The sequence below is a fragment of the Rhodococcus sp. NPDC077669 genome (genome assembly GCF_040686915.1).
GTDB lineage: Bacteria > Actinomycetota > Actinomycetes > Mycobacteriales > Mycobacteriaceae > Rhodococcoides > Rhodococcoides fascians.
The window spans coordinates 1-230686 of sequence record NZ_JBFBMD010000002.1; the positions used below are offsets into that span (position 1 = coordinate 1).

221 protein-coding genes, 4 tRNA genes and 2 pseudogenes (1 of these 227 cut by a window edge) are annotated in these 230686 nt (G+C 65.0%); 91 read left to right on the plus strand and 136 right to left on the minus strand.

Features of this window, described 5'->3' with window-relative positions; translation table 11 throughout:
- Window positions 1–96 precede the first annotated feature (96 nt).
- A complete protein-coding gene (gene aspS / locus AB0P23_RS02485; protein WP_032388431.1) occupies window positions 97–1884 on the minus strand; it encodes an aspartate--tRNA ligase in 1788 nt (595 codons plus the stop codon).
- Between the two features lie 169 nt (window positions 1885–2053).
- On the opposite strand from aspS, the gene AB0P23_RS02490 reads away from it, so the two are divergent.
- A complete protein-coding gene (locus tag AB0P23_RS02490) occupies window positions 2054–2971 on the plus strand; it encodes a neutral zinc metallopeptidase (protein ID WP_032370624.1) in 918 nt (305 codons plus the stop codon).
- Between the two features lie 11 nt (window positions 2972–2982).
- Here AB0P23_RS02490 and AB0P23_RS02495 read toward each other — a convergent pair whose 3' ends face one another.
- Window positions 2983–4011, minus strand: a complete 1029-nt coding sequence (locus AB0P23_RS02495; protein ID WP_032370477.1) for an Rv2578c family radical SAM protein — start codon at window positions 4009–4011, stop codon at window positions 2983–2985.
- 128 nt (window positions 4012–4139) lie between these two features.
- Here AB0P23_RS02495 and AB0P23_RS02500 point away from each other — a divergent pair, with 128 nt between their 5' ends.
- Complete coding sequence (locus AB0P23_RS02500; RefSeq protein ID WP_032370476.1) at window positions 4140–4610, plus strand: DUF3237 domain-containing protein; 471 nt, start codon at window positions 4140–4142, stop codon at window positions 4608–4610.
- 13 nt (window positions 4611–4623) lie between these two features.
- Here the strand turns inward: AB0P23_RS02500 and AB0P23_RS02505 are convergent, their stop codons facing one another.
- The 3 genes from AB0P23_RS02505 to AB0P23_RS02515 are packed head-to-tail and all read right to left on the minus strand — an operon-like array spanning window position 4624 to window position 7218.
- On the minus strand, window positions 4624–5262 hold the full coding sequence (locus AB0P23_RS02505; RefSeq protein WP_032365086.1) for a hypothetical protein: 639 nt from the start codon (window positions 5260–5262) through the stop codon (window positions 4624–4626).
- Window positions 5252–6523 (minus strand): histidine--tRNA ligase, encoded by a 1272-nt coding sequence (gene hisS, locus AB0P23_RS02510; protein WP_032388471.1) that lies wholly within the window; start codon window positions 6521–6523, stop codon window positions 5252–5254. Before hisS ends, AB0P23_RS02505 begins: the two co-directional genes overlap by 11 nt.
- A gap of 2 nt (window positions 6524–6525) precedes the next feature.
- On the minus strand, window positions 6526–7218 hold the full coding sequence (locus AB0P23_RS02515; protein ID WP_032400849.1) for an MBL fold metallo-hydrolase: 693 nt from the start codon (window positions 7216–7218) through the stop codon (window positions 6526–6528).
- 191 nt (window positions 7219–7409) lie between these two features.
- Here AB0P23_RS02515 and AB0P23_RS02520 point away from each other — a divergent pair, with 191 nt between their 5' ends.
- Both AB0P23_RS02520 and AB0P23_RS02525 read left to right on the plus strand, forming a co-directional pair.
- On the plus strand, window positions 7410–8273 hold the full coding sequence (locus tag AB0P23_RS02520) for a peptidylprolyl isomerase (RefSeq protein WP_027496954.1): 864 nt from the start codon (window positions 7410–7412) through the stop codon (window positions 8271–8273).
- The gene (locus tag AB0P23_RS02525) at window positions 8270–9067 is read left to right on the plus strand and encodes a peptidylprolyl isomerase (protein ID WP_052061592.1); all 798 of its coding nucleotides are present in this window, start codon (window positions 8270–8272) and stop codon (window positions 9065–9067) included. The genes AB0P23_RS02520 and AB0P23_RS02525 overlap by 4 nt, the downstream gene beginning before the upstream one ends.
- A 72-nt stretch (window positions 9068–9139) precedes the next feature.
- Here the strand turns inward: AB0P23_RS02525 and AB0P23_RS02530 are convergent, their stop codons facing one another.
- The 12 genes from AB0P23_RS02530 to AB0P23_RS02585 all read right to left on the minus strand — a co-directional run bounded on the left by AB0P23_RS02530 (window position 9140) and on the right by AB0P23_RS02585 (window position 22356).
- A complete protein-coding gene (locus tag AB0P23_RS02530; RefSeq protein WP_051365379.1) occupies window positions 9140–11470 on the minus strand; it encodes a RelA/SpoT family protein in 2331 nt (776 codons plus the stop codon).
- A 224-nt stretch (window positions 11471–11694) separates the two neighbouring features.
- Window positions 11695–12252, minus strand: coding sequence for an adenine phosphoribosyltransferase (locus AB0P23_RS02535; RefSeq protein WP_045841766.1), 558 nt, complete (start codon window positions 12250–12252; stop codon window positions 11695–11697).
- Window positions 12249–13946, minus strand: coding sequence for an ABC transporter substrate-binding protein (locus tag AB0P23_RS02540; RefSeq protein WP_308051203.1), 1698 nt, complete (start codon window positions 13944–13946; stop codon window positions 12249–12251). The genes AB0P23_RS02535 and AB0P23_RS02540 overlap by 4 nt, the downstream gene beginning before the upstream one ends.
- Window positions 13947–13972: 26 nt before the next feature.
- Window positions 13973–15154, minus strand: a complete 1182-nt coding sequence (gene secF / locus AB0P23_RS02545; RefSeq protein ID WP_032372500.1) for a protein translocase subunit SecF — start codon at window positions 15152–15154, stop codon at window positions 13973–13975.
- Window position 15155: 1 nt separating this feature from the next.
- Window positions 15156–16925, minus strand: coding sequence for a protein translocase subunit SecD (secD, locus tag AB0P23_RS02550; RefSeq protein ID WP_032365084.1), 1770 nt, complete (start codon window positions 16923–16925; stop codon window positions 15156–15158).
- A gap of 160 nt (window positions 16926–17085) precedes the next feature.
- Entirely contained in the window at window positions 17086–17511 is a 426-nt protein-coding gene (gene yajC, locus AB0P23_RS02555; RefSeq protein WP_027496947.1) for a preprotein translocase subunit YajC, read from the minus strand.
- A gap of 138 nt (window positions 17512–17649) precedes the next feature.
- Window positions 17650–18678, minus strand: a complete 1029-nt coding sequence (ruvB, locus tag AB0P23_RS02560; RefSeq protein ID WP_045841916.1) for a Holliday junction branch migration DNA helicase RuvB — start codon at window positions 18676–18678, stop codon at window positions 17650–17652.
- A 54-nt stretch (window positions 18679–18732) separates the two neighbouring features.
- A complete protein-coding gene (ruvA, locus tag AB0P23_RS02565; RefSeq protein WP_032372502.1) occupies window positions 18733–19338 on the minus strand; it encodes a Holliday junction branch migration protein RuvA in 606 nt (201 codons plus the stop codon).
- Complete coding sequence (gene ruvC / locus AB0P23_RS02570) at window positions 19335–19952, minus strand: crossover junction endodeoxyribonuclease RuvC (protein WP_363796749.1); 618 nt, start codon at window positions 19950–19952, stop codon at window positions 19335–19337. Before ruvC ends, ruvA begins: the two co-directional genes overlap by 4 nt.
- Window positions 19953–20058: 106 nt before the next feature.
- The gene (locus tag AB0P23_RS02575) at window positions 20059–20817 is read right to left on the minus strand and encodes a YebC/PmpR family DNA-binding transcriptional regulator (RefSeq protein ID WP_027496944.1); all 759 of its coding nucleotides are present in this window, start codon (window positions 20815–20817) and stop codon (window positions 20059–20061) included.
- Window positions 20818–20905: 88 nt separating this feature from the next.
- Window positions 20906–21508, minus strand: a complete 603-nt coding sequence (pdxT, locus tag AB0P23_RS02580) for a pyridoxal 5'-phosphate synthase glutaminase subunit PdxT (RefSeq protein WP_032400791.1) — start codon at window positions 21506–21508, stop codon at window positions 20906–20908.
- Window positions 21505–22356: an acyl-CoA thioesterase II gene (locus tag AB0P23_RS02585; RefSeq protein WP_027496942.1), complete on the minus strand. Its 852-nt coding sequence runs from the start codon at window positions 22354–22356 to the stop codon at window positions 21505–21507. The genes pdxT and AB0P23_RS02585 overlap by 4 nt, the downstream gene beginning before the upstream one ends.
- A 40-nt stretch (window positions 22357–22396) precedes the next feature.
- On the opposite strand from AB0P23_RS02585, the gene AB0P23_RS02590 reads away from it, so the two are divergent.
- Window positions 22397–23050 carry a hypothetical protein gene (locus AB0P23_RS02590; protein WP_230593497.1) on the plus strand — a complete coding sequence of 218 codons (654 nt, stop codon included), beginning with the start codon at window positions 22397–22399 and terminating at the stop codon, window positions 23048–23050.
- 22 nt (window positions 23051–23072) lie between these two features.
- Here the strand turns inward: AB0P23_RS02590 and pdxS are convergent, their stop codons facing one another.
- The 9 genes from pdxS to AB0P23_RS02635 form a co-directional block, all read right to left on the minus strand.
- Entirely contained in the window at window positions 23073–23948 is an 876-nt protein-coding gene (gene pdxS / locus AB0P23_RS02595) for a pyridoxal 5'-phosphate synthase lyase subunit PdxS (RefSeq protein WP_094652899.1), read from the minus strand.
- Window positions 23949–24187: 239 nt separating this feature from the next.
- The gene (locus tag AB0P23_RS02600) at window positions 24188–25213 is read right to left on the minus strand and encodes an NUDIX domain-containing protein (protein WP_032365079.1); all 1026 of its coding nucleotides are present in this window, start codon (window positions 25211–25213) and stop codon (window positions 24188–24190) included.
- The gene (locus tag AB0P23_RS02605) at window positions 25213–26337 is read right to left on the minus strand and encodes a glycosyltransferase family 4 protein (RefSeq protein ID WP_027496938.1); all 1125 of its coding nucleotides are present in this window, start codon (window positions 26335–26337) and stop codon (window positions 25213–25215) included. Before AB0P23_RS02605 ends, AB0P23_RS02600 begins: the two co-directional genes overlap by 1 nt.
- Entirely contained in the window at window positions 26334–27239 is a 906-nt protein-coding gene (locus AB0P23_RS02610) for a phosphatidylinositol mannoside acyltransferase (RefSeq protein WP_032372505.1), read from the minus strand. The genes AB0P23_RS02605 and AB0P23_RS02610 overlap by 4 nt, the downstream gene beginning before the upstream one ends.
- Entirely contained in the window at window positions 27236–27919 is a 684-nt protein-coding gene (gene pgsA / locus AB0P23_RS02615; RefSeq protein WP_032400792.1) for a phosphatidylinositol phosphate synthase, read from the minus strand. Before pgsA (AB0P23_RS02615) ends, AB0P23_RS02610 begins: the two co-directional genes overlap by 4 nt.
- 25 nt (window positions 27920–27944) lie before the next feature.
- Complete coding sequence (locus AB0P23_RS02620) at window positions 27945–28499, minus strand: HIT domain-containing protein (protein WP_032400793.1); 555 nt, start codon at window positions 28497–28499, stop codon at window positions 27945–27947.
- A 1-nt stretch (window position 28500) separates the two neighbouring features.
- Window positions 28501–30561 (minus strand): threonine--tRNA ligase, encoded by a 2061-nt coding sequence (thrS, locus tag AB0P23_RS02625; RefSeq protein WP_032388436.1) that lies wholly within the window; start codon window positions 30559–30561, stop codon window positions 28501–28503.
- 101 nt (window positions 30562–30662) lie between these two features.
- Window positions 30663–31055, minus strand: coding sequence for a TIGR02611 family protein (locus tag AB0P23_RS02630; RefSeq protein WP_094621941.1), 393 nt, complete (start codon window positions 31053–31055; stop codon window positions 30663–30665).
- 147 nt (window positions 31056–31202) lie between these two features.
- A tRNA-Val gene (locus AB0P23_RS02635) sits at window positions 31203–31274 on the minus strand.
- A gap of 265 nt (window positions 31275–31539) precedes the next feature.
- Here AB0P23_RS02635 and AB0P23_RS02640 point away from each other — a divergent pair.
- The 7 genes from AB0P23_RS02640 to AB0P23_RS02670 all read left to right on the plus strand — a co-directional run bounded on the left by AB0P23_RS02640 (window position 31540) and on the right by AB0P23_RS02670 (window position 33983).
- Window positions 31540–31611: transfer RNA gene (locus AB0P23_RS02640), tRNA-Gly, on the plus strand.
- A gap of 17 nt (window positions 31612–31628) precedes the next feature.
- A tRNA-Cys gene (locus tag AB0P23_RS02645) sits at window positions 31629–31699 on the plus strand.
- A 38-nt stretch (window positions 31700–31737) separates the two neighbouring features.
- A tRNA-Val gene (locus AB0P23_RS02650) sits at window positions 31738–31812 on the plus strand.
- A 126-nt stretch (window positions 31813–31938) separates the two neighbouring features.
- Window positions 31939–32289: a hypothetical protein gene (locus tag AB0P23_RS02655; protein WP_032370466.1), complete on the plus strand. Its 351-nt coding sequence runs from the start codon at window positions 31939–31941 to the stop codon at window positions 32287–32289.
- Window positions 32282–32989 carry an alpha/beta family hydrolase gene (locus tag AB0P23_RS02660; RefSeq protein WP_032372509.1) on the plus strand — a complete coding sequence of 236 codons (708 nt, stop codon included), beginning with the start codon at window positions 32282–32284 and terminating at the stop codon, window positions 32987–32989. The genes AB0P23_RS02655 and AB0P23_RS02660 overlap by 8 nt, the downstream gene beginning before the upstream one ends.
- A gap of 17 nt (window positions 32990–33006) precedes the next feature.
- Window positions 33007–33459, plus strand: a complete 453-nt coding sequence (locus tag AB0P23_RS02665; protein WP_241257585.1) for a hypothetical protein — start codon at window positions 33007–33009, stop codon at window positions 33457–33459.
- A complete protein-coding gene (locus AB0P23_RS02670) occupies window positions 33456–33983 on the plus strand; it encodes a GNAT family N-acetyltransferase (protein WP_283348084.1) in 528 nt (175 codons plus the stop codon). The genes AB0P23_RS02665 and AB0P23_RS02670 overlap by 4 nt, the downstream gene beginning before the upstream one ends.
- Before the next feature lie 21 nt (window positions 33984–34004).
- Here AB0P23_RS02670 and zapE read toward each other — a convergent pair whose 3' ends face one another.
- Window positions 34005–35018 (minus strand): cell division protein ZapE, encoded by a 1014-nt coding sequence (gene zapE, locus AB0P23_RS02675; protein ID WP_027496929.1) that lies wholly within the window; start codon window positions 35016–35018, stop codon window positions 34005–34007.
- Window positions 35019–35052: 34 nt separating this feature from the next.
- On the opposite strand from zapE, the gene AB0P23_RS02680 reads away from it, so the two are divergent.
- The 6 genes from AB0P23_RS02680 to AB0P23_RS02705 all read left to right on the plus strand — a co-directional run bounded on the left by AB0P23_RS02680 (window position 35053) and on the right by AB0P23_RS02705 (window position 40727).
- Entirely contained in the window at window positions 35053–35838 is a 786-nt protein-coding gene (locus tag AB0P23_RS02680; RefSeq protein ID WP_206497510.1) for a pyrimidine reductase family protein, read from the plus strand.
- A gap of 48 nt (window positions 35839–35886) precedes the next feature.
- Window positions 35887–37461 carry an alpha/beta fold hydrolase gene (locus AB0P23_RS02685; protein WP_206497509.1) on the plus strand — a complete coding sequence of 525 codons (1575 nt, stop codon included), beginning with the start codon at window positions 35887–35889 and terminating at the stop codon, window positions 37459–37461.
- Window positions 37462–37547: 86 nt separating this feature from the next.
- Window positions 37548–38786, plus strand: a complete 1239-nt coding sequence (locus AB0P23_RS02690) for a glycosyltransferase family 87 protein (protein ID WP_206497508.1) — start codon at window positions 37548–37550, stop codon at window positions 38784–38786.
- Between the two features lie 27 nt (window positions 38787–38813).
- The gene (msrB, locus tag AB0P23_RS02695) at window positions 38814–39242 is read left to right on the plus strand and encodes a peptide-methionine (R)-S-oxide reductase MsrB (protein ID WP_027496925.1); all 429 of its coding nucleotides are present in this window, start codon (window positions 38814–38816) and stop codon (window positions 39240–39242) included.
- A gap of 125 nt (window positions 39243–39367) precedes the next feature.
- Window positions 39368–40180, plus strand: coding sequence for a polysaccharide pyruvyl transferase family protein (locus tag AB0P23_RS02700; RefSeq protein ID WP_048318397.1), 813 nt, complete (start codon window positions 39368–39370; stop codon window positions 40178–40180).
- A gap of 88 nt (window positions 40181–40268) precedes the next feature.
- The gene (locus AB0P23_RS02705; protein ID WP_027496923.1) at window positions 40269–40727 is read left to right on the plus strand and encodes a MaoC family dehydratase; all 459 of its coding nucleotides are present in this window, start codon (window positions 40269–40271) and stop codon (window positions 40725–40727) included.
- Here AB0P23_RS02705 and AB0P23_RS02710 read toward each other — a convergent pair.
- From AB0P23_RS02710 to hemE, 5 genes are read right to left on the minus strand one after another with little or no spacing between them, the layout of a single operon-like run.
- On the minus strand, window positions 40705–43026 hold the full coding sequence (locus AB0P23_RS02710) for a molybdopterin-dependent oxidoreductase (protein ID WP_283541464.1): 2322 nt from the start codon (window positions 43024–43026) through the stop codon (window positions 40705–40707). The two genes, AB0P23_RS02705 and AB0P23_RS02710, sit on opposite strands and share 23 nt — an antisense overlap.
- On the minus strand, window positions 43023–43727 hold the full coding sequence (locus AB0P23_RS02715; protein WP_283348083.1) for an HAD family hydrolase: 705 nt from the start codon (window positions 43725–43727) through the stop codon (window positions 43023–43025). The genes AB0P23_RS02710 and AB0P23_RS02715 overlap by 4 nt, the downstream gene beginning before the upstream one ends.
- Window positions 43724–44419, minus strand: a complete 696-nt coding sequence (gene hemQ / locus AB0P23_RS02720; protein ID WP_027496920.1) for a hydrogen peroxide-dependent heme synthase — start codon at window positions 44417–44419, stop codon at window positions 43724–43726. Before hemQ ends, AB0P23_RS02715 begins: the two co-directional genes overlap by 4 nt.
- Window positions 44420–44424: 5 nt before the next feature.
- Window positions 44425–45780 carry a protoporphyrinogen oxidase gene (locus AB0P23_RS02725; RefSeq protein WP_032372517.1) on the minus strand — a complete coding sequence of 452 codons (1356 nt, stop codon included), beginning with the start codon at window positions 45778–45780 and terminating at the stop codon, window positions 44425–44427.
- Window positions 45777–46850 (minus strand): uroporphyrinogen decarboxylase, encoded by a 1074-nt coding sequence (hemE, locus tag AB0P23_RS02730; RefSeq protein ID WP_032372794.1) that lies wholly within the window; start codon window positions 46848–46850, stop codon window positions 45777–45779. Before hemE ends, AB0P23_RS02725 begins: the two co-directional genes overlap by 4 nt.
- A gap of 164 nt (window positions 46851–47014) precedes the next feature.
- Between hemE and AB0P23_RS02735 the strand changes: the two genes are divergently transcribed.
- The 9 genes from AB0P23_RS02735 to AB0P23_RS02775 all read left to right on the plus strand — a co-directional run bounded on the left by AB0P23_RS02735 (window position 47015) and on the right by AB0P23_RS02775 (window position 57229).
- Window positions 47015–47614, plus strand: coding sequence for a DUF3000 domain-containing protein (locus AB0P23_RS02735; RefSeq protein ID WP_027496917.1), 600 nt, complete (start codon window positions 47015–47017; stop codon window positions 47612–47614).
- Window positions 47615–47673: 59 nt separating this feature from the next.
- A complete protein-coding gene (locus AB0P23_RS02740) occupies window positions 47674–48954 on the plus strand; it encodes a ribonuclease D (RefSeq protein ID WP_206497507.1) in 1281 nt (426 codons plus the stop codon).
- A gap of 72 nt (window positions 48955–49026) precedes the next feature.
- Window positions 49027–50253, plus strand: coding sequence for a thiolase family protein (locus AB0P23_RS02745; RefSeq protein ID WP_032365064.1), 1227 nt, complete (start codon window positions 49027–49029; stop codon window positions 50251–50253).
- Entirely contained in the window at window positions 50250–52355 is a 2106-nt protein-coding gene (locus tag AB0P23_RS02750; protein ID WP_032400801.1) for a 3-hydroxyacyl-CoA dehydrogenase NAD-binding domain-containing protein, read from the plus strand. Before AB0P23_RS02745 ends, AB0P23_RS02750 begins: the two co-directional genes overlap by 4 nt.
- A 97-nt stretch (window positions 52356–52452) precedes the next feature.
- Entirely contained in the window at window positions 52453–53313 is an 861-nt protein-coding gene (gene sigJ, locus AB0P23_RS02755; protein WP_032400802.1) for an RNA polymerase sigma factor SigJ, read from the plus strand.
- Window positions 53314–53405: 92 nt separating this feature from the next.
- On the plus strand, window positions 53406–54152 hold the full coding sequence (locus AB0P23_RS02760) for an SDR family oxidoreductase (protein WP_032400803.1): 747 nt from the start codon (window positions 53406–53408) through the stop codon (window positions 54150–54152).
- A gap of 24 nt (window positions 54153–54176) precedes the next feature.
- Window positions 54177–54374, plus strand: coding sequence for a hypothetical protein (locus AB0P23_RS02765; RefSeq protein WP_032400804.1), 198 nt, complete (start codon window positions 54177–54179; stop codon window positions 54372–54374).
- On the plus strand, window positions 54371–55768 hold the full coding sequence (locus AB0P23_RS02770) for a sugar porter family MFS transporter (RefSeq protein ID WP_032400805.1): 1398 nt from the start codon (window positions 54371–54373) through the stop codon (window positions 55766–55768). Before AB0P23_RS02765 ends, AB0P23_RS02770 begins: the two co-directional genes overlap by 4 nt.
- Window positions 55769–55867: 99 nt before the next feature.
- Entirely contained in the window at window positions 55868–57229 is a 1362-nt protein-coding gene (locus AB0P23_RS02775) for an MFS transporter (RefSeq protein WP_206497506.1), read from the plus strand.
- On the opposite strand, the gene dxs is transcribed toward AB0P23_RS02775, so the two are convergent.
- Window positions 57216–59096: a 1-deoxy-D-xylulose-5-phosphate synthase gene (gene dxs, locus AB0P23_RS02780; RefSeq protein WP_027496908.1), complete on the minus strand. Its 1881-nt coding sequence runs from the start codon at window positions 59094–59096 to the stop codon at window positions 57216–57218. The genes AB0P23_RS02775 and dxs overlap by 14 nt on opposite strands.
- A gap of 180 nt (window positions 59097–59276) precedes the next feature.
- Here dxs and glsA point away from each other — a divergent pair, with 180 nt between their 5' ends.
- The gene (gene glsA / locus AB0P23_RS02785; protein ID WP_206497505.1) at window positions 59277–61103 is read left to right on the plus strand and encodes a glutaminase A; all 1827 of its coding nucleotides are present in this window, start codon (window positions 59277–59279) and stop codon (window positions 61101–61103) included.
- Between the two features lie 59 nt (window positions 61104–61162).
- Here the strand turns inward: glsA and AB0P23_RS02790 are convergent, their stop codons facing one another.
- Together AB0P23_RS02790 and AB0P23_RS02795 are read right to left on the minus strand one after the other, a co-directional pair.
- The gene (locus AB0P23_RS02790) at window positions 61163–61921 is read right to left on the minus strand and encodes an anti-sigma factor (protein WP_032365057.1); all 759 of its coding nucleotides are present in this window, start codon (window positions 61919–61921) and stop codon (window positions 61163–61165) included.
- Complete coding sequence (locus AB0P23_RS02795) at window positions 61918–62673, minus strand: sigma-70 family RNA polymerase sigma factor (protein ID WP_027496905.1); 756 nt, start codon at window positions 62671–62673, stop codon at window positions 61918–61920. The genes AB0P23_RS02790 and AB0P23_RS02795 overlap by 4 nt, the downstream gene beginning before the upstream one ends.
- Window positions 62674–62837: 164 nt before the next feature.
- On the opposite strand from AB0P23_RS02795, the gene AB0P23_RS02800 reads away from it, so the two are divergent.
- Window positions 62838–63851 carry a daunorubicin resistance protein DrrA family ABC transporter ATP-binding protein gene (locus AB0P23_RS02800; RefSeq protein WP_045841783.1) on the plus strand — a complete coding sequence of 338 codons (1014 nt, stop codon included), beginning with the start codon at window positions 62838–62840 and terminating at the stop codon, window positions 63849–63851.
- Window positions 63848–64687 (plus strand): ABC transporter permease, encoded by an 840-nt coding sequence (locus AB0P23_RS02805; protein WP_027496904.1) that lies wholly within the window; start codon window positions 63848–63850, stop codon window positions 64685–64687. Before AB0P23_RS02800 ends, AB0P23_RS02805 begins: the two co-directional genes overlap by 4 nt.
- A 22-nt stretch (window positions 64688–64709) precedes the next feature.
- Here the strand turns inward: AB0P23_RS02805 and AB0P23_RS02810 are convergent, their stop codons facing one another.
- Window positions 64710–65231: a CGNR zinc finger domain-containing protein gene (locus AB0P23_RS02810; RefSeq protein ID WP_032382120.1), complete on the minus strand. Its 522-nt coding sequence runs from the start codon at window positions 65229–65231 to the stop codon at window positions 64710–64712.
- 25 nt (window positions 65232–65256) lie between these two features.
- On the opposite strand from AB0P23_RS02810, the gene AB0P23_RS02815 reads away from it, so the two are divergent.
- Complete coding sequence (locus AB0P23_RS02815) at window positions 65257–65454, plus strand: hypothetical protein (protein WP_037219315.1); 198 nt, start codon at window positions 65257–65259, stop codon at window positions 65452–65454.
- Here AB0P23_RS02815 and AB0P23_RS02820 read toward each other — a convergent pair.
- The 3 genes from AB0P23_RS02820 to AB0P23_RS02830 are packed head-to-tail and all read right to left on the minus strand — an operon-like array spanning window position 65406 to window position 69711.
- Window positions 65406–66401 (minus strand): iron-siderophore ABC transporter substrate-binding protein, encoded by a 996-nt coding sequence (locus tag AB0P23_RS02820; RefSeq protein ID WP_063216647.1) that lies wholly within the window; start codon window positions 66399–66401, stop codon window positions 65406–65408. The two genes, AB0P23_RS02815 and AB0P23_RS02820, sit on opposite strands and share 49 nt — an antisense overlap.
- Window positions 66402–66445: 44 nt before the next feature.
- Entirely contained in the window at window positions 66446–67717 is a 1272-nt protein-coding gene (locus AB0P23_RS02825) for a TRAM domain-containing protein (protein ID WP_206497504.1), read from the minus strand.
- Window positions 67714–69711, minus strand: coding sequence for an APC family permease (locus AB0P23_RS02830; protein ID WP_032365101.1), 1998 nt, complete (start codon window positions 69709–69711; stop codon window positions 67714–67716). Before AB0P23_RS02830 ends, AB0P23_RS02825 begins: the two co-directional genes overlap by 4 nt.
- 180 nt (window positions 69712–69891) lie before the next feature.
- Between AB0P23_RS02830 and AB0P23_RS02835 the strand changes: the two genes are divergently transcribed.
- Together AB0P23_RS02835 and AB0P23_RS02840 are read left to right on the plus strand one after the other, a co-directional pair.
- Complete coding sequence (locus AB0P23_RS02835) at window positions 69892–70557, plus strand: TrkA family potassium uptake protein (RefSeq protein WP_027496899.1); 666 nt, start codon at window positions 69892–69894, stop codon at window positions 70555–70557.
- Between the two features lie 49 nt (window positions 70558–70606).
- Window positions 70607–71266, plus strand: coding sequence for a TrkA family potassium uptake protein (locus AB0P23_RS02840; protein ID WP_032365054.1), 660 nt, complete (start codon window positions 70607–70609; stop codon window positions 71264–71266).
- Here the strand turns inward: AB0P23_RS02840 and AB0P23_RS02845 are convergent.
- Both AB0P23_RS02845 and AB0P23_RS02850 read right to left on the minus strand, forming a co-directional pair.
- Window positions 71240–71938, minus strand: coding sequence for a DUF3159 domain-containing protein (locus AB0P23_RS02845; protein ID WP_206497591.1), 699 nt, complete (start codon window positions 71936–71938; stop codon window positions 71240–71242). The two genes, AB0P23_RS02840 and AB0P23_RS02845, sit on opposite strands and share 27 nt — an antisense overlap.
- Before the next feature lie 73 nt (window positions 71939–72011).
- Complete coding sequence (locus AB0P23_RS02850) at window positions 72012–72389, minus strand: OB-fold nucleic acid binding domain-containing protein (RefSeq protein ID WP_027496896.1); 378 nt, start codon at window positions 72387–72389, stop codon at window positions 72012–72014.
- 167 nt (window positions 72390–72556) lie between these two features.
- Between AB0P23_RS02850 and AB0P23_RS02855 the strand changes: the two genes are divergently transcribed.
- On the plus strand, window positions 72557–73267 hold the full coding sequence (locus tag AB0P23_RS02855) for an alpha/beta fold hydrolase (protein ID WP_283348082.1): 711 nt from the start codon (window positions 72557–72559) through the stop codon (window positions 73265–73267).
- A gap of 6 nt (window positions 73268–73273) precedes the next feature.
- Here AB0P23_RS02855 and AB0P23_RS02860 read toward each other — a convergent pair whose 3' ends face one another.
- Window positions 73274–74101, minus strand: coding sequence for a DUF3710 domain-containing protein (locus tag AB0P23_RS02860; protein ID WP_063216644.1), 828 nt, complete (start codon window positions 74099–74101; stop codon window positions 73274–73276).
- Window positions 74102–74179: 78 nt separating this feature from the next.
- The gene (dut, locus tag AB0P23_RS02865) at window positions 74180–74647 is read right to left on the minus strand and encodes a dUTP diphosphatase (RefSeq protein WP_027496893.1); all 468 of its coding nucleotides are present in this window, start codon (window positions 74645–74647) and stop codon (window positions 74180–74182) included.
- A 196-nt stretch (window positions 74648–74843) separates the two neighbouring features.
- Here dut and AB0P23_RS02870 point away from each other — a divergent pair, with 196 nt between their 5' ends.
- The gene (locus AB0P23_RS02870; RefSeq protein WP_063216906.1) at window positions 74844–75338 is read left to right on the plus strand and encodes a DUF3093 domain-containing protein; all 495 of its coding nucleotides are present in this window, start codon (window positions 74844–74846) and stop codon (window positions 75336–75338) included.
- 103 nt (window positions 75339–75441) lie between these two features.
- Here the strand turns inward: AB0P23_RS02870 and AB0P23_RS02875 are convergent, their stop codons facing one another.
- Window positions 75442–75744: a DUF4193 domain-containing protein gene (locus AB0P23_RS02875; RefSeq protein ID WP_027496891.1), complete on the minus strand. Its 303-nt coding sequence runs from the start codon at window positions 75742–75744 to the stop codon at window positions 75442–75444.
- Between the two features lie 545 nt (window positions 75745–76289).
- On the opposite strand from AB0P23_RS02875, the gene cei reads away from it, so the two are divergent.
- Entirely contained in the window at window positions 76290–76970 is a 681-nt protein-coding gene (cei, locus tag AB0P23_RS02880; protein ID WP_206497502.1) for an envelope integrity protein Cei, read from the plus strand.
- 65 nt (window positions 76971–77035) lie between these two features.
- Here the strand turns inward: cei and AB0P23_RS02885 are convergent, their stop codons facing one another.
- The gene (locus tag AB0P23_RS02885; RefSeq protein ID WP_206497590.1) at window positions 77036–77869 is read right to left on the minus strand and encodes an inositol monophosphatase family protein; all 834 of its coding nucleotides are present in this window, start codon (window positions 77867–77869) and stop codon (window positions 77036–77038) included.
- A gap of 264 nt (window positions 77870–78133) precedes the next feature.
- On the opposite strand from AB0P23_RS02885, the gene ppgK reads away from it, so the two are divergent.
- Entirely contained in the window at window positions 78134–78958 is an 825-nt protein-coding gene (gene ppgK, locus AB0P23_RS02890) for a polyphosphate--glucose phosphotransferase (protein ID WP_063216904.1), read from the plus strand.
- Window positions 78959–79118: 160 nt separating this feature from the next.
- Window positions 79119–80447 (plus strand): RNA polymerase sigma factor, encoded by a 1329-nt coding sequence (locus AB0P23_RS02895; protein ID WP_032365052.1) that lies wholly within the window; start codon window positions 79119–79121, stop codon window positions 80445–80447.
- A gap of 78 nt (window positions 80448–80525) precedes the next feature.
- On the opposite strand, the gene AB0P23_RS02900 is transcribed toward AB0P23_RS02895, so the two are convergent.
- Together AB0P23_RS02900 and AB0P23_RS02905 are read right to left on the minus strand one after the other, a co-directional pair.
- Complete coding sequence (locus AB0P23_RS02900; protein WP_032370442.1) at window positions 80526–80885, minus strand: DUF952 domain-containing protein; 360 nt, start codon at window positions 80883–80885, stop codon at window positions 80526–80528.
- 71 nt (window positions 80886–80956) lie between these two features.
- Window positions 80957–81886 carry an EamA family transporter gene (locus tag AB0P23_RS02905; protein WP_045841787.1) on the minus strand — a complete coding sequence of 310 codons (930 nt, stop codon included), beginning with the start codon at window positions 81884–81886 and terminating at the stop codon, window positions 80957–80959.
- A 233-nt stretch (window positions 81887–82119) separates the two neighbouring features.
- On the opposite strand from AB0P23_RS02905, the gene AB0P23_RS02910 reads away from it, so the two are divergent.
- Window positions 82120–82314, plus strand: coding sequence for a hypothetical protein (locus tag AB0P23_RS02910; RefSeq protein WP_027496884.1), 195 nt, complete (start codon window positions 82120–82122; stop codon window positions 82312–82314).
- 148 nt (window positions 82315–82462) lie between these two features.
- On the opposite strand, the gene AB0P23_RS02915 is transcribed toward AB0P23_RS02910, so the two are convergent.
- Window positions 82463–84202, minus strand: a complete 1740-nt coding sequence (locus AB0P23_RS02915; RefSeq protein ID WP_027496883.1) for a DEAD/DEAH box helicase — start codon at window positions 84200–84202, stop codon at window positions 82463–82465.
- 191 nt (window positions 84203–84393) lie between these two features.
- Here AB0P23_RS02915 and AB0P23_RS02920 point away from each other — a divergent pair, with 191 nt between their 5' ends.
- The gene (locus AB0P23_RS02920) at window positions 84394–85476 is read left to right on the plus strand and encodes a YihY/virulence factor BrkB family protein (RefSeq protein ID WP_052057281.1); all 1083 of its coding nucleotides are present in this window, start codon (window positions 84394–84396) and stop codon (window positions 85474–85476) included.
- A gap of 38 nt (window positions 85477–85514) precedes the next feature.
- Here AB0P23_RS02920 and AB0P23_RS02925 read toward each other — a convergent pair whose 3' ends face one another.
- On the minus strand, window positions 85515–85751 hold the full coding sequence (locus AB0P23_RS02925; protein ID WP_027496881.1) for a DUF3039 domain-containing protein: 237 nt from the start codon (window positions 85749–85751) through the stop codon (window positions 85515–85517).
- 91 nt (window positions 85752–85842) lie between these two features.
- Here AB0P23_RS02925 and AB0P23_RS02930 point away from each other — a divergent pair, with 91 nt between their 5' ends.
- From AB0P23_RS02930 to AB0P23_RS02940, 3 genes are all read left to right on the plus strand, one after another.
- Window positions 85843–86211: a DUF3099 domain-containing protein gene (locus AB0P23_RS02930; protein ID WP_027496880.1), complete on the plus strand. Its 369-nt coding sequence runs from the start codon at window positions 85843–85845 to the stop codon at window positions 86209–86211.
- A gap of 45 nt (window positions 86212–86256) precedes the next feature.
- Window positions 86257–87738, plus strand: coding sequence for a class I SAM-dependent methyltransferase (locus AB0P23_RS02935; RefSeq protein ID WP_206497589.1), 1482 nt, complete (start codon window positions 86257–86259; stop codon window positions 87736–87738).
- 169 nt (window positions 87739–87907) lie between these two features.
- Entirely contained in the window at window positions 87908–88879 is a 972-nt protein-coding gene (locus AB0P23_RS02940; RefSeq protein ID WP_027496878.1) for a sigma-70 family RNA polymerase sigma factor, read from the plus strand.
- A gap of 138 nt (window positions 88880–89017) precedes the next feature.
- On the opposite strand, the gene AB0P23_RS02945 is transcribed toward AB0P23_RS02940, so the two are convergent.
- Complete coding sequence (locus tag AB0P23_RS02945; protein ID WP_027496877.1) at window positions 89018–91675, minus strand: bifunctional GNAT family N-acetyltransferase/acetate--CoA ligase family protein; 2658 nt, start codon at window positions 91673–91675, stop codon at window positions 89018–89020.
- Window positions 91676–91739: 64 nt separating this feature from the next.
- The gene (locus AB0P23_RS02950; RefSeq protein ID WP_206497501.1) at window positions 91740–93008 is read right to left on the minus strand and encodes an acetoin utilization protein AcuC; all 1269 of its coding nucleotides are present in this window, start codon (window positions 93006–93008) and stop codon (window positions 91740–91742) included.
- Between the two features lie 185 nt (window positions 93009–93193).
- On the opposite strand from AB0P23_RS02950, the gene AB0P23_RS02955 reads away from it, so the two are divergent.
- Together AB0P23_RS02955 and galE are read left to right on the plus strand one after the other, a co-directional pair.
- Window positions 93194–93880 carry a metal-dependent transcriptional regulator gene (locus AB0P23_RS02955; RefSeq protein ID WP_027496875.1) on the plus strand — a complete coding sequence of 229 codons (687 nt, stop codon included), beginning with the start codon at window positions 93194–93196 and terminating at the stop codon, window positions 93878–93880.
- Window positions 93881–93926: 46 nt separating this feature from the next.
- On the plus strand, window positions 93927–94907 hold the full coding sequence (gene galE, locus AB0P23_RS02960) for a UDP-glucose 4-epimerase GalE (protein ID WP_032387297.1): 981 nt from the start codon (window positions 93927–93929) through the stop codon (window positions 94905–94907).
- Between the two features lie 12 nt (window positions 94908–94919).
- Here the strand turns inward: galE and AB0P23_RS02965 are convergent, their stop codons facing one another.
- The 4 genes from AB0P23_RS02965 to AB0P23_RS02980 all read right to left on the minus strand — a co-directional run bounded on the left by AB0P23_RS02965 (window position 94920) and on the right by AB0P23_RS02980 (window position 98739).
- Window positions 94920–96035, minus strand: a complete 1116-nt coding sequence (locus tag AB0P23_RS02965) for a DUF4192 domain-containing protein (protein ID WP_363796763.1) — start codon at window positions 96033–96035, stop codon at window positions 94920–94922.
- A 169-nt stretch (window positions 96036–96204) separates the two neighbouring features.
- A complete protein-coding gene (locus tag AB0P23_RS02970) occupies window positions 96205–96858 on the minus strand; it encodes a DUF5642 family protein (protein ID WP_094715516.1) in 654 nt (217 codons plus the stop codon).
- A gap of 166 nt (window positions 96859–97024) precedes the next feature.
- The gene (locus tag AB0P23_RS02975) at window positions 97025–97657 is read right to left on the minus strand and encodes an MBL fold metallo-hydrolase (protein ID WP_094652932.1); all 633 of its coding nucleotides are present in this window, start codon (window positions 97655–97657) and stop codon (window positions 97025–97027) included.
- Window positions 97654–98739: an S-(hydroxymethyl)mycothiol dehydrogenase gene (locus AB0P23_RS02980; RefSeq protein WP_363796765.1), complete on the minus strand. Its 1086-nt coding sequence runs from the start codon at window positions 98737–98739 to the stop codon at window positions 97654–97656. Before AB0P23_RS02980 ends, AB0P23_RS02975 begins: the two co-directional genes overlap by 4 nt.
- 164 nt (window positions 98740–98903) lie before the next feature.
- On the opposite strand from AB0P23_RS02980, the gene sthA reads away from it, so the two are divergent.
- The 7 genes from sthA (at window position 98904) to AB0P23_RS03015 (ending at window position 107647) form a co-directional block, all read left to right on the plus strand.
- Entirely contained in the window at window positions 98904–100319 is a 1416-nt protein-coding gene (gene sthA, locus AB0P23_RS02985; RefSeq protein WP_363796767.1) for a Si-specific NAD(P)(+) transhydrogenase, read from the plus strand.
- A gap of 181 nt (window positions 100320–100500) precedes the next feature.
- Window positions 100501–101445, plus strand: coding sequence for a PAC2 family protein (locus tag AB0P23_RS02990; protein ID WP_027496868.1), 945 nt, complete (start codon window positions 100501–100503; stop codon window positions 101443–101445).
- A 225-nt stretch (window positions 101446–101670) separates the two neighbouring features.
- Entirely contained in the window at window positions 101671–102711 is a 1041-nt protein-coding gene (locus AB0P23_RS02995; RefSeq protein ID WP_027496867.1) for an alpha/beta hydrolase, read from the plus strand.
- A gap of 65 nt (window positions 102712–102776) precedes the next feature.
- A complete protein-coding gene (locus AB0P23_RS03000) occupies window positions 102777–105293 on the plus strand; it encodes a DEAD/DEAH box helicase (RefSeq protein WP_027496866.1) in 2517 nt (838 codons plus the stop codon).
- A gap of 454 nt (window positions 105294–105747) precedes the next feature.
- Complete coding sequence (locus AB0P23_RS03005) at window positions 105748–106335, plus strand: peroxiredoxin (RefSeq protein ID WP_363796770.1); 588 nt, start codon at window positions 105748–105750, stop codon at window positions 106333–106335.
- 1 nt (window position 106336) lies between these two features.
- Entirely contained in the window at window positions 106337–106876 is a 540-nt protein-coding gene (locus AB0P23_RS03010) for a carboxymuconolactone decarboxylase family protein (RefSeq protein ID WP_032372559.1), read from the plus strand.
- A gap of 96 nt (window positions 106877–106972) precedes the next feature.
- On the plus strand, window positions 106973–107647 hold the full coding sequence (locus AB0P23_RS03015; protein ID WP_032370134.1) for a PhzF family phenazine biosynthesis protein: 675 nt from the start codon (window positions 106973–106975) through the stop codon (window positions 107645–107647).
- On the opposite strand, the gene AB0P23_RS03020 is transcribed toward AB0P23_RS03015, so the two are convergent.
- Window positions 107637–108311, minus strand: coding sequence for a hypothetical protein (locus AB0P23_RS03020; RefSeq protein WP_027496861.1), 675 nt, complete (start codon window positions 108309–108311; stop codon window positions 107637–107639). The genes AB0P23_RS03015 and AB0P23_RS03020 overlap by 11 nt on opposite strands.
- A gap of 37 nt (window positions 108312–108348) precedes the next feature.
- On the opposite strand from AB0P23_RS03020, the gene AB0P23_RS03025 reads away from it, so the two are divergent.
- Window positions 108349–108579 carry a hypothetical protein gene (locus AB0P23_RS03025; protein ID WP_027496860.1) on the plus strand — a complete coding sequence of 77 codons (231 nt, stop codon included), beginning with the start codon at window positions 108349–108351 and terminating at the stop codon, window positions 108577–108579.
- Here AB0P23_RS03025 and AB0P23_RS03030 read toward each other — a convergent pair.
- Entirely contained in the window at window positions 108563–109822 is a 1260-nt protein-coding gene (locus AB0P23_RS03030) for an aminotransferase class III-fold pyridoxal phosphate-dependent enzyme (RefSeq protein ID WP_363796773.1), read from the minus strand. The genes AB0P23_RS03025 and AB0P23_RS03030 overlap by 17 nt on opposite strands.
- A gap of 97 nt (window positions 109823–109919) precedes the next feature.
- On the opposite strand from AB0P23_RS03030, the gene hrpA reads away from it, so the two are divergent.
- Complete coding sequence (gene hrpA / locus AB0P23_RS03035) at window positions 109920–113816, plus strand: ATP-dependent RNA helicase HrpA (RefSeq protein ID WP_032400222.1); 3897 nt, start codon at window positions 109920–109922, stop codon at window positions 113814–113816.
- A 12-nt stretch (window positions 113817–113828) separates the two neighbouring features.
- Here hrpA and nrdR read toward each other — a convergent pair whose 3' ends face one another.
- Together nrdR and AB0P23_RS03045 are read right to left on the minus strand one after the other, a co-directional pair.
- On the minus strand, window positions 113829–114293 hold the full coding sequence (gene nrdR / locus AB0P23_RS03040) for a transcriptional regulator NrdR (RefSeq protein WP_027496857.1): 465 nt from the start codon (window positions 114291–114293) through the stop codon (window positions 113829–113831).
- 99 nt (window positions 114294–114392) lie between these two features.
- Window positions 114393–114782, minus strand: a complete 390-nt coding sequence (locus tag AB0P23_RS03045) for a hypothetical protein (protein WP_032372564.1) — start codon at window positions 114780–114782, stop codon at window positions 114393–114395.
- A 399-nt stretch (window positions 114783–115181) separates the two neighbouring features.
- Here AB0P23_RS03045 and lexA point away from each other — a divergent pair, with 399 nt between their 5' ends.
- On the plus strand, window positions 115182–115865 hold the full coding sequence (gene lexA / locus AB0P23_RS03050; RefSeq protein ID WP_027496855.1) for a transcriptional repressor LexA: 684 nt from the start codon (window positions 115182–115184) through the stop codon (window positions 115863–115865).
- A 79-nt stretch (window positions 115866–115944) separates the two neighbouring features.
- Here lexA and AB0P23_RS03055 read toward each other — a convergent pair whose 3' ends face one another.
- From AB0P23_RS03055 to ptsP, 3 genes are all read right to left on the minus strand, one after another.
- Window positions 115945–117087 carry an acyl-CoA dehydrogenase family protein gene (locus tag AB0P23_RS03055; RefSeq protein WP_027496854.1) on the minus strand — a complete coding sequence of 381 codons (1143 nt, stop codon included), beginning with the start codon at window positions 117085–117087 and terminating at the stop codon, window positions 115945–115947.
- Window positions 117088–117240: 153 nt separating this feature from the next.
- The gene (locus tag AB0P23_RS03060) at window positions 117241–118512 is read right to left on the minus strand and encodes a solute carrier family 23 protein (protein ID WP_032400221.1); all 1272 of its coding nucleotides are present in this window, start codon (window positions 118510–118512) and stop codon (window positions 117241–117243) included.
- A 20-nt stretch (window positions 118513–118532) separates the two neighbouring features.
- Entirely contained in the window at window positions 118533–120272 is a 1740-nt protein-coding gene (gene ptsP, locus AB0P23_RS03065) for a phosphoenolpyruvate--protein phosphotransferase (protein ID WP_363796776.1), read from the minus strand.
- A gap of 170 nt (window positions 120273–120442) precedes the next feature.
- On the opposite strand from ptsP, the gene AB0P23_RS03070 reads away from it, so the two are divergent.
- From AB0P23_RS03070 to AB0P23_RS03085, 4 genes are read left to right on the plus strand one after another with little or no spacing between them, the layout of a single operon-like run.
- On the plus strand, window positions 120443–121210 hold the full coding sequence (locus tag AB0P23_RS03070) for a DeoR/GlpR family DNA-binding transcription regulator (protein ID WP_027496851.1): 768 nt from the start codon (window positions 120443–120445) through the stop codon (window positions 121208–121210).
- Window positions 121207–122217: a 1-phosphofructokinase family hexose kinase gene (locus tag AB0P23_RS03075; RefSeq protein WP_363796778.1), complete on the plus strand. Its 1011-nt coding sequence runs from the start codon at window positions 121207–121209 to the stop codon at window positions 122215–122217. The genes AB0P23_RS03070 and AB0P23_RS03075 overlap by 4 nt, the downstream gene beginning before the upstream one ends.
- Before the next feature lie 8 nt (window positions 122218–122225).
- Window positions 122226–124280, plus strand: coding sequence for a fructose-specific PTS transporter subunit EIIC (locus tag AB0P23_RS03080; protein WP_032366477.1), 2055 nt, complete (start codon window positions 122226–122228; stop codon window positions 124278–124280).
- Between the two features lie 43 nt (window positions 124281–124323).
- A complete protein-coding gene (locus AB0P23_RS03085) occupies window positions 124324–124581 on the plus strand; it encodes an HPr family phosphocarrier protein (RefSeq protein WP_027496848.1) in 258 nt (85 codons plus the stop codon).
- On the opposite strand, the gene AB0P23_RS03090 is transcribed toward AB0P23_RS03085, so the two are convergent.
- The 5 genes from AB0P23_RS03090 to AB0P23_RS03110 all read right to left on the minus strand — a co-directional run bounded on the left by AB0P23_RS03090 (window position 124578) and on the right by AB0P23_RS03110 (window position 129834).
- The gene (locus AB0P23_RS03090) at window positions 124578–125672 is read right to left on the minus strand and encodes a hypothetical protein (protein ID WP_363796779.1); all 1095 of its coding nucleotides are present in this window, start codon (window positions 125670–125672) and stop codon (window positions 124578–124580) included. The two genes, AB0P23_RS03085 and AB0P23_RS03090, sit on opposite strands and share 4 nt — an antisense overlap.
- 5 nt (window positions 125673–125677) lie before the next feature.
- Window positions 125678–127099: a GTPase HflX gene (gene hflX, locus AB0P23_RS03095; RefSeq protein ID WP_051365137.1), complete on the minus strand. Its 1422-nt coding sequence runs from the start codon at window positions 127097–127099 to the stop codon at window positions 125678–125680.
- 184 nt (window positions 127100–127283) lie between these two features.
- Window positions 127284–128153: a diaminopimelate epimerase gene (gene dapF, locus AB0P23_RS03100; protein ID WP_363796781.1), complete on the minus strand. Its 870-nt coding sequence runs from the start codon at window positions 128151–128153 to the stop codon at window positions 127284–127286.
- 24 nt (window positions 128154–128177) lie between these two features.
- Window positions 128178–129119 (minus strand): tRNA (adenosine(37)-N6)-dimethylallyltransferase MiaA, encoded by a 942-nt coding sequence (gene miaA / locus AB0P23_RS03105; RefSeq protein WP_363796783.1) that lies wholly within the window; start codon window positions 129117–129119, stop codon window positions 128178–128180.
- Window positions 129112–129834: a class III extradiol dioxygenase subunit B-like domain-containing protein gene (locus AB0P23_RS03110; RefSeq protein WP_363796785.1), complete on the minus strand. Its 723-nt coding sequence runs from the start codon at window positions 129832–129834 to the stop codon at window positions 129112–129114. Before AB0P23_RS03110 ends, miaA begins: the two co-directional genes overlap by 8 nt.
- A gap of 152 nt (window positions 129835–129986) precedes the next feature.
- Between AB0P23_RS03110 and AB0P23_RS03115 the strand changes: the two genes are divergently transcribed.
- On the plus strand, window positions 129987–131462 hold the full coding sequence (locus AB0P23_RS03115) for a DUF349 domain-containing protein (protein WP_230595122.1): 1476 nt from the start codon (window positions 129987–129989) through the stop codon (window positions 131460–131462).
- A gap of 26 nt (window positions 131463–131488) precedes the next feature.
- Here the strand turns inward: AB0P23_RS03115 and AB0P23_RS03120 are convergent, their stop codons facing one another.
- Window positions 131489–132076, minus strand: a complete 588-nt coding sequence (locus AB0P23_RS03120; protein WP_032366619.1) for a hypothetical protein — start codon at window positions 132074–132076, stop codon at window positions 131489–131491.
- The gene (gene miaB / locus AB0P23_RS03125; RefSeq protein ID WP_080736464.1) at window positions 132073–133623 is read right to left on the minus strand and encodes a tRNA (N6-isopentenyl adenosine(37)-C2)-methylthiotransferase MiaB; all 1551 of its coding nucleotides are present in this window, start codon (window positions 133621–133623) and stop codon (window positions 132073–132075) included. The genes AB0P23_RS03120 and miaB overlap by 4 nt, the downstream gene beginning before the upstream one ends.
- Before the next feature lie 249 nt (window positions 133624–133872).
- On the opposite strand from miaB, the gene AB0P23_RS03130 reads away from it, so the two are divergent.
- The 4 genes from AB0P23_RS03130 to AB0P23_RS03145 all read left to right on the plus strand — a co-directional run bounded on the left by AB0P23_RS03130 (window position 133873) and on the right by AB0P23_RS03145 (window position 137130).
- Complete coding sequence (locus AB0P23_RS03130) at window positions 133873–134601, plus strand: amino acid ABC transporter ATP-binding protein (RefSeq protein ID WP_174557262.1); 729 nt, start codon at window positions 133873–133875, stop codon at window positions 134599–134601.
- Between the two features lie 52 nt (window positions 134602–134653).
- Window positions 134654–135484 carry a glutamate ABC transporter substrate-binding protein gene (locus AB0P23_RS03135; RefSeq protein ID WP_283541476.1) on the plus strand — a complete coding sequence of 277 codons (831 nt, stop codon included), beginning with the start codon at window positions 134654–134656 and terminating at the stop codon, window positions 135482–135484.
- Between the two features lie 96 nt (window positions 135485–135580).
- On the plus strand, window positions 135581–136258 hold the full coding sequence (locus AB0P23_RS03140; RefSeq protein WP_027496837.1) for an amino acid ABC transporter permease: 678 nt from the start codon (window positions 135581–135583) through the stop codon (window positions 136256–136258).
- Window positions 136258–137130, plus strand: coding sequence for an amino acid ABC transporter permease (locus AB0P23_RS03145; protein ID WP_027496836.1), 873 nt, complete (start codon window positions 136258–136260; stop codon window positions 137128–137130). The genes AB0P23_RS03140 and AB0P23_RS03145 overlap by 1 nt, the downstream gene beginning before the upstream one ends.
- A 96-nt stretch (window positions 137131–137226) precedes the next feature.
- Here AB0P23_RS03145 and AB0P23_RS03150 read toward each other — a convergent pair whose 3' ends face one another.
- The 5 genes from AB0P23_RS03150 to AB0P23_RS03170 form a co-directional block, all read right to left on the minus strand.
- Window positions 137227–137778 carry a regulatory protein RecX gene (locus tag AB0P23_RS03150; RefSeq protein ID WP_032372568.1) on the minus strand — a complete coding sequence of 184 codons (552 nt, stop codon included), beginning with the start codon at window positions 137776–137778 and terminating at the stop codon, window positions 137227–137229.
- A 12-nt stretch (window positions 137779–137790) separates the two neighbouring features.
- Window positions 137791–138828, minus strand: coding sequence for a recombinase RecA (recA, locus tag AB0P23_RS03155; protein ID WP_027496834.1), 1038 nt, complete (start codon window positions 138826–138828; stop codon window positions 137791–137793).
- Window positions 138829–139021: 193 nt separating this feature from the next.
- Window positions 139022–139213 carry a DUF3046 domain-containing protein gene (locus AB0P23_RS03160; protein ID WP_027496833.1) on the minus strand — a complete coding sequence of 64 codons (192 nt, stop codon included), beginning with the start codon at window positions 139211–139213 and terminating at the stop codon, window positions 139022–139024.
- 10 nt (window positions 139214–139223) lie between these two features.
- Entirely contained in the window at window positions 139224–140396 is a 1173-nt protein-coding gene (locus AB0P23_RS03165; RefSeq protein ID WP_032366617.1) for a nucleotide disphospho-sugar-binding domain-containing protein, read from the minus strand.
- A 65-nt stretch (window positions 140397–140461) separates the two neighbouring features.
- Window positions 140462–141088: a TetR/AcrR family transcriptional regulator gene (locus AB0P23_RS03170; RefSeq protein WP_228139207.1), complete on the minus strand. Its 627-nt coding sequence runs from the start codon at window positions 141086–141088 to the stop codon at window positions 140462–140464.
- A gap of 223 nt (window positions 141089–141311) precedes the next feature.
- Here AB0P23_RS03170 and AB0P23_RS03175 point away from each other — a divergent pair, with 223 nt between their 5' ends.
- Window positions 141312–142208: a diacylglycerol kinase gene (locus AB0P23_RS03175; RefSeq protein ID WP_027496830.1), complete on the plus strand. Its 897-nt coding sequence runs from the start codon at window positions 141312–141314 to the stop codon at window positions 142206–142208.
- A 12-nt stretch (window positions 142209–142220) separates the two neighbouring features.
- Here the strand turns inward: AB0P23_RS03175 and AB0P23_RS03180 are convergent, their stop codons facing one another.
- From AB0P23_RS03180 to pgsA (AB0P23_RS03200), 5 genes are all read right to left on the minus strand, one after another.
- Window positions 142221–142394, minus strand: coding sequence for a hypothetical protein (locus AB0P23_RS03180; RefSeq protein WP_027496829.1), 174 nt, complete (start codon window positions 142392–142394; stop codon window positions 142221–142223).
- Between the two features lie 98 nt (window positions 142395–142492).
- A complete protein-coding gene (locus tag AB0P23_RS03185) occupies window positions 142493–143362 on the minus strand; it encodes a hypothetical protein (RefSeq protein WP_230591973.1) in 870 nt (289 codons plus the stop codon).
- 45 nt (window positions 143363–143407) lie between these two features.
- Entirely contained in the window at window positions 143408–144217 is an 810-nt protein-coding gene (locus tag AB0P23_RS03190; protein ID WP_027496827.1) for a PspA/IM30 family protein, read from the minus strand.
- 144 nt (window positions 144218–144361) lie between these two features.
- Window positions 144362–144703 carry a helix-turn-helix transcriptional regulator gene (locus AB0P23_RS03195; RefSeq protein WP_027496826.1) on the minus strand — a complete coding sequence of 114 codons (342 nt, stop codon included), beginning with the start codon at window positions 144701–144703 and terminating at the stop codon, window positions 144362–144364.
- Between the two features lie 219 nt (window positions 144704–144922).
- Window positions 144923–145516 carry a CDP-diacylglycerol--glycerol-3-phosphate 3-phosphatidyltransferase gene (gene pgsA, locus AB0P23_RS03200; RefSeq protein WP_027496825.1) on the minus strand — a complete coding sequence of 198 codons (594 nt, stop codon included), beginning with the start codon at window positions 145514–145516 and terminating at the stop codon, window positions 144923–144925.
- Window positions 145517–145719: 203 nt separating this feature from the next.
- On the opposite strand from pgsA (AB0P23_RS03200), the gene AB0P23_RS03205 reads away from it, so the two are divergent.
- The 3 genes from AB0P23_RS03205 to AB0P23_RS03215 all read left to right on the plus strand — a co-directional run bounded on the left by AB0P23_RS03205 (window position 145720) and on the right by AB0P23_RS03215 (window position 147916).
- Entirely contained in the window at window positions 145720–146307 is a 588-nt protein-coding gene (locus AB0P23_RS03205; RefSeq protein WP_228139205.1) for an amino-acid N-acetyltransferase, read from the plus strand.
- 41 nt (window positions 146308–146348) lie between these two features.
- The gene (locus AB0P23_RS03210; protein ID WP_032400212.1) at window positions 146349–146633 is read left to right on the plus strand and encodes a YciI family protein; all 285 of its coding nucleotides are present in this window, start codon (window positions 146349–146351) and stop codon (window positions 146631–146633) included.
- 224 nt (window positions 146634–146857) lie between these two features.
- Window positions 146858–147916 carry an IS30 family transposase gene (locus AB0P23_RS03215; protein ID WP_363796877.1) on the plus strand — a complete coding sequence of 353 codons (1059 nt, stop codon included), beginning with the start codon at window positions 146858–146860 and terminating at the stop codon, window positions 147914–147916.
- A gap of 48 nt (window positions 147917–147964) precedes the next feature.
- Here the strand turns inward: AB0P23_RS03215 and AB0P23_RS03220 are convergent, their stop codons facing one another.
- On the minus strand, window positions 147965–150655 hold the full coding sequence (locus tag AB0P23_RS03220; protein WP_176457860.1) for a DNA translocase FtsK: 2691 nt from the start codon (window positions 150653–150655) through the stop codon (window positions 147965–147967).
- A 68-nt stretch (window positions 150656–150723) separates the two neighbouring features.
- Complete coding sequence (locus AB0P23_RS03225; RefSeq protein WP_179274009.1) at window positions 150724–151347, minus strand: TIGR03085 family metal-binding protein; 624 nt, start codon at window positions 151345–151347, stop codon at window positions 150724–150726.
- Window positions 151348–151426: 79 nt separating this feature from the next.
- Between AB0P23_RS03225 and AB0P23_RS03230 the strand changes: the two genes are divergently transcribed.
- Window positions 151427–152206, plus strand: coding sequence for a sulfite exporter TauE/SafE family protein (locus AB0P23_RS03230; protein WP_032366467.1), 780 nt, complete (start codon window positions 151427–151429; stop codon window positions 152204–152206).
- Window positions 152207–152209: 3 nt separating this feature from the next.
- On the opposite strand, the gene AB0P23_RS03235 is transcribed toward AB0P23_RS03230, so the two are convergent.
- The 3 genes from AB0P23_RS03235 to thyX all read right to left on the minus strand — a co-directional run bounded on the left by AB0P23_RS03235 (window position 152210) and on the right by thyX (window position 155856).
- On the minus strand, window positions 152210–154072 hold the full coding sequence (locus AB0P23_RS03235) for a ribonuclease J (RefSeq protein ID WP_230591203.1): 1863 nt from the start codon (window positions 154070–154072) through the stop codon (window positions 152210–152212).
- Window positions 154069–154977: a 4-hydroxy-tetrahydrodipicolinate synthase gene (gene dapA, locus AB0P23_RS03240; RefSeq protein WP_027496818.1), complete on the minus strand. Its 909-nt coding sequence runs from the start codon at window positions 154975–154977 to the stop codon at window positions 154069–154071. Before dapA ends, AB0P23_RS03235 begins: the two co-directional genes overlap by 4 nt.
- 99 nt (window positions 154978–155076) lie before the next feature.
- Window positions 155077–155856, minus strand: a complete 780-nt coding sequence (gene thyX / locus AB0P23_RS03245) for an FAD-dependent thymidylate synthase (protein ID WP_228139203.1) — start codon at window positions 155854–155856, stop codon at window positions 155077–155079.
- Window positions 155857–155982: 126 nt separating this feature from the next.
- Here thyX and AB0P23_RS03250 point away from each other — a divergent pair, with 126 nt between their 5' ends.
- Window positions 155983–156459, plus strand: coding sequence for a hypothetical protein (locus AB0P23_RS03250; protein ID WP_032366465.1), 477 nt, complete (start codon window positions 155983–155985; stop codon window positions 156457–156459).
- 30 nt (window positions 156460–156489) lie between these two features.
- On the opposite strand, the pseudogene zwf reads toward AB0P23_RS03250, so the two are convergent.
- The 3 genes and pseudogenes from zwf to AB0P23_RS03265 all read right to left on the minus strand — a co-directional run bounded on the left by zwf (window position 156490) and on the right by AB0P23_RS03265 (window position 160720).
- Window positions 156490–157944, minus strand: a pseudogene (gene zwf, locus AB0P23_RS03255) (glucose-6-phosphate dehydrogenase).
- A gap of 48 nt (window positions 157945–157992) precedes the next feature.
- Entirely contained in the window at window positions 157993–159201 is a 1209-nt protein-coding gene (locus tag AB0P23_RS03260; RefSeq protein ID WP_032372575.1) for a crosslink repair DNA glycosylase YcaQ family protein, read from the minus strand.
- Between the two features lie 148 nt (window positions 159202–159349).
- Window positions 159350–160720 carry an OFA family MFS transporter gene (locus AB0P23_RS03265; protein WP_027496813.1) on the minus strand — a complete coding sequence of 457 codons (1371 nt, stop codon included), beginning with the start codon at window positions 160718–160720 and terminating at the stop codon, window positions 159350–159352.
- Between the two features lie 170 nt (window positions 160721–160890).
- Between AB0P23_RS03265 and AB0P23_RS03270 the strand changes: the two genes are divergently transcribed.
- The gene (locus AB0P23_RS03270) at window positions 160891–161310 is read left to right on the plus strand and encodes a hypothetical protein (RefSeq protein ID WP_174557254.1); all 420 of its coding nucleotides are present in this window, start codon (window positions 160891–160893) and stop codon (window positions 161308–161310) included.
- A 56-nt stretch (window positions 161311–161366) separates the two neighbouring features.
- Here the strand turns inward: AB0P23_RS03270 and AB0P23_RS03275 are convergent, their stop codons facing one another.
- Genes AB0P23_RS03275 through dapB form a run of 3 tightly spaced genes read right to left on the minus strand, consistent with a single transcriptional unit; the run spans window position 161367 to window position 163053 of the window.
- The gene (locus AB0P23_RS03275) at window positions 161367–161819 is read right to left on the minus strand and encodes an NAD(P)H-dependent oxidoreductase (protein WP_032387273.1); all 453 of its coding nucleotides are present in this window, start codon (window positions 161817–161819) and stop codon (window positions 161367–161369) included.
- A gap of 5 nt (window positions 161820–161824) precedes the next feature.
- On the minus strand, window positions 161825–162244 hold the full coding sequence (locus AB0P23_RS03280; RefSeq protein WP_206497586.1) for a hypothetical protein: 420 nt from the start codon (window positions 162242–162244) through the stop codon (window positions 161825–161827).
- 50 nt (window positions 162245–162294) lie between these two features.
- Window positions 162295–163053 (minus strand): 4-hydroxy-tetrahydrodipicolinate reductase, encoded by a 759-nt coding sequence (gene dapB, locus AB0P23_RS03285; RefSeq protein ID WP_027496797.1) that lies wholly within the window; start codon window positions 163051–163053, stop codon window positions 162295–162297.
- 93 nt (window positions 163054–163146) lie between these two features.
- On the opposite strand from dapB, the gene AB0P23_RS03290 reads away from it, so the two are divergent.
- Window positions 163147–163935 (plus strand): ATP-binding cassette domain-containing protein, encoded by a 789-nt coding sequence (locus AB0P23_RS03290; RefSeq protein ID WP_032400602.1) that lies wholly within the window; start codon window positions 163147–163149, stop codon window positions 163933–163935.
- 3 nt (window positions 163936–163938) lie between these two features.
- On the opposite strand, the gene AB0P23_RS03295 is transcribed toward AB0P23_RS03290, so the two are convergent.
- The 7 genes from AB0P23_RS03295 to AB0P23_RS03325 form a co-directional block, all read right to left on the minus strand.
- Entirely contained in the window at window positions 163939–165045 is a 1107-nt protein-coding gene (locus AB0P23_RS03295) for an alcohol dehydrogenase catalytic domain-containing protein (RefSeq protein ID WP_363796791.1), read from the minus strand.
- Window positions 165046–165128: 83 nt separating this feature from the next.
- Window positions 165129–167807 (minus strand): glucosidase, encoded by a 2679-nt coding sequence (locus AB0P23_RS03300; RefSeq protein WP_237606188.1) that lies wholly within the window; start codon window positions 167805–167807, stop codon window positions 165129–165131.
- 24 nt (window positions 167808–167831) lie between these two features.
- Window positions 167832–169781, minus strand: coding sequence for a putative nucleotidyltransferase substrate binding domain-containing protein (locus tag AB0P23_RS03305; RefSeq protein WP_363796793.1), 1950 nt, complete (start codon window positions 169779–169781; stop codon window positions 167832–167834).
- Window positions 169771–171318 (minus strand): GMC family oxidoreductase N-terminal domain-containing protein, encoded by a 1548-nt coding sequence (locus AB0P23_RS03310; protein WP_027496792.1) that lies wholly within the window; start codon window positions 171316–171318, stop codon window positions 169771–169773. Before AB0P23_RS03310 ends, AB0P23_RS03305 begins: the two co-directional genes overlap by 11 nt.
- Before the next feature lie 12 nt (window positions 171319–171330).
- On the minus strand, window positions 171331–172842 hold the full coding sequence (locus AB0P23_RS03315; RefSeq protein ID WP_363796795.1) for an amino acid permease: 1512 nt from the start codon (window positions 172840–172842) through the stop codon (window positions 171331–171333).
- A gap of 24 nt (window positions 172843–172866) precedes the next feature.
- Window positions 172867–174393: an aldehyde dehydrogenase family protein gene (locus AB0P23_RS03320; RefSeq protein ID WP_051365132.1), complete on the minus strand. Its 1527-nt coding sequence runs from the start codon at window positions 174391–174393 to the stop codon at window positions 172867–172869.
- Window positions 174394–174442: 49 nt separating this feature from the next.
- On the minus strand, window positions 174443–174958 hold the full coding sequence (locus tag AB0P23_RS03325; protein ID WP_032366611.1) for a DinB family protein: 516 nt from the start codon (window positions 174956–174958) through the stop codon (window positions 174443–174445).
- A gap of 107 nt (window positions 174959–175065) precedes the next feature.
- On the opposite strand from AB0P23_RS03325, the gene AB0P23_RS03330 reads away from it, so the two are divergent.
- Together AB0P23_RS03330 and AB0P23_RS03335 are read left to right on the plus strand one after the other, a co-directional pair.
- A complete protein-coding gene (locus tag AB0P23_RS03330; protein ID WP_032370974.1) occupies window positions 175066–175320 on the plus strand; it encodes a hypothetical protein in 255 nt (84 codons plus the stop codon).
- A 127-nt stretch (window positions 175321–175447) separates the two neighbouring features.
- On the plus strand, window positions 175448–176368 hold the full coding sequence (locus tag AB0P23_RS03335; protein ID WP_363796798.1) for a YdcF family protein: 921 nt from the start codon (window positions 175448–175450) through the stop codon (window positions 176366–176368).
- Here the strand turns inward: AB0P23_RS03335 and AB0P23_RS03340 are convergent.
- On the minus strand, window positions 176362–176955 hold the full coding sequence (locus tag AB0P23_RS03340; protein WP_032370832.1) for a TetR/AcrR family transcriptional regulator: 594 nt from the start codon (window positions 176953–176955) through the stop codon (window positions 176362–176364). The two genes, AB0P23_RS03335 and AB0P23_RS03340, sit on opposite strands and share 7 nt — an antisense overlap.
- Before the next feature lie 80 nt (window positions 176956–177035).
- Between AB0P23_RS03340 and AB0P23_RS03345 the strand changes: the two genes are divergently transcribed.
- Window positions 177036–177515, plus strand: coding sequence for a DUF4188 domain-containing protein (locus tag AB0P23_RS03345; RefSeq protein ID WP_032370831.1), 480 nt, complete (start codon window positions 177036–177038; stop codon window positions 177513–177515).
- A gap of 11 nt (window positions 177516–177526) precedes the next feature.
- On the opposite strand, the gene nuoN is transcribed toward AB0P23_RS03345, so the two are convergent.
- The 14 genes and pseudogenes from nuoN to AB0P23_RS03415 form a co-directional block, all read right to left on the minus strand.
- Window positions 177527–179089: an NADH-quinone oxidoreductase subunit NuoN gene (nuoN, locus tag AB0P23_RS03350; protein ID WP_363796800.1), complete on the minus strand. Its 1563-nt coding sequence runs from the start codon at window positions 179087–179089 to the stop codon at window positions 177527–177529.
- Complete coding sequence (locus AB0P23_RS03355) at window positions 179086–180624, minus strand: NADH-quinone oxidoreductase subunit M (RefSeq protein WP_363796802.1); 1539 nt, start codon at window positions 180622–180624, stop codon at window positions 179086–179088. The genes nuoN and AB0P23_RS03355 overlap by 4 nt, the downstream gene beginning before the upstream one ends.
- Window positions 180621–182492 carry an NADH-quinone oxidoreductase subunit L gene (gene nuoL, locus AB0P23_RS03360; RefSeq protein WP_363796804.1) on the minus strand — a complete coding sequence of 624 codons (1872 nt, stop codon included), beginning with the start codon at window positions 182490–182492 and terminating at the stop codon, window positions 180621–180623. Before nuoL ends, AB0P23_RS03355 begins: the two co-directional genes overlap by 4 nt.
- A 16-nt stretch (window positions 182493–182508) precedes the next feature.
- Entirely contained in the window at window positions 182509–182808 is a 300-nt protein-coding gene (nuoK, locus tag AB0P23_RS03365) for an NADH-quinone oxidoreductase subunit NuoK (RefSeq protein WP_032383367.1), read from the minus strand.
- Window positions 182805–183572, minus strand: coding sequence for an NADH-quinone oxidoreductase subunit J (locus tag AB0P23_RS03370; RefSeq protein ID WP_032400594.1), 768 nt, complete (start codon window positions 183570–183572; stop codon window positions 182805–182807). The genes nuoK and AB0P23_RS03370 overlap by 4 nt, the downstream gene beginning before the upstream one ends.
- Window positions 183569–184135, minus strand: a pseudogene (gene nuoI / locus AB0P23_RS03375) (NADH-quinone oxidoreductase subunit NuoI); the annotation flags it as partial. The gene AB0P23_RS03370 and the pseudogene nuoI, both read right to left, overlap by 4 nt.
- Window positions 184107–185387: an NADH-quinone oxidoreductase subunit NuoH gene (gene nuoH / locus AB0P23_RS03380; RefSeq protein ID WP_363796878.1), complete on the minus strand. Its 1281-nt coding sequence runs from the start codon at window positions 185385–185387 to the stop codon at window positions 184107–184109. The pseudogene nuoI and the gene nuoH, both read right to left, overlap by 29 nt.
- Window positions 185388–185413: 26 nt before the next feature.
- On the minus strand, window positions 185414–188020 hold the full coding sequence (locus tag AB0P23_RS03385) for an NADH-quinone oxidoreductase subunit G (protein WP_287451505.1): 2607 nt from the start codon (window positions 188018–188020) through the stop codon (window positions 185414–185416).
- The gene (gene nuoF / locus AB0P23_RS03390) at window positions 188017–189318 is read right to left on the minus strand and encodes an NADH-quinone oxidoreductase subunit NuoF (RefSeq protein WP_032366451.1); all 1302 of its coding nucleotides are present in this window, start codon (window positions 189316–189318) and stop codon (window positions 188017–188019) included. The genes AB0P23_RS03385 and nuoF overlap by 4 nt, the downstream gene beginning before the upstream one ends.
- Window position 189319: 1 nt before the next feature.
- Window positions 189320–190216 carry an NADH-quinone oxidoreductase subunit NuoE gene (gene nuoE / locus AB0P23_RS03395; protein WP_206497480.1) on the minus strand — a complete coding sequence of 299 codons (897 nt, stop codon included), beginning with the start codon at window positions 190214–190216 and terminating at the stop codon, window positions 189320–189322.
- On the minus strand, window positions 190213–191511 hold the full coding sequence (nuoD, locus tag AB0P23_RS03400) for an NADH dehydrogenase (quinone) subunit D (protein ID WP_363796806.1): 1299 nt from the start codon (window positions 191509–191511) through the stop codon (window positions 190213–190215). The genes nuoE and nuoD overlap by 4 nt, the downstream gene beginning before the upstream one ends.
- Window positions 191511–192191: an NADH-quinone oxidoreductase subunit C gene (locus tag AB0P23_RS03405; protein ID WP_032366606.1), complete on the minus strand. Its 681-nt coding sequence runs from the start codon at window positions 192189–192191 to the stop codon at window positions 191511–191513. The genes nuoD and AB0P23_RS03405 overlap by 1 nt, the downstream gene beginning before the upstream one ends.
- Window positions 192192–192211: 20 nt before the next feature.
- The gene (locus AB0P23_RS03410) at window positions 192212–192766 is read right to left on the minus strand and encodes an NADH-quinone oxidoreductase subunit B (RefSeq protein WP_027496776.1); all 555 of its coding nucleotides are present in this window, start codon (window positions 192764–192766) and stop codon (window positions 192212–192214) included.
- Between the two features lie 71 nt (window positions 192767–192837).
- Entirely contained in the window at window positions 192838–193197 is a 360-nt protein-coding gene (locus AB0P23_RS03415; protein ID WP_027496775.1) for an NADH-quinone oxidoreductase subunit A, read from the minus strand.
- A gap of 290 nt (window positions 193198–193487) precedes the next feature.
- On the opposite strand from AB0P23_RS03415, the gene AB0P23_RS03420 reads away from it, so the two are divergent.
- Window positions 193488–194201 carry an aquaporin gene (locus AB0P23_RS03420; RefSeq protein WP_206497479.1) on the plus strand — a complete coding sequence of 238 codons (714 nt, stop codon included), beginning with the start codon at window positions 193488–193490 and terminating at the stop codon, window positions 194199–194201.
- 1 nt (window position 194202) lies between these two features.
- On the opposite strand, the gene AB0P23_RS03425 is transcribed toward AB0P23_RS03420, so the two are convergent.
- Both AB0P23_RS03425 and AB0P23_RS03430 read right to left on the minus strand, forming a co-directional pair.
- Window positions 194203–194652, minus strand: a complete 450-nt coding sequence (locus tag AB0P23_RS03425) for a hypothetical protein (protein WP_283550140.1) — start codon at window positions 194650–194652, stop codon at window positions 194203–194205.
- Between the two features lie 89 nt (window positions 194653–194741).
- Window positions 194742–195377 (minus strand): hypothetical protein, encoded by a 636-nt coding sequence (locus AB0P23_RS03430; protein ID WP_283550141.1) that lies wholly within the window; start codon window positions 195375–195377, stop codon window positions 194742–194744.
- 100 nt (window positions 195378–195477) lie between these two features.
- On the opposite strand from AB0P23_RS03430, the gene AB0P23_RS03435 reads away from it, so the two are divergent.
- On the plus strand, window positions 195478–195753 hold the full coding sequence (locus AB0P23_RS03435; protein ID WP_027496773.1) for a hypothetical protein: 276 nt from the start codon (window positions 195478–195480) through the stop codon (window positions 195751–195753).
- A 2-nt stretch (window positions 195754–195755) separates the two neighbouring features.
- Here the strand turns inward: AB0P23_RS03435 and AB0P23_RS03440 are convergent, their stop codons facing one another.
- Window positions 195756–197213, minus strand: coding sequence for an amino acid permease (locus AB0P23_RS03440; protein WP_027496772.1), 1458 nt, complete (start codon window positions 197211–197213; stop codon window positions 195756–195758).
- 125 nt (window positions 197214–197338) lie between these two features.
- Window positions 197339–197773 (minus strand): hypothetical protein, encoded by a 435-nt coding sequence (locus AB0P23_RS03445; RefSeq protein WP_032366446.1) that lies wholly within the window; start codon window positions 197771–197773, stop codon window positions 197339–197341.
- A gap of 71 nt (window positions 197774–197844) precedes the next feature.
- On the opposite strand from AB0P23_RS03445, the gene AB0P23_RS03450 reads away from it, so the two are divergent.
- Together AB0P23_RS03450 and AB0P23_RS03455 are read left to right on the plus strand one after the other, a co-directional pair.
- Window positions 197845–198612 (plus strand): 2-phosphosulfolactate phosphatase, encoded by a 768-nt coding sequence (locus AB0P23_RS03450; RefSeq protein WP_206497477.1) that lies wholly within the window; start codon window positions 197845–197847, stop codon window positions 198610–198612.
- An 86-nt stretch (window positions 198613–198698) separates the two neighbouring features.
- Window positions 198699–199442: a polyprenol monophosphomannose synthase gene (locus tag AB0P23_RS03455; protein WP_206497476.1), complete on the plus strand. Its 744-nt coding sequence runs from the start codon at window positions 198699–198701 to the stop codon at window positions 199440–199442.
- A gap of 19 nt (window positions 199443–199461) precedes the next feature.
- Here the strand turns inward: AB0P23_RS03455 and AB0P23_RS03460 are convergent, their stop codons facing one another.
- Entirely contained in the window at window positions 199462–200259 is a 798-nt protein-coding gene (locus AB0P23_RS03460) for an SDR family oxidoreductase (RefSeq protein ID WP_206497475.1), read from the minus strand.
- Entirely contained in the window at window positions 200256–200930 is a 675-nt protein-coding gene (locus tag AB0P23_RS03465; RefSeq protein ID WP_206497474.1) for a lysophospholipid acyltransferase family protein, read from the minus strand. The genes AB0P23_RS03460 and AB0P23_RS03465 overlap by 4 nt, the downstream gene beginning before the upstream one ends.
- A gap of 53 nt (window positions 200931–200983) precedes the next feature.
- Here AB0P23_RS03465 and AB0P23_RS03470 point away from each other — a divergent pair, with 53 nt between their 5' ends.
- Complete coding sequence (locus AB0P23_RS03470) at window positions 200984–201556, plus strand: TetR/AcrR family transcriptional regulator (protein ID WP_206497473.1); 573 nt, start codon at window positions 200984–200986, stop codon at window positions 201554–201556.
- Here the strand turns inward: AB0P23_RS03470 and AB0P23_RS03475 are convergent.
- The 4 genes from AB0P23_RS03475 to AB0P23_RS03490 all read right to left on the minus strand — a co-directional run bounded on the left by AB0P23_RS03475 (window position 201537) and on the right by AB0P23_RS03490 (window position 206920).
- Window positions 201537–202796, minus strand: a complete 1260-nt coding sequence (locus AB0P23_RS03475) for a pitrilysin family protein (protein WP_241257602.1) — start codon at window positions 202794–202796, stop codon at window positions 201537–201539. The two genes, AB0P23_RS03470 and AB0P23_RS03475, sit on opposite strands and share 20 nt — an antisense overlap.
- Before the next feature lie 94 nt (window positions 202797–202890).
- Entirely contained in the window at window positions 202891–205152 is a 2262-nt protein-coding gene (locus AB0P23_RS03480) for a polyribonucleotide nucleotidyltransferase (protein WP_027496765.1), read from the minus strand.
- Between the two features lie 393 nt (window positions 205153–205545).
- The gene (gene rpsO, locus AB0P23_RS03485; protein WP_027496764.1) at window positions 205546–205815 is read right to left on the minus strand and encodes a 30S ribosomal protein S15; all 270 of its coding nucleotides are present in this window, start codon (window positions 205813–205815) and stop codon (window positions 205546–205548) included.
- 136 nt (window positions 205816–205951) lie between these two features.
- Window positions 205952–206920: a bifunctional riboflavin kinase/FAD synthetase gene (locus AB0P23_RS03490; protein WP_027496763.1), complete on the minus strand. Its 969-nt coding sequence runs from the start codon at window positions 206918–206920 to the stop codon at window positions 205952–205954.
- A 235-nt stretch (window positions 206921–207155) separates the two neighbouring features.
- Between AB0P23_RS03490 and AB0P23_RS03495 the strand changes: the two genes are divergently transcribed.
- Genes AB0P23_RS03495 through AB0P23_RS03510 form a run of 4 tightly spaced genes read left to right on the plus strand, consistent with a single transcriptional unit; the run spans window position 207156 to window position 210410 of the window.
- Entirely contained in the window at window positions 207156–207986 is an 831-nt protein-coding gene (locus AB0P23_RS03495; RefSeq protein ID WP_206497583.1) for a metal ABC transporter substrate-binding protein, read from the plus strand.
- On the plus strand, window positions 207983–208780 hold the full coding sequence (locus AB0P23_RS03500; RefSeq protein ID WP_052053322.1) for a metal ABC transporter ATP-binding protein: 798 nt from the start codon (window positions 207983–207985) through the stop codon (window positions 208778–208780). The genes AB0P23_RS03495 and AB0P23_RS03500 overlap by 4 nt, the downstream gene beginning before the upstream one ends.
- Before the next feature lie 3 nt (window positions 208781–208783).
- The gene (locus AB0P23_RS03505; RefSeq protein ID WP_027496760.1) at window positions 208784–209656 is read left to right on the plus strand and encodes a metal ABC transporter permease; all 873 of its coding nucleotides are present in this window, start codon (window positions 208784–208786) and stop codon (window positions 209654–209656) included.
- A 19-nt stretch (window positions 209657–209675) separates the two neighbouring features.
- The gene (locus AB0P23_RS03510; RefSeq protein WP_094622522.1) at window positions 209676–210410 is read left to right on the plus strand and encodes a metal-dependent transcriptional regulator; all 735 of its coding nucleotides are present in this window, start codon (window positions 209676–209678) and stop codon (window positions 210408–210410) included.
- Window positions 210411–210453: 43 nt separating this feature from the next.
- Here the strand turns inward: AB0P23_RS03510 and truB are convergent, their stop codons facing one another.
- Genes truB through AB0P23_RS03525 form a run of 3 tightly spaced genes read right to left on the minus strand, consistent with a single transcriptional unit; the run spans window position 210454 to window position 213007 of the window.
- On the minus strand, window positions 210454–211386 hold the full coding sequence (gene truB, locus AB0P23_RS03515; RefSeq protein WP_027496758.1) for a tRNA pseudouridine(55) synthase TruB: 933 nt from the start codon (window positions 211384–211386) through the stop codon (window positions 210454–210456).
- A gap of 35 nt (window positions 211387–211421) precedes the next feature.
- Window positions 211422–212087, minus strand: a complete 666-nt coding sequence (npt, locus tag AB0P23_RS03520; RefSeq protein ID WP_283541496.1) for a 4'-phosphopantetheinyl transferase Npt — start codon at window positions 212085–212087, stop codon at window positions 211422–211424.
- Window positions 212084–213007 carry a metallophosphoesterase gene (locus AB0P23_RS03525; protein WP_027496756.1) on the minus strand — a complete coding sequence of 308 codons (924 nt, stop codon included), beginning with the start codon at window positions 213005–213007 and terminating at the stop codon, window positions 212084–212086. The genes npt and AB0P23_RS03525 overlap by 4 nt, the downstream gene beginning before the upstream one ends.
- A 232-nt stretch (window positions 213008–213239) precedes the next feature.
- Between AB0P23_RS03525 and AB0P23_RS03530 the strand changes: the two genes are divergently transcribed.
- From AB0P23_RS03530 to AB0P23_RS03545, 4 genes are all read left to right on the plus strand, one after another.
- Complete coding sequence (locus AB0P23_RS03530) at window positions 213240–213638, plus strand: TOBE domain-containing protein (RefSeq protein ID WP_032372598.1); 399 nt, start codon at window positions 213240–213242, stop codon at window positions 213636–213638.
- 66 nt (window positions 213639–213704) lie between these two features.
- Window positions 213705–214436 carry a molybdate ABC transporter substrate-binding protein gene (gene modA, locus AB0P23_RS03535; RefSeq protein ID WP_283541577.1) on the plus strand — a complete coding sequence of 244 codons (732 nt, stop codon included), beginning with the start codon at window positions 213705–213707 and terminating at the stop codon, window positions 214434–214436.
- Window positions 214433–215242 carry an ABC transporter permease gene (locus AB0P23_RS03540; RefSeq protein WP_027496753.1) on the plus strand — a complete coding sequence of 270 codons (810 nt, stop codon included), beginning with the start codon at window positions 214433–214435 and terminating at the stop codon, window positions 215240–215242. Before modA ends, AB0P23_RS03540 begins: the two co-directional genes overlap by 4 nt.
- Window positions 215239–216333 (plus strand): ABC transporter ATP-binding protein, encoded by a 1095-nt coding sequence (locus AB0P23_RS03545; protein ID WP_287451520.1) that lies wholly within the window; start codon window positions 215239–215241, stop codon window positions 216331–216333. Before AB0P23_RS03540 ends, AB0P23_RS03545 begins: the two co-directional genes overlap by 4 nt.
- Before the next feature lie 15 nt (window positions 216334–216348).
- Here AB0P23_RS03545 and AB0P23_RS03550 read toward each other — a convergent pair whose 3' ends face one another.
- The 8 genes from AB0P23_RS03550 to rimP all read right to left on the minus strand — a co-directional run bounded on the left by AB0P23_RS03550 (window position 216349) and on the right by rimP (window position 224750).
- Window positions 216349–217677 carry an MATE family efflux transporter gene (locus tag AB0P23_RS03550; protein ID WP_032391521.1) on the minus strand — a complete coding sequence of 443 codons (1329 nt, stop codon included), beginning with the start codon at window positions 217675–217677 and terminating at the stop codon, window positions 216349–216351.
- Entirely contained in the window at window positions 217674–218672 is a 999-nt protein-coding gene (locus tag AB0P23_RS03555; protein WP_222071852.1) for a DHH family phosphoesterase, read from the minus strand. Before AB0P23_RS03555 ends, AB0P23_RS03550 begins: the two co-directional genes overlap by 4 nt.
- Before the next feature lies 1 nt (window position 218673).
- Window positions 218674–219162, minus strand: a complete 489-nt coding sequence (gene rbfA / locus AB0P23_RS03560) for a 30S ribosome-binding factor RbfA (RefSeq protein ID WP_027496749.1) — start codon at window positions 219160–219162, stop codon at window positions 218674–218676.
- 100 nt (window positions 219163–219262) lie between these two features.
- A complete protein-coding gene (locus AB0P23_RS03565) occupies window positions 219263–219553 on the minus strand; it encodes a DUF503 domain-containing protein (protein ID WP_027496748.1) in 291 nt (96 codons plus the stop codon).
- A gap of 157 nt (window positions 219554–219710) precedes the next feature.
- Window positions 219711–222644: a translation initiation factor IF-2 gene (infB, locus tag AB0P23_RS03570; RefSeq protein ID WP_032366434.1), complete on the minus strand. Its 2934-nt coding sequence runs from the start codon at window positions 222642–222644 to the stop codon at window positions 219711–219713.
- A 97-nt stretch (window positions 222645–222741) separates the two neighbouring features.
- A complete protein-coding gene (locus AB0P23_RS03575; protein WP_363796814.1) occupies window positions 222742–223074 on the minus strand; it encodes a YlxR family protein in 333 nt (110 codons plus the stop codon).
- Window positions 223075–223170: 96 nt separating this feature from the next.
- Window positions 223171–224178, minus strand: coding sequence for a transcription termination factor NusA (gene nusA / locus AB0P23_RS03580; RefSeq protein WP_027496745.1), 1008 nt, complete (start codon window positions 224176–224178; stop codon window positions 223171–223173).
- Complete coding sequence (gene rimP, locus AB0P23_RS03585; RefSeq protein ID WP_032370966.1) at window positions 224175–224750, minus strand: ribosome maturation factor RimP; 576 nt, start codon at window positions 224748–224750, stop codon at window positions 224175–224177. Before rimP ends, nusA begins: the two co-directional genes overlap by 4 nt.
- A 185-nt stretch (window positions 224751–224935) precedes the next feature.
- Here rimP and AB0P23_RS03590 point away from each other — a divergent pair, with 185 nt between their 5' ends.
- Window positions 224936–225445: a hypothetical protein gene (locus AB0P23_RS03590; RefSeq protein ID WP_027496743.1), complete on the plus strand. Its 510-nt coding sequence runs from the start codon at window positions 224936–224938 to the stop codon at window positions 225443–225445.
- Entirely contained in the window at window positions 225442–225882 is a 441-nt protein-coding gene (locus AB0P23_RS03595; RefSeq protein ID WP_363796816.1) for a ferritin-like domain-containing protein, read from the plus strand. The genes AB0P23_RS03590 and AB0P23_RS03595 overlap by 4 nt, the downstream gene beginning before the upstream one ends.
- Here AB0P23_RS03595 and AB0P23_RS03600 read toward each other — a convergent pair.
- The gene (locus AB0P23_RS03600) at window positions 225845–227302 is read right to left on the minus strand and encodes an MFS transporter (RefSeq protein WP_051365127.1); all 1458 of its coding nucleotides are present in this window, start codon (window positions 227300–227302) and stop codon (window positions 225845–225847) included. The two genes, AB0P23_RS03595 and AB0P23_RS03600, sit on opposite strands and share 38 nt — an antisense overlap.
- Window positions 227303–227385: 83 nt before the next feature.
- On the opposite strand from AB0P23_RS03600, the gene AB0P23_RS03605 reads away from it, so the two are divergent.
- Window positions 227386–228000: a TetR/AcrR family transcriptional regulator gene (locus AB0P23_RS03605; RefSeq protein ID WP_032370810.1), complete on the plus strand. Its 615-nt coding sequence runs from the start codon at window positions 227386–227388 to the stop codon at window positions 227998–228000.
- Between the two features lie 3 nt (window positions 228001–228003).
- Here AB0P23_RS03605 and AB0P23_RS03610 read toward each other — a convergent pair whose 3' ends face one another.
- Both AB0P23_RS03610 and AB0P23_RS03615 read right to left on the minus strand, forming a co-directional pair.
- Window positions 228004–229725: an acyl-CoA dehydrogenase family protein gene (locus AB0P23_RS03610; RefSeq protein ID WP_057474085.1), complete on the minus strand. Its 1722-nt coding sequence runs from the start codon at window positions 229723–229725 to the stop codon at window positions 228004–228006.
- Between the two features lie 91 nt (window positions 229726–229816).
- Window positions 229817–230686 carry the end of a proline--tRNA ligase gene (locus AB0P23_RS03615; RefSeq protein WP_167327077.1) on the minus strand. Its footprint extends 882 nt past the window's final position, so 870 of the gene's 1752 nt are visible here — the last part of the coding sequence; its start codon lies off the right edge, out of view; the stop codon is at window positions 229817–229819.

Sequence of the window (230686 nt, forward strand, 5' to 3'; positions counted from 1 at the left end):
GATCCATCACTACAATCACCACCGACCCCACACAGGCATCGGCGGCAAGTCACCCATCGAGCGACTGACCGTCCACAACGTCCCCGAGAAGAACAGCTAGGCCTCTGTCGGCGCTTCTTCCTTCTTCTCCGGCGTGAAGTCGACGCCCGATTCCTTGCGCTGCTGCGCGGTGATCGGTGCGGGCGCGTCGGTCAACGGGTCGATGCCGCCACCGGACTTGGGGAATGCGATGACCTCACGGATGGAATCGACTCCGGCAAGCAGCGCGGTGATGCGATCCCAACCGAACGCGATTCCGCCGTGCGGCGGCGCGCCGTAGCTGAAGGCATCGAGAAGGAAGCCGAACTTCTCCTGGGCCTCTTCCTTGCCGATCCCCATGATCGCGAACACTCGTTCCTGAATGTCCTTGCGATGGATACGAATACTGCCGCCGCCGATCTCGTTTCCGTTGCAAACGATGTCGTAGGCGTAGGCCAGAGCAGATCCCGGATCGGTGTCGAATGTGTCCATCGACTCCGGCTTCGGCGACGTGAACGCATGGTGCACGGCCGTCCACGCCCCGGACCCGACGGCGACGTCGCCACTGGCGGTGGCGTCGGACGTGGGCTCGAACAGCGGCGCGTCGACGACCCACACGAACGCCCACGCCTTGGGGTCGATCAGGTCGAGCTTGCGTGCGATCTCGCCGCGGACGGCGCCGAGCAGTCCGCGGGAGGCCTTGACCGGACCGGCGGAGAAGAAGATCGCGTCGCCGTTCTTCGCGCCGACGTGCGCAGCGAGGCCGTCCCGTTCGGCGTCGGTCAAGTTCTTCGCGACCGGGCCGCCGAGGGTGCCGTCCTCACCGACCAGCACGTAGGCCAGGCCCTTGTGTCCACGCTGCTTGGCGAATTCCTGCCAACGGTCGAGCTGCTTACGGGGCTGCGACGCACCGCCGGGCATGACGACCGCACCGACGTACGGAGCCTGAAAGACGCGGAACGTGGTGTCGGAGAAGAAATCCGTGCACTCGACCAGTTCGATGTCGAATCGAAGATCGGGCTTGTCGGAGCCGTACCGGCGCATGGCCTCGGCGTAGGTGATCCGCGGGATGGGTGCCGTGAAGTGGTGCCCGACGAGCTTCCACAGCGACGCCAGAATTTCTTCGGCCAACAGGATGACGTCGTCCTGGGTGACGAAGCTCATCTCGACGTCGAGCTGGGTGAACTCGGGCTGACGATCGGCCCGGAAGTCTTCGTCTCGATAGCAGCGAGCGATCTGGTAGTACCGCTCGATACCTCCGACCATCAGCAGCTGCTTGAACAGCTGCGGGCTCTGCGGCAGTGCGTAGAAGCTACCCGGCTGCAGACGAGCGGGAACGAGGAAGTCCCGTGCGCCCTCGGGGGTGGAACGCGTCAGCGTCGGGGTCTCGACCTCGACGAACTCGTGGTGCGCCAGAACCGATCGGGCGGCGGCGTTGACGTGCGAACGCAGTCGAATCGCATGGCCGGGGCCCTCACGGCGCAAGTCGAGGTAGCGGTATTTGAGGCGTGATTCCTCACCGGGCTGATCGTCGAGCTGGAACGGCAACGGTGCGGCCTCGGACAGGACCTCGATCTCGGATGCCTCGACCTCGATGGCACCGGTGGGGATCTCGTAGTTCGCGTTGCCTTCGGGACGACCCTCGACCTTGCCGGTCACCTTCACCACGTACTCGGCGCGCAGTCGGTGGGCCTGCTCGAGCGCTGCTCCCTCGCGGAAGACGACCTGAGACACACCGGATGCGTCACGCAGATCGATGAAGATGACGCCACCGTGATCGCGTCGACGGGCCACCCATCCCGTCAACGTCACAGTTCGGTCGACGTGCTCGGGGCGTAATGAGCCGGCGAGATGGGTGCGCAGCACGGGTGTCCTTTCGAGAAAAATCCGCTGATCGTGTTCTTCGCTCACCGATCCTACGGAGCGCATCGCCGCAGAAGGAAACGAGATCCCGTCCCGGCATGCGAAGCTAAGACCGACAGTGGCGGTATCGGTTCGCACGGAGTATGCGGGCTCGGCGGAGGGGAACTCCAGCATGACGTTCAGAGAAGGCTCGCAAACGACACCGGGCCGAGTCTCCGTCGGTGGTAGCGGCGGAGGCGGCGGACGCGGCAAGTTGGCGATCGGCGGTGGCGCGGGTGGGCTGGTCATCATCGTCCTCGCGCTGCTCTTCGGCGGCGACCCGGGAGCAATACTGAACCAAATCAGTGGGGGCGACAGCTCCGCCGGGCAGGGCGAGGACGGGTCGTCCGGAACACTCGACTGCGACGTAGCAGACGCGAACAGCAACGTGAACTGCCGCGTCGACTTCACGGTGGGAAGCCTGGACACCGTCTGGGAATCGCAGCTGCAGCCTCAAACCGGCGTCGCCTACGTCCAGCCGGACGTGCGGTTGTTCTCCGGAGCAACGAACACCGGCTGCGGCAACGCCACCAGCGCCGTCGGGCCGTTCTACTGCCCGGCCGATTCCACGGCGTATTTCGATACGAGCTTCTTTCAGGTCCTGGTCGATCAGTTCGGCTCCAGCGGTGGGCCACTGGCACAGGAGTACGTCGTGGCGCACGAGATCGGCCACCACATCCAGAACCAGTTGGGCGACATCGGGCGCGCACAGCAAGACCCTCAGGGTCCCGAGTCCGGTGGCGTGCGGGTGGAATTGCAAGCCGATTGCTACGCAGGAATCTGGGCGCACTACGCGGCCGAGACCGTCGACCCGAAGAGCGGCGTCCCATTTCTCGAACCGCTGACCTCCGCCCAGATCGACGACGCACTGTCCGCCGCATCCTCGGTGGGCGACGACCGGATTCAGCAGGCGTCCACCGGCCGGGTCAACCCCGAGGGCTGGACGCACGGCTCGTCCGCCCAGCGCCAGGCGTGGTTCTCCACCGGCTACGAGACCGGACAAGTGGCCGCCTGCGACACGTTCTCGGCTCGCGACCTCGACAATCCCTGAACCAGTACTGCTCAGAACAGCGTGAGTGCCGGCCCCGAGGTCACCAACCCGCGGGGTTCGGCAGGCTCGTTCGCGGGCAACGCGCGGGTCTGGTCGGCGGCGAAACCGTAGGTGTCGAGCAGCGGATCGATTCTCGCCTTCAGCCACTGCTTGTACTCCGGAGTGACGTACGCCCCGTGTCCGTAGAGCTGGCGGTATCTGCGTACCAACGCCGGGTGCTCCTTCACCAGCCAGCTCATGTACCAGTCCTTGGTGCTCGATCGAAGATGCATCGGCAGCGCCGTGACGGTCGTCGCCCCGGCCTCGGCCAGCGCAGCGATCAGCCCGTCGAGTTGTTTGGCTCCGTCGGTGAGAAACGGAATGACCGGCGCCACCAGCACACCGCAGTCGAGTCCCGCATCCCGCACGGCGCGGATGAGGTCCAACCTTGCTCGCGGACTTGGTGTTCCGGGTTCGAGCTGCTTCTGCAAATCTGCATCGTGGATCGCCAAACTGATGCTCACGTGTACGTCGACCTTCTGTGCAGCCAGGGTCAGCAGCGGCAGATCCCGTCGCAACAGCGTTCCCTTGGTCAGGATCGAGAACGGCGTACCCGACTCGGTCAACGCGCGAATGATGCCGGGCATCAACCGATATCGCCCCTCGGCGCGTTGATAGGGATCGGTGTTGGTCCCCAGCGCGACCGGCTCCCGCTTCCAGGATCGACGTGCGAGCTCTTTGCGGAGGACTGCCGCAACGTTCGTCTTGACGACGATCTGCGAGTCGAAATCGTTGCCGGAATCGAGGTCCAGGTATTCGTGTGTCGGCCTCGCGAAGCAGTACCGGCACGCATGCGAGCATCCGCGCATCGGATTGACGGTCCACGAGAACGGCACCTGCGATTCGCCCGGAACCTCGTTCAGGGCACTCTTGCACAGCACCTCGTGGAAGGTGATGCCCTCGAACTCCGGGGTCTGCACGCTGCGGACGAGCCCGGACCGTTCCAGCCCCGGTAGCGCGCCCTCGTCTGCGGCATCGAGAGTCTGACCGGCCCATCGCATGCACACAGTCGAACATTTGTTCTATGCCGTGTCAAGGTCGGCATCGCTCCCCCGCATCCCCCGGTCGGGTCCGGCAGCCGACAAGCGATAGCGTAGGGCCCGAAGTCGATCCTAGGAGTGCACCGCACGTGACCGCCCCGAACACACCGACCCTGGAACCCATTCTGCGCCTGGGCCTCACCCTGGGACCGGCCATCGAGATCGGTTCGGTGCCCGAAGGCGACCGAGTCGTCACCACCGTCCTCGGCGGGGCCGCACCCGGCCCGGACATCGAGGGCACTCTGGCTGCTCGATCGACCGTCGTCAGCGTCACCCGGCCCGACGGGTGCACCGAGTTCAGCAGCGATCTCGTCCTCGAATTGGCAACCGGCGGTTACCTTTCGCTCGACTACCGAGGAGTCCAGTTCGGACCGGCCGAGGTCATCGACGCTCTGAACGATCCCGACCGAGAGGTCGACCCGGCGACCTACTACTTCCGCGGCACGTTGCGAGTGTCGACCGCTGTTCCGAAGTTCACGTACCTCAACCGGGCCCTCGTCGTCACCTCCGGCTCACGATCGGCCGAGGCCGTGGTGCTCGACGCATTCCTGGTGACCTGAGAGCCGTCCGCTCTCATCCGAGCAGCTGCGCGACCTCCCGGTCGGTCAACGTCGCGTGCGGAGTGCGACCCTTGCTGCGAACCAGTTCGATCGCTCGGTAGAGGGGCCGTTCGTCCAGCCCGGCGTCGCGCGCCTCGGCCCGCAGCTGATCCACCAGCACCGACGCGATGGCCGCCGCGGGAACGAGTTCGGTGGTCCACAGCGAATCGGCGAGCGTGCGCAACGCAAGAATCGGCAGTTCGCGGCCGCCACCCCTGGTGTAGAGCGCCAACGGCAGAACGATACGAGTACGACCGTCGTAGAGCCGCAGCGAGATCTGGTCGATTCCGGCCGTGCGGATGGTCATTTCCGCCGTCACCACCTCCGGCATGTTCAGCCGTCGGGTACGCAGTCCCCGAGCGCACAGCCGTGGCCCGTCGATCCACACCCGGCGGCGCAATCCCAGCCAACCCGACAGCGCCGCCGGACCACCGACGATCACTCCGACGAGGACTGCCACCCACACGGGGACGACGAGCGCCAGAACGACGCCCAGCACGACTCCGACCAGTAGCGAACCGACCACGATCTTGCGCAACCGCGGCGCGAGGAACTCCGCCGAGACCAGATCGAGGGCTACCGGACCCGCCGAGGGCCGAGGGTCATCGGCCAAGGTGCACTCCGAGGACGTCGACCACGTCGGCCAACGCGACCGTCTCCTGCTCGCCGTTCGAAAGGTCTTTCATCACGATGGATTCGGCCGACAGCTCTTGATCGCCCAGCACGAGTGCGTATCGGGCTCCCGAACGATCGGCCGCTTTCATCGCTCCCTTCATGCCGCGATTTCCGTACGCCATGTCCACCGCGATGCCACGTTCACGCAACTGCGCCGCGATGTCGACGATCGCGAGTTTGGCTGCGGCACCCATCGGGATGCCGAACACCTGACACCGCGACGTCGTGCCTGCGGTCTTGCCCTCGGCGGCCAACGCGAGGACGGTGCGGTCGACACCGAGCCCGAATCCGATACCCGACAGCGCCTGCCCGCCCAACTGCTCCATCAGGCCGTCGTAGCGGCCGCCGCCGCCGATGCCCGATTGGGCCCCGAGGCCGTCGTGCACGAACTCGAACGTCGTCTTCGTGTAGTAGTCGAGTCCACGAACCATGCGCGGGTTGACCAGGTACGGAACATTCATCACATCGAGGTAGGCCAGCACCTCGTCGAAGTGCTGCTTCGCAGAATCGGAGAGATGGTCGAGCATCAACGGCGCGTCGGCAGTCATCTCGCGAACCTCCGGCCGCTTGTCATCGAGAACCCGCAGCGGGTTGATCTCGGCGCGTCGACGCGTGTCCTCGTCCAACGGAAGCGCAAAGAGGAACTGCTGCAGCAACTCTCGATACTGCGGGCGGCAGGTGTCGTCGCCGAGCGAGGTGATCTCGAGCCTGAAACCGGTGAGACCGAGGGCGCGGAACCCGGCATCGGCCACGGCGATGACCTCGGCGTCCAACGCCGGGTCGTCGACCCCGATCGCCTCGACTCCGACCTGCTGCAGTTGGCGGTAGCGGCCGGCCTGCGGGCGCTCGTACCGGAAGAACGGCCCGGCGTAGGCCAACTTGACCGGCAGCGCCCCGCGGTCCAAGCCGTGCTCGATCACCGCACGCATGACGCCCGCAGTCCCCTCGGGACGCAGAGTCACCGACCGATCGCCGCGGTCGGAGAAGGTGTACATCTCCTTGCTGACCACGTCGGTCGATTCGCCGACTCCCCGGGCGAACAACCCGGTGTCCTCGAAAATCGGGAGTTCGATGTGGCCGTACCCGGCGGCGCGCGCCGCACCGAGAAGGCCCTCACGGACAGCGACGAATTCGGCCGAATTCGGGGGGAAGTAATCGGGAATGCCCTTGGGCGCGGAAAAGGTGGTCGGCTTGCTCACGGTCACAGCTTTCCTTGCTCGGGGTCGCCGAGTCCAACGAGGAACGGATTGGACCTGCGCTCCTGACCGATGGAACTCTGTCCGCCGTGTCCGGGGAGCACGACGGTCTCGTCGCGCAGCGGCAGCAACCGCGACGCGATGGACCGTAGAAGTTGATCGTGGTCGCCGCCGGGCAGATCTGTCCGGCCGATCGACCCGGCGAACAAGGTGTCGCCGGTCAGCGCCAACGGAACCGTCCCGTCGGGACCGTTGGCCTCGGTGAGGAACACCACCGAGCCCTGCGTGTGCCCTGGAGTGTGCACGACCGTGAAGTCGATTCCCGCGAGGCTCAGACGTTGCTCGTGCGCCAACTCGATGACCTCGTCCGGCTCGTGGAACTCGAGGTCGCCGAGCACGGCAGCGAGCGTCGGACCGGTCCCTTTGATCGGGTCCGCCAACATGTATCGATCCTCGGGCGCGATGTATGCGGGGATTCCGTACTTCGAGCAGACCGGCTCCACGGACCACGTGTGGTCCAGATGACCATGGGTCAGCAGCACCGCTGTCGGGGTCAGCGAGGATCGCGTCAGGAAGTCGACCAACGGATCGGCGGCATCCTGGCCGGGATCGACCACGACGCACTCGGATGCGTCGTCCTGAGCGAGGATGTAGCAGTTCGTCTGAAACATTCCTGCGGGGAATCCGGTGACGAGCAAGACAATCGCTCCTAAGAGGCAGAGGCCGAAGTACCGAGCCAGCTTAGTGGGGAGGTTCTCGTCGGGTCCCCCCAGCATGCTCTCAGGCAATGATGGCAAACTCGCGTTGGCCGATTGTCGGCCGGCTACCACACGACCCACCCGCTCAGCGAGCAGGCGTGGTCGAACCAGGACAAGCGGGAGGACACGAATTGCCCAGCAACGAGCAACGGCGCGAGGCTGCCAAGCGAAAGCTCGAACGCCAACTCGTACGACGCGCAGAGCGAGCACGACGTCGGAAGCAGTTGACGATCGCCGGCTCCATCCTCGGTGTGGTTGCGGTCGTGGCCGTTGTCTCGGTCGTCTTCGTGGTGACCCGCGGTGACGACGACGCGAGCACGGCGCAGGACTCGACCACGTCTGCACCGGCCGATTCGATCATCGCTGCGGGCCGTACGGAACCGCTGCCCGAGACGGTGAACTGTTCCTACCCTGCCGCCGCGCAGCCGGCCGCCAAGCCCAACACCCCTCCCCGCACCGAGAACATCCCCACCAGCGACGAGCCCTTGAGCTACAGCATGGCCACCACCGCCGGCAACATCGGCCTGACACTGAACAACCCCGAATCCCCGTGCACGGTGAACAGTTTCGTGTCCCTGGCCAATCAGGGCTACTTCGACGGCACCACCTGCCACCGCCTGACGACGGGTGCCGGCCTGCAGGTGCTGCAGTGCGGCGATCCCACCGGCTCCGGTAGTGGCGGGCCGGGCTACCAGTTCGCCGACGAGTTCCCCACCGACACGTACGCCGAGGGCGATCCTGCCGCGCAGACTCCTGTCCTGTATCCCCGCGGAACCCTGGCGATGGCCAACGCCGGCCCGGGAACCAACGGCAGCCAGTTCTTCCTCGTCTACGGCGATTCGCAACTCCCGCCCGCCTACACCGCCTTCGGCACGATCGACGAGACCGGTCTCGCCACCTTGGATGCCATCGCGGCCAAGGGGGCGCAGGGCGGTGCCTCCGACGGCGCACCGGCCGAGCCGGTGGACATCACCTCGATGCAGAGCGACCTGTGACACGCGTACCCGGTCTGGTGATCGCAGCCTCCGCTGCGGCACTTCTTCTCGCCGGCTGCTCCGGATCGACGGAGACCGCTGCCACGCCCGCTCCGACCGGTTCGACGACCGCTGCCTCGACGTCGGCCACGACGACCACCCCGCGGCCGCCGCTGAATCTGTCGCGGTTCGGTGCGCTGCCGCCCGTTCCGCAGCCGACCACCGATACGGTCTCGTGTGCGTACCCGGCGGAGTCTCCGGCCGCCAAGGAGGTTGCTCCGCCTCCGACCGAGAACATCGACGTCTTCGGAACGGTCGACGTGACGCTGTCGACGACCCAGGGCGACATCGGAATGACGCTCGACCGTACCGAGGCCCCGTGCGCCGTCAACAGTGTGGTCAGCCTGGCTCAGCAGGGCTACTTCGACGGCGCACCGTGTCATCGGTTGACCACGTCCCCCGGCCTCGAAGTGTTGCAATGCGGCGACCCGTCGGGATCGGGTCGTGGCGGCCCCGGCTACAGCTTCGCCAACGAATACCCCACAACGGCGTTCGCCGACGATCCCGCGCAGGCCCAGAACCCGGTCGTCTACCCCCGTGGCACCCTGGCCATGGCCAACGCAGGCCCTGACACCAACGGCAGCCAGTTCTTCCTGGTGTACGCCGACTCTGTGCTGCCGCCGCAGTACACGGTGTTCGGCACCATCTCCGAAGCCGGCCTGCAGACCCTCGACGCCATTGCGGCCGGTGGAGTCAGCGGCGGTGCAGAGGACGGAGCACCAGCGAATCCGGTGGTCATCACCTCGGCAACCTGAGGTACCGCACGACGACGACAGGGTGAGCAGTAATGTCTGCTCACCCTGTCGTCGTATCGGGTCGGAATTCGGTCAGGCCGCCGAGGTGAGCCGGTACACGTCGTACACGCCCTCCACGTTGCGCACGACGTTGAGCACGTGCCCCAGATGCTTGGGGTCACCCATCTCGAACGTGAACTTGCTGATCGCCACCCGATCGCCCGACGTCGCGACGGATGCCGAGAGGATGTTGACCTTCTCGTCGGCCAGAGCCTTCGTGACGTCCGAGAGCAACCGATGCCGGTCCAGGGCCTCGATCTGAATGGCCACGAGGAACACCGAGGAGGCCGACGGTGCCCATTGCACCTCGATGAAGCGCTCGGACTGCTCCTCGAGCGACCGCGCATTGGTGCAGTCGGTGCGGTGGACACTGACCGACCCGCCGCGGGTGACGAACCCCAGTATCTCGTCCCCGGGTACAGGGGTGCAGCACTTGGCGAGTTTTGCCACGACACCCTCGGCACCGGTGACCAGTACCCCGGCGTCTCCGACCTGACGCGGTCTGGTCGGAATGGTCGACGGCGTAGAGCGCTCCGCGAGCTCTTCCTCGACGTCACCGACACCACCGAGATGAGCGACCAGCCTCTGCACGACGTGGCGAGCAGAAACGTGGTTCTCACCGACCGCGGTGTACAGCGCCGACACATCCACGTACCGCAGTTCGTGGGAGATGGCCGACATGGACTCGGCATTCATCAAGCGCTGCAACGGAAGTCCGCCGCGACGGACCTCTTTCGCGATGGCGTCCTTACCGGCTTCGAGGGCCTCTTCGCGACGTTCCTTGGCGAACCACTGACGGATCTTGGTCTTCGCACGCGGTGACGCGACGAAGCCCTGCCAATCTCGACTCGGCCCGGCCGTGACGGCCTTGGACGTGAAGACCTCGACCACCTCGCCGTTGTCGAGGGTTCGTTCGAGTGCCACCAGGCGACCGTTGACCCGGGCTCCGATACAGCGGTGACCCACTTCGGTGTGCACCGCATAGGCGAAGTCGACCGGACACGATCCGGCGGGAAGCGTGACGACATCGCCCTTCGGGGTGAAGACGAAGATTTCCTTGACCGCCAGGTCGTAGCGCAGAGACTCGAGGAACTCGCCCGGGTCGGCCGCTTCACGCTGCCAGTCGAGCAACTGGCGCATCCACGCCATGTCGTCGACCTCGGCGTTGTCCTGTGAGTGCTTGCCCTTGGTCTCCTTGTATCGCCAGTGAGCAGCGATACCGAACTCCGCGGTGCGGTGCATGTCCCTGGTGCGAATCTGCACTTCCAGTGGCTTGCCCTCGGGCCCGATCACCGTCGTGTGCAGCGACTGGTAGACGCCGTACCGTGGCTGCGCGATGTAGTCCTTGAAGCGGCCCGCCATCGGCTGCCACAGCGAGTGCACGACGCCGACCGCGGCATAGCAGTCGCGGATCTCGTCGCACAGAATGCGCACTCCCACGAGGTCGTGGATGTCGTCGAAGTCCCGGCCCTTGACGATCATCTTCTGGTAGATCGACCAGTAGTGCTTGGGACGTCCCTCGACGACGGCGCTGATTCTCGATGCCGCCAGTGTGGCGTTGATCTCGGCCCGTACCTTCTCGAGGTACGTGTCGCGGGACGGTGCCCGATCGGCGACCAACCGAACGATCTCGTCGTACTTCTTGGGATGGAGAATGGCGAAGGCCAGGTCTTCGAGCTCCCATTTGACGGTGGCCATACCCAGCCGATGAGCAAGCGGCGCAATGACTTCCAGTGTTTCCTTGGCCTTGCGGGCCTGCTTCTCCGGGGGCAGGAATCGCATCGTGCGCATGTTGTGCAGTCGATCGGCGACCTTGATGACCAACACCCGCGGGTCCCGCGCCATCGCGATGATCATCTTTCGGATGGTCTCGCCCTCGGCGGCCGTCCCCAGTACGACCTTGTCCAGCTTGGTGACCCCGTCAACAAGATGGGACACCTCGTCACCGAACTCCTCGGTCAACTTGGCCAACGAGTAGCCGGTGTCCTCCACCGTGTCGTGCAGCAGGGCCGCAACCAACGTTGTGGTGTCCATACCCAGTTCGGCGAGGATGTTCGCCACGGCAAGTGGATGGGTGATGTACGGATCGCCGGACTTGCGCATCTGTGTGGAATGCAGCTCGTCCGCGACGTCGTAGGCCCGCTGCAGCAGCGTCAGATCGGCCTTGGGATACAGCTCGCGATGCAGACTGACCAGGGGTTCGAGGACGGGCTTGACCGCCGCGCTGCGTCCGGCCGTGATGCGACGAGCGAGCCGCGCCCGAACTCGACGGGAGGCCGAGGTGGGCACGGGTGCCGAATTGCGTGCACCCGAGGGTGCCTGGTCGTCGGCCTGCGCCGAATCACTCGACACCGGCTCGCGCACGCCCGGTCTGTCCACCACCGGATCGTTGACCACTGCGGTATCGACGACCGCGCTCGTATCGCCGGACGCGACCGAATCCGCACCGGTTCCCGGCCGATCGGCGACTGCGGGCCGCTCGGGCAAGGGCTGATCGATGTAACGGGTCACTCTCATCACCTCCTGCCACACATTCGCGCCGACGCCAGGACAGATCCGGTCGACGCTGTATCAGTCGACTTTAGTCCTCAGACTCGAACCAGGCAGGCGAGCGGGTAGTCACTGCACTTGCTGCGGCCGTCGAGCGCCTCTATTTCCAGCACCACGGTCGCCCCGACCACCACCGCGCCCTGCTCGGCCAGCAACCGAGCTGTCGCATCGACGGTACCGCCGGTGGCGAGGACATCGTCGACCACGAGCACCCGTCGACCGGCCAGCTCGATGGAGGTCGGAATCTGCAGTTCTGCGGTTCCGTACTCGAGATCGTAGGTTCGCGAGTGCACGGGCGGCGGCAGTTTGCCCGCCTTGCGTACAGCGAGCACCCCGCAACCGAGCTCGAGTCCCACGCCCGCTCCCAGCAGAAACCCTCGGGCATCGATGCCGGCCACCAGATCGACGTTCTCGAAACCCTCCGTCAGTGCCGTGACGACACTGCGCAACGCGGGCCCCTCCGCGAACACCGGGGTCAGGTCGCCGAACCGCACCCCGTCCACGGGAAAATCGTCCACCCACCGTGTCAGCCGATGCACGGCCGACACGGCATCACCGCGCACCCCGCCGTCCTGAGTCACTGTCGCATCGCTCATTTCAGAAGTACCCACCGATCCATGTTCCAGCCGGCACCGGCCGCCGTGGGGTTGGCCACGACGTCCTGCATACCGTCGCTGACGACGGTGGTGCGCGGCTCGCTGTACAGCGGAAGCGACGGCATGTCGTTCCACAGAATGTTCTCGCCCTCGGTCGCCAACGCCAGCACGCGCTCGGGATCGTCGGTCACCGCCAGCTGGTCGACGATCGAGTCGATCCGCCCGTTGCTGTACCCGCCCACGTTGAGGCCGATACCGGTTCGCAACGAGTACCGTGCGACGACGGACGACGCCGAGCCGGTCGGCCCTGGCAGCGACCCCGCGCCGCCGAGAACGGCGTCCACTGTTCCGGCACGAAGCGCGGACGGCGTGAACTCCGGTGAGCTCGCGTCCTCGACGGTGATCCCCGCCGCCGCACAATCGGTCGCCATTCGGCTGACCAGCTGAGCGCGGCGCGCGTCCGGTGCCAGGTAGCCGACGCGTACGGTGAGCGCACTGCTACCCGATGCGGCCAGTTCCTTGCCCGCGCGGTCCAGGTCCGACCGCTGGTACCGGTCGCCGACCGTCGCGGCAACCGAGGGGTACACCAGAGTGTCCGGTTGCATCAGCCGCGAATCGACGACCCCGGAGCCGGGCCCGGCCGGCGGTGCTTCGAAGCCAGGGTGCCCGAGTGTGTCGAACAGCTCCGTTCGCGGGATGCATGCGGCCACGGCCCGGCGAGCACTCGCCTCCGCCAGCGCGCCCTGGGTCGCGAACGTCAGCTGCTCGACGCCTCGCGACGGTTCCGTGACGGTCTCGAACCCCTCTGTCGAACCCAGATCGATCGCGCCCGCACCCTGGTCGATCACGTCCAGAGATCCATCGGCAATCTTGGCCGGGACGTCGGTGCCCTTGGGCCAGATCACGACTCTCTGCGTCTCGGGCGGAATGCCCCACCAGGCGTCGTTCGCGACCAGAACCAACCCGTCCTCGGGGGTGTACGAGTCGACGCGGTACGGACCGGCCGACGGCAGCAGCGACGTGTCGACAGAACCGGGCGTCAACGTCCACCCGGTGTTCCAGAAATCGGCGATCCGAGAGACGACACCGTCATCGCCGGCCACGATGGGATCGACGACGTTCGGTACCCCGGCCGCGCGCGCAGCCACGTGTGCGGGCAACAGATCGGTGGCACCGAAGAGAGCTCGCCAGTTCTGGTAGCTGCGGCCCGGGGCGAAGACGACGGTGGCGTCCTTGGACCCGGGGACGCAGTCGATGCTCGCGATGTCGGAGTATCCCGCCGTCGACGCCGCGTCGAACAGGGGACGGTCGGTGGCGAACCGGCCGCTGTTGGCGGCCCACGCCAGCACCAGGTCATCGCACGCCATCGGTGCGCCGTCGGAGTATTTCGCCGCAGGCGCGATCGTGTACTGCAGCGTCAGAACGTCCCCAGGCACCACGGCGACGGTACCGATGTCGTTGTCCGACAGCGCATCACCGTCCGGTCCCAGATAGCTGAACCCGACCTGGACTCGTGTGAACGCCTGACGCGCTCCCGACGCGGCCCCGTCGACGGTCCTGGCGTTGTAGTTGTTCACCACGTTGTCGAACGAGTACCCGATGGAAGGCACCTTGTCCTCCGAGGCCGAACATGCGGTGAGCGACGCTGCGGCCAGACCCGCTGCCAGCAGTGCCGCGCTCCACCTACGTTCCACGTGCACTCTCCATCTCTACGATCTCGCTATCGGCGCTTCTTGTTCCGCTTCCCAGTGGGGCGATTGCCGGGCTGCGGTGCCGACGCCTTGCTGACATCCACGCCGACGGCCACCGGTTCGGGTGCGAGACCGGCGGCGCGCGCCGCCGCGTCGGCACGCTTGGAGTGGACCTTGCGAGTGTGGACCGCGACCGGGCCCCACTTCTCCTTCAGGGTCACCAACAGCGGCGTGGCGAAGAAGATGGACGAGTAGGCACCGACGATCATGCCGACGAGCTGCACGAGAGCGAGATCCTTGAGCGTTCCCACGCCCAGCAGCCAGACCGCGACGATCATCAATGCGATGACCGGCAGAACACCGATCACGGTCGTGTTGATCGATCGCATCAGAGTCTGATTCACGGCGAGGTTGGCCTGCTCCGCGTACGTCTTGCGGTGCAGGTTCAAGATGCCTCGGGTGTTCTCCTCCACCTTGTCGAACACCACGACGGAGTCGTACAGCGAGAAGCCCAGAATGGTCAGCAGACCGATCACCGTGGCCGGGGTCACCTCGAAGCCGACGAGTGAATAGACGCCCGCGGTGACGACGAGGTCGAAGCCCAATGCGGCCAGGGCCGCCAGCGCCATGTCTCGTTCGTATCGGATGGCGATGTAGATGCTGACGATCACCAGGAACACCGCGAGGGCTATCAGAGCCTTCTGGGTGATCTGACTCCCCCATGTCTCACTCACGTCGGAGACGCTGATGGCATTGGGCGTTGCGGTGCCCGAGTTGTCCTGCGGCTGGAAGGACTGGAACAGCGCCTGTCGAAGAGTGTCGACTTCGGCTGGATCGAGCGCCTCGGAACGGATCTGCACCGTGGCCGCGGCACCCGAGCCGACCGTCTGGACGGACACCGGGGGCATGCCCAGCGAGTCGTTGTAGACGGTTTCGACCTGCTCGGTGGAGATGTTGTCCGCGGCGGGCAATGCGATGCGGGTGCCGCCCTCGAAGTCGATACCGAGCGTGAACCCACGCACGAGGAAGCTGAGCAGGCAGATCAGCACGATGACGCCGGTCAGCACGTAGTAGAACCTGCGGCGTCCGACGATCTCGAATGCACCGGTGCCGGTGTAGAGACGAGAGAACCAACTGTGCCTGGGCTGCGTGGACTGGTCGACGCTCGAATCGTCGAGAGGCGATGGGGTCGAGGTGGCCGTATCGGACATGTCATGCCTCCTTCGACGGCGACGCGGCGCCGGTCTTGACGGCGACTGCCTTGTTGGCGGCGCGCTTTCGTTCGAGCGCGATCTGCTGGACCGCGCCGAGACCGTTGACGGACGGCTTGGACCAGAATTTCGACTTCGACGCCAGATTCACCAGCGGCCACGTCACCAGCACCACGACGATGACGTCGAGGATGGTCGTCAGTCCCAGGGTGAACGCGAAGCCGCGCACCTGACCGACTGCCAGTACGTACAGAACGGCAGCGGCGATGAAGCTGACCGCGTTGCCGGACAGGATGGTCTTGCGTGCGCGGGCCCAACCGCGGGGCACTGCGGACCGGAAGCTGCGGCCCTCGCGAATCTCGTCCTTGATGCGTTCGAAGAACACCACGAAAGAGTCCGCGGTCATGCCGATACCGATGATCAGGCCGGCGATGCCGGCGAGGTCGAGGGTGAAGCTGATCCACCTGCCGAGCAGGATCAGGATGCCGTAGACGACGAGCCCGGCCAGCGCCAACGACAGAGCCGTGAGCAGGCCGAGGGCTCGGTAGTACAGCAGGCAGTAGACCAGCACGAGGGCCAAGCCGATGGCACCGGCGATCAGGCCTGCTTCGAGTGACGCCAATCCCAGTGTGGCCGAGACCGTTTCGGCCTCGGAGGACACGAACGACAGTGGCAGCGAACCGTACTTGAGCGTGTTGGCCAGTTCGGAAGCGCTCTGCGCGTTGAAGTTGCCGGTGATCGACGTGGCACTACCGGCGGGAGTGGCACCCTGAATGACCGGCGCGCTGATCACCTTCGAGTCCAGTACGAATGCGGCCTGCTTCTGCAGGTTCGCAGCCGTGAACTGCGCCCAGGTGTTCGACCCCTCGGAATCGAACGTCAGGCTCACCTGGAACTGAGCCTGCTGGTTGTCGAATCCCGACGTCGCGTCGGCGATCTGCTGACCGTCGATGATCGTGGGACCGAGAAGGTAGACAGCTGTTCCGTCGGTGGAGCAGGCCACGAGCGGGAGCGCAGGATCGTCGTTGCCGGCGAGCGGGTCCGCGGCGTTGCAATCGAGCGACTGCATGGCGAGCTGCTGTATCTGCTGATCCTCGCTCTGACGAAGCGCCTTCGCGTCGGCGATCTCCTGGGCTGCCCGATCGGCGTCGGACAGCGACGCGTTTTCGGCGGGATCACTCGAGGTCGGGGCGTCCGTCGCGGGTGCGTCCGAGGCCGGAGCACCGGTTGTCGGAGCGGGGGTCGGGTCGACCGTCGTCGGATCCTGCGCCGGAAACACCCGACTCTGCGGAGCCGCCGGAGCAGCAGGATCGACGGCTGTCGCCGGATCTGCCGGCGCAGCCGGGTCCGTCGGAGTCTGCGGAGAACCCGGCGTCGCCTGGCCTGCGGATGGTGCAACCGACCCCACCACCGGACGAATGAACAGTCGAGCGGTCTGCCCCAGAGTTCTCGCCTGAGAGCTGTCGTCACCGGGCACCGTGATGACGAGATTGTCGCCGTCGATGACCACCTCGGAACCGGACACGCCGAGACCGTTGACGCGGGTCTCGATGATCTGCTGCGCCTGCTTGAGGCTGTCCTGCGACGGCGCATTTCCGTCGGGCGTGCGTGCAGTCAGCGTCACTCGCGTGCCGCCCTGCAGGTCGATTCCCAACTTCGGCGAGGGGTCTTTGTCTCCGGTGAAGAAGACCAGGGCATACACCGCCGCCATCAGCACCGCGAAGACGGCGAGATAGCGGGCGGGATGCACCGATCCGCTGGAAGGTGCCACGGTGTGTGATTCTCCTCTGGGCGGTGGAAAAGTGTCTGTTCCTGTTGGCTCGCGCCTCGTTGTGTCAGCGGCGGGCGGTGCGATTGTGCACCACGACGCTCACCGCAGACGAAACCGCTGCCGGATTGTGTCTCCGACAGCGGTTCGGATCTTCGCTACGTCACTCTTTTTCGAGGCGCTTCGTCGTCTGCTCGACGGTTTCGTCGGCGGGGTTCCCGACGTCCTTGTGCAGCGACGGAGCTGCCGGCTCGGTGGGGCCGACCGCAGCGGTGCCGGCGCCGGGCACCGAATCGAAGGTGTTCTCGTCCGACTCGCCGTCGTCGAACTCGGTGTCGTCGGGCAGAACCTCACGCACGACGGCGCGTGACCACGTCGTGATGACGCCGTCGGCGATCTCGAGGTCGATCGTGTCGTCCTCGACCAGGACCACTCGTGCATACAGGCCTGCGGTGGTGACGACCTCGTCGCCGACCTTCAGCGAGTCCTGCATTTCCGTGGTCTTGGCCAGCACCTTCTTCTGTCGGCGCGCGTTGAGAAACAGCGGTACCAGAAGGGCCACGATCAGCAGCGGAAACAGCAAATCCATCGGAAGGTCAGTCCTCGAAGTTCGGTTCGATAATCGTCATTGTCTCGTGCGAGAACGTCGCTGGTGCGGGCCTCGCAGCTACCCAGTGTGCCATCACCTGTGGCCCGCTCGGTCCGTTCGTCTCGTGTTGCGGCCGTTTCACTCGAATAATCCCTGCTGGACCTCGGCCGATCGCACCGAAATTCCCCCGACTGCGAGATCCGGTGGCGGGGTGAGACCGAGGTGGTGCCAGGCGGCGGCAGTGGCGACGCGACCGCGCGGCGTACGGGCGATCATCCCGGCCCGCACCAGGAACGGCTCGCACACTTCCTCGACCGTCGAGGGCTCCTCGCCGACGGCGACAGCGAGAGTGGACACTCCCACCGGTCCCCCGCCGAAACTTCGGATCAGCGCGCTGAGGACGGCACGGTCGAGGCGATCCAGTCCGAGCTTGTCCACGTCGTAGACCACGAGCGCGGCCTTGGCGGTGTCCTGGGTGACGGTGCCGTCCCCGCGCACGTCCGCGTAGTCGCGAACTCGGCGCAGCAGTCGGTTCGCGATTCGGGGTGTGCCACGCGAGCGTCCTGCGATCTCGGCGCAGCCGTCACGGTCGATGGGGACACCCAGAATCCCGGCGGATCGCATCAGAATTCGTTCGAGTTCACTCGGCTCGTAGAAATCCATGTGCGCCACGAACCCGAAGCGGTCGCGCAGCGGTCCGGTGAGCGCGCCGGACCGGGTGGTCGCACCGACGAGAGTGAACGGGGCGACCTCCAAGGGAATGGATGTCGCTCCCGGCCCCTTGCCGACGATCACGTCGACACGGAAGTCCTCCATGGCCAGATACAACATTTCCTCGGCCGGCCGGGCGATCCGATGAATCTCGTCGATGAACAGCACGTCCCCTTCGACGAGGTTGCTGAGCATCGCGGCCAGATCGCCCGCACGCTCGAGGGCGGGCCCGGAGGTCAACCGCAGTGAGGTGCCGAGTTCCGCGGCGATGATCATCGCCATGCTGGTCTTTCCCAGGCCGGGCGGACCCGACATCAGGATGTGATCGGGGGTGCCGCCGCGCATCTTCGCCCCCGAGAGCACCAGCTGCAGTTGCTCACGCACCCGAGGCTGACCGATGAAATCGGTGAGGTTCTTCGGACGCAGACTGGTCTCGATGTCGAGGTCGTCGGACATGGCCTCCGCACCGACCTGGGATTCCCCGAACTCGTCGTCCTCGGTCACGCCGACCTACCTGGACTTACCGAGGTACGCCAACGCGGCCCGCAGTGCGGTGGACGTCGTGGCCTCGGGCTGCTGTGCGAGTACCGCGTCGGTGGCCTCCTCGGCCTGCTTCGCCGGAAATCCGAGACCGATCAGGGCTTCGACGATCTGATCGCGCATCGAGTTGCCGACCCCGGAACCGGGCACCACGGAACTGCCGGCGCGGCCGACAACGGCGTCGACCTTGTCGCGTAGCTCGACCACCATCCTCTCGGCCCCGCGCTTGCCGATACCGGGAACTCTGGTGAGGGCCCCGATGTCGCTGTCCGCCAATGCTGTTCGCAGGGAGTCGGGTTCGTGTACCGCAAGCGTGGCCATCGCAATTCGTGGCCCGACTCCGGAAACCGTGAGCAGCAGCTCGAACAGCTCACGTGATTCCTTGTCGGGAAACCCGTACAGCGTTTGCGAGTCCTCGCGCACGATCATGGTGGTGAGCAGAGTGGACTCGCTCCCCCGATGCAACGTCGCCAACGTCGCCGGTGTGGCATTGACGCGATATCCGACACCGGCCGCCTCGAGTACTGCGTGATCGAGAGCGATGTCGATCACCGACCCGCGAATGGATGCGATCACCGTGCGCTCGCCTCCTTCTTGGCCAGTTTCTCGATTTTGCGCGCCACGGCGGCGCGAGCTTTGCGTTCCTCGGCCAGACGCGCGTCGTACTTGCGCTTCTGTTCGGCGGCCATCGCCTCGGCTTTGGCCATCCGGGCGATCATCGGGGCGCGCCAGCAGTGACAGATACCCAGAGCCAACGCATCTGCGGCATCAGCGGGAGTCGGCGCGGTCTGCAGCCCGAGAATGCGCATGACCATGGCGGTGACCTGTGCCTTGTCGGCCGAACCGTTGCCGGTGACGGCTGCCTTCACCTCACTGGGAGTGTGGAAGCAGACGTCGATACCGCGCCGGGCCGCAGCCAGTGCGATGACGCCGCCTGCCTGCGCGGTGCCCATGGCCGTCCGTACGTTGTGCTGAGCGAACACTCGCTCGATTGCCACGACCGACGGCTTGTGTGTATCGAGCCAGTATTCCGCCGCTTCGGATATCCGCAGCAGACGCTGCGCGAGATCCATGTCGGCGGGAGTCCGGACCACATCCACGTCGAGAGCGACGACTGTGCGACCGACGCCTCCCTCGATCAAACTGAGCCCACACCTGGTGAGACCGGGGTCGACACCCATCACCCGCACGTCACCACACCTTCCGCTTACGAACTGTTGTTCGATAGCGTAGCGGAGCGCACCGACGGATCAGGGCTACGACACCCGGTCGATCACCGTGAGCAAACGGACCGGGTCAGTCCTCGTCGTCCAGTTCGGCCATGACCTCGTCCGACAGGTCGACGTTGGACCAGACGTTCTGCACGTCGTCGCTGTCTTCGAGGGCGTCGATCAGCTTGAAGACCTTGCGCGCTCCGTCTGCGTCCACCGGGACGTTGACCGAAGCCTGGAAGCTCGCCTCCGCGGAGTCGTAGTCGATGCCCGCGTCCTGCAGTGCGGTACGCACTGCGATCAGATCGGTCGGCTCACTGACGATCTCGAACGTGTCGCCGTTGTCGTTCACTTCCTCGGCACCGGCCTCGAGGACCGCCATCAACACGTCGTCCTCGCTCTGTCCGTTCTTCTCGAGCGTCACGACGCCTTTGCGTGAGAACAGGTAGGACACCGAACCCGGATCGGCCATGTTTCCGCCGTTACGAGTCATTGCTACTCGAACTTCGCCTGCTGCACGATTGCGGTTGTCGGTGAGGCACTCGATGAGGATGGCGACACCGTTGGGGCCGTAACCCTCGTACATGATGGTCTGCCAGTCGGCTCCGCCCGCTTCTTCGCCGGCTCCGCGCTTGCGCGCACGTTCGATGTTGTCGTTGGGAACCGACGTCTTCTTCGCCTTCTGGATGGCGTCGTAGAGCGTCGGGTTGCCCGTGGGGTCACCACCACCCGTGCGGGCCGCCACCTCGATGTTCTTGATGAGCTTGGCAAACGACTTGCCGCGTCGGGCGTCGATCACCGCCTTCTTGTGCTTGGTGGTGGCCCATTTTGAGTGGCCGCTCATGCGATAGAGCCCCTTCCTGCTCGAATTCGGTGTTGTCGACTTTACTCGCCCGTGTCATCGCTCCGCCCCAACCGGCGATTACGGGTTTCTACGCGCTGCGCACCATGTCCACGAAGAGTCGGTGCACTCGATCGTCTCCGGTGACCTCGGGATGGAAGCTGGTGGCCAGCACTCGGTTCTGGCGCACGGCCACCACACGGCCCGCAGCAGGCCCGTTCGGGACGGTGGCGAGTACTTCGACGTCCGCACCGACACGCTCGACCCAGGGCGCGCGAATGAACACTGCGCGCATCGGTCCGCCCTCGATGTCGGCGAATTCGAGATCGGTCTCGAACGAGTCGACCTGTCGGCCGAAAGCGTTGCGGCGCACGGTGATATCGAGACCGTCGAGGTGTTCCGCGTCGGGCCTGGTGTCGAGGATGTCCGACGCCAACAGGATCATCCCCGCGCACGATCCGTACGCGGGCATACCGTCGGCCAGACGAGCGCGCAGCGGCCCGAGCAGATCGAAGACACCGAGCAGGGTGCTCATCGTCGTGGATTCGCCACCGGGAATGATCAACCCGTCGATTTGGGCGAGTTCGTCCGGCCGCCGCACGGTGATTCCGTGCGCACCGCTCGACTCCAGCGCGGCCAAGTGCTCGCGAACATCGCCCTGCAGTGCGAGTACGCCGATCGTCGGCGGCGTCACTTCAATCCGAAGGGATCGACGTGTGGCTTCGAGGTGTCCCGCTCGAAGCGCATCAGTCCCTCTTGGACGACGGCGGCGACCATACGACCGGAGATGTCGAAGATTCGCCCCTGCGCCAGTGCTCGTCCGAAATCAGCGGACGGCGACGTCTGGTCGTAGAGCAGCCATTCGTCCGCTCGGAACGGCCTGAGGAACCACAGCGCGTGATCGAGGGAGGCCGTCTGCGTGACGGCGTCCGGGTGCGGCACCTTGGCCGATCCGATGAGCGTCATGTCGCTCATGTAGGCGAGCGCGCAGACATGGAACACCTGATCGTCGGGCAGCGTGTCGCGGTACCTGAACCAGACCCGTTGCTGCGCAGCGAAACTGGGATGCTTGACGGTCTGATCGTCGGGAATGAGACGGATGTCCCATTCGGACCACTCCTTGTAGTAGGAGGTGTCGTACTCCGCCAGAGTGGTCGGGTCGGGCAACGATTCCGGTCCGACCACCTCGGGCATGAGGTCCTGATGGGAGATCCCGTCGTCGTCGCCGTGGAACGAGGCGGACATCGTGAAGATGGCCTTGCCGTGCTGAATTCCGGTCACTCGACGGGTGCAGAACGACCGGCCGTCCCGAATACGATCGACCATGAACACGGCCGGCTCGTTCGGGTTACCCGGCCGGAGAAAGTAGCCGTGCAGCGAATGCACGCGGAACTCGGGTGCCACGGTGCGCACGGCCGCGACGAGCGCCTGGCCGGCAACCTGGCCGCCGAACGTCCGCGGCAGCCGGCTCGGGAACGTGCGTCCCCGATAGATGTCGTTCTCGATTCGTTCCAATTCGAGAATGTCCTCGATGCTGGCCATGGCTGTGTCCACCTTTCTGTGACAACGGCTCAGGCTAACAATGAGTGGACCAGGCAAGATGGTCGGTGTGGGTCAACCGATACCGATATTTCCCGATCTTCTGACCAGGTCGATCGTCGATGCGTGCCCCGCCGGGTCGCGAACGATCGTTGTCGTCGACGGTGCCGACGCCGCGAAGCCGGTCGACTTCGCCTCTCGCACAGCCGAACACGCCCGCGCACAGGGCAGGCGTGCCGACGTCGTCGACCTGCACGATTACGTCCGGCCGGCGTCCATTCGATTCGAGTATTCGCGAACGGACGAATTGAGCTACCGCACTGTGTGGTTCGACTACGATGCCGTGATACGCGAGGTCATCGCGCCACTGCGTGCCGGTGGCCGAGGTCACTATCTGCCGCGTCTGTGGGATGAGGCAACCGATCGATCCGCCCGCGCTCGTACCGTCGAGGCCGCGCCGAATCACATAGTCCTGATTGCCGGTCCGATGCTGCTGGGCCGAGGACTGGACGTCGATCTTCGAGTGCAGTTGCGGTTGTCCGAGGGTGCGCTGCGTCGGAGAACCGACACAGCCGACCAATGGACCTGCACGGCACTGCTCGAGTACTACGACTCGATCGACGAGTACGCCGAGCGGCCGGACTTCGCGGTCCGGTGGGACCATCCGGACCGCCCGGCACTGGAACGCAGTCAGTAGCTACGCAACCGGAAGAGGACGGTCACCAACCGCGCTCGGCGAGACGGTGTGCGACGGGCAGGTCGTCGACGTTGATGCCGACCATCGCCTCGCCGAGTCCACGGGAGACCTTGGCGAGGACATCCGGGTCGTCGAAGAAGGTAGTGGCCTTGACGATTGCCTCGGCACGTTCTTTCGGGTTGCCGGACTTGAAGATTCCCGATCCGACGAACACTCCCTCGGCACCGAGTTGCATCATCATCGCTGCGTCGGCCGGGGTGGCGATACCGCCGGCGGTGAACAACGTGACGGGCAGCTTTCCGGCACGGGCGATTTCGACGACGAGATCGTACGGAGCCTGCAATTCCTTCGCCGCGACGTAGAGCTCGTCTTCGGGAAGTGATGTGAGACGACGAATCTCGTCGCGAATCTTGCGCATGTGGGTCGTCGCGTTCGAGACGTCGCCGGTGCCGGCCTCGCCCTTGGAGCGAATCATGGCTGCGCCCTCGGTGATTCGACGCAGTGCTTCACCCAGGTTGGTGGCACCACACACGAACGGAACGGTGAAATTCCACTTGTCGATGTGATTGGCGTAGTCGGCCGGGGTGAGGACCTCGGACTCGTCGATGTAGTCGACACCCAGGCTCTGCAGGATCTGCGCCTCGACGAAGTGCCCGATGCGGGCCTTGGCCATCACCGGAATGCTGACCGAGGAGATGATGCTGTCGATCATGTCCGGATCGCTCATCCGCGACACCCCGCCCTGCGCGCGGATGTCGGCGGGAACGCGCTCGAGCGCCATGACGGCAACGGCACCGGCATCCTCGGCGATCTTCGCCTGGTCTGCGGTGACCACGTCCATGATGACGCCGCCCTTGAGCATCTCGGCCATACCGCGCTTGACGCGAGCGGTGCCGATTCCGTTCTCGTTGGACCCGCCGTCAGCGGATCCAGTGGAAGCAGCGGGCGAATTGGGGGCGTGTGGGGTACTCAAGCCAACTCCTGTGTTCTCGGCAGTCCGGATCTTCGCGCAGAGCCGCTGCCCTGCCCGCGAAGGGGCGGGCCGGCGCGGCGACGCGCCCAGAACTGTAGGCCGCTACCGCGTCGTTTCCCATAACCACTTGACGATTGCTGGACTGGTCGGAAAGGTCCAGATTGTCAGCGGATGGCCCTGACGTCCGGGTCGCCGCGTCGCGCGAGCGCTACGTTGACCTCGTCGAGAAGTTCGGCCAGATCCTGTGGATACACGTTTTCGCCGACCGCACTCAGCGCCCGGATGTCTGCCTCGGTACACCAGCGATGCCCGGTGACGGTTCGTCGCTCGAAGTCCGTGAACCCGGCACTCTCGGGCTCGAACTCCTGCGTCCGATGCGCGAAGAACAGTTCCTCGGACCGGATCAACGTTCCGTTGAACGGGAAGGTCGCAACTCGACGCCACAGCGGTCCGCGCAGGTCGGACGCGTCGACGGTCAGGCCGGTCTCCTCGTGCACTTCGCGTACCGCTGCCTCGCGAAGGGACTCCCCCTTTTCGACCGCACCTCCGATGGTGAACCAGAAGAACGTCTCGGGCACCGTGGGGTCGTGTCCACGCAGGAGCAGGACACGGCCACGCTCGTCGAGCAACACCACCCGCGCAGAGGTACGCGGCGTCGCCCGAGTCTCACTACCGAACGTTGCCGCGGCCGAGCGCTCCGCGATCTCGAAGTACGACGGCAGGGCGGCGGTGCCGCCGAGATGCAGCCACCGGACCGGACGGCGTACCCGTAGAGCGAGGGTGTCTCGGACGGCGTCGTTGTGGAAGCGTCGTGCGATCAATACGCGTGCTTCGGCGTCGGCGAGTTCGGCGACCAGCTGCGGTGGCAGTGCGGCCGGTTCGACAACGGCGAGTGCCATGGACACCGCGTTCTCCGCTTCCTCCCGCTGCGACCGGTCGGCGCGTTCGGCTCGATCTGCCAGTGCAGCAAGCTCTTTGCTCGACGACACCGAGCCCCGGGTGGCGGCCGACACGGCTCGCGCGACGACGGCTCGGCGCGCGAGTGCAGCATCGAGGGCCTGCCAGGCGAGGTCTGTGCGAACGTGGAGCCGATCGAGTCGGTTGGCGGTTCCGTAGGCCCACAGCCCGACGACGAGGATCAGAACCGCGATCAGTCCGAGTACCAGGATGGTGACGGCAGACAGTGTCATCAGCTCGCGGCTCGCACTTTCTGTCCGCCGAGGGTGACCGTCTCGTACACGCGCAGGATCTGTTCGGCGACGACAGGCCAGTCGTACGTGGACACGGCCGCCGAGGCGGCGTCGACGAGACGCTCGCGGACGGCGTCGTCGGACAGAATGGAGGTGACCGCTGCCGCGAGTGCCGCAGAATCGTCGATCGGAACCAGCAGGCCACATGCGCCGTCGCGTAGGACCCGACGGAACGCGTCCAGTTCGCTTGCCACCACGGGGGTTCCGGCTGCCATCGCCTCCACCAGAACGATGCCGAAGCTTTCGCCGCCGAGGTTGGGGGCGCAATACACGTCGGCGCTACGCATCGCGGAAGCCTTCGTGGCGTCGTCCACCTGGCCGAGGAAGGTCAGATGCGAGGCCAGCGCGCCTGCTTCCTTGCGAAGCTTGTCCTCGTCGCCCCTGCCGACGATGAGAATTTCGATGTCGGGGTGAGATTCGACGAGGGCCGGTAGCGCGCCCAGCAGCACGGCCATTCCCTTGCGCGGTTCGTCGAAGCGGCCCAGGAACAGCACTGTCCGGCCCGGACGCGGATAGCCGTCGAGCACGTCTGCGTCGGCGAACGCCGGCACGTCGACTCCGTTCGGAATTTCGACCGCATCGGACCCGAGCGCCTCGACCTGCCATCGCCGCGCCAACTCGGACACGGCGATCCGACCGCTGATCTTCTCGTGATAGGGCCGCAGCACGCCCTGGAACGTGCTGAGCACGAGAGACTTGGTGGTGGATGTGTGGAACGTGGCCACGATCGGGCCGTCCGCGGCCTTGAGTGCGAGCATCGACAGACTCGGCGCATTGGGCTCGTGAATGTGCAGCACGTCGAAGTCGTTCTCCGAGATCCACTTTCGGATCCGTGAGTACGTCACCGGGCCGAATCGCAGCCGGGCGACCGACCCGTTGTACGGAATGGCCAAGGCTTCTCCGGCCGACACCACGAATTCGGGGAGCTCGACGCCGTCCGAGGCGGGAGCCAGAACGCTGACCCGGTGACCGCGCTCGATGAAGACCTCGGCCAACTGCTGGACGTGGGCCTGCACTCCGCCCGGCACGTCGAACGAGTACGGGCACACCATGCCGATTCTCATGTGCCCTCGATTCGGGCCCGGCGCTCTGCCGACCAGTCGCTCATCCACAGCGGCTGCAGCATGTGCCAATCGGCGGGATGAGCGCGGATTCCGGCGGCGAAATGATCCGCAACCGTCTGAGTCGCAGCGGCTACTCCCTGCGAGACGTCCACCGCGGGCGAGATGTCGAATCCCCAACCGTCGCCGTCGAAGTAGCCGTGTACCGGGAGCAGCGTGGCACCGGTGTCGATGGCGAGCTTGGCCGCACCTGCCGGCATTCGTGTCGGTTCCCCGAAGAAGGTCACCGGTACTCCGTGCTTGGCCAGGTCTCGTTCGCCGAGCAGGCAGACCACCTTGTTCTGGCGCAGTCTGTCGGACAACGCGAGCAGGGGCGGTTGCTCGCCGCCGCTGAGCGGAAAGATCTCGAATCCCAGGCTCTCGCGATACGCCACGAAGCGTTGGTACAGCGACTCCGGCTTCAACCTCTCGGCCACGGTCGAGAGGCCACCGTGCGTCCGTACCAACCACATTCCGGCCATGTCCCAGTTGCCGCTGTGCGGTAGTGCGAGCACCACTCCCTTGCCGGCACCGAGCGCCGCTTCGAGATGTTCCTTGCCGTACACGCATCGATCGATGACGGCCGCCTGAGCGGCCAGGTCCATCGACGGCAGCCGGAATGCCTCACGCCAGTACCGGGCGTAGGAGCGAACACTCTCTCGGATCAGGTCATCCGGGACCTGCTCCGCCGTGGTCCCCAGCACCCGAGCGAGATTGCGGCGCAGCTGATCCGGGCCGCCGTTACGGGACGAGGCGAAGTCGGCACCGCGGTCGAACAACCGACGGGCGACACCCTCGGGTAACGACCGGACGAGACGCCACCCCGCGGCGTACCCGGCGTCGGACGCGCGTTCCGACAGATTCATGTCGGCTCCACACCGCCGTCGTCGGAGACCGATGGAGCCGGCGGCACGATAATGTCGCGGGCACCCTCGGATCCGCGGACGGCGAGCACTCGTTGGAACACGGTCACGATGCTCAGCGCGGCAAGAATCCACATTGCGGGATAGATGAGACTGTCCAGCCACGGTATGTCGAAATGTCTTCCGACACCGGTGAGCCCGGCCCCGACCAGAACGATGACGAGGCGGTCGGGTCGTTCGATCCAACCACCGTCCGCGGACAGGCCGCTGGCCTCGGCGCGCGCTTTGGCGTACGAGATGACCTGCGAGGTGACCAGGCAGACGAGAGTGGCAACGAGCAGTAGCTTGTCGTTCTCGGAATACACGGCCCACCAGGCCAAGCCGCCGAAGATCGCACCGTCCGCAACGCGGTCGCACGTCGCGTCGAGAACGGCACCGTACTTGGTGCCGCCTCCGCGTGCGCGAGCCATCGCGCCGTCGAGCATGTCGAACAGAACGAACAGGGTGATGACGATCGAGCCCCACCACAGGTAGCCGGCAGGGAACATCGTCACCGCAGCGGTCACGGTGACGACCGTGCCGATGACGGTCACCGAGTCCGGAGTCAGGCCGGTGCTGTTGAGCGCGCGGCCCAACGGGGCCGTCAACTTCGAGACCGGCGCACGGCCGAAGATGCTCAGCACGCCGCACGCTCCCCGTGCCGGTGATTCATTCGTTCCAGGCCGAGGCAAGCAGGGCCCGAGTGTCGCGGAGCAGTTGCGGCATCACCTTGGCGCCGCCGATTACCGTGATGAAGTTGGCGTCACCACCCCACCGCGGCACGATGTGCTGGTGCAGGTGCTCGGCCAGCGAACCGCCTGCAGCCGCCCCGAGGTTGAGGCCGACATTGAAACCGTGCGGGCTCGACACTCGCTTGATCACGCGAATCATCTTCTGCGTGAACGCCATCAGCTCCGAACTCTCGGCGGGGGTGAGATCCTCGAGCGCCGCGACGCGTCGGTACGGCACGATCATCGTGTGGCCGGGATTGTACGGGTACAGATTGAGCACGGCATACACCGATTCGCCGCGCGCGACGACCAGTCCGTCCTCGTCCGTCATCTTCGGGATGTCGGAGAACGGCTCGGTCGACTTCGCCGAACCCTGCGCCGAACCCTGTGGGGCCTCGGCGATGTACGACATCCGATGCGGGGTCCACAATCGCTGCAGCCGATCCGGTTCACCGGCACCGGTGGCGACGATCGACTCGTCGTGTTCTTCCATGTCAGCTCACTCCGGCGGTACTGGTCTGCACGAGTTCGGCGGTCGGTGATGCGTTGTTGCGTGCGGCGATCCACTCGGTGATCACGGTCACGGCCTCCGCCACCGGAACCCCGTTGACCTGAGTGCCGTCCCGGAATCGGAAGCTGACGGCACCTGCTTCGACGTCGCGCTCGCCGGCCAGCAGCATGAACGGGACCTTCTGCGCTGTCTGATTGAAGATCTTCTTCTGCATCCGGTCGTCGCTCGCATCGACCTCGGCCCTGACTCCGCGCTTCTTCAACTCCTTCACCACCGCGAAGAGGTGGTCCTGATGCACCTCGGCCACCGGAATTCCGACGACCTGTACGGGCGCCAGCCAGGCCGGGAAAGCACCGGCGTAGTGCTCGGTCAGCACACCGAAGAACCGCTCGATGGATCCGAACAGGGCACGGTGAATCATCACCGGGCGCTCCTTGGTACCGCCGGAACCGGTGTACTCGAGCTCGAAACGCTCGGGCAGGTTGAAGTCGAGCTGAATGGTCGACATCTGCCAGGTGCGGCCGAGCGCATCCTTCGCCTGCACCGAGATCTTCGGACCGTAGAACGCGGCACCGCCCGGGTCGGGCACCAGATCGAGACCCGACGCCGCGGCCACCTCGGCGAGGGTGTTGGTGGCCTCTTCCCAGACCTCGTCGCTGCCGACGGACTTCTCCGGATTACGAGTCGACAGTTCGAGGTAGAAGTCGTCGAGTCCGTAGTCCTTGAGCAGCCCGAGAACGAATTCGAGGGTGCTGGTGAGCTCGCCGCGCATCTGTTCGCGAGTGCAGAAGATGTGCGCGTCGTCCTGGGTCATGCCGCGCACTCGGGTCAGACCGTGGATGACGCCGGACTTCTCGTAGCGATAAACCGAGCCGAACTCGAACAAGCGCAGCGGCAGTTCACGGTACGAGCGGCCGCGGGAGCGGAAGATCAGATTGTGCATCGGGCAGTTCATCGGCTTGAGGTAGTAATCCTGGCCGGGCTTGCGCACGTCGCCGTTCTCGTCGAGTTCGGCATCCAGGTGCATCGCCGGGAACATGCCGTCCCGGTACCAATCGAGGTGACCGGACACCTCGTACAGATGGCCCTTGGTGATGTGCGGGGTGTTGACGAACTCGTAGCCCTCTTCGATGTGGCGCTGACGTGAGTAGTTCTCGAGTTCGTTGCGGATCACGCCGCCCTTGGGGTGGAACACCGGAAGACCGGAACCCAGTTCGTCGGGAAAGCTGAACAGGTCCAACTCGGAACCGAGCTTGCGGTGATCACGACGTTCGGCTTCGGCGAGCAACTCGAGATGCGCATCGAGCGCCTCGGTGGACTCCCACGCGGTGCCGTAGATGCGTTGCAGATCGGCGTTGTCCTGATTGCCGCGCCAGTACGCAGCCGAGCTGCGGGTGAGCTTGAACGCCGGCACGTACTTGGTGGTGGGGATGTGCGGGCCGCGGCACAGATCGCCCCAGATGCGTTCACCGGTACGAGGATTGAGGTTGTCGTACGCGGTGAGCTCTCCCCCGCCGACTTCCATGACCTCGGGATCGTCGATCCCGGACTTGTCGTCGATCAGTTCGAGTTTGTAGGGCTCGTTCGCCAACTCTTCACGGGCCTGATCGACCGATTCGTACACCCGACGCGAGAACCGCTGCCCGGCCTTGACGATCTGCTTCATCTTCTTCTCGAGCGCAGTCAGATCCTCTGGGGTGAACGGCTGCTTCACGTCGAAGTCGTAGTAGAAGCCGTCCTTGATGAACGGGCCGATGCCCAGCTTGGCATCGGGGAAGAGTTCCTGGACGGCCTGAGCGAGAACGTGCGCAGCCGAGTGCCTGATGACGCTTCGCCCGTCCTCGGTGTTCGCCGGGACCGGCTCGACCTCGGTATCGGAGTCTGGAGCCCACGACAGGTCACGGAGCTTGCCCTCCGGATCTCGCACGACGACGATCGCGTCGGGACCCTTGTTCGGCAGGCCGGTGTCGCGTAGCGCCGTACCTGCGGTCGTTCCTGCCTGCACCGAGATGCGGGCGGGCGAGACGGCGGCGACAACGGGCATGCTCACAGCGATGTACTCCTCGATCGGTTCATCTGGCCAGGAAGGCCTCCGACAGCCTATCGGCAACGGGCCACCGCGCGACCCTCAGCGCGGCGCGTGCGTCACAAGGGACTCTCGAGCCAGGTCCAGTCGAGGCCGAACCAACCTCCGACCAGCGCGAAAGTGCCCAGAAGCCACAGTGTTGCGAGCACGACGACCGTCGTGAACAACACGCCGAGTCCCTTGACGACGATCGACTGCTTCGAGAACCAGGCCATGAACGCGTCGTACCTCTTGCGGACGAAGCGCAGCGCGCCCTTGGCCCACTCGAACTCCGAGGCCAGGATGCCCAGTCCTGCGAACACGATCAGCCAGCCGGGGCCGGGGTACGGAATGGCCAGCACACCCAACGCCAACACCAGAGCTCCGACGACACCGACAGTGATCCGGTAGGCGAGATCGAGCGACTTGTTCTCGGCGATGCGAGACCGAAACCGTCGATGCTTCTTCGCCAGCTGTTCTGCCGGACCACTCGAGTCCGCTGTGCTGGTCTTGCCGTCCGCCTCGCGGGACGTGGATCCGTCGGTGCTCACCGGGTCAGATTACCGGGACGGAACACGAAAAAGCCCGCACCGACAAGCGGTGCGGGCTTTCTTCGTCTGTGGTCCCGGCTGGGATCGAACCAGCGACCTTCCGCGTGTGAAGCGGACGCTCTTCCACTGAGCCACGGGACCGAACGAGGCAAAACATTAACACGAGGTGTCGCAGTGGATCGAATCGCCTGCTCCGGCTCGTCCATGTCGCATTCGACGCCCGTGTCGAGCGCAGAGCTCGCTCCCCCGGACCCGGTCCGACCCCATCTTTCACACGGTTCACAGCCGCCAGAGACCCGAATTCTGGGGCTGACCACGAGATTTGTGAGTTTCACTCCCGTTGGGTTAATGTTTTCCCCGCACCACGGAGACAGCAACTGCCCAGCAGTGATTGCCTCCGGGGTATGCGGATGTGGCGCAGTGGTAGCGCATCACCTTGCCAAGGTGAGGGTCGCGGGTTCGAATCCCGTCATCCGCTCGAGGGTCTCGACCCATGGTGGAGTGGCCGAGTGGTGAGGCAACGGCCTGCAAAGCCGTGCACACGGGTTCGATTCCCGTCTCCACCTCGCTAGTGCATCGGTTGCGAAGGCCGATGCGAGGACATGCGCGATTAGCTCAGCGGGAGAGCGCTTCCCTGACACGGAAGAGGTCACTGGTTCAATCCCAGTATCGCGCACCACAGTGAGAACAAAGGACCCCCTTTCGAGGGGGTCCTTTTTTGTGTCTTACCCAGTCTCGGTGGTGATTCACGCCATAGAAGTGCACAGTGGAGACGACGCACACACTTCGATGGAAGGACACTCACGTGTCGGACGATGCTCGCAGTGCACCCACGGACGAAACACCCACCGACACGGCCGGCCCCGGTAACGCGACCGACAGCGAAGAGCCTCAGGTCGACGACGCCACACTCGAAGAAGCGAAGAAATCGGTCGAGGGACTCGATGACCGATACCGACCCGGCGCTCGGCCCACTGTGGCTCTCCCCGGAACCAACGGCACCGTCGCGGGTACAGCCTTTGCCGACATGGTCGACGACAACGGTGAGATGGTGGATGCCGACGATCAGGATGCATCCGACAGCTCCGAAACAGACAGCACGGACACCGATCACGCCGGCAGCGACGAAAAGGTAACGTCCTCGACCGATGGCTGAACACGACGTTCCCGACGCCCCCGCCGACATCGAACTCGGCGGGGGCGTCGCGTTTCTTCACACGCCGCCGATCCCGTCGCGCGGAGGGCTCGCTCTCACTCACGGTGCGGGCGGCAACTGCGGGTCGGTGCTCCTACAGAACATTGCGTCGGTGTGGGCGGCGGCCGGCTTCACGGTGTTGCGGTTCGACCTTCCGTTCCGAGTCCGCAAGGCCAAGGGTCCTCCGCATCCCTCCCGTTCCGAGGAGGACCGGATGGGGATCGCCGCGGCCGTCGATCGACTGCGTGCCGAAACCGACGGGTTCGTCGTGTTCGGCGGGCATTCGTACGGCGGCAGGCAGGGATCGATGATCGCGTCGGAGCAGCCGGGTCTCGTGGACGGTCTGGTGCTGACGTCCTATCCCCTGCACCCACCGGGCAAGCCCGACAAGCTTCGGACCCACCATCTGCCCGACCTACGTACCCCCACTGTTGTGCTGCACGGCACCAGGGATCCGTTCGCTACCACCGAGGAACTCGGGGCGGCGTTCGCTCTGGTTCCCGCTCCCACACTGCTGATCGACATCGACGGCGCGGGCCACGATCTCGCACCGGCGAAGTACGACGCAGCGCAGCGGACTCTCGATGCTGCTGTCTCACTGTTCGAATCGCCGCCCGCCGATCGGCCGGGCGTCGTCCCGCTCTTCGACCCGTCACGCTGAAGTGGTGTACTGACGTTATGCCGACCTGGGGATGGTTCATCGTTGCGCTGGTCCTCGTCGATACCGCGGTGCTCGCGGCCTGGTTCCTCGCGCGTCGAAAGCCGGACAGATCGCGCGCCACGTCCCAGAGCCTGAAGCTGGTAGGACTGGACGACGGTGCGCGGGCAGACATTCACCGATTGTTGGCCGCGGACAAGAAGATTCAGGCCATCAAGGTCTTCCGTGATCGAACCGGTGCCGGATTGCTCGATGCCAAGAACGCAATCGAGACGATGCAACGCGGAGCACCGTTTCCTCCCCCGTCGACCATTCTCGATGCAGCGAGTTCGGGTCCCGTGCGATGGGACGACCTCCTCCCCCGATTGACGGCACTCAAATCGGAAGGCAAAGCGATTGCGGCGATCAAGCTGCTGCGCGATCGAACAGGACTGTCGTTGCGGGACGCGAAGAATGCCGTCGATCAGCTGTGAGCGTTCGTGAGGCGGGCCCGGCGGATGCGCACCGAGTCGCCGAGCTGGCCGCACTGACCTTCCCCTTGGCCTGCCCACCGGGAACGCAACCCGATGATATCGAGACTTTCGTCTCGAACGTGTTGTCGGGCAAGCACTTCGAGGCGTACATCGTCGACCCGAACAGGACCGTACTGCTCGACGAGTCGGCCGAGGCACAGGTACTCGGATACGCGATGCTGGTGTTCGGCACTCCCACCGACTCCGGCATCCGCTCGGTGCTGTCCCACGAGCCGACGGTAGAGATCAGCAAGCTGTACGTCCGACCCACCGAACACGGCGGCGGAGTCGCAGCGCGCCTGATGACGTCGGCGCTGGACAGTGCTCGTCGGCATGGCTGCCGAGGGGCGTGGCTGGGCGTCAACCAACAGAACGTCCGCGCCCAGAAGTTCTACGCCAAGCACGGATTCGAGACAGCCGGCACCAAGACGTTCGTCGTCGGCGACCGGACGCACGACGACTACGTCATGCAGGTGCAGCTCTGAGCCTGCCTCGACCGAGGCAGGTCAGCCGACGGCAGCGAAACGAGACAGTGCGAGCAGACGGGACGTCGCACGGAGGTACTTCTTCCGGTAACCACCCGCGAGCATCTCCTCGGTGAAGATCTCGTCGAGCTTTCCACCCGAGGCCGTCACCGGAATACCCGCGTCGTACAGGCGGTCGGCGAGGACGACCAGTCGCAACGCAATTGCCTGATCGGAAGCCGGGTGCACGTTCTTCAGGAACACCGCGGGAATACCGTCCAACAATTTGCCGTAGCGCGACGGGTGCAGCGTGCTCAGGTGCGCCAGCAGGTCGTCGAAGTCGTCCAAGGTCGCGCCCTCGATACCGTCGGCACGCTCGATGAGCTCGCCCTCCGACGTCGGCTCCGGGGCCGGCGGCAGATCGCGGTGCCGGTAATCGGGACCGTCGACGCGGACGGACTCGAAGATCGAACCGAGCTTCTTGATCTCCCGCAGGAAGTCCTCGGCTGCGAAGCGGCCTTCGCCGAGCTGGCCGGGCAGGGTGTTCGATGTCGCCACGATGGACACGCCGCGCTGCGAGAGCTCCGACAGCAGTCGCGAGACCAACATCGTGTCGCCCGGATCGTCGAGCTCGAACTCGTCGATGCACAGAACACTGTGGTTCGAGAGCTCTTCGAGAGCCTTGTTGAAGCCCAATGCACCGACGACGTGCGTCAACTCCACGAACGTGCCGAACGCCTTCGGTTCGGGGACGCTGTGATAGATCGAGGCCAGCAAGTGGGTCTTACCGACGCCGAAGCCGCCGTCGAGGTAGAGCCCCGCACCGGTGGCCGGGGTCTTCTTACCGAACAGTCCGCGCTTGCCCTTGCCGCGAATCTTCTGCACCTTGTTCGCGAATTCCTCGGCTTTCGCGACTGCAGCGGCCTGCGTCGGCTCCTTGGGATCGGGAATGTACGAGGAGAAGCTGACGTCGTCGAACATCGCCGGCGGAACCATCTGCGCGATCAGCTGATCGGAGGGGACCACGGGATTTCGGTCGACAAGGCGTGCGGGCATTGATCGAGCGTAACGACGTGGTCTCATGTGACTCATGCAGCTTCTCGATATTGGGACCTACTTCACATCGGAGCAGGCCGCCGCAGCGCTCCCCGCCATCGGAACGGAAGTGGACGACGACGGTCTGCGATCGCTGTATGCCTACCCGACCGATGTGGGCCGACCGTGGATCCGTACCAATTTCGTATCCAGTATCGACGGGTCCGTCACCTCCGACGGTGCCTCGGCCGGATTGGGCACCCCGGCAGACACCCGGTTGTTCGGCATCCTGCGTGAGCTGTGCGATGCGGTGCTCGTCGGTGCCGGCACCGTGCGCGGAGAGAACTACGGCGGGGTCGCCCTGTCTCCCGATGTCATCTCTCGCCGGCAGGCGAACGGTCAGGAATCGGTGCCGACCATCGTGGTCGTCACCGCCTCCGGCTCCATCGATGCGCGGTCTCGCCTACTGACGGACACAGCGGTGATGCCGGTGGTGCTCACGTCCGCCGCGGCGGACCGCTCTGCGGTAGGCGAACTCCGGACGGCCGGGGCGACGGTGCTCGAGGTGTCCGGCGAATCGGTGTCGACCACCGACATTGTCGAGTCTCTGTCCCAGCTCGGGTTCGGTCGAGTGCTGTGCGAGGGCGGACCAGGACTGTTCGGTCAGCTGGTGACCGACGGGGCAGCGGACGACGTGTGCCTGACGATCTCACCGAAGCTGATCAGTGGGCCTGCCGGCCGCATCGCCCATGCCGCACACGCCGCCGATACCTCCATGCAGCGCGCACTCGTGCTCGGCGACACCGACGGCACGCTGTTGACCCGCTGGGTGCGGCCGTGACGAGAGACGCGGGCGCGGCAGCGAAGCAAAAGTAGATAGCCTCGCACCGTGACGCAGAAACGTTCGTTGCTCGCCGCAGTACTCCTCGTCGCCACGGTCTGCGCGGCCTGTGGAGGCGGCCCGTCGATCCGTCCCGAAGTGGCGGTGGAGCAGCGCTCGCCCGGTCAGCCCGCCGAGTCGTCGCCAGAAACCCCGCCCGAACCGGCTGCACTCGCTGTTCCGACCACCGACCTCGATTGGTCCGAGTGCACCTCGGCCACCCTCGGAATGTTCGGGCTCACCGCCACCACGCCGGGCCTGACACTCGAATGCGGTGAGTACGAGGCCGATGTCGACGCCAGCGGTCAGATGTTCGGCACCTTCGCCGTCGGGGCGCTTCGGGCCAAACTCGACCGGACACCCGTCGATGCCGGGCCCCTGGTGTTCACGTCCGGTTCGGATCGTTCGTCGATCGCAACCTTGGCCACGATGGCCGCCGGCCCACTCGCCACGCTGCTCGAGGCACATCCGATCGTTGCCGTGGATCGCCGCGGCATCGGACGCTCGACGGCCGTGGACTGCATCGACGACACCCCCCAGGCGCCTACCAAGGCTGCCGTCGATGCCCTGGGACAGTTCTCCAGATCCGACTCGGACTCCGTCGACCGCGCGGTCGACGCCGGACGAGACGCCACCATCGAATGCACCGACACCCTGCAGCCGCAGGAACTCGCCTTCGGCACCGGGTACGCCGCGGACGATCTCGATCGGCTTCGACAGCTGTGGGGCGTGGACCGGATCGGCCTGATCGGAGCGGGAAACGGTTCTCTCACCGCCATGGCCTACGCCGCGAAGTTTCCCGACAACGTCGCGCGTCTGATCCTCGATTCGCCGACGGGCGTCAACGCCGACCAAGCAACGCTCGCCGAGCAGCGAACTCAGGGCAAGGAAGCGGCGTTCGCTGCCTTCGCACAGCGTTGCGTCGCGCTGAACTGCTCGCTCGGAAGTGACCCGACGGCCGCAGTGGCAGAGTTGATGAAGCGCGCCGCCGGCGGCGAGTTCGCACCGCTGTCCACACACGAAATTCTCGACGCGATCACCTTTGCCTTGGCCTCGACCGCGGGAGACGCGTCGACGCGGGCGAGAGATCTGTCCTCGACGCTCTCCGCTGCCGCCGCCTCCGACACGACTGCGCTCGCAGCGCTCGCCGAACGAGGCCGGGCGGCGTACAGCACCGACGGCCAGTTCGTCGCCCGCTGCACGGACGGGCAGCAGTGGCCCTCTCCGCAGGGCGTCCGCGACCTGGCACCGGGGTGGGCCGACCGCTACCCGATCTACGGAACCGACGCTGCCCTGACGGCATTGCTGTGCTCGTCCTGGCCGACAGCTCCCTCCGTCCCACTGCCCACCTCGCTGGACGTTCCGGTCCTGGTGCTGTCCAACGCCGGCGACCCGATCGTCGGCAACGGCGGCCTGTCCTCGGTCACCGGCCTGATCGGTGCGACGGGTGCCGCCGTCGCGTCGGCCGCCTGGCAGGGCAGCGGGCATCCGAGCATCGGCGGGTCGCAGTGCCTGCAGAGTGCTGCTGTCACCTACGCCCGAGACACGACGCTTCCGACCGACGGCACCGTCTGTCCGGCCTGACTCGACTCCTCGGAGGGTCGCGAAAGACACGGGCCCCGCGGGGTGTCCTGAACGGCCGCACCGACCGTCTCGGGTACCGTTCGCGGGTGTCACTTAGCTTTCTGGAGCCGCGTACCGGGCGGACCACCGCCGAAGTAATCAAGTACGCGCTCTGGCCGATCGCCATCATGACCGTCGTGCATCGGGTGGTGATCAGGGCGGTCAACGGCGATGTCACCAACGACTTCAACCCGGTGTACAACGCAGCTCTCGCGTTCCTCAACCGGCAGCCGGTGTACACCGCGAACTTCGATTCGGTCGATCCTCATTACCTGTACCAGCCGAGCGCGACGATGCTGCTCTCCCCCATCGCCATCATCGACCCGGAGCGCTCTCGCTGGCTGTTCATCCTTGCCAGCACCGTGGCCATCCTCGTCGCGCTGTACATCCTGCTGCGCATCTTCGGCTTCCGGTTGGACTCGGTGGCTGCACCCGCCCTGCTCCTGGCTGCCTTCGTCAGCGAGACGGTGACGAACACACTGGTGTTCACCAACTTCAACGGTTTCGTACTCCTCGGCGAAGTGGCGTTTCTCGGATTCCTGTTGCAGCGCAAGGATTTGTCCGCCGGTGTCGCGATGGGCTTGACCCTGGCGATCAAACCGATGCTCGCACCACTGCTGCTGCTCCCCCTGATGACGAGACAGTGGAAGGTGTTCATCACCTCGATCGCCATCCCGGTGGTGATGATGGCCATCGCCTGGCCGTTGTCCGTCGATCCCATGAATTTCATCGATCGGACGCTGCCGTACCTGCTGCAGACGCGTGACTACTTCAACAGCGCTGTCGTCGGCAACGGCCGTTACTACGGAGTGCCCGAGTTCATGACCCTCGGCATCCGCGCCGTCCTGGGCATCATGGTGTTGGTCTCGCTGTGGTTGCTCTACCGGTACTGCCGAGAAGATCGACTGTTCTTCTTCGCCACCACCTCCGGCCTGATCCTCACCGCGCACTGGCTGCTGGGCTCACTGGGCCAGATGTACTACTCGATGATGCTGTTCCCGTTGCTCATGACGGTCGTGCTCAGGAACTCGCTACTCCGGAACTGGCCGGCCTGGCTCGCGATCTACGGGTTCATGAACGCCGATCGTTGGTTGTCCGGACGGTGGATCGAAACCGGACGGGCCCTCGACTATCTCCGCACCACCTTCGGTTGGGCGCTGCTGATCGTCGTGATCTTCGGAGTGCTCGTCGGACGCTGGTTCGCCGCGAGAACAGAGGGACGGCTCGACGAGGGAATCGAGCCCAGCTACCTGTTACCGACCGCGTCACCAGCGAAAACGGCATAACCCGGCAAATCGTATTAGCGTGTCAGCATGAGTTCAGCAACAGACAACAATGCCGCTCCGGCCGTCCAGCTCACCGACGCGCAGTGGCGGGAGAAGCTGACACCCGAGGAGTACGCGGTTCTGCGTCAGGCCGGTACCGAGCGCCCGGGCGTCGGCGAATACACCGACACCACCACCGAAGGCATCTACGAGTGCCGCGCCTGCGGAGCCGAACTGTTCCGCAGCACCGAGAAGTTCGAATCGCATTGCGGCTGGCCGTCGTTCTTCGACCCGGCCGACAGCGACGCCGTCATCCTGAAAGAGGACACCACGCTCGGTATGCGCCGCGTCGAGGTCGTCTGCCGCAACTGCCACAGCCACCTCGGCCACGTCTTCGAGGGCGAGGGCTACCCCACCCCGACCGACCAGCGGTACTGCATCAACTCGATTTCTCTGGTGCTCAAGCCTGCATCCTGATCGGTCCGGACATCCCGGGGATCGCCGCGCACTCGGCGAACCTGCGCTGAGGATGCGTCGAAACCGAGCCGCGAACTCCGGAGATTACCTCTGCTTGACCCGATCGTTAGGGTAGCTTTGGGGTTGTGGCCACGTCGATCAAGACCTTCTGGTGGCGCCAGGTGAAAATCACCGGCGTCACACCCAATTTCGGTGACGAATTGACGCCGGGACTGGTCGGAACATTGTTCGGGCAGAAGTGTTCCTGGCGTCGCGCGAAGCGCTGCGACATGATCGGGGCAGGTTCCACCCTGGAAATGGTCCAGCTCATGCAGGCCCGGAAGGGTCTCAAGGTCTGGGGCTCGGGTTTCATGCTCAGTGACGCCGCCCACGAACGAGACTTCAGCTACCCCGATTTCGACTTCTACGCGGTTCGCGGACATCTGTCGCTGGGACGCATCAAGTCCGAGCGCGAGGTCGCGGTCGGGGACCCCGGGCTGCTGGCGAACAAAGTCTATGCACGCTCCCCACGGGTACCCGGCCGGATCGGCCTCGTCTACCACTGGGTGCACAAGAAGGATCCCGTAGTGCGCTCGCTTGCGCGAGACAAGAGCGTCACGTTGATCGACCCGTCCAGAAAGCCGGCCAAGGTCATCGCCGACATCACTGCATGTGACTTCGTGATGTCGACGAGTCTGCACGGCTTGATCGTCGCTGACTCGTACGGCATCCCCAACGCGTGGATAAAGCTGCCGCAAGACATAGGCGGCAACGGATACAAATTCGACGATTATTACTCTGCTTTCGACCGAGAAGCTGTCCAGCATTCATCGGACCTTGCGCGAGATCACGATCGAATCGCGCAGCTACAGCACGAATATCGGCCGGTCCCGAATCTGAAAGAAATTCAGGACAATCTGATCGGAGCCTTTCCGTTCGCTCCGCCCTACACAGCCTGAATTCGACAGGCCGACACTCGAGCCGGTCATCGTTCGCTCCCACACGATCGCTTTCGAGCGCCCTATTACGACGGTGCATACTGTGAGCATGCGCACTTTCACCTCACCAGAGCAGATCAAGGCGGCCGTCGGCGAAGAACTGGGAACCAGCGACTGGCTCCAGATCACCCAGGAACGGGTGAACACCTTCGCCGACGCCACCGGCGACCACCAGTGGATCCACGTCGACGTCGAACGAGCGAAGAAAGAAAGCCCGTTCGGCGCGCCGATCGCCCACGGATTCCTGAGCCTGTCCCTGGTGTCGATGCTCAACTGGCAGATCTACACCATCGAGAACACCAAACTCGGAATCAACTACGGCTCCAACAAAGTTCGCTTCATCAACCCGGTCAAGGTCGGATCCCATGTCCGGTTGCGGACCACCCTCACCTCTGTCGAGGACGCGTCGGGCGGAGCGCTGCAGATCGTGACGACCGCAACGCTCGAGATCGAAGGCGAGGACAAGCCGGCCTTGGTTGCCGAAATCATCTCGCGGGTAGTGTTCTGACCTTCGTCCGCTTAGGTGGATCGAACGCAGTGATCGGCGGCAGCGGCGCGTCGTAGCGTTCGATCTCCACCAGCACGTGTTGCCCGGTGCACCCCCGCGAGAGCGACGACGACCCGACGTCGGCGGTGAGAACGTTCACGCTGCCGTGCACGCACATCGACCCTGGGTCGGCCCGGTCCAACGGGTCGTACCAGGCACCGGTCGACAACTGCACCACCGACTCCAGCATCCCCTCGTCGACGACCACACCGGCCAGGCACGAACCGCGGTCGTTGAACACCCGCACGACGTCACCGTCCGACACTCCCCTGGCCGCTGCCGCTGACGGGTGCATTCGTATCGGCTCTCGGCCCTGAATCTTCGAATGTCGGCTCACCGCACCGTGATCGAGCTGACTGTGCAGCCTGGTGCGCGGCTGGTTGGCGATCAAGTGCAGAGGAAACTGCTCGGCCCGCGCCCCGCCGAGCCATTCCTGCGGCTCGAACCACATCGGGTGCCCGCGGCAATCCTCGTAATCGAACCCCGCGACCGTCGCCGAGAATATCTCGATCTTGCCGCTCGGTGTCCGCAGCGCGTTGCCGATCGGGTCCTGGCGAAAATCCTCCAGGAACGTCAACTCGTCCTCGGTCTTCATCCGGAACGAGCCCTCACGCGTGAAGTCTTCGAATTCCGGGGTCTGCACGCCGTCGGCCCGCAAGTACTCGCGCCACTGCCCGTACATGTGCTCGAGCCATTGCTGTGACGTGCGCCCCTCGGTGAACTGCTGCCCCACACCGAGTTTCGTAGCGAGTTCCGCGAAAGTGTCGTAATCGTCGCGTGAATCGGCGAATCGCTCGGCAGCCGGCGCCATGGCCACGAGCAGTGGATCGTTGCGTGTGCAGCTCAGATCCGACCGTTCCAGCGATGTGGTCGACGGGACGACGACATCTGCGTGCTTGGCCATCGGCGTCCAGTAGGGATCGTGGACGACGACGGTATCGGGCCTGCCGAGTGCCCGGCGCAATCGTCCCAGATCCTGGTGGTGATGAAACGGGTTGCCGCCCGCCCAATAGACCACTTTGATGTCGGGATAGACCAAACGTCGGCCGTCGTAGTCGAATTCGTACCCGGGGTTGAGCAGCATGTCCGAGACAGCTGCAACCGGAATCAGATCGGCCACCGGATTGATTCCCTGCGGCAGTGTCGGCAACGGATAGGGCACAGGAGCGAGGCCGGGCTCGTTCATCGAGCCGTATCCGTGTCCGAATCCCCCACCGGGCACGCCGATTTCGCCCAACATCGCTGCCAACGTGATGCCCATCCACGGAGCCTGTTCACCGTGCTGCGTACGTTGCAGGGACCACGTGACGGTGACCATCGTGCGTTTCGACGCCATCTCTCGGGCGAGGTCCGCGATGATCGTGGCTTCGATGCCGCAGATGTCCGACGCCCACTGCGGGGTCTTGGGAGTGCCGTCCGAGACACCGAGAAGGTAGCGCTCGAACTCGGGGTAACCCTCGCAGTATTTCTCCAGAAACGCTGTGTCGTGCAGTTTTTCGTCGGCCAGGACGTATGCCAGAGCCAGCATCATCGCCACGTCGGTTCCGGGGCGTGGGGCGATCCACCGCGCCTCGCCCGACATGTCGTTGCGCAATGGACCGACGGTGACGATCTGCCCGCCGCGGGCGCGCATCGCGTCGAGCGAACCGACGGTCGGATGATCCGACGTACCACCGTGGTTGATGCCGGTGTTCTTCACCGGGACTCCGCCGAACGCCACCAGCAGTTCGGTGTGTTCGGCGATCACGGACCAGGATGTGGAGCGCGAGAACATCTTCCAGTGCGCGCCGAGCACGTGCGGCATGATGACGCCGGTCGCACCGAGCGAATAGCTGTGCACGGATCGCGTGTAGCCGCCGATGCAGTTCAGGAAGCGGTGTACCTGACTCTGCGCATGATGAAAGCGGCCGGCACTGGCCCAACCGTACGACCCGCCGTAGATGGCGTTGTTGCCGAATGTGTCCACCACGCGGCGCAACTCGCGCGACAACAGGTCGGTGAGCTCGTCCCACGAGACGTCGACGAACTCCTCGCTACCGCGCCTGTCGGTGGGGCCGGGACCGTTCTCGAGCCAGCCCCGGCGTACCGCAGGCGAGGTGACTCGGGATCGATGGGTCACCGAACCGACGAGGTTGCCCAGCACCGGGGAAGGATTGCTGTCCGTCACCTGAGGATGAATCGCGGTGACGTCACGTCCGTCCGAGTCGGCGCGGAACATCCCCCAGTGGCCCATGTGCTGGACGGCGGTCACTCCGGTCATCGAATCCCGAACGCGCTCAACGCTGCCAGCAGTGCGTCGGGACGCTCGGCCGTCGACACCGGATCGACGAGTGCGAAACTGCACCCGATCTCCTGTGCCGCGCCGTCGGCCTCGGCACTGTCGCCCACCATCAGCGTCCGCGCGGGCTCGACGCCGAGAGCGGCCACCGCATGTCGGAAGATCTCCGGTTGCGGTTTGACGTGACCTACCTCGAACGAGAGCACGAATTCGTCGACGTACCGGTCCAGGCCCCGAGCAGTGAACGCAGGACGGATGTCGAAGGCAATGTTGCTCAGCACCCCGACGCGAATCGACCGTCCCGCCAATGTCGACAGTGCCGCTTCCGTGTCGGGATAGGGCGTCCAGGAGTCGGCGTCGATGACTCGTCCGTACACCGATTCGGCCTGTGCCTCGGCGGTGATGCCGGACTGCGCCAGAACGTGCAGATACGCCTGCCGATGCAGGGCCGGATCCAGATCGCGATGACGCCATGCGTGCCGAGTGGCGTCGTCGAACTCGACGGTCTCGCCGACCGGAGCGGTCATGCGTCGCATGAGCTCGGCGGCTCCGGCTCCGTCGACCGGAACGCCGTCGGCATCGTGCACACCGTCGAACCACGACGGCTCCTCTTCCAGTCGGAAGAGTGTGCCGGAGAAGTCGAAGAGAACGGCGTCGACGATGGGCGTGTCCGTCCCCGTCACGGTAGTGATTCGACGAGCGCGTCCACCTCGACCCGAGGGCCGGTGAAGAACGGCGTCTCCTCGCGCACGTGTCGGCGTGCCTCGGTGGCCCGCAGATCGCGCATCAGGTCCACGATGCGGTCGAGCTCCGGGGCCTCGAAAGCCAGGATCCACTCGTAGTCACCGAGCGCGAACGAGGGGACGGTGTTGGCGCGCACGTCCTTGTAGTCGCGTGCTGCCTTCCCGTGATCGGCGAGCATCGTCCGACGTTCCTCGTCGGGCAGCAGGTACCAGTCGATCGAGCGGACGAACGGGTACACGCAGATGTACGCGCCCGGATCCTCGCCCGCGATGAACGCAGGCACGTGGCTCTTGTTGAACTCGGCGGGGCGGTGCAGTGCGGTGTTGCTCCATACCGGCGTGCTCGCCTTGCCTAGCGCGGTGGTGCGCCGGAAGTCGGAGTACGTCGCCTGCAGATCCTCGATGCGCTCGGCGTGCGTCCACACCATGAAGTCGGCGTCGGCCCGCATGCCGGCGATGTCGTAGACCCCGCGCACGACGACACCCTTGTCCTCACGGCCCTCGAAGAATGCCCGGGCTTCCTTCGCAGCGGCCGCGCGGTCGTCGCCCAGAACCCCGGGTGTGACCTTGTAGACCGAGAACATCAAGTACCGAAGAGTCGAATTGAGCGCTGAGTAATCGAGGCGTGCCATGGCCCCTATCGTGCCACCTCGACCAGACGGGCGGCAGCGGTGGTGGCGGACGCAATACAGGCCGGCACCCCGACGCCGCGCTGCCACGCTCCGGTCACGGCGAGCCCGGCGAGTTCGGACACTCCGGATTCGATGGCGGCGACACGGTCGAGATGTCCGGGAGCGTACTGCGGCAATCCGCCCGGCCACCTCTGGACGGTCACTGCCAACGGCCGAGTGTCGATACCCGCGACCGTGGCCAGGTCGGCGAGCGCGACGTCGATCGTGTCCTCGTCGGATCGCTGCGCGGCGGTGTCGTCGCCGAAACGCCCGAGCGAGGCTCGCAGCAGTACCGCGTCACGCTCGGCCAGGTGCGGCCACTTTCGACTGGACAGCGTGAACGCCTTCACGTCCAGCCCCGCGTCCGTCGCCACCAGAATTCCCGAATTCTGCGGCAGCTCGGTCGACGTCGGAAACGCCATCGCCACGACCGTCGACGACGCAAGTTCGATCTCACGGGCCGCGCGCGACGCGTCCGGTGCGAGGTCTGCGATGAGATCGGCCAGTATCGGTGCCGGTACCGCCAGCACGACCCCGTCGACCACACCCACCCGATCGACGAACCAGCCGCCCGACTCACGGCGGATCTCGCCGACGCTCGTCTCGCGCAGAACGCAAGCGTCGGTGGCTGTAACCACGGCGTCGAGCAGCACCGCGTAGCCGTCCCGGAGTCCACCGAACACCGGCCCCGGGGACGGAGTCGGGAGTGCCTTCAGCACAGCCTCGGTCAGGTTCGCCGCGCCGTTGTCCAACGCAGCGGCCAGCGTCGGCAGCGCAGCACGGACACCGATGGAGCTCGCCGAACCGGAGTAGACCCCGCCGAGCAGTGGATCGACCGAACGGCTCACCACCTGGTTCCCGAAACGTGTGCCCACGAGATCGGCCACGCTGGCATCGGAGCCCCGGACCCATCGAAACGGCCGCTCGGTCTCGGTGTCGATGATGTGCAGCTCGGACGGATCGACCAGCTCTCGGACGGACTCCGCCGACGACGGGATACCCATGAGGGTGCCCACCGGAAGTGGATGAGTGCGTCCACCGGAGAAGACGAGCGGTCGCACCGTCGACGGGTGCACCAGCTGATCGGTGAGCCCCAGTTCCGCAAGCAGGGCGGGCACCTCCGGACGGCGCCCGATGAACGCCTCGGCACCGACATCGAGCGACTGATCGCCGACCGAGGTGGTGCGCAGGGTGCCGCCCACCCGGGACGATGCCTCGACCACGGTGATCTCAGCGTCGGGCCCGCACGCCTGCCGCAGGCGATACGCCGCGATGAGGCCGGAAATTCCGCCGCCCACGACGGCGTAACGCCGGACGGTCACAACGAATGCACCAACGCGACGACCCGAGTCAGGATGTCGGGATCGGTATCGGGAAGCACGCCGTGGCCGAGATTGAACACGTGGCCGCGGGCACCGGCCGCGATCGCACGATCCGCCTCGGCGGCAATGCGTCGGACCTCGGCCTCGACTGCGTCCCAGCCCGCGAACAGCACTGCGGGATCGAGATTGCCTTGCAGGGCCTTGCCGTGGCCCACCCGGTGCACCGCGTCGTCGAGCGGAATCCGCCAGTCGACCCCGACCACGTCGGCACCGGCCTCGCCCATGGCACCGAGCAGTTCTCCGGTGCCGACCCCGAAGTGGATCTTCGGGACGCCGGCCGAGGACACGGCGTCGAACACTCGCGTCGAGTGCGGCAACACGTACTCGCGGTAATCGGCGAGCGAGAGTGCACCCGCCCAGGAGTCGAACACCTGAACGGCGTCGACGCCCGCAGCCAGCTGGGCCTGCAGAAAGGTGATCGTGGTGGAGGCCAATGCGTCGAGCAAGGCATGCCACGTGGCCGGATCGGACCGCATCAGTGCTTTGGTCTTCTCGTGATTGCGGCTCGGACCACCCTCGACCAGGTAGGACGCAAGAGTGAAGGGTGCTCCGGCGAATCCGATCAGCGGAGTGCTTTCCAGCTCACGCGTGAGAATGCGGACGGCGTCGGCCACCGGCTGCACCTGGTCGGCAGTGAGGACGGGCAGAGCCGCGACGTCCGCAGCCGAACGCACCGGATGCGCAACCACCGGTCCGGTACCGGCGACGATGTCGAGATCGATGCCCGCGGCTTTGAGCGGAACCACGATGTCGGAGAAGAGGATCGCTGCGTCGACGTCGTGACGACGTACGGGCTGCAAGGTGATCTCGGCGACCAGATCGGGCCGGAAGCACGAGTCCAACATCCCGATGCCTGCACGGATCTTGCGGTATTCCGGAAGGGACCTGCCGGCCTGACGCATGAACCACACCGGCCGCCTCGACGTCGGTCGACCGTCGATCGCGGCCAGAAACGGCGCCTCCGGAAGTTCTCGTCGGGCGGGGGCTGCGGTGTGCGATTCGGCGTTCATCACCGTCCATGCTGCCACGTGCGACAACCGCCGCTACCCTCGAGGGCGAGACACTCATCGCAGTTCAGGACACTCGGATCGTTCGACGGACGCTCGGCGCAGTTCGATCACGGCTCGGCGCGCCTCCATCGCAGGGCAACGTGACGCGTCTAACGTCCGGTGACGTGACCGAGCACCGATCTGACGCCGAACCTGCGCCTTTCCGCGCCGCCATCGACGCGATGCATCGGGCGCAGGTACACCCGGCAATCGAAATCGGTCCGATTCGGCCGCCGCAGAGACTCGCTCCGTACAGCTATGCGATCGGCGCCGAGGTCAAGCACGCCGACTCCGAGCAGATCGACGAACAGAGCGACGGCGACGCGTTCGGCCGTCTGATCCTGTTGTACGACCCCGACGGTGCCGAGGCCTGGAACGGCACTCACCGCCTGGTCGCGTACATCCAGGCCGATGTGGACGAGTCCCTCGCCGACGATCCACTGCTCCCCGAGGTCGGCTGGAGTTGGCTGGTCGACGCCCTCGAATCGCGATCGGAACCGTTGAACGCGCTCGGCGGCACGGTCACCTCGACCAGCTCGGTACGGTACGGCGACATCGCCGGCCCGCCGAAGGCTCACCAACTCGAACTTCGCGCGTCCTGGACGGCGACGTCGGAGGATCTCTCGACTCACGTCGAGGCGTTCTGCGAGGTGCTCGCCTACGCCGCGGGCCTGCCGCCCGCGGGCATCACCACCCTCGGTCAGCGCAGTTCCAGTCGGACATAGCAGTTCCAGTCGTACATAGTTGCCGGTCCGTTCGGCCCCAGGGCCTAGAGTCACATCTCATGTCAGCCGAGAGTTCCCCGGACACCGCGTCGGATGCAGAAGCGAACGAGCCTGTCGCCGTTCCGTTGTTGGCCCCCGCTGACGGGGTTCCCGACGTCGTCGACACCGTCGATGCCGTTCGCGCAGCCGCAGAGGCACTCGCCGCAGGCCACGGGCCCCTCGCTGTCGACGCCGAGCGCGCGTCCGGCTTCCGCTACTCCCAACGTGCGTACCTCGTGCAGTTCCGCCGCCGGGGCGCGGGCACCGTGTTGCTCGACCCCATTCCCGTCACCGGCGACCTCGCGCCACTGGCGGAGGTCATCAACCCGCTCGAATGGGTATTGCACTCCGCGGACCAGGACCTGCCCGGTCTCGCCGAACTGGGGCTCGTCCCCGCCACGCTGTACGACACCGAACTCGCCGGCCGCTTGGCAGGATTCGACCGCGTCGGCCTCGGCGCGATAGTCGAGCGGACCCTCGGCCTGGCCCTGCAGAAGGGGCACGGCGCGGCCGACTGGTCCACCCGTCCCCTCCCCGACACCTGGCTCAACTACGCCGCCCTCGACGTCGAAGTTCTGCTCGAGCTTCGCGACGAAATGGCCGCGGAGCTCGAACGACAAGGCAAAACGGACTGGGCGGCACAGGAATTCGCCCACATCCTCGCCCTCGGTCCGCCCAAACCGAAAACCGACAGATGGCGTCGGACATCGGGAATTCATGCGATCAAGTCACCACGAACGTTGGCTGCCGTCCGCGAATTGTGGACCACCCGAGACGAATTGGCGGCCAAGCGCGACGTCGCGCCCAGCCGGGTCCTGCCCGACTCGGCGATCGTCGCCGCGGCGACGGCCGATCCGAAGTCCTCACGCGAACTCGAACAGCTACCGGTCTTCGGCGGCCCCCGTCAGCGTCGGTCCTCTCGGTTGTGGGCCTCGGCCCTGACCCGAGCACGGGCGCTGCCCACCGCGGAGTTGCCGTCGATGGCGGCATCGTTCGACGGGCCGCCCCCGGTCAACCGATGGGCCCGCCGCGATCCGGACGCAGCGTCCCGACTGGCCGATGTGCGAGCGGCGATGACCGAGCTGAGTGAATCGGTGTCGGTACCGGTCGAGAACCTGCTGATGCCGGATCTACTTCGGCGACTCGTATGGGATTGGCAGACTCCCGACGACGACGGCGTCGACCCAGGAGAGATGATCGACGCTCGGTTGACCGAGGGTGGGGCTCGGCCGTGGCAACGCTCGCTGGTGGTGCCGGTTCTGACGAAGGCACTGCACCCTTCCCAAGTTACCGACGGGTAATACCCGCTACAGTGGGTGGCGCGTCCGGGCACCCGGACGAGTCGTCCGCATCTGTCGGGAGGATCGAAAAGCGTGTCTGTACCCCCGTCCACCAGCTCACAGAGGAATGTCGTCTTCGTCGACGGCATCCGTACCCCGTTCGGCAAAGCAGGCCCCAAGGGCATGTACGCCGACACTCGCGCAGACGACCTCGTCGTCAAAGCAATACGCGAGCTTCTCCGCAAGAACCCCAATCTTCCTCCCGAGCGCATCGACGAGGTCGCGATCGCTGCGACCACACAGACCGGCGATCAGGGCCTGACCATCGGCCGGACCTCCGCTCTCCTGGCCGGGCTCCCCCGCAGCGTCCCGGGATTTGCGATCGACCGCATGTGCGCGGGTGCGATGACTTCGGTGACCACCACCGGATCGGGAATCGGCTTCGGCCAGTACGACGTCGTCATCGCCGGCGGAGTCGAGCACATGGGCCGCCACCCGATGGGTGAGGGTGTCGACCCCAACCCGCGCTTCCTCGCCGACAAGCTCGTCGATCCCAGTGCACTGGTGATGGGCAACACCGCCGAGAACCTGCACGACCGGTTCCCGAGCATCACCAAGGACCGCACCGACGCCTACGCCGTCGCCAGCCAGAACAAATACGACGCGGCCAAGAAAGCCGGCTACATCGCCGACACTCTCGTTCCGGTCGCCACCAAATCCGCCGCAGGATGGGGCCTGGCCACCGAGGACGAGCCACCTCGCCCCGGCACCACCGTCGACGATCTCGCGAAGCTCAAGACACCGTTCCGGCCCGCAGGTCGAGTCACCGCAGGCAATGCTGCCGGCCTGAACGACGGCGCCACCGCGGCGATCCTCGCCGGTGAGGACACCGCGCACGAGCTCGGCCTGAACATCGGGATGCGGATGGTCGGCTTCAGCTTCGCCGGCGTCGATCCCGCCGTCATGGGCATCGGCCCGGTTCCTGCCACCGAAAAGTTGCTCGGCCGAACCGGATTGAGCATCGACGACATCGGCCTGTTCGAGATCAACGAGGCCTTCGCCATCCAGGTTCTCGCCTTCCTCGAGCACTACGGCATCGCCGACGACGACCCCCGCGTCAACCAGTGGGGCGGTGCCATCGCGTGTGGCCACCCGCTCGCTTCCTCGGGCGTCCGCCTGATGACGCAGCTCAGTCGTCAGTTCGCCCAGCAACCCGACGTCCGCTACGGCCTGACGACCATGTGCATCGGTCTCGGCATGGGCGGCACCGTCATCTGGGAGAACCCCAACCACGCTGACTACTCAGGAGCCAAGGCATGAGTGACATCACGACGGCGTTCGAGGACGAGGTAGTCACGAACGCGTTCACCAAGATCGTGTCCGTACCGGGGCTCGACGGCTCCATCGCACTGGTGACCCTGGACAACGGCTTCGATCACACCAAGCCGTCGACCTTCGGTCCCGGCGGACTCGCCAAGTTCGACGCCGCACTCGACGAGGCATTCGCAGCGAACCCGGTGGCCATCGCCGTCACCGGCAAGCCGTTCATCTTCGCCGTCGGTGCCGACCTCAACGGTGTGCCGAACATCAAGACCAAGGACGAGGCGCTGCAGATCGGGCAGCTCGGCCACAAGGTGTTCCGTCGCCTGCGCGAGTCGACGGTTCCCACGTTCGCCTTCATCAACGGTGCCGCACTCGGCGGTGGCCTCGAAGTAGGACTGCACTCGCACTACCGCACCGTCGCGGAGAACGCCGCCGCGCTCGGCCTGCCCGAGGCCTTCCTCGGCCTGGTCCCGGGATGGGGCGGAACTCAGTTGCTGCCCAACATCATCGGAGCCTCGAACGCGGTCACCGTCGTCGTCGAGAACGCACTGAACCAGAACCGCGTCCTCAAGCCGCAGCAGGCACTCGACCTCGGCATCGCCGACGCCCTCTTCGGCGGAGCCGACTTCCTCGAGCAGTCCCTCGCGTGGGCCGCTCAGGTCATCAAGGGCGAGGTCGTCCCCCACCGTCCCGAGATCGACCGCGGGCAGGCCTGGGACGACGCCATCGCCCGTGCCAGGGGCATCGTGGCCGGCAAGACCGGCAATTTCGCACCGGGACCGGTCGCTGCCGTCGACCTGCTCGAGCTGGCCAAGAACACCGACATCACCGATTCCGCGTCTCTCGACAAGGCGTTCGCGGCCGAGGACGACGCGCTGTCGACGCTGTTGGTCAAGGACGAGTTGCGTGCCGGTTTGTACGCCTTCGACTTGGTTCAGAAGCGCGCGAAGCGTCCCGCCGGTGCGCCCGACAAGTCGCTCGCCCGCAAGATCTCCGGTGTCGGCATCGTCGGTGCCGGTCTGATGGCCAGCCAGCTCGCGTTGCTGTTCGTGCGCCAGCTGAAGGTGCCGGTGATTCTCACCGATATCGATCAGGAGCGCATCGACAAGGGCGTCGGCTACGTTCACAGCGAGATCGACAAGCTGCTCGGCAAGAAGCGCCTGTCCCCCGACGCCGCTAATCGCTTGAAGGCGTTGGTGTCCGGATCGATCGACAAGTCCGCATTCGCCAGGACCGACTTCGTCATCGAGGCAGTCTTCGAGAACCTCGACGTGAAGAAGAAGGTGTTCGCCGAGGTCGAGGAATTCGTCTCTGCCGAAACGATTCTCGCGACCAACACGTCTTCGCTGTCGATCACGAAGATGGCGGCCGACCTGAAGCACCCCGAGCGCGTGGTGGGCTTCCACTTCTTCAACCCGGTCGCGGTGCTTCCGCTGCTCGAGGTCGTCAAGGGCGAGAAGACCGACGATGCCACTCTCGCAACAGCATTCGCGACCGCGAAGACACTGAAGAAGTCTGCCGTGCTGTCGGCGGATCTCCCCGGTTTCGTCTTCAACCGGCTGGTCACTCGCGCGTCCAACGAGATCATCAGCGCGATCGACGAGGGTACCCCGTTCGATGTGGCAGACGGCGCTGTGGGCGAACTCGGCATGCCGATGAGCCCGCTGACGTTGCTGGCCCTCGTCGGACCGGCCGTCGCTCTGCACACCGCGGAAACACTGGCTGAGGCGTACCCGGAGCGATTCAAGGACTCCGCCGGATTCCGTGCGCTCGTCGAGGCGAAGAAGCCGGGCGTGTGGACCTACGGACCCGAGGGCCAGGTCGTCGACCCCGAGGTGGCCGCACTGTGGCCGCAGGGTGATTCACCGTCGACGGCCGAACAGGTTCTCGAGCGAACCCGTAACGCCTTCGCGGACGAGATCAAGATCATGCTCGACGAAGGGGTCGTTGCCGCGGCCCAGGACATCGATCTCTGCCTGCTGCTGGGCGGAGGCTTCGGATTCTGGAACGGCGGTATCACTCCGTACCTGGATCGCAGCGGCGCGTCCGAGGCCGCCACCGGTCAGCGCTTCCTCGCGCCCGGTGTAGCCAGCGTCTAGCTCTACCCGCCGAGTTCGAGGTTATGGACGGATTTCTCCTGATTTTCGTCCATAACCTCGAACTCGGCTTTTTCGTGTCGGGATAAGGTCTGACCCGATGAACAGCGAACGCAGTCGGTTGATCGGCATCGCCTATCGAATGCTGGGTTCCTACAGCGATGCCGAGGACGCAGCATCGGAAGCGCTGCTCCGCTGGTATCGACTCACCGACGCCGAACGTGACGAAATCGACGTCCCCCGTGCGTGGCTCACCCGCGTCGTCGGCCGCATCTGTCTGGACCTGCTCGGATCCGCCCGCGTGCGCCGGGAACACTATGTGGGGCAATGGCTTCCCGAACCCGTCCGAGCCCTTGCGACCGGCGACGACGGCACATCGGACCCGGCCGACCGCGTCGCCCTCCACGAGTCCGTCGGCCTGGCGTTGCTCGTCGTTCTGGACTCACTGAGCCCGGCAGAACGTGTCGCGTTCGTGCTGCACGATGCATTCGCGGTTCCATTCGACGACATCGCGAACGTTCTCGATCGGACCCCCGCCGCCTGCCGCCAACTGGCCTCGGCCGCCCGGCGACGAGTGCACGACGATCGCCGCGGCCCCAGCGCTCCCGACACCCACGACCGCGTCGTCCGCGCTTTCGTGGCTGCCGCCGCCGGCGGAGATCTCGATGCGCTCGTCGCACTGCTCGCCCCCGACGTCACCCTCGTCAGTGACGGCGGCGGACGACTGTCGGCGGCCCGCAACCCGGTTCGCGGGGCCGATCGGGTCGCCCGCTTCGTTCTGGGTATCAGCGTCAAGTCCACCGACCTCGACCGGTCGATCGAATCGGTCAACGGCCTGACCGGGATAGTCCTTCGCCGACACGGTGTGGTCACCGGTGTGATCGGTTTCCGCACCGATTCCGCCGTGGTCACCGACGTGTGGATCGTGCTCAACCCGGAGAAACTTCGACACTGGTCGTGACGGCCATACATTCTCGTGGGCTACGTCGTCAGTGCAGGTGAGGCCCGAACTCCTCGAGCCGATCGACTCCGAACAGGACAGGTGGACACACGATGAAGATCGCCGTAGCCGGTGGAACAGGGACCGTCGGAACGCATGTCGTAGACGTGGCGCGTGAGCGTGGGCACGAGGTCGTCGTGCTGTCGCGGTCGGCCGGTGTCGACCTCGTCGACGGGACCGGCCTGTCCGACGCTCTGGCCGGCGTCGACGCCGTCGTCGATGTCGCGTCGACACAAACGGTCTCGGCGAAGGAATCGACGGCGTTCTTCTCCGCCGTCACCCGCAACCTGCTGGCGGCCGAGATCGAGGCCGGAGTCGGCCACCATGTGGCGCTGTCCATCGTGGGGATAGACAAGGCTCCGCACTCGTACTACGCCGGAAAAGTCGAGCAGGAGAACATGATTCGGTCCGGGTCGGTGCCGTGGACGATCCTGCGAGCCACTCAATTCCACGAATTCGCCGCTCAGATCCGTGCACGCGCGTCGTTCGGTCCGGTGAGCATCGTCCCGAAGATGGTCTCGCAACCGATTGCTGCCCGCGAGGTCGCCGAACGACTGATCGACCTGGCGGAGCACTCCCCCGCGGGCCGCGTTGCCGACCTCGGCGGACCGAGGGAAGAGCGGATGGCCGAGATGGTGCGGCGCTATGCACGTGCCATCGGTGCCCGTGGCCTGGTGCTCGAGGTCCCGATTCCCGGCGCATACGGTCGCGCGATGCGAGACGGAACGCTGGTCACCACGACCGGTTCGGATCACGGTTTCCAGACCTTCGATCAGTGGTCGGCCACCCAGGCGCGATAGCCACCTGCCGCCGAACTCGAAGCTATGGACGACTTACAGCAGTTTTCCGTCCGCAACTTCGAGTTCGACAGCGCGATATCGGACTTCTCGCCTATTTCGGCAATTGGATTGCTGCACGCCACGAATATCGAGGCGATTTCGCTCCCATTCCGTGTGTGCGAGGACGAAGATGGCGATGACCACCATGGACGCTGTTCACCCGAAAGCTGGTTCATGCCATGACGCAATCGACCGATCGGCACACCGCAAAGGTCATCGGAGTTACCATTGCCGCCGCTGTCGGCGGGTTTCTGTTCGGATTCGATTCCTCCGTCGTCAACGGTGCAGTCGACTCGATCCAGGAAAATTTCGCTCTGTCGTCGTTCGTCACGGGGTTCGCGGTCGCAATCGCGCTACTCGGGTGCGCGGTCGGAGCCTGGTTCGCCGGTCGCCTGGCCGACAGTTGGGGCCGCAAGAAGGTGATGCTGCTCGGCTCTGCGCTGTTCACCATTTCCTCGGTGGGGTCCGGGTTCGCCTTCAGCGTCCCCGATCTGATGTTGTGGAGGGTCCTCGGCGGGCTGGGTATCGGAATTGCGTCGGTGATCGCGCCCGCGTACATCTCGGAGATAGCACCGGCTCGCTATCGCGGTGGATTGGCATCGCTGCAGCAATTGGCAATCACCGTCGGAATCTTTGCCGCGCTGCTCTCGGATGCGGTTCTTCAGAACGCGGCAGGCGGACCGTCGAACGATCTGTGGTTCGGCCTCGAAGCGTGGCGGTGGATGTTCCTAATCGGCGTCGCGCCCGCATTGGTCTACGGATTTCTCGCGACACTGATTCCAGAATCACCTCGGTACCTGGTGGGTAAACACCTCGACGAGGAAGCTGCACGCATTCTGGGCGACATCACCGGCGAAGTGAACCCCGACGAACGCATCCGGGAAATTCGCCTGACTCTCCGGCGAGAATCCAAATCCTCGTTCGCCGATATCCGAGGACCCAAATTCGGTCTGCAGCCGATCGTGTGGGTCGGTATCACGATGGCGATTCTGCAGCAGTTCGTCGGGATCAACGCGATCTTCTACTACTCGACGACGCTGTGGAAGTCGGTGGGCTTCAGCGAGAATCAATCGTTCGTCACGTCGGTGATCACGTCCGTCATCAATGTGTCGATGACATTCGTCGCAATCTTGTTCGTCGATCGCTTCGGTCGCCGAAATCTATTGATGATCGGCTCGATCGGCATGTTCGTCGGTTTGGTCCTGGCCGCAGTCTCGTTCACGCAAGCCGTCGGAAGCGGCGACCAACTGGAATTGCCGTCGCCGTGGGGCCCGGTCGCGCTCGTCGGCGCAAATCTGTTCGTGGTCTTCTTCGCAGCAACATGGGGACCGATCATGTGGGTGATGCTCGGAGAGATGTTCCCCAATCGAATGCGTGCCGTGGCGTTGGGCATCAGTACCGCCGCGAACTGGATAGCGAATTTCGCCATCACATTGGCATTCCCGCCGTTGTCCGACACCATCGGACTCGGCTTCATCTACTCGTTCTTCGCACTGTTCGCTCTCCTTTCCTTCTTCTTCGTCAAATACAAGATCACCGAGACCAAAGGGATGGAACTCGAAGAGATGGGCGTCTGAATCGAGGTTGCCCGAACGACGGTGGGTCCGCGGTTCTCTCGACCGATAAGGCAGGGTGGGGGTGCACTCTGTCGGTCGATCTGCCGTCGAAAGTAGGACATGAAGCTTCGTATCGCATGCGCCGTGGGCACCGTCGTGGTGTTCGGACTGAGCCTGCGCCTGCTGTTCGGCAGTACGTCGGCACTCACCTCCGACATCGCCGAGTTCTACTCCGCGAACTCGACATCCATGGCGTTGCTGACCACGGGCCCGGTGATCTGCCTCGGTGTATTCGCCGCCACCGCACGCTATTTCGTGCGCCGGGTCCCTGTCACGCACGTTCTTGTGGTGTGCCTGTCCCTGGTGGCCGTCGGCACAGCTGTACGCGCGGCGCCGTCGTGGCCGATCCTCGTGGTCGGCACTCTCGTCGCGGCGGCGGGTATCGCGGTCGCGAATGTGTTGGGTCCGGTTTTCGTCCGTCTGGTGGTGCGGGAGTGGAGCCTGTCGGAACGACCCAGGGGCAGAGAGTGGAGCCTGTCGGAACGAACCAGGGGCAGAGAGTGGAGCCTGTCGGAACGAACCAGGGGCAGAGAGTGGAGCTCGACAGGTGAACCCGATGCGGCGGCGGGGCGACGACTGGGGTTGTTGACCGGGGTGTTGACCGCTGTGATCAGCGCCAGTGCGGGAGTGGCGTCGGGAGTGTCCGTTCCGTTGGCCGAGGCGTTCGACGGTGGTTGGCGGATTGTTCTGGGGCTGTGGTCGATTCCGGTCGTATTGGCCGCCGGAAGTATGGCGGTCTTCGGGCGAACGCTGTCGCGCGGGCTGTCGGTTGCCGGGTCGGCGACAGTCCCCGAAGACGCTCCTCGGAGTCGCACGGGGGTTCTGACATCGCCCGTGGCGTGGTCGTTGACGGCATTCATGGGTTTGCAGTCGCTGATGGCGTATTCGATGATCGCGTGGTTACCGACGATCTTTCGTGATCGCGGGGTGGACGCGCGTGATGCCGGTCTGCTGTTGACGGCATTGTCGGTCAGCAGCGTGCTGACTGCATTGACGGTTCCGAGCCTCGCGACAAGGTTGGGGAATCAGAGCGCGTTGGCGGTCGCCGTGACGCTACCGACATGCGTGGGCCTGCTCGGGATAGTGTCGTCGGCCGATTCCTGGGCCCTGGTGTGGGCGGTACTGCTCGGTTTGGGCCAGGGCGGGCAGTTGTCGCTCGCGATGACGTTGATGAATCTGCGGGCTTCGAACGCCCGTGATGCTGCGTCGCTCAGTTCCATGGCGCAGACGGTCGGATACGTGCTGGCTGCTGCCGGTCCGCTGGTGTGCGGAGCCGTTCATTCGGCGACGCAGCGGTGGGAACCGTCGATTGTGTTTCTTCTGTTGGTGACGATTCCCATGGCTGCAGCAGGTGCGGTGGCCGGCCGCCGCGTCGTGGTCGGAAGCGAGGCGGAGCCGGCCGACGCCGTCAGAGGCTCTTGACCCAATGCGAAACTTGCTGCACCACGGTTTCGCAGGTGAGTCCGAACTCGTGGTGCAGTTGCTCCCGAGATGCGTGGTCCAGGAATCGTTGCGGCACACCGAGATCGCGGCAGGGCACGTCGACACCGGCACCGCGCAGCGCGGCCGAGAGCGTCGAACCTATCCCGCCGTGCAGGCCGCTGTCCTCGACGGTGACGACCAACCGGTAATCCTCGGCCATCTTGAGCAGCGACTGCGGGACCGGGAGCACCCAGCGTGGATCCACGACGGCAACCGAAATACCCTCTGCTTCGAGCTTTTTCGCGGCGTCGAGGGCGAGCGACCCGAACACCCCGACGGCAACGATCAGCACGTCGCCGGTGGCCTCGGACGGCTCGGTCAGCACATCGAGTATTCCGTCCAACCTGCGCACCGCAGGCACCGTTTCGGTGACCGCGCCCTTCGGGAAGCGAAGTGCCGTAGGGCCGTCCGAGGTGGCGATCGCCTCGGCCAGCTCCTCTCGAAGAGTGGCGGCGTCTCGTGGCGCTGCCACCTTCATGCCCGGAACGATGCCGAGCAGAGACATGTCCCACATGCCGTTGTGGGACGCGCCGTCGGCACCGGTGACTCCCGCGCGGTCCAACACGATGGTGACGGGAAGACCCAACAGGGCGACGTCCATCAGCAGTTGATCGAACGCGCGGTTGAGGAACGTGGAGTAGATGGCGACCACGGGATGCATGCCGCCGAGCGCAAGCCCGGCGGCCGACGTCATCGCATGCTGCTCGGCGATACCCACGTCGAACATTCGGTCCGGAAACCGCACCCCGAACGCCGCGAGCCCGGTGGGCGCGGCCATTGCGGCGGTGATGGCCACGACGTCCTCGTTCTGCTCGCCCTGCTCGATCAGCGCCGCCGAGAACACCGACGTCCAATCCGGAGCCGATTTGGATCGGGCCAGGCCGGTCGCAGGATCGATGACGCCGGTGGCGTGCATCTGGTCGGCTACGTCGTTCTCGGCATGGATGTAGCCCATGCCCTTGCGCGTCACCGCGTGCACGATGACCGGGCCGCCGTACGCCTTGGCTCTGCGCAGTGCCGATTCCATGGCGTGCTGGTCGTGACCGTCCACCGGGCCCAGGTACTTGATGCCGAGATCGGTGAACATGACCTGCGGGCTGATGGCGTCCTTCACTCCGGCTTTCATGCCGTGCAGCATCGTGTAGGCGGCGCGGCCGACGACGGGGATCCGTCGTACGATCCGGCGGCCGTTGTCGAGAATCTTCTCGTATCCCGGCTGCAGTCGCAGAGCTGCCAGGTGATCGGCCAGCCCGCCGATGGTCGGGGCGTACGAACGGCCGTTGTCGTTGACGACGATCACCAGCGACCGGTCTCGGCCGGCGGCGATGTTGTTGAGCGCCTCCCAGCACATACCGCCCGTCAGCGCGCCGTCACCGACCACAGCCACGACATGCCGGTCGGTCTCTCCCTTGAGGGCGAACGCTTTGGCCAACCCGTCTGCATACGACAAGGATGCCGATGCGTGCGAGGACTCGACCCAGTCGTGTTCGCTCTCGACCCGAGACGGATAGCCCGACAGCCCGCCCTGCTTGCGGAGTGTGTCGAACATTCCTGCGCGTCCGGTGAGCATCTTGTGCACGTAGGCCTGGTGGCCCGTGTCGAAGATGACCGGATCACGCGGTGAGTCGAAGGTGCGGTGGATCGCCAGAGTCAGCTCCACCACTCCCAGATTGGGACCGAGGTGGCCCCCTGTTGCCGATACCTTCTCGACCAGGAAGGCGCGGATCTCGCGAGCCAGTTCGGCCAGCTCCGCACTATCGAGGTCGCGCAAGTCCTCGGGCGTCTGAATTCGCGCTAGGACACCCAACGAGATCGCTCCCTCCGGCCGGAAAACATATTCGAAAAACCAGTCTACGGAGTGGCTGCACCCAGCCGCCCCGTCCAGCATTGTCTCGCCGACACTACCGTCGAGTAGGCAGGTGCCCGGGGTCAGTCGCCCCTAACCTCGAATACGCTCGAAACGGACACCCGACATACAGTGTCGCCCATGAGCAACGTCGTCGATGCCATCCTGACCCGGGTTCACGAACTGTGCCGGGACGACGCGTCGGGACAGGTTGCCGACTACATCCCCGAACTCGCAGCCGTGACGCCGGACGGCTTCGGTATCGCCCTGACGACCACCGACGGTTACCTGTACGAAGTCGGCGACACGAGGATGCCGTTCACCATCCAATCCATCTCCAAGCCCTTCACCTATGCACTCGCGCTGGCCGACCGCGGCCTCGACGTCGTCGCGGGCAAGATCGACGTCGAACCCTCGGGTGAGCCGTTCAACGAGATCAGCCTGGACGCCGTCACCGAGCGGCCCCGAAACCCGATGATCAACGCGGGTGCGATCACGTCCGCGTCGCTCATCGCCGGCCGCACCGCAGAGGAACGATTCGAGCGCATCCGAGCGTCGTATTCCCGGTACGCAGGAAGGTCTCTGAGCTTCAACGACGCGGTGTATCGATCCGAAGCGCGCACCGGACACCGCAATCGCGCCATCGGCTACATGCTGCGGTCCTTCGGCATCATCGACCACGATCCGGAGGCCGCCGTCGACCTGTACTTCCGCCAGTGCTCGATCGACGTCACGGCGGCTGATCTGGCCATGATGGCCGCCACGATGGCCAACAACGGAGTCAATCCCCACACCAAGGAGCGCGCCCTGGCACCCGCACTGGTCGAACGCGTGCTGTCGGTGATGACGACCTGTGGCATGTACGACGGCGCAGGCGACTGGGTGGCGCGGGTGGGTATGCCGGCCAAGAGTGGGGTCGGCGGCGGCATCCTGGCGGTGCTTCCCGGGCAGATGGGCATCGCCGTCTACTCCCCCCGCCTCGATTCGCACGGCAACAGCGTGCGCGGCGTTGCTGCCTGCCGAGAACTCTCCACCAGACTCGAATTGCACTTTCTGCACGTCACTCGGGCCGCGAAATCGTCGATTCGACGTCGGTACGTTCTCACCGAGGCACCGTCGCGAAAACGACGATCCGAGATCGAACAGGCCACACTCGCTGCAGTCGGCGACCGCGCGCGGGTCTACGAGTTGCACGGGGACCTGCTGTTCTCGGGAGCCGAGACAGCGGTCCGCGAGATCGGCAACCTCGACCGGAATCTCGATGCACTCGTCATCGACGTTCGTGGCGTCGACGAGGTGAGCGACATCGCCCGTTCGATGTTCGAGGACCTACGCCGCGATCTCGCCGACCACGGCTGTGTGGTGTGCCTGGTGGATCCCAGAGCCATCATGGGCCACACGACGTCGAGCCTGGACCCGAACGATCCGGCGGGCCGGGTGTACTCGAGTCTGAGCTCGGCCATCCAGTGGGCCGAGAACCTGCTGCTCGATCGGCACTGCTCCGGCGCGCGGCAACCGGCAGAGATCACTCCGGCCGAGCACCCGTTGCTCGCCGGTCTGTCCACCGAGCAATTCGACTCGGTGACTCCTTATCTGGAGAAACGTCACTACGCACGGGGCGACGTCATCGTTCACCGTGGTGCGCCTGCAGCGGGTCTGTTCTTGATCCTGCGCGGAGAAGTGACATCGACGGCCGTGTCCGCAGACGGGGGCACACACCGCATCACGACGCTCTCCCCCGGGATGAGCTTCGGCGAGATGCCGCTGCTGATGTCGGTGCCGTTCCTGCTGGACATGGTGGCCGACACCCCGGTCGATCTGGTGGTCGTGTCGGTATCGCACTTCGAGGCACTGACTCGGGACGCCCCGGAAGTGAAGCTGGCGCTACTGGAAAATCTGGCCAGCGGCGCGTACGGCCAGATGGCGTCCGTCGTCAAGACGCTCGGGCGGTTCGACATCGGCTTCTGATCCGACTGTCGAACCGCCCGAGTGGACGTGCATGGCCCCTGATCAGGCGTCGAGCGTGATCAGGCGTCGAGCGTGATCATCGTGAGGACCTCGGTGGGCTGCGCCGAGCCGCCGGCAGGCTCGAGCGAGAACGCGAAGTTGGTCGACGCTCCCATACCGTCCACCACGGTGCCGTCGCTCGACGTGAGCTGATCCTCGGTGACAACGCCGGCGGAGCGCGGCGCACCGTCGACGAACCACATCTGGTAGACCCGCCCCGAGGGCGGCTCCGGGACACCGTCCAGAGTCACCACGACCGCATCTCGGCTCAGCGAGTACGACACCTTTGCAGTGCCGCCACCCGGGAACTCCGCAGACGCCTCACGAGCGTCGGGCGCTGCGACGATCTGCTCGGCCTGGGAAGGCTGCGGGTCCGAGCCCATGGTCTGCGTGACGACGACTACACCACCGACTGCGACGACGATCGCGGCAGCCGCGGACACCATCGAGTATCGCCACGTCTTGGAGCGCTCACGTCGGTGCCGGTGCAGCGGAGTGACGTTCGGCGGAAGTTCTCGGACCGTCGGCTCCTGATCGCTCGCGGCGACACGCGCTAGCACGGCCTCCCGCACGCGTTCGGGTGCGGGAGTCGCGTCTGCCGCCGCAGCCAACGCCAGCGTTTCGTGAATCTCACCCACGAGGATGTCGAATTGTGCCCGGGTCGTCTCGTCGACGCGGATTCGCTCGGATTCGATGGCGCGCCGCTCGGACTCGCTCATCGCGTGGAGGGCATAGACCTCCGCTTCGTCCAGCAGTCGTTGCCGTGACGCTTCACTCATTGCGGGATCACCCCCAGGCATGTCTTCAACTTGATCAATCCATCTCGTATGCGCGATTTGATCGTCGGCACGGCCACCCCGAGCCGTTCGGCAACCTCGCGATAGGTGTACCCGCTGTAATAAGCCATTCGTACCGACTCGCTCTGCGTATCGGTCAGAGTGTCGAGACAGGCCACGACCGCCTCCGATTCGAGCCGCTGGGTCACCGTCTCGAGTACCTCGTCGTGCTCGGGTGTGTGACTCACGGCACCGTACGCCGCCTCGCGGTCGGTACCCGACTGTTCGCTACGTACCCGATCGACCGCCCGGCGATGTGCCAGCGTCATGATCCACGCCAGCGGACTCCCCTGGCTCGGATCGTAATTCGGTGCCGCACGCCAGATCTGGAGGAACACCTCCTGCGCGGTCTCCTCGCTGTACCCCGGATCGCGAAGCACGCGCACCACCATCCCGTACACACGGGAGGACGTGGCGTCGTACAGTTCGGCGAAGGCCGACCGGTCGCCCTGGGCAACGGCGGCCATCAGGCGACGGAGACGGTCCGTCTCCTCGGCACGCAGATTCTTCAGCTGGGGGCTCGGTACTGCGCACACCGCATCCTCGACCGAGGTGCTGTCCTCGGACTCGGGCGGCGTTCGGTCACGGCCGGTGCCCGCAGATCCGGAAGCGTCGGAGAACGGCACGCTCATCGGACTGTCGTCCCAGCAGACGGGTTCATGATCGAGTTCATCGATCATGACACTAGTGGTCATGTAGCCCTCATATCGAAACCTCCGCGTTTTCCCGCCGCAGTACATATTCGGAACAAACACCCCGAGGGATGGTCCGCGACCGAAATTCGTTTGCGCAGAATTGGACCGGGCTTCATCCTGGGTGCGAGAATCGGACAAACGCGGGCAATCGGGCGGACAGCCCGATGGAGGGACGGACACGCATGACGGCCATCGAAACCCACGGGCTCGTCAAACATTTCGGCACCACCGCCGCAGTCGACGGCGTGGATCTGTCGATCCCGTCCGGCGGGGTGTACGGCGTACTCGGACCCAACGGGGCCGGGAAAACCACGACCATCCGGATGCTGGCGACACTTCTTCCGATAGACGGCGGCAGCGCACGAGTCCTGGGACACGACGTGGCAACCGAGCCGGAGGCCGTTCGCCGAAAAGTCTCTCTCACGGGTCAATTCGCCTCGCTCGACGAGGATCTGACCGGCACCGAGAATCTCGTTCTGCTGGCGCGGCTGCTCGGCTACTCACGTCCGGCCGCCCGAGCGCGCGCTGATCAACTGTTGACAGCATTCGACATCGCCGACGCCGGACCGCGACAGGTCAAGACCTACTCCGGTGGCATGCGCAGGCGCATCGACATCGCGGCGAGCATCATCGTCACCCCCGAGCTGATCTTTCTCGACGAACCCACCACCGGCCTGGACCCGCGCAGTCGCAATCACGTCTGGGAGATCGTCCGTGCACTGGTGGCAGGCGGCACGACGGTACTGCTGACGACGCAGTATCTCGACGAGGCCGACCACCTGGCCGGGCGCGTGGCGGTGATCGACCACGGCAAAGTCATCGCCGAGGGCACGACGGGCGAGCTGAAGGCATCGGTGGGATCGAACTCACTGCACCTGCGCGTGCTCGATGCCGGGCACCGGAATGCCGCGGCGAGAATCGTTCGAGATCTGGTCGGCAGCACCGTGACCGAGGACGCCGACCCGTTCACCGTGTCCGCACGACTGGACAATCCGGCGCAGGCGGCACCGATCCTTCCTGCTCTCGAATCCGCCGGAATCGCCATCGCATCCTTCACCCTCGGTCAGCCGAGTCTGGACGAGGTGTTCCTGGCGCTGACCGGGCACGACGCGGGAGCGGGAGTGGAGCCGGTGGGTGCGAAAAAAGCTGAAATCGACAACGGGGAGATCGCGTCATGACCACCGAGGCCCAACGATCCGCCCCACAGGCGTCGACGATCATCGATGTTCTCTCAGCCGCAGGTCCGAGGCCGGAGCGTCCGTCGTCGCTGTCGACCTCGCTGAGTTTCGGCTGGCGGGCGTTGCTGAAGATCAAGCACGTACCGGAGCAGTTGTTCGACGTGACGGCGTTTCCGATCATGTTCACGCTGTTGTTCACGTACCTGTTCGGTGGCGCTCTGGCCGGTTCGACCGACGCGTACATCCAGTTTCTGCTGCCGGGCATCCTGGTGCAGACCGTGGTGATGATCACGATGTACACCGGCGTGACGATGAACAAGGACATCGAGAAGGGTGTGTTCGACCGGTTCCGATCGTTGCCGATCTGGCGTCCGTCGCCGCTGGTCGGTGCGTTGCTGGGTGACGTCGTGCGCTACACGTTGGCGTCGGTGATCGTACTGATCTTGGGGCTGATTCTCGGTTTCCGGCCGCAAGGCGGGCTGCTCGGTGTGATCGCATCGATAGTGCTGTTGCTCGTGTTCTCGTTCTGTCTGTCCTGGATCTGGACGATGATCGCCATGATCGTGCGCACCGAGGCAGCCGTGATGGGGATGTCGATGTTCATCCTGTTTCCGCTGACGTTCGCGAGCAACATCTTCGTCGACCCCAACACGATGCCGGGGTGGCTTCGTGCGTTCGTCGACGTCAACCCGGTCAGCTTTCTGGTGACGTCACTTCGAGGCCTGATGCAGGGCGATGTCGACACCGGCCAACTCGGAGTGACTTTGGTGCTGTCGGCGGCGATGCTGGCGATCTTCGGACCGATCACGATGCGGCTGTACAACCGCAAGTCCTGATCCGCGCCTCCCGGTGCAAGCGTCAGGATGCGGCGCGGGCTCGGTGTCGGCGGACTGCGTCCCGGTTCGAGCACACGGTTCCGCAGTACCGCTGCCGTCCGGTACGTGAGGTGTCGGCGAAGGCGGTCGTGCAGTCGGCTGCGGCGCACCGATGGAGTCTGTCCATTCCTCGACCGGTCAAGTGCAGCGCGGTACCGACACCGACCAGTGCCCTGATGACGCCGCCCAACGCGATGTTGGGGTCGCGATAGTGCATGTGCCAGCCGTCGTCGGCATGGTTGGTCAGTCGCGGGTACGCGGATGCCTGTGCAAGGAGGGCGTTCAGGGCCTCGGCCCGCTCCTCGGCTGTCTCTGCATCCACCACGCGAGCCCACTCGCGGAGGAACTCGAGTGTGTCCGCGAGATCGTCGTCGGTGGCAGTCCAGTCGGGAACGAGGCCGGCGTCGATGCAGCGGGCACCCAGTTCGCTCGGCGACGTGGGTGGCCGGTTGAGGAGGTCGATGCCCAGTTTCACGGCATATTCTCCGTAAGGGTTGATGTGCACAAGACCATTACATCACAGTGGATGCATGGACATCGAACACAGCACACACTCCTGGACCACCCGCTCGCTCCACGACACCAGCGAAGGCCTCGTCGGCTACCAGGGCTGCCACTGCGGAGCTCAACGCATCGTCTCGGTACCCGCGCAGACGTTCGCCCCGGTTGCCGAAGTGGATCACCCCAGCACGTTCGCCACCGCAGGCACCACCGTGTCGAGTGCATAGCCGATGGACAGCGCCGAGTTGGTGGCGTAGGACTTCGCGACTTCCGGGTCGTCGAACACGACGTAGCGACCGTCCGCGACAGCCGGAATCCGTTGGAACAGCGGATTGTCGGTCACCTCGGACGGCGCCTTCTGGATGGGGAAGACGATCAGTACGTCGGCGTCGAGCAGGTCGAGCTCCTCCCCGGAAATCGGAACCGAGAAGCCGCGCGGCGGAAGAGAATCGATGGCCGGGCTGGTGACGAAGCCGAGCTTCTTCATGAACTCGAGTCGACTGTTCGACGAGATGTATGCGCCGTATCCGGTGCCGCTGTAGGCCCCGACCACCGCTGTCTTGCCGGCGAATTGCGGATGGGCAGCGGCCGCTGCATCGAAACGGTCGGCGATTCCTGCGAGCAGCGCGTCCCCTTCGGACTGCTTGCCGAGTGCCGTGGCCACCATCGTGACCTGCTGCTCGAGCGTTGTCAGGTAGTTGTCCGCCCCCGCCGGTATACCCACCGTCGGAGCAATGGCGGAAAGCGTGGCGTACCGATCGGCGTCACCGGAGCTCTTGGTGTCGAGGATCAGATCCGGCTCCAGCGCCGCGACCTGCTCGAACGACGGCTCCTGCGTCCCGATGATCTGCGGTGGTGCGTCGTAGAGCCCGGCCGCCCACGGACCGACGCCGTCGCCGCCGAAGGCGAGCCAGTCGCTCGCACCGACCGGTGAGACACCGAGCGCGAGTGCGGTTTCCGCGTCGCCCCAGCCGAGCGCGACGACGCGCTGCGGGGCACTGTCGACCGTCACGTCGCCGAACTCGGTATCGATCGTGACAGGGAACGCAGCCGCCGATCCGTCGGACGGCGCCTCCGATCCGGGTCCGTCGTCCCCGCCCGACCCACACGAGACGACGGCGGTCAGGAACAGCAGGGCGACCGACACAGCACCGACGGTGCGACGAATTCTCACCCGAGAAACGGTACGTCAGACTCGCCAAGATTGGTGAGGCAACCCTATTTACGGACGAAGCGGCCGATACATTCGACGTGGCTGGTCAGAGGAAACGCGTCGAACGCGCGCACGTCCGTCAGCTCGTAACCGGCTGCCCGGTAGAGGCTCGCGTCCCGCGCGAACGATGCCGGATCGCAGCCGATGTGGACGATCGTGCGGGGAGACCGCGTCGCGAGACCTTCGATGACGTCGCGTCCGGCACCGGCTCGCGGCGGATCGAGTACCGCCACCGCCACCGATTTCGGCAACGAATCCATCGATCGCTCGACCCGGCCCGGCGCGAACGAGACCTGAGCAAGGTCGTGCAGCGCCGAACGCCCGTCCTCGGCGGCCCGGCGCGAGAACTCGACGCTGGTGACTTGTCCGCTCGATCCCACCCGCTCGGCGAGAGCCGCCGCGAACACGCCGACACCGCCGTAGAGATCCCATGCGCCGTCACCCGGCTCGGCGTCCGCCCAGTCGCGTACGACGTCGGTGTACACCTGAGCCGCTCCCTTGTGCGCCTGCCAGAAGCCGGTGGCATCGAGTGTCCATGGCCGCGCCGAGACGAATTCGGTGACGCGACCCGAGCCGATGACGGCCTTTTCAGGCCTGGCCCGGGACGACGCTGCTCGACGCGCCGACGCACCGCGGCGGCCCGGAGACCGGCGTCCGGTTCGCGTCAACTGGGCCGGTGCCACCTCAACCACATGGCGTTCACCCGTACCGTCGAGGACCACCTGCAATTCGGCACCTGCGCGCCACTCACGATCCGACAATCCGTCGAACGCAACCGGATCCATTTGCGGGCACGACAACTCCGTGACGATCGAACTGCTTCGATAGCGGTGGTAGCCGGGCCGTCCACCCGAATCCATTGCCAGCCGAACACGGGTCCGCCAACCGGTGCCGTCGCCGGTGCCCGGCAACTCCTCGACCGGAACGTCCCGCTCGATGCCCGCGACGCGGCGCAATTGTTCGGCGACGACGGAGGACTTGAGTCGACGACCGGCTTCGGGGGTCGCGTGAGAATAGTCGCAGCATCCCGAACCACCGGGCCCGGAGATGGGGCAGCGAGCGTCGATGCGATCCGGAGACGCGGTGAGGATCTCGATCGCGTCGGCGCGACAGAACGACCCACCGCGATCCTCGGTCACTTTGGCCATGACGCGTTCCCCCGGTAGCCCGTGGCGCACGAACACCACTCGACCTTCGTGACGGGCCACGCAGAACCCACCGTGTCCGGGAGCGCCCAGTTCGACGTCGAGCACCAGCCCGAACCAGTTCTCGGTCATTTGCCCGCCGGCGGTTCGTAGCCGCGACGCGATGCACCCGGCGCATTTCCGAGCACCTCGCGCCTGGCCTTCTCCGACGAGCGCAGCTGCCACGGAACGCTGGTGACCATCACGCCGGGTTGGAACAGCAGTCGGGACTTCAATCTCAGCGCACTCTGGTTGTGCAGGACCTGCTCCCACCAGTGACCGACGACGTACTCGGGGATGAAGACGGTCACCACATCACGTGGTGAGTCGCGTCGAACTCGTTTGACGTAGTCCAGAACCGGCTTGGTGACTTCGCGGTAGGGCGATTCGACGACCTTGAGGGGTACCGAGACGTCACTGGCCTCCCACTCACGTACCAATGCTCGGGTGTCCACCTCGTCGACGTTGACGGTGACGGCTTCGAGAGTGTCGGGCCTGGTCGCGCGTGCGTAGGCGAGAGCCCGCAGGGTCGGCATGTGCAGCTTGGACACCAGCACGATCGAGTGCGTGCGGCTGGGTAGTACGCCGTCCCACACCTCGTTCTCGAGCTCGCGCGCCACGGTGTCGTAGTGCTTTCTGATCATCCGCATCAGGATGAAGATGGCCACCATCGCCACGATCGCGATCCAGGCTCCGGCAGCGAACTTGGTGATCAACACGATCACGAGAACGGTCGCCGTCATGGCCAGACCGACGCTGTTGACCACCCGCGAGCGCTGCATCCTGCCGCGCTGCTCGCCATCGGTCTCGGTTCGGAGCAGGCGGGTCCAGTGCCGGATCATGCCGGTCTGGCTCAGGGTGAACGAGACGAACACACCCACGATGTAGAGCTGGATGAGCTTGGTGACCTCTGCTCCGAACACCACGACGAACACGATGGCTGCGCCGGACAGGAACAGAATGCCGTTACTGAAGGCAAGGCGATCGCCGCGTGTGTGCAACTGTCGGGGTAGATACCGGTCCTGAGCGAGCACCGAGCCCAGCACGGGGAAGCCGTTGAATGCCGTGTTCGCGGCGAGTACCAGGATCAACGCCGTCACGGCGGTGATGAAGAAGAACCCAACGGGGAACCCGCTGAACACTGCCTCCGCCAACTGCGCGATCAACGTCTTCTGGTGGTAGCCATCCGGTGCCCCGATCAGCTGCGTCTCCGGGTCCATCGCGTACTTGATGCCGATCTTCTGCGCCAGCACGATGATGCCCATCAACAACGTGATGCCGATACCGCCGAGCAGCAACAGCGTGGTTGCCGCGTTGCGGGACTTGGGTTTCTCGAATGCAGGCACCCCGTTACTGATCGCCTCGACTCCGGTCAGCGCCGCGCAACCCGACGAGAACGCCCGCGCGACGAGGAACGCGAACGCGATCCCGTACAGATGCGAGTCCTCCGCTTTCAGATCGAACGTCGCCGACTCGGCGTGAATGTCGTCTCCGAGCACGTAGACCCGGAACAACCCGTAGCCCAACATCAGGAACATGCCGCCCATGAAGGCGTATGTGGGAATGGCGAACGCAGCACCCGACTCGCGGATACCGCGCAGGTTGATCGACGTGATGAACACGATGGCCACCACCGCGAACAGCACCTTGTGCTGCGCGACGAAGGGCACGGCCGAACCGATGTTCGACGCGGCCGCCGAAATGGAGACCGCCACGGTCAGCACGTAGTCCACCAACAACGCACTACCCACGGTCAGACCCGCCGCAGGACCGAGGTTGGTGGTCGCGACCTCGTAATCACCACCGCCGGACGGGTAGGCGTGCACGTTCTGCCGGTAGCTGGCGACCACCACCGCCATCACGACACAGACCGCGAGACCGATCCACGGGGTGAACGTGAGCGCCGATATCCCGGCCACGGACAACACCAGGAAGATCTCTTCGGGTGCGTACGCAACCGAGGACATGGCGTCCGAGGCGAACACCGGTAGCGCGATTCGCTTGGGTAGCAAGGTATGACCGAGCTTGTCGCTGCGGAACGGCTTACCGAGAACCAGCCGCTTTGCGGCAGTCGAGACCTTGGACACGATCAGAAGCGTAGGCCGTCGGGTCGCCGTCGGCGCAACCACGCGCCCTTTGACTTCCATCCGATGCCCACCCACGGTCGAGCCGGTGACGAATCCCCGATACGTTGGTGCTCGCATGCACACGGTGGCAATGTCGTCGGCAGTGTTGGTCGGCAATCGAGATCGGGACGGAGCTGGGCGTTGTACGTAGTTGTGATGGGGTGTGGCCGTGTCGGCGCATCGCTGGCCGGAGCGCTCGAGCGCATCGGGCACGAGGTGGCGATCATCGACCGCGACGAAACCGCGTTTCTGCGCCTCGACCCCGACTTCGGCGGGCATCGAGTAGTCGGTATGGGATTCGACCGAGATGTGTTGGTGCGCGCCGGAATCGAGAAGGCGGAGGCATTCGCAGCCGTATCCTCCGGTGACAATTCCAACATCATCTCCGCGCGCGTCGCGCGCGAGACGTTCGGCGTCGAGAAGGTCGTCGCCAGGATCTACGACGCCAAACGCGCCGCCGTGTACGAGCGCCTCGGTATCCCGACCGTGGCCACCGTGCCGTGGGCGACCGACCGGTTTCTGCACAATCTTCTGCGGGACGACCCCACCACCAAGTGGCGAGATCCGTCCGGGAGCGTCGCGGTGGTGCTGCTCGACTTCCACGATGCGTGGATCGGCAAGAAACTGTCGGTACTCGAGGATGCGACCCGGTCGCGGGCCGCGTTCGTCATCCGTTTCGGCACAGGACTGCTGCCCGACAAGCGCACCGTGATCCAGGCAGGCGACGAGGTGTACGTCGCTGCCGTCTCCGGGACCGTCGCCGAGGCCATCGCATTGGCCGGCAATCCGCCGCCGTCGGACGACTGATGCTCGCCCGTACGTTGTTCTCCTCCCCCATCGACCCGAACGGGAAGCCATGAAAGTCGCCATCGCCGGTGCCGGCGCAGTCGGCAGATCCATTGCACGCGAATTGATCCGAAGCGAGCACGAGGTGATGCTCCTCGAACGCAAACTCGACCACGTCGATCAGGCCGCGGTACCCGAGGCCGAATGGGTGCTCGCGGACGCCTGTGAGTTGAGTCTGCTCGAGGCCGCCCATCTCGAGAACTACGACGTGGTGATCGCCGCTACCGGCGACGACAAGGCGAACCTGGTGCTCAGCTTGCTGGCCAAAACCGAGTTCGGAGTGAACCGCGTGGTGGCCCGGGTCAACGACCCCAGAAACGAATGGCTCTTCGATGCAGCCTGGGGTGTCGATGTCGCAGTCTCGACCCCACGCATGCTGGCGTCACTGGTGGAGGAGGCCGTGTCGGTAGGCGATCTGGTCCACCTGATGACGTTCCGCAAGGGACAGGCAAATCTCGTCGAGATCACTCTGCCCGAGAACACGCCCCTGGCGGGCAAGCCGGTACGCAAGCTCCAGCTACCGCGGGACGCAGCACTGGTGACGATTCTTCGCGGTGGCCGTGTCATCGTTCCGCAGCACGACGATCCGCTCGAGGGCGGTGACGAGTTGCTCTTCGTCGCGGCGAAAGAGGTGGAGGACGAACTACGTGCTGCGGTCGGTCTGACCTGACGGCAGCTCGTCGGCCTGTTCGTCGTTCGATGCGAGTTCCAGCGCTCGATCTGCTTGACGCACCGCCCACAGAGTCACCAGTAGGGCTACGCCGGTCAGGGGCCACCCCATCCCGATCCGTGCCACCGCGAGCCAGCCGGTCTGGTCCGAGTCGTAGAGCTGGGACTGAACGATGTAGCGCGCAGCGAACACCGACGCCCAGGCGATGGTGGCCACGTCGTAGTAGCGAACCGCAGACCGCTCCCGACGCCACGATGTTCCCTTGCCGTTGAGGTAACCCCAGATGACGCCGACGAGCGGCCACCGGGCAAGTACCGACAGCACGAACGCCCCGCCGTAGACGAGTGATGTATAGATGCCGAACAGGAAGTAGCCCTTGGCGTCCCCGGTGCGGTACGCGATGAAAGCGCAGATGCCGACGCCGAAGAATCCGGAGATGGCCGGTTGTATCGGGCTGCGGCGTACCAGCCGCCACACCAGAACGGCCGCGGCGACACCCAACGCCGCCCACAGAGCGACCGACAGGCCGAAGTAGCTGTTGAACGGGACGAAGACGACCACGGGCAGTGTGGAATATACCAATCCGCTCACACCGCCGAGCTGCTCGAGCACGGTGGGGGCGGCGGTCTTCACGGCGTCCGGCGTCGACGTGTCGGGTACCGGTTCCGGCATGTTCGACGTTCTCGGGTGCGGCACTGCATCGTCGCTGTTCGTCACGAGAACGAGAGTGCCATACCGGGGACGATCAGTTGTCGTCGCGCAGTTCGTAGTACGGGTTGTAGACGATCTTGCGTCCATCGCGTTCGCCGACCCGGCCACGCACCAGGACCGTCTTGCCCGGCTCGATTCCGGCAATCTTGCGCCGGCCGATCCACAGGAGAGTCACTGTGTCGGTGCCATCGAAGAATTCCGCTTCGATGTTGGCGTTCGCGGCCTTGGAACACGCTTCGACGCTGCGTAGACGACCCAACATCGTGACCTCTTCGCCACGCGAGCAATCGCAGGCGCGTCGGGCTCCGGACGCTTCGGAGGATTCGGCCATCTCCTCGGCGTCGAGCTGATCGATGTCCTCGGTCAACTTTCGCGTCAAACGGCGAAAGTATCCTGCGGCAGCGGGTGCCATTGTGCGCTCCTGCGGGTGGGGGTCGTCTCGCAGCTCCACTCCTGGGAGCAGTTGCGGCGACCTGGGAGTTTCCCTCGTCATAGCTGGTACTTCGCCACTGTAGACCCGATCCGGCGCGCTGACCAACCACCGCCACGCCGTCGAACGGAGGCGTGCACAATCGTCTCGTGCACACCCGATTCGAGACCTCCACCGCGATCGTTCTACCGGGGACGGGATCGGACGCGCAGTTCGCGCAGGAGGCATTCGGGCAGGCGTTCGACGTTGTGGGATTGACCACTGTCGCCGTGGAACCCGACCCGACCGGCGTGGTGAGGAGCTACCTCGGTGCCCTCGACGACGCTGTACGCGCGCACGGTCCCGTCGTGGTCGCCGGAATCTCGCTGGGTGCAGCCGTCGCGGCGCACTGGGCCGAACGCAACCGCTCGAGTGTCGTCGCGTTGGCGCTGGCGCTGCCGGCGTGGACGGGCGATCCCACCGGCTCACCGGCTGCACTGAGTGCACGGTTCACGGCTGGGTCGCTTCGCGAACGCGGGCTCGACAGCGTCACGGCGACGATGGCAAATTCGAGCCCGGAGTGGCTCGCGCGCACCCTGGCGCGATCCTGGGCGTCGCAGTGGCCGGCGCTCCCCCGCGCGCTGGACGAGGCGGCCTCGTACCGAGGCCCGGAGTTGGACCGTCTCGCGCGGATCGACGCGCCGACCGTCGTGGTCGGCGCGGTGGACGACCCGGTGCATCCGATCGCGGTGGCAGAGCAGTGGGCTCGCGCCCTGCCGAGAGGCGTACTGCGGACCGTGACTTTGACGGACATCGGACTCGACCCGGGGGGCCTGGGCCGAGAAGCCGTCGACGCTCTGACCGCGGCGCTCGACGACTGACGCCGATCAGCCCCCCAGTTGCTGAATTGCCGATCCGGACGCCCCGCGGCGCGGAGCGCGCTCGGCACCGGGTTGTTCGGCGTTCGGTTGCGGAGTCGACTGCTGCTGCGCCGCATCGGTGTTCGCATCAGGGGCGGTGGGCTGCGCCGGCGCGGCCTGCTGCGCTGCTTGCTGCTGCGCGGCAGCCGCCAGTTGCTCGGCCAACACCTGCGGCAGAACCACCGGCAACGGAGTACGCACCGGGTGTGGATCGGTGCCGCGGTCGACGACGGTCTGTCGAAGAATCGAGTGCGCGAGCTGGACCAGGGGCTGGCCCTCCGCCACCGCGCCCGACGGCCCGGCTAGGACGCATCGAACCATCCAGCGATACCCGTCGACACCGATGAAGCGCAGATCGGCGTTGGCGGTGACACCGACCAACTCGCGGCCCCACGGCCCGGTCTCCACGGTCGTCTCGGCCTTGTCGTTGCGGAGCGATGTCGCCAGATCGGCCGCCACCTCGCGCCACTGCCCCGGAGACTTCGGGGCAGCGTAGGCGGCGATGGTGATGCGCCCGAACTGGGTGACGATGTGTACTGCTTGTGGGCTGCCCGCCTGAGACATCTCGACCTGCAGTTGCCCGCCCTCGGGGAGAGGGATCAACACCGAGCCGAGATCCAGCCGGTTCGCCGCGACGGTCTCGCGATCCTGGTCCAGATCACCGAGATCGTGGGGCCCCTCGACGGTCGTGTCCGCGGTCGCATCGTCGTTGTCGTCGTCGCGGCCGTCGACGAATGGCTCCGCGCTGGACGCGGAGGCACTGCCGGCGTCGTTCTTCTTACGCCGTCCGAACATGTTCAGCTCTCTTCTTCTCGGTTGCATTCAGTTCGCTGTACACCGACGACCGTCGCGACAGACGCACTACGTAGGACGTCACTGCACCAGACTCGCATGTCCGCCGGTCGAACCGTGACCACCGTCCCCTCGAACGGTGTCGTCGAGTCGATCCACTTCGACGAACTCGACCAATTCGACGCGCTGCACCACCAACTGAGCGATTCGATCGCCGCGATCGAGCACGATGGGCGTCCGGAGATCGTGGTTGATCAAGCAGACCTTGATCTCCCCGCGGTATCCAGCGTCGATGGTGCCAGGGGTGTTGACGACCGACAGTCCCGATTTGGCCGCCAGGCCCGAGCGCGGGTGGATCAGCCCCACCATCCCGAGGGGCAAGGCCACCGCAATCCCCGTGCCCACGAGAACCCGTTCGCCGGGAGCGATCGTCACTGGCGCGGTGATCCGCAGGTCCACACCCGCGTCACCCTCGTGCGCACGCGTGGGCACCGGTAGATCTGGGTCCAACCGGCGAAGTCGAACCTCGCCGGGGCGGTCCGGGGGCACCTCGAGCTGGTCGGCGGAAAGCGTGTTGCGGGACTCGATGACTTCGTCACTCACGTCGAACGAGACTACGCTGATCTGCTTCGCCGTCGGCGGGGCGACTACCCTGGGTGGGGTGACTGCAGATCGACAGGCCGATCGGGCGAACCCCGAGTCCGACGACCCCGCCTCGCGTGCCGGTTCCCCCGGCTCGGAGTCGGTGCTCTACGCCGAACGACTGTGGGTACCCCTCTGGTGGTGGGTGGCCGGCGCAGCGCTGGCGGTACTACTCGCAGCGGAGGTACACATGGGTGCCCCCGGTGTTCGCGCCTGGCTGCCCTACGTGTTGCTCCTGCCCCTTGTCGCCTGGGGTCTGGTGGCGTTCAGCAGGTTACGTGTGCAGGTGGTGGCCACCGATCCGAGCTCGGACTCGACCGAGTCGTCGTCCGCCGGCCTCGAGCTACGGGTCGGCAAAGCGCATCTGCCTCTCGATGTCGCGTCCAAGGCAGCCGTGGTGCCCGCGACAGCAAAAAGTGCGGCGCTGGGAAGGCAGCTGGACCCGCTTGCCTTCGTACAGCACCGCACCTGGGTGAAACAGATGGTGATCGTCGTACTGGACGACCCGGACGACCCGACGCCCTACTGGTTGATCAGCACCAAGCGACCGGAGGATCTACTCGCCGTGCTCAGTGCCCACGGCGTGGAAGCTCGCTGACCCAGCCGTCGGGCTCTCGCTGCGAAACCTCACTGCCCGGCCGCTCGGCCGGGCATCGCCTGGCCTCGATCAGGGCCTGCCCTCGATCAGGGCCTGCCGTCGATCAGGCAGCGCAGTCCCGGCACATGAGGACGCCGTTGGCATCGCTGGCCAGTCGACTGCGGTGGTGCACCAGGAAGCAGCTCGAACAGGTGAATTCGTCCGCCTGCTTGGGAACCACCCGGACCGAAAGCTCTTCGCCGGACAGGTCGGCACCCGGGAGCTCGAAGGACTCGGCGGTGTCTGACTCGTCCACGTCGACGACTGCGGACTGCGCCTCGTTGCGGCGAGCCTTCAGTTCTTCGAGAGAGTCCTCCGAGACGTCGTCGGATTCTGTTCTTCTCGGAGCGTCGTAATCGGTTGCCATTGTTCTCGTAACCCCTCATCTTCGTACGTGTGTGTGGTGGAAGCTGCCGGTGTGGTCGGCTTGTGGCCGTCGGCTGTGAAGAGGGCGCTTGCTCGCTCCCACCGATTTGATTCTCGATCGAACAGGTTCATCACGCGGTGCCGGAAACTACACCGGGTAGTTCCCGAATTCCGCCGGTTGAAACTCGATCGAGATTTCGCTCACCTGATCGACGATTCATCGGCAGCTTTCTGTTTCTTAAGCACTGCGGCCGCCAGACGATAGCCGACGCCGACCCCAAAGCCGAAACCGAATCGCCGATCACTTCATTGCCTCCGTGCACGCCGCATCAACACCGAGATCACCGGCTTCATTCCACAGTCGGCAGAAGCAGTTCTGCTGCTGGTTTTCGCGGTGCAAACGGGTCGCGTGCACTGCTTTGGGCGAGCTCGCGGCCGAGTGTGCCGCCGCCGAGGACCGCGGGCATCTACAGTAGGCACGCGTCGGTGTGAACCGACTCCGTGTACCGGTCTCGGCGACTGCCGACGGAAAGGCGAAGAATCACTGTGGTTTCTCTGATCACCGAAGGCCGGCCGGTCGACGACCGCGGCCGCCCGTTCCGTCGACGCCGCGCACTTCCGATCATCGCCGTGTTCGCAGTACTCGCTCTGCTCGCCGTGATCGTGTGGGTCAAGGTGTTCACCACCACCGAGACGACATCGGCCACTGCCGAATGCAACACCCCGACCACGACCGCTGCCACCGACGGAACGCAGCCGGTTGCCCTCGGCGAGGAGGTCGACCCGACGACACTTCTCGACGTCGAGCCTGCCGCCCTGTCGGCATCGAAGGTACGAGTGTTCAACGCCAACGGCGAGCGCGGCCAAGCTGCACACGTGGCGGCTCAGCTCAGTGACTACGGCTTCGCGAGTGCTCCGGACGTGCAGGTGGGCAACGATCCCGTCTACGTCGACCAGAACATGCAGTGCCAAGGCCAGATCCGATTCGGATCCGCGGGCATCGGTGCCGCGAGCGCAGTGTGGCTCCTCGCACCGTGTGCAGAACTCATCGAGGACTCGAGGACCGACGACTCGGTGGATCTGGCACTCGGCACCTACTTCAGCGAGATTCAGCCGAACGACGACGCAGAGGAAGTGCTACGCACGCTGGCGGGCGCAGCCCCCGGTGCCGCGCCGCAGCCCCTCGACCCCGATCTGCTCGCCGCCGCGCGTCAGTCTCGTTGCTGAGTCGATCGCGCTGCTGAGACGGTTGCACTGCTGAGACGATCGCGCTGCTGAGACGGACCAGTCTGTCAGCTCGGAATCGGATCGAGTGCGCCGACGAGCCGTAGGGCGGCAGTCAGGGGTTCGGTGATTCCCGGGGCCATCGCCACGGTGACGACGCCGTCCGCACTCGTCGACGTCGCTGCGGGAACATCGACGAGGGCTCCGGCCTCGGCAGCGATCAGCGACCCCGCCGCCCAGTCCCACGGGCTGAGCCCGTGCTCGAAGTGTGCGTCGACGGCACCGGACGCGACCATGCACAGATCCAGTGCTGCAGAACCGATTCGGCGAATATCTCGCACCTTCGGCAGCAGTTCGGCGATGATCGCGCCCTGCGCCGCGCGGCGTCGTGATCCGTACCCGAATCCGGTGGCCAACAACGTCATCGACAATTCGGTCACACCAGAACACTGCAGCCGTTCGATACGACCGTCTGCGTACCGAGCCGTCGACCCGTGCCCCTGCGCGGCGGAATAGACCACGTCGCGGGCCACGTCGACGACGGCCCCTGCCACGCTCACTCCGTCGATCTGCACCGCAACAGAGACCGCGTACGCAGGAATTCCGTACATGAAGTTGACGGTTCCGTCGATCGGATCCAGCACCCATCGAACTCCGGCGACGGATTCGTCCCCGCCACCTTCCTCCTCGCCGAGGACGGCATCGCCGGGACGCAGCTGCGCCAGCAATTCGCGAAGAACACGTTCGGTTTCGGTGTCCACGACGGTGACCGGATCGGTCGGTGTGCTCTTGGACTGCACGGCACCTGCCTCCGCATCGGGACTGTCACCGAACACCTGCGGACGACGCGTTCGGACGTGCTCGGCTGCCTCCGTGGCAATCCGAACGGCGACCCCGCGCAGTACCTCCGCATCACGTGTCGTCGATTCGGTGTCCGACCGTCCTAGGGTTGCCGGCGTCTGCGGCAATTGCTCAGTGGCGGTGTGGGTCTGCGTTCCGTCATGTTTCGACACGGGTACATCGCAACACACTTCGGCAGTGCGACACCACCGAAGCACTCGGCTCGCCGTCCGCTGCAGCGTCGGCGTCCCGTCGACGGACAGACGGCACTATTGTTCCGAAGCGACGGCACACACGAATTCGATCAGGCCAGGAGCGGCATCGACATGACACAGCCAGGTTCGGACAACAGCACCGCGGCGACGGCCGAGCGTCACGGGTTCGGCGTCGACGTCGGTGGCAGCGGCATCAAGGGCGGCATCGTCGACCTGAACACCGGTGAGCTCGTGGGCGATCGCTACAAGATCGAGACGCCTCAGCCCTCGACCCCCGACGCCGTCGCGCGGACCGTGGCCGAGATCGTCGCGCATTTCGAGTGGACCGGACCGATCGGCGTCACCCTGCCCGCGGTGGTCACCAACGGTGTGGCGCGTTCGGCCGCGAACATCGACAAGAGCTGGATCGACACCGATGCGCGAGCATTGTTCGCCGACGCCATCGGAAACGAGAACATCACCGTCCTCAACGACGCGGATGCCGCCGGGGTCGCCGAGGACAAGTACGGCGGCGGCAAGGGCAAGGACGGGGTCGTCGTTCTGCTCACGTTCGGCACCGGCATCGGTTCCGCCGTTCTGCACAACGGAGTTCTGCTGCCGAACACCGAGTTCGGACACATGGAGATCGGTGGCAAGGAAGCCGAGCATCGCGCGGCGTCCTCGGTGAAGGAGAACAAGGGGCTGTCCTACAAGGAATGGGCAAAAGAGGTCTCCACCGTGCTCGCAACGTTCGAGGCGCTGCTGTGGCCCGACCTGTTCATCGCCGGTGGCGGAATCAGTCGCAAGAGCGAGAAGTGGATTCCGCACCTTACCAACCGAACTCCGGTGGTCCCCGCGACCCTGCTGAACACGGCGGGGATCGTCGGAGCGGCCCTCGCGGCGGACAGTGCCGTCGCGTCCGCCGAGACCGGTACATCGGCTGGATCACCGCACTGACACGCGGTGTCGCCACCTGCGAAGGACGAGGGTAGGTAACAAACTCCTGAGAGGTCGTTACAATGGTGTGTGCCGGTACGCAGCCGGCCGAATCCGAAGACCTCTCCGCCGGAAACAACTCTGGCGTGACGCCGCACGACTTCGTCACGAAAGGGCGTACGTGGCAGCCACCGATATCCGTCAGACCGTAGATTCCGAACCTGGAACTGCGACACCTGAACCTGCTGTCAAGGCACCCGCCGCGAAGGCACCGGCTAAGAAGGCACCGGCCAAACGCGCCGCCGCCAAGAAGGCACCGGCCAAGAAGGCCGCAGCGAAGAAGACAGCAGCTCCCGCCACCGGCGATGACGTCGACGAGAGCACCCCGGGAATCGAAGACATCGACATCTCCGAAGGTGATCTTGCCGCCGCAGCGAACGATGTCGTCGAGGTCGTCGCCGCCGGCGACGACACCGAAGAAGACGCAACGAGCGAGCCGACCGCCGAGGACAAGGCGTCGGGCGACTTCGTCTGGGACGAAGAGGAATCCGAAGCGCTGCGTCAGGCCCGCAAGGACGCCGAGCTCACCGCATCAGCGGACTCGGTTCGCGCGTACCTCAAGCAGATCGGCAAGGTCGCCCTCCTCAACGCCGAGGAAGAGGTCGAGCTCGCCAAGCGCATCGAGGCAGGACTGTTCGCCGTCGAGAAGATGCGCGAGTCCGCGGAGAAGGGCGAGAAGCTCCCCGTCGCCCAGCGGCGTGACATGACCTGGATCTGCCGTGACGGCAACCGCGCCAAGAACCACCTGCTCGAGGCAAACCTCCGCCTCGTCGTCTCGCTGGCCAAGCGCTACACGGGCCGCGGCATGGCGTTCCTGGATCTCATCCAGGAGGGCAACCTGGGTCTGATCCGCGCAGTCGAGAAGTTCGACTACACCAAGGGCTACAAGTTCTCGACGTACGCCACCTGGTGGATCCGCCAGGCCATCACCCGTGCCATGGCAGACCAGGCCCGCACCATTCGTATTCCGGTGCACATGGTCGAGGTCATCAACAAGCTCGGACGCATCCAGCGTGAGCTCCTGCAGGATCTGGGCCGCGAGCCCACTCCGGAGGAACTCGCCAAGGAGATGGACATCACGCCCGAGAAGGTGCTGGAGATCCAGCAGTACGCTCGCGAGCCGATTTCCCTCGACCAGACCATCGGTGACGAGGGTGACAGTCAGCTCGGGGACTTCATCGAGGACTCCGAGGCGGTCGTCGCGGTCGACGCGGTGTCGTTCACGCTTCTGCAGGATCAGCTTCAGTCGGTGCTCGAGACGCTCTCCGAGCGAGAAGCAGGCGTGGTCCGCCTGCGCTTCGGCCTCACCGATGGACAGCCCCGCACCCTCGACGAGATCGGGCAGGTGTACGGAGTCACCCGCGAGCGAATTCGTCAGATCGAGTCCAAGACGATGTCGAAGCTGCGGCACCCGTCGCGGTCCCAGGTTCTGCGCGACTACCTGGACTGACAATCTTGTAACGACAAGCGACCGTCGATCTTCGGATCGGCGGTCGCTTCTCGTTGCTGGCGACTGCCAGGCTTTCGGTCAGAGCACGGGCGTCCCGAAATCCCCGGCGGGCCCCGGTCGGTACTCGACGGCGGCAGTGACGGCCTCGAGCGGTAGCGGTCCGTACAGGTGCGGAAACAGCATCGACTGCGGGTCGGACGGCACACCCGGCTCCCACTGCACCGGCGCACTCAACCGCGCTGGGTCCAGCGCCAGCAGCACCAGATCGGTGCGTCCTGGGAAGAGCCGGTTCGCGGGCAGATGCACCTGCTCGGGCGTGGAGAGGTGAACGAAACCCAGTTCGGCGAACGACTCCGGCGTGTACTCGGTACCGCCCCGGATTCTCGACCACTCCTCCGTGGTGCACAGATGTACGAGGACGTCGGTTCGTTCGGTCACACCGCCATTGTGCCGGGTTCTCGGGGCCTCGTGTCCCCTACCCCGCGCGTCCCCGAGCGGTGTCCTCGAAGTCAGGGCGGGGGCAGCGTGGGTGCCCCACCGCGCGTTCGGCCCGGCAGGCCGCCGAGCACCACTGCGGCGATGACGGCAAGGATTCCCAGGGACTCGAGCAGCGTCGGCACCTGGGTCAGCACCACGGCACCGACGACAGTCGCGGTCGCGGGCAGCAACGCCAACAGCAACGCGAAGCGAGCCCGACCCACTCGGACCAGGACGTACTGGTCGAGAACGTACGGAACGACGCTCGACAGCAATCCGACGCCCAGGCCCAGAACCCAGATGCGCCAGTCGCTCAGAACGTCGGTGTGCGCGAATGCGAACGGTGCGAACAGCGGCACGGCGAGAACCACCGATGCGATTCCGAAACCGGCAGCCATGTCGTCGAGCCCCTGCCCGGCGTCGGCCACGGACTTGCCCAGCACGATGTACGCCGCCCATAGAGCCGCCGAACCGAGCGCGAACGCGATTCCGATCAATCCCACCTCGCCGCCCTCGAACTGAGCCGACGCGATGGCAGCAACGCCGGCGACCACCAGAACGACCGCGAGTGCATCGGTGAGCTTCCGAGATCCTGCTGCGGCGACGACGATCGGGCCCAGAAACTCGATGGCGACCGCCGCACCCAGGGGCAGCCGAGCGATGGCCTCGTAGAACATCACGTTCATGCCGATGGTGGCCGCTCCGAACGCGGCGGCGGTCACCGCGCGTCGTACCGTCCATACGGATCCGGCACCGCCGCGTCGACGCCACGGCCTACGCCAGGCGATCAGGACGACAGCGGCACCGAAGCCCCGCAACCAGGCCACCGCAGCCGGGTTCACCGTGTCGAACAGGAACACTCCGATGGCCGCACCGACGTACATGCATACGGCACCGATCACGAACAGCGACGGGATACCCAGCCTCGAAGCGCCGGACAGCGAGAAAGAAGTCGAAGCCACACCGGGACCCTACTGCCGCCACCCGTCCGATTCCGTATCAGCTGTCAGCGAACAGGATCCACGGCGTTCCTGCTCGTAGGACATGTTTCGTGTTAGTGACAACACAAAGAAACGCGCTCGGGAACAACGCGTGACCGCCATACGTCTGACAGAGTGAACGAACCGCGCCATACCGACGCGGCGGACCGGCCCCAGGCGAACGGGACATACCCGCAAGCCAGTACGGAGGAGTCATGCCCGGAACATTGACCAGCCCACAATTGACAGCAGCGGACCGGTGCGACCGGTGCGGTGCAGGGGCTCGCGCGCGTGTCGTGCTCTCGACCGGTGGAGAGCTTCTCTTCTGCGGTCACCACGCCACCGAGCACGAAGCCCGCTTGCGTGAAGTGAACGCAACGGTGATGACCGAATCGGACTCCACGGTGTAACCCACCGACACGTCGGGGGACGCCAGTTCGCCACAGCTGTACCGATACAACTGCATCAACGCACGATTACAACGACGGACGGTCTCTGGACCGTCCGTCGTTGTCGTGTCACCGGCACAGTCCGCCGGCAGCACTCGTCCGTCGGGTGCTACATCTTGCGCAACTGCGCGATTCGCTCACCCAGCTGCTCCGCCGATGCCATCGCCGTCGGCGGGCCACCGCAGATTCGACGCAGATCGCCGTGAATGACGCCGTGCGGCTTCCCCGTCCGGTGGTGGTACACCGCAACCAAACTGTTCAATTCCCGCCTCAGGCCGGCCAACTGGCCGGCACTGGTGGCCCTGTCGTTGACGACGGCAGGCGCGGGGACCGCCGGGCCCGCAGCGGGTTTGTCGATCTGCTCCTGCTGACGCTGGCGAAGCAGGTCGCGCATCTGCGTCGCGTCGAGCAGGCCGGGGAGCCCGAGATAGTCGGCTTCTTCGTCGCTGCCCGAGAACGTCGCGGTCCCGAACGAGGACCCGTCGTAGATCACCTGATCGAGCTCGGCATCCGCGCCGAGGGAGGTGTACGCCTTCTCTTCCTCGCCCAGCTCGTCCTTCTGCTTGTTGGCGTCGGCCAGCAGCTCGTCGTCGAAGCCGTCCTTCTCGCGGTGGGGCTTGCCGAGAATATGGTCGCGCTGAGCCTCGAGCTGTGAGGCGAGGTCGAGCAGGACCGGTACCGACGGCAGGAAGACGCTCGCCGTCTCGCCCTTGCGGCGTGATCGCACGAAACGGCCGATCGCCTGCGCGAAGTACAGCGGAGTGGATGCACTGGTGGCGTAGACGCCGACGGCAAGACGCGGAACGTCGACACCCTCGGACACCATGCGAACGGCAACCATCCACCGCTGATCACTCTTGCCGAACTCGGCGATACGAGCCGAGGATGTGGGGTCGTCGGAGAGGACGAGGGTCGGCGTCTCCCCCGTGATCACCTCGATCAGCTTGGCGTAGGCCCGCGCCACCGTCTGGTCGGTCGCGATCACGAGACCACCTGCGTCGGGCATACCGCCCGACCGCAACTGAGCCAATCGTGTGTTCGCAGCCAACAGCACCGCAGGCATCCAGTCGCCCTGCGGGTCGAGGGCGGTACGCCAGGCCCGTGCGGTCTGCTCCGCATTCAGCGGCTCGCCCAACCGAGCGGTGTACTCCTCGCCTGCGCTGTCCCGCCACCGTGCCTCCCCGGAATACGCGAGGAAGACGACCGGGCGAACGACACCGTCGGCGAGGGCGTCGGAGTAGCCGTACGCGTGATCGGCCTTCGACCGCATCAGGCCGTCCTGATCCGGTTCGTAATTGACGAACGGAATGGGACTGTCGTCGCTGCGGAACGGAGTACCCGTCAACGCAAGGCGTCGGGTGGCGTCGCCGAACGCTTCGCGGATGCCCTCGCCCCAGCTCTTCGCGTCACCACCGTGGTGGATCTCGTCGAGGATCACCAGAGTCTTGCGGGCCTCCGTGCGCACTCGGTGCTTGAACGGATGCGAGGCGATCTGCGCGTAGGTCACCACCACACCGTGGTAGTCACTCGAGGTCTGCCCGGTCGAGTTGGAGAAGCGCGAGTCCAACGCGATGCCCACCCGCGCCGCCGACTCGGCCCACTGATGCTTGAGGTGCTCGGTGGGTGCCACCACCGTCACCTGATCGACGGTGCGGTGCGCGAGCAGTTCGGCGGCGACGCGCAGGGCGAACGTGGTCTTACCTGCACCCGGGGTCGCCACCGCCAGGAAATCCTTGGGCGAGGCGACGAGATACTTCGTCAGCGCGCGTCGCTGCCAGGCACGTAGCGGTGCCCCGCCGGCGACGGGCGCAGCCGTCTGATCGGTGGATGGTGGTGTGGGATCGAACATGTCAGCGCTCACTGGCCGCCGGTTCCTGGCATCGATGTAAATTCCTCGCGCTCTCGGTAGCCCTGCAGTGTCCGCCGAGGAGCCTATCGCTCCGTACCGACGGATCCCGCATCGCTGGGGTGATGTCGGACGCGACACGGCGCGTCGGTCGTTAGGCGAAGTCGGCATCGGTCAGGAATGCTGGAGGCACCATGAGCGAGTCTGCAGGCCCAACTCCCACACCGCCGCGATTGTCGGCGAGAAACCCGCTACGTGCGGTGTGGAAAGTGACTCTGCGCACGCTCGGCAAGGCCTGGGACGATTCGATCTTCAGCAAGGCCGCGACCGCCGCCTTCTGGCAGACGCTGTCGCTACCGCCCCTTCTGCTCGGGGTGCTGGGCAGTCTCGGTTTCGTCGGAGGATGGTTCGGCCCCAACACCGTCGACATCATCGAATCGAAGATCATCACCTTCAGCAACACGCTCTTCAGCAGCAGTGTCGTCGATCAGATCATCGCGCCGACCGTCCGAGACGTACTCGCACAGGGCAGTGGCGAAATCGTCTCGGTCGGCTTTCTGCTCTCGCTGTGGGCGGGCTCGTCGGCGATCTCGACGTTCGTGGACTCCATCGTCGAAGCACACGGGCAGGCCGACGCGCGAAATCCCGTCTGGCAGCGGTTCTTCGCACTGCTCCTGTACGTCGGCTTCCTGATCATCGCGGTGTTCGTGCTTCCGCTCGTCGCACTCGGACCGGTGTACGTCCAGCAGATACTGCCCGATTCGTGGCTGACCGTCGGCAGCGAACTCGTCGACTTCCTGTACTACCCGGCCGTCGGCTTGCTGCTGATCATCGGACTGACCACGTTGTACAAGCTGGCGTTGCACACGTCACTGCCCTGGCATCGTCTGCTCGGCGGAGCACTGCTGGCCGGGGTGTTCTTCATGATTGCCAGCGCCGTACTCCGCCGGTACCTGACCTGGGTCACCAGCACCGGCTACACCTACGGTGCGCTGGCAACTCCGATCGCGTTTCTGCTCTTCACGTTCTTTCTCGGCTTCGCCGTGGTCCTCGGAGCCGAGTTCAACGCGACGATCCAGGAGTTCTGGCCGGCCAGAGCAACCCGAATGGATCAAATGCGTGAGTGGCTCGCAGCGCAGGCAGCGGCGGACGACAAGCCGTCGGGACCGGTGACCGCGGTAGCGCGGCGTCTGGCCACAGGCCCGATCAAAGTCACAGGCCCGATCAAAGTGGTCGGCGATCGGCAGCGATCCGACCGGCCCGAACCGTCTCAGTGACGGTCGGGCCCGGCGGAGTCACCGTCGAACGTGAGCCGTCACTCGCCCTTCTTGAGGCCCTCGTAGACCTTCTTGCAGTCCGGGCACACCGGTGAGCCCGGTTTTGCAGACTTGGTGACCGGAAACACCTCGCCGCACAGCGCTACCACATGGGTACCCATGACGGCGCTTTCGGCGATCTTGTTCTTCTTGACGTAATGGAAGAATTTCGGCCGGTCATCGTCGGTGGTTTCGTCCGGAGCGATGTCGGGACGGTCCTTCGTCTGAGTGCTCATGAACACAGATTAATCCGTCGCCACACTGTGTTCGAACCGGTCGCACAGCTCGTCGTATGCAATCTGTGAGCGGTAGTGCCACAGTGGAGGTATGACGAGAACCCCAGGGTTCGACGGAAGCGCGTACAGCGACTCGCCGGATGGGCCCGTCCTGATCACCGAGGCGCAACAGTCGGTGGAAGAGCAGCACAAAGCGCGTGTCCGCAAGTACATGTTCATCATGTCCTTCCGCATACCGGCCTTGGTGCTCGCTGCCCTGGCATACGGAATGTGGATGAACCCATGGATATCCATGGCGATCGTCGGTCTGTCCATTCCGCTCCCATGGATGGCGGTGTTGATCGCGAACGATCGGCCGCCGCGCACCAAGGACGAAATGAGCCGGTACGACTACCGGACCATCGACAGTCCGGCCATCGAATCGAGCAATCACCGCGTGATCGAAGCCGGCGAGGACTGACAGGAAGCCGACAGGCGGTGCGACACTTGCTCGGTGAACGCACAGATTTCTCCGTCCCCACTGGTCGCTGCCGCCGCTGCCCTCCGTGAAGCCTTCGATCGCGCGGGCTACGACGCCGACGGCGTCCTGACGTTGCTGGGCTCCGACGCCCACGCCGCGCTGGGACGCAGCGAACCGGTACCGGTCCGCAACGCGAGCCTCGGCGGCGGAGATCTGGGCGTATTGGTGCGATTGTTCCTGCTGGTCGACGACTGCCCCGAGGACGAGGTCGCGGCCGCTCTCACACCGCTGACCGTCACCGAAGCCATCGCGGCCGGCATTCTCACTCGTACCGGATCCACCGTGCGCACCCTGCTCGACATCCGGCCCCTCGACGCCGGGCACGGAACCCGGTGGATCGTCTCCGATCCCGACGGCAGCATGCGCGTCGCCGACACGGCCACCGATCATGTGCTTGGCGTCGGCCAGGCGTCGCTGTCGTTGTTGCGCGGTACACCGACCTCGCCAGTGGACACCGTCCTCGACGTCGGGACCGGATGCGGCGTCCAAGCCGTCCACGCGTGCGACTACGCAACGACGGTCACCGCGACCGACATCAGCCCGCGTTCGATGGATCTGGCGGCAGCGACGACGGCCCTCAACGGTCTCGACGTCGAATTGCTGCACGGTTCGTGGTTCGAGCCGGTGGCCGGACGTACGTTCGATCGGATCGTCGCCAATCCCCCGTTCGTCGTGGGACGAGCCGAAGTACTGCACTCGTACCGAGATTCCGGCCTCGACCTCGACGGTGCGAGCGCATTGATGATCGCCCAGGCACCCGAGCACCTCACCCTCGGTGGGACTGCTGCCATCCTCGCGTCGTGGGTGCACATCGAGGGCGAGGACTGGCGTACGAGAGTGGCGTCCTGGCTTCCCGCCCACGGCGTCGACGCCTGGGTGGTCGAGCGTGACGTGGCAGACCCCGCTCTGTATGTGGGCACCTGGATGCGCGACGGCGGTTTGGACCCGCGCGACCCCGATGCGGCCGCGGTGGCCCAGTCCTGGCTCGATCATTTCGCCGCCGCGGGTGTCGAGGGCGTCGGTTTCGGGTTCGTCTATCTACGCAAGACGGACTCTCCGACGGATCTGCTCGCCGAGGAGTTGACGCACGGGTTCTCCGACCCGCTCGGGAACGAGTCGATCGAGTATTTCTCTCGGCTCGAGTGGCTCCGTGACAACGACATTCTCGACTCGGTACTGACTCTCGACCCCAACACCGCGCTCGAACGGGTGTTTCTTCCCGGCGACGAGGGCTGGGCTCCGGTGGCGATCCGTGTACACCGGGGAAACGGACCACAGTGGCAGCACGACGTCGACGATCTCGGTGCCGCGCTTCTAGCAGGCCTGCGTCCGGGTGGGCTCGCGGTGGGCGAACTGGTCGAGCTGCTCGCCGCCGCGCACGGTGAGGATGCCGACGAACTGGCGGGGCATGCGGTGACGTTGATGCAGGGTCTGGTGCGGCACGGACTCGTGTTGCCGGCTCCCTGAACGGACCTGGGGCTGCGCTGCCGTTCCCGCTGCGAACGTTCTCAGCAACTTCTCAGGACGGACCCGCCGTATTCCCTGGTCAGGCGGGTATCACAAGGATCGGCGTGGGAACTTATCGGAGCGTCCCGAGCGTTGAACCTGTGAGACACCACCGACCAGGAGGCAAGTCATGACCAGCCCCAGCACCACGATTCGTCCGCGGCCCACCGATGCCGATCTGGACGCCCAGAGCCCAGCAGCCGATCTCGTTCGCGTGTACCTCAACGGCATCGGCCGCACCGCGTTGCTGACGGCTGAAGAAGAGGTCGACCTGGCCAAGAGGATCGAGGCAGGTCTGTACGCCAAGCAGGTTCTCGAGAACACGAAACGGTTGAGCGCAGTTAAGAAGCGCAACCTGGCCATCATCGTGCGGGACGGAAGCGCGGCGCGCAGCCATCTGCTCGAAGCAAACCTCCGGTTGGTCGTCTCGCTCGCCAAGCGCTACACCGGTCGCGGAATGCCGTTGCTCGACCTGATCCAGGAGGGCAACCTGGGCCTGATTCGCGCCATGGAGAAGTTCGACTACGCGAAGGGCTTCAAGTTCTCGACCTACGCAACGTGGTGGATCCGTCAGGCCATCACTCGCGGCATGGCAGATCAGAGCCGAACGATTCGGCTCCCTGTCCACCTCGTCGAGCAGGTCAACAAACTCGCCCGGATCAAGCGGGAGCTGCATCAGCAGCTCGGACGCGAGGCAACCGACGAAGAGCTGTCGAGTGAATCGGGCATCGCAGTCGAGAAGATTGCGGATCTGCTCGACCACAGCCGGGATCCGGTCAGCCTCGACATGCCGGTGGGTAGCGACGAGGAAGCGCCGCTGGGTGACTTCATCGAGGACTCGGAAGCCACGTCCGCCGAGAACGCCGTCATCGCCGGGCTGCTGCACAGCGACGTTCGCGTCGTGCTCGGCACCCTCGACGAACGTGAACAGCAGGTCATTCGTCTGCGCTACGGCTTGGACGACGGCCAGCCGCGCACCCTCGATCAGATCGGCAAGCTCTTCGGACTGTCTCGCGAGCGCGTGCGTCAGATCGAGCGCGAGGTGATGGTCAAGCTTCGCCAGGGTGACCGCGCCGAGAAGTTGCGTTCGTACGCCAGCTGATTCCGGTTCTCCGACCGGTGGAGCGACGGTGACCACTCCCGTTCGCGCCATCCGACGCGGTGGCCGAACCGACGTTCTTTCCCCCTCGGGACGTCGGCTCGGTCGCCGCTTCTCTCGTTTTCGGCGTCACAGTCCTCGTCAACGCAATCGTCGGGGACCCAGGTCTGCCTTCGTCGGTTCGGGCCCGATTCGTACTCGCGCATCGGTGATGTATGCGCCGTCGGCGGATGCCAGCACCGGTTCGCAAGAAATCTCCCGGATGTCGGGAATGTCCTCGGCCAGCGCAGATATGCGCTGGACGAGGTCGATCAACGCACTCTTGTTGACCGGCACGGCGTTTCGGTAGCCCGACAACAGCGGAGCAGCCTTCGGCGCGTCGATCAACTGTGCCGCTTCGTCCTCGGTCAACGGCAGCACCCGGTAGGCACGGTCGCCCAACAGATCCGAGATCACTCCGGCCAGACCGAACGAGATGAGCGATCCGAACGACGGGTCGTCCTGAACCCGCACCACGCAGCCGATTCCCTTGACTGCCATGCGCTGGACGTGCAGTAGCGGCTCTCCGGATTCGGCCGCCAGGTTGCGGTATGCCACACGGACTGCCGAGGCGTCGGCGACGTCCAAGCGAACACCGCCCAGATCGGGCCGGTGCCGCCACCGCTTCCCCGTCGCCTTCACGGCAACCGGGTACCCCAGTTCGTCGGCCGCCGCGACGGCTTCGTTCTCGTCGGTGACGGCGCGGAACGCCACGACGTCGAGGCCGTAACAGGCCAACAGCTCGGCAGTCTCGAAATCCGACAGCCAGCGCCCTTGGCCCCCTGCCGAACGCCAATCCCGGACCAGCTGCTTGGCGCGATCGCCGTCGATGCTCTTGGGCCGAACCAGATTCGACACCGGCCGCGAGCGCCAGGACGAATACCGCCACGCGGCGGCGAGTGCCGCCACGGCTCGTTCGGGGCTCGAATACGACGGAACCGAGCCCCGAACCGGGTGCCCGCCGGGCCCGCGTACGGCCAGCACATCCGGAATACCTTCGGTGGCAAGGAATGTCGACAGCACCGGCTTGTCGGATCCCCGGACCGCATTGCCCAGCGCAGTCGCGAACGGCTCGACCTCGACCGCGACCGGGGGCACGAACACGACGATCACTGCATCGATGTCGGAGGCTGCCAGTGCCGACGAGACGGCCGCGGCAAAATCCTCGGGACCGGCCTGCGGTCCGACGTCGGTCGGGATATCGGCATGCAAGCCTTTGGCGCGAGCGGCGTCGACGGCCAGGACTCCCAGGGCCGTGGAGTTGCCCACGACAGCCACGCGCGGGCCGGCCGGCAGGGGTTGGTTGCCGAACAGCACTGCGCAGTCGAACAGTTCGGAGATGGTGTCGACCTGGATCACTCCGGCCTGAGCGAACAATGCTCGGACGATGGAATCGTCGATGTCGGCACCGATGGCGTGCGCGGGTGGTACGGCTCCGCGGCCGCTCTTGACCGCGATGATCGGCTTGCTGCGCGCTACCCGTCGAGCGATTCGGGTGAATTTGCGGGGATTTCCGAAGCTCTCCAGGTACAGCAGAATCACCTCGGTCGCCGGGTCGGAGTCCCAGTACTGCAACAGGTCGTTGCCCGAGACGTCCGCTCGGTTGCCGGCAGAGACGAACGTCGACAGACCCAGTCGGCGATTGGCTGCCTCGTCGAGAATTGCGATTCCGAGCGCGCCGGACTGGCAGAAGAAGCCGACGTTGCCCGGGGTCGGCAGATGCGGTGCCAATGTGGCGTTCAACCCGAACTCAGGGTCGGTGTTCGCGACGCCGAGCGCGTTGGGCCCGATCAACCGCATCCCGTGGGCACGAGCAGCGAGCACCAGTCTGCGTTCGCTCTCCTGCCCCGCTGGCCCGGTCTCGCCGAATCCACCCGACACCACGAGCAGTGCTTTGACACCTTTGTCCAGGCAGTCGTCGAGCACCGCGTCGATGGCATCGGCCGGAACGGCCGCGATAGCAAGGTCGACCGGGTCCGGGATGTCGTGCACCGTGGCGTACGCGCGGACACCGCGCACCGAGCGGTGGTCGGCGTTGACGGGGTACACCGGGCCCGTGAAGTTACCGGCGAGCAAGTTCGCCAGCACCGCGTTGCCCACCTTGGAGCTGTCGGTCGATGCGCCGATGACGGCGACCGATCGAGGGCTGAGTACGTTGCGAACGCTACGGGCCTCGGCTGCGCGCTCGCGAGAATTCCGCACCGACAGCAATGCCTCGCTCGGATCGATGGCGAATTCCAGCCGCAGGACGCCGCCCTCGAAGGAACGGCTCACCTGATATCCGGCCTCCCGGAACACGGTGACCATGTTGCGGTTTTCGGCCAACACCTCGGCGACGAACATGTTGACGCCGTTCTCGGCGGCCGCACCCGCGAGGTGCTCGAGCAGGATGGGTCCGAGTCCGCGGCCCTGGTGGGCGTCGGCGACGACGAATGCAACCTCGGCCGAGTTGCCGTCGCCCTCGGGTAGCCGCTCGTACCGGCCGACCGCGATGATGTCGTCGCCCAGTACTGCAACGAAGGCCACACGGTCGTGGTGGTCGACAGTGGTGAAGTTCAGAACGTCCCGCTGCGGCATCGTCGGATAGGGGCCGAAGTACCTAAGGTATCTGGTGCGCTCCGACAGTCGTCCGTGAAAAGCCACGATGGCCTCGGAGTCCGAGGGCACGATGGGCCGCAGGTGCACGACGCCGCCGTCCGACGTCAGAACGTCGGCGACCCAGTGCCGCGGAAACTCTGTTTCCGCGCGCTCTCGCGCCAGTTCCTTGCTGCTCTTCTCGTCTGTCGCGGCGGCCTGTTCGGCGGCCGGATCGGTACCGGTGGAATCAGTCACGCGGGTCCTCCGGATCGAGTCCGAGCAGCGGAAACACTGCTCGACGAGTGGCGATGATGGCCGAGTCGACGCGTTCGAGTGCCCGGTCGGTGCCGTCCGTTCCGGCCAACGATCCGCCGGGACCGTCCCAGGCGGGATAGTCGACATCCCCACCGTCGCCCATGGTCTGGGGCAGATCCACGCTCGGTGCCATGGTTCTCACTCGTTCGCGCCAGGTGTCGGGTAGGGGTGCCATCGGATCGATTTTGCGGCCGAGGGCAGCGGCGATCAGGTGAGTCCAGGCCCGTGGAACCACCCGAACGAGGCCGTACCCGCCTCCCCCGACGGCCAACCACCGACCCTCCGAGTATCGGTCCGCAAGGTCGCGCATCGCCAGGAAGGCCGCGTTCTGCCCGTCGACGGTGAGCGCAAGGTCTGCGAGCGGATCCTCGCGGTGACTGTCGACGCCGCATTGACTGACGATGATCTGCGGCCGGAACGCTCCGATCGCGCCCGGAACGATCGCATGAAATGCACGGAGCCAGAGCCGATCCGCGGTACCGGGCAGCAGCGGGACGTTGATCGAGGAACCCTCGCCGCGTTCGGTTCCTACCTCCGTCGACCATCCGGTGTTCGGCCACAGTGTTGCCGGGTGCTGATGCAACGAGACCGTCAGCACCCGAGGATCACCGAGAAACGCTGCTTGGACGCCATCACCGTGGTGTGCATCGACGTCGATGTAGGCGATGCGATCGAACCCGTTGTCCAGCAACCACGAGATCGCGATGGCGGCGTCGTTGTAGACGCAGAAGCCCGAGGCCCAATCGGCCATCGCGTGGTGCATTCCACCACCGATGCTCACGGCTCTCCTGGCCCGCCCCGACGCGATCTCACGCGCGGCCGCCAAGGAGCCGCCGGTCAGCATCGCGCTGGCTTCGTGCATGTGCTCGAACACCGGGTTGTCGTCGGAACCGAGACCGTGGACGACGTCGTCGGGGTCTCGCAGGGCCGGACCCTGCGACGGCGCGCGCTTGACGGCCTCGATGTACGCGCTGGTATGAAAACGCAGCAGCTCCGAGTCCGGTGCCGCCGACGGTTCGACGAGCTCCACGCCCGCCAACACACCGAGATCGGTGGCGAGGGCCATCGTCAGATCGAGCCGCGTCGGGTTCATCGGATGGTCGTCGCTCCACCGGTAACCGAGATAGTCCGCACTCCACACGACGATGTCCTCGGGACGGTTCGGAATGGATACGGCGGCGCGTGTCGCCTGATCAGACATACGGACAAAACTACGTTGCCGCGCGGGATGGTGTTGCCGGGTTCCGGTGTTGTCTTCGGTACCCGGTTGTGACGCGCCACGGCGAGCGGCTTCCGGGGTTGTGATGCGCCGCGCCCGCCGCCATCGGGTGCAGCGCCGATTCAGAGCCGCTGACGGTAGGATCGAACCCGACGAAGGGGTTGAGTGTGAAGGATCTGGTCGACACCACGGAGATGTACCTCCGGACGATCTACGATTTGGAAGAAGAAGGCGTCATCCCGCTCCGCGCGCGGATCGCCGAGCGGCTGGAGCAGAGTGGTCCCACCGTCAGTCAGACCGTCGCCCGAATGGAGCGCGACGGTCTTCTGTCCGTCGCCGGCGACCGGCATCTGGAGCTGACCGAGAAGGGCCGCAGCTTGGCCGTCGCGGTCATGCGCAAGCACCGTCTCGCGGAGCGTCTGCTCGTCGACATCATCGGACTGCGCTGGGAAGATGTGCACGCCGAGGCGTGCCGTTGGGAACACGTGATGAGCGAGGAGGTCGAGCGCCGGTTGGTCACCGTGCTGAACAACCCGACGACCTCGCCCTACGGTAATCCGATCCCTGGTCTGGCGGAGCTGGGTCTGGGTCAGACGACACTGGCACCGGAGGCTCTCATTCGTCTCACCGACGTACCGCTCGGCGAGCCTACGGCGGTCGTCGTCCGCCGCTTGGCCGAGCACGTTCAGTCCGACCCCGAGGTCATCGCTCAGCTACGCGAGGCGGGCGTGGTTCCCGATGCCCGGGTTACAGTCGAAGCCAAGCCCGGGTCGGTGACGATCACGGTGCCAGGACACAGTGGTGTCGACATATCCGACGAAATGGCGCATGCCGTTCAGGTGAAGAAGGTCTGATCTCTTCCCACGGACGGCCTCTGCCGCGTGTGAGGGAGATCGAACAGTGAAGCTTCTCGTTACCGGTGGTGCAGGGTACGTCGGCAGTGTGTGCGCGGCGGTACTCGACGAACGCGGCCATGAGGTCGTCGTCGTGGACAACCTGTCCACCGGTAATCGGGATGCCGTTCCCGCCGGGGCCACTTTCGTCGAGGGTGACATCAAAGACGTCGCGGCGGAAGTATTGACGGGCGGCGACTTCGATGCAGTTCTGCATTTCGCAGCGCAGTCGTTGGTGGGCGAGTCGGTTGTGTCGCCGGACAAGTACTGGAGTGGGAACGTAGTGACGTCCCTGGCTCTTCTGGACGCGATCCGGTCCTCCGGCACCCCCAAGTTGGTGTTCTCCTCCACCGCGGCCACCTACGGCGAGCCCGAGAAGACTCCCATCACCGAGGATGACCCCACACGTCCCACCAACCCGTACGGTGCGACCAAGCTCGCGATCGACCACGCCATCACCTCGTACGCAGCGGCCTACGGTCTCGCCGCTACCAGTCTGAGGTACTTCAACGTGGCCGGCGCATACAAGGGTTTCGGTGAGAACCGCGTCGTCGAGACCCATCTCATCCCCCTCGTATTACAGGTCGCCCTCGGTCAGCGAGAGAAGATCTCGGTGTTCGGCACGGACTGGCCCACTCCCGACGGCACAGCCGTCCGCGATTACATCCACGTCGCCGATCTCGCCGAAGCGCACATCCTCGCCGTCGATGCCGCCCAGCCCGGTCGGCACTCCATCTACAACCTCGGCAGCGGAACGGGATTCTCCGTCGACGAGGTCATCTCGTCGTGCAAGCGCGTCACCGGACTGCCCATTGCCGTCGAACATGCGCCTCGCAGGCTCGGTGATCCGGCCGTGCTGATTGCATCGAGCGCCCGTGCCGTCGAGGAACTGCATTGGACGCCGGAGTTGACCGATCTCGATCGCATCGTGTCCGATGCGTGGGACTTTCTGCAGCAGCTCGGCGACCGTTCTCACGCGGCTCGCTGAGCAGACTCCAGATCAGCGCCGACCGAACGGGTCGCCCGGTAGCCGAATGCCACAGGCTCGCGCACAGGCGAACCCACTCTCGGCGACTTCGCGAACCAGGGCAGGACTGGCACCGACACTGAGCGACCGGTCCAACAGCGACGCCAAACTGTGGGAGCTGTCTGCCTTCAGGGCCGCATCGATCGCGATTCGGGCCATCGGCCCGTCTCCTCGCACGTAGGCGCTGAACGCGAGAAGTGTTGCTGCTATTGCTCTTTCGCGGTTCGGAACCACACGGACGAGGTGCACCCAGAATTCCTCGACGATATCTGCATCCTCACCGAGAGTCAGTGCCAGCACCGCGTCCCGGACTTGCACATGCCCGATCGCGACGGCGACCCGCGCGAAGTCGGTGGTCTCGAGCTCGGAGTCGTAGGGAGACCGCGCGAGGTAGGACAACACCGCTGTCAGGTGGTCGGTCAGCGACAGTGCACCGCTGCGCCGAAACCTTGCCATCTCGGCGGCGACTGCCTGCACCGTCTCGACCGGGCCGGGTGCGATGAATTCGGCGAGCTCGTCTCTCGAGCGTCGCACCGGATAGCCGTCCAGCACTCTGGCCACCGTCAGCGGCGATGCCGTCGGATCGGCCATACGACCGTGCTGCCGTGGTCCCTGTAGCGACCACCAGTGCGCGGCATCGGCAATGGCCGAGGTTGCGAAGGCGGCTTCGAGCCGCACACCGAACGTCGGGAGGGTGACCTCGAGCTCGTTCACCAGATCCTGAACGTCGAGTGTGTAGTGCGTTCGCTCGTTGCGGCCGAGTCTGTCGTCGACGAACACAGCGATCACCGAGACGATGTTCTCGAATGCGCAGTAGCCCGCCAGGTAGTCGATGACGTCGAGCATGTCCGGCGTGGCGCGAGTGTCGCTACCCGCACGTCGATCGGTGTGTTCGCCGGCCAGCACGAGGTCGTGCCGCATCGTCGGGCCGATGCTGGTGCCGCCGTCCTCGAGCGCGATCAGCACCATCGATCGATGGGGATCGAAGCCGAGCATCGCCGGGATCGCGGCCAACAGTTCGCTCGCGTCACCGATCCGTACGCGGTGTCGACCGGAGAAGGGGTCGTGGGAGTTCGTCGGTGTGTACATGCCTCGAAGTCTTACGAGGCTCCGTGGTGCCTTCCCGGCTCGACCAGGGGCCGAGCAGCACCCTGTGCATGCCGGACTCTCTGTGGATGAAACGGCGTCCACCCGCCTCCGCCGAGCGGACCGTGTCGGTCGGCTCTGCTAGAGAGGCCGCCACCGCGGCGGGAGAACGTCAGCTCTGGTTCACCTTCTGCACCGCGGCCGTGAACAGCTCGTCCAACGTCATTGCATCAGGTGTGGCGGACCCGAAGGACATGAATGTCGCCGAGATCCGCACGTCGTCGACCTGCGCCATCAGGGTCAACATCGACTGGGTGACGGCATCCCCGCCGGTGCCCGACGAGACGGTCTGCCGCACGGCGAGTGTGTCGTCAGCGTCTATCGGCGGTGCGGGTGTCAGCGTGGACGTGACCGTGGAGGTGGCACCGGACTTGGTTGCGGTCACTTCGCCGCACTGTTCGAGCTGCTCTTTGCGCGCCGAGAGCGGCTGGTCGACAGCGGTCAGTTCGATGGAGATCGTGGATCGACTGTCGTTGTCGGTGCCGACGATCATCGCCGTACCGGTCGGGCCGAAGTCCTGGTCCGCTGGTTTGCACCCCGCCGGGCTGACCTCGGCGCCGGCCGGTATTCCGCTGAGATCGGGAGCGGCCTGCGAGATGGCCTGCTGAGGCAAAACCAACGCGTCGTACGGGGCCGGGAAGCTCGCCGGGTCGATGAGCAGTGTGTTCAGGTCCGTGTCGGGCTGCGATGCGGTGGTGCCACCGGCAGTGGGCTCGGCTGTTCCGGTGACGGTCGAGCTGCACCCCACCAGCACGAATGCTCCGATCGCCGCCGACGTGGCAGCGATGGTCAGGCGGGTCTGTGCGGCGCGGCTCACGTGAAGTCCTCTTCGAGTTCGTGGGGACGCCGCAGCGAGCGCTTCGGCGTCCCCACCACTGTCTCATTCCACCTACCTCGAACGCGGCAGGCGAGCTACGGCAGTGTCGTCGGTGTCAGTTCCCGCGGGCTATCCATTCCTCCAGGTGCGGGGACTCGTCCCCGATACTCGTCCCGTCTCCGTGCCCGGTGTTGACCCGGGTCTCGGCGGGCAACGCGAACAACCGATCCCGGATCGAGCCGATGATCGTCGGGAAATCCGAATACGACCGACCCGTCGCACCGGGCCCACCGGAGAACAACGTGTCCCCCGAGAACAACTGACCGGCCTCGGGCAGATACAGACAACTCGACCCCGGCGAATGACCGGGAGTGTGCAACGCCACGATCTCCGTCCCCGCGACGGTGATCCGCTGACCGTCCTCGAGCACCGAATGCCCGATGCCCGGATGCGTCTGCTCCCACAACACATCATCGGCCGGATGCAGCAGAATCGGCGCATCCAACTCCCCCGACAACTGCGGCGCAACCGTCACATGATCGTTGTGACCATGCGTACACACGATCGCCCGCACCTGCCGACCGGCGACAGCATCGACGATCGGACCGGCCGTATGCGCAGCATCGACGATCACCACCTCGTCGTCGTCACCGACCAACCAGATGTTGTTGTCGACCTCCCACTCGCCACCATCGAGCGCGAACGTCCCCGACGTGACCACCTTCTCGACCCGGAACTGCCCGCTCACAGGACCACCACCGAACGCAGCACCGTGCCCTGATGCATCTTCTCGAACGCCGCCTCGATATCACCGAGACCGATCCGTTCGGTCACGAACTTCTCGAGCGGCAACCGGCCCTGCTCGTACAGATCGACCAACATCGGAAAATCCCGCTCCGGCAGGCAATCGCCGTACCACGACGACTTCAACGACCCACCCCGGGAAAAGAAATCGATCAACGGCATCTCGACGGTCATCTCCGGCGTCGGCACCCCGACGAGGACGACCGTCCCGGCGAGATCGCGGGCGTAGAACGCCTGCTTCCAGGTTTCCGGGCGGCCGACGGCATCGATGACGACATCGGCCCCGAACCCACCGGTGAGCTCCTGGATGGCCTCGACCGCATCGACCTGCGAGGCATCGACGGTGTGGGTGGCCCCGAGTTCGAGAGCCCAGTCGAGTTTGCCCTTGTCGCGGTCGACGGCGATGATCGTCGACGCCCCCGCCAGGCGGGCCCCGGCGATCGCAGCATCACCGACACCGCCGCACCCGATCACGGCGACGGAATCCCCGCGGGAGACGTGGCCGGTGTTCATCGCCGCACCCAACCCGGCCATCACCCCGCAGCCGAGCAGACCGACGACCGCCGGATCGGAGTCCGGGTCGACTTTGGTGCACTGGCCTTCGTGGACGAGGGTCTTGTCGGCGAACGCCCCGATCCCCAACGCAGGCGAGAGTTCGGTGCCGTCGGCGAGAGTCATCTTCTTCGACGCATTGTGGGTGTCGAAGCAGTACCAGGGGGTGCCTTTCTTGCAGGCTCGGCATTCCCCGCACACCGCACGCCAGTTCAACACCACGAAATCGCCGACCTCGACATGAGTGACCGCGTCGCCGATGGTTTCGACGGTGCCTGCGGCTTCGTGGCCGAGCAGGAACGGGAACTCGTCGTTGATGCCGCCCTCGCGGTAGTGCAGATCGGTATGACACACCCCGCACGCGGCGATGGTGACCACGACATCGTTCGGGCCGGGATCGGGAATGGTGATCGTCTCGATCGAGACGGGCTCGCCTTTGCTCTTGGCGACGACGGCGCGGACCTGCTGCGGCATGTATTCCTCCACTGAAAATCGTGTGTTGCGTGCTCGGTTCAGCCTCGCACAACGCATCGTCACGTGGCGACATCTGCATTCGTTCGGTAGGACGAGCCGCGGAATTCACACGCTCGTGACCGAGCGGGCACACAGTCTTCTCGTGCGAACGGTACCTATGAACGATGTCTGCACCCATGGAATACGACCTGGTGGTCATCGGCTCGGGCCCCGGCGGCCAGAAGGCTGCGATCGCGGCCGCGAAACTCGGCAAGCGAGTGGCGATCGTGGAGAAGGGCCACATGCTCGGCGGCGTGTGCGTCAACACCGGAACCATTCCGTCCAAGACACTCCGAGAAGCCGTTCTCTATCTGACGGGGATGAATCAGCGAGAGCTGTACGGCGCGAGCTACCGCGTCAAGGCAGACATCACTCCCGCCGACCTGCTGGCCCGAACCCAGCATGTGATCGGTAAGGAAATCGAGGTGGTGCGCTCGCAACTGCTCCGTAACCGCATCGAGCTGATCACCGGGGTCGGCAAGTTTCTGGATGCACACACCATCGTCGTCGAGGACGAGGCCCGGGGCGAACGCATCACGGTCTCGGCCGCCAACGTGGTGATCGCCACCGGCACCGCCCCCGCGCGACCCGCCGACGTCGCATTCGACGACTACCGGGTGTTGGACTCCGACGGCATTCTGAACTTGGAGTTCATCCCGGCGTCGATGGTCGTCGTGGGTGCCGGCGTGATCGGCATCGAGTACGCCTCGATGTTCGCCGCCCTGGGCACCAAGGTGACCGTCGTCGAGAAACGCGATTCGATGCTCGACTTCTGCGATCGCGAGATCATCGAATCCCTGCAGTTCCACCTCCGCGATCTCGCGGTGACGTTCCGCTTCGGTGAAGCAGTCACCGCGGTGGACGTCGGGCCGAACGGCACGGTGACGACCCTTGCGAGCGGCAAACGCATCCCGGCGGAGACGGTGATGTACTCGGCGGGTCGCCAGGGGCTGACCACGGCCCTCGAACTCGAGAACGCGGGCCTCGAAGCGGACGCCCGTGGGCGCATCTTCGTCGACGAGCATTTTCAGACCAAGGTGGACCACATCTATGCCGTCGGCGACGTCATCGGGTTTCCGGCGTTGGCGGTGACGTCGATGGATCAGGGCAGGTTGGCGGCGTATCACGCGTTCGGGGAACCGAGCGCGCAGCTCACCGACGTCCAACCGATCGGCATCTACTCCATCCCCGAGGTCTCGTACGTCGGCGCGACGGAGGTCGATCTGACGAAGGGATCCATTCCTTACGAGGTCGGTGTGTCGCGATACCGCGAACTCGCCCGTGGCCAGATCGCCGGGGACTCGTACGGGATGCTCAAGTTGCTCGTCTCCACCGAGGACCGTTCGATTCTCGGCGTGCACATCTTCGGTTCGGGAGCCACGGATCTGGTGCACATCGGTCAGGCCGTCATGGGGTGCGGCGGCACCGTCGACTACCTGGTCGATGCGGTCTTCAACTATCCGACGTTGTCCGAGGCGTACAAGGTCGCCGCACTGGACGTCACCAACAAGATCCGAGCCCTGGCAAATTTCGACCGCTGATGCGTCGACGCGGGGACCGAATCGCCGACCGGGAATGAACGACGGTTCCGCGGTTGTTCTGTCGGGTAGTGATTCACCACGATCGACGTCGGCGTGTATGCGGCTCGAGCAGACGGTCCGCGTATTCTGACCCGATGCTCGCGTCGAGGCATCGACGAGTCGATCCGAAAGGGGCCCGGCCATGACCGAACAGTCGAAGATGTACGAGCTGGAATTTCCGGCACCTCAAATTTTCTCCAACGACGGAGTCGGGCCCGTGCTGGTGCACGGGCTGGAAGGTTTCTCCGACGCCGGCCATGCCGTGAAGCTTGCGACGACCCATCTGCGGGAGAGTCTCGAAACCGAGCTGGTGGCCTCCTTCGATGTCGACGAGTTGATCGATTACCGGTCCCGTCGGCCGACCATGACGTTCAAGTCCGATCACTTCTCGGATTACGACGCTCCCGAGCTCAACTTGTATGCCGTCAAGGACAACGTGGGGACCCCCTTCCTTCTTCTGGCAGGCATGGAGCCCGATCTGCGATGGGAGAAGTTCACGACGGCAGTGCGACTGCTTGCCGAGCAGCTCGGAGTGCGGCGCACGATCGGTCTCGGCTCCATTCCGATGGCCATTCCGCACACCCGCCCGCTGGGCGTCACCGCGCACGCGAGCGACAGGGCGTTGGTCAAGGAAGGCAACAGCTGGGCGGGCGAGCTGCAGGTGCCCGGTAGTGCATCGTCCTTGCTCGAACTACGGATGGCACAGCACGGCCACGAGTCGATGGGCTTCTCGGTACACGTCCCGCATTATCTGGCGCAGACGGACTACCCGGGGGCTGCGGAAACGCTGCTCGAGAACGTCGGTGAGGCCGCCGAGCTCGATCTACCGTTGGCAGCGTTGGGCGAGGCCGCGGCTCGCGTCCGGGAGCAGGTCAACGAGCACATCACCGGAAACGAGGAAGTGCAGTCGGTCGTACAGGCACTCGAGCGCCAGTACGACACGTATGTCGCCGCGCAGGAACAACAGTCCACGCTGTTGGCCAGTGACGAGCCGCTCCCCAGCGGCGACGAGCTGGGTGCCGAGTTCGAGCGGTTCCTGGCCGAGCAGGCCGGCCTCGACGACGGAGACGGGCAAGCACCCCGGTAGTTGTGGAGCTGGTCACAGCGAAAGCAGTGGGATCCAGTCATATGCGACAGCCCCGGCGGATCGCAACATACCTGTAACCCGCAATACGCCCGATGCTCTGCCCCGAGCGCGATCTCGTGCGAGAGTCGTAGCAACACACAACCGTCGTCTGTGTTGCTGCGCTCTCGTGAGCAGCGACGCCGTACTGCGCCGTACGTCGGCGCACCAGGGAATCAGGAGGCGCGAATGTCCACTACTCCGCGCAGTCGTAAGCTCCGGCCGGTTCCCGACGAGGAACCGCGGCTGATCTTTCGGACCATTCACGGCTATCGGCGGGCCTTTCGCATGGCCGGCGAGGGCCCTGTGCTGCTGCTGATCCACGGGATCGGTGACAATTCCGAGACGTGGAACGAGGTAATCCCGCACCTCGCCAAGAGCTACACGGTGATCGCACCCGATCTCCTCGGCCACGGCCGCTCCGACAAACCGCGGGCCGACTATTCCGTTGCCGCGTACGCCAACGGTATGCGCGATCTGTTGTCCGTCCTGGGCATCGAGCACGTCACCGTGGTGGGCCACTCGCTCGGCGGCGGGGTGGCGATGCAGTTCGCCTATCAGTTCCCGCACATGGTCGATCGCCTCGCGTTGGTGTCCTCGGGCGGAGTGACCAAGGACGTGCACCCCCTTCTGCGACTGGCGTCGATGCCGTTCCTGTCCGAGGCGGTGAAGCTGCTGCGCTTGCCGGGCGCGATACCGGCGGTCAAGCTGGCCGGCGGCCTGTTGAGCAAACTGCACAGCTCCCCACTGCGACCGGGGTCGATGCTGCACGACACCCCCGATCTGATCCGAGTGCTGAGCGAACTGCCTGCACCGACGACATACGAGGCCTACCTACGGACGTTGCGTGCCGTGGTGGACTGGCGTGGCCAGGTGGTCACGATGCTGGACCGCTGTTATCTCACCGAGAATCTGCCGGTGCTGCTGGTGTGGGGTGAGCAGGACTCGGTGATCCCGGTGGCGCACGCCCGGCTGGCTCATTCCGCCATGCCCGGTTCGAAGCTGGAAGTGTTCGACAATTCCGGACACTTCCCGTTTCGCGATGATCCGATGCGCTTCCTTCAGGTCCTCGAGGACTTCATCGACTCGACTCCCTCGCTCAGTTTCGACGAGGTGCGCTGGCGCAACCTGCTCATCACCGGCGTCGGCGAGGACATGATCAGCGGCAGCTCGAGCACCAGGATGGCCGTGCTCGGGGCCATGGGGTCCGACGAGCGAAGCGCGACCTGACGCTCCGGTCGCAGGCGTTCGGTGTCGATTCGGGAACCGCCGTCACCGACACATAGCCTGTAGAGGTGCTCCTCACCGAACTGATACCCGACGTTTCCGCCGCCACCTCCGACGGCGTGGACCCGGACGTCCTGTTCGACACGTTCACCACCTGGGCCTCGGACCGGGGCCTGACGCTGTATCCCGCGCAGGAAGAGGCGCTGATCGAGCTGGTGTCGGGATCCAACGTCATCCTGGCCACGCCGACCGGTTCCGGAAAGTCCATGGTCGCCATCGGTGCCCACTTCGCGGCCATGGCCGCAGGCATTCGCAGTTTCTACACCGCGCCGATCAAGGCGCTCGTCAGCGAGAAGTTCTTCGCCCTGTGCGAGATCTTCGGAGCGCAGAACGTCGGCATGATGACCGGCGACGCGTCGGTCAATTCCGGTGCGCCGATCATCTGCGCCACTGCCGAGATCGTCGCGAACCTGGCACTGCGGCAGGGCGCCGACTCCGACATCGGCCAAGTGATCATGGACGAGTTCCACTACTACTCCGAGCCGGACCGGGGGTGGGCCTGGCAGGTACCTCTGATCGAACTGCCGAACGCCCAGTTCCTGCTCATGTCGGCGACGTTGGGCGACGTCTCGTTCTTCCGCGACGATCTGACCCGACGCACCGGCCGCACGACCACCGTCGTCTCCGGTACCGAACGGCCCGTCCCGTTGATGTTCTCGTACGTCACCACCCCGATCGGCGAAACGATCGAGGAGCTGGTGCAGACGCACCTGGCGCCGGTGTACGTCGTGCACTTCACCCAGGCAGCGGCACTCGAACGCGCTCAGGCCCTGACGAGCATCAATGTCGCGTCCAAGCAAGAGAAGGCCGCGATAGCCGAGGCCATCGGCAATTTCCGCTTCACCACCGGCTTCGGGTCGACGCTGTCCAGACTGGTTCGTCACGGTATCGGGGTGCATCACGCCGGCATGCTTCCCAAGTACCGCAGGCTGGTGGAGAAACTGGCGCAGGACGGTCTGTTGAAAGTGATCTGCGGTACCGACACGTTGGGCGTGGGCATCAACGTTCCCATCCGGACCGTGCTGTTCACCGGACTCACCAAATACGACGGCATCAGAACACGCAAGCTTCGGGCGCGTGAGTTCCATCAGATCGCGGGACGCGCGGGCCGCGCGGGGTACGACACCCTCGGCACCGTCGTGGTCGAGGCACCCGAGCACGACATCGAGAATGCGCGGCTCGTGGCCAAAGCCGGTGACGACCCGAAAAAGCTCAAGCGGGTACAGCGCAAGAAGGCACCCGACGGTTTCGTATCCTGGGGCGAGCCGACGTTCGAGCGCATCATCGCGGCAAGCCCGGAGCCGTTGACGTCCCGGTTCTCGGTCAGCAATGCGATGTTGCTCAATGTCATTGCGCGGCCGGGTAATTGCTTCCACGCGATGCGTCATCTGCTCGAGGACAACCACGAGACCCGGCCGGCTCAGCGCAAGCACATCCTGCGTGCACTGTCGCTGTACCGCGGCCTGGTGGAGGCCGGAATCGTCGAACAGTTGGCCGAGCCGGACGCGGACGGGCGCCATGCCAGGCTGACGGTGGACTTGCAGCCGGACTTCGCGCTCAATCAGCCGTTGTCGACGTTCGCGGTGGCCTCGTTCGAGTTGCTCGACGTCGACTCCCCCACCCACGCGCTCGACGTGGTGTCGATCATCGAGTCGACGCTCGACGATCCTCGGCAGGTGTTGATGGCGCAGCAACATGCCGCACGCGGCGAAGCGGTGGCCCAGATGAAGGCCGACGGCATCGAGTACGACGAGCGGATGGAACTCCTCGAAGAGGTCACCTGGCCGAAACCCCTTGCCGAGCTGCTCGTTCCGGCCTTCGAGATCTACCGCGGGTCTCACCCGTGGCTCTCCGAGGTGGGCCTGTCGCCCAAGTCCGTCGTCCGTGACATGGTCGAGCGCGCGATGACCTTCGCGGAGCTGATCAGTCACTACGGCCTCATGCGCTCGGAGGGCTTGGTACTGCGCTACCTTGCCGACGCGTACCGCACTCTGCGCCAGACGGTTCCGCCGGAATCGCGCACCGAGGAGGTCCAAGACATCACCGAGTGGCTGGGCGAGCTGGTTCGGCAAGTCGATTCCAGCCTGCTCGACGAGTGGGAGAACCTGACCGATCCCGGTGCCGAACCGGAAGCCCTGGTCGAGGCGTACGGGTCCGATGCGCCGCGTCCAATCTCGGCGAATCCGCGGGCTTTCCGAATCCTGGCCCGCAACGCGATCTTTCGAAGGGTCGATCTGGCGGCGCGTCGTCAATGGAACGCGCTCGACGACCTGGACGACGGGCCGGATTGGGAGGAGGAATTGGAGCCGTTCTTCGCCGAGTACGGGTTCATCGGCACCGGCCCCTCGGCTCGCGGGCCGGCGCTGTTCACCCTGAACGTCGGTGCGGAATCCACCACGGTCCGCCAAGTACTCGAAGATCCGGACGGCGACCACGGCTGGTCCCTCGATGCTGTCATCGACCTCGCCGAATCCGACGCGGCCGGAGAAATCGTGTTCGACGAGATCGTCGTCACGCCCGGCTGATGCATGCGCCTCGTGCGCGAGAAGGCCTGCGAGCGTGGCGAAGTCGGCTATGGCCGACCCGTTCCGTGCTCTCGACCCGAATTGCGTTGCGCGGCAAAGGTCGGGGGGCGTCCGCCGAGTACACGACCGGGCAGTACGACGGAGACGAAATGCTCCGTACATTCGGCAGGTTGGACAGGTACCGAGTATTCGACGGCCCGATACGGTGCCGAGACCAATTACGTTGCCGCCGTTACGAAGTGGCGGTAGTGCGCGGATCGCGGATGTGACTGCGTCGGCCGACAGGGTCGATCGGGCACGCCTGTCGGTCCAGTGCCACTCATCACGTTTACCTTTCGGCCCATTTTTGGCACACTCGTCCAGGTCGGTCGAGCTCGTGCGGCTGCACAATCGCCACCGAGCCGAACCGCTTCCCGACGGAACCGACGCGATCATTTCGACACGAGGAGACCACATGGCACTGTTGACAATCGGCGACCAGTTCCCCGCATACAATCTCACCGCCGTCATCGGCGGCGACCTGTCCAAGGTGAACGCGCAGCAGCCCGACGACTACTTCACCACCGTCACCAGCGACGACCACGCCGAAAAGTGGCGCATCGTCTTCTTCTGGCCCAAGGACTTCACGTTCGTGTGCCCCACCGAGATCGCAGCATTCGGCAAGCTCAACGACGAGTTCGAAGATCGCGACGCGCAGGTCCTCGGCGCCTCCGTCGACAACGAATTCGTGCACTTCCAGTGGCGCGCGCAGCACGACGAGCTCAAGACGCTCCCCTTCCCGATGCTCTCGGATCTCAAGCGCGAATTGGCCGCTGCCACCGGTGTTCTCAATGCCGACGGCGTCGCCGACCGGGCCACTTTCATCGTGGACCCGAACAACGAGATCCAGTTCGTCTCGGTCACCGCCGGATCGGTCGGTCGAAATGTGGACGAGGTTCTTCGAGTACTGGACGCACTGCAGTCGGATGAGCTGTGCGCCTGCAACTGGAAGAAGGGCGATCCCACCATCGACGCCGGCGAACTACTGACGGCGAGCGTCTGACATGTCGATCGACAATTTGAAGAACGCCGTCCCCGAATACGCGAAGGACCTCAAGCTCAACCTCGGTTCGATCGTGCGGTCCACCGTGCTCAGCGAGCAACAGCTCTGGGGCACATTGCTTTCGGTGGCCGCCGCGTCGAAGTCCTCGACCACGTTGAAAGAGATCGCCGAGGACGCCGCCGACTCGTTGTCGGCCGAGGCGTACAACGCCGCTCTGGGTGCCGCGTCGATCATGGGTATGAACAACGTCTTCTACCGCACCAAGGGCTACCTGGACGGAAAGTACGACGATCTACGCGCCGGCTTGCGTATGAACATCATCGGCAACCCTGGCGTCGAGAAGGCCGATTTCGAGCTGTGGTCGCTCGCGGTCTCGGCCGTCAACGGATGCAACCACTGCCTCGAGGCGCACGAGAAGACTCTGCGCGCCGAGGGCGTCGACCGCGAGAAGATCTTCGAGGCAATTCGCGCCGCATCGATCGTCGCGGGTGTCGCGCAGGCCGTCGAGGCCGGCCGCGTACTCGACGGTGCCTCCGTCTGAGGTTCCGCTGAACAGGTCGAAACGGGGATCCGCTGCGGCGGGTCCCCGTTCGTCGTCGATCGAGACGCCTCGACGACGTATTGGTAACGTCCCCGCATGGCTATCGAAGTGTCCGTCGTCCGAGTGTTCACCGATGCCGACGGCAGGTTCGGTAATCCACTGGGCATCGTTGACGCACAGGCTGTAGGCGAGAGCGACAGGCAGGATGTTGCTAGGCAGTTGGGTTTCAGCGAGACGGTGTTCGTCGATCGCTCGTCACCTGGTACCGCGTCGGCAACGATCTACACCCCGGCGACGCAGCTCCCGTTCGCCGGACATCCGACGGTCGGATTGTCCTGGTGGCTTCGCAACAACGGACACTCGGTGCAGACGCTCACCGTCCCCGCTGCCACGCTCGACATCCGCTACGACGGCGAGCTCACCTGGGTGCGTGCACGCGCCGAGTGGACTCCGCAGTTCACGTTTCATCAGGTCCACGACGCAGCCGAGGTGGCAGCGGCAGATCCGAACACCTACGACAGTGGCCACCACTACATCTGGGCCTGGACCGACGAGCAGCGCGCCGAACTGCGCTCGCGCATGTTCGCGCCGATGATGGGAATCGCCGAGGACGAGGCAACAGGTGCTGCCGCCGTCCGGCTCACTGCCGAGCTCGGTCGGGGCCTGAACATCGTCCAGGGTGCGGGGTCTGCGCTGTGGACCACCGTCGACGAGGATGGGTGGGTGGAGCTCGGGGGCCGAAGCGTCGACGACGACTCGATCACGGTGTGACGGGCACGTCCACTTCGATTTCCTCACCCAGACGCACCCCTTCCGCCAGTGGCAGACGGTCGCCGCTCCAGAACTTTCCTGGATCGAACCAGTTGGCTTTCTTGTTCCCCGTCAACAGACCCATCGAGTCGTAGGTCATCGCAACAACTTCGGCGCAGTACGCGGTTTCGAGCGCAGCGCTCTCCTGCGCGTTCTTCCGGAGCGCCGGCACGCGTCCACGGAACCACCGACCGGCGAGCGCCGCGGTGGTCGGAAAAGCCGTTCCGTCCATCCGCGCGATGGTGCGAAGCAGCGCGTCTTCCTGCTCCTTCGTCACGGCCGGAGTGGAGCCTGGGGAACGACCGGCGTATCCGTCCAATTGCCGCAGCCAACAACGCTGTTGATACCGCTGGGCCCAGTGCGTGACGGCAGCGCGTAGGTCGTGCAGCTGCACTCCACGCTGGAAGTTTCCGGTCCACATGTCCTGCAACGACTTTCCGAGCTCTGCGTGCCACATCAGCGGCGGGAGGTCGTCCAGGACGACGGCCATACCGACGTGGTTGACCGGGCTGTTCGTCAAAGCCTGGATTGCGCGGTCCGCCGACGAGTGGCCGCGGAAGATCCAGATGTCGCCGGTTCTGGTGGCATCCACAGCGGTATCGAGGCTGATTCGCGACGGATTCATGGACCAACCCTAGATCTCGTGGCGGTACGGTTGCCGCATGAACGTCTGGAAAGCTCTCGGTCTCGCCGGGATGGCCGGGGTTGCGGCCACCGGGGCGTTGGTGGTGCGGTCCGAGCGCAAGCGGCGCGCGTATGCGCCCGACGAAGTGCGCGATCAGCTGCACCGGCGGTTCGCCGCAATCTCCGCTGAGCCGGAACCCGAACCTGCTCCCCCGCTCTCGCGGGGGAAGCAGCTGTTGAGCAGACTCCGGTTCAGCCGAGCGCACTGAGGATGCGCGAGGCCATATCCTCGATCTCGGCGTCGGTCATGACGAACGCCGGCGAGATCTGCATTGCACCCTGTCCGGCCGCGCGGCCCGAAACACCATGAGCTCTCAACGTTTTCACGAAAGGTAATGCCTCCGCCGGGTCGGCGAGCTGAACGGCAGCGACAGCGCCGATGCCGCTGCGGACTTCCGCGACCCGATCGTGGTCGGCCAGGGGCGCGAGGTGGGTGTGCAGTGCGGCTTCGATGCGCTTGGAGTGACTCAGCAGGTCCTCGCGCTCGATGATGTCGAGATTGGCCATCGCTGCGGCGGCTGCACCTGCGTGGCCACCGTAGGTGTAGCCGTGACGCCACCAGACTCCGCCTGCGAAGAACGGTTCGGCGATCTTCGGAGCGATGAACACGGCGCCCATCGGGACGTAGCCCGACGTCAACCCCTTGGCGGTCGTCATCAGGTCGGGTTCGAGCTCGAAGCGGGTGGAGGCGAACCAACTACCGCCGATCCGGCCGAATCCGGTCACCACTTCGTCGGCGACGAACAGCACGTCGTTGTCGCGGCAGATCTGCCGTACCTCACGTAGGTAGCCCTCGGGAGGCAAGTAGATTCCACCCGCTCCGATCACCGGTTCGCAGAAGAAGGCGGCGACGTTCTCGGCTCCGACCTCTTCGATCAGCGCGAGAAGCGATTTCGCGTCGTCCCACGCCACTGTTCTGGCGTCCGGCATCAGCTCGCCGTAGTTCTCCTTGTTGACCGGAATGCCGGCGAGCGCGGTGCCCGCGACGTGCATGCCGTGGTAGGCCTTCTGCCGCCCGACGATGATCTTCTTGGACGGCCGTCCCATTTCGACCCAGTAGCGGCGCGCAAGCTTCGCCGCGGTGTCGATGGAGTCCGATCCGCCCGAGGTGAAGAAGATCTTGCTGCCCGGCACCGGTGCGATGGCGGCGAGACGATCGGCCAGTGCCAACGTGGTCTCGGGCACGAAGTCGCCGAAGTTGGAGTAGTGCGCGATCAAGCTCAGCTGCGCGGCAACGGCGTCGGCGATCTCGCGGCGACCGTGACCGACGTTGGTGAACCACAGACCGGCGGTGGCGTCGAGGTATCGGTTGCCCTCGTTGTCGAAGATGTACGCACCCTCGCCGCGCGAGACGACGAACGGCCCATTGGCGGTGACGTTGCCCATGTCGGCGAAGCCGTGCCACAGCGCGGAGGTGTGTGTGGAGGCGGCTGGATCCAGGTCGGAAGACATGCGCTACACAGTAGTCACGTCGAATTCGGCGAGTGCATCGGTTAGTTCCCAGACGGAGTTCGGGCGAGTACCGCGTAACGGATATCCTGGTACGAGTATGTCTACCTCGAATTCGTCCGGTGATCGACGAGCACTCGCCGCACGTGTTGCACAGCTCACCATCCGCGACGAGAACCGGCTCCGACGACGTCTCGACAAGGCCCGCACCGAGGACGCCGTCGCCGCGCTCGAACGCGACGTAGCTCGCGCGGAAGCCGTCATCTCCACACGCCAGGCGGCAGTGCCCACCCTCGAATATCCGCAGGCGTTGCCCGTCAGCGCGCGCAAGGACGACATCGCCGCAGCGATCGCTGCCCACCAGGTCGTCATCGTCGCCGGTGAAACCGGGTCCGGCAAAACCACCCAGATTCCCAAGATCTGCCTCGAACTGGGGCGCGGAATCCGCGGCTCGATCGGTCACACGCAGCCCCGAAGGTTGGCGGCGCGCACCGTTGCCGAGCGCATCGCCGAGGAGGTGGGTCAACCACTGGGCGAATCGATCGGCTACAAGGTTCGATTCACCGACCAGTCCTCGGATTCGACCCTCGTCAAGCTGATGACCGACGGCATTCTCCTGGCCGAGATCCAACGCGACCGACTGCTCCGCCAGTACGACACCCTCATCATCGACGAGGCGCACGAGCGCAGCCTGAACATCGACTTCATCCTGGGATACCTCGCGCAACTGCTCCCCCGGCGACCCGATCTCAAGATCGTCATCACGTCGGCGACCATCGATCCGGAGCGATTCGCGCAACACTTCGCACGCGACGGGGTCGCAGCACCGATCATCGAGGTATCCGGCCGTACGTTCCCGGTCGAGATGCGGTATCGACCTCTGACGGTCAACGCGGGAGAAACGACGATCGACCTCGATCCCGTCGATGCCACCTGCCAGGCCGTCGACGAGCTGATGTCCGAGGGTGACGGCGACATCTTGGTGTTCCTGTCCGGTGAACGCGAAATTCGCGATACCGCGGACGCGCTGGCCGATCGCAATCTCCGCAACACCGAGATCGTGCCTCTGTACGCCAGACTCTCTGCCGCCGAACAGCATCGGGTGTTCTCACCGCACTCGGGACGCCGGGTCGTGCTGTCGACGAACGTCGCGGAAACGTCGCTGACGGTCCCCGGCATCCGCTACGTCGTGGACCCGGGCACCGCGCGCATCTCGCGATACTCGTTGCGCACCAAAGTGCAGCGGCTGCCCATCGAACCGATTTCACAGGCCTCTGCGCGCCAGCGGGCGGGTCGCTGCGGACGCGTCGCCGACGGGATCTGTATCCGGTTGTACTCGGAGGAAGACTTCGAGTCTCGTCCGCAGTTCACCGAGCCGGAAATTCTGCGCACCAATCTGGCCTCGGTCATTCTGCAGATGACCGCGCTCGGATTGGGCAAGATCGACGCGTTTCCCTTCGTCGAGCCGCCCGATCCACGCAGCATCCGCGACGGTATCGGCTTGCTGGAAGAACTCGGAGCACTCAAGCCGACCACCAAGGACGGCACTGCCGAGCTCACCCCGATCGGCCGCGAACTGTCCGCCCTTCCTGTCGATCCTCGAATGGCACGAATGTTGGTCGAGGCCAACGGCAACGGATCGCTTCGTGACGCGCTGGTGGTGGTGGCGGCGTTGTCGATTCAGGACGTGCGCGAGCGTCCCGCCGAGCATCAACAGGCTGCAGACGAGAAGCATGCCCGTTTCGCGGTAGAGAATTCGGACTTCCTGGCGTACGTGCAGCTGTGGAAGTACCTGCGGCAGCAGCGAGACGAGCTGTCTTCCAATCAGTTCCGACGCATGTGCCGCACCGAGTTCCTGCACTACCTGCGGATCCGCGAATGGCAGGACCTGCACGGACAACTCCGCCAGATCACTCGCGGCCTCGGATGGACGGTGCCCGACGCAGAGTCGAGCGAGAACGCACTGCATCAGTCCCTGCTGTCGGGCCTGCTCTCGCACGTCGGCCTCAGAGAGGGCGACAAGCGTGAATTTCTGGGTGCCCGCGGAGCACATTTCGCGATCTTCCCCGGGTCAGGTCTGTTCAAGAAGCCACCGCGCTGGGTCATGGCTGCAGAACTGGTCGAGACCGGACGATTGTGGGGCCGCATGGCCGCCCGCATCGAACCGGAATGGGCCGAACGGTTGGCACCGCATCTGGTGAAGCGCACGTATTCCGAACCACACTGGTCGATCAAACGGGAATCGGCGCTGGCCTACGAACGGGTGACGTTGTACGGCATCCCGTTGGTGACGCAGCGCCCGGTCAACTATCACCGCATCGATCCCGAGGCGTCTCGTGAGCTCTTCATCAGGCATGCCCTGGTTCAGGGCGAATGGAAGACCCAGCACGGGTTCTTTCACAAGAACAGGGCTCTGCTCGACGACGTCGGCGAGCTCGAACATCGTGCTCGGCGACGGGACATCGTCGTCGACGACGACGCACTGTTCGATTTCTACGACGCCCGCATCGCCCCGGAAGCCGTGTCTGCGCGACACTTCGACACCTGGTGGAAGAAGGCCCGCCGGCAAGATCCGTCCCTGCTCGACTTCACTACGGACACCGTCGTCAACTCGGACGCCGCGTCGGTACTGACGGGTGCGTATCCGGACGCGTGGCGACAGGGTGACATTCAATTCCCACTGACGTATCAATTCGAGCCCGGCACGGCCGCTGATGGCGTCACCGCGCGGATTCCCATCGCACTGCTCGCTCAGGTACAGCCGGTCGGCTTCGACTGGCTGGTGCCTGGGATGCGCGCCGAGCTCGTCACCGCCTTGATCAAGACGCTACCGAAGGCATTGCGACGCAACGTGGTTCCGGCTCCGGACTTCGCTGCGGCAGCGTTGGCAGTGATGAAACCGCGGGCCGAAACACTCGTGACGGCTCTGGCCCGAGAACTCTCACGGGCCGCACAGTGCCACATCACCGCGAAGGACTTCGACACTGCGGCGCTACCCGATCACCTGCGAATGACGTTCGCCGCGGTCGACCCGTCCGGGACCGTGCTCGGCAGCAACAAGGATCTGACTGCGCTGCGCGCCGGTCTGGCCGGTGAGGTCGGCCGACAGGTTGCACGTGCGGTCGGCGACGCGGAGCGCGCCCCGACGCTGGCGTGGACCTCGGGCACGTTGGGCCGCTTGGAACCCACGGTCACCCGAGACGTGGGCGGGCAGAAGGTCACCGGGTACCCGGCGTTGGTGCCCGAGGGTTCGGGCGTGGCGGTGCGAGTGCTCAGTACCCCCGCCCAGCAACGAGCAGCCATGCGCGCGGGCACCCGCACTCTGCTGCTCGCCACGGCACCGAAGGGAACGAAGGCGCTGTTGGCCGGGCTGCCGACCGCCGAACGTCTTGCGCTCGGCCAGAACCCGTACGGCGGCGTCGATGCGCTGCTCGAGGAGTGCCGTGCGCTCGCTGTGGAAGAAGCGATGGACGCGCACGGCGGACCGGTTCGCGATCCGGCCGAGTTCGACAAGCTCAGGGCGCTGGTGGACGCGGAGGTTCCGCGGCGTACTGCTGCTGTTCTCGCGCTGGTTCGACCGGTCCTGACGGCCGCGTTGGCTCTGTCGGCCCAGTTGCAGACCGCATCGGGTGAGCCGGCCGACGATGTCCGAGAACAGCTCGACGGCTTGATCTTTCGCGGTTTCGTCACCGAGTTCGGTTCTCGACGGTTGGCCGATCTGCCACGCTATCTCGCTGCGGCGACGAAGCGGCTGTCCACTCTGCCGAGCAGCGCGGGCCGCGACGCTGCGGCGATGGACGTTCTCGACCGGGTGTACGGCTCGTACGGGCGGCTGTTGGATTCGCTTCCGGAGAGCAGGAAGAACAGCCCGGGTGTGCAGGAGCTGTTCTGGATGATCGAGGAGCTGCGGGTGGGGCTGTTCGCGCAGGGAATTCGTACCGCGTATCCGGTATCGGAGAAGCGCATCGAGAAGGCGATCGCCGATCAGTCTCGCTGATCGGCCCGCGGTTCACTCGACGTCGGCGGACTCTCGATGTTTGCGGAGTTCGTGAATTTCCTTCTCGAAGTCCTCTGCCGAACTGAACGAACGGTAGACCGATGCGAAACGAAGGTAGGCCACTTCGTCGAGATCGCGTAGCGGTCCGAGAATGGCCAGGCCCACTTCGTTGCTGGGAATCTCGGCCGAACCGGCCGCGCGAATATTGTCTTCGACTTGCTGAGCCAGCAGGTTCAGCGCGTCGTTGTCGACGTCTCTGCCCTGGCAGGCGCGACGAACTCCTTTGACGACCTTCTCCCGACTGAACGGCTCGGTCACACCACTGCGTTTCACGACGGCGAGCACGGCGGCCTCCACGGTGGTGAAGCGTCGACCGCACTCGGGGCAGGACCGGCGTCGCCGTATTGCCTGACCCTCGTCCATTTCACGCGAATCCACCACGCGTGAGTCGGGGTGTCTGCAGAACGGGCAATGCATGAGGGAGCCTCCGTCGTAGCCGATACTCCGACGACGAACGTGCGCGTCGGGGCAGTCTTCGAGGATACTCAGCCACGCTGGGCACCATGGTGCCGGTGGTCATCTGCTGGGTGCGTACTCGACGAGCGCTCCGTCGTGAACCATGACCGCGCCGGCGGGCTGAGTGGCCGCGTCGGGTGTGGTCGCGCTCAGATTCGCAATGCCGATCAGACCGCCGGCCACGACGACCACAGCCAACATCCACAGAACGAGAGAGCGTGGGCGCACGGTCTGGCTCGCGAAATGGGCCGACGTGTCGTCGAAGTCTCGATCCGCCATCTCGCGATCGGTGACGTCGGTCCAGGACTCGTCCACGACAGGCAAGCACGGGCCGTTCTGCGTCCGACGCGCGTGGTTCTGCAGCACGGGCCGCGAGCGCCGACGACGCTCGACGACACCGGATCGCGAACGCAAACCGGCAGTGGTGGGACGATCGGTGGTGATGGTCATCGGAACCTCGTCTTCGCTCGTTGGATCGATTGTTCGATCAGGCGTTCGATGGACGCTTGTTCGAAGTTCTATCACGCGCCTCCGACAAAGTCTGTAGAAAACGCGACACGAGTCGAACAGATGTTTGATTCAACAGCTGATACACGCTAGATTCGTGTCAGAAACCACACGCCACACGAGTCGACATCATCAACTCCAGTCCGCGTGGATCGATACCGCGTAGACCGAATCCAGCCGCATCAGCAGGAGGCCGACAGCATGAAGGACGAGACCTCGACGAGGTCCATCACCGGTTCCAGTACGACGGGTTCCACGAAAGCTGGTTCCACGCGAGCCGGATCCTCGACGGTCGGCAAGGCTGCAGCCGGAAAGCCGGCTGCCGAGCCGACCCCGAAGGCCATGGAGGTGGGCACCGACATCAGTGCAGGGCTCACCGAGCGCCAACGGAAGGTGTTGGAGGTCATCCGGGCCTCGGTCACCGAGCGCGGATACCCACCCAGCATTCGAGAGATCGGCGATGCCGTGGGCCTGACGTCGACGTCGTCCGTCGCACATCAGCTTCGCACCCTCGAACGCAAGGGGTTCCTGCGGCGCGACGCCAACCGCCCTCGCGCTGTGGACGTCCGCGGACTGGACGAGGTGCAGGCCGATCAGGCCGCGGCAGCGGTGGACGGTTCGGCAGCGTCCGACGAGCAGGATCGGTTGCCGACGCCGACGTTCGTGCCGGTTCTCGGACGGATCGCCGCGGGTGGACCGATTCTGGCGGAGGAAGCCGTCGAGGACGTGTTCCCACTCCCGCGCGAGTTGGTCGGTCAGGGATCGTTGTTCTTGCTCAAGGTCGTCGGCGAGTCCATGATCGACGCGGCGATCTGTGACGGCGACTGGGTGGTGGTGCGTCAACAGTCCGTGGCCGACAACGGCGACATCGTCGCGGCGATGATCGAGGGTGAGGCCACGGTCAAGACGTTCAAGCGTTCCAAGGGTGAGGTATGGCTCATGCCGCACAACCCACTGTTCGAGCCGATCCCGGGCAACAATGCCGCCATTCTCGGCAAGGTCGTCACCGTGATGCGCAAGCTCTGAACTCTGTTCGGACACAACGAAGAAGGGCCGCAGCACAGATGCTGCGGCCCTTCTCTTCGGTCCTGAACGATGGAAAGAATCAGAGATTCAGTCCGCGACCGATGATCTCCTTCATGATCTCCGTGGTGCCGCCGTAGATGGTCTGTACCCGAGAATCCATGTACGCCTTGGCAATCGGGTACTCCTTCATGTAGCCGTACCCACCGTGCAGCTGAAGGCACCGGTCGATGAGCTTGACCTGGTTCTCGGTGGTCCACCACTTGGCCATGGCAGCTTCCTGCACGGTCAACTTGCCGTCGTTGAGCAGTTCGATGAATTTGTCGACCATGATGCGGGTGGCGGTGGTTTCGGTAGCGAGTTCCGCCAACACGAATCGCGTGTTCTGGAACTTTCCGATCGACTTACCGAATGCCTTGCGGTCACGGCAGTACTGAATGGTCATTTCCAGTGCCGATTCCATGGCCGCAGCGGCGACGACGGCAATCGAGAGCCGCTCCTGAGGTAAGTTCTGCATCAGGTAGATGAAGCCCATACCTTCTTCGCCGAGCAGGTTGGCGGCAGGAACCCGAACGTCGGTGAAGCTGAGTTCCGCAGTGTCCTGGGCCTTCATGCCGATCTTGTCGAGGTTGCGACCACGCTCGAATCCGGGCATGTCGCGCTCCACGACCAACAGGCTGAAGCCCTGGGCACCTTTCTCGGGGTCGGTGCACGCTACGACGATGATCAGATCGGCATTGATGCCGTTGGTGATGAACGTCTTCGAGCCGTTCAGTACCCAGTCGTCGCCGTCCCGAACGGCCTTGGTCTTGATGCCCTGCAGGTCGCTACCGGTACCCGGCTCGGTCATGGCGATCGCGGTGATCAGCTCACCGGAGCAGAATCCGGGCAGCCACCGCTGCTTCTGCTCGTCGTTGGCCAACTCGATGAAGTACGGCGCGACGACGTCGTTGTGCAGGGTGAAGCCGATGCCGCTGTAGCCGCCGCGGGTGGTTTCCTCGGTGACGATGGCGTTGTAGCGGAAGTCCTTGACGCCGCCGCCGCCGAACTCCTCCGGTGCGGCAGTCCCGAGGAAGCCCTGCTTGCCGGCCTCTACCCAGACGCCGCGGTCGACGATGTTCTGCTCTTCCCACTTCGCGTGATTGGGGGCTACGTGCTGTTCGAGAAACTTCCGGTACGACTCCCGGAACAGCTCGTGCTCGGGCTCGAAAAGTGTGCGTTCCACGCGGGTCTCCTTGTTCGGTGCGCACCGTCGTCGACCGCGAGAAAGGGGTGTCACAGCGCGGTCGTCGGTGCGACTGACGTCACGGTTCAACAGTACGTTCGCGGTGCACCGAGGGTCGATGACCAAAACGCGCGCGATCCGTGACCGCCCCTGCTAGCGTCGTCGAGTCGTTCTCCCTCGGGCCAACGCCGAGACGATCGGGTATCCCACGAGGATGCCCAGCGATCCCCACGCGATACCACCGAGTTCGACCGATCCGACGGAGAGCGTCAGGTCGCCGATTCCGGCGACGAGTGCGGCGGCGACGACGGTGAGGTTCACGGGATCGGTGAAATCCACCTTGGCATCGGTCCAGATTCGAACGCCGAGCAGTCCGATGAGTCCGTAGAGCACGAGTGTCGCTCCACCGATGACACCGTCCGGGACGGTGAAGATCAGCGCACCGAACTTGGGCGAGAACGCCAACACGATCGCGGTGATCGCGGCAACCCAGTACGCGGCGGTCGAGTACACGCGGGTAGCGGCCATGACGCCGATGTTCTCCGCGTACGTGGTGGTTCCCGATCCACCGGCGGCCCCGGCGAGGGTGGTCGCCAACCCATCGGCGATCAGAGCGTCACCGGCAACGTCGTCGAGGTTCTTTCCGGTCATCGCCGCGACGGCTTTGACGTGTCCGACGTTCTCGGCGACGAGGACGATCACCACCGGCAGCGCCACCAGAATCACCGACAGCTGGAAGGACGGGCCACGGAACTCGGGTAACCCGATCCAGCTCGCGGCGCTCAGAGCATCGAGTCGTGGTTGCGCGATACCGCCGGTGACGGCAGCGAATACCCAGCCCACGACGACGCCGAGCAGGATTCCGAGCCGACCCACCAGACCGGGACCGACGGCCGTCGCGAGGAGAATCGCCACCAGGGTGACGGCCGCGACGAGCGGTTGCGCCTCGAACGAGGTCGTCGCGGCAGGGGCCAGATTGAGCCCGATCAATACGACCACCGCACCGGTGACGACGGGCGGCATCGCTGCGTCGAGTACCCGCGCTCCGGCGAACTTCACGACGAAGCCGATCGCAGCCAGCACGACGCCGACACACAGAACGGCACCGAGCTGCGCGGCGGGTCCGTCGGCTGCGGTCGCACCGAGCGGGGCCAGGAAGGCGAACGACGACCCGAGGTAGCTCGGCACCCGCCCGCGCGTGATGATCAGGAACAGCGCAGTACCGATGCCCGAGAACAGCAGCGTCGTCGAGACCGGGAACCCGGTGATGGTCGGAACCAACAGTGTGGCCCCGAACATCGCGACGACGTGCTGCATCCCGATGCCGACAGTGCGTGGCCACGACAACCGTTCGTCCGGTGCGACCACCGCCCCCGCGTCGACGGTTCGTCCGTTTCCGTGCAGCGTCCAACCCATAGTTCTCATGATGGGAAGAGACTATTGCGTCACCCGAGGATCGCGCTCACTGCCTCACGGGCTGCGGCCGTGCTGTCGGTCTTCAGTGCAGCGGCAGCAGCGGCCTTGCACTGATCGAGGGTCACGGTCGCCAACTTGGACCCGACGTGGGCGACGGCGGCGGAGGCCGCGGACAACGACGTGATGCCCATTCCTACCAGCACACAGGCCAGCAGGGGGTCGGCGGCAGCTTCGCCGCAGACACCGACGGGCTTGCCCACCTTCGCGCCGGCCGCGGCCGTGTGCGCCACCAGTGCGAGCACGGCCGGTTGCCACGGATCGGTCAGACCGGCCAGCTGCGCCGACATCCTGTCGGCGGCCATCGTGTACTGAGCCAGATCGTTGGTGCCGATGGACAGGAAGTCCACGTGCTCGAGGATGTGCTCGGCGAGCAGAGCGGCAGCGGGAATCTCGATCATGACGCCCGGGGTCAGTCCGCGTTCGCGCACATCCGCGGCGAAGTCCTGTGCTTCCTGCGCGGTGGCGATCATCGGTGCCATCACCCACGGCGAGGACTCGGTCGCCTTGGCTGCCGCGGCGATGCCGTCGAGCTGGCGGTACAGGATGCCGCGGTCGGCTTCGGCGATACGGATACCGCGGATGCCGAGCGCCGGATTGGCCTCGTCGGGGTGGTTGGCGAATCGAAGGGGCTTGTCCGAGCCGGCGTCGAGGGTGCGGACGACGACTTTCTTGCCTGCGAACGCGTCGAGGACCTGGCCGTAGATCTCCGCTTGCTCGTCGACGGTCGGTTCGGAATCGCGGTCCAGAAAGCACAGTTCGGTGCGGAACAATCCCACCCCGTCGGCTGCGCTGGAGCGCGCTGCGCGGGCACCGGCGCCGTCCTGAACGTTGGCGAGGATATCGACGGGATGGCCGTCGGCGGTGGTACCGGGACCGACCCACTGGGACACTCGGTCCAATTCGTCCCTGGCCGAGACGACTGCTGCGCGGGCCGAGTCGGCGTCGGGTTCGAGTTCGATGCGGCCGCTGGTTCCGTCGACGGATGCGTTCGTACCTGCAGCGATGTCGTCGAGGCCGGCCACGGCGACGATGCACGGAATGCCCAGCTGGCGGGCGATGATCGCGGTGTGGCTGGTCGGACCGCCCAGTGAGGTGGCGAGGCCGACGATGAGGGTGGGGTCGAGGCCTGCGGTGTCGGCGGGTGCCAGGTCGTCGGCGAACAGTACCGACGGTTCGGCCGGCACGGGAACACCCGGCTCGGGCACACCGAGAATTTCGGCGATGACGCGATCGCGAATGTCGCGCAGATCGGTCACTCGTTCGGCCATCAATCCGCCGAGCTGGGTGAACATGGCGGCGAACTTCTCGGTCGCGGCAGCAGTGGCGGTGACGGCGGTGTTGCCCTTGGCGATCGAGGCGCGAGCGGCACCGAGCCATCCGCGGTCGGTTGCCATCGCGGCGTTGGCCGACAGCACCTCCGAAGCGGCTCCCGTCGCCAGCTCTGCGCGTCCGCGCAATCGAGTGGCGACGGCGTTCGCCGCTGCATCGAACACAGCCTTCTCGGACTCCCGATCGGATTCGGCCACCTCACCGGTGTCTGCCGGGATGGCCGGACGTGCCCCGGGACGGATGACGGGTCCGTAGCCGACTCCGGGCACGACCGGTGTGCCGCGCAGTGTCGTGGACTCCGCTCCGATCGACGACGTCCCATCTGCAGCAGGTGTTGCATCGGTGTGTCCGGTCGATGCGGTGCTGACCGATCCCGTCATGTGGTCCTCCTCGGATCCTGCGTGTACGTCTGTCGTCCCGGATGTCAGATGAGTGTGCCGCACCTGGCTTCCCGATGATGTTGTGACCGAGATTACTCCAAACCCTTGACATGTCAACACACACGGGCGTAAAACAACATAAAGCAACATCAACCGGGAAGGAGACGCAGGTGTACGCAGAAGAAAGACAGCACGCCATCGCTGAGCTGATCAGCACGCAAGGACGCGTCTCCGTCAACGACCTGGCCGCCAACTACGGCGTCACCACAGAGACCGTGCGACGCGATCTGGCCACCCTCGATCGACTCGGAGTGGTACGCCGCGTGCACGGTGGAGCAGTACCCGCCTCGGCGCTGACCACACTCGAGCCGGGCGTTTCGGAGCGGGAATTCACCCGCGCAGACCAGAAGGACGCGATCGCAGCGGCTGCATTGTCGTTCCTCCCACCCGTCGGCGGCAGCGCCGTCTTCGATGCGGGCACCACCACCGGCCGCCTGGCGGGACTGCTACCGCACGATCGCGAACTCACCATGGTCACCAACTCCGTACCGATCGCAGCCCGGGCCGCAACCATGCCGAGCATCAGTCTTCGATTGCTCGGCGGGCGTGTTCGAGGAACGACACAGGCCGCTGTGGGCGACGAGGCACTGCGCGCCCTCGAATGGCTACGGGTGGACGTTGCGTTCATCGGAACCAACGCCATCAGCGTCGGACACGGACTGTCCACCCCCGACAGCGACGAAGCCGCGGTCAAGCGCGCCATGGTCGACGCCGCGAACCATGTTGTCGTGCTGGCAGATTCGTCGAAGATCGGCCGCGAGCACCTGGTGAGTTTCGCCCGAGTAGACACCATCGACGTCATCGTCACCGACAGCGACATCTCGAACGAAGACCGTAAACAACTCAGCAACAAAGGAATCGAGGTGGTGATCGCATGATGGTCACGCTCACGGCCAATCCGAGCATGGACCGCACGGTCACGCTCGAGACGCCGCTGACCCGCGGCGGCGTGCACCGGGCGTCGTCCTCGGCCGTCGACCCGGGCGGCAAGGGCGTCAACGTCGCTCGCGTCATCGGCGGATCGGGAGTAGAGGCGCTGGCCGTACTCCCGGCCAACGTCGGCGATCCAATACTCGACGCAATGTCCGCCAAAGGCGTTCGATACTCGGCAGTTCCGACGTCCGGACCGGCGCGCACCAACATCACCGTCAGCGAAATCGGTGGCACGACCACCAAGATCAACGAGCCGGGTGCAACGGTGTCGGAGCAGACACGCGCCGAGCTGCGAGACCGGATTCTCACGCTCGCTGTCGATGCCGAGTGGGTGGTGCTGTCGGGTTCGCTTCCTCCCGGCCTGCCCGTCGAGTGGTACGCGGAACTGGTTGTCGCCCTTCGCGCTACCACGGCCAAAGTTGCGGTGGACACCTCCGACGAGCCGCTGCTCGCTCTCGCAGATCGGTTTCCGGAATCGGCACCCGACCTGATCAAGCCCAATTCGGAGGAACTCGCCCAGCTCACCGGGTACGATTCCGAGGAGTTGGAAAGCGCTGCGGCACAGGGTGATCCGTCGGCCGCTGTTTCCGCCGCGACGATCCTTGTCGGCCGAGGAGTAGGTGCCGTACTGGCGACGCTCGGCAGCGCCGGAGCAGTCCTGGTCACCCAGGGCGGTGCCTGGTACGCCAGCCCACCTCCGATCACGGCCGTCAGCACCGTCGGCGCAGGAGACTCCTCGCTGGCCGGCTACATTCTGGCCGACGTCGAGAACTGTTCCGACGCAGACAAACTTCGCCGCGCCGTCGCCTACGGAACGGCAGCCACCGCACTTCCAGGCACCACGCTTCCCCTGCCCGAGCAGACCCATCCGACTTCGGTGACGGTTCGCGCGCTCGACATCTCCACGTCCGTCACCCCGTCCACGCTCTCCCCTTCTTCGAACCGTCTCTAGGAGCCCCCATGTCCACCCCCACCGAAGATCAGCCGATCATCGCCGAGGATCTGATCCTCCTCGACGCCGATCTGGGCGAATCCAAAGCTGCCGTCATCGAACGCCTCGCAGGCGTGCTGGCCCACGCGGGTCGCGCAACCGACACCGACGCCCTGCGCGACGCAGCCCTTGCGCGCGAAGCCCAGTCGGCCACCGGCCTGCCCGGCGGCATCGCAATTCCGCACTGCCGTTCCGAGGCGGTCACGAGCGCCTCGCTCGGCTTCGCCCGCCTGAACCCCAAGGTCGACTTCGGCGCCCCCGACGGCCCCGCCGACCTCGTCTTCCTCATCGCTGCACCGGCCGGAGCCGGTTCGGCGCACATGAAGCTGCTCTCCAGCCTGGCTCGGGCACTGGTCAAGCCCGAATTCGTCACCTCACTGCGCAACGCGTCCTCGCCCGCCGAGATCGTCTCGCTGGTCGACGGAGTCATCAACCCGGCCGCCAAGCCGGTTGCCGCAACCGCTGCAGCTGCGCCGGTCGACACCGCGAAGCACAGTGCGCCTGCAGCCACCCCCGAGACGGCAACATCCGCCTCGCCCAAGCACATCGTGGCAATCACCGCCTGCCCCACCGGAATTGCGCACACCTACATGGCTGCCGATTCACTCGTCGCCGCAGGCGAGCGCGCGGGTGTCACGGTGCACGTGGAGACTCAGGGCTCGAGCGGCAGCACGCCCCTCGACCCCGCACTCATCGCCGGTGCCGAGGCCGTCATCTTCGCCACCGACGTGGGCGTCAAGGGCCGTGAGCGATTCGCCGGTAAGCCCGTCATCTCTTCCGGCGTCAAGCGCGCCATCAACGAGCCCGACGTCATGGTCACCGAAGCGCTCCGCGCAGCTCTCAATCCGGATGCTGCTCGCGTCGGCGGCACCGCTGTCGCGGCCGGCTCCACCGACTCTGCCGGTGAGCTCGGATGGGGCACCCGCCTGCGTCAGATCCTGCTGACCGGTGTCAGCTACATGATTCCGTTCGTCGCCGCCGGTGGACTCCTGATCGCCCTCGGATTCCTGCTCGGTGGGTACGAAATCAAGGATGTCGCCGAGGACATCGTCGTCAACAACTCCATCACTTCGCTGCCCGACGGCGGAATCGCCGCCTACCTCGGTGCCGTGCTGTTCCAGATCGGCGCGCTGTCCTTCAGCTTCCTGGTGCCCGCGCTGGCCGGTTACATTTCCTATGCCATAGCCGACAGACCAGGTCTGGCACCAGGTTTCACCGCCGGCGCAGTGGCCGTGTTGGTGGGCGCAGGCTTCATCGGCGGTCTCGTCGGTGGCCTGATCGCCGGCTTCGTCGCACTGTGGATCAGCAAGTGGAAGATCCCCGCGGTTCTGCGTGGCCTGATGCCGGTTGTCATCATCCCGCTGTTCGCCACCCTCATCGTCGGCGCGATCATGTTCCTGCTGCTCGGCAAGCCGCTCGCCGCGATCACCAGTGGACTGACCGACTGGCTCAACGGACTCAGCGGTTCCTCGGTCATCATCCTCGGCATCATTCTCGGCCTGATGATGTGCTTCGACCTCGGCGGACCGGTCAACAAGGCGGCCTACGCCTTCGCCACTGCAGGCCTGTCGGTCACCGACACCGCCTCACTGCGCATCATGGCAGCGGTCATGGCGGCCGGAATGGTGCCGCCCCTGGCCATGGCACTGGCCTCGACCGTTCGTTCGCGTCTGTTCACCGAGGCCGAGCGCGAGAACGGTAAGGCTGCATGGTTCCTCGGAGCAGCATTCATCTCCGAGGGCGCCATCCCGTTCGCCGCGGCCGATCCGTTCCGCGTCATCCCCTCGATGATGGCCGGCGGCGCAGTCACCGGTGCCATGATCATGGCCTTCAACGTCACCCTCAGCGCGCCCCACGGCGGGATCTTCGTGTTCTTCGCCATCGGAAACATCCTGTGGTTCATCGTCTCGCTGGCCGTGGGCACCATCGTCTCCGCATTCCTGGTGGTCTCCGCCAAGCAGTTCATCAAGGGCAAGAACGCACCGACCGACGCCGAACTCGACCCGGCACTCGCCACCGTCTGACGCTCGATACGATCCAACGAACCCACTACGCAAGGAGCAGCACATGCCCAGCACCACAGTCGCAGTCGGATCCTCGATCGGCCTGCACGCCCGCCCCGCAGCACTGATCGCCGATGCCGTAGCCGAAGCCGGAGTCGACGTCACGCTGGCAACAGCGGACTCCGAGCCGGTGGACGCCGGTTCGGCCCTGATGATCATGACGCTCGGCGCCACCAAGGGCACCGAAGTCACCGTCACCAGCGACGACCAAGCAGCACTCGACAAGGTTGCAGCACTCGTCGAAGCAGACCTGGACGCCTAACCAGAGCGCATCGATCGCCGGACGGTGAATCCCACCGCTCCGGCGATCAGCACCACCCCGGCAGCGACGGCAGCTCGGAATTCCCATTCCGAGTCCGTCGCTGTCGTCGTCTGTGCGGGTGCCGCAGGAGCAGCAGGATCGCGGGTCGGCGACGCCGGCGTAGCCGAAGGTGTCGACAGCTCCACCGACGTCAGGTTCGGAATCCTCAGAATGGGCGGCAGCGTTCCGTCGGTCGGTGCGAACCCGGCTTCCGACGCGAGCAGAACGGAACCGTCGTCCAGGAACGTCGCCGCCTCGCCCTGCGGCTGAGCCGGTAGCGCGACGACGGCTCGGGGTGAGGTGGGGTCGACCAGCGCCGACGCGACGTCCCCGTCGGGCGGACGGAACACATACGCATCGGTGTACGTGCGCACCACGGCGGTCGATCCGTCTGCACTCACCGCTCCCCCGGTCGCCAGAATCGAGCCGACCACGAACGGCGGCCCACCGGCCGTACCGGTGGCCGTGAAAGCCATCTCACCGACCTTGCGCAGCGGCGTCGGGCCCGGACTGCTCAGATCGGTGACGGATTCGTCTCCGGTCGGTACGTACACCCCGCTGACACCCGAGAGTTCCTTGGTGACGATCACCGGCCGACCGCCGGGTTCGATGAGCAGTGTCTCGGCGTCGTGTGCGCCGTCGGGGTAGGCCAGTCGATACAGCTCGCCCGCGCCTGTTTCCGGGTCCATTCGCGTCAGTGCCACAGTGTCGCGGCGCAACTGATTGTCGCCGATGTCGGCCAACCACAGTGAGCCGTCGTACGACGCCATGTCCTCCACGTCGTACGGGTCGACGGGAACGTCGATCCAACGCTGCACCGCACAGTTCGCGTCGAGCACCGCGACCCGATCGTCGGCACCGCTGTCGCCGATCCCGTACACGGTGCCGTCGAGCACCGTCGCACCGGACAGCTCTTCGAGTCCGGGATCGGTTGGTAGACAGTAGGTTACAACGTCGACCGGCGCGGCCAGGGCGGTCGAAGCACAAGTCAGCACGATCGCCGTGCCGACCACGGCCGCGGCGCCACCACGCACCACTGCGCGCGGATTCACCGAACTCAGGCGCTGGGTACGGTCGCGGTGAACTCGACGAGGGCGGCCGCAAGTGATTGCGGCACACGAGCTTCGACGCGCGTGCCGTCCGCCTCGTGCGTCGACTGCACTATTCGGCCATCGGTGTGGATCCTGGCGACCAGGTCGCCGCGGGTGTACGGGACGAGAACGTCGACCAACACATCGGGCTCGGACAGTATGTCGCCGAGGTGATCCCGCAGCGCATCGATGCCTTCACCGGTCTTGGCCGAGACGAATCGTGCGCCGTCGAGCAGGCCACGCAACTGCGTCAGCTGGACCGGATCTGCGGCGTCGATCTTGTTGACCACCAACAACTCCGGTGGCATCTTCGCGTCCTGCTCGCGGACCACCTCGGTGATCACTTCGCGTACTGCTTTGATTTGATCGATCGGTAGCGGATCGGAACCGTCGACCACGTGCAGCAACAGGTCGGCGTCGGTCACTTCCTCCAGTGTGGAGCGGAAGGCCTCGACCAGCTGGGTCGGCAAATGCCGGACGAATCCGACGGTATCGGTCAGCACGATCGCGCGGCCGTCTTCGAGCGTCGACTTCCGCGTCGTCGGATCGAGGGTTGCAAACAGCGCATTCTGAACCAGCACACCGGAACCGGTCAGCGCGTTCAACAGACTCGACTTGCCCGCATTGGTGTATCCGACGATCGCGATCGACGGCACCGTGCCACTGAGCCGCTGCTCGCGTTTGGTGTCGCGAGCCTGCTTCATGCCTTTGATCTCACGGCGGAGCTTGGCCATGCGCTCACGGATGCGTCGGCGATCGGTCTCGATCTTCGTCTCACCCGGTCCACGAAGACCCACGCCGCCGTTGCTACCGGCGCGTCCGCCGGCCTGACGCGACATGGATTCACCCCAGCCGCGGAGCCTGGGCAACATGTATTCCATCTGGGCGAAGGCGACCTGTGCCTTGCCTTCTCGTGACGTCGCGTGCTGCGCGAAGATGTCGAGGATCAGTGCGGTTCGATCGATGACCTTGACCTTGACGACCTTTTCCAGCGCATTGAGCTGGGCGGGCGTCAGTTCGCCGTCGCAGATCACAGTATCGGCCCCGGTCGCGAGCACGATGTCGCGCAGTTCCTTGGCTTTGCCCGAGCCGATGTAGGTTGCCGCGTCGGGTTTGTCCCGACGCTGCATCAGCGCCTCGAGTACTTCGGAGCCTGCAGTCTCGGCGAGCGCGGCCAGTTCGGTCATGCTGGATTCGGCCTGTGCCGCAGTACCGGTGGTCCATACTCCGACCAGTACGACGCGTTCGAGGCGCAACTGCCGGTACTCGACCTCGGTGACGTCGGCGAGCTCGGTCGACAGTCCGGCGACTCGTCGCAGCGCAGTCCGCTCCTCGAGTTGCATATCGCCCGAGGACGGGGAGTCATCGTCGAGGGGTGAGCGCGCCATCCGCCTCGACCATGCGTCGGACTCCTCGCGGGTCCATGCAGATGCGGTATCGGGTGAACCGTCGGCATCATGGTCGACCGGTTCGCCCGCAGGTGATGTTTCATGTGAGTTCGTCATACAACTCCCATGATCCACGAAAAGCCCAGCGTGTGCACGCGGGTTTCGCTCGGAGCCGGCGCGACGGTCAGGACTGCCCGGCGAACCAACGGTCGTCGACCTCTCCCCGGGCGAGCAGTACCGACGGTCCGCGCAGGGTTGCACCGACGTGGTCGATGGACACTCGGACCCGACCGCCGAGCACACCGACACTCACGTCTCCGGTCTCGAGCCCCTCGTAACTGAGCGCGGCAGCGGCGGCAGCGACGGTTCCGGTGCCACACGAGCGTGTCTCTCCGACGCCGCGTTCGAAGACGCGCATCTCGACTGCACCGTCGTCGAGCCGGGTCAGAATCTCGACGTTCGCACCGTGGGGAAAGAACTCGGAATCGAGAGTCGGCGGAGCCGTGAAGTCCAGCGCCCGCAACGCGGTGCGGTTCAGCGCGGGATCGACGCAGGCCAGATGCGGGTTCCCGACATCGACACCGATCCCCTCGTACGCTGCACCGGCCAGGGTCGTCGCGCTCGAACCCAGCAGGGTGACGTCGCCCATGGCCACGGTCACGTCGGCATCGGTCTCGTCGTACGAGTGCACCGTCACCGCACGTGCGCCTGCGCGAGAGCCGACCACGAACTGATCGCGCTGCTCGAGATCGTGGACTCGCAGGTAGTGCGCGAAGACTCGGACCCCGTTTCCGCACATCTCGGCGATGGTGCCGTCACCGTTGCGGTAGTCCATGAACCAGTCCTCGGCCTCGACACCGGCCGGGATTCGATCGAGCACACCCGCGTCCCGCAGCACCCCGGCGCGCGCGACACGCAGTACCCCGTCGGCGCCGATCCCCTGCCGTCGATCACACAGCACCGCGACCGCCGACCTGGTGAGTTCGAGCTCGGCACCGGGATCCGGCAGCACGACGAAATCGTTCTGCGTTCCGTGGCCCTTGGCGAATTCCATGTCGGCGAGTCTACGGGGACCGACCTAGCCGAGTTCGATCGCGGACAGCGCATCCGACCGCAGGGTGGGCGATGCGCCGTCGAGCCACCGCACTCGTTCGTCGCGGCGGAACCACGACCGCTGGCGACGCACATAGCGCCTGGTGCCGATGAACGTCCGCTCACGCGCATGGTCGACGTCGTACTCCCCGGCCAGCACATCGAGCGCCTGGGCGTATCCGATCGCCCGTGACGCCGTCACTCCGTCGCGCAGGCCGAGATCCAGCAACGCTTCGACCTCGTCGAGCAACCCGGAATCGAACATGCGCCGAGTACGCAGATCGATCCTCTCGTCCAACTCTGCGGTCTCACGGTCGACGCCGAGCACCACCGTGCCCCAGCGCGGTTCACCGATGACCGGGGCCGAGGCTGCGAAAGGCCGACCGGTCAATTCGACCACTTCCAAGGCCCGCACCATCCGCCGTCCGTCCGTGGGCAGGATCGACGCGGCAGCGTCCGGATCGACCTCCGTCAGAGCGCGGTGCATCGCGTCGACTCCGTCGCGTTCGAGCACCGCCTCCCACTTGGCCCGGACGACCGGGTCCGTGGCGGGAAAGGCCCATTCGTCGAGCAGTGATTGGACGTACATCATCGAACCGCCCACGATGATCGGCCGACGGCCACGGGATCGAATGTTCTCGACGTCGGCGACGGCAGCCGATTGGTAACGCGCCACCGTCGCGATATCGGTGACCTCGAGCACATCGAGCTGATGGTGCACGATGCCGCGGCGCTCCGGCACGGTCACTTTCGCGGTACCGATGTCCATCCCCCGGTATTGCTGCATCGCGTCGATGTTGACGATCTCCCCGCCCAGCTCCTCGGCCAGGTCCAGCGCCAGGTCCGATTTGCCCGCAGCGGTCGGTCCGATCACTGCCACCGGTGTCGTGGCCGAATCCTCGGCGGTCGCCCCGGTTTCGTCAGCCACGGGACCAGAGCCCGACGAAGTATCCGACACCGAACGGTGCGCCCCGATACAGCTCGGTCGTCGAGACGTCGTCGGTTCCCACGAGTGCGGCGAGCATCTGCACGGCCGGTCGGCCCCGAACACCGATCGCTGCGCAGAGGCCCTCGTCGAGCTCCGCGAGGGCGTCGACGTCGGCGGTGGCAAGAGCATCGTCGATGCGACGCTGCACGTCCGCGGCGCGCGAATCGAACGACCCCGGTGCCTTCGGGGTGAGGGTGTTCGCGCCGTCTGCCAGCACCAACACTCCCCACCTGTCGTCGGACGCGTCGAGTTCGCGGCGCAGTTCCATCCCGGTGTGCGAGCACCACCGTGCGCTCGCGTCCGCGGGTACCGTGCGGACCTCGATTGCCCTGTCGGCCGCCGCCGCACCGCGCAGCCAGCCGGCGAGGAGAACCGCCAGCGGCAACTCGGGGTCCGGCCCGGACCGTGCCGGCGAACCGGACAGCCGCACCTCCACATCGACGCCGTACCCACGCAGGGTGCCGACCGTCGTCTCGTCGTACCGCCCCTCGCCGTCGTCGACGCCGACCGCGAGCCACCGGTCGGCCACCGCGGACAGCTGCTCGACAGCAGACACAGCAGCGGCCCGAAGCTCGGTTGCCTCGGCTGCTGCCCGGCCCATCAGTTCGGGGACCAGTAACGGCGGAGAGGGCACCAGGGCCGCGGCACAGAACACACGTACCACGCTAGTCGGTGACGCGACTTGGCCGGACGAGTCCACCTCGAACCGTCTGAGCTGTTTCAATGGTCCGATCGGTCGTCACCGAGTTCAATGGTGTCCAGATCGCGATCGTAGGCAGCCGTGACGCGCGGCAGAGATGAGGAACAATGACCGACCCGAACGCCGGTACCCCCACCACCCCCGACGCCCCGTCGTCGGTTGCACCCGCCGATCATTCCGGTGGTGACGCGACCATTACACCTTCGACCGGAGGACCCAAGCCAGGTGGCGGCCCCAAGCCCGGCGGCGGACCGAAGCCCGGCGGACCGAGTTCTGCTTCTCCTCGTCCCGGCGCACCCCGCCCCGGTGGCTCCTCGGCAGCCAAGCCACACCCGACGGCCGCGCATGTGCCCACCGTGGTCGCGCCGGCGAGCGATCCGAGCAAGTACGGCCGGGTCGACGACGACGGCACCGCGTGGGTGAGCACCTCGGACGGCGAGCGTCAGGTCGGCTCCTGGCAAGCGGGCGACGCAGCGGAAGGCCTCGCGCATTTCGGGCGGCGCTACGACGATCTGGCCACCGAGGTCGGACTGCTCGAAGCCCGACTGACGTCGGGTACCGGTGATGCCAAGAAAACCAAGGCTGCGGCCTCGGCGCTGCTGGAGAGCCTTCCGACGGCTGCGGTGATCGGCGACCTCGATCTGCTGGCTCGCCGACTCCACGCCGTCGTCGAGCACTCCGACGCAGCAGCGGCGGTCGCCAAGCAGGAGAAAGAGCTCGAACGCGCCGAGCACACTGCCCGTAAGGAAGCCCTCGCCGCCGAAGCCGAGCAGATCGGCAGTGAATCGACGCAGTGGAAGCATGCCGGGGATCGGCTGCGCGAAATTCTGGACGAATGGAAGACGATCCGCGGGGTGGATCGAAAGATCGACGATGCGCTGTGGAAGCGGTACTCGAAGGCCAGGGAGAACTTCAACCGGCGTCGTGGTGCGCATTTCGCCGATCTCGATCGGGAGCGAGGAGCAGCCAAGACCCGCAAGGAAGAGCTGGTCGAGCGCGCAAAAGCGTTGTCCTCGTCCACCGATTGGGGTCCCACTGCAGCCGCATTCCGAGACCTGTTGGTGGAGTGGAAAGCGTCGGGCCGAGCTCCGCGGGACGCCGACGACGCATTGTGGAAGAACTTCAAGGCCGCCCAGGACGTGTTCTTCGCGGCACGCAACGCCGCGGCGTCGGAGCGCGACGCGGAATTCGAGGCCAACGCCGAGGCCAAGGAAGCGTTGTTGGCGAAGACACATATCGATCCGAGCAAGGACCTCGACGCTGCTCGTGCGGCGCTGCGTGATCTGCAGGACAAGTGGGACGCCATCGGCAAGGTTCCGCGCGAGAAGATGCAGGAACTCGAAGGCAAGCTCCGCGCGATCGAGAAGACCGTCCACGACGCCGTGGAGTCTCAGTGGCGTCGGTCCGACCCCGAGGCGGTTGCCCGCGCGGCTCAGTTCCGTGAGCGAGTGGCCCAGTTCGAGGATCAAGCGGCCAAGGCGACGGCGGCAGGCAAGACCAAGGACGCCGAACGGGCGCGTGCGCAGGCCCAGCAGTGGCGTGAATGGGCCGATGCCGCGGAAAGTGCCGTCGACGAGTTGTGACCTGCAGTGCGGGCGGCCACACGAACTCAGGGGTTCGAGTGGCCGTCCCACAGGCGTAGCTTCTGCTCGCCCGACGCCGCCGCGATACGGCGCTGTTCCTGAGCGGCGAGCTGAGAGTTGGTCTTGTTCCATACGGCTTTGAGCCAATGGAACGTCAGCACCATCACCGCGATCCACGCAATGACGAGACCGATGCCCGGTCCGCCGCCCTGCAGGTTGTCCGGCACGGTCTGCCGCGTCCAGATCGAGAGCATCCCGTACACCGACGACACCGCACACCCGGCGAGGGCGGCCCAGGCCAGCGCCCAGACGCGGGTGACCAGCGCGAGCACCGACATCACCACACCGAACGTCAGCACCAGCACGACGAAAACGCGCGACGGCAGGGCAATCGATTCCGCGACCGCTGCGTCGCTGCCCGTCAGCACGTCGAATCCGGTGGCCGATCCGGTGTGCGGCAACGCGAACGTGACCAACAGAACCAGCACAAGACCGGCCACCACCATGGCTCGCGCTCCCGGATCCAGCTCGGTCATCACCGCTCGCTCGGTTCGTCCGAGTTCCTCGGCGGTTCGCGAGGGTACGACGCGATCGGGTCCATCTGTGTCTGTCATACGGTGCATCCTGTCTGAACCGGAAGCGGTGCCGGGGCACCGATCGAGGGAAGTCCGAGACCGACCCCGATCGGGGCCGTCTTCGGCATGATGCCGCGTTCGTGGGCGTCGCCTGCCGCGGTCCGTCGGTGCGTCAGCACTCCGGCGTCGGCGATCAGGTGGTACGGGGCCGCGGCGGTGAGGGTCGTCGTGACGACGTCGCCCGGGCGAATGTCGCCCGCCCGCTCGGCGTCGACGGCGAAGTGCACCAGTCGGCCGTCCCTGGCGCGTCCGCTCATCCGATGAGTTGCGTTGTTCTTGCGCCCCTCACCGGTGGCGACGAGCAATTCGACCTCGGTGCCGATCAGGGCCTGATTCGCGGCCAGGACGATCTCCTCCTGCAACGCGATCAACCGCAGATACCGTTCCTGTACAACCTCTTTCGGTACCTGATCGGGCATGTCGGCCGCCGGGGTGCCCGGCCGCTTGGAGTACTGGAAGGTGTACGCGTTGGCGAACTTCGCACGCCGCACCACCTCGAGCGTCTGCTCGAAATCTTCTTCGGTCTCGCCGGGGAAACCGACGATGATGTCGGTGGTGATGGCCGCGTGCGGCATGGCCGCGCGAACCTTGTCGATGATGCCCATGAACTTCGTCTGTCGATAGGACCTGCGCATCGCCTTGAGGATTCGGTCCGAGCCGGACTGCAGCGGCATATGCAGAGTGGGACAGATGTTCGGGGTCGATGCCATCGCCTCGATGACGTCGTCGGTGAACTCGGCCGGATGCGGAGACGTGAACCGCACTCGCTCGAGTCCGTCGATGGATCCGCACGCGGTCAGCAGCGCGGCGAACGCCCCGCGGTCGCGAGGCAGATCGGGGTCGGCGAACGAGGCACCGTAGGCGTTGACGTTCTGCCCCAGCAGCGTCACCTCGAGCACGCCCTGGTCCACCAAAGCCTGTACCTCGGCGAGGATGTCGCCCGGCCTACGGTCGATCTCCTTGCCGCGCAGCGCCGGAACGATGCAGAACGTGCAGGTGTTGTTGCAGCCCACCGAAATCGATACCCAGCCGGCGTACGCGGACTCCCGCTTGGCCGGCAGGGTGGACGGGAAGGCGTCGAGAGACTCGAGTATCTCGACCTGAGCCTGCTCGTTGTGCCGGGCGCGCTCGAGCAGTACCGGCAGCGACCCGATGTTGTGCGTACCGAAGACCACGTCCACCCACGGAGCCTTGTCCACGACGGTGTTGCGGTCCTTCTGCGCCAGGCAACCGCCGACGGCAATCTGCATGTTGGGGTTTCGCGTCTTCGCGGGCCGGAGCATGCCGAGGTTCCCGTACAGCTTGTTGTCCGCGTTCTCGCGTACAGCGCACGTGTTGAACACGACGAGATCTGCGTCGGTACCGGCGTCGGCGGGCACGTAACCGGCCTCTTCGAGCAGCCCGGACAGGCGTTCGGAATCATGAACGTTCATCTGGCAGCCGTGTGTGCGCACCTCGTAGCTGCGGGCACCTGCCGCCGATGGGGCACTGGCCGTCTCGGGGTCGACGCTCCCGCGATCGGTCACGTCCACGGTCGAAAAAACACTCGTTTGCACCTCTTCAGGGTACGTCCATCGCACGGGCGGACACGCCGGGGTCACGGGGCCCTCCGCGGACTATGCAGGCGCTATGCGTGCCGACAGTAAAGTTTCCATTACATAATCGAAGACTGCGGGCGAAAACGCCGGTCGGCGAGGAAACTACGCATAGGGTTTCCACCTATGACGCACGCCACCGACGCCCCGGCAGCGACACCACCGCCGGGCGCCCCTTCGATGATCTCGCTCAAATCCGTCGACAAGCACTTCGGTGATCTGCACGTACTCAAGGACATCAATCTCGAAGTGCCGGCCGGCCAGGTCGTCATCGTCGTGGGTCCGTCCGGATCCGGCAAGTCGACGCTGTGCCGGACGATCAACCGGTTGGAGCCGATCGATTCCGGTGCCATCGAGGTCGACGGGGATCTACTCCCCGCCGAGGGCAAGGCCCTCGCTGCACTGCGTGCGGATGTCGGCATGGTGTTCCAGTCGTTCAACCTCTTCGCACACAAGACCATTCTGCAGAACGTCATGCTGGCACCGATGAAGGTGAGAAAGCTCAAGAAGGACGAGGCCGAGAAGAGCGCACTGGCTCTGCTCGAACGCGTCGGCATCGCCAACCAGGCAGACAAGTACCCGGCTCAGCTGTCGGGTGGTCAGCAACAGCGCGTGGCCATCGCCCGCTCACTCGCCATGAACCCCAAAGTGATGCTCTTCGACGAGCCCACCTCGGCCCTGGATCCGGAGATGGTCAACGAGGTACTCGACGTCATGACCTCGCTGGCCAAGGAGGGCATGACAATGCTCGTCGTCACCCACGAAATGGGCTTCGCCCGCAAGGCAGGCGACCGAGTCATCTTCATGGCCGACGGTGCCGTCGTCGAGGACACCGATCCCGAAACCTTCTTCAAGTCCCCGAAGTCCGAACGCGCCAAGGACTTCCTCGGCAAGATCCTCGGTCACTGATCAGATTCACCGCTCGCCCCATTACGTACGACCTATCCGAAGGACATTCACTGTGAGAATCACCCGACCGTTTCGCCTCGGTGTCGCCATCGCCGCTCTGTCCATCGTCGCCACCGCCTGTGGCGGCGGCGAAGAAGCGCGCACCATCTCGAGCAGCGCCGAGAACGGCAGCCTCATCGTCGGCATCAAGTTCGACCAGCCGGGCCTCGGCCTCCGCAATCCGGACGGCTCGTTCAGCGGCTTCGACGTCGAGGTGGCCAAGTACGTCGCAGGCAAGCTCGGTGTCGACGAGGCGAACATCGAATTCAAGGAATCCCCGTCCGCGCAGCGCGAGACGCTGATCCAGAACGGTGAGGTCGACTACATCGTCGCCACCTACTCCATCACCGACACCCGCAAGGAGAAGGTCGGCTTCGCCGGACCGTACTTCGTGGCAGGTCAGTCGCTCCTGGTGAAGCAGGACAACGCCGACATCACCGGTGCCGATTCACTCGAGGGCAAGAAACTGTGCTCGGTCACCGGTTCCACCCCGGCACAGAACATCGCCGACGAGTACCCGGGAGTCCAGCTTCAGCCGTACGACACCTACTCCGCCTGCGTCGAAGCACTGCGCAACGGCACCGTGGACGCCGTCACCACCGATGACATCATCCTTGCCGGTTACGCCGCTCAGTCCCCCGGTCAGTTCAAGGTGGTCGGTGAGCCCTTCACCACGGAGAACTACGGCATCGGCCTGAACAAGGACGACACCGACGGACGCAACAAGATCAACGACGCCATCGAAGAGATGGTGACCAGCGGTGCCTGGGAGCAGGCGTTCAACGACACCGTCGGCGCGTCGGGCTACCCGCTGCCGAGCCCGCCCACCGTCGACCGCTACTGATCGACTGCTACTGATCGACCACGCCGTCGTGTCCCGCTCGTCGCGGGCGGGACACGACGGCTCGATCTCGCCGAGCCGTGAGGATCAACAAGCACCGTGAACCTATTGAGCAAGTACGGCGATCAACTGATCGACGCGTTCCTCTCGACCATCTACCTGACGTTGGCATCCCTCGTCGGTGCGTTGGTCATCGGAACGATCATCGCCGCGATGCGCGTATCACCCATTCCGATTGCGCGCGGAATTGCGGCGACGTACGTCACCATCTTTCGTAACACCCCCTTGACCCTGATCATTCTGTTCACCTCGTTCGGGCTGTATCAGACAATGGGCGTTTCTCTGGCGTCGGAGTCCTCACCGACGTCACTCGACGACAACAACTTTCGATTGGCAATCCTCGGGCTGAGCATCTACACCGCGTCGTTCGTGGCCGAGTCACTGCGATCGGGCATCAACACCGTCCCGGTGGGGCAGGCCGAAGCGGGCCGCTCGCTGGGAATGACGTTCACCCAGAACATCTCGATCGTCGTTCTTCCTCAGGCGTTCCGCGCGGTGGTCGGCCCGCTGGGAAGCGTCGTGATCGCGTTGACGAAGAACACGACCATCGCATCGGTCATCGGCGTCGCCGAGGCGTCGTTCCTGATGAAGAACATGATCGAGAACGAGGCCGCGATCTTCGTCGTCGGCGGAATCTTCGCGCTCGGCTTCATGATCTTGACGCTCCCGACCGGGTTGCTGTTCGGCTACATCAGCAAGCGATTGGCGGTGTCATGATGAGTGATGCAGTAGCAGTTCTGTACGACGTTCCCGGACCCAAAGCGGTACTGCGATACCGCATTCTGACTGTCGTCGTAGCGGTGATCTCGCTCGGAATCGCATTTCTGATCTACCGCGCCCTCGACTCGAAGGGGCAGCTCACTGCCGAGAAGTGGGACCCGTTCCTCGAATCGACAACGTGGACCACGTACCTGTTGCCCGGTATTCAGGGAACTCTGGTCGCGGCGGCATTGTCGATCGTGTTCGCCCTGATTCTCGGTGCCGTCCTCGGCATCGGCCGCCTCTCGGATCACCGCGCTGTACGGATCGTCAGCGGTGCGATCGTCGAATTGTTCCGTGCAGTTCCCGTGCTGATCCTGATGATCTTCCTGTACGCGGTGTACGCCGATTACGAGGTCTTCAAGGTCAAGTACCTGGCGTTGGCCGCGGTGGTCACCGGCCTCACTCTGTACAACGGATCGGTGATCGCCGAGATCGTACGTGCCGGAGTGAATTCACTGCCGAAGGGTCAGCGCGAAGCCGCCTCGGCGCTGGGCATGCGCAAGAGCCAGGTCATGACCCTGGTACTGCTCCCCCAGGCCGTGACCGCGATGCTGCCCGCCATCATCTCGCAGATGGTGGTGGCACTGAAGGACTCGGCGCTGGGATACATCATCGGGTACGTCGAAGTAGTCCGTTCCGGTCAGCAGGTCGGCGCGTTCTACAGCAACTACCTCCCGTCGCTGATCATCGTCGCCGTCATCATGATCATCATCAACTCGGCGTTGACGAAACTGGCGACCGTGGTCGAGCGGCGTCTGCGATCGCGAAAGCGTAAGGGCGGCACCGCCGCTGTCGTGCCTGCGCTCGACGGCGGTCAAGCGGCCTGAGCTCCGCACCGTTCGGCTGCACAGCAGTATGGCCCGCAACACCGATGGTGTTGCGGGCCATACTGTTTCTCGACTACCTGGACTCGATGTGGACGATCACATCGAATCTGGGCCGTCGAAGTCTTCGGTGTCGGCTCCCACGCGATCGAGTTGTTCCTTGACCACGGCGAATGCCATTCCCTGCGAGTAGCCGCGGCGGGCCAGCATCCCGACCAACTTGCGCACCACTTTGTCGCGTTCGACTCGTGCGTCGGGCCCGTTCGGATCCGGCAGATGCAGCGTTCGGAATCGTTTGCGCACCAACTCCGCAGCACGCTGACGCTCGTCTTCGGCATCGATCAGATCCAGGGCGTTCACGGCCAACTCGTTGCTGACGCCTTTGTTCCGCAGCTCCATGCTCAGAGCGCGTTTGCCCTTGCCGGAGTACTTGTGCCGAGATTGAACCCACTGCTCCGCAAACGACTCGTCGTCGACGAGTTTCGCCTTCTCGAGTCGGTCGAGCACTGCGGTGGAGACCTCGTCGGTGAAACCCTTCTTGGCCAAGCTGGCTTCGAGTTCGTGTCTGCTGCGGGCCCGGTCGGTCAGCAGCCGAAGGCAGACGTCTTTCGCCTGCGCTTCGGTGCCGCCGCCGTTGTCTCGCTGCTGCACAGCGAACCCAGGTTAGAAGTCGACCGGAGCAGCTGCGGGCTCCTCTGCGGTGACGTCCGCACCGATCTGCAGCTTCTCCATAATCTTCTTCTCGATTTCGTCACGCACATCGGGATTCTCGAGCATGAACTTACGGGCGTTCTCCTTGCCCTGTCCGAGCTGATCGCCTTCGTAGGTGAACCACGAGCCCGACTTGCGGATGAACCCGTGCTCGACACCCATGTCGATCAACGAGCCTTCACGGCTGATGCCCTTGCCGTAGATGATGTCGAATTCGGCCTGCTTGAAAGGCGGCGCGACCTTGTTCTTGACGACCTTGACACGGGTGCGGTTACCGATGGCCTCGGTTCCGTCCTTCAGCGTCTCGATCCGACGGATGTCCAGACGTACCGAGGCATAGAACTTCAATGCCTTACCACCGGTGGTGGTTTCGGGGGAACCGAACATGACGCCGATCTTTTCGCGCAACTGGTTGATGAAGATCACGGTGGTACCGGAGTTGCTCATGGCACCGGTGATCTTGCGCAGCGCCTGGCTCATCAGACGAGCCTGCAGACCCACGTGACTGTCACCCATCTCGCCTTCGATCTCGGCGCGCGGTACCAGTGCGGCCACCGAGTCGACGACGAGGATGTCGAGGGCACCGGAGCGAATCAACATGTCGGCGATTTCCAGGGCCTGCTCACCGGTGTCGGGCTGCGAGACCAACAGTGCGTCGGTGTCGACACCGAGCTTCTTCGCGTAGTCGGGATCGAGCGCGTGCTCGGCATCGATGAACGCGGCGATTCCGCCGGCACGCTGAGCGCTGGCCACCGCGTGCAATGCGACGGTGGTCTTACCCGAGGACTCAGGACCGTAGACCTCGATGACTCGGCCGCGGGGCAGACCTCCGATGCCGAGTGCCACGTCGAGCGCGATCGATCCCGTGGGGATGACGGCGATGGGCTGACGGACCTCGTCGCCGAGGCGCATCACCGAGCCCTTACCGAAATTCTTGTCGATCTGCGCGAGTGCGAGATCGAGCGCTTTGTCGCGGTCGTATGCAGCCATCGTGAGCTCCCTGTGTCGTTTCGTTCAGCTGTGTCTGTCGATCAGCTTGTTGGCGGTAACGCTAGAACGGGGTACCGACAAGAAGTTCTTCGAGACCGGCCAGCAACCGTTGACATCAGCATAGGCGAACACGTGTTCGAGTCAACTACCACGGCTTTCGACACGCCGAGCGACTCGAGCCGATGCGGTGGAGCTACCAACGTTCCTTGGGCACATCGAACTCGTAACAGATCGACCGCCATACTTCCCGCGGGTCGACACCGTCTTCGATGGCCTGCGCGCCCGTCCGTCCGATACCGGACAGCACATGATCGGCGAGCAGGGAATTGCCTCGAACGGAGCCGAACTCCTCGGTGAGCAGTTCACGAAATTCGGTCAGACGCACATCGATCAGCCTAACGCCCGCCCTCGGCGTCGCTACCGGCGAGCACCTCGCGGCAGACCGAGACAGGATCCTCGACGTGATGCGCGCCTGCAGCCGCCGAGGTCGCTGCCGCCGCATGACGAGGGTCGGACAGCACGGCGGACACGGCGTCGGCAATTGCACCCGCGGTGGCGGGACGCACCAGTACGGCACTCCCCTGCCGAGCGGCCCGGTTCGCCAGCTCCCATTGATCGCCGCCGCCCGGCACGGTGACCACTGGAACTCCGTGGATGAGCGCCTTGGCCAACATGCCGTGACCACCTCCGCACACCACGACATCGGCGCGGCGCAGCAATTCGTCCTGGCGACCGAGTCCGGCATTCGCCCATTCCGGCACGTCGTCGGGCCCCCCGTCGAGCACCGAGGCCACTACCCGGACGCCTGTGCCGTCCAATCCCTTCAGAGCCATCTCCAACATTCCCTCGGCCCCGGTGAACGCCGTCGACGGGGCCACCATCACCAGCGGCGTATCGCCGGCGGGGACGTCGAGCAATTCGTCGGTGGGCTCCCACAGCAGTGGGCCCACCACATGGGCATCCCCCGGCCAGTCGGGCCGCGGCACTTCGAGTGCGGGAATGGTGGCGATGAGCCGAGCAGCCGGCCCGGGATCGCGTGCGGGTAGTCCGATGCTCACTCGGGCGTCGGCGCGCTGTTGCTGCCCGCGGGCGATAGAGCGCGCCGTCAACGCGCGCATCACCGTATCGCGAAGACGACCCCGAACACCGCGTCCGGGCGCGAGCCCACTTCCGATGGGCGGCAACCCCTTCGATGGCGAATACAGCGGGTGGGGCGAGAGCTCGACCCAGGGAATTCCCAATCGCTCGGCAGCCATTCCGCCTCCGGCCGTAAGAATATCGGAGACCACCAGATCGACGTTCTCGCGCTCGAGGTCCGGCAACAGTTCTGTCGCGACAAAGGCTGCGCGCGAATGAATTCGCTGCCCGGCATCGAGATCGTCGTCCTCCGGTCGCGGCAGCAGGCCACCCAGTGGGAGCGTGCGAAGACCGGCCGCTCTGGCGTCGCCGACCCACCGGCTTCCGGTGAACAGGACCGGATCGTCACCCGCCCGCTCGAACAACAGCGACAAGGCGATAGCGGGAAACGCATGTCCTGGGTCCGGGCCGGCCACCACTGCTACTCGCACGCGCTCAGCGTGCCACATCGCCGCGCTGGACGATCACCGATCGTGCCGGGCAGCGGCACCGACGGTCAGGCTTTGTCGGGACGAAGGTAGGCGTCGACGGCGTCCGCCATCTGGCGTACCACCTCGCCACCCGGAACCCGTTCGGACACCATCTCGGCGGACTGGACGGCGGACTGGACCATGAGCAGGACGAGCGTCGCCAGGGTATTCGGATCCCCGTCGCGGATCGACGAATCACGTTGTCCCGCTTCGACAAGACGCGCAACTGCATCGATGATCAACGATTGGCTGGTACCGAGGCGGTGCAGAATGTAGGTCGCGAGCACGTCCGAGTCCGACCGCAGAATCTTGACGAACAGCGGATGCTGCCTTATTCGATCTCCCGCCTGAACCACAGCAACGACGATCTGCTCGCGTCCGGACGCGGTGGCGTCGAAGTCGGGAATCAGGGCAGCGATCTCACGGGTGAGCAGGCTCGACACCACTGCTCGGGTATCGGCCCACCGCCGGTACACCGTGGGCCTGCTGACTTTGGCGCGTCGTGCGATCTCGGCGAGGGTCGTACGCTTGACTCCTCGTTCGAGGATGCACGATCGTGCGGCGTCGAGAACGGTGTCCTCCACCGACTTCTCGGGTGCTGCCTCCGGGGAGGACTCGACCGAGGCGGGAGTCGACACCTGCTGCTCGATCACAGATCACCCTTCGCACAACGGTCGGAAGTAAAGTACTTCACTCGGAAACATTTCGTGTCGTTACTATACCTCACAGTAACAGCGACACCGTGTTGCACAGTGACCGTCGGCCCGTCCGTCCGTATTCTTCGGTGCCATTGTCGGGTGCCGATCACGCCGCCGACCTGCGCAGGAAACCTCGACCCTGGCAAGCTGATCGAGTGACCGACGAATTCGAGCCTGCATGACGCGATCGGTGACCGTTCTGACCAATCCCACGGCCGGCGGTGGTCGAGCAGTCCACGCAGCACGGCGCGCCGTGACGCGTCTGCGCGAGCGTGAACTCGACGTCTCGACCGTCGAGGGCCGAACGGCGGGTGATGCGCTGGAGTTGTTGAAGCGAGCCGTCGGGTGCGGGACGGATGCCGTCGTTGCCGTGGGCGGCGACGGGGTCGTCAATCTCGCGTTACAGGTGATCGCGGGAACCGACACTCCGCTCGGACTGATTCCTGCGGGCACAGGCAACGATTTGGCCCGGACGCTCGGGGTCCCCCTCGACGATCCCACCCGCGCAGCGGATCTCGTGGTCGACGGAGTCGTGACGTCGATAGATCTCGGTAGGGTCGGGACGCGCTGGTTCGGTACGGTCCTGTCGAGCGGCTTCGATTCACTGGTCACCGAGCGCGCCGGCCGCCTGCAGTGGCTTGCCGGCCCGCTGCGGTACAACGCGGCCATGATATTGCAGTTGGCTGCTCTCCGAACACTTTCGTACACAATAGAATTGGATGACGCCGAGCTGCACCTGGATGCCGTTCTCGTCGCCGTCGGAAATGGCAGCAGCTACGGCGGCGGCATGGCCATCTGCCCGACCGCACGAGTGGACGACGGGCTGTTCGCCATCACTGTCGTCCGGGATGTGAGTCGAACGCGATTGCTTGCGCTGTCGCCGACGTTGTATCGGGGTGCCCACGTCGACCTTCCGGAGGTCGAGGTCTACAGCGCCCGGAACGTGACCGTGCACTGCGACGACATGGTGGCGTACGCAGACGGCGAACGCATCGCAGAATTACCCGTCACGATCGAATGCGTGCCGCGTGCGTTGCGAGTGTTCGTCGGAGCGGATTCCCCACTGCGCACGTAACGCGGTCGGCAGTCAGTATTTCAGCGACGAACGGTCGTGACCGGAGGAGATGGCCTTGTACAGCCACACCAGCCCGAAGACGATGGCCCCGGCCACGACCAACCAGAACAAGCCCTTGATGATGCTGCCCAGCAAGGCAAGTGCGATCCAGACGAGAACGATGAATCCGAGAATCTTCCAGAACATGAACGGCTCCTACCGTGTGACGCGCACCGGGTCGTATCGCGTTATGTCGATACTGGCAGCCGATCACGGCGAACACATCGGGGTGAACCCTGATCTTCTCACCGGTGTCGTGACCGGATTTCGTCGAGTTCGGTGAGCGCGTCGGCCCACCCTTGCAGTCGATCGGTGGCAGACAACAATTCTCGGCGATGAGATTCCACCACGTTCTTCGACGTGGACCCGGCCGGTCCGGTCATCCGTGCTGCAGCGGCGACGAGATCCTCGTACTGATCCACTCCGGCAGCGAGATCGCTTGCCGCAGCCTCGATTCCGGGCCGCAGATGCGTGCGTGTCGACGAGCTTGCCGCTCCCGCACGTTCGAGGGCCGCAATATCGACGGCAACACCTTCCAAGCCCCTCACCGCATCCGAGGCAACGCCGATCATCTCTTCGACGTCCTCGGCGGCGATGGTGCCCGATCGCGCCAGAATTCCGAGCAGCTCGAACAGACTCTGCTCTGCGCCTGCCAAACGTGACATCGGCTCGAAGGCGGCAGATCCACGCTGCGGTAACGAACGCCTGCCGGGCAGTCCCACCGGAACCGGTTGACCTCGCAGTCGCCGCAAACGACCGAAGGCGAACACAGCAGGAACGGCCAACAGCGCGGCAGAACCACCACCGACGAACAGAGTCCATTCCGGAGCCGACAAGGCTGCGATCCCCGCAGTACTCACCGCAGTGGTCGTCGACGCGGCCCCGAACCTGATACTTCGCCGGCGAGCCCGTCGAATCTTCTTCAGGTGCTTGGCACGTGGATCCTTACGACGGCCGGCGGCATCGAGCAGTGAGGTTCCTGCGGCCCGCGCTGTCTCGGCCAGAGACCGGACCACCGCTCCGGATTCGGCAACGGCGGCTGTCACCGTCTCCCTGTCCAGCGAAACGGCCGGCCGCTTACGCGACCGGCCGGGTTCGTGATTCTTGTTGCTCATGCGTCGGAACTACTGTCTACTCGACCGAACTTCGCGTTCGGTCGATCACGCCTGTGCCGGCGGCTCGGGCGTTGCGTCCGGGGCCTTGGCGATCGACGGCTTGGCGGCGGAATTACCCGTGGGCAGGGAGTCACCGGCCATGGAGGCACGGATCTGCTCGAGCCGACTGTGACCGGCCATCTGCACAGATGCCTGCTGAACCTCGAGCATGCGTCCGGACACGGAGTTCTGAGCGAGCTCGGCGGAACCGAGCGCGTCTGCGTAGCGACGCTCGATCTTGTCGCGTACCGCATCGAGACTCGGGGTGTTTCCCGGTGCCGACAACGTGCTGTCCATCGAGCGCAGCGATTCGCTGACCTTCTCCTGCATCTTCGCCTGCTCGAGCTGGCTGAGCAGTTTGGTGCGCTCGGCGACCTTCGACTGCAGGGCCATCGCGTTCTGCTCGACGGCTTTCTTGGCCTGTGTGGCAGCCTGCAGAGACTGGTCGTGCAGAACCTTGAGGTCCTCGACGCTCTGCTCGGCAGTCACGAGCTGAGCCGCGAACGCCTCGGCCGCGTTGGTGTACTGCGTGGCCTTCTCGACGTCACCTGCAGTGGCGGCCTGATCGGCCAGCGTCACGGCCTGACGAGCGTTGGCGTTGAGCTTCTCGACCTCGTCCAGCTGCCTGCTGAGCTTCATTTCGAGCTGACGCTGATTGCCGATGACGGACGCCGCCTGCTGCGACAGCGCCTGGTGCTGCCGCTGCGCGTCTTCGATCGCCTGCTGAATCTGAACCTTGGGGTCGGCCTTCTCGTCGATCTTGGAATTGAAGAGCGCCATCATGTATTTCCAGGCCTTGACGAAAGGATTAGCCATGGGGTGGTCCTGCCTCCATCTGTTGCGCCGCGGTGGCCGCGTACGGGTCGGCTGCTGTCGCAGTGACCGAAATGAACCTGTCAGTGCAGTGATGTTCGGGTGATTCGGTGGGGCCGGCAGCCGACTTCGGCTACTCGTTCGATCTTAGGCGGCGGCGAGAGCTCTGGCAGCAGGTGCCGGAATCACGACTCGTGTATCTCCGTCGATGCGGGTGGCCACAGCCGATTCCTCGGCACGGACAGCAGCGGTGGATGCATCCGACAGCGTGATACTCACGTCGCTCATCACGTCGGAGAGAGGAACGGCGAGAGCATCGCAGATCGCTGCGAGCAGTTCGCTCGACGCTTCCTTGCGACCACGCTCCACCTCGGAGAGGTAGCCGAGGCTCACGCGCGCGGTGTTCGAGACTTCACGCAGGGTGCGGCTCTGTGCGACGCGAGTACGCCGCAAACTGTCGCCGAGTGCTTCACGCAATAGCAGCGCCATCTCGCTCCTCCTCGTTGGTGCTGTTGCCGACGACTGTGCCGTCGAGACGACCACGTTCGTATCGTTCGTTCGGAGCCGTCGTAGGGTCAACGTCCCAGCCGGCCCGATTGGTTCCCGACCCTATATGCCCGTCGCCTCCGACACGTGCCGAAGGGGCTCCGACACGGCTGTCAGAACTGTAACTTCCCGCATCGCCTCGTGGACGCCCGTCGAATGCACTCACACCGAGGACACACCCCGGCGCAACCGAATCGCCTGAACCACGTAGTCCAGGCCGGTGTACACGGTCAGCAGAACCGCCAGAGCCATCAGCGCCACCGCCACTGGATCGACTGCGCTGGGCAGCGGACACAGATACACGCCGATCGCGAATGTCTGGACCAGTGTCTTGACCTTGCCGCCACGACCGGCCGGAATGACTCCGTGACGAATGACGGCGAACCGGACAGCGGTGATGCCTATTTCGCGTACCCCGATGATCGCCGTCACCCACCAGGACAGATCGCCCAACATCGACAGTCCGACGAGGGCAGCGCCGATCAGCGCCTTGTCGGCGATGGGGTCGGCCATCTTCCCGAAATCGGTGACGAGTCCGTACTTGCGGGCGAGTTGGCCGTCGATCCGGTCGGTGATGGCCGCTGCGGCGAAGATCGCCGTCGCCGCCAACCGCCACGAGGTGTCGTGACCGTCTCCGACGAAGAGTGCCGCAAGAAAGACCGGAACCAGAGCGATGCGCAGCACGGTCAACACATTGGCGATGTTGAGCAGCGGGACGGCGTCCGATCCGCCCGGAGCAGCGTTGCCGTGCGGCAGCCCCGCACTGGGCGAGGCACCGCCGGGCGGAACACCGTGGCCCGGCGCTGTCGGGCCGGTCACGAAGCCGCTTCTCGGCCGCGGACCGGGCCTTCGATGGTGTGTCGGCGTTCGGGCAGCACCGACCCGTCGAGACGGGGACACTGCTCGCTGAACGACACACGGAAAGTTTATCGGTTGCATCGGTGACTACTGTTCACCACATGACTTCTGGGCCGAATCGGGCGAGTCGCGACACTGCCGATCCCGAATCCGACGAGTATTCCGACACCGTGGACGGCACGTCCATCGGCGACGCCACCCTGGTCGTGCGTCGAGCCCGAACCTCCGACATTCCCGAGATCAAGCGGCTGATCGACATCTACGCGGGCCGAATCCTGCTCGAGAAGAACCTGGTGACGCTGTACGAGGCAGTGCAGGAGTTCTGGATTGCCGAGCGCGCAGGCGAAGTCATCGGATGCGGAGCTCTGCACGTGCTCTGGGCAGACCTGGGTGAGGTACGCACGGTGGCAGTCGACCCCGCAGCCAAGGGGCACGGAGCCGGCCACCTGATCGTCGCCAAACTCATCGAGGTGGCACGCGAGCTGGCGCTGCAGAAGGTGTTCGTGCTGACCTTCGAAGTGGATTTCTTCGCCCGGCACGGCTTCTCCGAAATCGAGGGAACGCCCGTCACTGCCGAGGTGTACGCGGAGATGTGCCGGTCCTACGACACCGGCGTCGCAGAGTTTCTCGACCTGAGCTACGTCAAGCCGAACACATTGGGCAACACGCGCATGCTGCTCTCGCTCTGACAGAATTCTCCGGACACCCCTCGAATCCGGAAGTGAGCTCCATGCCCCTGATCGCCGTCACCTACACGTACTCCCCCACGACCACCGAGGGCCGCGACACCCATCGCGCCGCACACCGGGCGTGGCTGGCCGACTTGTTGGAGAAGAAGACGCTCGTCTCCAGTGGCCCGTTCGCCGACGACAGCGGCGCTCTGCTGCTCGTGGATGGCACGGACGCCGCATCCGTGGAATCACTGTTCGCCCAGGATCCCTTCGCGGTCGAGAACCTCATCGAGTCGGCAGACTTCCGCGAATGGACACCGGTGATGGGCGCGTTCACGGCCTGAGTCTGCTCGCCCACCCGTTCTGCGTGAATGGACCATTGCACCGCCCAGGGCAGTTTCAAGTGATGGTTGCAACACAGCTCCTCACCTGAGGAGATGTGGAGCAAATGTCCCGACGTGTCATCCCGAACCGAGCAGAGGTAGTCGCTAGGTTCCATGCCATGCGAGATTCGGGCGCGTCAGTGATCGTTGCGTCTGCCGCCGCCGGCGTCAGTCGATCCACGGGGATGCGGTGGACAGATCAGAGGAAAGGAATCGTCCGCGGGGCCAAACGGATCCGGTCCGAACCCAGCGGGCGATTCCTTTCTCAGTCCGAACGAGAAGAGATCGCCATAGGCCGTGCGATGGGGCTGTCTCAGACCGACATTGCCGATCTCATCGGTCGCGACAAGTCGGTCGTTTTACGTGAGCTCGGCCGCAACACCAACCTCGGTGGCACCTACCGATCGGTGTCCGCGCAGCAGCGAGCGGAGACACGCGCCCGCCGACCCAAGGCTGCGAAACTGGCCGATCCCGGCAGTGAACTCCGCGCGGAAGTTGTTCGCCGTCTCGGGAAAAAGTGGTCACCGCAACAGATTTCGGCGACACTGAAGATCGATTTTCCCGATCGGCCGGAGATGCACGTGTCGCACGAAACGATTTACAACGCCATCTACGTTCAAGCCAAAGGCGAACTCAAAGCAGATGTCGCCGACGGGCTCCGGACCGGCCGGGCTCATCGCCGCAAGCATGGGCGAGTGCCCAGCAATGCCCACCACATTCCCGATAAGACGCTGATCTCCGAGCGCCCCGACGACGTCGAAGACCGCAAAGTCCCTGGGCACTGGGAAGGCGACCTGATCCTGGGCGCCGGAAACAAATCGGCGATCGGCACCCTGGTCGAGCGCACATCCCGATTCACGATGCTGCTGCACCTGCCACATTCACACAACCTCGACGCCGTCAGAGATGCGATGATCGCCGCGATCCGATCGATGCCGGACACGCTCAAACAGTCGGTGACCTGGGATCAAGGCATGGAAATGCGCCGGCACGCAGAGATCACGATGGCCACCGACATGGCCATCTACTTCTGCGACCCCCACAGTCCCTGGCAACGTGGCACGAACGAAAACACCAACGGGCTTCTGCGGCAATACTTCAAGAAGGGCACAGACCTTTCCGCGCATACCGCAGAGCGGCTTCAAGCGGTCGCCGCCGAACTCAACGACCGCCCCCGCCGAACGCTAGGCTGGAACTCACCAGCAAAAGTGATCAACGAGCTAGTCGTTGCAACGACCGCTTGAAACTGCCCAGACGGCTGCAATGGTCCATTCACGCAGGTGTAGAGCCCGTCAGAACTCTTCGGACGCCGGCTGCTCGTCCGGGTCCCCGCCCTTGATGGACCACAGCAATCCGTCGAGTTCGTCGGGCTTGACGAGTACTTCGCGGGCTTTCGAGCCCTCGCTCGGACCCACGACGCCGCGGTTCTCCATGAGGTCCATCAGTCGTCCTGCCTTGGCGAATCCGACCCGTAGCTTGCGCTGCAGCATCGACGTGGAACCGAACTGGCTGGTGACGACGAGTTCGACGGCCTGCAGCAGCACGTCGAGGTCGTCACCGATGTCGGGGTCGACGTCCTTCTTGTCCGAGACCTTCGCGGCGGTGACGGTGTCGTTGTACTCGGGCTCGGCCTGATTCTTTGCGAAGTCGACGACGGCCGAGATTTCCTCGTCCGTGATGAACGCACCCTGCAGACGCGTCGGCTTGCCCGCACCCATCGGCAGGAACAGCGCGTCGCCCATGCCGATCAATTTTTCGGCTCCGGGCTGATCGAGGATGACTCGCGAGTCGGTCAACGACGACGTGGCGAACGCCAGACGTGAGGGCACGTTCGTCTTGATCAGACCGGTGACGACGTCGACGGACGGACGCTGCGTGGCGAGCACCAGGTGGATACCTGCGGCGCGCGCCTTCTGGGTGATGCGCACGATCGCTTCCTCGACGTCGCGAGGAGCAGTCATCATCAGGTCGGCAAGCTCGTCGACGATGGCCAGGATGTAGGGGTACGGCCGGTAGACGCGCTCGCTGCCCAACGGTGCGGTGATCTCGCCGGACCGCACCTTCTTGTTGAAGTCGTCGATGTGCCGGACCTTGTTGATCTGCATGTCCTGGTAGCGCTGCTCCATCTCCTCGACGAGCCAGGCCAGGGCCGCGGCAGCCTTCTTCGGCTGCGTGATGATCGGCGTGATGAGGTGCGGGATGCCCTCGTACGGCGTCAACTCGACCATCTTCGGGTCGATCAGAATCATCCGGACCTCGTCGGGTGTCGCCCGTGCCAGCAGCGACACGAGCATCGAGTTCACGAAGCTCGATTTACCCGAACCGGTGGATCCCGCCACCAGCAGGTGCGGCATCTTCGCCAGGTTGGCACTGACGAAATCGCCTTCGATGTCCTTGCCGAGGCCGATCACCAGAGGGTGGTGATCCTTGCGGGTCGACGGGGCGGTCAGCACATCGGCGAGGCGGACCATCTCGCGATCCGAGTTCGGCACCTCGATACCGACGGCGGACTTGCCGGGGATCGGGGCGAGCAATCGCACGTTGTCGGTCGCGACCGCGTAGGCGATGTTGCGAGCCAGCGCAGTGATCTTCTCGACCTTGACGCCCGGTCCGAGCTCCACCTCGTAGCGGGTGACCGTCGGTCCGCGGGTGAATCCGGTGACCGCAGCGTCGATCTTGAACTGCTCGAGTACCTCGGAGATGGCCTCGATCATCGCGTCGTTCGCCTGGCTGCGCGTCTTGGGCGGATCACCGTCGATGAGCAGCGACAACGACGGCAGCGTGTAGTCGCCGTCGACGACGCGATCGACGACGATCTTGTCGTCGTCGGCAGCCGGCTTGGGTTCGGCGGCCTTGACGATCGGCTTGGGCTTCGGCCGCGGGGGCGCGGCAGGCTCGGGCACCGGGACCGGTGCGGCCGCGGCAGGCGTCATGACCTCGGTGGGGGCCTCCGGTGCCGGTGCAGGGGTCTTGCGAGCGCGTGATGGCTTGACGACCGGGATGTACTCCTCGGTCGGGTAGTTGTCGTACGGGTCGGTGGTGCCGTGCACCGGGTATCCGTCGGCGTCGAAGTTCGAGTCGTAGTCGCCGTAGCCCTCGTCGCCGAATTCCGAACCGAAATCGGCCGGGTCGTACTCGTCGTATTCGTCGCCTCGACTGTCGGTACCGAACAGTGCCCGCATCCGGTCCGGTACGTCTCGTACCGTGGTGCCGGTGAGCAGCAGCACGCCGAACAGGCCAGCGAGCAGCAGCAACGGTACGGCGAGCCACACCGTCAGGCCGTCGGCGATGGGTCCTCCCGCAACGTAGCCGACGAAGCCCGCTCCTTCGGACCGGCCGGTGGCGTCGGTCGGTGACCCCGCCGCCATGTGCCACAGCCCGAGAACGGGCAAGCCCAGCAGTATCGAGCCCAGGACAAGGCGTGGTCTGACCTCGGGGCGAGGCTCGGAACGCATCAGCACGACGGCGATCGCGACCCCCAGCACGGGTGCGACGTAGCCGGCGTCGCCGATGACGGCACGGATCCCTACCTCGATCCACTCACCGACCGGGCCGCCGGCACTGAACCAGACGCTTGCGGCGACGACGACGCTGACGGCGATGAGCCCGAGGGCGATTCCGTCACGTCGGTGACCGTGCTCGATGTCCGCGGCCTTACTGACGGTGCGTGTGGTGGCACCGACACCTCGTGCCGCCATCGACCACGTGGACGCGATTCCGCGACCGATCGCGTCGAGCGCACCGCGGGACTTCTTCTTCGTGGGGGGCCGCCGCGACGCAGCACCTCTCGCAGGTGCCTTACCGCGAGACGATGCGCTTGCCCGCGTGGTCGCCGGGTTGCGGGGCGCGGTGGGCTTCTTCGGTGTCGTGACGGTTCGAGCCGTGCGTCCGGTACCGGACTTACGAGAGGTACCGGACGCGCGCGAGGAGCCGGATCCGCTGGATCCGGCCCTGGCGGTGGAGGTGCTGGTCTTTCCTGCCATGCCCCCAGGCTAGTCGCAACAGCCCCGTCGAAACCATCCGCAACACCAGTAACAACGACGGATGTGCGTCAGAAACTCAGGTCGAGCGCCTTCACGGCGGCGACATCGTTCGCAGAACCTTCGTACACGACCTCTACCTGGTCCCGACCGAACGCATAGAGAAGGAGTTCGGAGGGTTCCCCCACCACCGTCACACCCGGGCCCGAGCCACCCTTGAAGGTGGCCTGTCGGCCGTCCGGGGTGCGGACATGCACCGGAACCGGTGCCGAGCGGTGCCCTGCTCGTCCGATCAACCGTACCTGGGGCCACAGTCGGGATTCGACCGCGCTGGGCAGAACCCGTCGGGTCCACTTCCCTTCCGCGCGGCGCAGATCCTCGTGATGCACGAACATCTCACCGAGGTTGATCAGCGGATCCAGCAGGGCGAACGGCGACCACATCGGCGGCCCGGTGCGAACGTCCTCGACCACCGCCGCGAATGGTCGATTCGCGACGGAACGCTGCACCCGCTCCGTGTATCCGGACAACGGACCGAGAAAGATACCCGGCGACGCATCGAGCCGCCGTTCGCGAACGACGAGGTGCGCGGCCAGATCGGCAGCAGTCCACTCACCACACAGTGTCGGCGCATCGGGACCGACGTCGAGAAGGGTCCGAACAAGTTGGGAACGTTCATCCTGGGCAAGGCTCACGTACTCCAGGCTACGGCTACACCGAAGGAGCGGCATCCTGCCGGGAGCCCTACTCCTTCGTCTGGGTAACCTCCCAACAGTGCCGGTATCGGAAATTCTCGTCATCCTGCTCGCCGGCCTCGGGGCCGGCGCAATTAACGCCGTCGTCGGTTCGGGCACGTTGATCACGTTCCCCACCCTGGTCGCGTTCGGCTATCCCCCGGTGGTCGCCACGATGTCCAACGCCATCGGACTGGTGGCGGGAAGCGTCTCGGGCACCTGGGGGTATCGCCGGGAACTTCGCGGGCAATGGCACCGACTGCGTTGGCAGCTTCCCGCCTCTTTCTTCGGCGCACTCGGTGGCGCATGGCTGCTGTTGCATCTGCCCGAAAAAGTATTCGCCTCTGTCGTTCCGGTGTTGCTCATCGGTGCGTTGATTCTCGTTGTCGCACAACCGAAGATCCAGGCCTGGGCCAAACGTCGATCCGAGGCGGCCGGCAAGGCGGCCGGCCACATCGGCCGCGGCCGCATGGCGCTGGTCACCGTCGGCACTCTGCTGGTCGGAATCTACGGCGGCTATTTCACTGCAGCACAAGGAATCCTGCTCATCGGAGTGATGGGCGCACTGCTCCCCGAATCCATGCAGCGCATGAACGCTGCCAAGAACTTGCTCTCGCTGGTGGTGAATGTCGTTGCAGCAGTTGCTTTCACGATTTTTCGATTCGACGACATCAGCTGGCAGGCCGCCGGTCTGATCGCGGTCGGCTCCCTCATCGGCGGAGCGGTGGGAGCACGCTACGGCCGCCGGCTGTCGCCGGCGGCCCTGCGCGGTGCCATCGTCGTCCTCGGCCTCATCGGCCTGTGGCGACTGCTCGTCTGAACTCTAGGACTGCGGTTGCGGCTTGACCGCGATGATCGTCGGAACGATCATCGGTTTACGCCGATACTTGTCCGCTACCCATCGGCCCACGACGCGGCGGACGGCCTGAGCGATCCGGTGGGTATCGGACACTCCGTCCGAGGCCAGCCGCTGCAGCTCGGCCTCCACGAGCTGGCCGGCCTCTTTCAGGGCCGCCGGGTCGTCGGAGAAGCCGCGACCGGACACCTCGGGTGCGGTCACTGCACGGCCGGTGGCCGAATCGACGGCAACGCTGATCGCGATGAAGCCGCCCTCGCCGAGCACCAGACGATCCGACAGCGTCGAATCTCCGACATCGCCGACCGACAAGCCGTCGACGTAGACGTGACCGACCGGGACCTGCCCGACGATCTCGGCGAGCCCGTCGACCATGTCGACAACGACGCCGTCCTCGGCGAGGACGATCCGGTCCTCGGATACGCCGGTCGCCTTCGCCAGAGCCGCATTGGCCCGGAGGTGACGCCACTCGCCGTGTACCGGCATGGCGTTGGTCGGCCGCACTGCGTTGTAGAGGTACAGCAATTCGCCTGCCGATGCGTGACCCGAGACGTGCACTTTCGCGTTCTGCTGCGTCACGACGGTCGCGCCACGCTTGGCGAGGCCGTTGACCACCGCGAACACGGAGTTCTCGTTGCCCGGGATCAGCGACGACGCCAGCACCACGAGATCGTTGGCCTTGACGTTGATCTGACGGTGCTCGCCGCGAGCCATCCTGGACAGCGCCGACAACGGCTCGCCCTGCGAACCGGTGGAGATGAGCACCAACCGGTCGTCCGGGAGCGTCGCGGCGGTATCGACATTCACCTCGAGGCCGTCGGGCACCCGCAGGTAGCCGAGATCCTGAGCGATCTGCATGTTGCGCACCATGGAACGACCGACGAATGCCACTCGGCGGTTGTATCGCTCGGCCACGTCGATGACCTGCTGGATGCGGTGCACGTGACTGGCGAACGACGCGACGATGACGCGCTGCTTCGCCTTGCCGATGACGGTGTCGAGCACTCCGCCGATCTCCCGTTCCGGCGTGACGAATCCGGGCACCTCGGCATTGGTGGAGTCGACCAGGAAGAGGTCAACGCCCTCGTCACCGAGCCGTGAGAAACCGGCCAGGTCTGTCAGACGACCGTCGAGCGGCAGCTGATCGAGCTTGATGTCTCCGGTATGCAGCACCAGACCGGCGTCGGTCCTGATGGCGATCGCAAGGGCGTCGGGAATGGAGTGGTTGACGGCGAAGTACTCGCAGTCGAACGGCCCGTGCTGTGTGTGTTGGCCCTCGATCACCTCGACGAGATTCGGCCGCAGCCGGTGCTCACGGCACTTGGCCGCGACCAGCGCGAGGGTGAACTTCGATCCGACGACGGGCAGGTCGGGACGCAGTCGAAGCAAGAACGGGACTGCGCCGATGTGGTCCTCGTGACCGTGCGTCAGCACCACCGCCTCGACATCGGCCATGCGGTTCTCGATGTGCCTGAAGTCGGGCAGGATCAGGTCGACGCCCGGCTGCTGGTCCTCGGGGAACAGGACGCCACAGTCGATGATCAGCATCTTGCCCTGATGCTCGAAGACGGTCATGTTGCGACCGATTTCGCCGATTCCGCCGAGCGCGACCACTCGTAGGCCCTTGAACGGAGCCTTCGGCGGTGTGCCGAGACGCTCGGTCGGGTCGAACTCACGACGCTTGTCGGGACGCTGCGTCCGAGCGGAATTCTGCACCATCGGCTTGCCCTGGCGGGCACCCGAAGGTTGGCCCTGCTTGGCAGCGGGACGCTCGGACGGCGGTCCGGCGTTTCGGGTTGCGCGTCCGCGCGATCTGTTAGGTCGTGTCATACAAGAACTCCTGCCGCCCGCAGCTCGGCTGCGAGCAATTCGATGTGATCGATGCTCGGTGGCACCTGGGGAAGTCGTGGTTCGCCGACATCGAGTCCGATGAGGCGCAGTCCTGCCTTCGATGCGCTGACGCCGCCGAGGCGTGCCACCGAACGGATGACCGGGATGAGGCTGACGTTGATCGCTTGGGCGCGGGCGATGTCGCCCATCATGAATGCGGTGTGGAGTTCGCGCAGACGGGCCGGAACGAGGTGCCCGATGACGCTGACGAACCCGGTGGCACCGACCGAGAGCCAGGGCAGGTTCAGCGGGTCGTCGCCGGAGTAGAACTGCAGACCGGTCGACGCGATCAGCTCGGCACCGGCGTTGAGATCGCCCTTCGCATCCTTGACGGCAAGAATGCGGGGGTGCTCGGCGAGCCGACGCAGCGTTTCGGTCTCGATGGGGACGACCGATCGAGGCGGGATGTCGTAGAGCATCACTGGCAGATCGGTGGCGTTGGCGACCGCAGTGAAGTGGGCGTAGAGGCCCGCCTGCGGTGGCCTGGAGTAGTACGGGGTGACCACGAGCAGGCCGTGCGCACCGGCGCGAGCGGCATCACGGGCCAGTTCGACGCTGTGTGCGGTGTCGTTGCTCCCGGCCCCGGCGATGATCCGAGCCCGATGTCCGACGGCCGCGATCACGGCGCGCAACAGCTCGAGCTTCTCGTTCTCGGTGGTGGTGGGCGACTCACCCGTCGTCCCGGCCAGCACCAGCCCGTCGTTTCCCTGTTCGACGAGATGATGCGCGAGCCGAACGCCTGCGTCGATATCCAACTTCCCGTCGGCCGTGAACGGGGTCACCATTGCGGTGAGCACCGTACCGAACACAGGCGCAACGGAAGGAGCGGCGTCACCGTAGGTCATGGCAGCAGATTACCCGGTGCTTTACCCACTCCTACGCAGCGGGACTCCCCGCTGACACCGGTGGTCCGCGCCGGTCCGTTCGAGCCTCGAACGCGATTCCTAGACCTCGGTGACGAAGGGGCTGCGTGCGACTTCCGTTCCGTCCGGCTGGGTCGTGATCTCGAAGTCGCCGAACACGTCGGGTGCCACGTCCACGAGCTTACGCAGACATTCGACGGCGACGCGGCGGATTTCGACGTCCGCGTGCTCCGAGGCCCGCATCGACACGAAATGCCGCCAAGCGCGATAGTTCCCACTCACCACCACGCGGGTCTCGGTCGCGTTCGGCAGAACCGATCTCGCGGCCTGCCGCGCCTGCTTGCCCCGCAAAGCAGCATTGGTGACCGACTCCAGTTTGCCGTCGAGGGCAGCGAGCAACTCGCTGTACGCGGCCCGACTCGCCTCTGTCGCCGATGCGAACAGGGCCTCGAGCTCGGGATCGCCCTCCACGGCCGGCGGAAGCACCACGTTGGCATCGTGTTCGGGCACGAAGCGCTGCGACAGCTGCGAGTACGAGAAATGTCGATGCCGAATCAACTCGTGTGTGCACGACCGAGAGATACCGGTGATGTAGAAGCTCACGCTCGCGTGCTCGAGCACCGACAGGTGTCCGACGTCGAGCAGATGACGCAGATACGACGCATTGGTCGCAGTGCGAGGGTTCGGTTTCGACCAACTCTGGTAACACGCTCTGCCTGCGAATTCCACCAACGCCTGCCCACCGTCCGCGTCGGTCTCCCACGGGATGTCGGCGGGTGGGACGAACTCGGTTCGGGCCACCAACTGCACGTTCAGCGCGACTGTTCGAGGCGCAGCTCGACCTCTGATTTCTGACGACACCGCCCAACCCTAAACGGCGACGACCGCACCCTGCCGCGCACGACGCCACCGCTGATGCCTTCGTGACGTCGAGCTGACATCACCCGCCGCCTTGACTGACGCCATTTATGACGTCACACTGGCGTCATGGAACTGAGCCAGTACACCGACACTCTGCGCACCGATTTGATGGCCGCGGCGGCGTTGGGCGATGAACACACCCGGCAGACAGCCGAGGCCCTCGGCAAGACCGCGGAAGCGTCGGCGCGGTTGATGCTGCTGACCGCCCTGTCGGACTTCGCGGCCGAGGTGTCGAACGCACTGGACGATCGAACCGTGGTCGTCCGCCTGGACGGTGGACAGGCACACGCAGACGTTCGACGCAACGATTCGACATCGGACCACGCCAGCGAGCCGAAAGAGCCTGTTGCCGAGGAGTATCCGACCATGGACGACGTCTCGGGCGAGGTACGACGCGTCACGCTCCGACTCGTCGAGCAGATCAAGGAACGAGCCGAGGACGCAGCGAACAACAGCGGGGTGTCCCTGAACTCGTGGCTCTCCCAAGCAGTTCAGGGCGCGCTACGAGATCAGATGCGCAAGGACCGCGGTTGGAACAACTGAGGGCTCACTCCCCTGTTTGTTTTCGCGCCTCTACTTCTTCTCTCTCCACTGTCGCTCGAACGGCAGCCGCCAGGCATGCGGCGCGATGAGTTGATGAATTGCGTTGGGGCCCCACGACCCCGGTGAGTACAGGCGCACCGGCGGTGGATCGGCCAGCAACGGCTCCGATACCTGCCACAGTCGTTCGATACCCTCCGCCGTCGTGAACAGGGTGTGGTCGCCGTACATGGCGTCGAGAATCAACCGCTCGTAGGCCTCGAGCACGTCGCCGGCGCGTTCGGTTTCGTGAGTGGCGAACTGCATGCTCAGTTTGTCCAGCCGCATCCCGGGCCCGGGCCGCTTGCCGTAGAACGACAGCGACACCTTGGATGCGTCCGCCAGGTCGAAGGTGAGGTGGTCGGGACCTTGCGCTCCGACGCCCGAACCGGCAGGGAACATGCTCTTCGGTGGCTCTCGGAACGCTATCGAAATGATGCGTTGGCCTTCGGCGAGACGTTTCCCGCTACGGAGGTAGAACGGCACACCGGCCCAGCGCCAGTTGTCTATTTCGCATTTCAGTGCCACGAACGTGTCGGTGTCGGAATCGGGGGCGACACCTTCCTCCGAGCGGTAGCCCGTATATTGCCCGCGCACAACATTTTTCGGGTCCAGCGGGACCATCGATCGAAACACCTTGTTCTTCTCTTCACCGATCGCACGCGGTTCGAGTGCCGTCGGCGGTTCCATCGCCATGAACGCGAGCACCTGGAACAGGTGAGTGACGACCATGTCCTTGTACGCACCGGTGGACTCGTAGAACCCGGCCCGACCGTCGAGGGCGAGCTCCTCCGGGATGTCGATCTGAACGTGATCGATGAAGTTGCGGTTCCAGATCGGCTCGAACAACCCGTTGGCGAAACGGAACGCCAGGATGTTCTGCGCCGGTTCCTTGCCGAGGAAGTGATCGATTCGATAGATCTGTTCTTCGTCAAAGGTCTCGTGCAGGCGAGCGTTCAGGTCGATTGCGCTCTGCAGATCGGTTCCGAACGGCTTCTCCATGATGATGCGCGATCGCTTGACCAGGTCTGCGGAGGCGAGCGTATCCACTACGGCCAGTGCAGCTCTCGGCGGAACCGACAGGTAGTGCAACCGCCTGGCGTTGCCTCCGAGTTCGATCTCGGCCTCGGCTACCGCGGCACCCAGCGCCGCCGGCCCGGCTTTCTGCTAGACGTACGTCAGCCGCGACGCGAACTGCCGCCACTGTTCGTCGCCGACTTTACGGCTGGAGTACGCATTGATCGATTCGCGAGCAAGGGCTCGAAATTCGTCGGTGGACATCTCTTCGAGCGAGGTACCCACCACGCGGATGTTCGGTGCCAGCTCGGACAACGCCAAATGCATCATCCCGGATAGCAATTTCCGTTTGGCCAGATCTCCGGTCGCCCCGAACAGGACGACGACCTGGGGTGGAAGTTCGGTGTCGATGCCTGTCGGAAAAGTGGTCATGCTCGAAAATACTGGCATCGATCCGGATCGAGCGCACGCCGGATCATGTCATCGCAGCGCAGCGACGAGATCACCTCGGGTACCCACCACCACGCGTTCGAGTTCGAGCCACTCCGCCATCTCGTGCAGGACGTCGCGCAACCGGGGTGCGATGTCGCGTGGATCGCGGTCGCCTTCGACGTACGCCGCTATGACGTGTAGTTCCGAGTTGGCCCGCACGGCCTTGAGATCGACGCGCGCCACGAGATGGCCGTCCAGCAGGAAGGGAAATACGTAGTACCCGTGAATTCGCTTGTGCTGCGGGGTGTATATCTCGATGCGATAGTGGAAATCGAAGATTCTCTCCACACGCGGCCGATAGAAGATCATCGGATCGAACGGGCACAACAGGGTTGCGACGGTGGCAGTCCTCGGTGTTCTGGCGTCGCGGTGCACATAGGCCGGCGCGTTCCACCCTCGGACGGACACCTGCTCCAGGACGCCGTCTTCCACGAGGTCGGCGATTGCGGCCTTGGACTGCTTCTGGGAGAGCCGATAGTAGTCCCGCAGATCCGGCTCGGTGCCGATTCCCAGTGCACGAGAGGACTTTTCGATCAGGGCCCGCACCGCATCCGCTTCGTCGACCTGCCTGCGGAGAACAGCGTCGGGAAGCACCCGTTCGCTGAGCTCGTACTGCCGAACGAACCCGGACCGTGCCGGCACGCTGACCACTCCGGCAGCGAAGAGTTGCTCGCACACGACCTTGACGTCGCTTCGATCCCACCAGGGACCCTTGCGCCCGGGCTTCTCGACGTCGAGATGCTTCTCGATCTCACCCGCACTGGCCGCGCCGTGCTCTGCGATCACGGCGAGAACATCGTCCACCAGTGTGGGTTCACGATCGAGAATGCGGGCGGCTCCACCCCATCGACCGTGTCGGTACAACTCCATGCGCCACCGCATCAGCGGCCAGTCCTCCACCGGGAGCAACGCTGCCTCGTGCGCCCAGTATTCGACCAACCGCCTCGGGCGTCGGGTGGTGTCGGTCCAGGCGGCGTCGTCGAGGATTTTTCTGTCGTAGGCACCGACGCGACTGAACACCGGCGCGTAGTGCGCGCGCACCACCACCGACACCGAATCGATCTGCAACAACCCGGTGGTGTCGATGGCTCCGTGCACCGCGCTCTTGCTCGCCGGCCGCGTGCGCGATCGGGCCGACGCCAGTCCTTGGGCGGCCAAGGCGGTGCGGCGCGCCATGGCAGCGCTCATGTCTCGCATCGGGCCACCCTGTCACGATCCACCGACACGGTGGTTCAGGTGCTGAAGAGATTCTTGGCCTTGAGGATCAGCTCGTACAGTCCGTAGGCGAACGGCACGGACACCCAGAGCCATGCGATCACCATCGTTCCCTGCATTCGCGCGGTGGTCATGCCTTGGCTCCTGTCGAGGTCGTCGAATCGGCGGCGTCGGCCGAATCGGATTCATGGAATTTCGACGCCACCGGTTTGATGGCTTCGTTGGCCAGGAACCCGACGACCAACAAACCGATCATCACGTAGAAGGCCGGGAGGTACCGGCCGGTGGTTCCCGCCTCGCCGGCGTCGGCGATGGCGTTGACGATCAGTGGTCCCAGAACACCTGCCACCGACCATGCGGTGAGCAGTCGTCCGTGGATTGCGCCCACCTGGTACGTACCGAAGAGGTCCTTGAGATAGGCCGGAACGGTTGCGAATCCCGCGCCGTAGAACGACAGGATCAACAGCGCCGACACCATGAAGAGGATCTTGTTCGTGTTGGTGAACAGGGCGATGTACAGGTACAGGAGCGCGCCGACACCGAGGTACAGACGATAGATGTTCTTGCGACCCACCACGTCCGAGACCGAGGACCAGACGAAGCGACCGATCATGTTGGTCAGAGACAGGAACGCCACGAAACCAGCGGCCGCCGCGGCCAACGATTCCGGGGAGGTGGCGTCCGGAAAGAAGTCTTGGTAGATCCCGGAGCCGCGTTCGAGGATGCCGATGCCGGCAGTGACGTTGAAGCACAACACCACCCACAGGAGCCAGAACTGCGGAGTCTTGACGGCGTTGGCCGCGGAGACGTTGTGCGTCGAGATCATCGCCGACGCCGCGGGAGGCGTCCAGCCTTTCGGTGTCCACCCCTCGGCCGGGACTCTGATCAGCACGACTCCCAGCGCCATGAACACCGCGTACCCGACGCCGAGGGTGAGGAACGTCTTGGCGATCGAACCATCGGTGAAGCCGCCGAAGTTCACCATCAGTTGGCTGGTGAGAGGTGACGCGATCAGGGCGCCGCCGCCGAAGCCCATGATCGCGATACCGGTCGCCATTCCCGGCCGGTCCGGGAACCACTTCATCAGCGTCGACACGGGCGAGATGTATCCGATTCCGAGGCCGATACCGCCGATGAAGCCGTATCCGAAGATCACCAGCCAGAACTGGCCGAGTGCCATGCCGAGTGCGGAAATCAGCAGTCCCGATACGAAGAAGACAAGTGAAACGGCCATCGCCCAACGCGGGCCGTTCTTCTCCACTCTGGTGCCGAAGATCGCGGCCGACAGGCCGAGCATGACGATGGCGAGCTGAAACGGTATGGCGGTGACCGTTCCGCTGAGCCCCAGGGCGTCGGGCTGTGAGATGGCGTTCTTGAATACGCTCCAGGCGTACGCAGATCCGATCGCCAGGTGTATCGACAGGGCTGCCGGGGGTATCAGCCAGCGACTCCACTCGGGCGTAGCAACGATTCTGGAGCGGTCGAGAATGGGGAGGGTCATCGAAATCCCTTGGTATGGAGAGCGGTACAAATGTCGACTATCCCCTGCAGTCAAACACGAGCACGACCCTGCCTGCTCACAATCGGACATAGTTTCTTCACCGAACTCACTACATCGAGCCGCGTATCCTCGCGTGAGTGGATGTCGAGCGGTGGCGTAGCAGATTGCCGGTGAAACGAGCCTCGGACGGCGAGGTGATCGGATGGACCGTCGCACACAGCGCGGGTGAATCGTCCCCGTACGACGAACACGACGAGGGATACCTGGTCGATGCCGTCAATCCGGTGGGTATCACTGTTGCGCTGGGTGTGTCGCTGGAGGACGCGATTGCCGCCCTGGAGGAACGCGGACTGGCGTCCCTGTCGTTGCCGCACTGGACGAAAGCCCCACTGCCGTTGCAGCCCGAGACCGATCTGCTGACACCGCAGGACGATTGGCAGTGGCGCCGGGTGTTGATGACTCAGCTCGACGACAACCGTGTCTGGATCAGACCCGCGTACCCGAGTTGGCCGGAACGACTTCTGGAAATTCCGTTGTCGATCCCAGCCGACGACGTGCTGCGATCCCACTCCCCTGTCGAGTCGGACTGAGTCGGTACTCGCGCGGCCGCAGCGTGCCGAGACGTACACGCCGACTCGGGCCGCAGTCAGTCGGACAGACCGGCCGCGATCGTCCCGCCGAGTTCGTAGCAGCGCTCCCGCGACTCCTTGCCGCTGTCCACCAGGTGAGCGGTCTCGGCAACCTTGTCCAATCCCCAACCCGCTGCAATACTTTCCATTGCCCGCCCGGCACCAGCGGTGTCACTGTTTCCGTACACCCACGCACCGTAGGGCTTTCCGGATACCGCATCGAGACTCGGGTAGTAGACGGTGTCGAAGAAGTGTTTCAGGGCACCACTCATGTAACCGAAGTTCGCCGGGGTACCGAAGAGAAAGCCATCGGCGGCAAGCACATCCGGGACAGTCGCGCCGAGCGCAGGCACACTGCGCACGTCCACACCGCTGATCTCGGGATCACGGGCTCCGGCGAGGACCGATTCGAGCAGTTCCCGCATCGGCGGGCTCGGTGTGTGGTGAACGATCAGCAGAGTGCGCGCCATGTCCGTCAGCTCTCGGCACGTTCCAGTGCCACAGCACGTTTCATCGTCTCGCGAGCTCGCCCGCGATCACCCGCGTAATCGTAGGCCCGCGCCAGCCGATACGAATTTCGCCAGTTGTCGGGATCTTTTTCCCATTCGGCCTTGACCTGTTGGAAGAGTTCGTCGGCCGCGTCTCGTTCGATGCGCCCCGACGGCCTCCTCGGCAGATCGTCGACGTCGAGTTCGAGGCCTTCCTCTCGGATGCGCGACGCCAGCCGCTGATGGTCGAATCCTGCTCTGAGCGTCGCCCACACGATCCACAACCCGACGATCGGCAGCAGGATGACCCCGATCCCCAGGGCAATACTGGCCACCCCGCCGTTCTGGATCAACGTCACTCCGCGCTGTCCGAGCAGGAAGAAGTAGAAGCCGAGGATCAACACCATCACTGCAATGATGGCGACGACTTTGGTCGCTTTGTTCACTGTCGATCAGCTCACAGATCCAGAAGCGGGTCGAGGCCGACGGTCAGCCCCGGCCGGGCAGCGATCTCTCGGACCCCGAGCAGTACACCGGGCGCAAAGGACGTCCGGTCCAGCGAGTCGTGTCGGATGCTCAGCGTCTCGCCCTGTGTCCCCAGCAGAACCTCTTGGTGCGCAACGAGTCCCGCCAGTCTGATGGAGTGCACGCGCACTCCGTCCACGTCGGCTCCGCGAGCACCGTCGAGCTCCGTCGTCGTCGCATCGGGACTCTTCGGGGTGCCCGCTGCCGCCCGCGCTTCGGCGATCAGCGCGGCGGTACGGTACGCGGTCCCCGAGGGCGCATCGGCCTTGTTCGGGTGGTGCAGCTCGATCACCTCGACGGAATCGAAGAATCGGGCTGCCTGCTGAGCGAAGCGCATCGACAGCACCGCTCCGATGGCGAAGTTCGGTGCAATCAACACACCCGTCTGTGGGGATCCGGCCAACCACTCACGAACCTGCTCGAGCCGCTGCTCGTCGAAACCCGTCGTGCCGACGACAGCATGGATGCCGTGCTCGACCAAGAACTGCAGGTTGTCCATGACCACATCGGGATGGGTGAAATCTACGACCACCTGCGCACCGCTGTCGACGAAGTTCGCCAGCGGATCGCCCTGGTCGACAGTTGCCACGAGCTCCAGATCGCCGGCTGCGTCGACTGCGGCGCAGATCGCCTGACCGACCTTGCCGCGTGACCCCAGTACCCCTACTCGAACAGGTGCCGTTGCACTCACGTCGTTCCCACACTCGTTTCGTCGTCGTCTTGTCGTCCTACCGAAGACCGAGCCTACTTCCAGGCCCCCGACACCGGCAGCTACGGTCGGTCGGTGAAGTCCAGCGTTCTGTTCGCCGACCGCGTCGATCTCGTCCGTGGCGGCCGCTATCTCCTCAGTGATGCGACCGTGCGGGTCGACGAAGGCGAGCACTGGGTGTTGCTCGGTGCCAACGGTGCCGGCAAGAGCACCCTGCTCAGCTTGCTGGGAGCCGTCGTCCATCCCACGCGGGGCGCGGTGCACGTACTGGGCCACCGCCTGGGCCGCGTGGACATGCGCGAATTACGCGCGCACATCGGACACGTCGACCCTCGTCTGAAGATCGAGGCCCCGCTGACTCTGCTCCAGGTCGTCCTGACGGGACTGACCAACACGCCCGATCTGATCCCGAGGTGGTCGGCCACCGAGGACGAGGTCGCTCGCGCCCACCGGCTCGTCGAGTCGCTGGGAGTTGCCCACCGCGTGGACGCGTCGTGGCACACCCTCTCCCAGGGCGAGCGGGGCCGGGCACTGATCGCTCGCGCACTGCTGCCCGATCCGGCGCTGCTGCTACTCGACGAACCCGCCACCGGCCTCGATCTCGCTGCCCGCGAACAACTCCTGACGGCGCTGGACTCGCTGCGTGCCGAACATCCCGGGCTCGCCAGCATCCTGGTCACCCACCATCTCGAGGAAATCCCCACCTCGACCACCCACGCATTGCTGATCCGCGACGGGCGCGTGCACGCTCAGGGGCCTGTCGACACAGTGCTGACGACGGACAACATCAGCACGTGCTTCGACCATCCGATCGAGATCTCTCGCCGTCGCGGGCGGTGGGTGGCCACCGCGGCCCACCGCTGACGGTCAGTCGAAAACGATGACCTGACGGATGGCGTTGCCGTCGGCCAATTCGTCCATGCCGCGGTTGATCTCGTCCAACGTGATGCGCGAGGAGATCAGCTTCTCGACGGGCAGTCGACCCTCGCGCCACATCTGGGCGTACGTCGGAATGTCGCGTGCCGGGACGGCCGAGCCGAGGTAACTACCAATGATCGTGCGCGCCTCGGCTACCAGATCGAGAGGAGAGATCGACGAACGGGCGTCGGGAGCAGGCAGGCCCACGGTGATCGTCTTTCCGCCGGGAGCCGTTGCCGCGACTGCAGTTTCGAATGCACGGGCGTTGCCCGCTGCCTCGATGACGATGTCCGCCTTGATCCCCTTCTCTGCGAGATCCGCAGGTGAATAGACCTGCGTTGCACCCAGATCGGTTGCGGCGACGAGCTTTTCGGGGACGCCATCGACACCGATGACCTCACCCGCACCGATCGAGACCGCGGTCAGTACGGCCGCCATGCCCACTCCGCCGAGGCCGACCACCATCACCGACTGCCCCGGCTTCGGAGTTCCGGCGTTGAGGACAGCGCCGCCGCCGGTGAGCACTGCACAACCGAGGACCGCTGCGATGTCGGCTGGGATGTCGTCGTCGACCGGTACCACCGACTTTCTACTGACCACTGCGTGTGTGGCGAAGCCGGAGACTCCGAGGTGATGCTTGATCTCGGCACCGTCGCGGTGCAATTTGATGTCTCCGCCGAGCAACGTGCCCGCATTGTTCGACGCGCTTCCCACGACGCAGGGCATCTGGCCGTCGGTGGCGCACCCCGCGCAGTCACCGCAGCGCGGCAGGAACGTCATGACCACACGGGTTCCGACTGCTACGTCGTCGACGCCCGCGCCGACTTCCTCGACGCGGCCCGCGGCCTCGTGGCCGAGCAACATCGGTACCGGACGAACGCGATTACCGTCGACCACCGACAGATCCGAGTGGCACAGTCCGGCCGCTTCGATCCGGACGAGCAGTTCCCCGTCACCCGGTGAGCCCAGTTCGAGTTCGGAGACGGTGATGGGATGCGAGTCCGCGAAGGGACGAGATCGGCCGATTTCTTCGAGTACAGCGCCGCGAATCTTCATCCCGCCAGACTATGCGGCTGCGCCGCATGTGCGTGGAACTTCGTAGCCCACTACGAAGTTCCACTCACATGGGCCGCAGGCCCTCACAGCGGCAGACGTGGCCTGAGCAGGTGCGCGACCAACGCCGTCCAGCCGGTTTGGTGTGTTGCTCCGAGTCCCTCGCCGGTGTCTCCGTCGAAGTACTCGTTGAAGGTCGGGTGCTCACTCCACAGTGGATCGGAACTCGATTCGATCCGCCGACCGTCGGCAGGCCGCTTGCCGTCGACAGGACGGAACAGTCCTGCCAAGCCGTTGTCGATCAAGTCTGCGGCATCGGTGAGAGTGCGATGGTTTCCCGAGCCGGTGGGAATTTCGATGGTGAACGAGTCGCCGTAGTAGCGCCCGTAGGCGCGCAGCTTGTCCGCCAACAGCACGTTCACCGGGAACCACACCGGCCCTCGCCAATTGGAGTTGCCCCCGAACATTCCGGTCCGTGACTCCCCCGGCTCGTACTCGATGGACAGGCTTCGACCGTCGACGTCGAACGTGACCGGCTCGCGGTACGAAGCCGACAAGGAACGAATACCGAACTCCGACAAGAACTCTTCCGAGTCGAACATGCGAGAGAGGATCCGCTTGAGACGTTCGGGCTGCACGAGGGTGAGCAGAAGGCGCACCTCATTGCCTTCCCGACGCGCCAGCAGCGGTGAGACCATTTCCGGCCGACGGTGCTGAACCCACCGCAGCCGCGCCGCGAGGTCCGGGCACTCCGCCTCGACCCAGGGCGGAATTTCCGTGGCCCCGAGAATGGGAAGCAGACCGACCATGGATCGCACTCGCATCGGTACCGCGTCGCCCTCTGGTTGGACGAGGACGTCGTAGAAGAATCCGTCTTCCTCGTGCCACAGCGAGATGTGCTGGGAACCGAACGAGTTGACCGCCTTCGCGATCGAGAGGAAATGCGAGAAGAACTTGGTCGCGACGTCGTCCCAGGCGCTGTCGTGGCGCGCGAGCTCGAGTGCGATCTTGAACATCTGCTGGCAGTAGAACGCCATCCAACTCGTGGCGTCGGACTGTTCCAGACGGAAACCGGGCGGCAGCGGAGCGGAACGATTGAACAATCCGATGTTGTCCATTCCGAGGAATCCACCCTCGAAGATGTTGGACCCCTCGGAGTCCTTTCGGTTGACCCACCACGCGAAATTGAGCAGCAGCTTGGTGAACACCCGGACCAGGAACTCGCGATCCTGGTACCCGTCGATCCGATAGACGTGCCAGGCCGCCCAGGCGTGGACCGGAGGGTTGACGTCGCCGAACTCCCACTCGTAGGCCGGCAGTTGGCCGTTGGGATGCATGGCCCATTCCCGGCACATCAGGACCAACTGCTCCTTCGCGAAGTCCGGGTCCACATGTGCGAGAGGAATAGCGTGAAAGGCCAAGTCCCAGGCGGCGAACCATGGATATTCCCACTCGTCGGGCATCGAAATCACATCGGCCAGTGCGAGGTGACGCCAATGGGCGTTACGGCCCTTGGGGTCCTGACGCGAGTGCGGCGCCGGGGCTCCCACCTTGTCGCCCTCGATCCACTGCTCGACGTCGTAGCGGTAGAGCTGCTTGGTCCACAACAGCCCCGCATATGCCCGGCGCGCCACGTGTCGATCGGCATCGGTGAGGTCCGCACCGATCACTGCGCCGTAGAACTCGTCCGCCTCCGCACGACGGTCACCGGTGACCGCGTCGAATCCCGCACCGAACGTCTGCTCGTCCGGCCGATGGGGCGACAAGCGCAGTCGCACCGATTCGGTTGCGCCCGAGGCGATGTCGTCGAATCTATACCAGAATGCAGCCTTCGTTCCGGTCTGCTCGGGGTTCACCGCACCCTGTTCGCCGTCGACGACATGTCGGCCGATGCCGTCCTTGGGGTACTTCGACAGGTTGTCCTGCCCCCACAAGGACTCTGCATTGGTTTCGTTGTCGCAGAACAACACTGACGGCGACCCCTCTGCGCTGAGGTAGTACCGACCGAGAAAGCCGTGATCGGCTGCAACGGCCTCGAGGCCGCCGGCCAGAAGTTCCGGTCGGGTCAGCTGGGTGAGCGATCCGCCGCGATCGTCGCGCCCCCACGACCAGGTGTTGCGCAGCCACAGTTGCGGCAGCAGATCGACCGATGCCGCCTCGGGTCCGTGATTGGTGATGGAGATCGTGATGCAGATGTCGTCGGGCGACGCTTTCGCATACGTGACCTGAACGTCGAAGAACCGGTTCTCGTCCAGGATCCCGGTATCGGCCAATTCGTATTCGCGGTCGTCTCGGCCGCGTCGGGCACTCTCCTCGCGCAGGTGCGCGTACGGATACTCCGCATGCGGGTAGCGGTAGAGCCACTGCATCCAACTGTGCGTCGGAGTGCCGTCGATCGCCCAGAAATACTCCTTGACGTCCTCGCCGTGATTCCCCTCCTCGTTGGCCAACCCGAAGAGTCGTTCCTTCAGAATCGGATCCTTGCGATTCCACAGGGCGAACGCGAAATTCAGGAAACCGAATCGATCGCAGATTCCACCGATTCCGTCCTCACCCCAGCGGTAGGCACGCTTGTGCGCCTGATCGAACGGAAACGACGCCCACGCGTTTCCGTCCTCGGAGTAGTCTTCGCGCACCGTGCCCCACTGCCGTCCCGCCAGGTACGGTCCCCACTGACGCCATGGCCCGCTGACCCCTGGTGACTCCGCCAAACGGTTGTGTTCGACGGTGGACGGGGTGGGAACGCTCACGGGATTGGTGGTCACGGCACACAGTCTGGTGCTTCCCGGTCAGCGATGCACGCCGACATTGGCGGCGAGGTACCCGACTCGGCGTTGCACCGCGGCGATCTCTCGGATGCCGTCGGTGAGCAGACTGCGCTCGAGCGGTGAGAGATCGGCCATGATCAGCACATCGCCGGGCCGATGGCCTGCCGTCATCTGATCGATCTGGTGTGACAGCCGCAGCCGTTGAAGCAACGCGAACACCTCGGTCAACGTGGTGACGTCCCGTTCGGAGAGCATCCCGTTGCCCGACGCGGCCGCCAGACGCGCCGGTGTCGAGGCCGAGGCCATTCCGACCGACAGTCCACCCCACCGAGCGAGATTGACGATGGGAGTCAGTGCATGGGCCTTGAGGTCGAACGTACCGCCGCGCCGCGCCAGCACGTCTCGCAGCGAACGCAGCCGGGCCCGTCCGGCGAGGGCATCTCTGAGTTGCAGTCGCAGTGCATCGGGGTTGTCGACCAGCAGTCGGCGATAGGCCTCGGGAACCGTGTTCAACTCCCTCGGGCCCCACACCACCCTGCCGTCGATCATCAGCGAGGACATGATGAGGCCGGAGTCCCCAGCCGGAGTGGAGCCTGCGGAACGACCAGGGGTTCCTGCTTTGCCACGATCGCCGAAGGGGTTGCTGAGCCAGTGGGCCGCGGCACTTTCCCACTGTCCGGCCGAGCGTGCGAATCTCGGCGAACTCGCAACCGCACCGTTGGTGTCGGACGGCAACCCGGCACCGTCGAGGCTCGCGTGTACCCGAGCGGCCAGGCCCATCAGCACTTCGTCGCGAGTTCTCGGCACCGAGTTCGATCGTCCACGCACGTAGGGGTCGGCGGTGGTATCCGACCAAGTCAGAGCGCTGTCGACGTCCGAGGAGGGCATCGCCTCCCGACGGGCGACGCTGCCCAGGGTGATCCAGGCGAAGTTGTGTCGCGGTACTTCGGGCCGCGCCGCCCATTCGATCTCCACGGCTCGGCGAACGAGGCTGTCGACCACGACGGACAGAATCGCGCTGACGGCCAGGGCGTCGGTCCCACCCCGGAACAGGTCCGCCACCAATCCCGGAACGAGCCTTCCTGCGTCGGCGAGTTCGGCCGATGTCGTTGCCGAGGTCACCGCGCGACGAACCACGAAGCTGCGACGCGTGGACGCGGCATGCAGATCGGAGTCCTCGACGACGCCGAGTACCTCGCCTCGGCTGGACACGACGGGCATGTGCCGCAGTCCCAGCTCGAGCATGTCCATCAGGACGGTGCCGGCCAACCGGTCCGCGGTGACCGTCTCTGTGGGCGACGTCATGACGTGCTCGACCGGGGTGTCGACGCCGATTCCCGCGGCGACCACCCGCACCCTGAGGTCACGGTCGGTGAATATTCCGTAGCGCGAACCTCGCAGCGGAACCAGGACGTACGAGCTGCCCTGCTCGGTCATGTGCCGAACTGCGTCTCGGACGGAGGTGCCGACGGAGACGAACACCGTTGGGGCCGAGAGCAGTTCGCCGACGGCGCGGCCGGCACTACCCTCGGCCGCCCCACCGCGATGCGTGCTGGCCGAGGTGACGGCGTCGGCCAGAAACGCCAGCCCGGTCGGCGTTGCGAACAGCGGTCGAATCAGCTCTCCGGGCAACCGAAGAACGGTACTCGGCTCGGTTGCGCGCGCACAGAATTCGACCGTCCCGCCGACAAGCAACGCCGAGAAACCGAAGACCCCGCCCGGACCGATGGTGTCGATCGGTACGGCGGCGGGCGAGGTGTCGTCGGAGTGCACGATCACCACTCGACCGGTACGCACCACCCACACGGTGTCGGCCACATCGAGCTTCGACGTCGGGCCCACAACCCATGCGCCACTGACATAGTCGAGTTCGACGGCTGCTCCGGCGATGTCGGTCAGTACCGCAGGTGACGCGCCTAGGAACGGTGGGTGCGCGCCGAGGAAGTCGGCAAGCTCCGATCTATCCGCCACGGATCAGGTCGGCGCACTTTTCCGCCATGGTCATGACCGTGATGTTGGGATTGACATACGGCAGCTTCGGCATCGCCGACGCGTCGACCACGCGTAGGTTCGAGATGCCCTTGACGCGCAACTCGGGATCGAGCACGGCCATGGTATCGTCCACCGATCCCATCCGCGCCGTGCCTGCCGGGTGATAGACCGTGTTGTGGGTCTTGTGCACGTAGTCGAGCAGATCATCGTCGGTGACGGCATCGGGCCCGGGGGCGAGTTCGCGTTCGATCCAACCCGCGAGTGGACCGTCTGCGGCGATAGCGCGCGCCAGCTTCAGCCCGGCAAGCATCACCGCGTCGTCATGGCCGTCGGGATCGGTGAAATAGCGCGGATCCACCTTGGCGCGATCGCGGAAGTCTCTGCTGCGCAACCGAACAGTTCCCCTAGAACGACCCTGAGTGACGTTGGGCGTCAAACAGAACCCGTTGTCGGTGGTCGGATAACCCCACCGGAGGGTGTTCATGTCGAACGGCACGCTGCCGTAATGCATCATGATGTCCGGGTAGTTCAGCGACGTGTCGGTCTGTGCGAACACCCCGATCTCCCACCACTGCGAGGACGTGGTGACCATCGGCTTGCTCGCCTCCCAGAACACCAGTCCCTCGACGTGGTCGTCGAGGTTCTCACCCACGCCGGGCGAGTCGACCCGAACGGTGATTCCCATCTCCTGCAGCTGTGCCGCCGGTCCGATTCCGGAGAGCATCAACAACTTCGGAGTGTCGATGGCACCGGCGGTGACGATCACTTCGCGTCGCGCGGACACGGTGTCGTAACCGGTCAGGTCAGGGCGTTGGTACCGCACACCCGTCGCAGTCAGCGACTCGTCGATCAGGATCTCGCTGATCCAGCAGTCGGTGCGCACCTCCAGGTTCGGCCGCGAGCCGATGATCGGATGCAGGTAGGCATGGGACGTCGACATACGCGACCCGTCCTCACCCGCATTGATCTGAAACCAACCCGCGCCGTTGAGTACCGGCGTCCCGCGATTGAATGCGACTGTCGGAAGGCCTATTCCGGCGGCCGATTCGAGCACTGCCGCACCGCAGGGATCGTGCGGCGGCACGTCGCGTATCCGCACGGGTCCGTCGTGACCGCGGCCGGTGTCGTTGTTCTCCACGCGCGCAACGAAAGGAAGGATGTCCGACGCGCCCCAGCCCGTCGCGCCGGCCGCGGCCCAATCGTCGAGAGTTTCGGCCGGCGGATGAAAAGCGATGCAGGAGTTGTGCGAAGAGCAACCGCCGAGCACTTTCGCACGCGCATGCCGCATGAAGCTGTTGCCACGTTCCTGCGGCTCGACGGGGTAGTCCCAGTCGTAGCCGGAGTCGAGCAGATGCATCCACTCGACGAGTTCCAGGATCGCTTTGTCGCCGATGTCGGTGGGACCTGCCTCGACGAGGCAGACGCTCACAGAAGGATCTTCGCTCAGCCGCGCGGCCAGGACGCACCCCGCCGTGCCACCTCCTGCGACGACGTAATCGAACTGGGTGTCTGTCACTGCACGCTCCTTCTAGTTGCCCGTGGAGGCATGTGATTTCAGAGTGCCGATGTGCTTGCGCCCCTTGAGTGCGTACCACAGCAGGCCTACGCCCAGGATGCCGCCGATGTAGACGAACGCACCGAACGTGTTGTACCAGGGGGTTCCGTACACGGCCTCGCGCGGCCAGGCGAGGTTGAGCGCCATCCCGGCACCCCACACCACCGCCGCAATGTTGACCGGCAGGCCGAACTTGCCCATCGTGAAGTATCCGCCGGGTTTGAGATCCTCCTGCGGCCACTCGCCTTTGATGCGCTTGACCAACAGCGGTCCGGTGACCATCAGATACGCGAGATAGATCATGATGATCGCGATCGAGGTGAGGACCGTGAAGATCTGCGGCTGACCGATGTTGACGACGAGGATCACGATGGCCAGCACGCCGATGGTCACCGCGGGCACCACCGGGGTCTGGGTCTTGGGATTGACCTTGGCCAGACTCTCACCGAAGGGCAACGCGTTGTCTCGCGCCATGGCGAACGTGAGCCGGATCGCCGCGGTGTGTACTGCCAGTGAGCAGACGAAGACCGCAATGACGATGCAGATGAGGAAGACGGTGCCGAGCGGGCCCCACATCACCGATTCGACGATGGATTGCAGGCTGCCGTCGGGGCTGCCGAGGGAAGGATCGTTCAGGTCCGGCGCGGCCATGACGGCGAACACCAGGATGGCTCCACCGATGACGAACGACGCGAGGATGGCGCGAAAGATCGCTTTGGGGGCGGTGCGCCGAGGTTCGACGGTTTCCTCCCCGAGCGAGCTCGCGGTGTCGAATCCGTACATGACGTATCCCGACGCCAGCGACGCCACCAGGAAAGCACCGAGGTAGCCGCCGCTCTCACCGGCACCGTAGCCGTTGGTGGAGAAGAACACCTCGGGTCCTCGAGTGATGTTGGCCGCGAGCAAGATCGCGATGAGCACGGCCGCGATGAGTTCGATGAACACACCCGCACTGTTGATCATCGCCATCAGTCGAACGCCCAGCGCGTTGATCGTGGTGGTGATGGCGATCAGAATCGCACCGAGCAGCACTGCATTGGCCGCGAAGTCGGTGGCTCCCGAGCCGTCACCAATGATCTGAAATCCGCTCCAGATGCGTGGCAGATTCAGCTGCAGAGCGAGGGCAACGGCGGCCAGTGTCACGATCGATGCCGTGAGCATCAACCAGCCCGCCGACCAACCGACGATCCTGCGGCCCAACAGCTTCGCCCAGTTGTACACCGATCCCGCCACCGGATACTTCGCGGCCAACTCCATGAAGCACAGTGCCACGCAGAGCTGACCGACGAAGACCGCAGGCCACGACCACAGGTATGCCGGTCCGGCGGTGCCGAAACCGAAGTAGAACAGTTGGAAGGTACCGGTGAGAATCGAGATGTAGCTGACGCCTGCGGCGAAGCTGGCGAATTTGCCGAGACTGCGGTCGAGCGATTCCTTGTAGCCGAAATCGTCCATTCCGCTCGAATTGTCGTTCAGTATTGCCATGCCTGTGGCCTTTCCCATCGTGCTCTATCGGGTACCGAACCACCCCGCCGCTGTAGGTGAGGTGTTGTGCCAAATATGCTTCGCTTCTTGATATTCGGACATACCGGACGGTCCGAGTTCGCGGCCGTTTCCGGACTGCTTGAAGCCGCCCCATTCCGCGGCCGCCGTGTAGACACCGAAGTCGTTGAGCCACACCGTTCCATGACGAAGCCCACGCACCATTCTTTCGCCTCGCGCGGCGTCGGATGTCCGAACACCCGCGGCGAGACCGTAATTCGTATCGTTACCCAGTAGAAGCGCCTCGGCCTCGGTGTCGAATCGCTCCACAGTGAGTATGGGCCCGAACGTCTCGTCTTGCACGATATTCATCGACCGATCGCAGTGATCGAAGATGGTGGGCAGGAAATAGCTACCTTTGCTCAAGGACGGATCGTCCGGCTTGGTACCTCCTATGACCAAGGTGGCCCCCTCCTCGATACCCGTCGCCACGAAGCCTTCGATCTTCTCGCGCTGCGCCTGCGACACCAGAGGTCCGGTCTCGCTGGCCGGGTCCATACCCGGCCCCATCACGATGGTCTTCGCACGCTCTGCCACGGCGGCCACGAACCGGTCGGCCACTGATTCCTCGATGATCAGTCGGGTACCGGCCGAACACACCTGACCGGAATGCAGAAACACTCCGGTCAGCACGTTGTCGACCGAATCGGCGAACGACTGCTCGTCGGCCACCGCGTCGGCGAAGACGATATGTGGATTTTTGCCCCCGAGTTCCACCGCCACCTTCGTGACGTTCTCCGCGGCCGCGGCAAGAATGTGCCTGCCAGTGGCGAGTCCGCCGGTGAAGGAGATGAAGTCGACGTCGCGGTTCCTGGTGAGCGCATCTCCGAGCGTCGCGCCGCTGCCCTGCAGCAGGTTGACCACACCGGCAGGCACTCCCGCTTCTTCCACGAGCTTGGTGAACGCGATGGTGCTCAGTGGCGTCACCTCGCTGGGTTTGAGCACCATGGTGCACCCAGCAGCCAAGGCGGGGGCGATTTTCCACGAGATCTGCAACAGCGGGTAGTTCCAAGGCGCGATCATCACGCAGACACCGATGGGCTCGTGCACCACTCGGCTCAGAATTTCCGGACGGTCGACGTCGATCAGTCGATCTGCCTGCACCACAGCGAGATCGGCGTAGAAGCGGAACACCGAGGTGACGTCGTCGATATCGATCTCACTCTCGCCGAACGTCTTTCCGGTATCGAGGGTCTCGATGTGCGCCAACTTCGCCTTGTCTCGTTGGAGCAAGTCCGCGATGCGATTGAGCAGATCACTGCGCTCACCCACCGTCACCGAGCGCCACGGGCCGTCGTCGAACGCAGCCCGAGCCGCGGCAACGGCAGCCAGGGCATCGTCGGGTGTCGCCTCGTCGACGACGGCCACGACGCTGCCGTTGGACGGATCGACGATGTCGCGGGTCCCGCCGTCACCGGCTTCCTGCCATTGCCCGTCGATGAACAACGACGGCCGCAGTGAGCTCGGGTCGAATCCTGCATCGGAGTCGGTCACTCGACACCTTCTTCCGTGTGGGGGCCTGTTGGTGTGTCTACGGTATGCCTCAGCGGCCGGTGACTCCATCGATCTGTTCGCGGATGATGTCCGCGTGCCCGTTGTGCCGCGCATATTCACTGATCATGTGCACGTAGACCATCCTCAATGACATCGGCCCGCCGCGACAGTCGACCGGATCCTCGAACGAGTATTGGGCAGCGACCACGTCCGAGGCCTCGCACTCGGCAGCGAATCGCGCGAAGTCCGACTCTGCACTCGATGCCGTCGCGCCCAGGAAGTCGGAATCCTTACCCAACGCAGCGTCGTACATCGGATCGAACGACATCGACGCCAGTCGCTCTCGAAACCAGATGCGTTCGACCTTCGCGAGGTGCCGGACGAGGCCGAGGAGGGAGAGCGTCGAGTGCGAGAAGGGGCGTTGCGCAAGCTGTTCGGCATCGGCACCGGCACAGATGTTCGACAACGTGGCTCGATGCCAACGCAGCATTCCTTCGAGAATGGGTCTGTCGTCACCGACGAGCGGACCGTCGACGGGATCGGGCGTGGGCGCGGTGAAGCTCATACTGCGATTGTCGAGCACGAAGTGGCTCCTGCCGAACGACCCGCCCGAAACAGAGTGCGAAGCCCCAGCGACAACCCATTCGGACAATTCGCACTACGGTGGGATTCATGACAATCGAAGATGTGGGCGGCAGGCGAACGGTGACGGCGGATGAGCTTCTTCTGTTGGTGGGTGATCATCTCCTCATCGAGGAGGGTGTCGCGACCGGGTTCATCGAGAGCGCTGGACAGGTTGCCGAGAACGTGGCGGTGACGGTCACCGATGGCGTCGACGGAACCACCACGACCGAGCGCGTTTTTCTTCCCGACGCCGAGGTGACCATCGAACCAGCCGACCGCGGACGCGCTCCGGTCACGATGTGACGATCGAGTTCAGCCGACACCGAAGTACATTCCTGTAACTCGAGCAACTCGGATCACACCAGCCACACTGGCACCGAACTGAGCTAGGGTGACGAAAACCCGTCATCGTTCAGGAGGGCAGCCGACAATGCGATCCGACCGACAACCGTCGATTCGCGTTGCCGTGGTCTCCTGTGTCGCCGTGTTCGGGCTCGCCATGGGATCCAGTTCGGCGACGGCCGAGCCCGCTGCGCCGATCTCGACCCCAACGATTGCCGACGCAGTACGTTCGGCCGACGCGCAGCAGTACAACGATGCGCAGAATGCTCTGGTCAAGGGTCGCTACGAGGCCGGTTTCGCCGCACTGGACGCGGTTGCCACCGCCGCACCGAACGATGCCAATGTGGCAGCACTGCAGACGTTCTACGCCAACGCAACCGATGATGCCGACGCACGTGCGCAGCACTCGGCCCGCCTGCGCGCCCTGTCTCCCCCGCTTGCCGATGCGGTGGATCGGGCTATCGAAGTCATCGACGAGGCGGCGACGGAGACGATCGACTTCGCGCCTGCGACCGATGGCGTGAGGACGGCAATCGTGGTGCTCGGCCTGGGCCTGAACGACGACGGCAGTATGGCACCGGAATTGGTGCAGCGACTGAAATCCGCTGCCGCGGTCGCCGAGCGTTCCCCCGAATCACCCATCATCGTCACCGGTGGAAATCCGCAGCGCGGCGTCACCGAAGCCGAAGCGATGAAGAAGTGGCTGATCGACAACGAGATTGCGGCCGACCGCATTCACGTCGAGTCCACTGCGAATTCGACGGTGCAGAATGCGCAGCGCGCCACCTCACTGGCCGCTGAGATCGGTGCTGTGAATCTGGTGCTCGCAACAACTCCCAGCCATCTTCGGCGAGCGATCTCCGACTTCGAGATCGCTGGTGCCGACGTGATCGGTGCCGCCACATCCACCCCCGACGATCTTCCGGCCCTGCCCGCGCTCGCTCCGACAGCACGGTTGGGTATGACCGTCGACGCCACCAAGATCATCGGGATACCGCGCACCTACTGACGCATCCACCCGCGCAGCACAGACGCCGCCCCGGCGTCGAACATCACCCGACGGTCCTCGTCGTCCGCCATCCCGGGTATCGACAACTCGAGCGACACCAGACCGTGCACGATCGCCCAGAACGAGTGGCTGATCACGTCCACCGACGCGCCGCTCATCGTGCCTGCCTCGACGGCGCTCGCCACCGCCGCCCGAAGCGGATCCATCGCGGCGGCCGCGAGGTGTGCCTGATCGGATACGTCGACCGAACCGAGCACTCCGCCGAACATCACTGCGTAGAGGTGTGGGTTGGCCATGGCCCAGCGGCGGTACGCATATGCCAGTTCGCGCAGGTCGACCTCGGATTCCCCGGTGACAGGGACGCTGCGTTGCGCGTCACCGAAACTCGAGAACGACGCGCCGAACAGAGCCACCAGCAGCTCCGCTCGACCGCCGAACAGCGAGTAGATGGCCGTGGTCGAGGTGCCCTGCGCGGCCGCGAGTTTACGCAACGACAACGAGTCGACGCCATGGCGCGCAACGGTTTCCGCTGCGGCTTCGAGTAGCCGGGTGCGCAGTTCGGCATCGTGAATTCTGGGTCTCGCCACTTGCGAAATCTATCACAACAGTGTTTTATAACAGTGTCACGCCATGTGCTCGGCCCGAAACGAACAGACGGGAACACGACATGCAATCCATCATCGACGGCCGCACCACGGTCGAATCCGACCGCGACACCGTCACGGTCTTCCTCATCGGAATGCGCATCAACAATCCCCTTGCCGTTCGCTCCTGGCTTCCCGCCGCGCGCGCGATGCCGCGGATGCTCAGCCACCTCGAGCAGGATCCCACCTCCGGACTGCTCGGCTACCACTCGTGGTTGGGCCGCACCACCATGCTCGTCAGTTACTGGCGCAACGCGGAAGACCTGACGCGATTCGCCTCCGATCCCGACGCACCACATGCCCCCGCCTGGCGTGCCTTCAACCGATCGGTCGCTGCGACCGGCCATGTCGGCGTATGGCACGAAACCTATACCGCGACAGCCCAGGACAGTGAAGCGATCTACGTCAACATGCCGACATTCGGCCTCGCGGGAGCTATCGGTGGGATCCCCGTCGGCACCGGCTCGCACACGTGGAAGCAGCGAATGAAGTCCGCGAAGTAGGCCCGTACGTGCTAGAGGAAGTTCCCGGCCCGCGCGGCGATATCGAGAACGGGCTGAGGAAAGACTCCCAGTGCCACGGTGACGACCACCGACACCCCGATCGCACAGGCCACCGGCGCGGTAGGACGCACCACCGTGGCGGTCCGTTCGCTGGGTTCGGTGAAGAACATGAGCACGATCACGCGCACGTAGAAGAACGCTGCAATCGCACTGCACACCACTCCGACCACGACCAGTGCGGCTCCCCCCGCACCCGAGGCTGCGCTGAACACCGCGAACTTACCGATGAACCCACTGGTGAGCGGGATCCCGGCGAACGAGAGCAGAAACAAACCGAACACAGCGGCGACGAGCGGCGAGCGGCGACCGATACCCGCCCATCGCTCCAGGTCGCTCACCTCACCGCGTTCGTCTCGGGCCAGACCGATGACCGCGAATCCACCCAGCGTGCTGAAGGCATAGGCAAGCAGGTAGAACATCGTGGCCGACACCCCCGAATCACGTACATCACCCGAACTACCCAGCGCAGTCACTCCGGTGAGGATGAACCCGGTGTGCGCCACGGACGAGTAGGCCAGCATCCGTTTGACGTCGGTCTGCGTCACCGCGACAACCGAACCGAGCACCATCGTGGCGATGGCGATCACCCACAACATCGGACGCCAACTCGACTCGAGACCGGGCAGCGCCATTCCGAAGATTCGCAGAATCGCACCGAAGGCCGCCACCTTGGTCACGGTGGCCATCAGCGCCGTCACCGGAGTGGGGGCACCCTGGTAGACGTCGGGAATCCACGAATGGAAAGGCACGGCACCGACTTTGAACAGCAGACCCACCGCAAGCAAGGCGGTTCCGATCAGTGCGAGTGATCTGCCCTGACCGTCTGCCGTGATGGCGTCGGCGATTCCGTCCAATCGGACCGTCCCGGCGTAGCCGTAGAGGAACGCGACTCCGAACAGGAAGAACGCAGACGAGAACGCGCCCAGCAGAAAGTATTTGAGGGCTGCTTCCTGAGAGAGCAGTCGTCGTCGTCTCGCCAGACCGCACAGCAGATACAGCGGCAACGACAGCACTTCCAGCGCCACGAACATCGTCAGCAGATCCGTGGACGCCGGAAAGAGCAGCATGCCGCCGATCGCGAACATCGCCAGTGGAAAGACCTCGGTCTGGGCGACGCCTGCATCGATGGCCTGCTTCTCTGCCACGCTGCCCGGCGTGGTCGAGGCCTGCGGAGTGAACGAGTCGATGCGGCGCTCGGCCCCGGCCCCGGTGACGGCGACGGTGCGCTCCGTCAACAGTGCGATTGCCGGAATTGCCACGAGCACAATGGTTCCCTGCAGGAACAGAGTCGGTCCGTCGATCGCGACGGCCCCGTTCATCGCGGCTGCCTCGGTGCCGGCCAGGCCGAGCACTGCCGCGAGGGCGCCGACCAGCCCTGCCAGAGCGAGACCCACGTGGGTTGCGCGACGAGCACGTAGCGGTACGAACGCCTCGACGAGAACCCCGAGAACCGCGACACCGAAGACGATCAACATGGGCGACAGCAGACCGTACTGCACTTCGGGAGTGGTCATCGTTGACCTCCTGCACTGTCGACGATCGTGGATTGCACTGCCGGAGTGATGATGTCGAGTGCCGGTTTCGGGTACACCCCGAACACGATCAGCAGCGCAAGCAACGGGACCACCACCAACGCCTCACGGGGAACGAGATCGGAGATCTTGTCGCTGCCCTCTCGGACCGGCCCCGTCATCACCCGTTGATAGAGCCAGAGAATGTAGATCGCCGACAGCACGAGCGCACCGGTGGCCACGATTGCGGCGACGCCGTAGCGACCGAATGTGCCGATCAGCACCAAGAATTCGCTGATGAACGGGGCAAGACCGGGTAGCGAGAGCGTGGCCAGACCAGAGATCAGAAACGTTCCGGCGAACACCGGCGCGACCTTCTGGACGCCGCCGTAGTCGGCGATCGCGCGTGAACCACGACGGGACACGAGAAAGCCTGCGATCAAGAACAATGCGGCGGTGGAGATTCCATGGTTGACCATGTACAGCGTGGCACCGGCCTGACTCTGACCGGTCATCGCGAAGATGCCGAGGATGATGAATCCGAAGTGCGAAATCGAGGTGTAGGCAATGAGTCTCATCATGTCGGTCTGACCGATCGCCAGTATCGCGCCGTAGACGATTCCGATCACCGCGAGCGTGATGATCCACGGGGCGAATGTCTGCGACGAACCGGGAAACAGCTCGAGGCAGAAGCGCAGCATCGCGAACGTACCGACCTTGTCCACCACCGACATCATCAGCACTGCCGTCGCAGGGGTGGACTGCACTGCGGCGTCGGGTAACCACGTATGGAACGGCCACAGGGGCGCCTTGATCGCGAACGCGAGCATGAAACCGAGAAACAGCGCGTTGAGCACTGCCGGATCCACACCGAGCCCGCCCGATGCCGCTGCATCCGCGATTGCGCGTAGATCGAACGTGCCGCCGTCGAACGGACCGTCGGGCCGGGCTGTGACTACGTACAACCCGATGACGGCAGCCAGCATCACCAGACCACCGAACAGGTTGTAGAGCAAGAACTTCACTGCGGCGCGCGTTCGATGGATTCCCCCGAAGCCACCGATGAGGAAGTACATCGGAATCAGCATTGCCTCGAAGAAGATGTAAAACAGCAGTACGTCCAAGGCGAGGAACGAGACGATCACCATGGACTCGACCACCAGGATCAACGCCATGTAGGTGTGCGAGACCCGGCGCGATCCGTAGTTCGCCACACGGCTGCCGTCGTGCCAGCCCGCGACGAGGAGCAATGGGGTCAGAACGGTGGTGAGCAACACCAGCACGAGGCCTATTCCGTCGAGGCCGAGCGTGTAGCGCGCACCGAATGCCGCTATCCAGGAATGATCTTCGAGGAACTGGTAGCGATCGCCACCGGAGTCGAATGCCACGGCGAGTACCACCGACACCACGAGTGTGCCGGTAGCGAACCCCACGGCGACACCACGCGCGATTGTCGGACGATCGGCCGGCACCAGGGCGACGACAATCGCGCCGAGAATCGGCAGAACCCACAGGACGGTCAGCCAGGGGAACGTCACAGGACCACCACCATCAGCACGACGAGAACTGCCCCCGCGAACATCGCCAACGCATAGGACCGTACGAATCCGGTCTGCAGCCGCCTCGATCGAGTCGATACTCCGCCGATCGATCTCCCCACCCCGTCCACGACCGCGTCGATACCCGCCTTGTCGGCGAATACCATTGTGTTCGTGAGCTTTTGACCGGGCCGCATGAATGCTGCCTCGTTGAAGGCGTCGCCGTACAGGTCAGCGCGTGCGGCTCTGGTCAGCACCGATACGTCCTCGGGTGGAGTCGGGGGAACGTCACGAGCGATGTACTTCCGGTACGCGACGCCTGCACCCACGAGTACTACTGCCAGTACTGCGACCGTCACGACCCAGGCAGGTATCGCGTGTTCTTCGTGCGCCGATCCCACCACCGGTTCCAGCCACGTCTCGAGGCGTCCACCCACCGCAAGGAAGGCACCCGATGCCACCGAGCCGACGGCCAACAGAATCATGGGGGCTGTCATCGTCGCCGACGCTTCGTGCGGATGTGCCTGCGCCGCCCAGCGTTTCGGGCCGAAGAACGTCATCAGCATCACCCGAGTCATGTAGAAGGCCGTCAAGCCCGCACCGAGCAACGTGACGCAGCCCAGCACCACACCTGCCGCTCCCCCGGCCGCGAACGCGATCTCGATGATCGGATCCTTGGCGAAGAAACCGGAGAACGGCGGAACTCCGATGATGGCGAGGTAGCCGAGACCGAACGTGACGAACGTGATCGGCATCGCGGCACGGAGCCCGCCGAACCGTCGCATGTCGGTTTCGTCGTTCATCGCGTGCATCACCGAGCCGGCCCCCAGGAACAGGCCTGCCTTGAAGAATCCGTGCGACAGCAGCAGCACGATGGCGAAGGCATAACCGGACGGGCCGAGTCCGGCCGCGAGCACCATGTACCCGATCTGACTCATCGTCGAGGCGGCGAGCGCCTTCTTGATGTCGTCTTTCGCACAACCGATGACGGCACCGAACAGCAACGTCACCGCGCCGACCGTGACGGTCGCCGCCCGCGCCACCGGCGAGGCCTCGAACACCGGTCCGGATCGGACGATGAGATACACCCCGGCGGTGACCATCGTCGCCGCGTGGATGAGTGCGGAGACCGGCGTCGGGCCCTCCATCGCGTCGCCGAGCCACGACTGCAGCGGCACCTGGGCCGACTTTCCGCAGGCCGCCAGCAGCAACATCAGTGCCATGGCGGTCGCCACCGATTCACCCGCGTTCCCGATTCCCGCGAACACCACGTCGTACTGCACAGACTCGAAGTTCACGAACATGATCATCAGGGCGATGGCCAAGCCGATATCGCCGACGCGGTTGACCACGAACGCTTTTCGAGCAGCCGTCGCTGCCGATGGCTTGTGTTGCCAGAATCCGATGAGCAAGTACGACGCCAGACCGACACCCTCCCACCCCAGATAGAGGCCGAGGAAATTGTCTGCCAGCACCAGCAGCAGCATGGCTGCGAGAAACAGATTGAGGTACGCGAAGAAGCGTCGCCGCTCCGGGCCATGGCTCATGTACCCGATCGAGTACACGTGAATGAGTGATCCGACCCCGGTGATCAACAGGACGAAACAGATCGAGAGTTGATCGGCACGCATGCCGAAATCGACCTGCAATTCGTCGACGGGCACCCAGCGGAACAGCGTGTGAGTGAGTGTTCTGTCCGACTCGTCCCGTCCGAGCATCGACGAGAACACCAGCGCCGCAACGACGAACGACGACACCGCGGCGGCCGTCGCGAGAAGGTGGCCCCACGAGTTGCAGCGCCGGCCACCGAGCAGAAGGACGGCCGCACCGAACGCCGGCAGAGCCGGGAGAAGCCACAGGATCGACATCGTTTCTGCTCCCCCGTCAGTTCTTCATCAGATTGTTCTCGTCCATCGAGATCGAGCGACGAGAACGGAAGATGGCCATGATGATCGCCAGGCCCACCACCACCTCGGCTGCAGCGACCACCATGGTGAAGAACGCGAACAACTGGCCGTCGAGATTGCCGTGCATGCGAGAGAACGTGACGAACGCGAGATTGACTGCGTTGAGCATCAATTCGATGCACATGAACACGATGATGGCGTTGCGCCTGACGATGACTCCCGCCGCGCCGATCGTGAACAGCAGAACCGACAGGTAGAGGTAGTTCTCTGGATTCATCGCACGTCACCCCCGTCCACCTTGTACTCGATGCCTCGATCGGCGAACAGTGCGTTGACGGACGAGTCCGACTCGCTTCCGTCCGGGAGCAGAGCCCGTCGATCGACGCCGTTGTGACGAGCGAACACACCGGGGCTCGGCAGCGGCGTCACCCTGGAGCCGTCACGGAACCGGTCCTGCGACATCTCACGCTGACCCTTCACCGGTCCCAGAGCCTCCCGGTGCGCCAGAATCATCGCCCCGATGGTGGCCGTGATCAACAGCGCGCCGGTCAGCTCGAACGCCCAGACGTACTCGACGAAGATCAGTTCGGCCAGGCCTTCTACGTTTCCGGTGGAGTTGGCCGCGTCGAGTCCGGCGAAATCGAGTCGCCCGGCGCGGGCCGAGTCGCGCAGCAGCACCCCGATGATCAACAGCCCGAAGCCGATTCCGATGACGACGGCCGCGATACGGTGCCCGCGCAGTGTCTCGGTCAACGACTCCGAGGTATCGACCCCGACGAGCATCAGGACGAACAGAAACAGCATCATGACCGCGCCGGTGTAGACGACGATCTGCACGACACCGAGAAACAGGGCCCCTTGGGCCATGTAGAAGGTAGCGAGAACCACCATGGTGGCCGCGAGGAACAGTGCCGAGTAGACGGCCTTCGTGCTCATCACCACACCCAGTGCACCGATGACCGCAACGACACCGAGGGTCCAGAACTGCACGGCCTCGCCGGTGGAGGTTGCCTCGAGCGCGAGCTGAACGGTGGCAGTCATCGAACCGGCCCTCGATCGGTGTCGGCCTCGCTCTCGGCACCGGTGACGGCACCGCGGTAGTAGTCCTCTGCCGAACGCCCCGGTGCCATCGCGTGCGGCGGCGGCACCATGTCCGGCTCCAGCGGTGCCAGCAGCGAATCCTTCTCGTAGATCAGGTCGGCTCTGTTGTCACCGGCCAGTTCGTATTCGTTGGTCATCGTCAGAGCCCGTGTGGGACAGGCCTCGACACACAGTCCGCAGCCGATGCACCGGAGATAGTTGATCTGGTAGACCCCGCCGTATCGCTCGCCCGGCGAAAACCGTTCGGTCTCGGTGTTGTCGGCACCTTCGACATAGATCGCGTCGGCCGGGCAGGCCCACGCACAGAGTTCGCAACCGATGCACTTCTCGAGCCCGTCGGCGTACCTGTTGAGCTGATGGCGGCCGTGATAGCGCATCTCGGTCGGCTTCTTCTCCTCCGGATACAGCTCGGTTTCGGGCTTTTTGAACATGGTGGCGAAGGTGACACCGAAACCTGCTATAGGACCGAGGAATTCAGGCATCGGCGTTCTCCTTCTGGGACCCGGCCACGGTGGACCGTGCGCCGGCGTGCCGGCTCGCGATGTTCGTGCCCTGCTTCGGAATGGGAGGTACGGGAAACCCGCCCGCCGCAGCGTCGAACGGTGCGACGGGTGCAGCAGGCGGCAGGTTTCGTGTGCGCGCGCGGCGGCGCAGTAAGAGCAGCAGCGAACCCAGGACGGCGACTGCAAAGATCGTCGACACCACGAACGTGACCAAAGGTACGTCGTATCGCCCGGCCCCCAGTACCCGCACCGTCGCGATCACCATTACCCAGATCAGAGCGACGGGAATGAGGATCTTCCAGCCGAAGTTCATGAACTGGTCGTAACGCAACCGCGGCAACGTCGACCGCAACCAGATGAAGACGAACAGGAACACCCACACCTTGGCGACGAACCACAGCACCGGCCACCACCCGGAATTGGCACCGCTCCACAGACTCAACGGAATCGGAGCCCGCCAGCCACCCAGGAACAACGTGGTCGCGAGCGCCGACACCGTGACCATGTTGATGTACTCGGCAAGCATGAACATCGCGAAACGCAAGGAGGAATATTCGGTGTGGAACCCGCCCACCAACTCCCCCTCGGCCTCGGGCAAGTCGAACGGCGCGCGGTTGGTTTCACCCACCATCGCCGTCACGTACACCAGAAACGACGGCAACAACAGGAACACGTACCAGGTGTTCTGTTGCGCACCAACGATTCCGGACGTCGACATGGTGCCCGCGTACAGGAACACCGCAGCGAACGAAAGCCCCATCGCAACCTCGTAGGAAATGACCTGAGCCGTCGAACGCAGTGCACCCAGCAACGGATACGTCGAACTCGACGCCCAACCGGCCAGGACGATCCCGTACACACCCACCGAGGTGACCGCGAGGATGTACAGAACCCCCACCGGCAGGTCGGTCATCTGAAGCGGAGTCGTAGTGCCGAACACCGACACCTCGGGACCGAACGGAATCACCGCGAAGGCCATGAAGGCAGGGACCACCGAAATGATCGGAGCCAGAATGTAAATCGGCTTGTCGACGCCGGTCGGAGTGATTCCCTCTTTCAGAGCGAGCTTGATCCCGTCCATCAGAGACTGCAACAGTCCCCACGGACCCACACGATTGGGCCCGACGCGCATCTGCATCCACGCCATGATCTTGCGCTCGGCATAGATGGCCACGAGCGGTGTGAGCACCAGAAAAACGAAGACTGCCAGGGCCTTGCCGACCACCAGCCACCACGGGTCGGTGCCGAACATCGACAGATCGGTCGGCGCTGCGACAATCACGATGCACCACCCTCGGGTCGTTCCGCAGGCTCCACTCCTGCACCCTCGGGTCGATCCGCAGGCTCCACTCCTGCACCCCCGGGTCGATCCGCAGGCTCCACTCCCGCACCCTGGGGTCGATCCGCAGGCTCCACTCCCGCACCCTCGGGTCGTTCCGCAGGCTGATCCCTGCAAATCCTCACCACCGCACCCGACTCTGCGCCGAGTGAGCGGTACACCGAAGAACCGGGCGAGTTCATCGGTACCCACACCACGTTGTCGGGTAGATCGGTGATCTTCAGTGGCAAGGTGATCGAGCCCCGGCCCGTCTCGACCCTGACCAGGTCGCCGGGCGACGCTTCGATGCTCGACGCCGTCGTCTCGGACAGCCTGATCACGGGTGCCCGGCCGGTCTGCGCGAGATTGTCCTCGCCGTCCTGCATCCGTCCCGAATCGATGAGCATTCGCCAGGTGGCCAGAATTGCCTGGCCGATGGAGAGCGTCGGCATATCTCGCCGTGGTGCCACTCGAGCCACAGGAATCCGTGATCCGCTCCAGGCTCCCAGCCGTGCCAACTCGCCGCGCGCCGCAGCCGCGTCGGGTAGCGACAGTTCGACTCCCATCTGCGCGGCAATGGCGTCGAGAACGCGTTGGTCGGGCAATACTGCGCCGGCACCGAGTGCCGTGTCGAACGTGCGAGGCCTGCCCTCCCAGTCGACGAAGGTTCCGGGCTTGTCGACCACCGGTGCCACCGGAAACACCACGTCGGCCCGCTCGGTGACGGCGCTGTGGCGTAGTTCGAGGCTGACCACGAATGCCGATCGGTCCACCGCGTCGAGCGCACCCTGCGGATCGGGCAGATCGTCCGGGTCGATCCCTGCGGTGATCAGGGCGCGGTCAGGCCCGGCATCCGCCAGTATCGCCGCGGTATCTCGGCCCGCGTCCGTAGGGAGTTCTGTCACTCCCCACACGGCTGCCACCTCGGCGCGGGCGGCGGCGTCGGCGACGGGCCGCCCGCCCGGCAGCAGGTTCGGCAACGCGCCTGCGTCGAGGGCACCGCGCTCTCCTGCCCGTCGCGGAATCCATGCCAGGTTCGCTCCGGTGTCGTCGGCCAACTTCGACGCTGCGGACAATGCACCGGGAACGGAACCGAGCCGCTCGCCCACGAGCACGATCGCTCCCGGGCTCCGGAGGAGCTGGGCGATCGATTCGGTACCCCGGTCACCGACGTGCAGTGCGTCGAGCCACTGTGGTTCCTCGCCGGGAATCGACTGCAGGAGCACCCCGTCGAGCTTGCGCAGACCGCGGCTGGCCCAGGGTGCGATCGACGCCACGACCACGCCGCGCGTCCGGCGCGCCTTGCGCAACCTGAGGAACATCAGCGGTGACTCTTCTTCCGGCTCGAACCCCACCATCAACACCACAGGAGCGTTTTCGAGATCCGAGTAGGTCACGCCCAGCCCCGTCGCCGCTATACGACCGGCCAGGAACTCCGCTTCCTCGGCGCTGTGAGCACGGTTGCGGAAGTCGATGTCGTTGGTGTGCAGCACTGTTCGCGCGAACTTGGCGTATGCGTAGGAGTCTTCGACAGTCGATCTTCCGCCCACGAGTACCGCAGCGTTCCCGATCGACGCAGCCAGTCCCGTTGCCGCCGCCGCCAATGCAGCCGACCAGGACGTCTCGACCAGAGCCCCCGATTCGTCTCTGACCATCGGTGCGCCGATGCGGTCCGGCTCGCTGGCGTACTTGAATGCCCACCGGCCCTTGTCGCAGTTCCACTCTTCGTTGACCTGGGGATCGTCACCAGCCAACCGGCGGAGGACCTTGCCACGACGATGATCCGTGCGTTGCGCACAGCCTCCTGCGCAGTGTTCGCACACGCTCGGCGAGGACGTCAGATCGTACGGGCGCGCTCGGAACCGATACTCGGTGTTCGTCAGTGCACCCACGGGGCAGATCTGGACGGTGTTTCCCGAGAAGTAGGAGTCGAACGGCTCGGTGCCGAAGATGCCGACCTGTTGCACGGCACCGCGTTCGAGCAGCTCGATGGATGGATCACCGGCAACCTGCGCCGCGAAGCGAGTACATCGAGCGCACAGGACACAGCGTTCGCGATCGAGCAGAACCTCGGCCGACAACGGAATCGGTTTGGGATACGTACGTTTGGTCTCGGTGAACCTGGACTCGGTGCGACCCGCGGCCATCGCCTGATTCTGCAGTGGACACTCACCGCCCTTGTCGCACACCGGGCAATCGAGAGGATGATTGATCAGCAGCAATTCCATGACGCCACGTTGCGCTTTGCCCGCGACCTCCGACGTCACCTGAGTGCGCACCACCATGCCCTCGGCCACGGTCGTCGTACAGGACGCCAACGGCTTGCGTTGCCCCTCGACATCGACCAGACATTGGCGGCAGGCACCCACCGGATCGAGCAGCGGGTGATCGCAGAATCGCGGAATCTGTACGCCCATCAACTCGGCCGCGCGAATCACCAACGTGCCCTTGGGAACACTGATCTCGTGGTCGTCGATGGTCAGTGTCACCATCTCTACTGGGGCGACCGACACCTCAGGAGATGCAGGAGTGGAGCCCGCGGAACGACCGTGTGCTGCTGCAGTCATGACGTCAGCTCCTCTGCCATCAGGGTCGATCGGTGTGGATCGAAGGGGCATCCCTGCTCGGTGACGTGACGGATGTATTCGTCACGGAAGTACTTCAGCGAAGACACGATCGGGCTGGCGGCACCGTCTCCCAACGCGCAGAAGGATTTTCCGGCGATGCCGTCGGCGATGTCGAGCAGGGTCGTCAGGTCGGCCTCGGTGCCGGTTCCACCGTCGAGGCGGCGCAGGATTTGCACCAGCCAGTACGTGCCCTCCCGGCACGGTGTGCATTTGCCGCAGGATTCGTGTGCGTAGAACTCGGTCCAGCGCAGCACCGCTCGCACCACGCAGGTCGTCTCGTCGAATATTTGCAGGGCCTTGGTGCCCAGCATCGATCCGGCGGCACCGACGCCCTCGTAGTCGAGTGGGACATCGAGATGCTCGCCGGTGAACATCGGCGTCGAGGATCCTCCCGGCGTCCAGAACTTCAGTTCGTGTCCCGGTCTGATCCCGCCCGCGTAGCCGAGCAACTCCCGCAGCGTGATCCCCAACGGTGCCTCGTACTGGCCTGGACGGCAGACGTGGCCCGAGATGGAGTACAGCGTGAAGCCGGGCGACTTCTCGCTACCCATCGATCGGAACCACTCGATTCCCTTGCGTAGGATCACTGGAACGCTGGCAATCGATTCGACGTTGTTCACCACCGTCGGGCGCGCGTAGAGGCCCGCCACTGCGGGGAACGGTGGCCGCAGCCGAGGTTGTCCGCGCCGACCTTCCAACGAGTCGAGGAGGGCTGTTTCCTCGCCGCAGATGTAGGCGCCGGCTCCGGCGTGGATCACCAACTCCAAGTCGAATTTCGTTCCGAGAACACCCTTTCCCAGATAGCCCGCCGCGTAGGCCTCGGCGACCGCAGCCTGCAGCCTGCGTAGCACCGGCACTACCTCGCCGCGGACGTACACGAATGCATGGGATGCGCGAATTGCGTACGCGGCGATCACTATTCCTTCGACCAGCGTGTGCGGGCTCGCCATCAGCAGGGGCATGTCCTTGCAGGTACCCGGCTCGGACTCGTCGGCATTGACCACCAGATAATGCTCTTTACCGTCGTTCTGCGGGATGAAGCTCCACTTCGTTCCGGTCGGAAATCCTGCGCCGCCGCGACCGCGTAATCCGGATTCCTTGACGAAGGCGATGAGGTCGTCGGGGTCCATCGCGAGGGCCTTCTCGAGCCCGCGGTATCCGTCGTGGCTGCGGTAGACGTCGAGCGTCCAGGAATTCTTCTCGTCCCAGAACTCGCTCAACACCGGCGTCAGGGCCATGTCACGCTCCGTTCGTCGGTGGATCGGTCTCGGTGGTGTTCGGTTGTGGTGGCACAGTCGCCGAGGGTGCCGGTGCGGGCTTGTCTCGCACCGTCTCCGGTGCGGCCGCGGCGCCGACGTCCGGGTGATCGTCGTTCGGTCGTGCCCCGGCCTCGGGTGCCGACATCGCGTGTTCGCGCGCGTATCGCAGTCCGGCCAGGGTGGCATCGCCTGCACTACCGGTCGCTTCGAGTGCCTCGGGCCGATCGTCGGAAAATCCGGCGAGAATCCGCTCGGTTTCGCGGAACGTGCACAGCGGTGCTCCACGCGTCGGTGTGACCTGGGTGCCGGATCGAAGTGCATCGACCAGATCCCGCGCAGACGACGGGGTGCTGTTGTCGAAGAACTCCCAATTGACCATCATCACCGGGGCGTAATCGCATGCGGCATTGCACTCGATGTGTTCGAGGGTGATCGTGCCGTCCTCGGTGGTACCTCCGTGCTCGACGTCCAGGTGATCACGCAGCGCGTCCATGATGGCGTCGCCGCCCATGACAGCACACAGCGTGTTGGTGCACACGCCGACGCGGTACGTCCCGGTGGGTTCGCGTCGGTACATCGAGTAGAAGGTCGCGACTGCAGTCACCTCCGCCCCGGTGAGTTCGAGTACCTCCGAGCAGAATTCGATTCCAGCGGGCGTGAGGCAGCCGTCCTCGGCTTGCACGAGATGGAGCAGCGGCAGCAGGGCCGATCTGGCCTGCGGATAGCGCGCGACGACGATATCGGCGTCGGCGTGCAGCCGGGCGAGCACCTCGGGGGGATACGACGTTCGTGCACCCGGCGTGGCCAGTTGCACCGGTTCGTCCGGCCGGGCTCCGAGTTGAATCAGAACCGGTTCCGACTGGGGCTGCGCGGTCATCGATCCACCCCACCCATCACCGGGTCGATACTGGCGACCGCGGCGATGACGTCGGAGATCATTCCGCCCTCGCACATTGCCGCCACCGCTTGCAGGTTGGTGAAGGACGGATCTCTGAAATGCACTCGGTACGGCCTGGTTCCACCGTCGCTGACGATGTGTACCCCGAGCTCCCCTCGCGGCGACTCCACCGAGGACAACACCTGGCCGGCCGGGACCCGCATTCCCTCGGTCACCAGTTTGAAGTGGTGAATCAGCGATTCCATCGAGGTGTCCATGATGGTCCGCACATGCTCCTGAGAGTTGCCCAGGCCATCGGGTCCCGAGACCAGCTCGGCCGGCCACGCGATCTTCTTGTCGTCGATGACGACCGGCCCGGGACGCAGGCGGTCGAGGGCCTGTTCGACGATCTTGAGCGATTCCTTCATTTCTTCGACGCGAATCAGATATCGCCCGTAGCAGTCGCATCCGGTGTCGGTCACCACGTCGAACTCGTAGTTCTCGTACCCGCAGTACGGATCGGACCGTCGCAGGTCGTAGGGCAGTCCGGTCGAACGCAGCACCGGACCGGTGACGCCCAGCGCCATACATCCGGTGAGATCGAGATAACCTACGTTCTCGGTTCTGGCTTTCCAGATCGGATTGTCGTTGAGCATGAGTTCGAGGTCGCGCAGGCGTCCCGGCAGCACGCGAAGGAGCGCACGTACTCTGCCGACCGCGTCCTCGGGTAGGTCCTGCGACAGTCCGCCCGGCCGGATGTAGGCGTGGTTCATGCGCAGGCCGGTGATGGCCTCGAAGACGTCGAGTATCAGCTCGCGCTCACGGAACCCGAACAGCATCGCGGTGACCGCTCCCAATTCCATTCCACCCGTGGCCAATGCGACGAGATGCGACGAGATGCGATTCAGCTCCATCAGCATCACCCGGATCACCGTGGCGCGCTCGGGAATGTCGTCGGTTATACCCAGTAGCTTCTCCACGCCGAGGCAGTATGCGGTTTCGTTGAAGAACGGCGACAGGTAGTCCATGCGGGTGACGAACGTGACGCCCTGGGTCCAGTTTCGGTACTCGAGATTCTTCTCGATTCCCGTGTGCAGATACCCGATCCCGCAACGAGCCTCGGTGACGGTCTCGCCCTCGATTTCGAGAATCAACCGCAGCACGCCGTGTGTTGACGGGTGCTGCGGGCCCATGTTGACCACGATCCGCTCGGTACTCGATCCGCGAGCCAACTCGACGACGTCGTCCCAGTCCTGTCCGGAGACCGCGTAGATGGTTTCGTCCGTTGCACTCATCAGTTGTACGACCTGCGCTCGTTGGGAGGCGCGACGCGAGCGCCCTTGTACTCGATGGGAATTCCGCCCAGCGGATAGTCCTTGCGTTGTGGATGACCGACCCAGTCGTCGGGCATCTCGATCCGCGTCAATGCAGGATGACCGTCGAAGACGATGCCGAAGAAGTCGTAGACCTCGCGCTCGTGCCAGTCGTTGGTGGGATACACCCCGCACAGCGACGGACTGTGTGGATCGTCGTCGGGGACGGCAACTTCGAGTCGGAGCCGACGGCCGTGCGTGATGGAGACCAGATGGTACACAACGTGCAACTCCCGGCCGACCAGGTCCGGATAGTGCACACCCGATGCGCCGGTACACAATTCGAATCGCAATTCTTCGTCGTCCCGTAGCGCCTGGGCGACGGCAGGCACATACTCCCGCACCAGATGCAGCGTCAATTCGCCGCGATGAATCACCACCCGTTCGACGGCGGCGTCGAACGTAGCGACGGGATTCACGGCCGGAAGGACGGTGGCCAACCGATCGACGAGGGCATCGAAGTAGCCGCCGTAGGGCCGCGTCGCGGTGTCCTCGGCTGCCGCCGGCGGCACCAATCGACCGTAGCCCGACGTGTCGCCACTACCGCGAACCCCGAACATCCCGCGTGGCCGCTGAGACATTTTTCCTGGCGGCTGAGACATCCCACCCGGCGGCTGCGCCGTCATCGGAGCAAACCCTTCAGATCGATCGTCGGGGTGGACGAGAGTGCGGCCGCCTCGGCGGCCGCTCGCACCTGTTCCCGGTTCACACCCAACGGCATCTGCTGAATCTTTTTGTGCAACTCTAGGATTGCGTTGAGCAGCATCTCGGGCCGAGGCGGGCACCCGGGCAGATAGATGTCGACGGGCACGATGTGGTCGACTCCCTGGACCACCGCGTAGTTGTTGAACATTCCGCCCGAGGATGCACAGACACCCATGGCGAGAACCCATTTCGGTTCTGCCATCTGGTCGTAGACCTGCCTCAACACCGGAGCCATCTTCTGGCTGACGCGGCCGGCCACGATCATCAGATCCGCCTGCCGGGGGGACGCGCGAAACGCTTCCATTCCGAATCGCGCGAGATCGAAACGGCCGGACGTGGTGGCCATCATTTCGATGGCACAACATGCGAGCCCGAAGGTGGCGGGCCACAGCGAGCCCTTACGTGCGTATCCGGCCAACCCCTCGACGGTGGTCAGCAGGAATCCGCTGGGTAGCTTCTCTTCGAGTCCCATCGATCACGCTCTTTCGCTTCCGCAGAATGAGAACAGTGCATCGTGCCGTCGTCGTATCCGAGATCGTGTGGTCAGTCCCAACCGAGCCCGCCTCGCCGCCACTCGTACACGTAGGCCACCGACACGTTCACGACGAACAACGCCATCGCGACGAGCCCGAACGCACCGAGAACGTCGAGGTGGACGGCCCAGGGATAGAGGAAGACGATCTCGATGTCGAAGATGATGAACAGCATCGCGGTGAGATAGAACTTCACCGGAAATCGTTGTCCCGTAGGCGCATGCATCGTGGGTTCGATTCCACATTCGTACGCGTCGAACTTCGCTCGGTTGTATCGGGCGGGTCCCACCATCGTGCCGACCATCACCGAGAAGACCGCGAACGCGACTGCGACGGCACCCAGGACGAGAATCGGAACGTAGGCGTTCATTCGGGCATCCGCTCCCTCGATCGACGACCGCGCCGCCGCGAAAGTAAATGCGACGGCCGTACCAATGTGACCTGAACCACACAGTATGGGTTCGGTGTGGATCTCGCGGGATTTCGAGCAGTCCAGTTTCGTAAACCGTTGACGCGCATGGGCCACCCACCCTCGGACCCACTCATCTATGTGATTCACATCACTCTCGCCTCACATGCGGTCCACACCGCGAGGGACGACCAATCACCGAACATTTCCGGCCACCCGACCCGGGCTGCCGCCATCACTAAGGAGAGACGATGAAGTCGATTTCCGTCTCGGCGCTCGCCGCCGAGGGACTGGGAACTGCCCTGCTCGTGATATTCGGCGTCGGCACCGCCGTCATCACGGGCGACACCGTCGGAACCCCGGGCATCGCCCTGGCGTTCGGACTCACACTGCTTGCCCTCGTCTACGCGATCGGCCCGATCTCGGGCTGCCACATCAACCCGGCCGTGACGATCGGAGCCCTGATAGCTCGCGCCATCACCCCGATCAAGGCTGCGTTCTACATCGCCGCCCAGGCCGCAGGTGCAGTGATCGGCGCGCTGGTCGTACTGTTGGTCGCATCAGGCCGTCCCGGGTACGACATGTCGTCGGACGGTCTGGGCACCAACGGATTCGGCAGCTCCTCGCCCGGAGCGTACGGCTTGGCGTCGGTCGCGGTGTTCGAGACGATCGCGACCGGCCTGCTCGTCCTCGTTGTACTCGCCACCACGGCCCCCACCGTTCACCCCGTCGTGGCGGCCGGCATCCCGATCGGCCTGACCCTGACCGTGGTTCACCTGCTGGGCATAGGAATCGACTCGACCTCGGTCAACCCTGCTCGGTCCCTCGGCCCCGCCCTCGTCGCCGGCGGCCCTGCCCTGTCACAACTGTGGGTGTTCGTGGTGTTCCCCGTGCTCGGAGCTGCTGTCGCCGGCTCGATCCACCGGTTCGTGCTGACGGTGCCCGCATCGGAGAAAACGGTCTGATCTACCGCGATCGAGAGACCCTGGCACCGACGCGACCCGAGTGCTGCCTCAGCAGATCGACCACCGCGCGCCCGAGTCGGATCGGATCCACTGGATGGGGAACTGCGGCCTCGGCGCGCGACCAGTCGGCCAACCACCGGTCGTCGGGGCGTCCGATGAGCACCAGCACCGGCGGGCAGTTGTCGATCTCGTCCTTGAGTTGCTTGGCCAAACCCAGTCCGCCGACGGGCGAGGACTCACCGTCGAGGATCGCCACATCGATTCCACCCGCGTCCAGGTGCTCGATGACCACGGCCGCGGTGGCAACCTCGACGAAGTCGACGACGCCGAGCGCCGGATCGGGCCGGGTGCCCACCGCAGACATCACCTGAGCGCGCGTGGCCGCGTTACTGCTGTACACGAGCACATGCACCTGACCTGCCGAACTTGCTCTCGCTGTGGCGTCGGACACACCGCGATGGTAGCGCGGCCCCCGGTGGACCGGGCCCGAACGCACGTCGCAGAGGTACTTTCGCGTCGTCGACGTCGTGTGGCGGCAGCTCAGGAGATGGTGACGACCACGGCGGCCGGTTCCTCGGTGCTGTGCACCGCGAAGTCCGGACGGTCGGACGCCACGGCGACGAAGGACTCTGAGATTCCATCGGCATCGGCCAGGAAGTCGACCGCCACCACGGCGGAGTCCGGCTCGTTGCGAATCCGATCCGGCCCGGCATACGGAACGACGGTGACATCCGGCTCGGTCGAGGTACCGGCGATGTCGACCTGGAGTACGGCTCGCCCGGGAAGCGCGACCGGCTCACTGGTTCCGTATCGGACGGCCTCGTCGACGTAGCGCACCGTGTAGGACACCGGCCCGTTGCCGCCCAGTCGATACTCGACGGAGGAGGCTCCCAACATTACGTCCGTCACCGCCACGGGTGAGCCCGACGGGTGACGAATTCCCTCCAGCGACAGTCCCGGCACGACCGGCGGCAGCGTTTCGGTCGGGGCGGTCGGCGCGGTGAACGGGTCACCGACCACGAGCGAGCCGGTGGCGGTCTCGAAGTTCGGTGGCGGTGACGCATCGGGCGTCGGGCGAGGTGCCTCACCGGCGGAGCAACCGACGAGCAGCACAGCAGCGAGCAATGGTGCTACGACCGACCCGGCCGCCACAGGCCTGCGATACCCCTCGCTCATCGACTCACCGTACAGATGAAACCGATCGGTTCGATAGTGTCGATCGGCCGCAGTTCGGTCACGGTCCCACCTGCCGCAAATCCTGCTAGCGTCGTCGAGCATGGAGCCCACGAGCTATTCGTCCGGTGAACGCGTGTTCGGACCTCCCAACGGGACGTTCGACGCGGACTGGGCGGCCACCGCGCTGCGGTCCAACCGACCGGAATTGGACCACCCGACCTCGGTGCGACTGGTCGAGCGGGCCTGGGAGTTGCTTCGATCGTCGAATCTTCGCGGCGAGCCACTCGCGACGGCTCTGGATCTCGAGCCCGGCCTCGCCTCGGCGGTCGCGGCCGTGGCAACGGAGACGGCGGAGCTCTACCTCGACCGACGGTAGGTCTATCGGTCGACCACCTCGGTCGCCAACCTCGCGTTGCGGCGCCCGTAGGCGAAGTAGATCAACAGACCGAGGGCCAACCAGACCAGGAACCGAATCCACGTCTCCACCACCAGGTTGGCCATCAGGTAGACGCACGAGAGCCCGGACAGAATCGGCACGACGGGAGAGAGCGGAACCCGAAAGGGCCGCTCGAGATCCGGCTTGGTCCGACGCAGGATCGGCACTGCCGCCGAGACCAGCAGAAACGCGAACAGGGCTCCGATGCTGACCATCTCGGCCAGCTCCTTCAGCGGTACCAGGGCCCCCAGCAGCGCCACGAACACCACGACGCCGACGGTCAACCGGGTCGGAGTCCCGAAACGGGGAGACACCTTCGCAACCGACTTGGGTAGCAAACCGTCCCGGCCCATCGCGAAGCCGATTCGGCTGATGGTCACCAACTCGACCAGAATGACCGACGTCAGACCCGCGACGGCCGCTATCGAGACCAGAACACCCGCCCAGCCTGCGCCCACAGAATCGAACGCCTTGGCAATGGGTGCGCTGTCGTCGAGCTCGGTGTATTTCACCATGCCGGTGACGACGAACGCGACCATCATGTACAGCAACGTGCATGCCACGAGCGTGCCGATCAGTGCACGAGGCAGATCATGGGCGGGCCGCTCGGCCTCCTCACTGAGATTGGCAACGGCCTCGAATCCTGTGTAGGCGAAGAACACGACCGCTGCAGCGGTGACGACGCCGGCAAATCCGAACGCCGAGGGTGCGATTCCGGCCACGGCCTGCATCAGGGGCTGATCGAGCGTCGAGCCACCGGCCTCGGCGGGCACGGACTCGGGCACGAACGGAACCAGGTTCGACTTCTGGACGAAGAACAGGCCGGCGATCACGATGAACACCGAAATGGCGACCTTGATCAGAACCAGCACGTTGGTCACTCGCGCCGACTCCTTGACTCCCACAGCGGCAATGACGCCCAGCACCGCGACGATGGCAACAGCACCGACGTTCACCGGCGCTTCCTCCGTGAACAAGCTGGGTGGCAGAGAAAAGAGATCCGCGAGGTAGCCGGACCAGCTTCGAGCGACAACGGCAGCACCCAAAGCGAATTCGAGGATCAAATCCCATCCGATGATCCACGCGAACAGCTCCCCCAGGGTGGCGTACGCGTACGTGTACGCACTGCCCGCCGTCGGCACGGCCGATGCAAGTTCCGCATAACACAGTGCGGCAAGCAAACTCACGACACCGGCGATGACGAAGGAGATCACGACCGCCGGGCCGGCATTTTCTTTGGCCTGTACACCGGTGAGCGTGAATATGCCGGTTCCGATGACGATGCCGACCCCGAAACCGACCAAGTCGCGTAACCCGAGCTGCTTGCGCAGACTGCCGGACCCCTCGTCGTCGACGTCGCTCTCGATCTCGTCGACGGACTTCGTGCGAAACATTCCCATTTCCCGACGCTAAGCCATCCACTGTTTCCGCGCCGGAGGAAAGGTGGTGTTTGTTCTCGCGATTGTCGGTTATTCGGACAAATCGGAAATGCTTGCGTCACAACCGTCCTCGGGACCGAGCGACACTAGGACCGTCCCAAGAATTGTTCGGCAAAAAATCCGGCCAGCAGTACCGCGGTCCCGCCGATCTCGCCGACGATCAGAGCGAGCATGAACAGGTGCGTCCCCGGAACGGGATGGACGAACTGATTCTCGGTGTCTCGCCGGATCCCGTGCACGGTGTAGCCGGCGATCGCGGCGACGAAGAACACCAGCACCACCACCGCTGCGGTCAGGTCGACCACCGTCGGCCAGGCGCTGTAGTGCGCGAGAGCCGCCAGAACGAGCGCAGCGAAGGAGTACATCAACGCTGCCCGATGCGCGATGTCGACGTATCGGTGCGCGGTTCCGTCGCTCGACGTGGACATCTGGTGGTACTTGAGCACTCCGAGCGCCAACGCCCACATCAGCAACACACCCGACGCGAACACGATCACTTTCGTGTCGATCTCCAGCTGCATCCGCGCCTCCCCTTGGGTCCGCTGTCCGGGCCGAACGTAGCACCGGACACAATGTTGGTTACGGTTCCGCAATGCCGGTCGACTCCGCCCACACTCAGAACGACTGCGCATTGCGCTTCGAGTGGGGCCTGTCCGCGATCGACGCTGTGGTCGCCGGTGCCGACATCGCCGTCGTCGTGGACGTCCTGTCGTTCACGACCACTCTGACGGTGGCGGTGGACGCCGGAATCGAGGTCGTACCCAGCCGATGGCGCGACGACCGTGCCACCCACCTGGCCGAGCAACACGACGCCGTTCTCGCAGTCGGCCGTTCGGTTGCCACGCCGGGCGACATCAGCTTGTGTCCTGCCACCGTGCGCGCCGCCGCACCGCCACCGAGTCGACTCGTGTTGCCGTCGCCGAACGGTTCCACGATCGCCCACGCACTCGCCGCCCGGGTCGACACGTGCGTGGGCGCATCGCTCCGCAACGCCGCCGCGATCGCGCAGTGGGTCGTCGATGACCATCCCCACAGCGTGATTGCCGTCATAGCCGCCGGTGAGAGATGGCCCGATTCGTCGTTGCGGCCCGCAGTGGAGGACTTGTGGGGTGCCGGAGCCGTGCTGGCACCGCTCGTGGAGTCCGGACTGTTCGATCCATCCCCCGAGGCGGTGGTCGCTGCGACCGCGTGGCACGCGGCCGCGGCGGATATAGCTACCGAGCTGCGGCGATGCGGCTCGGGGCGGGAGCTCATAGCGATGGGCCACCCCGAGGACGTCGACATCGCCGCCGAAGTCGGTTCGAGTTCCTGCGTGCCGATACTGCGCGGCGATACCTTCGTCGAGCACCGAGGCCGATAGCCCCATCGGGCCTCCGAAACCCGCACCGACGCGGCCGATCGTGTCCGAAATTTTGATCGGAACACGGAATCACGGATCATACGGTGGTGAGTACGGAACGAGTCGCCCCGAAGACCACCGTCGTTGTACCGACGTACAACGAACGCGAGAACCTCCCCAAGCTGGTCGAACTGCTGGCCGGGCTGAAGGTCGAGGGGCTCGGTGTTCTCGTGGTCGACGACAATTCCCCCGACGGAACCGGCGACATCGCCGACAAACTCGCCATCGACGGTCCCCTCGAGGTCTCCGTTCTGCACCGCACCGAGAAGAACGGTCTGGGCCGCGCATACGTGGCCGGCATGACACGGGCCCTCGACGAGGGAGCCGACATCGTGATCCAGATGGACGCCGATCTGTCGCACCCCACCGAGGTGATTCCGGCGATGATCGACAAGCTGCGGAGCACCGACGCCGCGGTCGTGCTGGGTTCGCGCTACGTCCCCGGCGGTTCGGTCGCGGCGGACTGGCCGTGGCACCGCAAGGCGCTGTCGGCGTGGGCCAACTTCTACGTGAACACGATTCTTCGTCTCGGAGTCAAGGACGCCACCGCCGGCTTCAAGGCATGGCATGCCCGCACGCTCCGCACGATCGACGTTGAGTCGGTGGAGAGCAACGGGTACGCGTTCCAGGTCGAGATGAACTACCGCACCGTCAAACACGGGCTCACGCTCGCCGAAGTCCCCATCACGTTCGAGGAGCGCAGCGAGGGCGAATCCAAGATGAGCCTGTCGGTCCAGCTCGAATCTGCCTTGGTGCCCTGGAAGTTGTTGCGGAACCGGAAGAAGCTCTGACCGAGGCACCGCGCCGTGATCACGGCGTGAAGCGTCGGAATCCGCCTTCGGCCCCGATGACCTGTCCGGTGATCGAACCCGAATCGGGCGAGAGCAACATCGCCACTACCGCTGCGGCCTCTTCTGGTGAGTTCCACCGACCGCGCGGCATGTGACGCTCTACGAATTCGTTCAGATCCGCACTTGCCCAACCGGTATCGGTCGGACCCGGATTGATCGTGTTGACGGTGATGCCACGTTCGATCAGGGAATCGGCCACGGTCGGTGTTATCGCGGCGATGGCACCCTTGGTCACCGCATAGGGAATCTCGGTTGGCATCGGCCCCTCTCCCTGCCCGGACGTGAACAGCACGACGCGTCCGCCGTCAGGATGATCGACGTACCGTTGCGCGAGTTCCTGCACCAGAAGCAACGACGCGCGCACGTTCACCGCCCACGTCAGGTCGAGGTTCTCTGCCGTCAGAGAACCCAGTTCGCCCAGCTGTGATCGCGCATGGTTGATCACCAACGAGTCGACGGCACCGAACCTGGATTCGACAGCATCGAACAGGACGGCAGGCGCTTCGACATCGGAGAGATCGATGTCCAGATTCCCGAGTCTGCTTGGCGCAGTGCACAACTCGGCGAGAACCTGTACCGCTCCCGGCGTTCCCACTCCCCACGGTTCACTGGCGTCGTAGGCATCGCATGATTGCGCGAAGACGCGGGCGCGCTCGTCCTGCAGCAATCTGCGGGTGATGGCGAAGCCGATTCCTTCCCTCCGACCGACGCCGGTGACGAGGACTGTTCTTCCGCGTGCCTGCGCGTCCGACGTCATGCCGCGTCCTTCACTGTCGCGGCGTACACGTCGACGTAGTCCTGCCCCGACAGGTTCGCCAGCGCTGCCATCACCTCATCGGTGGTCGCCCGCAGAATGGCTTTACTGTTTTCTCCCCCTGCGTATCTCGTGAAATTCAATGGTTCGCCGACGACCATGCGCACCTTGCCCGGCCGCCACATCCTCGAGCCCACCGGGTTGACTCCGAGCGTCCCGTGCATCACCACCGGCACGACGGGCGCTCCCGTCTCGAGCGCTACTCTTGCCAGCCCGGTCTTGCCCTTGTACAACCGGCCGTCGGGAGATCGCGTCCCCTCCGGGTACACCGCCCACACCTTCCGTTGTCGCAGAATGTTTTTCGCGGCATCGAGCGCCGGAGCCGAAGCACCTGCCCCGCGGCGGTCGACGGGAACCTGACCTGTCGCGCTGTAGAACCAACGAAGCGCCGCACCCTTGATTCCCCGGCCGGTGAAGTACTCGCTCTTGGCGATGAACGTGACTCGGCGACGAACCAGGAGGACGAGAAAGAACGAGTCGACGACGGTCAGGTGGTTGCCGGCGATGATCACCGGTCCCGTCTTCGGGATATTGTCTGCGCCGACCACCGAAGGACGGCCGAGAACTCGGAGAACCGGGCCGATCAGGACATATTTCAAGAGCAGGTACCACATCTATCGATCCTCTCGGCTGGACAACAGCAAGGCCGAGAGTAGACAATGTCTACGTGCCAGACAACCTCCGGACGCGGCTGATCGACGCGGGTGTACGCCTACTCGACAGCGAAGGGCCGGAAGGGCTGACCATCAGAGCGGTCACTCGCGAGGCCGGTGTTTCGCACGGCGCTCCCAGGCGGTACTTTCCGACGCTGAGCGCACTGGCCGCGGCCGTGGCCCGAGTCGGTCTGGTCGATCTCGAGACCGCACTGAATTCTGCTGCACAGCAGTCGGATGCGCCCCGAGATGCACTGGATGCGATGGCGCACGCGTACGTGCAGTTCGCGGCGCAGCGCCCCGCGATGTTCGCGCTCATCTTTCGACACGACCTGCTCGAGGGCTCCGGCGAGAATCTGCGCGGACAATCGCGACCCCTGTTCGAGGCTCTCACCTCGACACTCGATGCCGTCGTGCCGGAGAATCCACAGTTCACAGCGCTGAGACTGTGGACCTCCGTGCACGGAATTGCGGCGCTCCACGCCACCCGAGCGTTCGAGCCGATCACCGACACCTCGGCGGTGCCGGACCTGATCCGATGCGCAGTGCGCGACGCGATCAGGAACGTCAGCGAATCAGAGACTTGACCGACGCCGGCAGCTGGCGGACGTTCTTGTAGGGGCCGACCACTGCGGCACCGAAAGGCCGGTCGAGCAACACCGCCGCGACCTCACGCACCTCGTCGTTGCCGACACTGTCGATACGCGCCAGGGTGTCGGTGATATCTCGGTGATTGCCGTAGTTCAGTTCGCTGCGACCGATACGGTTCATCCGAGAGCCCGAATCTTCCAGTCCCAGCACCAATCCACCGCGCAACGAACCCTTGGCGCGAGCGCACTCGGCATCGGTGATGCCCTCGGCCGCAACCTTGGCGAGCACCTCGCGAATCACCGTGGTGACCTCGCCCAGGTTCTCCGGCTGGCATCCCGCGTACACCGAGAACGCCCCGCTGTCGGCAAACGTATCCACCGAGGAGTACACCGAGTAAGCCAGTCCGCGCTCTTCCCTGATCTCCTGGAACAGGCGAGAACTGAGCCCACCGCCGACAGCAGAATTCAGTACCGACAATGCCCAGCGGTGTCCTTCGTGACGTCCGAACGCCCGTACGCCCAGGCACAGATGCGCCTGTTCGCTGTCCCGGGTGGTCAGGCTCAGCGTCGGATTCTGCCGCAATCGCGCTGTACCGCTACGCCTTTCGGCCGGCCGCAGGCCTTTTTCCAGATGACCCGCGAAGGCGCGACGTACGAAGGACACAATCTGCTTGTGATCGACGTTGCCTGCGACGGCGACGACCATCCGTTGCGGCGTATAGCGGCGAACATGGAACGAATGCAGTTGGGAACGGGTCATCGATTCGATGGATTCGACAGATCCGATGATCGGACGCCCGATCGGGTGATCACCGAACATCGCTTCCAGGAAGGCATCTCCCAGGAGATCCTCGGGATCGTCGTCCCGCATGGAGATCTCTTCGAGTACGACCTGCCGCTCGACGTCCACGTCTGCCGATCTACACCGACCACGAAGCACCACATCGCTGACGAGATCGATCGCGAGCGCGACGTCCTCGTCGAGCACGTGCGCGTAGAAGCAGGTGCTCTCTTTCGAGGTGAACGCATTCAGCTCTCCGCCGACACCGTCCATCACCTGAGCGATCTCGAGTGCACTGCGCGTCGGAGTCGACTTGAACAGCAGATGTTCGAGGAAGTGCGCTGCACCGGCGACGCTGGGTTGCTCGTCGCGCGAGCCGACGCCGACCCACACACCGACCGAGGCCGAGCGGACCCCAGGAACGAACTCGGTGACGACCCGAAGGCCGCCGGGCAGAGTCGTGCGTCGAACGCCCGTATCGGTGCCGCTGGTCTCTGGAACGGCCGAACGGTACGTCCCGAGGGGACGTACCGTTCGACTCGCTTGCTTCTTACTCAGCGCTGACCTCGGCGGGTGCCTCGGGAGCGTCGGCGGGAGCAGCCGCGTTGTCGTCTTCGACGGGAACGAGGCTGATCTTGCCGCGGTTGTCGATATCGGCGATCTCGACGCGCAACTTCGATCCGACGCTCACGACGTCCTCGACCTTGTTGATGCGCTTGCCGTTACCGAGCTTCGAGATGTGCACCAGTCCGTCGCGGCCCGGGAGCAGCGAGACGAATGCACCGAAAGCCGTTGTCTTGACGACGGTTCCGAGGAATCGCTCGCCGACCTTCGGCAACTGCGGGTTGGCGATGGCGTTGATCATGTCGATCGCGGCCTGTGCGGACGGGCCGTCCGCTGCACCGACGTAGACAGTGCCGTCATCTTCGATCGAGATGTTGGCACCGGTCTGCTCGGTGATGGAGTTGATCATCTTACCCTTGGGCCCGATGACCTCGCCGATCTTGTCGACCGGCACCTTGATTGCGGTGACGCGAGGTGCGTACGGGCTCATCTCGTCCGGGGTGTCGATGGCCTCGGCCATGACCTCGAGGATCGTCGTGCGAGCATCCTTGGCCTGCGACAGCGCGCCGGCGAGCACCTTGGAGGGGATGCCGTCGAGCTTGGTGTCGAGCTGCAGGGCGGTGACGAAGTCCTTGGTTCCGGCGACCTTGAAGTCCATGTCGCCGAACGCGTCCTCGGCACCGAGGATGTCGGTGAGGGCGACGTAGCGAGTCTCGCCGTCGACCTCGTCGGACACGAGGCCCATCGCGATACCGGCAACCGGGGCACGCAGCGGCACACCGGCATTGAGCAGCGACAGAGTAGATGCGCAGACCGAGCCCATCGAGGTCGAGCCGTTGGAGCTCAATGCCTCGGAGACCTGGCGGATGGCGTACGGGAACTCGGCCTGGCTGGGCAGCACCGGCAGCAGAGCGCGCTCGGCGAGTGCGCCGTGACCGATCTCGCGACGCTTCGGCGAACCGACGCGGCCCGTCTCACCGGTGGAGTACGGCGGGAAGTTGTAATGGTGCATGTAGCGCTTGGACGTCTCGGGCCCGAGCGAGTCGACCTGCTGCGCCATCTTGACCATGTCGAGGGTGGTGACACCCAGGATCTGGGTCTCTCCGCGCTCGAACAGGGCAGATCCGTGGGTGCGCGGGATGATCGCGACCTCGGCGGACAACGACCGGATGTCGGTGATGCCGCGGCCGTCGATACGGAAGTGATCGGTGAGGATGCGCTGGCGAACCGACTTCTTGGTCAGTGCGCGGAACGCGGCACCGATCTCCTTCTCGCGGCCGGCGAAGCTGTCTCCGACCGAGGTGAGGACCTGAGCCTTGACCTCGTCGAGCTTGTTCTCGCGCTCGGCCTTGCCGGCAATGGTCAGTGCCTCGTTGAGCGGGATCTTCGCGGCGTTCTCGACGGCTTCGAAGACGTCGCTCTGGTACGCCGGGAAGACCGGGTAGTCGCCGGTCGGCTTGGCGGCCTTGGACGCGAGCTCCTGCTGTGCGGTGCACAGGGCTGCGATGAAGGGCTTCGAGGCCTCGAGGCCCTCGGCGACAACTGCCTCGTTGGGTGCGGTAGCGCCGCCCTCGATGAGCTCGATGACGTTCTCGGTGGCCTCGGCCTCGACCATCATGATCGCGACGTCGGCGTCGGCACCGGAGCCGGAGACGATGCGGCCGGCGACGACCATGTTGAACACGGCCTTCTCGAGCTGCTCGTTGGTCGGGAACGCAACCCACTGCTTGTCGATCAGCGCGACGCGAACGCCGCCGATCGGACCGGAGAACGGCAGGCCGGCGATCTGGGTCGATGCCGACGCGGCGTTGATCGCGACGACGTCGTACAGATCGGCCGGGTTGAGGCTCATGACCGTGATGACGACCTGGATCTCGTTGCGCAGTCCGTCGACGAACGTCGGACGCAGCGGCCGGTCGATCAGGCGGCAGGTGAGGATGGCGTCGGTGGACGGACGGCCCTCGCGGCGGAAGAACGATCCGGGGATACGGCCCGCGGCGTACATGCGCTCTTCGACGTCGACCGTCAGCGGGAAGAAATCGAATCCCTCACGGGGGTGCTTGCCCGCCGTCGTTGCCGACAGCAGCATGGTGTCCTCGTCGAGGTACGCGGCGACTGCGCCTGCGGCCTGCTGTGCGAGGCGACCCGTCTCGAAGCGGATGCTCCGCTTACCGAAAGAGCCGTTGTCGATGATCGCTGTTGCTTCGTAGACGCCTTCTTCGGCGTCCAATGTTGTGGTGTCCGACATGTGTTCTGTTCTCGTCCTCTCGTCTTTGCCGTGCCCGCGTGGACACACCACCAGCCCTCCTGGCTGTGGCGGCATACCTGTGCCGTCCATCTCCGAGAGTTCGTCTCGGGACGCGGCTGCGCGGAGGCGGCCATCGATCGAAGCCCTCCGGATCTCGTATCCGAAAAGCCACTACCGAAGACCGACACCACGGCGTGACAGGCATACACGGCGGTGTGCGGATACCGTGTATCCGCTGGTCGTGCTGACTATCCTGATGTTGCGGTACAAACACAGAAAGCCAACGAGGAACAGTCTAAGCACTGCCTCGTTGGCTACTGCACTATTGCTGCGAGTCGGGTGTACACCGGCGCGTCGAACCATGCATCGGCAACATCCTCGCGTCGATCGAAATTATCGACGCAGACCCAGACGCTCGATGAGCGAACGGTAGCGAGTGACGTCTACCTTCGCGATGTACTTGAGCAGACGACGACGACGTCCGACCAGCAGCAACAGGCCGCGGCGGGAGTGGTGATCGTGCTTGTGCATCTTGAGGTGCTCGGTCAAGTCGACGATGCGCTTGGTGAGCATTGCAACCTGCGCCTCGGGCGAACCCGTGTCGGTGGGGTGCAAGCCGTACTCGCCGAGAACGGCCTTCTTCTGTTCGGTGGTCAATGCCACTGGTACTACTCCTGATCAATGACGTCCGCGTGAAAGGAAGCAACGGGCCCCGCCGTGGACGATGCATAATCATCCGGGCGGTATCGAAGCCGGTGCAGCCGCCGCGGACCGCAGCGAACACCGAGGAGTCAGCCTATCAGGCTGCGCTGGCGGCCAGGATCGAGCGGGCCCGGTCGGCGTCCCGGCCCATCTCCTCCACGAGAGCCTCCATGGAATCGAACTTCTCCATTCCGCGCAGTCGCTCGACGAAGTCGACGGCCACGTGCTGCCCGTAGAGGTCTCCCTCGCCGTCGAGCACGAACGCCTCGACGGTCCTGGTGCGTCCCGAGAACGTGGGATTCGTGCCCACCGACACCGCCGCCGGGTGCCGCTCCCCCGGAGTGACCGTCCCCATGATCGGACCCGGACCGAGCACGGTGAACCAGGCGGCGTAAACCCCGTCCGCCGGTATGGCCGAGTACATCGGCGGAGCGACATTGGCTGTGGGATAGCCCATTTGACGGCCGCGTCCGTCGCCGTGCACGACGACACCCTCGACGCGATGCGGGCGGCCGAGCGCTGCAGCTGCTGCCGCGACGTCCCCGGCGTCCACGCACGACCTGATGTAGGTGGACGAGAACGTGACGGCATGCTCGGCCAACAGGTTGACTCCGTCGACCGCGAAGCCGGACCGTTCGCCGATCTTGCGCAGCATGGGGACCGTCCCGAGCGCCTTCTTCCCGTAGGTGAAGTTCTCGCCGACGACCACTTCCGCAACGTGCAGGCGTTCGATGAGGATCTCGTGCACGTATCGCTCGGGGGTGAGTTTCATCAGTTCGGGCGTGAACGGCATGACACAGAACACGTCGATACCCAGTTCCTCGGCCAGTTCGGCACGCCGGGTCAACGTCGTCAACTGCGCGGGGTGGCTACCCGGACGGACCACTTCCATCGGGTGGGGATCGAAGGTCATGAGCACGCTGGGTACGCCGCGTTCCCGAGCTGCGGCCACTGCTCTACCGATCAACTGCGCATGTCCGCGGTGAACGCCGTCGAACACACCGATCGTGAGCACACATCGGCCCCAGTCGGCAGGTACATCGTCGAGACCTCGCCATCTCTGCACACCGCGAAGCCTACGGCCCGGCGGCCGCTCGGTCATCCTCGGACAGGCGTGTCGCGTGCGGCAGGTATGGACAAAAGGGTGTCCCCACGGTAAATATTTCGGGGTGCCTAACTTATTTCTTCGATCTCGCGGATCTCGCGTGGGTCGAATCGTTGCGAGCTGGGCCGTGGCGGGACTGCTGGTAGCGACGTCGAGCGGATGCGCTCGCACGGTCGACGACGAGGAGCCGACGTCGATGGACGACGGCAGACCGTTGGTGCTGACGACGTTCACGGTGCTGGCCGACATGGCCGCGAACGTTGCAGGCGACCATCTCCGTGTGGAGTCGATCACCAAGGCCGGAGCCGAGATTCACGGGTACGAGCCCACACCCGGCGACCTACGCACTGCCGAAAGCGCCGATCTGATCCTGGACAACGGTCTGGGACTCGAGGCGTGGTTCGAGAAGTTCGTCGAGCGGGTGCCCGCACCGCACGCGGTCGTCAGCGCACACGTGGAACCCGTCTACATCCGCGACGACGCGTATGCGGGCAAGGCCAATCCACACGCCTGGATGTCGCCGGTCGTGGCGGAGACCTACATCACCAACATCGCCGACGCGTTCGTGGCGCTCGACGCTGCCCATGCCGAGGAATACCGTGCCAACGCCGCCGCGTACATCACCGAGCTGCGGTCGGTCGGCGACGAACTGGAATCCGATCTGGCCCAACTTCCGGCGCAGCAACGTGCTCTGGTGACGTGTGAGGGCGCGTTCGGCTATCTGGCCCGCGACTTCGACCTGCAGGAGGCGTACCTGTGGCCGGTCAATGCCGAACAGGAAGGGACACCCAAACAAGTGGTCCGCACCATCGATTTCGTACGTGACAACGACGTGCCTGCCGTCTTCTGCGAGTCGACCGTCTCGGACAAGGCTCAGCTCCAGGTCGCCGAGGACACGGGTGCCCGCTTCGGCGGAAAGCTGTACGTCGACTCCCTCAGCGCCGCCGACGGACCCGTGCCCACCTACCTCGACCTGCTGCGTTACGACGCGCGGCTGATCGCCGACGCGTTGGTGGGCACGCGATGACCCGGCACATCTCGGGTGCGAACCGGGACGGCGCCGCGCTGACCGTCGACGCCGTCGACGTTCGGTACCGAGACGTCGTGGCGCTGGTCGGCGCGAGCCTGACCCTCGCACCCGGACGCGTCTGCGGCCTGGTCGGAATGAACGGATCGGGTAAGTCGACGCTGTTCAAGGCCATCATGGGCGTCGTCAAGACCGATGCCGGTTCGATCACGGTCTTCGGCGGCGACCCCGCCCGGGCCCGCAAAGCCGGGACGGTCAGCTACGTGCCCCAGGCCGAATCGGTCGACTGGACCTTCCCCATCAGCGTCCGGGACGTGGTGATGATGGGTCGTTACGGCAAACAGAACTTTCTCCGAACCCCTCGTGCGGCAGACAGAGCTGCGGTGGACGCGGCCCTGAGACGAGTCGATCTCACCGAGCTCGCCGATCGACAGATCGGGCAACTCTCCGGCGGACAGCGCAAACGGGCATTCGTGGCCCGCGCCATCGCTCAGGAAGCGTCCTTGCTGCTCCTCGACGAGCCGTTCGCAGGAGTGGACAAGAAGACCGAGGCGACGATCACGCGACTCCTCCGAGAACTGGCCGCTCAGGGTGCGTCCGTCCTGGTGTCCACCCACGATCTGCACGCCCTTCCGGAACTGTGCGACGAGGCCATCCTGCTGCAGCAGCGGGTCCTGATGCACGGCAGTCCAGCCGAGGTGTTGCGCCCGGAGAACCTGGCACTGGCCTTCGGCATGGACCCGTCGAAGATCGACGAACTGGGCGCGAGCTCTCCAACGTCGGAAGTGAGCTGAACCGTGTACCTGATCGACTTCGTCGTCAATCCTCTCGAATACACCTTCATGCAGCGTGCGCTGTTGGTGACCGTCACCGCCTCGATCGTCTGCGCAGTGTTGAGCTGCTGGCTCGTACTCATCGGCTGGTCACTGATGGGGGACGCCGTATCGCACGCGGTACTCCCCGGCGTCGCCCTGTCCTATCTGCTGGGTGCGCCGTTCGCCATCGGCGCGCTGCTGTTCGCACTCATCGCGGTCGGTGCCATCGGGGTGGTTCGCAACACCACCATCGTCAAGGAGGACGCCGCGATCGGCGTCGTGTTCACCACGTTGTTCGCCCTCGGCGTCGTCCTGATCTCCAAGTTTCCGAGCCAGATCGACCTCAACCACATCTTGTTCGGAAACCTGCTCGGGGTGTCGCAGTCGGACATGATCCAGGTGTTCGTGCTCGGCGGGCTGGCGTTGGCCGTGATGGTGATCAAGCGTCGCGATTTCACTCTGTTCGCCTTCGACCGCACGCAGGCTCGCGCGGTCGGTATCAATCCGAGCGTGATCTCGGCCGCGATGTTGACGCTGCTCGCGCTGACGACCGTCGTGGCGCTACAGGCCGTCGGCGTCATCCTGGTCGTCGCCATGCTGATCACACCCGGCGCAACCGCATACCTACTCACCCACAGCTTCGGCCGCATGCTGATGATTGCCCCCGCCATCTCGGTGGGCTGCGCCCTGGTCGGTATCTACGCCAGTTTCTATCTCGACGTCTCCTCGGGTGGCAGCGTGGTGCTGGCCCAAGGCCTGGTGTTCGTGCTGGCGTACCTGTTCAGCCCGGCGCAGGGCATCGTCACGCGCGCTCTGCGCCGCCGAGGACAGGTGACGGTGGCTCCGGCCGGGTGAGATGTCTTTTTCCATTGGATTGCCTAAGCTCGGCGACGTGGCGCAACGAAAAGACGATCCAGCTCCGGCCGACGAGGGCGTCCAGCTGTCCGCAGTTGCGCAGGACTACCTCAAGGTCATCTGGACGGCCAGCGAATGGAGTGAAGACTCCGTCAGCACCAAGATGCTCTCCGAACGAATCGGCGTGTCCGCATCCACTGTGTCCGAGGCGATTCGCAAACTGGCCGATCAGGGCATGGTGGACCACGCCCGGTACGGTGCCATCTCACTCACCGAGAAGGGCCGACTGGCGGCCATCGGCATGGTCCGTCGACATCGCCTCATCGAGACCTACCTCGTTCGCGAACTCGGGTACGGCTGGGACGAGGTCCACGACGAGGCAGAAATCCTCGAACATGCGGTATCCGATCTGATGATGGATCGGATAGACGCCAAACTCGGCCACCCCGAACGAGATCCACACGGGGACCCGATTCCGTCGGCCAACGGGTCGATCGACACGCCGTCCGCAACCAGACTGAGCGAGTACCTCGACGGTCAGTCGGGACGAGTGGCTCGTATCTCCGATTCGGACCCCGCGATGCTCCGGTACTTCGATTCGGTCGGCATCGAGCTCGATCTACCGATCACCGTGGTCGAACGACGCGACTACGCCGGCACGGTGGCGATCGAACTCGCCCGACGCGGCAGCACGGAGTCCATCGATCTCGGTCACCGCGCCGCCGAAGCGATCTGGATGGTTCCGGCCACCTGAGCGGTGCAGTCCCCTCGGTCGCAGGGCCGACTCGAACGGGAAATCAGTACCCGCGCAGTGTTGCCGGCCGCACCACCATCACCGAGCTCGCCCGCTTGCCCTTTTCCTGCAGCAACGCGATGGTGTGCCCGGTGGGATCGACAGCCGCGTAGACCCCCTCGATTCCGACGGGATCGAGCCAGCGTCCCTGGCTGAGCGACTCCGCTTCGGCGGCATCGATCTGTCGGTGCGGAAATGCGGTGCGCGCAGCCTCGTCTATATCGAGGCCCACAGCGGGATTCTCGGCCAATTCCTCGAGCGTCACGGCGTGGTCGAGCGTGAACGGCCCGACCCTGGTTCTGCGCAGAACCGTCAGGTGGCCGCCGACGCCCAGTGCTGCGCCGAGATCCCGTGCGAGCGCGCGCACGTACGTCCCCGACGTGCAGTCCACCTCGACATCGAGGTCGACGAACCGGCCATCGGAATCGACGACATCGCGGCGAGCCGTCACGTCGAAGCGAGTGACAGTGACCTTGCGAGCGGCGAGGGTGAACTCCTCACCGGCGCGCGAGAGCTTGTGTGCCCGCTGACCGTCGACCTTGATGGCACTGACACTGGCCGGAACCTGCTCGATGTCACCGGTGAGTGCGGCAACCCCGGCCGCGATGTCCGAATCCGAGACATTCGTGGCCGGGACGTCGGCGAGCACCTCACCCTCGGCGTCATCGGTCGTCGTACTGCGCCCCAGTCGCACGGTGGCGGTGTACGACTTGGTCGTCAGCGTCAGCAGTCCGAGCATCTTGGTCGCCCGCTCCACGCCCAGAACCAGCACCCCGGTCGCCATGGGGTCCAACGTCCCCGCATGACCGACCTTTCTGGTCTGCAACAACTTTCGGCACGACGCGACGACATCGTGGCTGGTGACGCCCGGCCCCTTGTCGACCACCAACACACCGGCACCGACGAGACCGGACGAGATCTTTCCGCGAGCACTCACGAGAGTGCATTGTGCCAGGCGCGACGAGCCGGTCGTCACATCACCGAGATCGCCGTCATCACCAAACCGTCGGACACCATCCATCGACCGTCGAAAGCCGTCAGTGGAGGTCCGGATACGGTGTCGCCCGGGACCAGCAGTTCGGATCGAAACGTTCCCGAGATGTCGTCGCCGGTGCCGGTGCGCTCGAACGTGATGTGCGCGTCCTCGAACCCGAGCCAGCGACCGGTCAGCGGCTCCCAGGCCTTGTACGTCGCTTCTTTGGCGCAGAACAACACTCGATCCCAGTGGACGTCTTCTCGGCCCGCTGTCGAGAGCCACTCGCGCTCGGTTTCGAGGCTGACCGCGTCGAGCACACCGTCGGGAAGAGGTCCGTGTGGCTCGGCATCGATTCCCACCGAGCGAACCTGCATGGCGTAGCCCAGAACGGCACCGCGGTAGCCATCGCAATGCGTCAACGAGCCCACCACTCCCTTCGGCCACTGCGGTGCGCCGGAGGTGCCGCGCATGATCGGCGCGGGCTCCACACCGAGCTTCTGCATCGCCACACGCGCGCAGTGTCGAGCCGAGGTGAACTCACGCTTGCGCTTGTCCACCGCCTTGGCAACCAGCGGCGCTTCGAGTGGGTGCGGCATCAAACCCGGTGGATCGGTGAACAATTCGGCCGAGACGACCCCGTTTGGGAGAATCGATTCGATCACTGGCCTGCCCTCATCTTCTCGACCTCTGCCTCCATCTCGGGCGTCACGGTGAAGTGCCCGCCCCATTTGTTCAACGTGCCCGGCGGATACTCGGGAACCGGAAGAATCTGGCGCAGAACGTTGTTCGGCAGTCCACGCCGCTGCCATTCGCGCGGGTAACCCACCGAGACCTCCTCGAAGCGGACGCCGTCGTAGTAGGTGGTCCGCGGGATGTGCAGGTGGCCGTACACCGAGCAGATCGCATTGTACCTGGTGTGCCAGTCCGCCGTCAGCGTCGAACCGCACCACAGGGCGAACTCCGGGTAGAACAACACCTCGGTCGGCTGACGCACCATCGGAAAGTGGTTGATGAGCACGGTGGGAACCGTGGTGTCCAGCGCGTCGAGGCGCTCGCGGGTGGCGTCGATGCGGGCATGGCACCAGGCATCGCGCGTCGCATACGGCTGAGAGGACAGCAGGAACTCGTCGGTGGCGACGACGTTCTTCTCGCGCGCGATCGCCAGCCCGTGCTCCTTGTCCCGCGCACCCTGCGGGAGGAACGTGTAGTCGTACAGCAGGAACATCGGCACTATCGTCGCGGGTCCACCTTCGCCTTCCCAGAGCAGGTAGGGATCCTCGGGAGTGACGACGTCGATCTCGCGGCAGAGATTGACCAGGTACTCGTACCGAGCCGCTCCGTGGATCTGAACGGGGTCCTTCACCGTCGTCCACAACTCGTGATTGCCCGGAACCCAGATCACTTTCGCGAAGCGGCTGCGCAGCAGCTCGAGCGCCCATTTGATGTCGTCGGTCTTTTCCGAGACGTCTCCGGCGACGATCAGCCAATCCTCGGGTGACTCGGGATGAATGTCCTCGGTGACAGGTCGATTGCCTCGATGTCCGACATGAATGTCGCTCACTGCCCATAACTTGGCTGCCACTGATGATCCCTTCCGATGCACTCGGCCGCCGACGTCGAATCGCCACAACCGCCCGAGAACGTACCAACCTCCAATACTCCCCGGAGATTCCGCAGCGGTGCACGCGGGGTGAACCGCTGCGGTTCGTCGGACGGCTCCGAAAGGAGGGTCCACGCAGCAACGACCGCAGATTCGGGTATATGGTGCCATCCATGACGCTTTTGCGGACACTTACAGGAAACGGCATCGTGCGATGACGGCACCGCCGATACGCGTACGCGACGCCGCCGCACTGCTCGGAGTCAGCGACGACACCGTCCGCCGGTGGATGGACAGCGGGACCCTGCCCTCCCGCGACGACGAGACGGGCCGCAAGGTCGTCGACGCGCGCGCTCTCGCGCAGTACGCCCGCGAGCACGCCGCTCCCCCGCCCGAGGTGGCATCGGGCGGTAGCTCGGCCCGGAACCGACTCGTGGGGCTTGTCACCGACGTGGTCTCCGACGCGGTCATGAGCGAGGTCCGCATGCAGTGTGGGCCGTTCACCATCGTGTCCCTGATGAGCACCCGATCGGTCCAGGAATTGGGGCTCGAACCGGGCTCCATCACCGTCGCGGTCGTCAAGGCCACGACCGTCATTGTCGAAACTCCCTAGAACCGAAGGACGATGTCAGTGAAGAACATTCGAGCGGTTCACGGTGCTCTGGTCGCGGTCGCCCTGATGCTTGCAGGGTGCGCGGCCGACCCCGCTGCCGAGGACGCTCCGCAGGACGGGGGTTCGAGCACGCTGACCGTGTTCGCGGCGGCATCACTGCGCTCGACGTTCACCGCCCTCGGCACCCGCTTCGAGCAGGAACATCCCGGCACTACCGTCGATTTGAGCTTTGCGGGCTCCTCCGATCTGGCCGCGCAACTGGTCAACGGTGCACCTGCCGACGTGTTCGCCTCTGCCGATACCAAGAACATGAGCACAACCGTCGATGCCGGCCTCGTCGCCGGCGACCCGGTCGATTTCGCCTCCAACACCCTCACCATCGTCACTGCCCCGGGTAACCCCAAGGCCGTCCGGTCGTTCGCCGATCTGGCGAAACCCGATGTGCTGACGGTGATCTGCGCGCCGCAGGTGCCGTGCGGCGCGGCCACGGCAGCCGTCGAGAACGCCACCGGAACCGACGTCCCGGCAGTCAGCGAGGAGTCGTCCGTCACCGACGTTCTAGGCAAGGTCACCTCCGGTCAGGCCGACGCCGGACTGGTGTACGTCACCGATGCAACGGGGGCCGCAGACGCCGTCACCGCCGTGCCTTTCCCGGAATCGAGCGGGGCGGTCAACACCTATCCGATCGCAGCATTGAGCGGATCCGACAACGTGGACACGGCCCGCGCCTTCACCGACTTCGTCGCCGGACCGGTCGGCCGTGAAGTGCTGACGCAGGCCGGCTTCGCGGCACCGTGACCGGGCACGCCGCGGGCACAGGTCCGACCGTCGGTGTACCCGGATGGATATTCGTCCCTGCCGCTGCCGGAGCGCTTCTCGTCGTCGCGCCGTTGGCCGCGATGTTCACCCGAATCGACTGGACGAACTTCTTCGGGCTCATCACGTCCGAGTCCGCAGTAGCCGCACTGCTGTTGAGTCTGAAGACGGCCTCGGCGAGCACGGTGTTGTGTGTGCTCCTGGGTGTGCCGATGGCAACGGTCCTCGCCCGCAGTTCGTTTCGCGGTCTGTCGACGCTGCGTTCCCTCGTCGTCCTCCCACTGGTGCTCCCCCCGGTGGTCGGCGGTATCGCCTTGCTCTACACGTTCGGTCGCCAGGGGCTACTGGGCGAACATCTCGATGCCTTCGGAATCCGGATCGCGTTCACCTCGACGGCCGTGGTGCTCGCCCAGGCCTTCGTGTCGTTGCCCTTCCTGGTGGTCAGCGTCGAGGGCGCGCTGCGCACTGCCGGGGACCGATACGACGTGGTGGCCGCAACCTTGGGCGCTCCCCCTACGACGGTCCTGCGCCGCGTCACCCTCCCCTTGATCCTGCCCGGGTTGACGTCCGGAATCGTTCTCGCGTTCGCGCGCGCACTGGGAGAGTTCGGCGCGACCCTGACGTTCGCCGGTTCTCTCGAGGGAGTGACCAGAACCCTGCCCCTCGAAATCTATCTGCAACGCGAGTCCGACCCCGACGCAGCGATAGCCCTGTCGCTCGTCCTCGTCGTCGTCGCGGCAGTGGTGGTCCTGGCCGCTCGCGGTACTCGAACGACGGGAACACCATGAGTTCGCTACACCTGCGCGCCACCGTCGCGGCCCGGGGCGTCGATCTCGAGCTGGATGTCGCCGAGGGTGAAACAACGGCGATCCTGGGACCGAACGGCGCAGGTAAATCCACACTGCTGCAGCTCGTCGCGGGCCTGGTGCCACCCGACGACGGCATCGTCCGCCTGGGCGAGGACGTTCTGACCGACACGACCGCAGGGACGGCCGTTCCGGTGCACGCCCGCGGCATCGCGACTCTGGCACAGGAGACACTGCTGTTTCCTCACATGACCGCACGGACGAACGTCGCATTCGCACCACGTAGTTCCGGCGCCGACCGGAGGACGGCCGGGGCAGTGGCCGATCGATGGCTCGACGCAGTCGGAGCCTCTCACCTGGCCGAGCGCCGCCCGGCACAGCTGTCCGGGGGCCAAGCTCAGCGGGTTGCCATCGCCCGCGCACTCGCCGCCGATCCCCGACTCCTCCTGCTCGACGAACCGCTCGCCGCGCTCGACGTCGACACGGCCCCGGCCATCCGAAGACTGCTGCGCACCGTACTCCGAGAGAACGGTCGTACGGCACTGATCGTCACCCACGATCTGCTCGACGTCGTCGCACTCGCCGATAGCGTTGCCGTCGTCGACGGTGGACGCGTCGTCGAACGCGGTTCGGTCGCCGACGTTCTCACCGCCCCGCGAAGCGAGTTCGGTGCTCGCATGGCCGGGGTCAATCTGATCTCGGGCCACGCACTCACCGTCGGCGACACCACCGCGCTGCGCACGCCGTGGGACACCGTCGTGCACGGCTCGGGGCAACACGGTTCCGGGACGCCGGTGGTCGCAGTCTTCTCCCCCGCTGCCGTTTCGGTACACCTCACCGCGCCGCACGCCAGCCCGCGCAACGTCTTCGAAGTAGTCATCGAGGAGATGGAAGTGCAGGGCTCGGGCATCCGCGTCCGAGCTCGTCCGCACCCCGACGGCACACCGGGTATCGCGGCAGACATCACCGCCGCCGCGGTGTCGGAGCTGGGCCTGGAACCCGGCCGACGGGTGTTCTTCGTCGTCAAGAGCCGCGAGGTGGTGCTGCATCCGGCCCTGGTGTCACGGCGGTGATGCATGCGAACGCGATCAGTCTCGCAGTTGCCGATCGCTACCGGTCACGAGCCATTTACCCGATAGCACTCGACCGGCGACCGCGACCATGCGCAGGCAGACGAACACACCCAGACCCAGCCAGATGCCCACGACACCCCAGTCGAACACCAGGGCAGACCAAATGAACGGCAGGAACCCGACGATCGCACACGCCATCGTGGCGTTACGCAAGAACGCGGCATCGCCGCTGCCCAACAGCACCCCGTCCAACGCGAACACCACACCGGCGACCGGAATGATCGCCACGAAGATCCACCAGATCGCCTGCATCTGATCGATCACCGAGACGTCGGTGGTGAACAATCCCGGGACGACCGGCTGCCCGGCGGCGAACACCGCGGCCAGGATCACCGCGAAGACCGTCGACCATGCCGTCAACCGGCGAGCGAGCGCACGCGCATCCTCGGTCCTGCCCGCACCCAGGGCCGCTCCCACGAGTGTCTGCGCGGCGATGGCCAACGAGTCGAGCATCAACGACACCAGGTTCCACAGATGCAGCACCACCTGATTTGCCGCCACCGATGCGGCACCGAATCTCGACGCGACCGCTGCGGCAGACAGGAAGCACGCCTGGAATGCGAGACTGCGCACGATCAGATCGCGGCCGAGTACCAGCTGCGCCCGCATGACCGACCAGCGCGGGCGCAACGGCGCACCCGACCGCCCGAGGGCACCGACGAACAGAGCGCCTGCGACACCTTGGCCGATGACGTTCGCAACGGCCGAGCCCACCAATTCGAGCCGGGGAAATCCGAGCAGGCCGTGGACGAGGAGTGGACACAGCACCGCCGACACGCCGAAACCGAGCACGACGAACCGCAATGGTGTCGTCGTGTTCTGCACGCCGCGCATCCAGCCGTTCCCGGCCAGCGATATCAGAATGAACGGCACCCCCACCAGCGCCACGCGCAGCCACAGCAGTGCCTCCGCGGCAATGTCACCGCCACCGGCCAGTAGCGACACGACGGGGGCGGCGAACAACTGGACCACGAGGACGATCGCGAGACCGATCGCCACCGCCAGCCACGTCGCCTGAACCCCTTCCCCGACGGCGTCGCGCTCACGACCGGCACCGTGCATGCGCGCCGCACGCGCAGTGGTTCCGTAGGACAGGAAGGTCAGCTGCGTGCTGACCTGAGCGAGGACGAGCCCCCCGATCGCCAGGCCGGCCAGAGCCAACGCGCCGAGCCGGCCGACGACCGCCGCGTCGAACAGGAGGTAGAGGGGTTCGGCGGCCAGAACTCCGAGCGATGGAAGCGACAGCCCGAGAATTCTGCGAGCCGTGACAGGGGTGGAACTCACGACGCCGACAAGGCCTCACGGAGCGCATCGACCACGTCGGGGAGCTCACCGGTCGCGGTGTAGCCCGCGGCGTTGTGATGTCCACCGCCGCCGAGCCCGGTCGCCACTGCAGATACGTCCACCTGCGTCTTGGATCTGAGCGACACAACCCAGACCGACCCGAAATCCTGCTGCTTCAACACCGCAGCCACCTCCGCCTCGGAGGTGGTCCGCACGATGTCGATGACACTCTCGATCTCCTCCGACCTCAGACCGGCCGAATCCTCGCTCCGGATGACGGCGTACACGAGCCCCTTTCCGCCCGCCGCGTCGGGCAGCAGCTCGGCCGAACCCAGTACCGCCCCGAGCATCGGCAGCCAGTCGAAGGGGTGCGTATCGAGGAGGCGACGGGCGATACGTGCACCGTCGATGCCGGTCGCGAGCAATCTCTCGGCGAGCAGATGCGAACCCGGCCGCACCCACCGGAACGACCCGGTATCGGTGACCAGACCCGCGAACAGCAGATGCGCCAGGTCCGCATCGATGTCGACACCCCACCGATCCAGCAGGCGGACGATCACGGCCGTGGTGGACTCGGCGGACGCGTGGACGACGTTCAGTGTTCCGAACCGCGTGTTGCTCCGGTGATGGTCGATGACCAGGGACTCCGATGCGGAGTCGAGTCGCTCGCCGAGCGAACCGAGTCGACCTCGGCTTCCGGCGTCCACTGTGACCACCAGATCGACCGATTCGGCCACCTTCTCCGGCTCCACCAGCAGATGCCGGTTCGGTAGCTCTTCCATCGATTGAGGCAGAAACGCGGGCGCGGCGAACGCCACCTGCACCTGCGCGCCGCGACGTTCGAGTACCGAACCGATTGCCAATCCGCTGCCGATCGTGTCGGCATCCGGCTGGACATGGCAGAGCACGGTCACCGAGGAAGCGCGCTCGAGCATCTCGATCGCACGCGCCAGATCCTCGTCCAGCTCGAACTCCGAACCAGAGCCATCGGACATCTCAGTCGGCTTCGGCTGGCTCGACGGCTTCTGCATCGCCGCGATCCGCGGGGGACTCCTCGCGGGGAGCCTTGTAGGGGTCCGGGTCTCCGGCAGGCTTCGCGTTCGCCCGGGCGCGAGCCAGCTCCTCGTCGGCTGCGCGAGCGCGTTCGAGCAGCTCTTCCATGTGCCGGGCGGTGTCGGGGACGGTATCCGTCACGAACGTCAGCGTCGGAGTGAACCGCACACCGGTACCGGCTCCGACCTTCGAGCGGAGAACGCCCTTGGCCTTCTCCAGACCCGCCGCAGCTCCCTGCAGATCGGGCGGGGTATCGAGATCCTCGCCCATCACCGTGTAGTACACCGTGGCGTCGTGCAGGTCTGCCGTCACCTTCGTGTCGGTGATGGTCACGAACGCCAACCGTGGATCTTTGATCTCGTGGTCGATCGCCGTCGCAACGATAGCGGCGATTCGCTTGGACAACTTACGAGCCCTGGCCTGATCCACCACGACAATCACACTCCTCTTTCATGGCCGGACGTCACTGCAGTGCGACGTCTCGGCGATTACGCTCCAACATTCGCCGAACACGTTCGACGAACTCCCCGATCTAATCCTCGGGGCCGAAAATTCTTCGGCGTACTGCCAACAGTTCCAGATCCTGACGCTCGGCGACGTGCCGCTCGCACTCGTCGAGCTTGTCGTGCAACAGGTCGACGTTCGTGCCCGCCGCTGCCACGCCCAACATCGAACGCCGAATACGTTCTCGCTCACCGGTTTCGGCGGCAGACACTCCCAGCCTCTGCAGATCGCCGAGAACCGGTTCCACCATCGACCGTTTCTCGGCGAGCGAACGCACGTCCCCCAACAACACGTCCAACTCCAAAGCACCCAGATACACGCTGACGTCGCCCCTTCGATCAGCTCCGACGACAAAGCCGGTGGCGGTACATATGTCGTACCACCACCGGCTCGTCCCCGGAGTGCAGTGTCACTCCCCTGGCTTCACCACCGAGCCGACGCGACCGGGAACGGAGCTGTTCAGCTCCGGACCTGTTCTAGTCGCGCGGCTTTTCACGGAGCTCGTACGCCTCGATGACATCGCCCACCTTGATGTCGGAGTACGTCACCGTCAAACCACACTCGTATCCCTCACGAACCTCGACTGCGTCGTCCTTCTCGCGGCGAAGCGAGGAGATCGTCACGGTCTCGGCCACGACCGCATTATCACGGAGCAGGCGCGCCTTGGCGTTGCGACGGATCGTACCGGAGGTGACGAGGCAACCGGCGATGTTTCCGACCTTCGAGGAACGGAACAGCGCGCGGATCTCGGCCTGGCCCAGAGCGACCTCTTCGTAGATCGGCTTGAGCATGCCCTTGAGGGCCTTCTCGATCTCGTCGATGGCCTGGTAGATCACCGAGTAGTACCGAATGTCGACGCCCTCGCGGTTGGCGAGTTCGGTTGCCTTGCCCTCGGCCCGCACGTTGAAGCCGATGATGATCGCGTTGGATGCCGACGCCAGGTTGACGTTGGTTTCCGTGACGCCACCGACACCGCGGTCGATGACGCGCAACTCGACTTCGTCGTCGATCTGAATACCGAGCAAGGCCTCTTCGAGCGCCTCGACGGTTCCCGAGTTGTCACCCTTGAGGATCAGGTTGAGCTGCGAAGTCTCCTTCAGAGCTGCATCGAGATCGTCGAGGCTGATGCGCTTGCGACTCTTGGCCGCCAGAGCATTGCGCTTACGGGCATTACGGCGATCGGCGATCTGACGGGCGATCCGGTCCTCGTCGACGACCAGAAGGTTGTCGCCTGCACCGGGCACCGACGTGAAGCCGATGACCTGAACGGGCCGGGACGGCATCGCTTCGGTGACGTCCTCGCCGTGCTCGTCGACCATACGACGCACGCGGCCGTAGGCGTCGCCGGCGACGATCGAGTCACCGACGCGCAGCGTTCCGCGGGCGATGAGCACGGTGGCCACCGGACCGCGACCGCGGTCGAGGTGTGCCTCGATGGCGACACCCTGGGCATCCATGTCCGGGTTGGCACGCAGATCGAGTGACGCATCGGCCGTCAGCAGCACCGCTTCGAGGAGGGCATCGATGTTGGTGCCCTGCTTGGCGGAGATGTCGACGAACATCGTCTCGCCGCCGTATTCCTCGGCGACCAGACCGTATTCGGTCAGCTGCTGCCGGATCTTGTCCGGGTTCGCGCCTTCCTTGTCGATCTTGTTGACCGCGACCACGATCGGCACGTCGGCCGCCTGGGCGTGGTTGATGGCTTCGACCGTCTGCGGCATGACACCGTCGTCGGCCGCGACCACGAGGATCGCAAGGTCGGTGGCCTTGGCACCACGAGCACGCATGGCCGTGAAGGCCTCGTGACCGGGGGTGTCGATGAAGGTCACGAGACGCTCGTTGCCTTCGAGCTCGGTCAACACCTGGTACGCACCGATGTGCTGCGTGATGCCGCCGGCCTCGCCTTCGCGCACCGTGGTGTTACGAATCGAGTCGAGCAGTCGAGTCTTACCGTGATCGACGTGGCCCATGACGGTGACCACCGGGGGACGCTGCTCGAGATCTTCCTCGCCGCCGGCATCTTCGCCGTAGGTGAGATCGAACGAATCGAGCAGTTCGCGATCCTCGTCCTCGGGACTGACGACCTGCACGACGTAGTTCATCTCGCCGCCGAGAAGCTCCAGCGTCTCGTCGTTGACCGACTGCGTCGCGGTGACCATCTCACCGAGGTTGAACAGTGCCTGCACGAGTGCAGCGGGGTTGGCGTCGATCTTGTCTGCGAAGTCCGACAGCGATGCTCCGCGGGCGAGACGAATGGTCTCGCCGTTGCCGCGGGGCAGCCTGACGCCGCCGACTGCGGGAGCCTGCATGCTCTCGTACTCGGCGCGTTTCGCCCGCTTCGACTTGCGACCGCGGCGGACTGCTCCGCCGGGCCGGCCGAACGCACCTGCTGCTGCGCCACGCTGACCGGGACGGCCACCGCCGCCGGGACGGCCACGGAAGCCACCTGCGGGAGCGCCGCCTGCCGGTGCACCACCGGGAGCGCCGGGAGCGCCACCGCCGCGGTAGCCACCGCCACCGCCGCCGCCCGGACGTCCACCCGGTGCGCCGCCGGGGCGACCGGGACGGCCTGCTGCGGGGCCGGGACGTGCCGAACGAGTCGGCATCGCACCCGGATTGGGGCGAGGAGGCATGGAGCCCGGGCTGGGCCGAGGTCCGGCCTGACCCGGTGCGGGACGGGGGCCGCCCTGTCCGGGAGCCGGACGAGCGCCGCCTGCCGGTGCGGCCGGGCGGGGTCCGCCCTGTCCGGGAGCCGGTCGTCCGCCGCCGGGGCGCGGAGCACCGGCACCGGGAGCGGGTCGCGGGGCCGGTCGTTCGACCGGAGCCGACGAGTACGGGTTGTTTCCGACGCGCGGAGCCTTCGGGCCGGGCTTGGGGCCAGGACCAGCGGGCTTGGGGGCGGCCGGAGCCGACGCGGTTGCCTCGGCCGACGCGGCAGGTGCCTGCTCGACCGGAGCAGCGGGTGCTGCCGGACGAGGGGTGGGCGCAGCCGGTGCCGGCGTGGGCGCAGCGGCCGGTGCCGAAGGGGCAGCGGGAGCTACCTCTGCGGGCGACTGCGCTGCCGGAGCTTGCGCTGCGGGTGCCTGTGCAGCGGGGGCCTCGGGCTCGGCCGGGCGGGATGCCGGCTTGGGTCCGGGACGAGGTCCACTCGGCTTTGCTGCGCCGGGCTTCGCGGCGGAATCCGACGCACGATCTGCTGCTGCGCGACCGTTGGGTGCTGCTGCACCGGACGCCGGCGCGTCCGCGTTTGCGGACGGGAAGGATTCACGAAGTCGACGAGCCACGGGGGCTTCGACTGTGGATGATGCGGACTTGACGAACTCGCCTTGCTCTTTGAGCCGTGCGAGTAGTTCCTTACTGGTGACACCGAGTTCTTTTGCCAACTCGTGCACGCGGGCCTTGCCTGCCACTGCTCTCCTCACTGAGAGGCCGAGCGAGGCTTGGTGCCCGCACGACCTCGGGTTATCTCCGATGGACGTTCATCGTTGGTGCTTCACGGTGTGCTCATCAGTGCTGTTGCCTGTTCTTGTCGACGGGTGTTGCTCTTGTCGTGTTCTCGCCGTGCAGCCGTTCGTGCTCGTCGAGCACGTCCGATACTGCGGACGATTCCACATTTCCCGATATCCGAAACGCGCGGCCGAAGACTCGGCGACGTTCCGCATTGTGCAGGCATTCTCGGTTGTAGTGCAACCAAGCACCACGACCGGACATCGAATGCCGGACGTCGGGGACGAGAGCGAATTCGTACGAACCAGCTTCTCGAACCACGATCCTCAACAGATCGGCGGCCGGCACTCGCTCCCTGCACCCGACACATGTACGAATCGGCCGGCTTGTCACAACCGGATTCTCGCGTTCACGTCTCCGAGCGGAGAGGTCGTTACCGAACCATCGACCACTCTACCGCTGTATTGCCTCGATCTCCGCATTCCGGCCCTAGGCGCTGGTCGTCTCGGGTGCCGCCGCGTCACTGCGGATGTCGATACGCCAACCGGTCAATCGAGCGGCAAGTCGAGCGTTCTGCCCTTCCTTGCCGATCGCCAGCGACAACTGGTACTCCGGGACCACCACTCGCGCCGCGCGAGCGGCTGCGTCCACCACGGTCACAGACACAACCTTCGACGGCGACAGTGCATTCCCGACGAACGTCGCCGGGTCCTCGTCGAAGTCGATGATGTCGATCTTCTCGCCGGCCAGTTCGCTCATCACATTCCGCACGCGCTGCCCCATCGGCCCGATACATGCACCCTTGGCGTTCAGGCCCGAGACCGTCGACGCGACCGCGATCTTCGAGCGGTGCCCTGATTCACGCGCTACCGCCACGATGTCGACCGAACCGTCGGCGATCTCGGGCACCTCGAGCGCGAACAACTTGCGCACCAGATTGGGGTGTGTGCGCGAGAGCGTGATCTGCGGGCCGCGGTTGCCCCGCGCGACTCCGACGACGTAGCACTTGATGCGCTCACCGTGCTCGTACGTCTCCCCCGGAACCTGCTCGGCGGGCGGAAGCAGGCCGTCGGCCCCGTTCGCCTCGCTGCCGATCCGGACGATGACGGTGCCCTTGGCGTTGGCGCGCGTATCGCGCTGAATGACGCCGTTGACGATTTCACCCTCGTGGGTCGAGTACTCCCCGAAGGAGCGCTCGTGCTCCGCATCGCGCAAGCGCTGCAGAATCACCTGACGAGCGGTGGTGGCAGCGATCCGGCCGAAGCCTTCCGGCGTGTCGTCCCACTCGGAGATCAGATTGCCCTCGGCGTCGAACTCCTTGGCCATCACCCGGACGGAACCGGTCTTGCGATCGACGTCGATTCGCGCGTTGGACTGGTGCCCCTCGGTATGCCGGTAGGCGGTCAACAGCGCGGTCTGGATCGTCGAGATCACCATCTCGATCGGAACGCCCTTGTCCGCCTCGATGGCGCGCAGAGCTGCAATATCGATATTCACTTGTCCGACCCTTCTTCCGGTGCTTCCACATTCACGATTTCGTCGGTGTTCGCGGGTGACGGCCTACCGCCCACCACGCCGCCCGCAAGATCCATCTCTTCTGCGGTCGGCCGCGAAAATTCTACCTGCACAACAGCTTTCACAACATCGGCCAGCGCGATCGATCGTGTCGAGAGAACTCCCTTGTCCTTGATCACGAGGGCAACCGAGTCACCGTCGAGAAGTCCGACGCGGCCCTCGACCTTGCCGTCGGCGAGTTCGATCCGCACCTTGCGACCACGCGCGCGACGCCAATGCCGTGGTTGTGTCAACGGGCGATCGATTCCGGGAGTGGTGACCTCGAGGGTGTACGGCGCTTCGCCGAAATCGGTCACGCCGTCGAACACATCGGAGATCACCCGGCTCAACTCCGGCAGCGCGTCGAGGTCGACGCCGTCTTCACGGTCGACCATGATGCGCACGGCACTGTGCTTACCGGCAGCGACCACGTTCACGTCCTCGAGGTCGTAGCCCCGATCTCGAACCAGGTCGCCGAGCAGTTCGACAACCCTTTCCTGGGACGGAACAGGCATGTCGCGAACTCCTCGTGTGTAGTTGTCGGCAATGCGGCACAGGTGCGCCGGACCGCGTTTGGTGAACCAACAGACTACCGCCCCGCAGGTGGTGCTCGCGACCACGCACGGCCGAGGCGACACACGGGCACGGCGCGTGTCGCCTCGAGGGTCCGACACGGTCGAGGGTCTGGCACGATATCGGGGTGCCCACGCCGACCGCCCCTCTCTCGTTGAACAGACGTGGGTTGTTCCGGCTCGCCGGTGCCGCCGTACTCACAGCGGCCACGGCGTCGACCGTCACGGCTTGCGGCGCGGAGGAAATCTCCGGTCCCGCACTCGATTCTCTGACGGCACAGTTGCGCTCCGCTCGCTCCGACGCCGCGGCTGCGTCTTCGGCGGCAACGGTCGCTCCCGATTACGCAGGAGCTCTCGGCGTGGTCGCGGCCCAGCGGACCGAACATGCGGATGCACTCGAGACCGAGATCGCCCGGGCTACCGGAGCGACCACCGACACCTCGTCGGCGACTGCCACGACGACCACGAGCGCGGCCCAGTCCGCGCCGCCACCCGATCTCGGCGCGGTGCGCGATGCGCTGACCGCCTCGGCACGCAGTGCGGCGACCGCCGCCCGCGACGAAAGCGGTTATCGCGCCGGCCTTCTCGGGTCGATCAGTGCCTCGTGCACGGTGTTCGCTCAGGTGGTACTCGCATGAGCGATCTCGGACCCGAACAACAGGGGCTCTTCGATGCACTCGTCGCCGAGTACGCAGCCGTCTTCGCGTACGGGATCGTCGCGGCGTTCTCCAACCCGACCCGAGCAGACATGGTGGCCGCGTGCACCGCGGCACACCGAGCGCGTCGAGACTCGACCATCGACGCACTCCGCGCGGCCAGCGTCACAGCGCCCCTGCCCGATCCGGCATACGCGTCTCCGTTTCCGGTGACCGATGCGATCTCGGCTGTGCAGCTCGCTGTTCAGGCAGAGATCGACACGAGTGTGGCGTGGCGCTCGGCCGTCGAGCGCAGTCGATCCGGCGGCACTCGCGAGATGGGCGTCCAGGCACTGACCGAGGCCGCGATCAGACTGGCCACATGGCAGCAGATCCTCGGCGTCACACCGTCGTCGACGGCTTTTCCCGGTCAGCCGTGACCACGTCGTCCGCCGGACCGGCGGAACGACCCGGCATGAACAGTGCCGCAACCAATCCGATCGCCACCGCCCCTGCGCCTACGAGTAGAGCGGGTGCCAACGCGTCGGTGTATCCAGCGGGGGTGAGTGATCCTCCGTTTCCGATGAACACCGCCGTCAGGACGGCGATTCCGAGCGCAATTCCCACCTCCCGCACAGTGGAGTTCGCACTGCTCGCCGTGGCGTGATCGTCGTCGTCCATGTCTCGCAACACTGCGGTCGCCGAGGGCGCGAAGGTCAACCCCATGCCGACTCCGGCCATCAACAGCGCGGGCACCATCGACAGGTAGGCGGTGTCGGGTCCGAGGATCAGTGCCATCCACACCAGTGACAGCGACTGCAACGCCAGTCCGGACACCAACAAGCCGCGCAGGCCGACTCGATCGGCCACGAGACCCGCAATGGGTGCGACCACCATAGGCGCGGCGGTCCAGGGCAATGTGCGAAGGCCCGCCTCGAACGGGCTGTAGTGCATCACTATCTGCAGGTACTGAGCAAGCAGGAACACGGCCCCGAACATGCCGAGCGAGAACGTGATTCCGATGATGTTCGCCAGCGTGAAACTGCGTGATCGGAAGAGCGTCAACGGCAGTACCGAGAACGGGGTTCGCCATGCTCGGGAGACGAACGCGAGGAGAAGCACCGCAGAGCCGACGAAGCTCGCGAGCACGGTGGTCGATGCCCATCCGTCGTCGTTGCCGTGGACCACCGCCCACACGAGCAAGAACACCCCGCCGCCCGCGAGCACCACACCCAGTAGATCGAGAGGTTGCCTGCGTCCGGTCGACTCGGTCAGGGCGATGTACGCCAGCGGTACCGCGACGAGCGCCACCGGGACGTTGATCCAGAAGATCGCCTGCCAGGAAATACCGTCGACGACCGCACCACCGACGACAGGCCCGAGTGCGACACCGAGGCCCGAGACACCGCCCCAGATTCCGATTGCCATGGCGCGCTTGGCAATCGGGACGACAGCTGCGAGCAGAGTCAGTGACAGCGGCATGATCGCCGCGGCACCGAGGCCCTGTATCGCCCGCGCGGCGATGAGCATTGCCGGACTCGTGGCGAGCGCGCTGGCCACGGAGGCCGCGGTGAACAGCGCTATCCCGCCGAGGAACACCGCGCGCCTGCCCCAGCGATCGCCCAAGGTTGCTGCAGTGAGCATGAATGTCGCGAAGCTCAGTGTGTAGGCGTTGAGGAACCACTGCAGCTGTCCGACCGACGCATTCAGATCCTGCTGAACCACCGGCAGCGCGCTGGTCATCACCAGATTGTCGAGGGTCGCCATGAACATGGGCAGGGATGCGGCGACGATTCCCAGCCACACCGGAATAGACCGAGCGGCGGGGTGCACTGCAGGCGGAGAGGCTGTAGCGGTCATGGCGAACGTCCCGTCTCGAGTTTGTAAGCATCGAATGATTACTTATGATGCGACCGTAAGTTATCGACTGATAACCTGTCAACATGTCCGACACTCCCACGCCCAAGCCCCGAGCAACCCGAATGGACGCGGCCGACCGTCGAGAACTCGTCCTCGACGCCGCGACACGAGCGTTCGCACGCGGGGGCTTTGCCGGGACGAGCACCGATGCGGTGGCCAAGGAAGCGGGCGTGTCGCAGCCGTATGTGGTTCGGATGTTCGGAACCAAAGTCGAATTGTTTCGGCTGGTCTTCCAACGCTCCATCGACGGCATCATGACGGCATTCGACGCAGTGCTCGCTTCGGGGCCTCTGGACCCAGCGGACGACGAGACCTGGGCCGACCTGGGCGGTGCCTACGCCGATCTGGTGGCCGATCGCGACCTCTTGATGGTCATGATGCACGGGTTCGGTGCAGGGTCGGTACCCGAGATCGGCCGCCAGGCACGAGAAGGAATGGGCGCGATCTACAACCAGATCCGCAGCGGTACCGGGTGTTCGGAAGATCAGGCTCGGCAGTTCATCGCACACGGAATGCTGCTCAACGTCTTGTTGTCGATGCAGGCACCGGAGCATCCGGAGGACAGCGAGGGACTGCACGAGATGACGATGTGCGCGTTCGGAACCAAGCTCGTCCCAGCCGATTCCGGACAGCTGTGACGCCTAGGGACGCATCTCGTACCGACCGTCGTACGTGACGACGTCGTTCCAGACCGTCTCGAATCTTGCTGCGTCCACCACCGGCTTGCGTACGGCGTCCAGCGCCCATTTCTGCTGCGCATCGGTCGACGACGGCTTTCCGTACAGCGCGACGGCGTAGCCGGAGAAGTCCCTGATCTGGAAGTCGAAGATCTGGTCCAGCATGTCGGTGGAGATCTCGTCGGCCTGTTCGAGGATCAGGTGGCCGTAGACGACGAGTGAGAACAGATGCCCCACCACGAGCAGGAAGTCGAGGTCCTGTTGCTGCGACTCGTCGGGGGCGCACTCGGCGAGGAACGACGCGAACGCCTGGGCCTGCTCGTAGAAACGACCCACGTTGGGAACACCGGAATGCTTGCGATACACCGGGTTCCAATCGTGGAACCGAACCGAACTCGCGCCGCGAGCGGGGCCTTGGGCGAAGAAGAATCCGTCGTCGACGGCGTCGGTGAACCTGGTGACCTCCGCCTGATCGGTGGGCGAGAACATGTATGCCGGCATGAACTTGAGCATCAGGGCGACGTTGACATGCACCGTTCCCTCGAGTTTCGGCAGTGTTCCGATCAGTTGCGCGGCTTCACGGAAGTAGGTGTTCTTCTCGTACCCCTTGGCGGCGATGACGTCGTGCAGCAAGCGGACCACCGTCTCGCCCTCGGACGTCACCTTGGCCTTGGTCATGGGGTTGAACAACAGGTAGCGCCGGTCGCCGGGACCCGCAGCGCGGAAGTAGTCCAGCGCACGCGCACTGAACAGCTTCATGGCGGTCAGCCGCGAGTAGGCATCAACGAATGCACTGCGCACATGGGGGAATTCGGTGACACGGTTGCCGTACAGAATCCGATTGTTGGCGTGTGTGATCGCCTCGTAGAACGCGTGCTCGCAGATGCCGATCGAGCCGGTGCAGAGGTTGAACTTGCCGACGTTGACTGTGTTCAGTGCAGCCGAGAACGCGTCGGGTCCGGTATGCAGAATGTCCTCGCCGCGAACGGGATAATTCTCGAGCGAGAAGGTGCTGACGTACATCTGGCCGTGAACGACGCTCTCGCGCAACCGATACGCGGGATGCGAGCTGTCGGCGACGAAGAAGACGTACGACTCCGGCCCGTCGATGTCGGTGCGTCTACCGAACACCGACACCATGCCCGCCACGTTGCCGTTACCGATGTAGTACTTCTCCCCTGACACGGTGAACTCGAGGTCGTCGTCGGCGGAGGGGGTCAACAGCATGTCGGTGGAGTAGACGTCGGCACCGTGTGCGCGCTCGGACAATCCGAATGCCATGACGCCGCCGCGGTCGAGCTCACGCGCTGCGCGGCGCTTGGCGTCGTCGTTGTCGCTCATCCAGATCGGGCCGAGGCCGAGCACCGTGACCTGCCAGGTGTACCAGTAGGCCAAGCCGTAGAACCCGAGAATTTCGCTCAGAGCAGCGTTGCGGGCAGCGTCCCAACGAGCGTTGGGCAACCCGTTCGCGTATTCGGCCGGCGTCGAGAACGTGGCGAACAGTTTCTGGGCTGCGACGAACTCGAGGAAGTCGGCGGGCCAGACTCCTTCGAGATCGTCGGCGAGCAGCCTGGCCTTACCGCGATCCTCGAACCAATCGATCAGTGCGCGGAGCTGACGACGAGACTCCTCGTCGAGCTCGGCGGGATCGAAAGTTGTCGGATCGAACAGCGCAAACTGAGCCACGGTGTGACCTCTCCTAGTCGTGTGACCCGAAGCTACCAGCGAGTAGACCGGCGCGTGGGGAGATCGAGCGTGGAGAGATCGGGACGGGCTGTTACGTGGTGGCGCGCACCGCGGCGACGATCTCGTCGACCGCGGAATCGATGTCGAGTTCACGGCTCTCACCCGAGAAGCGGTCCCGGATTTCGACCCTGCCATCGGCCCAACCGCGGCCGAGGACGACGACGAGCGGAACACCGATCAGTTCGGAGTCCTTGAACTTCACGCCGGGCGAGGCCTTGCGGTCGTCGAAGAGAACCTCGATGCCCTGCGAATCGAGTTGCGTTGCAATGGATTCTGCGCCGGCGCGCGCGGCCTCGTCCTTGTTCGCGATCACCAGATGTACGTCGGCGGGTGCTACCTCCGACGGCCACCGAAGGCCCTTGTCGTCGTGCATCTGCTCGGCGATGACGGCCACCAGACGGGAGACACCGACGCCGTAGGAACCCTGTACGAGTCGCACGGGCTTGCCGGTCTCGCCGAGTACGTCGACCGAGAATGCATCGGTGTACTTGTAGCCCAACTGGAAGATGTGCCCGATCTCGATTCCGCGAGCGCTGACCAGCGGCCCCTGTCCGTCGGGTGACATGTCCCCGTCACGCACCTCGGCGGCCTCGATGGTGCCGTCGGGAACGAAGTCGCGGCCGGCCACGAGGTTCACCACGTGCTTGCCCTGCACATCGGCACCGGTGATCCACGATGTTCCGTTCACCACCCGGGGGTCGACGAGGTAGCGAACTCCGTTGGCCTGCAGCGCACGTGGCCCGATGTATCCCTTGATCAGGAACGGGTGAGCAGCAAAGTCCGCGTCGGTCAGCAATGCGAATTCGGCAGGCTCTAGCGATGCTTCGAGACGCTTCTCGTCCACCTCACGGTCACCGGGCAGGCCGATGGCCAGCAGCTCCCACTCGCCACCGGCGGACCG

Coding starts and splice junctions, on each gene's coding strand:
- AB0P23_RS02990 (WP_027496868.1), top strand. CDS start 100,501: ATGACCGAACAGTCGAAGATGTACGAGCTGGAATTTCCGGCACCTCAA.
- AB0P23_RS03190 (WP_027496827.1), bottom strand. CDS start 144,217: ATGGCTAATCCTTTCGTCAAGGCCTGGAAATACATGATGGCGCTCTTC.
- AB0P23_RS03205 (WP_228139205.1), top strand. CDS start 145,720: ATGACTTCTGGGCCGAATCGGGCGAGTCGCGACACTGCCGATCCCGAA.
- AB0P23_RS03445 (WP_032366446.1), bottom strand. CDS start 197,773: ATGCAGCTGGAGATCGACACGAAAGTGATCGTGTTCGCGTCGGGTGTG.
- AB0P23_RS02920 (WP_052057281.1), top strand. CDS start 84,394: ATGAGCGAGTCTGCAGGCCCAACTCCCACACCGCCGCGATTGTCGGCG.
- AB0P23_RS02760 (WP_032400803.1), top strand. CDS start 53,406: ATGAAGATCGCCGTAGCCGGTGGAACAGGGACCGTCGGAACGCATGTC.
- AB0P23_RS03595 (WP_363796816.1), top strand. CDS start 225,442: ATGAGCGATCTCGGACCCGAACAACAGGGGCTCTTCGATGCACTCGTC.
- yajC (WP_027496947.1), bottom strand. CDS start 17,511: ATGGATTTGCTGTTTCCGCTGCTGATCGTGGCCCTTCTGGTACCGCTG.
- zapE (WP_027496929.1), bottom strand. CDS start 35,018: ATGCCCGCACGCCTTGTCGACCGAAATCCCGTGGTCCCCTCCGATCAG.
- AB0P23_RS02590 (WP_230593497.1), top strand. CDS start 22,397: ATGAGTGGACCAGGCAAGATGGTCGGTGTGGGTCAACCGATACCGATA.
- AB0P23_RS03260 (WP_032372575.1), bottom strand. CDS start 159,201: ATGCGAGACATGAGCGCTGCCATGGCGCGCCGCACCGCCTTGGCCGCC.
- AB0P23_RS02605 (WP_027496938.1), bottom strand. CDS start 26,337: ATGAGAATCGGCATGGTGTGCCCGTACTCGTTCGACGTGCCGGGCGGA.
- AB0P23_RS03215 (WP_363796877.1), top strand. CDS start 146,858: ATGCGGTGGACAGATCAGAGGAAAGGAATCGTCCGCGGGGCCAAACGG.
- AB0P23_RS02800 (WP_045841783.1), top strand. CDS start 62,838: ATGGAGGGACGGACACGCATGACGGCCATCGAAACCCACGGGCTCGTC.
- AB0P23_RS03440 (WP_027496772.1), bottom strand. CDS start 197,213: ATGGGAATGTTTCGCACGAAGTCCGTCGACGAGATCGAGAGCGACGTC.
- AB0P23_RS03450 (WP_206497477.1), top strand. CDS start 197,845: ATGCCGGTCGACTCCGCCCACACTCAGAACGACTGCGCATTGCGCTTC.
- AB0P23_RS03555 (WP_222071852.1), bottom strand. CDS start 218,672: ATGTCCGATGGCTCTGGTTCGGAGTTCGAGCTGGACGAGGATCTGGCG.
- AB0P23_RS02750 (WP_032400801.1), top strand. CDS start 50,250: ATGAGTGACATCACGACGGCGTTCGAGGACGAGGTAGTCACGAACGCG.
- AB0P23_RS03465 (WP_206497474.1), bottom strand. CDS start 200,930: ATGTGGTACCTGCTCTTGAAATATGTCCTGATCGGCCCGGTTCTCCGA.
- AB0P23_RS02775 (WP_206497506.1), top strand. CDS start 55,868: ATGAAGCTTCGTATCGCATGCGCCGTGGGCACCGTCGTGGTGTTCGGA.
- AB0P23_RS02910 (WP_027496884.1), top strand. CDS start 82,120: ATGCCCGGAACATTGACCAGCCCACAATTGACAGCAGCGGACCGGTGC.
- nuoL (WP_363796804.1), bottom strand. CDS start 182,492: ATGTCGATCCTGTGGCTTCTCCCGGCTCTGCCGGCGTTCGGTGCGGCC.
- AB0P23_RS02600 (WP_032365079.1), bottom strand. CDS start 25,213: ATGACACTGTCTGCCGTCACCATCCTGGTACTCGGACTGATCGCGGTT.
- AB0P23_RS02915 (WP_027496883.1), bottom strand. CDS start 84,202: ATGTTCGATCCCACACCACCATCCACCGATCAGACGGCTGCGCCCGTC.
- AB0P23_RS02860 (WP_063216644.1), bottom strand. CDS start 74,101: ATGTTCGGACGGCGTAAGAAGAACGACGCCGGCAGTGCCTCCGCGTCC.
- thrS (WP_032388436.1), bottom strand. CDS start 30,561: ATGCCCGTTGTCGCCGCCGTCTCGCCCGCCCGCATCTCGGTGCAGGCA.
- lexA (WP_027496855.1), top strand. CDS start 115,182: ATGGAGGTGGGCACCGACATCAGTGCAGGGCTCACCGAGCGCCAACGG.
- AB0P23_RS02925 (WP_027496881.1), bottom strand. CDS start 85,751: ATGAGCACTCAGACGAAGGACCGTCCCGACATCGCTCCGGACGAAACC.
- AB0P23_RS03235 (WP_230591203.1), bottom strand. CDS start 154,072: ATGACACGACCTAACAGATCGCGCGGACGCGCAACCCGAAACGCCGGA.
- AB0P23_RS03345 (WP_032370831.1), top strand. CDS start 177,036: ATGCAATCCATCATCGACGGCCGCACCACGGTCGAATCCGACCGCGAC.
- AB0P23_RS02495 (WP_032370477.1), bottom strand. CDS start 4,011: ATGCGATGGGCCGGTCAGACTCTCGATGCCGCAGACGAGGGCGCGCTA.
- AB0P23_RS02575 (WP_027496944.1), bottom strand. CDS start 20,817: ATGAGCGGCCACTCAAAATGGGCCACCACCAAGCACAAGAAGGCGGTG.
- AB0P23_RS02535 (WP_045841766.1), bottom strand. CDS start 12,252: ATGAGCGATGCGACAGTGACTCAGGACGGCGGGGTGCGCGGTGATGCC.
- nuoH (WP_363796878.1), bottom strand. CDS start 185,387: ATGTTCGGCACCGACCCGTGGTGGCTGGTGGTCGGCAAGGCCCTGGCA.
- AB0P23_RS03605 (WP_032370810.1), top strand. CDS start 227,386: ATGTCCGACACTCCCACGCCCAAGCCCCGAGCAACCCGAATGGACGCG.
- AB0P23_RS03120 (WP_032366619.1), bottom strand. CDS start 132,076: ATGACAGACACAGATGGACCCGATCGCGTCGTACCCTCGCGAACCGCC.
- AB0P23_RS03185 (WP_230591973.1), bottom strand. CDS start 143,362: ATGAGCAACAAGAATCACGAACCCGGCCGGTCGCGTAAGCGGCCGGCC.
- AB0P23_RS03195 (WP_027496826.1), bottom strand. CDS start 144,703: ATGGCGCTGCTATTGCGTGAAGCACTCGGCGACAGTTTGCGGCGTACT.
- AB0P23_RS03325 (WP_032366611.1), bottom strand. CDS start 174,958: ATGAGCTTCACCGCGCCCACGCCCGATCCCGTCGACGGTCCGCTCGTC.
- AB0P23_RS03115 (WP_230595122.1), top strand. CDS start 129,987: ATGACCGACCCGAACGCCGGTACCCCCACCACCCCCGACGCCCCGTCG.
- AB0P23_RS03275 (WP_032387273.1), bottom strand. CDS start 161,819: ATGGCGCGCACTCTGCTGATCGTTCACCACACACCGAGCCCGCCGATG.
- AB0P23_RS03010 (WP_032372559.1), top strand. CDS start 106,337: ATGTCGATCGACAATTTGAAGAACGCCGTCCCCGAATACGCGAAGGAC.
- AB0P23_RS02790 (WP_032365057.1), bottom strand. CDS start 61,921: ATGAGTGAAGCGTCACGGCAACGACTGCTGGACGAAGCGGAGGTCTAT.
- AB0P23_RS02980 (WP_363796765.1), bottom strand. CDS start 98,739: ATGCCGCAGCAGGTCCGCGCCGTCGTCGCCAAGAGCAAAGGCGAGCCC.
- nrdR (WP_027496857.1), bottom strand. CDS start 114,293: ATGCATTGCCCGTTCTGCAGACACCCCGACTCACGCGTGGTGGATTCG.
- AB0P23_RS03530 (WP_032372598.1), top strand. CDS start 213,240: ATGACGGCACCGCCGATACGCGTACGCGACGCCGCCGCACTGCTCGGA.
- AB0P23_RS03385 (WP_287451505.1), bottom strand. CDS start 188,020: ATGACTGCAGCAGCACACGGTCGTTCCGCGGGCTCCACTCCTGCATCT.
- AB0P23_RS03335 (WP_363796798.1), top strand. CDS start 175,448: ATGCGATCCGACCGACAACCGTCGATTCGCGTTGCCGTGGTCTCCTGT.
- AB0P23_RS03025 (WP_027496860.1), top strand. CDS start 108,349: ATGAACGTCTGGAAAGCTCTCGGTCTCGCCGGGATGGCCGGGGTTGCG.
- ruvB (WP_045841916.1), bottom strand. CDS start 18,678: ATGTCCGACGACCTCGACATCGAGACCAGTCTGCGTCCGAAGAACCTC.
- AB0P23_RS03280 (WP_206497586.1), bottom strand. CDS start 162,244: ATGGTGTTGATCCTCGGCTTCTACTTCTTCCTGCTCGGACAGCGCGGA.
- AB0P23_RS03220 (WP_176457860.1), bottom strand. CDS start 150,655: ATGGCAGGAAAGACCAGCACCTCCACCGCCAGGGCCGGATCCAGCGGA.
- AB0P23_RS02840 (WP_032365054.1), top strand. CDS start 70,607: ATGAAAGTCGCCATCGCCGGTGCCGGCGCAGTCGGCAGATCCATTGCA.
- AB0P23_RS02845 (WP_206497591.1), bottom strand. CDS start 71,938: ATGCCGGAACCGGTACCCGACACGTCGACGCCGGACGCCGTGAAGACC.
- hrpA (WP_032400222.1), top strand. CDS start 109,920: ATGTCTACCTCGAATTCGTCCGGTGATCGACGAGCACTCGCCGCACGT.
- AB0P23_RS02660 (WP_032372509.1), top strand. CDS start 32,282: ATGGCTGAACACGACGTTCCCGACGCCCCCGCCGACATCGAACTCGGC.
- AB0P23_RS03435 (WP_027496773.1), top strand. CDS start 195,478: ATGGAGCCCACGAGCTATTCGTCCGGTGAACGCGTGTTCGGACCTCCC.
- AB0P23_RS03085 (WP_027496848.1), top strand. CDS start 124,324: ATGCCCAGCACCACAGTCGCAGTCGGATCCTCGATCGGCCTGCACGCC.
- AB0P23_RS03060 (WP_032400221.1), bottom strand. CDS start 118,512: ATGAGAACTATGGGTTGGACGCTGCACGGAAACGGACGAACCGTCGAC.
- AB0P23_RS03545 (WP_287451520.1), top strand. CDS start 215,239: ATGAGTTCGCTACACCTGCGCGCCACCGTCGCGGCCCGGGGCGTCGAT.
- AB0P23_RS03420 (WP_206497479.1), top strand. CDS start 193,488: ATGAAGTCGATTTCCGTCTCGGCGCTCGCCGCCGAGGGACTGGGAACT.
- rimP (WP_032370966.1), bottom strand. CDS start 224,750: ATGCCTGTTCCGTCCCAGGAAAGGGTTGTCGAACTGCTCGGCGACCTG.
- AB0P23_RS03415 (WP_027496775.1), bottom strand. CDS start 193,197: ATGAACGCCTACGTTCCGATTCTCGTCCTGGGTGCCGTCGCAGTCGCG.
- AB0P23_RS02805 (WP_027496904.1), top strand. CDS start 63,848: ATGACCACCGAGGCCCAACGATCCGCCCCACAGGCGTCGACGATCATC.
- AB0P23_RS02765 (WP_032400804.1), top strand. CDS start 54,177: ATGGACGACTTACAGCAGTTTTCCGTCCGCAACTTCGAGTTCGACAGC.
- nuoN (WP_363796800.1), bottom strand. CDS start 179,089: ATGACCACTCCCGAAGTGCAGTACGGTCTGCTGTCGCCCATGTTGATC.
- AB0P23_RS02710 (WP_283541464.1), bottom strand. CDS start 43,026: ATGACCGGAGTGACCGCCGTCCAGCACATGGGCCACTGGGGGATGTTC.
- AB0P23_RS02795 (WP_027496905.1), bottom strand. CDS start 62,673: ATGACCACTAGTGTCATGATCGATGAACTCGATCATGAACCCGTCTGC.
- nuoD (WP_363796806.1), bottom strand. CDS start 191,511: ATGAGTGCAACGGACGAAACCATCTACGCGGTCTCCGGACAGGACTGG.
- AB0P23_RS03250 (WP_032366465.1), top strand. CDS start 155,983: ATGGAACTGAGCCAGTACACCGACACTCTGCGCACCGATTTGATGGCC.
- AB0P23_RS03480 (WP_027496765.1), bottom strand. CDS start 205,152: ATGTCGGACACCACAACATTGGACGCCGAAGAAGGCGTCTACGAAGCA.
- secF (WP_032372500.1), bottom strand. CDS start 15,154: ATGTCCGATACGGCCACCTCGACCCCATCGCCTCTCGACGATTCGAGC.
- AB0P23_RS03330 (WP_032370974.1), top strand. CDS start 175,066: ATGACAATCGAAGATGTGGGCGGCAGGCGAACGGTGACGGCGGATGAG.
- AB0P23_RS02490 (WP_032370624.1), top strand. CDS start 2,054: ATGACGTTCAGAGAAGGCTCGCAAACGACACCGGGCCGAGTCTCCGTC.
- AB0P23_RS03015 (WP_032370134.1), top strand. CDS start 106,973: ATGGCTATCGAAGTGTCCGTCGTCCGAGTGTTCACCGATGCCGACGGC.
- AB0P23_RS02950 (WP_206497501.1), bottom strand. CDS start 93,008: ATGTCTGATCAGGCGACACGCGCCGCCGTATCCATTCCGAACCGTCCC.
- modA (WP_283541577.1), top strand. CDS start 213,705: ATGCTTGCAGGGTGCGCGGCCGACCCCGCTGCCGAGGACGCTCCGCAG.
- AB0P23_RS02585 (WP_027496942.1), bottom strand. CDS start 22,356: ATGGCCAGCATCGAGGACATTCTCGAATTGGAACGAATCGAGAACGAC.
- hflX (WP_051365137.1), bottom strand. CDS start 127,099: ATGGCGCGCTCACCCCTCGACGATGACTCCCCGTCCTCGGGCGATATG.
- AB0P23_RS02850 (WP_027496896.1), bottom strand. CDS start 72,389: ATGGCACCCGCTGCCGCAGGATACTTTCGCCGTTTGACGCGAAAGTTG.
- AB0P23_RS03080 (WP_032366477.1), top strand. CDS start 122,226: ATGTCCACCCCCACCGAAGATCAGCCGATCATCGCCGAGGATCTGATC.
- AB0P23_RS02770 (WP_032400805.1), top strand. CDS start 54,371: ATGACGCAATCGACCGATCGGCACACCGCAAAGGTCATCGGAGTTACC.
- AB0P23_RS03600 (WP_051365127.1), bottom strand. CDS start 227,302: ATGACCGCTACAGCCTCTCCGCCTGCAGTGCACCCCGCCGCTCGGTCT.
- AB0P23_RS02815 (WP_037219315.1), top strand. CDS start 65,257: ATGGACATCGAACACAGCACACACTCCTGGACCACCCGCTCGCTCCAC.
- AB0P23_RS02705 (WP_027496923.1), top strand. CDS start 40,269: ATGCGCACTTTCACCTCACCAGAGCAGATCAAGGCGGCCGTCGGCGAA.
- AB0P23_RS02620 (WP_032400793.1), bottom strand. CDS start 28,499: ATGGAAGAACACGACGAGTCGATCGTCGCCACCGGTGCCGGTGAACCG.
- nuoF (WP_032366451.1), bottom strand. CDS start 189,318: ATGGCCCTGACGCCGGTGTTGAGCGAGTTCTGGGACGAGAAGAATTCC.
- msrB (WP_027496925.1), top strand. CDS start 38,814: ATGAGTTCAGCAACAGACAACAATGCCGCTCCGGCCGTCCAGCTCACC.
- AB0P23_RS02995 (WP_027496867.1), top strand. CDS start 101,671: ATGTCCACTACTCCGCGCAGTCGTAAGCTCCGGCCGGTTCCCGACGAG.
- hemQ (WP_027496920.1), bottom strand. CDS start 44,419: ATGGCACGCCTCGATTACTCAGCGCTCAATTCGACTCTTCGGTACTTG.
- sigJ (WP_032400802.1), top strand. CDS start 52,453: ATGAACAGCGAACGCAGTCGGTTGATCGGCATCGCCTATCGAATGCTG.
- nuoE (WP_206497480.1), bottom strand. CDS start 190,216: ATGACCGCGCAGCCCCAGTCGGAACCGGTTCTGATTCAACTCGGAGCC.
- AB0P23_RS02680 (WP_206497510.1), top strand. CDS start 35,053: ATGCAGCTTCTCGATATTGGGACCTACTTCACATCGGAGCAGGCCGCC.
- ptsP (WP_363796776.1), bottom strand. CDS start 120,272: ATGACGGGATCGGTCAGCACCGCATCGACCGGACACACCGATGCAACA.
- AB0P23_RS02940 (WP_027496878.1), top strand. CDS start 87,908: ATGACCAGCCCCAGCACCACGATTCGTCCGCGGCCCACCGATGCCGAT.
- AB0P23_RS02740 (WP_206497507.1), top strand. CDS start 47,674: ATGTCAGCCGAGAGTTCCCCGGACACCGCGTCGGATGCAGAAGCGAAC.
- AB0P23_RS03045 (WP_032372564.1), bottom strand. CDS start 114,782: ATGACCATCACCACCGATCGTCCCACCACTGCCGGTTTGCGTTCGCGA.
- AB0P23_RS02875 (WP_027496891.1), bottom strand. CDS start 75,744: ATGGCAACCGATTACGACGCTCCGAGAAGAACAGAATCCGACGACGTC.
- AB0P23_RS03175 (WP_027496830.1), top strand. CDS start 141,312: ATGACGCGATCGGTGACCGTTCTGACCAATCCCACGGCCGGCGGTGGT.
- hemE (WP_032372794.1), bottom strand. CDS start 46,850: ATGAACGCCGAATCGCACACCGCAGCCCCCGCCCGACGAGAACTTCCG.
- AB0P23_RS03405 (WP_032366606.1), bottom strand. CDS start 192,191: ATGTCTCAGCCGCCAGGAAAAATGTCTCAGCGGCCACGCGGGATGTTC.
- AB0P23_RS03500 (WP_052053322.1), top strand. CDS start 207,983: ATGACCCGGCACATCTCGGGTGCGAACCGGGACGGCGCCGCGCTGACC.
- AB0P23_RS02610 (WP_032372505.1), bottom strand. CDS start 27,239: ATGAATCTGTCGGAACGCGCGTCCGACGCCGGGTACGCCGCGGGGTGG.
- AB0P23_RS02930 (WP_027496880.1), top strand. CDS start 85,843: ATGACGAGAACCCCAGGGTTCGACGGAAGCGCGTACAGCGACTCGCCG.
- dapF (WP_363796781.1), bottom strand. CDS start 128,153: ATGGAATTCGCCAAGGGCCACGGAACGCAGAACGATTTCGTCGTGCTG.
- AB0P23_RS03430 (WP_283550141.1), bottom strand. CDS start 195,377: ATGAGCGAGGGGTATCGCAGGCCTGTGGCGGCCGGGTCGGTCGTAGCA.
- AB0P23_RS03030 (WP_363796773.1), bottom strand. CDS start 109,822: ATGTCTTCCGACCTGGATCCAGCCGCCTCCACACACACCTCCGCGCTG.
- nuoK (WP_032383367.1), bottom strand. CDS start 182,808: ATGAATCCAGAGAACTACCTCTACCTGTCGGTTCTGCTGTTCACGATC.
- AB0P23_RS03210 (WP_032400212.1), top strand. CDS start 146,349: ATGCCCCTGATCGCCGTCACCTACACGTACTCCCCCACGACCACCGAG.
- AB0P23_RS03005 (WP_363796770.1), top strand. CDS start 105,748: ATGGCACTGTTGACAATCGGCGACCAGTTCCCCGCATACAATCTCACC.
- recA (WP_027496834.1), bottom strand. CDS start 138,828: ATGGCTGCATACGACCGCGACAAAGCGCTCGATCTCGCACTCGCGCAG.
- AB0P23_RS03145 (WP_027496836.1), top strand. CDS start 136,258: ATGAGTGATGCAGTAGCAGTTCTGTACGACGTTCCCGGACCCAAAGCG.
- AB0P23_RS03410 (WP_027496776.1), bottom strand. CDS start 192,766: ATGGGACTCGAAGAGAAGCTACCCAGCGGATTCCTGCTGACCACCGTC.
- dapA (WP_027496818.1), bottom strand. CDS start 154,977: ATGACCTACGGTGACGCCGCTCCTTCCGTTGCGCCTGTGTTCGGTACG.
- glsA (WP_206497505.1), top strand. CDS start 59,277: ATGAGCAACGTCGTCGATGCCATCCTGACCCGGGTTCACGAACTGTGC.
- AB0P23_RS03370 (WP_032400594.1), bottom strand. CDS start 183,572: ATGACTGCCACCGTTCAGCTCGCGCTCGAGGCAACCTCCACCGGCGAG.
- AB0P23_RS03265 (WP_027496813.1), bottom strand. CDS start 160,720: ATGACCCTCCCCATTCTCGACCGCTCCAGAATCGTTGCTACGCCCGAG.
- AB0P23_RS03295 (WP_363796791.1), bottom strand. CDS start 165,045: ATGAAGATTCGCGGCGCTGTACTCGAAGAAATCGGCCGATCTCGTCCC.
- AB0P23_RS02965 (WP_363796763.1), bottom strand. CDS start 96,035: ATGTACACACCGACGAACTCCCACGACCCCTTCTCCGGTCGACACCGC.
- AB0P23_RS03315 (WP_363796795.1), bottom strand. CDS start 172,842: ATGGCAATACTGAACGACAATTCGAGCGGAATGGACGATTTCGGCTAC.
- AB0P23_RS03495 (WP_206497583.1), top strand. CDS start 207,156: ATGGACGACGGCAGACCGTTGGTGCTGACGACGTTCACGGTGCTGGCC.
- AB0P23_RS03130 (WP_174557262.1), top strand. CDS start 133,873: ATGATCTCGCTCAAATCCGTCGACAAGCACTTCGGTGATCTGCACGTA.
- ppgK (WP_063216904.1), top strand. CDS start 78,134: ATGACACAGCCAGGTTCGGACAACAGCACCGCGGCGACGGCCGAGCGT.
- AB0P23_RS03075 (WP_363796778.1), top strand. CDS start 121,207: ATGATGGTCACGCTCACGGCCAATCCGAGCATGGACCGCACGGTCACG.
- AB0P23_RS03180 (WP_027496829.1), bottom strand. CDS start 142,394: ATGTTCTGGAAGATTCTCGGATTCATCGTTCTCGTCTGGATCGCACTT.
- AB0P23_RS02665 (WP_241257585.1), top strand. CDS start 33,007: ATGCCGACCTGGGGATGGTTCATCGTTGCGCTGGTCCTCGTCGATACC.
- AB0P23_RS03460 (WP_206497475.1), bottom strand. CDS start 200,259: ATGACGTCGGACGCGCAGGCACGCGGAAGAACAGTCCTCGTCACCGGC.
- AB0P23_RS02825 (WP_206497504.1), bottom strand. CDS start 67,717: ATGACCGAGAACTGGTTCGGGCTGGTGCTCGACGTCGAACTGGGCGCT.
- AB0P23_RS03020 (WP_027496861.1), bottom strand. CDS start 108,311: ATGAATCCGTCGCGAATCAGCCTCGATACCGCTGTGGATGCCACCAGA.
- sthA (WP_363796767.1), top strand. CDS start 98,904: ATGTCTGCACCCATGGAATACGACCTGGTGGTCATCGGCTCGGGCCCC.